Source organism: Roseateles saccharophilus, from assembly GCF_031458095.1.
In the GTDB taxonomy this organism is placed as follows: domain Bacteria; phylum Pseudomonadota; class Gammaproteobacteria; order Burkholderiales; family Burkholderiaceae_C; genus Pelomonas; species Pelomonas saccharophila_A.
On sequence record NZ_JAVDXU010000001.1, the window covers coordinates 2,021,264 to 2,251,949 of the forward strand.

Here is a 230,686-nt window from a genome sequence, read left to right on the forward strand (position 1 = left end):
GCGACGGCCTGGCCGAAGGCCTGGGCCTCGGCCCGCAACGCGGCCGCTTCGCCGGCATGCCCCTGGCGATAGGCACGCAGCAACAGGCGATCGCTGCGCGCGCCTGGCAGCGCCGGCTCGAGGGCGATGAGGCGGCCCAGCACCGTGTCGGCCTCGTCGAGCCGGCCCGCATGTTTCAGCGCCTGGGCCAGATTGCTCAGGGCCTGCGGCGACGCGGGCGTCTCGTCCACCGCCCCGCGGCAGGCGTCCACCGCCTTGCCATGGCGCCCCTGCTGCAGCCAAAAGCCACCCAGACTGGCCAGCACCGTCGCGCGCCGCTCGCCTGTCAGGCCTGCGGCCAGGGCTGCGCCCAGAACAGCCTCGGCCCGCTGCGGCCACAGTTGCGCCAGATTGCAGGCGGCCTCGGCATGGCCCGCGTCCAGGATCAGCAGCGCCTCCCAAGCTTCGGCCGCACCTGCCGCGTCTCCCGTCTGCAGCAGCAGATTGCCGAGGGTGAAGCGATGCGCGGCCTCAGTCGGCGCCAGCACCACCGCCTCACGCAATTGCGCCACCGCCGCGCCGGCCTGCCCGGCGGCGGCCCAGGCGATCGCCGCGTGGGCCCGCAGCCCGGCATCCCGGGGCTGCGCCGCTATGGCCTGCTCGAAGGCGCGCGCCGCGTCCGCGTGGCGCCCGAGGGCCAGCAGCGCCCGGCCGCGGTTGCCGAAGGCGGCTGCCAGGGCGGGCTGCAATGCCAGCGCCGTCTCGAAGGCGGCCAGGGCCTGGGCCGGCGCGCCCAAGGCCAGCAGGGCATTGCCCAGGTTGTTGTGGGCGCCGGCCAGGCGTGGCTGCAAACCCAGCGCCCGTTCATAGGCCGCCTTGGCCTCGGGCCAGCGCCCCCGCGAAGCGAGCAGCGCGCCGAGATTGCCCGCCAGCTCCGCATCGCCCGGCCGCAGGGCCATGGCCCGCTCCAGGGCCGGCAGCGCGTCCTCGCCCAGCATCTGCTGGGCCACCGACAGAGCCTTCCACAGCTCGCCATCCTGGGGAGAGTGGACGAGCAGGGTCCGGGCCTGGGCGGCCATCTCGGCATGCCGTCCGGCCTGGAAAAGCGTGAAAAGGTTCTGAAGTGCGGCGTTTGCCATGCGGTTGGGGGGTCAGTAAGAAGGGGCAACACGCCGGAACGCACCAGCCTGGCGCCGGATAATCTCATCACGCCCCCCGATAGCGTCCATGCCCTTCAGCCCGCATCCTCACGATCTGCTCGACCACGCGTTGACCGAAGCCGGCCCGCTGGCCCGCGACCTGCTCAACAGCGTGCAGGACGAGCTCGATGCCCAGCCCCAGCACTTTCCGCTGCGCGAGGCCTGGCGCAAGGTGCGCGCGCATTTCGTGACCGATTTTGAGGGCCGGCTCATCGAGCTGCTGCAGGCCGGCCGCCGCGGCGACGACCCGCTGCACCGCGCGCCCGCCCAGTTCGGTGGCCTCGAAAGCCTCAGCCTGGTCGACGAACAGCAGGCCCTGCAGGACGTCGCCATCGCCCACGTCGCGCATGCGGCCGAGGAATTGAGCCGCGCCGAGCTGCACCAGATCGGCAACTTCTTCGCCGCCCTGCGCGGCATCGCCCGGGCCCGCGAACGCGACAACCCGCTGCGCCCGGCGCTGTTCGCCCATGCGCTGCACCATGCGCTGGCGTCCAGCCCCCTGGGCGCCCAGGCCCAGTACGAGCTGATGCGCGTGGCAGCGACACCGCTGGCCCGCGCCCTGAACCGCCTCTACACCCAGGCCTGCGCCACGCTGCACGCCGCCAACATCAGCGACATGGTGGCCTCCCACGGCCATGCGCAGAGCGACCCGCTGGCCCACCAGCGCCTGGCGGCGGCGCGCGGCGTCAGCACCCGGCCCACCGCCCATGGCACCCTGGACGGCCTGTCGCGCCGCGTCGATGCCGTCAATTCCCGGCCCCAGGGGCTCAGCTCCCACGGTCCGCTGACGCACCGCGACCCGCTGGCGCCCGCGCCCTTCGTGCGCACGACCGGGCCGGACATGCTGAGCCGGCTCTACGACCAGATCCTGGCCGACCCGCGCCTGCTGCCGCCGCTCAAGGCCCTGCTCGCCCGCCTGCAGATCGCCGTCGTGCGCCTGGCGCGCACCGACTCCATGCTGCTGCGCCGCCAGGACCACCCCACCTGGGCCCTGCTGAACCGCGTCGCCGCCCATGGCATGGTGTTCGAGCGCGCCGACGACCCACGCCTCGTGGACTTCCTGCGCTTCATGGAGGCCGAGGCCCAGCTGCTGGTGGACGCGCCGACGCCGACCGCCCTGCTCTTCCAGCAGGTGCTGGCCCGCGTGGACGCCCACATCGACCAGCAGGCCCGCCAGAGCAGCGAGCGCAATGCCGTCGCCCTGGCCGCCCTCGAGCGCGAACAGCAGCGCAGCGACTGGCGCGAGCTGATCCGCGACCAGATCGACCACCAGATCGCCGGCGCGCCGCTCGGCCCGCGCGTGCACCGCTTCCTGCAGACGGCATGGGTCGATGTCATCGTCGCGGCCATGGTGCGCCACGGTCGCGATTCGCGCGAGGCCCATGCCGCCATGGAGATGGTCGACGCGGTGCTGGACAGCCTCGTCACGCCGCGCGACCTCGCCGACCGCGAGGCCCTGCGCATGCGCCTGCCGGTCCTCATCGAGAGCCTGGTCACCGGCTGCGACAGCATCCAGCTGTCCGAGGTCAAGCGCGAACCCGCCCTGTCCGAGCTGATGGCCCAGCATGCCCGCCTGCTGCGCGGCCTGCCGGCCCTGGACCCTTCCGAGCGCCGCCCCGCCGCGCCGCCGCCCGCCTCGTCGGCGGCCAGCAGTGCGCCGGCTTCCGCCGACGAGATCGTCAAGCGCCTGATGGAAGAGCGCGACTCCCAGGTACCCTCGCACTGGCTGAGCGCCGACGTCGATCGCGGCGAGCTGCCCACCGTGCCGGTGCAGCTCTACAACGAGCACGACTCGCCCGACGCCCGCGCCGCCCTGCAGCGCTGGATCGACGGCCTGCAGATCGGCCGCTGGTTCCATCTCTTCATCCAGGGCGACTGGCATACGGCCCAGATCGCCTGGATCAGCGAAGGCCGGCAATTCCTGCTCTTCGTCGGCCGCGATTCCGACGAGCGCCTGCCACTGACCCGCCGCGCCCTGGAGGCCCTGCTGTCCAACGGCCTCATCACGGCCCTCGAGGACGACAACGTCGTCCAGCGCGCCGTCGACACGCTGATGAGCGACCTCGACGGGGGCTGAGCCCTCAGGCCAGATGGCTCTCGATCAGATCGGCCACCCGCATCGGCTGCTCGTGCAGCAGCCAATGCGTGCCGCCGGGCACGCGTTCGACGCGCAGCTCGGGCACATAGACCTCCAGCCCGTCAAGCAATGACGGCGGCAAGGCCGTGTCGGCCTCGCCCCAGATCACCAGGGTCGGCACGCGCACCGTGACCAGCTCCGGCGGCAGTTGCACGGCCGTGGCGCCGGGGTCGTCGGCCGTCGGCGGGCGCAGCGGCGAGGCGCGGTAGTAATTCAGCGCCCCCGTCAGCCCGTGCGACCAGACCTCGCGGTAGCGCGCCCGCTCGGCCTCGTCCAGCCAGGCCTCGCTGCCGCCCTGGTGGGTCAGCAGCTCGAACAGGCGCGCGAAGTCGTCGGCCGCGTAGACGCTTTCAGCCTCCGGCGCGGCCAGGTCGTTCATATAGGCGCTGGCGTCCTGCTGGGCCGGGTTGTGGGCCAGCTCGCGCAGGAACAGCGCCGGGTGGGGCGAGTTGATGATGACCAGGCGCTGCTGCAGATCGGGCCGCTGGGCCGCCATATTCCAGGCCAGGGCACCGCCCCAGTCATGGGCAATGACAGCGTGCAGGGGCCCCGGGCCGGTCTGGGCAACCAGCGCGGCCAGATCGGCTACCAGATGCTTGGCCCGGTAGGCCGCCACGTCACTGGGCGCGCTGGACTCGCCATAGCCGCGCAAATCCGGCGCCAGGCAGCGCCAGCGCTGGCCGAAGCGGGCCATCACCGTCTCCCAGACGAAGGACGCCTCGGGAAAGCCATGCAGGAACAGCAGCCGCGGCGCGTCCGGCGGGCCGCAGGCGCGGCAGGCCAGCGTGACGCCGGGCGCCGTCGTGAAGCTCAGCCGCTCAAGCCTCGGCGGCGGCGGCGGCTGCATGGGTCCACTCGTGCAGGGCCAGGGCGACGTCGCCGACACCGCTCTTCTTCAGCGCCGAGAACAGCGTCACCGCCACGTCGGAGGTCTCCGTCGTCAGGCCGGCCAGGAACTCGGTGGTGCTGCGCAGGGCCGCATCGGCCTCCTTGCGGTTGAGCTTGTCGGACTTGGTCAGCAGCACCAGCAGCTTGATCTCGCCGGTGGCCACGCGGGCGGCGACGAATTCCAGCAATTGCTTGTCCAGGTCGGTCAGGCCCAGGCGCGAATCCACCATCAGCACGACGCCCGACAGGCTGCGTCTCACCTCCAGGTAGTCGGCCATGACCTTCTGCCAGCGCAGCTTGGCCGACTTGTTGACGGCCGCATAGCCATAGCCGGGCAGGTCGGCAAACAGGGCATCGGCCGCGTCCTTGGGGCCGAGCTCGAAGAGATTGATGTGCTGGGTGCGGCCCGGCGTCTTCGAGGCGAAGGCCAGGCGTTTCTGCTGGGCCAGCGTGTTGATGGCGGTGGATTTGCCGGCGTTGGAGCGGCCGACGAAGGCGATCTCGGGCAGCTCCGTGGCGGGCAGATGCACCAGCTGGCTGGCGGTGGTCAGGAAGCGCGCGGTATGCGTCCAGGCCAGGGCCTGCTTCTCGGTGAAGGCTTGCGCGAGGTCAGCCTCAGGGATTTCGTTGGTCATGGCAGGGTCGGACGCTGTGATTGAGCATTGTAAAATTCGAAAGTTGCGCCCAACGAAGCCCCATAAATCCATGAAGACTGTCGCTCTCCTCCTGTCGAGTCTGCTGCTGGCCGCCACGGCTCATGCGAACGAGCCCGCCGCTGCAGCAGCCAAGCCCGACCTTGGCAAGGGCGGCACCCTCTCTTCCCAGGTCTGCGCCGCCTGCCACACGGCGGACGGTTCGCGCGGCAGCCCGGCCAACCCCATCCTGCAGGGCCAGCACGCCGAGTATCTGGCCAAACAGCTGGCCGAGTTCAAGAGCGGCAAGCGCAAGAACGCCGTCATGAGCGGCATGGCTGCCCCGCTGTCGGAAGAAGACATCCGCAACGTCGCCGCCTTCTACGCCTCCAAGACCGCCAAGCCCGGCTTCGCCAAGAACAAGGACACGGTCGCCCTGGGCGAGAAGATCTACCGCGGCGGCATCGCCGAGCGCAATGTGCCGGCCTGCGCCGGCTGCCATGGCCCGACCGGCTCCGGCCTGCCGGCCCAGTATCCGCGTCTGGGTGGCCAGCATGGCGACTATGTCGAGGCCCAGATGACGGCCTTCCGCACGGGCACCCGCACCAACAACCCGGTCATGACGACCGTGGCCGCCAAGATGAACGACAAGGAAATCAAGGCGGTGTCCGACTACATTGCAGGTCTGCGCTGAACCCGGCGCTTGCCTTGAGGAACGAAGGCCGGTGAACTCCACCGGCCTTTTTTGTTTCCGCCCAGCCCCAGCATCCGTTTAGCGCCTGATGTCCCAAGCCGCTGCCCTCCCCCGCTCCTCCGCCGCCCGCGAACTGCTGGACCTGCTGTCGTCCATGCGCTTTGCCATCACGCTGCTCAGCGTGATCTGCATCGCCTCGGTCATCGGCACCGTGCTGCGCCAGAGCGAGCCCATGGGCAACTACGTCAACCAGTTCGGCCCCTTCTGGGCCGAGGTGTTCGGCAAGCTGGGGCTTTACACCGTCTACAGCGCACCCTGGTTCCTGGTCATCCTGACCTTCCTGGTCGTCTCGACCAGCCTGTGCATTGCCCGCAACACGCCCAAGATCCTGGTCGACCTGAAAAGCTACAAGGAAGGTGTGCGCGAGCAGTCCCTGCAGGCCCACCACCACAAGGCCATCGGCGAACTGCCCAGCAGCCCGCCCATGGCCCTGGCCGAGATCGGCAAGACGCTGACCCAGCTGGGCTGGAAGGCCCGGGTGCAGCAGCGCGAGCACGGCACCATGATCGCGGCCCGCAAGGGTGCGGCCAACAAGATCGGCTACCTCTGCGCCCACTCGGCCATCGTCCTCATCCTCGTCGGCGGCGTGCTGGACGGCAATGCCATGGTCAAGCTGGCCATGTGGGTGCAGGGCAAGCAGCTCTACACCGGCGCCGGCTTCGTGTCGGACATCAGGCCCGAGCATCGGCTGTCGACCGCCAACCCGAGCTTCCGCGGCAATGTGTCGGTCGCCGAGAAGCAGCGCCAGGGCATCGCCGTGCTCAGCCTGCCCAGCGGCGTCGTGTTGCAGGACCTGCCTTTCGACATCGAGCTGAAGAAGTTCAGCGTCGACTACTACCCCACCGGCATGCCCAAGAGCTTTGCCAGCGACATCGTCATCCACGATGGCGCGACGGCCCGTGAGGCCACGGTCAAGGTCAACGAGCCCGTCATCCACAATGGCCTGGCCATCTACCAGAGCAGCTTCGAGGATGGCGGCAGCCAGCTGCGGCTCAAGGGCTTCCCGCTGGCCGGCGGCAGCACGCCCGTCGCCATCACCGGCCGCGTGGGCACCAAGCTGGCCTTCGGTGACCAGACCCTGGAGCTGGACGGCCTGCGCGTCATCAATGTCGAGAACCTGGCCGGCGGCGACATCGGCAATGCCAGCGGCGCCGACGTGCGCAAGGTCGACCTCGGCGAGACCCTGGGCAAGCACCTGGGCAGCGGCGCCAAGTCCAGCGGCGACAAGGCCCTGCACAACGTCGGCCCGAGCTTCAGCTACAAGCTGCGCGATGCCGCCGGCCAGGCCCGCGAGTACAACAACTACATGCTGCCCGTGGAGCTGGACGGCCAGAAGGTCTTCCTCGCCGGCGTGCGCGACACCCCGGCCGACAGCTTCCGCTATCTGCGCATGCCGGCCGACGAGAACGCCAGCCTGGAGGGCTGGCTGAGGTTGCGCCAGGCCCTGGCCACGCCGGCCCTGCGCGACGCTGCCGCCGAGCGCTACGCGGTGTCGGCCACGCCCGCCAACCAGCCCCAGTTGACGCCGCAGCTCAAGCTCACGGCCCAGCGCGCGCTGACGCTGTTCTCCGGCGCCGCGGCCAAGCCCGGCGACGAGGTCAAGGGCGGCCTGCCGGCCCTGTCGCAGTTCATCGAGCGCGACGTGCCCGAGTCCGACCGCCAGCGCGTGTCGGAAGTGCTGCTGCGCATCCTCAACGGCAGCCTGTTCGAGCTGCAACAGATGGCGCGCGAACGTGCCGGCCTGAAACCCAGCACCACCGACGCCGCCGCCCAGGCCTTCATGACCCAGGCCGTGCTGTCCCTGTCCGACAGCCTCTACTACCCCTCGCCCATGCTGCTGCAGCTGGAAAATTTCGACCAGGTACAGGCCAGCGTCTTCCAGGTCGCGCGCGCCCCTGGCCAGAAGCTGGTCTATCTGGGGGCTATTCTGCTCATCATCGGCGTCTTCGCCATGCTCTATATCAAGGAGAGGCGGCTGTGGGTCTGGATCGCGCCCAGCGCCGACCCGGCCAGCTCGCAGGTGCGCATGGCCATGTCCAGCACGCGTGAATCGCCCGACAACGCTACCCTGTTCGCTCAGCTGAAGTCCGCAGTACTGAAGGACCCGAATTGAAACCCCTCGCCCAGTCTTGCCCTGCTGAACGCGGGCGCGCCCGGTCGGTCCCCCGAGGGGACGGCGATGCTTGCGGCATTGAGCCGCAAGCACATCGCCATGGCGGGCCGGCTAGGGAGCGGCCCGGCGCTCGGCCCGCAAGCATCGCGCGGAATGGAGAACTGACATGAACACCACCACCTTCGACCTGCCGCGCCGCCACGCGCTGCAGCGCCGCGACGCCCTGGACTGGATCTTTGCCGCCCTGGTGCTGCTGGGCGGCGGCTATGCCTTCAGCCGCTATCACGCCGGCATGGATGTCTACGAGAAGGGCATCCTGCTGTGCGCCATGCCGGCCCTGATCGCCCTGGGCTGGTTCTGGAAGCCGCTGCGCACCCTGAGCGTTGCTGTCGGCGCGGCCACGCTGGCGGCCATCGCCCTCTACGGCCAGCACACCGACGGCTTCGGTGCCGATCTCGCCGCCGGCGAGCAGGTCTTCTGGCTCAAGTACATGCTGTCCAGCCAGAGCGCCATCCTGTGGATGAGCCTGCTGTTCACCATGAGCATGCTGTTCTATTGGGGCGGCTTCTTCACCCGCGCCGGCAACAACAGCACGGCCGAGGTGGTCGGCTCCAAGCTGGCCTGGGGCGGCGTCATGATGGCCCTGATCGGCACCCTGGTGCGCTGGTACGAAAGCCACCAGATCGGCCCCGACATCGGCCATATCCCGGTCAGCAACCTCTACGAAGTCTTCGTGCTGTTCTGCTGGTTGACGACGCTGTTCTACCTCTACTACGAGCAGCGCTTCGCGACACGCTCCCTGGGCGCCTATGTGATGCTGGTCGTCAGCGCCGCCGTCGGCTTCCTGCTCTGGTACACCCTGGCCCGCGAAGCCCAGGAGATCCAGCCCCTGGTGCCGGCCCTGCAGAGCTGGTGGATGAAGATCCACGTGCCCGCCAACTTCGTCGGTTATGGCAGCTTCGCGCTGGCGGCCATGGTGGCCCTGGCCTTTCTGCTGAAGACGGCGACGACACGCGCCCTCGTCATCGGCCTCATTGCCATGCCGCTGGGCATCGTCGCCCTGATCCTGGCGGTGCGCTTTGGCGCCAATGTCGATGCCGCCACCCTCGCCGGCCTGGACGGCTGGGCGCGCAAGATCGCCGCCGTCGCCGTCTTCCTGGCCCTGGCCGTGGCCCTGCGCAGCCGCCTGACGGCGCGCCTGCCCGAGCTGCCCCAGCTCGACGACCTCATGTACAAGGCCATCGCCCTGGGCTTTGCCTTCTTCACCATCGCCACCATCCTGGGCGCCTTCTGGGCCGCCGAGGCCTGGGGCGGTTACTGGAGCTGGGACCCCAAGGAGACCTGGGCCCTGATCGTCTGGCTGAACTACGCCGCCTGGCTGCATATGCGGCTGATGAAGGGCCTGCGCGGCATGGCCTCGGCCTGGTGGGCCCTGGTGGGCCTGCTGGTGACGACCTTCGCCTTCCTCGGCGTCAACATGTTCCTCTCTGGCCTGCACAGCTACGGTACGCTGTAGCTGATGGAGCCCCTCGTCCAAGGACTACCTTGGCCGGTCTTGCAGACCGCGCTGCGGCATGAGCCGCAGCCCTTCGGCAGGCACACGCCGCCCACTGGGCGCCGTGTGTCCGGCCTCAGCCCCCGAGGGGACGGCGATGCTTGCGGCATTGAGCCGCAAGCACATCGCCAGCGCGGGCCGGCTAGGGAGCGGCCCGGCGCTCGGCCCGCAAGATCCATGCGTCGCGGATACCACTGAGATGCACGCGCCGGAGCCCTGGAAGCAGGCCGCGCCGGCCATCGCGGCGGCCCTGCCCGATCTGTGCTTCCTGATCGCGCCAGACCTGCGCTTCACCGCCTGCAACCGCCCCGACCACGCTGACCTGCACGCCCCCTGGGCGACGCTGCAGGGCCGCCCGCTGCAAAGCATCGGCCCGCCGGCCCTGGCCCAGCGCTTCGCCGCGGCCTGCACCACCAGCCCACAGCGCCTGCGCTACGCCCTGCGCACCCAGGGCGGCCGCATCGCCCGCTTCGAGGCCAGCATCGCGCCCTTGCCCGACGGCACCGGCTGGCTCTGCATGGCCCGCGACCTCGGCAGCGTCGACGCCGAACAGGCCCGCTATGCCCGCGCCATGCAGGGCGCTGCCGACGGCCTGTGGGAGTGGGACATCGCCGCCGACAGCGAGTACCTGTCCCCGCGCGCCCTGACCCTGCTGGATCGCCCCGGCCGCTTCGCCGATCAGTTGCACGCCGATGACCTCGGCCAATGGCGGGCGGCGCTGCAGTCGCATTTGCAGCATGGCGCCCCGCTGGACATCGACCTGCGCCTGGCCGGCCCCGCGCCCCGGTGGCTGCGCTGCCGCGGCTGGACGGAGCGCGATGCCCGCGGCCAGCCGGCCCGCGTGCTGGCCACGCTGTCCGACATCACCCTGCCCAAGTTCACCGAGCAGGCGCTGGTGGACAGCCAGGCCAAGTTCCGCGCCCTCTTCCACACCGTGCCAGTCGGCATCGCACTGTTCGACGCCGCCAGCGAGACCGTCATCGAGTCCAACGACGAACTCGGCCGCCTGCTCGGCTGGCCGACCCTGTCCGTCGTCGGCCAGAGCGCGGCCGCCCTGGGCATGGCGCCTCTGCCCGGCATGGAGGGCCGCACCGAGATCGATGACCGCGAGCTGCGCCCGCAGTCGGGCTGCCACCTGCATGCCAAGCTGGTCGCCGAGCCTCTGGAACTGGCGGGCCGCGCCCTGCTGCTCTGCGTGGTGGTCGACATCTCGGTGCAGATCGACGCCGAGGCGGCGCTGTCGGCCCTGGCCGAGCAGCTGATGGACCAGGAAAGGCGCACCACCCAGGGCCTGGCCCAGGCCCTGCACGACCAGCTCGGCCAGACGCTGACGGCCCTGCGCCTGATGCTGGACCTGGGCGCCCCCGAGGCCCGCCAGCAGGCCCGCGGCCTCATCGACCAGGCCCTGCGCGACGTGCGCCAGGTCCTCGTCGACCTGCGCCCGCCGCTGCTGGAGGACGAAGGCCTGGCCGCGGCGCTGGACAACGAGCTCGCCCAGCGCCGCGCCCTGCATCCCGGCGTGCGCCTGGTGCTGGATGCCGAGGACGAGTTGCTGATGCAGCGCTGGCCGGTGCAGGTCGAGTACGCTCTGTTCATGATCGTCCGCGAAGGCCTGGAAAACGCGCTGCGCCATGCCCGGCCCACCGAGGTCAGGATCAGCTTCTACGGCTGCGCGGAGGAGATCGAGCTCGGCGTGGCCGACGACGGCAGCGGCCTGGACGCTGGCTTCGAGCGTCGCCCCGGCCACCTCGGCCTCATCGGCATGCGCGAACGCGCCCGCGCCATTGGCGCGACGCTGGAACTCGGGCCGCGCGAAGGCGGCGGCACGCAACTGACGCTGCGCTGGAGAGAATGAAGCCCCTCGTCCAAGAAATACTTGGCCGGTCCCCCGAGGGGACGGTGATGCTTGCCGGATTGACCGGCAAGCACATCGCCCCAGGCGGGCCGGCTAGGGAGCGGCCCGTCGCTCGGCCCGCAGGCATCGACTGACATGACACAAGCCGCCCGCGTCTATCTCGTCGACGACCATGCCATGGTGCGCCAGGGCCTGCGCGCCCTGCTGACCGAGGCCGGCCACGAGGTCGTCGGCGACAGCGGCGACATCACCGCCGCCCTGGCCGATCTGCAGCAGCTGGCGCCCGACATTGTCCTCGTCGACCTGTCCATCGGCCCGCGCTCCGGCATGGAGCTGCTGACCGAGCTGCAGCGCCGCCACCTGAGCGTGCGGCCGCTGGTGCTGACCATGTCGGCCCAGCCCCGCCATGTCGGCATGGCCTTGAAGCTCGGCGCCTGCGGCTATGTGCTCAAGGGCTCGCCGTCCGAGGAATTGCTGCAGGCCATCGAGGCCCTGCGCGCCGGCCGCCGCCACCTCGGCCAGGGCGTCGCCGAACTGGCCGCCCGGGCCCTGGCTGAAGGCGCAGGCGACGACCCCTTCGCCACGCTGTCGGTGCGCGAACGCCAAGTCGTCATCATGGTCGTCGACGGCCACTCCAGCACCGAGATCGCCACCGCCCTGCACCTGTCGCCCAAGACGGTGGACAGCTACCGCAGCCGCTTGATGGCCAAGCTAGGAGCCCCCGATGTGACCGCATTGGTAAAACTGGCAATCCGTCACGGCCTCGTCAACAACGACGCCTGACTTGGGTCTTTGCGGGCCGAGCGCCGGGCCGCCCCTAGCCGGCCCGCCTTGGGCGATGTGCTTGCCGGTCGATCCGCCAAGCATCGCCGTCCCCTCGGGGGCTGAGGCCGGACACATGGCGCCCAGTGGGCGGCATGTGCCTACCGAAGGGCTGCGGCACTGCCGCAGCGCGGTCTGCAAGACCGACCGGGCGCGCCCGCGTGCAGCGGGGCGGGACTGGGCGAGGGGTCTGCTCAAACAGCCTGACGTCCCGCATCAAGAACTCCCGGCATCGCCAGGAGAGGTGGGCACCTAGATTGCCCCCATGAATGCTGCCGAACCTCCCCTGGACGAAGCCCTGCGTCTGCAATGCCTGGCCGAACTCGGCCTCAGCGAGCCGCCGCTGGAGCCCGAGCACGATGCCGTGCTGGATGGCCTGGTGCGCTGCGCTGCCCATCTGCTGGGCTATCCCATCGCGCTGATCAGCCTCGTCGGCGAGCGCCGCATGTGGTTCAAGGCCCGCTATGGCACCGAGGTGATCGCCTGCGAGCGCGAGGCCTCCTTCTGCGCCCACACCATCCTCGGCGACGGCCTGTTCGAGGTGCCCGACGCCCAGGCCGACCCGCGCTTCGCCACCAGTCCCTGGGTCATCGGCGAGACCCGGCTGCGCGCTTATGTCGGCCTGCCCATCCGCCTCGGCAACCTGACGCTGGGCGCCCTGTGCGTGGGCGACACCGTGCCGCGCCGCCTGGACGCCGTGCAGGCCACCCTGCTGGTCGACATTGCCAATGCCGTCGCCGCCTGGTTCGCCCATCGCCGCGAGCATGTCGACCTGCTGGCCAGCCGCGCCCATCTGCAGGCCCAGGCCGAGCTGCTCGGTCGCCTCAGCAGCGAGACGCCCGGCATGCTCTACCAGTACCGCAGCGCCCCCGGCGGCGGTGGCGAGCTTGGCTTCATCAGCGGTCAGGCCGAGCACATCTTCGGCCCGGGGGCGCCGCTGCAGCTCGAGGGCCTGCGCGTCTTTGCCGAGCGCGTGCATCCCGACGACCTGCCCGGCCTGCTGGGCGGCATGCGCGAGGCCGAGGCCCGCCAGCAGCCCTGGCAGCGCCTGTTCCGCGTCTGCCTGCCCGGCGCCGACAAGCCGGCCTGGCGCTCGGGCCGCGCCAGCCCCTCGGCCCAGGCCGACGGCAGCGTGCTCTGGCACGGCTTCATCGCCGACGTCGACGAACACATCGAGATCGAGAACCTGCGCCGCGACAAGCTCGCCGCCGAAGAGGCCAGCGCGGCCAAGAGCGCCTTCCTGTCGCGCGCCAGCCATGAGCTGCGCACGCCGCTGAACGCCGTCATCGGCTTCAGCCAGCTGTTGCTGCTCAGCCATGAGGAGCCGCTGACGCCGCATCAGCAGGAGCGCATCGAATGGGTGCTGGACTCCGCCAAGCGCCTGCACCAGCTCGTCGACGGCCTGCTCGAGGTCGACCGCGAGCAGCCGGGCCGCCCTTCCCGCTTCGGCGCGGGCGGCGTCGCCGAGGACGCCTACACCCTGCTCTATATCGAAGACGAGCCCCTCAACACCCTGCTCGTGCAGGAGGCCCTGCGCGACCGTCCCGACTGGCGCGTGCTGCATGCCGGCGACGGCCGCGCCGGCCTGGCCCTGGCCAAGACGCAGAAACCCGTGGTCGTGCTGACCGACATCAACCTGCCCGGGCTGTCGGGCCTGGACATCGTCCGGGAGCTGCGCGCAGACGCCGCCCTGGCCGGCACGCTGTGCATCGCGCTGTCCGCCGACGCGACGCCCGGCCAGATCGAGCGGGCCATGCAGGCCGGCTTCGACGACTACTGGACCAAGCCGATGGACATCCTCGAGCTCGCCGGCCGCCTGGCCGACGCCCTCGCCCGGCACGGCGGCCGCTGATCCGCGCTTCTCAGGGAGAGAACATGATGAACGCCACCACGACGGGTCCCAGGCTCGCACCCGCGCGCCCCAGTCCCCGTGCCATCTGGCGCCCCGCCGCCGCCACGGCCCGCACGCCCGCCGAGCGCGCCTGCCTCATCCACCTCCTCGTCGTCGACGACGACGTGGCCGTCATCGAATACCTGGGCCAGCTGCTCAAGGGCTTCGCCCAGGTCAGCTTCGCCACCAATGGCGAGGACGCCCTGCGCCTGGCCGAGCTGCACCGTCCTGACCTCGTGCTGCTCGACGTCGACCTGCCCGGCCTGGGTGGCTTCGAGGTCTGCCGCCGCCTGCGCGCCACGCCCGGCCTCGCCGACCTGCCCATCATCTTCGCGACCTCGCATGCCGACCCCGGCACCGAGGCCGAGGCCCTGCAACTCGGCGCCAATGACTTCCTGCACAAGCCCTTCGACGACGTGCAGGTGCTGGCGCGGCTGCGCACCCAGCTGCGCGCGGCCGCCAACGAGCGGCCCGACCGGCCCGAGGCCAGTGGCCCGGGCCGCACCCGCATCCTCATCATCGACGACGACGCGACCAGCATCCAGCTCGTGCGCAGCCTGTTGGCCGACGTCGGCGAATGCCATTTCGCGCTGAACGGCGCCCAGGCCCTGACCCTGGTCGGCGAGCTCAGGCCCGACCTCATCCTGCTGGACGTCGACCTGCCCGACAGCGACGGCTTTCGCGTCTGCAAGCAGCTGCGCGCCGACCCCGAATTCGGCCAGGTGCCCATCATGTTCCTGACCAGCTCCAGCACCATCGGCCACGAGGCCCGCGCCCTGGCCCTGGGCGGCGACGACTTCGTGCGCAAGCCCTTCAGCGCGCCGGTGCTGTGCGCCCGCGTGCGCCGCCTCGTCGACCGCAAGCGCTCGCTGGAGCGCTATCTCGACCAGGTCGACCACCGCCACCGCCAGATCAGCGACGGCCGTGTCGCCGCCGTCGTCGAGGCCTGCAAGGACGCCATCGTCGTGGCCGACACCCAGGGCCGCATCGTCATGGCCAACGCGGCCGCCTGCACCCTGCTCGGCCTGACGGCCGAGGCGCTGGATCGCGCCCGGCTGGCCGAGCTGCTGGTCAGCGACGCCGACGGCCACGACTGCGTGCGCCTTTCCAGCGGCCAGCGCATCCCCGTCGAGGTCAGCACCTCGACCGAAGGCCTGGGCGCCGACGCGCTGACGCTGCACGTGCTGCGCGACACCCGCGAGCGCGACCAGGCCCTGGCCACGGCCCGCCGCCAGACCGAGGCCGCCGCCGCGCGCCGCGCGACCGCGTCCATGCTCTCCTACATCGCCCACGAGATCGGCAACCCCGTCAATGTCATCAAAGGCTTTGCCCAGCTGATGCAGGCCGAGCGCATGAGCGCGAGCCAGGTCGACAAGCTGGCCCATATCCTCGACGCCGTCGGCCGCCTCTCCGGCCTGCTGGCCGATGTCACCGACGTTGCGCGCATGGAGTCGGGCCAGTTCCACGTCGAGCTGCGGGACGTCGAGCTCAAGGCCCTGGTCGAGCAGGCCTGCGAGCCCGCGGCCGCCCAGGCCGCCGCCGTCGGCATGCAGCTCGACACCCCGCCGCCGACGCCCCCGCTGCGCGTGCGGGCCGACGCCCGGCGCCTGCGCCAATGCCTGGACAACCTGCTGTCCAACGCCATCAAGTACGCCGGCGACGGCAGATGCATCGAGGTCGAGGTCGAGGCCCGCGGCAAGGAGGTGGCCCTGGCCGTCCAGGACCATGGCTGCGGCCTCAGCGAAGACCAGCTCGCCCACCTCTTCGAACCCTATAACCGCCTCGGCCGCGCCGGCGGCAGCATCCCGGGCACGGGCCTGGGGCTGACACTGACGCGCGACCTCGTCCAGGCCATGGGTGGCCGCCTGGAAGTGCACAGCCAAGTCGGCCGCGGCTGCCGCTTCGAGATCCTGCTGGCGGCCTGCCAGCCCACAGACACCCAAGACTAGCCCGCCGTCACCGCGCGGCCTCACAATGGGTCGCGTCATGCCATTGGCCATTCCCAGCTCCATCCGTCCCGCCGCCCCCAGCCCATTGGCCAGCCGGGTGGACAGCCTGCTGCCGGCCCTGGCGGATGCCCGCGTGCTGCTCGTCGATGACGACCCGGGCATGATCCAGATGCTGGGCCGGCTGCTGTCGGGCTACACCCAGTTGCGCTTCGCGATGGACGGCGTCCAGGCCCTGGCCATCGCCCAGACCTGGCAGCCGGAGCTGGTGCTGCTGGACGCCGAGATGCCGGTCATGGACGGCTTCGAGGTCTGCCGCCGCCTCAAGGCCGATCCGCTGCTGGCCGAGGTGCCCGTGATCTTCGTCACCCAGCACACCGACGCCCGCGTCGAAGCGGTCGTCTTCGAGCTCGGCGCGGCCGACTTCGTCGCCAAGCCCGTCGCCGGCCCGGCCCTGCGCGCCCGCGTCGCCATGCAATTGCGCCTGCACCGCACCGCCCAGCACCTGGTGCGCCTGTCCCGCCGCGATGCCCTGACCGGCCTGGTGGAACGCGCCCAGTTCGACGAGGAACTGGAACTGGAATGCCGCCGCGCCCGTCGCAGCGGTCAGCCCCTGGCCCTGCTGCTGGCCAGCCTGCAAGGCCTGGCCGCCTATCTGGAGCGACACGGCCGCGGCGCCGCCGACAACGCGCTGCGTCACGTCGCCGGCCTGGCCCAGCAGGCCCTGCGGCGTCCGGCCGACCTGGTCGCCCGCCATGGCGAGAATGTCTTCGCCCTGCTGCTGCCCGACACCACGGCCGCCGGCGCAGCCGCCCTGGCACAGCGGCTGCAGCAGGCCTTGGCCAGCGAAAGCGAGCTGGGCCTGGCCATAGGCATAGGCCTGCTGGCCGGCGACGGCGACCCGGCCTTGGCAGCCGACGCCGCCCTGGCAGCCGCCTGCGCCGGCCCTGCCAGCGTCTACATCTGCGCCGCCACCGCTGACGGCCACGAGCCGCCCTTCGCCACATGAAGCTGCCCGCGCCCGACAGCTGGCCGGCCGAGCTGGGTACGCGCCACAGCATCCTCCTCGTCGACGACGACGCCGCCAGCGTGCAAGTGCTGGCCCGCATGCTCAACGGCCTGGGCGAGGTGCGCTTCGCCCTGTCCGGCGAGGATGCGCTGCGCCTGGCCCGCGAAAGTCCGCCCGATCTCATCCTCGTCGACGCCGAGATGCCGGGGCTGTCCGGCTTCGAGGTCTGCACCGCCCTGCACGCCGACGCACGCCTGGCCGACGTGCCCGTCATCATCATCACCGGCCACACCGAGGTGGCCGTCGAAGTGGCCGGCTTCGCCGCTGGCGCGGCCGACTTCATCCGCAAGCCACCGGTGGCCGAGGTCGTCGTCGCTCGCGCCCGCACCCAGCTGCGCCTCAAGGCCCTGGGCGATGCGCGGCGCACCTCGGCCCTGGCCGACGGCCTGACCGGCCTGGCCAACCGCCGCCGCTTCGACCAGGACCTGCACCTCGAATGCGAGCGCGCCCGCCGCAGTCACGGGAGCGTCGCCCTGCTGCTCATCGACGTCGACCACTTCAAGCGCTACAACGACCGCTACGGCCATGTCGCCGGAGACGCCTGCCTGCGCGAGATCGCCGCCGCCATCCGGGCCTGCATACGCCGCTCGGCCGATCTGGCGGCGCGCTATGGCGGCGAGGAATTCGCCGCGCTGCTGCCGCAGACCGACGCGGCCGGCGCCCGCTCCATGGCCCAGCGCATCGTCGACGCCATCGCCGCCCTGGCCCTGCCGCATGCCGACGGCGGGCCGAGCGGCCTCGTCAGCGTCTCGGTCGGCTGGGCCGCGGCACGGCCCGACGAGGATGCCGACGTCGTGCGCACCCGCGGCGAATCCCTGGTCGAGGCCGCCGACCGCAGCCTCTACGCCGCCAAGGCCGCGGGCCGCAACCGCGTGGGCGAAGCCAGCGAGGCGCATGCCGGTGCCTGAGCGCGGGCCGCTGCTTCGCGGCGATGATCACGCGTCGCCAGACAGGGCCCCGACATGCTGCTGACTTCTCGCTCCCTATCCCGGCTCGGCCACTGGGCCGCCGGCCTGCTGACGGGCCTGGTCGCCATGGCCGCCCACAGCGCCCCACTGGTCATGGCCATCGGCGATTCGACGCTGTTCGCGCCCCTGCAGCTCGCCGCCCAGGAAGGCTTCTTCGCGGCCGAGGGCCTGGAGGTGCAGGTCATCGGCTGCATCAACGGCCGGCGCTGCCTCAAGCACCTGACCGACGGCGAGGCCCAGGTCGCGACCGTGGCCGACACGCCCATGGTCTTCGCCCTGCACGCCGGCCACCGCTTCGACATCATCGCCACCTTCGGCTCCTCTTCGCGGGACACGGCCCTGGTGGCACGCACCGACCGCGGCATCGCCAAGCCGGCCGATCTGGCTGGCAAGCGCATCGGCGTCGTGCGCGGCACCAGCGCCCATTACTTCACCAATGTCTTCCTGCTCGTCAACGGCGTGCCGCGCGACTCGGTCAACCTTGTCTTCATCGACCCCATCCGCGGTGCCGAGCCGCTGCTGCGCGGCGAGGTCGATGCGGCCGGCCTGTACCGCCCCACCGGCCCCCAGGCCCTGGAGCAACTCGGGGCCAAGGGCGTGCAGCTGCCCACGCTGCGGCCCTATACCGTCATGGTCAACCTCGTCGCCCAGCCCGGCCTCAGCCAGGACACGCTGCTGCGCCTGCTCAAGGCCGCACAGCGCGGCGTGGCCCTGCTCAACGGCCAGCCGGGCCGCGCCCACGAACTGCTCGGCGCGCGCTGGAAGCTCGACGCCCGCCATGCCGCCGCCCAGCTCGACGGTTATGAATTCCGCCTCAGCCTGGACCAGACCCTGCTGTCGACGCTGGAGGCCGAGTCGCGCTGGGCCGTGCGCGAGGGCCTGGTGGAGAGCCGAGCCGTACCTGACTATCTGGAGCTGATGCGAGTGGAGCCGTTACGCGCCCTCGATCCCCGCGCCATGACCATCGTCAAATAAGCCGCCATGCGTCTGCGCCCGGCCCTGATGACCTGCGTGATCGCCGCGATGCTGGTGGTCGGCGCGCGGCTGACCACCATCGCCATCGAGCGCGAGGCCTCCGAACGCAACGATGCCCAGCGCACGACGGTCGAGGTCATCGCCCGCGACGCCGCCGGCCTGCTGGTGCTGACCCAGGACTACGGCCTCTACCGCAGCGAACGCGCCGCCCGGCAGTGGAACCTGCTGCACAAGCGCCTGAGCGGTGCCCTGGCCGACTACGCCGCCGCCGATGCGGCCAGCGCGGAACAGGTGGGGGACCTGCAGGACACCGCCCGCGGCCTGCCGCAGATCTTCGCCACCCTGCGACAGGCCTCGCAGATCCCGGCCTCCGATGCCGACGGCGTGGCCCGTCGCGAGATGCTGACCGACCAGCTCGTCAACGAGACGCGCCGCGTCAGCGACGGCGCCTTCGAGCTGTCGCGCAACCTCGTCGAGTCGCGGCGCCGCGACGCCGTGCACCAGCGCTGGCTGGCCGTCGCCACCCAGACCACGCTGCTGACCTTGACCCTGGTGCTGGCCGGCCTGCTGCTGCGCCGGGTGCTGGCGCCCATCGACAGGCTGCGCAGCGTGGCCAAGGCCGTCGAGGGCGGGGACTTGGCCGCCCGCAGCAGCCTGACGAGCAGGGACGAACTCGGCCAGCTGTCACAGGCTCTGGACGCCATGACGGCCGCCCTGCAGCAGCGCGACACGGCCCTGCGCGAGTCCAACCGCCAGCTCGAACGCAACGAGGCCTTCCTGGAGCGCGCCGGTCAGATGGCTGGTGTCGGCGGCTGGGAGCTGGATCTGGCCAGCGGCCGGCTGAGCTGGACGGCCCAGGCGCATGCCATCCACCACCTGCCGCCGGACGCCGGGCTCGACGCCGAGGCGGTGCTGCGCGGCCTCATGCCCGAGTCCGGGCAGAAGCTGCGCGAGGCCATGGGCACCGCGGCGCGCAGCGGCGAGGGCTGGGACCTGGAGCTGGAGCTGCGGGCACCGGACGGCCAGTTGCGCTGGCTGCATTCCGTCGGTGCCGCCGAAAGCGAGGCGGGCCGCGTCGTGCGGCTGGTCGGTGCGGTGCAGGACGTCACCGACAGCCGGGCCGCCGCCGACAAGCTGCGCCGCGCGCTGCTGGCCGCCGATGCCGCCAGCGCCGCCAAGAGCGATTTCCTGGCCAATATGAGCCATGAGATCCGCACGCCGATGAACGCTGTCATGGGCCTGTCCTTCCTGCTCGAGCGCACCCCGCTGGACGCGGCCCAGCGCGACCTGCTGGCCAAGATGAACAGCGCCAGCCGCTCGCTGCTGGACGTCATCAACGCGGTGCTGGACCTGTCCAAGATCGAGGCCGGCGAGATGGTGCTGGAGACCATGCCCTTCGACCCGCGTGCCCTGCTGCGCGACATCGCCAGCCTGTTCCAGCCGCAGGCGCAAGCCAAGGGTGTGGCGCTGACGCTGGACCTGGACACCCGAGTGCCGCCCCTGCTGCAGGGCGACGCGGCGCGGCTGCGGCAGATCGTCAGCAACCTCGTCTCCAACGCCGTCAAGTTCACCGCCGAGGGCGAGGTGGCCCTGCAACTGCGCTGCGCCGATGCGCAGGCCCGCCCGCTGCAGCTGGAGATCGCCGTGCAGGACAGCGGCATCGGCATTCCGGCCGAAGCGCTGTCGCGCATCTTCACGCCCTTCACCCAGGCCGACAGCTCCACCTCGCGCCGCTACGGCGGCACCGGCCTGGGCCTGTCCATCGTCAGGCAGCTGTGCGAGCTGATGGGCGGCCAGGTCGGCGTCAGCAGCAGCCCGGGCGCCGGCACGCGCTTCGTCGTGCGCCTGCCGTTCGAACCCGCGCAGGGCCTGGCGCCGGCCGCGCGGCCCCTGAGCCTGCTGCTGGCAAGCGACGACGCCACCCAGCGCGATGCCCTGCAACGCCTGTGCACCGACCTCGGCTGGCAGGTGGACACCCTGGGCAGTGCTGAGGCGCTGTCCCGCGGCCTGGAGCTCAAGGCGCCCGATCTGGTGCTGCTCGACCACCGCCTGCTGCAGCCCGTGGCCGAGGCCGAGCGGCAGGTCCTGCAGGCCCGCCTGGCCACGCGGCCCTGCGTGCTGATGAGCCGCAGCGCCGGCGTGGGCCAGCTGCGCCTGCCGGCCGATGTGTCGGCCCTCTTCGATGCGGTGCAGGCCGCCCTGGCCGGGCACGATGCGGCCCAGCCCCTGCTTTACGGCGTCGACGGCGCCTCGGCCGTGCTGCGCCTGCCCGGCGTACGCGTGCTGGTGGCCGACGACAGCCCCATCAACCTCGAGGTGGTTCGGCGCATCCTGGAGCAGGAAGGGGCCATCGTCACCCTGGCCCAGGACGGTGCCGTCGCCGTCGCGCAGCTGCGCGCCGCACCCACCGGTTTCGATGCCGTGCTGATGGATGTGCAGATGCCGGTGCTCGATGGCCTGGCCGCGGCGCGCAGCATCCGCACCGAGTTGGGCCTGCGGCAGTTGCCCATCCTCGCGCTGACCGCCGGCGCCCTGCTCAGCGAGCGCCACCGCGCGCTGGACGCTGGCATGAACGGTTTCATCAGCAAGCCCTTCGACCCGGCCGGCCTCGTGCAGCTGCTGCGCGAGCAGGTCGAAGCCGCCCAGGGCCGGCGCCTGCCCGTCGCCGCGCGCACCGCCGAGGCGCCGACCGATCAGGCCTGGCCGGCGCTGGACGGCATCGACAGCGACGAGGCCAGCCAGCGCATGCAGGGCGATGTGGACTTCTACGCGCGGCTGCTGGAGCGCCTGCTGGACGAGTTCGCCGACCTGATGACGCAGCCGGCGATGGAGGCCACCCAGGCGGCGGCCCGGCTGCACAAGCTCGGCGGCAGTGCCGGCCTGCTGGCCGCCCGCGCCCTCGGCAAGGCCGCCCAGCGCGGCGAGATCCGGGCCCGCGCCGGCGAGGACTTCAGTGCCGAACTGGCCGAGGTGGCGCAGCGCCTGGCAGCGCTGGCGGCGCAGGCCCGGCCCTGGCTGCAAGGCCGCCGGCCCGCGACCGCGCCGACCGCCAGCGCGCCACTGGACGCTCAGGCGCTGGCGCGATTGAAGCAGGCCTTGCAGGCCCAGGATCTGGCTGCACTGGATCAGTTCAAGCCCCTCGCGCCGGCGCTGCGCGCGGCCTGCGGCGAGGCGGGCTTCGAGCGGCTGAGCCGCGCGCTGCACCGGCTGGATTTCGCTGCCGCGCTGGAGGCCCTCAGCCCTGCTGGCGCCGCGTCAGCTTGACGCGGTACATCGCCGCGTCGGATTCCCTCAGCACCTGTTCGCTGTCGACCTGGTTGGGGTCCAGGCAGGCCACGCCGACACTGGCGCCGGCATAGTCGATGGGCGTGCCGCCCGCCACATGCCGGCCCACGGTGGCCATGGCCAGCCGCTGCTGCAGCAGGCGCGCCGCCGCGGCACCATCCTCGCCCAGCTTGGGCCCCAGGCCGATGACGACGAACTCGTCGCCGCCCATGCGGGCCAATACATCGCCACCGCGCAGGGCCGCCTGCAGCCCGGCGGCCACCGCGCGCAGGAACTCGTCGCCGGCGTCGTGGCCGCGGGTGTCGTTGATCTGCTTGAAGCCGTCCAGGTCGATGGCGCCGGCCAGCAGCCAGCTGGCGGTGCGCTGGGCCAGGGCGCGCAGCCGGGTCAGCTCCAGCATCAGCGCGCGGCGGTTCGGCAGGCCGGTCAGTGCATCGGTCAGGGCCTGGGTCTTGAGATCGGCATTGGCCCGCTGCAGCTTCTCGACGAGGCGCTCACGCTCCACATGCTGCTCGATGAGTCGGGCGAACAGGCGCAGCGCCTGCTCGGCCATGGGCGCCATCGGCAGGCGCTGCGAGCTGGCCGCGCACAGCGTGCCGTAGAGGGCGCCATCGTCTGTGCGCACCGGCGTGCTCACATACGTCTGGATGCCGAGGTCGCGCGCCGCGCCGGAGTCGCCCCAGACGCCGGCCACGTCGTCGGAATAGGGCCGGTTCTCGTCCAGGGCGCGCTTGCACAGGGTGTCGCCCCAGGGCACGGACAGGCCTTCGGGAATTTGCAGGTTCCTGGAGTTGCGCGCATAGACGACATGCTGCAGGCCCTCGGCGAGGTCGACGGTCGTCAGATAGGTGGACTCCAGGCCGGTCACAGCCTCCAGCAGCTCCAGCAGCGGCCGGGTCAGGTCTTCGAGGGTGCGCGCAGAGGTGACGGAGTCGGAAAGCTGGGCGAAGAAGGAATCCATTGCAGGCGGCGGGTGACAACGAGCCGACTGTAGTCATACCGGCACGCAACCGCCAAGACGCACTCAGCTCGACCGCTGGGGCCGGGTCTTGCCGTCGGACAGGCCGGCACTCATCAGTTCTGGTGATGTGTGCCGACATCCGCCTGACCATCATCGGCCGACATCTCACCAGGGGAATCACCATGCAGGCTTGCAGGCGGGTGCGTTGGACACCGATCGCGGCGGCGGTGTCAATGGTCGCAGCGCTGGGCGCCTGCACGCTGCTGCAGCCGACGCCTGCGGTCGACGGCCAAGGGTTGCTGTCTACCTGGCATGCCTCGGCGGCGGCCAGCGCGGCGTCGGGCATGTCCGTCGCCACCGCGCCCTGCCTCGAGGACGACTCCCGGCTCGACCCCGCCTGCTTCGCCTTCGGCATGGGTGCCGTGTGGGACCGGCAGGAGACGCGGCGCCGCGACATGCTCGGCGGCGCCCGCGAGGTGGTGAACCTGCAGTCGGCCTACAGCACGTTGATGTTCCCGATCGGCGCCGCGGCGGTGCACGAGAAGTTGCGCGGCGCGCCCAATCGCGCCCTGCTGCTGCCGGCCGTCGTAGGCTCGGCCGTCTACGGCATGCTGGGCGCCGGAATCCCGGAACGCGACAAGATCTATATCGGCGCAGCGGGGCAGATGCAGTGCTCCCTCGTTTGGCACGGCCAATGGCTGTATCGCCAGGGCGAGGTTGCCGAAATCGATCGAGTGCTCAAGCGGCTGGACGAGCGCCTGAGCTGGTTCCAGCTGCTACGCACGACACTGGTGCTCAAGGGCAAGGGTCCGGGCGCAGGGCCGGCCGGCGCGCTGGAACGCGAGAAGACCGCCGCGGCATCGCCGGGCAAGGACGACAGCAAGGCCGTGCTGCAGAAGCTCGACCAGCAGGCGCAGGTGGCTCGCTCGACTCTGCAGGCGTTGCGCGACCTGCGCCGCGACATCCGGCGTGCCGTCGTTTCACTGAGCCAGGACGGCGACCAGATCGAGGCGCTGATGATCCAGGCACTGGCGGAGAAGCGCCCCCCCCTGACGGCATTCGACCCGCTGAAGGTCGGCAAGGCGCTACTGGACTCCAGCAGCAAGCTGGCACAACTGCAGGGGGGCGAGGATGCCGCCCCGGTGATGGCAACGCTGACTGCCGGCGACTTCGCCGCGGGCTTGAGCGTGCTCAGCATCAATGCGCTCGGCGATTTCCTGGCCAAGGCGGGTGCGCCACTGACTGTGGCTTGGGCAGAGGCGCAGTCGCTGCTGAACGAGCAACTGCTGCGCACCCGGCAGGTGGTGGACGCGGCCGAGGGCCTGCCCTGCGCGGACTCCACGCTGGCCCGCATGAAGAAGCTGCCGGCCAAGACGGCGGTTCCGGCGAAGCCGGCCAGCGACGGCACGACGACGACGCCCCTGGCGAAGTCCTGAGGAAGCGAGTCATATGACTTTGCCCATTCCCCACTCTGCGGCCCGCGGCCTGTCGCCCTGGCAGGAGTTCAAGCGCCTGGGCCATTGCCTGGCCGGCCGCGGCGGCGGCCCCGACTGGGCTGTCTCCGAAGCCCTGAACGCCTTGTGGCTGACGCTGCCCGGCCCCGGCCATGCCCTGCCCCGGCTGCATGTCGCCGTGCGCGACGGCGTACCGCTATCGGCACTGCCGGCGCGCTGGACATTGCCCGGCACGGCTGAGGCGCTGCCGCTGGTGCGCGTGCGCGCGCCGCGGGCCTGCCTGCAATCCGCACCGGAATTGCGGCCCCGGGCGCGCCCGGCGCTGGTGGGCAGTGCCACGGCGCTGCTGCGCGCCCAGGATGGCGGCCGCAGCTATCTGTTGACCTGCGCCCATGTGGCGGTGCCGGACCTGCTGCGCGGTTTCGGCGACGAAGTGGACCTGTCGCATGCCAGCGCGACGGGGCGCTGCTCGGTCGTGGACTGGCGGCCGGCGCCGCAGGCGGGCACGGAGCATTCGGCGGTGGACGCGGCGCTGCTGTCCCTCGATCCACAGACGCTGCTGGCGCTGCAGACCGATGGCGGACTCCTGCCCAGCGGGCTGGCCGGCCGGGCACTGGCCGATCAGGCCGTCTCCATGCGCAGCCATCGCGGGGACTTTCCGGGGCAGCTGAAGGTGTACTGGAGCGGTCCGGTAGACCTGCCGGGCGTCACGCCCGGCGTGGCGGACTATTTCCTGGATCGCGCCATCGGCTACTGCTGCAGCTCGCGCTCGGGCGACAGCGGCGCCGCGGTGTGGGACACATCCGACCGGCTGCTGGGCATGCACCTGGCCGGCATCGATGGTGTGGGCAGTGGCGAGCCCAATGCAATCTACGGGCCGATTGCGCCAGTGCTGGAAGCATTCCGCGTACGCCCCTGGCTGCGCGGCGGGCAGCTTGCGGATGTGGAAATGCCGGCCATCGTACCCGCCCGGCCTTCGAACCTGGCCGCAGTGGCGGGCGTGACGCGCGCTGGCTCCGCACCCACGGTCTCGTCCACCACCCTGAGCGACCGCGAGGTCGTGGCCTGCACGCTGTGGGGCGAGGCACGCAACCAGGGCGAACGCGGCATGCGCGCCGTGGCCAGCGTCATCGCCAACCGCTGGCACAGCCACTATCGCCGGCGGCAGTCGGCCCGCGAGGTGTGCCTGGATCCCTGGCAGTTCAGCTGCTGGCTCAAGAACGACCCCAACCTGCCGCGCATGCTGGCGGTGGCGCGCCAGCCGGACGCGCCCTACCAGCAGGCGCTGGCCCTGGCCGACCCACTGCTGCAGGGCACGCTGCAGGACATCACGCAAGGCGCGCGCCACTACTTCGCGGTGACGCTGCGCAAGCCACCGGCCTGGGCCGCCGGCAAGTCGCCCTGCGCCGTGATCGGCGACCACCTCTTTTTCAACGACGTCGACTGACGTCGGCAGCGAGACAAAGCATGGACAACGTCATCCTCGATGTGGTGCTGGGACTGCTGCTCATCTACCTGGTGCTGGCGCTGCTGGCGAGCAAGGTGCAGGAGATGTGGTTCGGGCAGATGCGCAGCGGCCGCACTCGCAATCTTCACAAGATGCTGCAGGAAGCCGTGGGCCATGACGGCTCGCTGAAGGACAAGATCCTCGCCAACCCGAGCATCTTCGCGCTGTCCGAGGGCAACAAGAAGGTCGCCACGCCCGGCTTCTGGTCAGCCCAGGGGCCGTCGGCCATCCCGCCCGACCTGTTCGCGCGCGCCTTGCTGGTCGCGCTGTACGACGACCCGCAGCACAGCCATCCGAGCAAGATCTACACGCCCGAGGCTTTCGTGCGCAACAAGGCGCCGGCCGTGGCTGCGGGCGCGGGCGAGCCCGGATCGGTGTGGAGCACGTTGCGGGCCCTGCTGCCCGGCTATGAAGCCGACTGGTCGGGCTTCGAGGCAGCCATCGCCGACTGGTTCAAGGCAGTGGGCGAACGGGCTGACGGCTGGTACCAGCGCTATGCGCAGAACCGCTCGCTGTGGGTGGCACTGGCATTGGCCGTGGTGCTCAATGTCGACACCTTCGTCCTCAGCGACCGCCTGGCCAACGACCCCGAGCTGCGGCGCAGCCTGTCCACCCTCGCCCAGAACGTGAACGCGCTCTTCCAGCAGGAGCAGGCCGCGCAGCGGGGTGAGGCAGCGCCTGCTACTCCACCAGCTGCGCTGGCGCCCGACCTGCGGGCGGGCAAGGCGCTGGACCAGGCCGCCACGTTGATCACCTCGGCCTATGGCGACGTGGCGAAGTTCGATACCAACTTCGCGCTCATGGGCGACAGGAAGTCCACCAACGCGGTCGTTGGCGAATGCGCGAAGGCCAGCACCACGCCGAAGGAAATTCTCAACCCGGACCGCCAACCCAGCAGCAACGTCTTCCTGAGCAACCCCATCAACTGGCTCTATCTGATCCCGACGCTGCAATCCGAGATCCAGATCCTGCGCCGCCCCGTCCGGATCCAAGGTGACGCCGCCCAGGACCCCACGCGCGACAAGATCTCGCTGGTCAGCATCCACGACTGCATTGCCCGCATGTCCGGCCTGGTGGACCTGGTGGCCAAGCGGCAGGCGGCGGGCAGCAGCGCCCGCGAAAATCTGAACGGCGCTGTCACGCAGCTGAAGCTGGCCGTGGACGCGCTACGCGAATGGCTGGCGGACACCTCGGTGCCGCTGTCGTTCAAGCGGCTGTTCCAGACCGATCCCGAGGCCTTCATCCGCTGCAGCCAGGACCCGACGGTCAGCCGCGATAGCCTGCGCCAATGCGTGCTGGCCGCCCAGACCGGGCGCGTCAACCTGCCATTCGGCTGGGGCGATGCCAACCGGCGCCTGTCGTTGTGCCATGTGGAGGTGGAGTCGGCGCCGCCGGTGGTCGTCGTGGCCGCGGGCGCGAGCGCGGCCAGCACACCGGCCTTGAACACCCCCGCGCAGCGCGGCATGAGCGACAGCCTGTGTGGCGAGCACTGGCGCTTCGACGGCAACCCGGCCCTGCGCCTGCCCCGCATGCAGCTCGCCGGCCCGGACGCCTGGCGCTGGCTGCTGCTGGTGCTGGGTCTGGCCTGCACGGCCCTGTTCGTCGCACTGGGCGCGCCCTTCTGGTTCGACGTGCTGGGCCGGGTGGTGAAGCTGCGCGCCGCGGGCTCCAAGGCGCGGGAAGACGCATTGACCACACCCGACAACGCCGCCGCAACGGCCAAGAAGGCAGGCTCTGGCGCGGCCGAGGACGACGCCGACCCGTCCTTTGCGCCAGAACGAAATGTGCTCGAGAAGATCCTCACCGCCGCCGACCTGCTGGCGCTGCAGGCCGTGCTGCAGGTGCCGCGCACCGGCCAGCTGGACAAGGCCACGCGGGCGGCCATCGAGACCGTCAGCCCCAAGCTCGGCCTGCCGGCGACCGACGAGGTGACGCTGGTGCTGTTCCAGCAGCTCGTCGGGCGACTGCCCGAGGGGCTGGGTTCGCTGAACTCGCCGTCGGCGAGCATGAAGCTGGGGGCCGCGGATGTCCGCAGCCCGCAGGTGTCCTGGGAGCTGATGCGGTTGACGGCCTTCCCGAACCGCATCGCCCCGCCGCCTCCCAAGGTGACGGACGATCTGCGCGCGTTGGCCGTGCTTTGGCGCTACAAGCGCGAGGTCACGGCAGGCCAAGCCTTGCCCAACCTCACCGTCGCAACCGATGCCAACACGCGCGGCAAGCTCGACGAGATCACCGCAGCCGACGTGAGCCTGCTGCTGAGCGGCAATGCGGTGCCGGCCTTTGCCCGCGAAGCCGCGCCCTGGATGGACTGGGCGTTGGGTGAACTGGGGCAGCGCGAGGCACAGAGCCCGGCGGCGACAACGCGCGCCGCCAGCAACCCGCGCATCCTGGAGTATTTCGCAGCCTGTGGCGACAACGTCAGCGCCGAAGACGTCGCCTGGTGTGCCGCCTTCGTGAGTTGGGTGCTGCAGCGCCATCAGGTCGTCGACCTCGGGCAGGCCGCGGCGCCGGGCAACGCGGGCTCCAAGTTCTTCGGCGGGCCAGGCAGCACCTTCGGCTCCGCTCCCCAGCCGCAGTGGCGAGCGGGCGATGCGTGGCCGCCGACGGCGGTCGCCAGCGGCGACGTCGTCACCCTGGCCCAGGCAGCGCGAGGTGTCGTCGATCACGTCGGCTTCTACATGGGCAGCAACGCCACCCACGTCTGGGTGCTGTCCGGCAATTTCTCGAACCGCGTGGGCATCGACAGCTTCCCGATGGGCCAGATCGTCGAGATCCGCCGGCCCTGAGTGCGCCAGGCTATCCGGCGCCCACCGGCAGGGCGGTTTCGTACTTGACCTCCCGCAGCACCACGTTGCTGCGCACGCTGCTGACGCCCGGCAGCTTGAAGATGTGCTGCTGCAGGAAAAGGTCGTAGGCCTTCATGTCGGCGGCGACGACCTTGATGACGTAATCGGCCTCGCCGGTGATGGCATGGCATTCGATGATCTCGCGCCGCGTGGCGATGAGCTGCTCGAACTGCTCGACCGCGCCTTCGCTGTGCCGCACCAGGCTGACATGGGCCAGCACGAGGATGGACAGGCCGATCTTCTCGCGGTCCACCAGCACGACCTGGCCGCGGATGACGCCGCGGTCCTCCATGTCCTTGACGCGCCGCCACACCGGTGTGGCCGACAGGCCGACCTGCTCGGCCAGGGCCTGGGTCGACAGCCGCGCATCGGTCTGCAGAGCCTCCAGGATCAGCAGGCTGGCGCGGTCGAGTGGGTTTTGTTCCATGAAATGCCTCTTTGGAGAAGAATCATCTCATCGGACTGGCGCCGACCCGGCAATGAGGCAAGTTCTTCCGCCGCCGGGAGGGAAGAATTTCCCGCCCCGAAGGAGACACGATGGCCGACACCCCCGCCCTGCGCCCTTACCAGCTCAGCGACAACCTCGCAGCCGACAGCGGCGCCGTCTTCCTGACCGGCACCCAGGCCCTGGTGCGCCTGCTGCTGGCCCAGAAGAAGCAGGACGAGCGCGCCGGCCTGAACACGGCCGGCTTCGTTTCCGGCTACCGCGGCTCGCCGCTGGGCATGGTCGACCAGCAGCTGTGGAAGGCCAAGAAGTTCCTGGAGAAGGCCCACATCGAATTCCTGCCCGCCATCAACGAGGACCTGGCCGCCACGGCCTGCCTCGGCGTGCAGCGCGTGGCCCTGGACCCGCAGCGCACCGTCGATGGCGTGTTCGCGATGTGGTACGGCAAGGGCCCGGGCGTGGACCGCTCGGGCGATGCGCTCAAGCATGGCAACGTCTATGGCACATCGACGCAGGGCGGCGTGCTGGTGGTCTGCGGTGACGACCATAGCTGCGTGTCCAGCAGCACGCCCCACCAGAGCGACCAGGCCCTGCAGGCCTGGAGCATGCCCCTCGTGCACCCGGCCAATGTGGCCGAGTACCTGGAGTTCGGCCTCTATGGCTGGGCCTTGAGCCGCTTCTCGGGCGCCTGGGTCGGCTTCAAGGCCATCTCCGAGGTCGTGGAGAGCGGCATGACGGTGGACCTGGACGCCGTGCCGCTGGATTTCGAGCACAAGGTCGACTACACCGCGCCCACCAACCTGCACATCCGCTCCGTCGACCTGCCCTCGCTGGAGCTGGAATCGCGCCTGGCGCACAAGCTGGATGCGGTGAAAGCCTTCGCCAAGGTCAACAGCATCGACAAGCACATCGTCACCAGCCCCGCCGCCACGCTGGGCATCGTGACCGTGGGCAAGGCGCATTACGACTTCATGGAGGTGCTGCGCCGCCTCGACCTGGACCCCAACGCGCTGGCCGCGGCCGGTGTGCGGGTCTACAAGGTGGGCCTGGTGTTCCCGCTGGAGCCGACGCGCATCACGGAGTTCTGCTCCAACCTCACCGACGTGCTGGTCATCGAGGAGAAGGGCCCGGTCGTCGAGCGCCAGATCAAGGAGCTGCTCTACCACCTGCCCGACTTCCAGCGCCCGCGCGTCGTCGGCAAGACGGATGAGCATGGCTGCGCGGTGCTGAGCGCCCTCGGCGAGCTGCGCCCCAGCCGCATCATGGGCACGGTGGCCGACTGGCTGGCGCGCCTGAACCCCGCCCTGGACCGCCGCCACCTCGTCGTCGACTTCCTGACGCCCCAGCTGCTGTCCAACGCCGCCGACGCGGTGCGCCGCCAGCCCTATTTCTGCTCGGGCTGCCCGCACAACACGTCGACGAAATTGCCTGAGGGCTCGCGGGCCCTGGCCGGCATCGGCTGCCACTTCATGGCGAGCTGGATGGAGCGCGGCACCTCCGGCCTGATCCAGATGGGCGCCGAGGGCGTGGACTGGGCCGCGCATAGCCGCTTCACGACCGAGAAGCATGTCTTCCAGAACCTGGGCGACGGCACCTACTACCACTCGGGCTATCTGGCCATCCGCCAGGCCATCGCGGCCAAGACCAACATCACCTACAAGATCCTCTACAACGACGCCGTCGCGATGACCGGCGGCCAGCCGGTGGACGGCCAGACCAGCGTGCCGCAGATCGCGCGCCAGGTGGAGGCCGAGGGCGTCAAGCGCCTGGTGGTGGTGTCCGACGAGATCGGCAAGTACGACGGCCATCATGGCCTGTTCCCGGCCGGCACGACCTTCCACGACCGCAGCGAGCTGGACGCGGTGCAGCGCGAACTGCGCGAGATTGAAGGCGTCACGGTGCTGATCTACGACCAGACCTGCGCCGCCGAGAAGCGCCGCCGCCGCAAGAAGAAGGAATTCCCGGATCCGCCCAAGCGCATCTTCATCAACGAAGCCGTCTGTGAAGGCTGCGGCGACTGCGGCGTGGCGAGCAACTGCCTGTCGGTCGTTCCGGTCGAGACCGATTGGGGCCGCAAGCGCGCCATCGAGCAATCGAGCTGCAACAAAGACTTTTCCTGCGTCAACGGCTTCTGCCCGAGCTTCGTCTCCGTGCACGACCCGGTGCTGAAGAAGAAGGCCGGAGCCAGTTACACCGCCCAGGATCTGGCGCGTGAACTCGCGGCCATCCAGCCGCCCACGCCCTGGCAGTGGACGGGACCGTTTGACCTGCTGGTCACCGGCGTTGGCGGCACCGGCGTCGTCACCGTGGGCGCGCTGGTGTCCATGGCCGCCCATCTGGAAGGCAAGCAGGCCTCGGTGCTGGACTTCATGGGCTTTGCGCAGAAGGGTGGCGCGGTGCTGTCCTTCGTGCGCGTGGCGCCGACGCTGGACCTGCTCAACCAGGTGCGCATCGACACCCAGCAGGCCGACGTGCTGCTGGCCTGCGACATGGTGGTCGGCGCCTCGCCCGACGCGCTGGGCACGGTCAAGGCCGGCCGCACCGTCATCCTGGCCAACACGCACGAGCTGCCCACGGCCGGCTTCGTGCGCAACCCGGACGCCTCGTTGCAGGGCGACTCCCTGCTGGCCAAGATGAAGTTCGCAGTCGGCGAGCACGGCGCGCTGGACACGATTGATGCGCAGGACATCTCGCAGCGCCTGATGGGCGACACCCTGCCCAGCAACATCATCATGCTGGGCGCCTGCTGGCAGCGCGGGCTCATCCCTGTCAGTGAAGCCGCGCTGATGCGCGCCATCGAGCTGAACGGCGTCGCCGCCGAGGCCAACAAGACCGCCTTCGCGCTGGGCCGCCTGGCCATCGCCGCACCCGACGCCATCCAGCGCCTGGCCGGCGACGTCAATGTGGTGAAGCTCTTCAACTTCGACCAGCTCGACGGCCCCGATGGCCTCATCGCGCGCCGCGCGCAGTTCCTGACCGACTACCAGGACGCCGCCTACGCCCAGCGCTACCGCGCCCTGGTCGAGCGTGTACGCGCGGCCGAGTCCACCCTCGGCAAGGGCCAGCGCCTGACCCAGGCCGTGGCCCGCTACTACGCCAAGCTGCTGGCCATCAAGGACGAGTACGAGGTCGCGCGCCTGTACACCGACGGCCGCTTCGAGAAGGCCATGAAGGACCAGTTCGAGAACTGGGAGCGCCTGTCCTTCCACCTCGCCCCGCCGCTGATCTCCAGGCCCGGCGCCGATGGCCGTGCGAAGAAGATCGAGCTCGGCTCCTGGACCTTCACCGCCTTCAAGTGGCTGGCGAAGTTCAAGGGCCTGCGCGGCGGCGCGCTGGACATCTTCGGCAAGACCGAGGAGAGGCGCATGGAGCGCCAGCTGATCGTCGACTACGAGAAGCTGGTTGACGAGGTGCTGGTCTCACTGACGGCCGACAACCTCAACACCGCCGTCGAACTGGCCCGCTTGCCCGAGAAGATCCGCGGCTATGGCCATGTGAAACACGCCAATGTCGTCGCCGTGAAGAAGCAGTGGCAGGCCCTGCTGGACCGCTTCCACGACCGCGCGGTCGAGGTGGGGGCTCAGCCGGTGGCGATGCCGGTGCGGGTCAAGGGTGTGGCGGAGCTGTGAGCGCCACGCGCCGTTTGCCCTGACAGCCGCGTGGCGTGATGGCTGACATGGCCCGCCGTGGGTGCAGCCTATCTTGAGGGGACCATCGCTTTGCAAGGAGTCCCCCATGGCCACCCCTATCCTGAATCCCTCGAGTCAGGACATGCATCCCACCCACGCCCGGGATGCCGATGCCTTCCACGATCGCTCCGGCGCTGAAGCCCTCGAGAAGATCCGCGAGGTCGTGAAGAAGGCCGACACCTGCTTCCTCGTCACGCATGGCGGCGTGCGCCCGATGGGTGTGCGCGAAATCGACGACGACGGCACGATCTGGTTCCTCAGCGACAAGCACAGCCACAAGAACGCCGAGATCGAGGCCAACCCGGAGGTGGAGCTGTATTTCCAGGCCAGCGAACATTCCGGCTTCATGCACCTGAGCGGCCAGGCGGCGGTGCTGCACGACAAGGCCCTCATCGACAAGCTCTGGACGCCGCTGGCCCGCGTGTGGTTCGAGCAGGGCAAGGACGACCCCTGCGTCAGCGTCATCCGCGTGCAGCCCACGCAGGGCCAATACTGGGACAACAAGCACGGTGACGCCGTCGCTGGCGTGAAGATGCTGATCGGCGCGGCTGTCGGCAAGCAGTTTGACGACGGCGAGGTCGGGACCCTCAAGCCCTGATCAGACGGGCTCCACCCACCCCAGCGCCGCCATGTCGGCGCTGCGGTGAACGTTGTCGCCGAGCAGGATGAAGTCATCCAGCTGCGGCGGCTTCACCGTCGTGCCGGCCAGCATCGCATGCGCCTGGCCGCGGTGATGGGTCTGGTGCATGAAGAGATGGGCCAGCACCCGCCCGACCGGCTCGCGCGGGCCGTTCTCGATACCGGCGCCGCGGTCGAAGGCGACGATGCGTTCCTCGTCGCCGGCGGTCAGCCCTGCGCAGAAGGCGATCAGCCGGGCGTCGCTCTCGTCCTGCCGAGCCGCCAGTTCGGCCGCCGTACTGGCGGGCACATAGCTGGCCCAGATGCTGCGCATGGCCGCATCGCCCTGCAGGGCCGCGATGTAGTAGTGATCCACGTTCAGCACATGGTTCAGTGTCAGCGCGAGGCTGGGAAAGAAGCTGGTGCGCGGCGCCTGGAAATCGGCATCGGACAGCGTTGCCACGGCGGCCAGCAGGCGGCGGTTGGCCAGCCGGTTGGCGCGGGCCTGGATGAGGAAGAGGTTCATGCCGGACATTGTGCGCGGACGGCTCCGCCATGGGGCTGACGGCGCGGGCTGGACATGCTTCAATCACTGCGCAGCATCACAACAAGAGAGACGGCTTGCGCATTGGAGACGGCTACACCGGGCCAGAAATGGTCAGCACAACCGCTTGGGTAGCGGCCGCTGCGGTGCTGTCCCTCGGTCTCGCCCTGACCGCCGGCGCCGTCATCTGGCAGCAGCAGCGTGCCGGCACCGAGGCGCACAGCCTGCAGGAGCGCCAGGTCGAGCGCCTGCAGGGCGATGTCGTCAAGCGGCTGACCATGCCGGTCTATGGTCTCAAGGGCGCACGTGGCGCGCTGGCGGCGCTGGAAGGCAGGTTCAGCCGCGAGGCCTTCGACGCCTATGTCGAGTCGCGCGACCTGCCCAAGGAATTCCCCGGCGTGCGCGGCTTCGGCTTCATCGAAAGGGTGGCGCGCCGCGATCTCGACAGCTTCGTCGCCGCCCGTCAGCGCGAGGGCTCCACCGGCTTTCGCGTGCATGGCACGGGCACGGACCCGACGCTGTACGTCGTCACGCAGATCTCGCCGTTCTCGCGCAACTTCCCGGCCTGGGGCATCGATTCGGGCGCCGACCCGGTGCGCCGCGAGGCCATCGAGAAAGCCATCGACAGCGGCGAGGCGACGCTGTCGGCGCCGGTGCGCCTGGTGCAGGACCCGCTGAAGGGCCCGGGCTTCATGCTGCTGGTGCCCGTCTACAGGGAGGGCCATGACCCGGGCACGCCGGCCCAGCGCCGTGCGGCCCTGCAGGGCCTGTTGTATGCGCCGCTGGTGGCCAACGAACTGCTGCACGGCGTGGCGGAGCCGGCGGCGGCGCTGCTGGACCTGAAGCTGTCGGCGCGGGCCACCAGCGGCGAGTTCAAGCCCCTGCTGGCCATCCGCCAGGGGCAGGCCCTGACGCCCGAAGAGGCGGACGAGTACTCGCTGGCCGAGGCCCCTTCGGCCGAAGCGCTGTCCTTCACGGTGGCCGGGCGCGAGTTCCTGCTCGACACCGCGCTGACGCACGGTGCCGCCGTCAGGCTGCTCGGCCTGTCCGGCGTCGGTCTGGAACTGGGCGGTGCGCTGCTGAGCCTGCTGCTGGCCGTGACCGTCTATCTGCTGGCCGCTGGCCGGGCCCGGGCCGAGCAGATGGCGCGCGACATGACGGCCGACCTCGCCCGACTGGCGCGGGTGGCCAGCCACACGACCAACGGCGTGCTCATCACCGACCCCGAGCGCCGCATCCTGTGGGTCAACGACGGCTTCACGCGCCTGAGCGGCTTCACCAGCGCCGAGGCCCTGGGCAAGCGCCCCAGTGAACTGCTGCATTCGGAGCTGACGAACGAAGACACCGTGCACGGCATGCGCGAGGCCATGAACGTCGGCCTGGGCTGCAAGGTCGAGCTGATGCACCGCACCCGGGACGGCCGCGACTATTGGGTGGACATCGAGATCCAGCCCCTGCGCGACGACAGCGGTGACCTCACCGGCTTCATGGTCATCGAGTCCGACATCACGGCACGCAAAGTGCTGCAGGCCCAGGCCGACGAGGCGCGCCAGAGCCTGCAGGACCTCTACGACAACGCCCCCTGCGCCTACTACGCGCTGGACGAGAACGGCCGCTTCCTGCAGATCAATGCCCTGGGCCTGAACTGGCTGGGCCTGCGCGCCGACGAGCTGATCGGCAAGCGCAGCCCGCGCGACTTCTTCAGCGAGGAGGGGCGGGCGCTGTTCGACACCGCCTTCCCGCGCTTCAAGCGCGAGGGCCGCGTGTCGGGGCTGGAATTCGATGTCACCGGTCGTGACGGCCATACCCGCCGCGTCAGCCTGTCGGCCACCGCCATCTACGGCCCGACCGGCGAATACCTGCGCAGCCGCTCGGTGATGTTCGACATCAGCGAGACCCATCGCATCCGCCAGCAGCTGCACCAGCTGACGCTGGACCAGGAGGCCATGCTGGAAAGCGACCTCGTCGGCATCGCCAAGCTGCACGACCGGCGCATCAGTTGGCGCAACCATGCGCTGGAGCGCATGTTCGGTTTTGGCGACGGCGAGCTGCTGGGCGTCCCGGTGCGCCAGCTCTATGTCGACGCCGCCGCCTACGAGACCCTCGGTGCCATGGCCTACCCGCAGATGCGGGCTGGCGGCCGCTTCCGTACGCAACTGCAGATGCGCCGCAATGACGGCACCCTGATCTGGGTGGACCTGGCCGGCGTCGAGCTGCCGGGCAGCGACGGCGCCTCGCTGTGGATGATGGTGGACATCACGCAGAGCAAAGCCCATGAGGCGCGCATGGAACGCGCCGCCCTGCACGACGCCCTCACCGGCCTGCCCAACCGCCTGCTGCTGGGCGACCGCTTGAAGCAGGCCATCGCCGGCGCCGAGCGCAGCGGCCATGTCTTCGCCCTGGCCTATCTCGACCTGAACGGCTTCAAGCAGGTCAACGACCACCATGGCCACGATGCCGGCGACGAGGTGCTCAAGGCCGTCGCGGCCCGCCTGCAGGCGGGCCTGCGCGCCAGCGACACGGTCGCCCGGCTGGGCGGCGACGAGTTCATCGTGCTGCTGACGCCGGCCTCGGCCCCCGCCGACGCCGAGCCGGTGCTGAACCGGCTGCTGGATGCGCTGATGCAACCGATCACGCTGAGCAGCGGCGAGCAGGTCGCCGTCGGCAGCAGCCTGGGCCTGGCCCATTTCCCCAGCGACGGCCGCACGCCGGATGCGCTGATGCGCCACGCCGACGAGGCGATGTATGCCAACAAGCGTGCCGGCCGCGCCCGCTCACGCACAAGTTAGGAATTGTTTCAGCCGGGGCGTATTCACGCCTGAGGCCTCGGCGCGCCGAATGGATGTAACAGAACCCCCGCGGCTTGGGGCATCATGCGCGCCCATGCTGACCCGCCGCAAAGCCCAATTCGCCCTGGCCAGTCTCGCGCTGCCGGCCACCCTCGCCCGCGCCCAGGAACGTCGCGCCATCGTGCTCGGCCAGTCCGTGCCGCTGACCGGCCCCGCCGCCCAGCTCGGCCTGCAGATGCAGCTGGGCGCCAAGGCCTATTTCGATGGCGTGAACGCCGCCGGCGGCGTCGGCGGCCTGCCCATCGTGCTGAAGACGCTGGACGACGGCTACGACCCCGCGCGCTGCAAGGCCAACACCGAGAAGTTCATCCAGGAGGACGTCTTCGCGCTGTTCGGCTATGTCGGCACGCCGACCTCTCTGGCCGCCCTGCCCCTGGTCAACGCCGCCAAGATCCCCTTCATCGCCCCCTTCACCGGTGCCGAAGCCCTGCGCGACCCCTTCAACAAGCTGGTCTTCCACGTCCGCGCCTCCTACTACGACGAGACCGAACTCATCGTCAAACAGCTGACCCAGCTGGACCTCAAGAAGATCGCCGTCTTCCACCAGAACGACGCCTACGGCCAGGCCGGCCTCAAGGGCGTGCAGCGCGCGCTGGAGAAGCGCGGCCTGCAGCCCGTGGCCGTCGCCACCGTCGAGCGCAACAGCGTGGACGTGGCCGCCGCCCTGAAGACCCTGGTGCCGGCCCAGCCCGAGGCCATCGTGCAGATCAGCGCCTACAAGAGCTGCGCCGCCTTCATCCGCGAGGCGCGCAAGGCGGGTTATTTCGGCCAGTTCTACAACGTGTCCTTCGTCGGCACCCAGGCCCTGGCCGACGAGCTGGGCAAGGACGCCGCCGGCATCGTCGTCTCCCAGGTCATGCCCTCGCCCTTCGGCACCGCGGTCGGCCTCGTCAACGACTACCAGCAGGCCTTGCACAAGGCCGACGCCAAGGCCGAACCCAACTACACCAGCATGGAAGGCTATGTGGCTGCGCGCGTCATCGTCGACGCCTTGCGCCGCCTCGGTGGCCGTCCGAGCCGCGAAGGCCTGATCGCCGCGCTGGAGGGTCTGTCCGGCTACGACGCACGCGGCTACCACCTGAATTTTTCGCCCACCAAGCATGCAGGCTCGAGCTTCGTCGAGCTGTCGATGCTCACGGGCGACGGCAAAGTGAAACGGTGACCCCTCGCCCGGTCTCCCGAGGGGACGGCGATGCTTGCGGCATTCAGCCGCGATCATCCTTGGGCGAGTCCATGACGATGTAGCTGGTGATCATGCTGACCTGGGGCAGGCCGCCCAGCACGTCGGCATGGAAGCGCTTGTAGGCCGGCAGGTCGCTCACCTCGACGCGCAGCAGGTATTCGAAGGCACCGGTCACGTTGTGGCATTCGCGCACGACCGGGCAGTCGCGCATGGCCTGCTCGAAGCTCAGCTGCTCATCCAGCGTGTGGCGCGACAGGCCGATGGCCACATAGGCGACAAAGCCCAGTCCCAGATGCGCCGGGTCCAGCACCGCGCGGTAGCCCTTGATGACGCCCAGCCTCTCCAGCTCCTGCACCCGGCGCAGGCAGGCCGAAGGGCTGAGGGCGATGCGCTGGGCCAGCTCGGCATTGGTCACCCGGCCGTCCTTGACCAGTTCGCGCAATATCTTGTCGTCAATGGCATCCATGGCCACAGATGATTGCACAGCATGGCGGCGCCACACCGCAGAACGCAAGCCCATTCGAGGCCGGCCTGCCTAGAGTTGCGGCCCATGGAAACCAGCGCCACCCTCATTGCCCTGACGGGCTTCGCCTTCGTCACCTCCATCACGCCCGGCCCCAACAACCTGATGCTGCTGGCCTCGGGCACCAACTTCGGCTGGCGGCGCAGCCTGCCCCATCTGCTGGGCATCAGCTTCGGCTTCGGCGTCATGCTGGCCCTCGTCGGCCTGGGCCTGGGCGAGGTATTCACGCGCCATCCCGGCCTGCATGACGACCTCAAATGGGCCAGCCTGGCCTATCTGCTCTACCTCGCCTTCAAGGTCGCCACGGCGGCGCCGCCTTCGGCCGATGCGGGCCAAGGCGCCGGCAAGCCCATGGGCTTTGGCGCCGCGGCCCTGTTCCAGGTCGTCAACCCCAAGGCCTGGGCCATGGCGCTGACGGCCGTGACGGCCTACAGCGAACTCGGCGTCGCGGCCATGACGGCCGTCTTCGTCCTCGTCAACCTGCCCTGCTGCGGCTCCTGGGCCCTGCTGGGCGAGCAGATGCGGCGCTGGCTGCACCGGCCGCGCGCCCTGCAGGCCTTCAACTGGGGCGCCGCGGCGCTGATGGTGGTGTCGGTGCTGCCGATGCTGCACGGTTGATCTGCGCCAGGGGTATTGCGGGCCGAGCGCCGGGCCGCTCCCTAGCCGGCCCGCCTTGGGCGATGTGCTTGCGGCTCAATGCCGCAAGCATCGCCGTCCCCGCGGGGGCTGAGGCCGGACACATCGCGCCCAGTGGGCGGATGTGCCTGCCGAAGCGCTGCGGCCCAGGCCGCAGCGTGGTCCCGCCCAGGCATGCCGGCGTTCAGCGCGGCAGGACTGGGCGAGGGGCTCAAGTTGCCGCCGGCTCCACCGTCACGCTCACTCTCAGCGTCGCCACGCCGCCCCCGCGCAGCACGCCGCGCAGCGGGGCCACGTCGGCATAGTCGCGGCCCCAGGCCAGGGTGACATGGTCCAGGCCCGCCGGCACGGCATTGGTGGGGTCCAGGGCCAGCCAGCCCTGCTCGGGGCACCACAGCTCGGCCCAGGCATGCGAGGCGTCGGCGCCGACCAGCTTGGGCTGACCTTCGGGCGGGCGCGTCAGCAGATAGCCGCTCACATAGCGCGCGGCCAGCCCCAATGACCGGCAGGCGGCGATGAAGACATGGGCGAAGTCCTGGCAGACGCCGCTGCGCTGGGCCAGGGCGTCGGCGGCACGCGTCGCCACCGTCGTGCTCTGCGGCAGATAGCGCAGGTCGGTATGGATCTGCTGCATCAGCGCCAGCCCGCCGGCGGCCACCTTGCGGCCGGGCGTGAAGGCCCGGCGGGCGTAGGCGGCCAGCGTGGCGTCGGGCGCCGCATAGGTGGAGGCCAGGGCGAACTCGTCGGCCTCCTGCAGGGCCCGGCCGGCCCGGTAGCGCAGGCCGCGGGCGACGGATTCCCAGTCCGACCCGCGCGTCGGATCGGGGGCGGGGCGGTCCTGCAGCTCGGCGATGAAGCGGCTGTCGACGACCAGCTTCTCGTGCACGCGCGCATGGCCGAAGCTGAGGTGGCGGTTGCCCCAGGGGTCGCGGCGCAGATGGCGGGCCAGCTCGGACGCGTCCAGCTCCAGCCCTTCGACACCCCAGCCGTCGGGCAGCGGGTCGATGTTCAGCTGCCAGCCGCTGGCGTCCTGCCAGGGCGTGTCCCGCGGCGCCAGGCAGGCGGCGTGATGGGCCCATTCCACCGAGTCGTCGTAGGTGTACTCGGTGACGTGGTGAACGGAAAGCTTTACTGCCATACGCGTTGCTCGGCGCCGATGACATGGGCGAAATAGCGCTGGCTGATCAGGCTGGACAGCTCGCCCGCCCGGGCCGCCGCGCGCTGCAGATGCTCGACCAGGGCCGGCCCCGGCGCCGCCAGCTCGGCCAGCGGCCAGGCCTCGGGCACGGGCAGGTCGGCGGCGATGTCGGCGGCCCAGCCCGGGTCGTGGCGGGCCAGCTTGGCGAAGCGCTCGCGCATGGTGCGCGCCACCCAGCCGAGCGAACGCGGGTTGTCGGTGTCGTGCACCAGCAGGTGCAACAGCGGCGCCGCCTCGCGGCGCGCCTGGAACTGGGCGCGGTAGGTGATGGTGGAGTCGAACACGCCCAGCAGCAGCGCAAAGCCGTCCTCGGTCAGGGCCAGATCCTGTTCGAAGGTCTCGGCCAGCACCTCGGCGTGGAAGGACAGGCGCTCGAGCTGGCGGCCGATGGACAGCAGCCGCCAGCCGTCGTCGCGCGTCATGCGGTCGGTCTGGGCGCCGGTGATGGCGGCCAGATGGGTGTCGGCGCGGGCCAGCACATTCAGCACATCGGTCACGGAGGCGTTCGGGCCGGGCCGGTCCAGCACGGCGCGCAGATGCTGCTCGAACTGGGCTGCCGTCTCGTGGATGAGACGCCAGGCCTCGGGCGACAGGCGCTCGCGCAGGGCCTGGGCGCAGCCCTGCAGGGCGCGCAGATTCCAGCCCACGCTGGTGACGCCGGAGCCGGGCAGCAGGGCCGTCAGCAGGGCGCGCACAAACGGCGAGTCCCCGCCGCGCGGGTCCGCCTCGGCCTGCGGCGCGTCGGCAGCGACCAGCCCGTGGCGGCGCGCCAGTGCATCCAGCAGCGGCAGCATGGGCGGCGGCATGGCGCCACGCTGCACCATGACGCTGGCCTCGATGACATGGCGGGCCAGGCGGGCGCTGTTCTCGGCGCGCTCCGTGTAGCGGCCCAGCCAGAAAAGGTTCTCGGCGGCGCGGCTGGTCACGGTCCAGTGCACATCGCGCAGGTCGGCGGCCTGCAGGGGCTGGGACAGCAGGCTGGTGGGATCGACCTCGCCATCGGTCATGACCCAGGTGTCGGCGCTCAGGGAGCCGCGCTGGATGGACAGCCAGGCATCGGCCAGCGGGTCGCGGCGCGGCGCCACGCGCGTCAGGCCGCCGGGCAGCACCTTCCAGCCGCCCTTGCCGTCGGTCATCGCGAAGACGCGCAGCACGGCCACGCGCGGCTCCAGCGCGCCGCGGGTCCAGACCGGCTGCTTGGTCGGCTTGACGCGGGCCTGCAGCGTGTAGGCCGTGGGGTCGGCATCGATGCGCTCGGCCAGCTCGTGCAGCTGTCCATCGTTGAGCTCGGCGGCGACGATGGGGGCGAAGCTGCGCGTCGTCGTGCTGGCCGAGAAGGTCGGCACGACGATGAACTCCGCCAGGCGCGGGCGCAGGGTGGCCCAGGCGCTCTCCTCGCCGCACCACCAGCTCTGGATGGCCGGCAGCATGAGCTCCTCGCCGAGCAGGCTCTCGGCCACGCCGGGCCAGAAGGCGGCCAGGCCCGGGCTTTCCAGCCACCCTGAACCCGGCGCGTTGGCGATGATGACCTCGCCGGCCCGTGCGGCCTGCAGCAAGCCCGGCACGCCGAGGATGGAGTCGGGGCGCAGCTCCAGCGGGTCCAGCCAGGTGTCGTCGACGCGGCGCAGCAGCACATGCACGCGCTCCAGGCCGGCCAGGGTCTTCAGATAGACCTTGTCGGCGCGCACCGTCAGGTCGGCGCCCTCCACCAGCGTGATGCCGAGATAACGCGCCAGGAAGGCCTGCTCGAAATAGGTCTCATTGCGCGGCCCCGGTGTCAACAGGGCGACGCGGCTGCGCTCGCCGGCGGGCGACAGCTTGGTCAGCGCCTGGATGAAGTCGCGGTAGCTGGCCGCCAGCCGCTGCACGGCCATCTGGCGGAAGGCCTCGGGGAATTGCTGGGCAATGATGAGGCGGTTCTCGAGCACATAGCCCAGGCCCGAGGCCGCCTGGGTGCGCTGGCCGACCACCCACCAATGGCCGTCGGCACAGCGCGTCAGGTCGAAGGCCAGCACATGCAGGTGCACGTCGCCGCGCGCGGCGCTGCCATGCATGGCACGCAGGTACTGCGGATGGGCCAGCACGAGCGAGGCCGGCAGCAGGCCCTGCTGCAGCAGGCGGCGCTCGCCATAGGTGTCGGCCATGACGGCGTCCAGCAGCCGCGCGCGCTGGATGATGCCGGCCTCGATGCCGCGCCATTCGTCCGGCTCGATCAGCATCGGCAGCAGCTCCAGCGGCCAGTGGCGGGCCAGGGCGATGCCCTCCCCGTCCTGGCCCGGCAGCGGCGGGCCGTCGCTGTGCACGTTGTAGCTGGCGCCGTCTTCCAGCACGCGGCGCTGCACGCGCAGGGCCTTGGCGCTGAGCTCCTGCCAGCCGGCCGAGCCGCCGGCGGCGAAGAAGCGCTGCCAGCGCTCGGCCAGGCCGCCCTGGGGCTCGCCGGGGTGGTTGACCTGGCCGGTCAACTCGTAGAAATGGCCATCGCGGCTGCGCAGGGCGGCCGACAGGGCCATCGCCAGCGGGTCGGGCGCCAGCGCCTCCTCGGGCTCGTCGGGAAGCAGGCTCCACTGGCTGGGAGTGAGCTCAGACATGGGCGAGGCGGGTCGAGGCAGTCATGCGGCGCGGTGAGGGCGAAAGGACATTGTCGAGCAATGTCCACGCCGCGCCCGCAGCGCCGCCCCGCATCCGGACCACATGCCTGTCAGGGCAGGCTGCTGGCGCTGGCCTCGGCTTGCGCGCGCGGCGACAGAAAGGCCCGCAGCACACGCTCGGCCGCCTCGGGGTCGTCACGCCAGGCGCCATGGCCGACACCGGCAAAGCGCTCGAACTGCACCCATGGCGCCGGCAGCGCGGCGACGATCTCCTCCGCGTCCTGAGGTGGCGTGACGGGATCCTCCTCGCCGGCCATCACCAGCACCGGGCATTGCACCTTCGAGAGGCCCGGTGTCAAGTCCATGTCGCGCAGCTCGGTGCGGGTGTGAGCGAACAGGATCTCGGGCTTGAACACCATCCAGCCGCCCGCGTTCGGGTTCTTGGGCTGGGTGTTGTAGAGATGCCGGCAGTGCTTCTCGTAGACCGCCCAGCTGGCCGGGCCGGGGTTCTCCCAGAACTCGCGCGTGGCCGCCGCCGCATCGGGGCCGCCCAGAGCCCCGAAACGCTCGATCTTGCGTTCCAGGCCGAAGTGGTGCGAGGTGCTGGACAGCACGACCTTGCTCGGGTGCTCGGGATGGCGGGCCAGATAGCGCTGGGCGACGAAGCCGCCGAAGCTCTGGCCCAGCACGATGGGTTTGGTGACGCCCAACGCGTCGCACAGCCTCACCACGTCGTCCGCAAAGACATCCAGCACCCACTCGTCCGCCGGCCGCGGATCGCTGCGGCCATGGCCGCGTTGGTCGTAATAGACGACCTGGCAGAGGTCGGTGAAGCGGCTGAAGAAGGGGCGGAAAGCGGTGTGGTCGAAGCCGGGGCCGCCATGGATGAGGATCAGCGTCGGCTTCTCGCGCAGTTCCGGGCCGACGGGCTCATGGCCCAGGCCCTCGATGTCGACAAAAAGGCGGACGCCGGGTTCAATCTCAATACGCATCGGCCTAGTTTGCCTTGCGCAGGTCCAGCGTGAACGGGAACTCCAGACTTCGCTGCGGCTCTTTCACTTCGACACGTCCGGGCGTGTGGCCGATGGCGGCGAAACGCGCCAGGCGCCGGCTCTCGGCCTCATAGGCATTGACCGGCAGCGTCGCATAGTTGCGGCCGCCCGGGTGGGCGACGAAATAGCGGCAGCCGCCGAGGGACTTCTGCTGCCAGGTGTCGACCAGGTCCACTGTCAGCGGTGCGTTGATGCCAAGGGTGGGATGCAGGGCCGAGGGCGGCAGCCAGGCGCGGTAGCGCACGCCGGCCACGAACTCGCCGACGCGGCCCGTGGGCTGCAGCGGCACGGGCACGCCGTTGACCGTGACGCGGTGGCGCGGATCGACGAGGCCGCTGACATGCACTTCCAGCCTCTCCAGCGACGAGTCCACATAGCGCACCGTGCCGCCGGCCGAGCCCTCCTCGCCCATCACATGCCAGGGCTCCAGCGCGCTGCGCAGCGTCACATGCACGCCGCGCGAGGCGAACTCGCCGTATTTGGGGAAGCGGAACTCGAAGTGGGGCGCGAACCAGGCCGGGTCCAGCGCGTAGCCGGCCTCGCCCATGTCCTGCATGACGTCGTTGAAGTCCTCGCGCACGAAGTGAGGCAGCAGCCAGCGGTCATGCAGCTCGGTGCCCCAGCGCACCAGCGGCGCGCGATAGGGCTGCTTCCAGAAACGTGCCACCAAAGCCCGCAGCAGCAGTTGCTGCACGATGCTCATGCGCGCATGCGGCGGCATCTCGAAGGCGCGCAGCTCCAGCAGGCCCAGGCGGCCGGTGGCCGAGTCGGGCGAGTAGAGCTTGTCGATGCAGAACTCGCTGCGGTGGGTGTTGCCGGTCACGTCGACCAGCACATTGCGCAGGGTGCGGTCGATCAGCCAGGGAGCCACGTTCTCGCCCAGCTTGTGGATCTCAGCCAGCGCAATCTCCAGCTCGCGCAATTGATCGTTGCGCGCCTCGTCCACGCGCGGCGCCTGGCTGGTGGGGCCGATGAAGAGGCCGCTGAACAGATAGCTCAAGCTGGGATGGTTGTGCCAGTAGGCCAGCAGCGAGGCCAGCAGCGCGGGCCGGCGCAGGAAGGGCGAGTCGGCCGGCGTCGCGCCGCCGAGCACGAAGTGGTTGCCGCCGCCGGTGCCGGTGTGGCGGCCGTCGATCATGAATTTCTCGCTCGACAGCCGCGTCACACGGGCGGCCTCGTAGAGGAACTCGGTGTGCGCGACCAGCTCGCCCCAGTTGTGGGCCGGGTGGATGTTGACCTCGATGACGCCGGGGTCGGGCGTGACCTGCAAGAGCTTCAGGCGCGGGTCGCGCGGTGGCGGATAGCCTTCCAGCACGATCTTGTAGCCGGTGTCCTCGCAGGCCGCCTCCACCGCCGTCAGCAGCTCCAGGTAATGCTCGAGCTTTTCGAGCGGCGGCATGAAGACATAGAGCACGCCGCTGGCCTGGCCCTTGGCTTCGGCCGCGGGGCCGTTGGCGCGCCTTGGATCGCGGGCCTCGACGCACAGGGCGGTGCGCGTGATGCCGTGGGCGCTTTCGAAGCGCGCCGGCGCGGTCGCGGCCTCGCCCGCGCCGGCGGCCGCCATGGCCTTGCCATCGCGCCGCAGGCCCGGCGTCGGCCCGCCGGATGTGACGCCCTGCACCTGGGTGCGCAGGGCTGCCGCCGCGGGCAGCATGCCGCGCGGCGCGAACGGGTCCTGCTCGATCAGGTAGGGGTAGTCGCCCTTGCTGACCCAGGGCAGGGAATCCAGCGGCAAGCGCCAGCCCATCGGCGAGTCGCCGGGATGCAGATACAGGCGCTCGTCGCGGAAGAACCAGGGGCCGGTCTGCCAGCGCTTGCCGCCCAGGCGCGGCGCGTCCTCGTTGCGGCGGATGGGCAGCACATAGCCGACGACATGGGACAGCCCCTGGTCGAAGACGCGGCGCAGGCGCACGCGTTCCATCTCGTCGTCGACGCGCGAGTCGAAGGGGTCGACATTGACGGGCAGGCGGCGTTCCCGCCACAGGTAGTAGAAGGTGTCCTCATAGCCGGCCTGCACATGCTTGTCGGGCAGGCCGAGCCGCCGCGTCAGCGCGCCCATGAAGGCCTTGGCGTGCTCGCTGGTGTAGGCGTGGCCCTCGCGCTCGTCGGCGAACCAGTCGGGGTTGCGCCAGCAGGGTTGGCCGTCGGCGCGCCAGTAGATGGACAGGGCCCAGCGCGGCAGCTGCTCGCCCGGATACCACTTGCCCTGGCCGAAATGCAGGAAGCCGCCCCGGCCGTATTCGTCGCGCAGCTTGTGGGTCAGCTGCTGGGCATAGATGCGCTTGGTGGGGCCCAGGGCCTCGGTATTCCATTCGGGAGCGTCACGGTCGTCGATGGAGACGAAGGTGGGTTCGCCGCCCATGGTCAGGCGCACGTCGCCGGCGACCAGCTCACGGTCGACCTGTGCGCCGAGCTTCAGCACCTCGGCCCACTGCGCTTCGGTATAGGGCTTGGTCACGCGCGGCGACTCGTAGATGCGCGTAACGCTCATCTCGTGCTCGAACTCGACCTCGCTCTTGTCGACGCCGCCACTGACGGGCGCGGCGCTGCCCGGCGTGGGCGTGGCGGCCAGCGGGATATGGCCCTCGCCGGCCAGCAGGCCCGAGGTGGGGTCCAGGCCTATCCAGCCGGCGCCGGGCAGATAGACCTCGCACCAGGCATGCAGGTCGGTGAAGTCGACGGTGGTGCCGCTGGGGCCGTCCAGGGCTTTTTCGTCGGGCGTCAGCTGGATCAGGTAGCCGGACACGAAGCGGGCCGCCAGGCCCAGGTGGCGGGCAATCTGCACCAGCAGCCAGCCGGAGTCGCGGCAGGAGCCCGAGGCCTTTTCCAGCGTCTCCTCCGGCGTCTGCACGCCGGGCTCCAGGCGGATCAGGTAGGAGACGCTGTTCTGCACGCGCTGGTTCAGCTCGACGATGAAGTCGATGGTGGGCCGTTCCGTGCGGGGGATGTCCTTCAGATAGGCGGCCAGCAGAGGCGTGGGGGCCTCGACCTGCAGATAGGGCGCCAGCTCGATGAGCTGGGCCTCGTCATACCCGAACGGGAACTTCTGGGCGTGGGGCTCGAGGAAGAAGTCGAAGGGGTTGTAGACCGCCATCTCGGCGACCAGGTCCACCGTGACGGTGAACTCGGTCGTCTTCTCGGGGAAGACCAGCCGCGCCAGGTAGTTGGCGAAGGGGTCCTGCTGCCAGTTGATGAAGTGCGTCTCGGGCTCGATGCGCAGCGAGTAGCTCAGCACCGGCGTGCGGCAATGCGGTGCCGGCCGCAGGCGCACGACCTGGGGGCCGAGGTTGACGGCGCGGTCGTATTTGTAGCGGGTGACGTGCTTCAGCGCGACATGGATGCTCATACCAGGAAGTCCTTGCTGATGCGGTCACCCAGGTCCGACACCTCGGCCAGGAAGCCGTCCAGGAAGGGGTGCAGGCCCTCGGTCAGGATCTCGTCGATGCTGCCGAAGGCGAGCTTGGCCTCCAGCCGGCCGACGCGTCTCAGGGTCTCGCCCGACTGCGGGTTGGCCACGCGCTTGAGGTTGGCCTGCATGCGCGTGATGCAGTGGGACAGCGAGCGCGGCATGTCCGGCCGCAGGATCAGCAGCTCGGCCACCTTGTCGGGCTGGATGACATTGCTATAGACCTTGCGGTAGATCTCGAAGCCCGACACCGAGCGCAACACGGCCGACCAGTAGTAGAAGTCGCGCGCCGCATCGTGCTCGCCCTGGGTCTGCTCCTGGCGGTAGAACTTGACGTCCAGCAGCCGCGCCGTGTTGTCGGACCGTTCCAGGAAGGAGCCGATGCGGATGAAGTGGAAGGCTTCGTCCTGCAGCATGGTGCCCACCGTCACGCCGCGCGACAGATGGCTGCGGTATTTGACCCATTCGAAGAACTGCGAGGGGTCGCGCTGCAGCGCGCCTTCGCGCAGCAGCCGGCGGAACTCCAGCCAGGTCTGGTTCATGGTCTCCCAGACCTCGGTCGTCAGTGCACCGCGCACGGCCCGCGCGTTCTCGCGCGCGGCGCGCAGGCAGTTGAAGATGGACGACAGATTGCTCTCGTCGGCCACCATGAACTCCATGACATGGCGGGCATTGATCGTCGAGTACTTGGTGCCGTAGAGGCTGTTCAGCTCGGAGATGGAGATCAGGCTGCGCCAAGTCTGCTCGGACTCATCGGCCGACTGCGGCTGCAGCGAGGTCTGGTAGGCGATGTCCAGAAGACGGGCCGTGTTCTCCGCGCGCTCAATGTAGCGCGACATCCAGTAAAGATGGTCAGCGGTTCTTGACAGCATCGATCAGTCCTCCAGCACCCAGGTGTCCTTCGTTCCACCACCCTGGCTGCTGTTCACCACCAAGGAACCTTCCTTCAACGCGACCCGGGTGAGCCCACCCGGCACCATGCGCACCGTCGAGCCCGACAGCACAAAGGGTCGCAGATCAATATGACGCGGCGCGATGCCGCTCTCGACAAAGGTCGGGCAGGTCGACAGCGACAACGTCGGCTGGGCGATGTAGTTGCCGGGATTGGCCAGCAGCCGCGCGCGGAAGGCCTCGATCTCGTCCTTGGTGGCCGCCGGCCCGACCAGCATGCCGTAGCCGCCGGCGCCATGGACCTCCTTGACGACCAGCTCCGGCAGATGGGCCAGGGTGTAGGCCAGGTCCTCCTTCTCGCGGCAGACATAGGTCGGCACGTTCTGCAGGATGGGCTTCTCGCCGAGATAGAACTCGATCATCTTCGGCACATAGGGGTAGATGGACTTGTCGTCCGCGATGCCGGTGCCGATGGCGTTGGACAGCGTCACCTTGCCGGCCTTGTAGGCACTGACCAGGCCGGCACAACCGAGCTGGGAGTCGGCGCGAAACACCTGCGGGTCCAGGAAGTCGTCGTCCAGGCGGCGGTAGATGACGTCCACGCGCTTGGGGCCGCGCGTGGTGCGCATGTACACAAAGCCGCCATCGACGAACAAGTCCTGACCCTCGACCAGCTCCACGCCCATCTGCTGGGCCAGGAAGGCGTGCTCGAAGTAGGCCGAGTTGTACATGCCCGGCGTCAGCACGACGACCGTCGGGTCGGACACGCCCGACGGCGCCACGCTGCGCAGCGTGTCCAGCAGCAGATCGGGGTAGTGCGCCACCGGCGCGATGCGGTGGTTGACGAAGAGATCGGGGAAGAGCCGCATCATCATCTTGCGGTTCTCGAGCATGTAGCTCACGCCGGAGGGCACCCGCAGGTTGTCTTCCAGCACGTAGTAGTGGCCGCTGCCGTCCGCATGGCCGGCGCGCACGATGTCGACGCCGGCGATATGGCTGTAGACGCCGCCGGGCACGTCCACGCCCATCATCTCGGGGCGGAACTGGGCGTTCTTGACGATCTCGTCCGCCGGCACGATGCCGGCCTTGAGGATCTCCTGGTCGTGATAGACGTCGTGGATGAAGCGGTTCAGCGCCGTCACGCGCTGGGCCAGGCCGGCCTGCATGGACGTCCATTCCGACGCCGGGATGACGCGCGGGATCAGGTCGAAGGGGATAAGTCTCTCGGTGCCTTCGCCCGAATCCTTGTCGCCATAGACGGCGAAGGTGATGCCCACCCGCCTGAAGATCAGCTCGGCCTGCTCGCGCCGCTCCCGCATCAGGGATTCGGGCTGGTCGGCCAGCCAGCGGGCATAGGACTCGTAATGCGCGCGGGTGATGGGCCCCGCGGCGTTCATCTCGTCAAAGGCGGTCTGCATCGTCGCTCCTGTTCCCTGGCGTGCGACGCAAGTTCCGCGCCCGCGCAAGAAAGAAGCTCCTGGTGCGTGCACGCACGACTTGCGTGCATACCGCCCGGTGCGTGGGCGGCATGCACGGTTGTACACCGGCTTTGGCGGTCAGAAACGCAGTTGCAACCCTGTACTCGCCGATCGGCCGGGCTGGGGAGCCAGGTCACGGATGGTCGGCACGGCCGTGGCGTTGTAGGCCAGCTTGTTGCCCAGGTTGTCCAGCTTCAGATACCAGAGGGCGTCGGTCTGGCCCCAGCGCAGCTGGCGGGCGACCGACAGGCGCAGCAGGCCGTAGCCGGGCGTCGGCGTGTCGAACTCGGCGACACGGGTCTGGCGGGCAGCACCGCGCCATTCCAGCTTGCCCGACCAGTCGCCCTGCCTGGCCTCCAGGCCCAGCATGGCGCGCAGCGGCGCCAGGCGCGGCAGGGGTTCGCCGGTGGCGCGGTTGTCACCGCGCACGGCGTCCAGCTGGCTCAGCAGGGCGATGGCCGGGTGGACCTGCCAGCGGCCTTCCAGTTCCACGCCGCGCAGACGTGCCGGCACGGCCTGGAAGGCATAGACGGGGACGGTCTCGCCGTCGTTGTCGGCCGTCTCGCCGGTGGCCTGCAGGGCGATGTAGTTGGCAAAGCGGGTCTCGTAGACGTTGACGTGCACATGGCTGCCATCGCCTTCCCACTTCAGGCCGATGTCGGCCCCCTTGGAGCGTTCCAGGCCCAGGTTGGCGTCGCCCCGCTCATAGGCGGCGCTGGCCACATGCAGGCCGTTGGCAAACAGCTCGTAATAGGCCGGGGCGCGCTGGGTGCGGTTCAGGTTGGCGCTCAGGCTCCAGGCCGAATTCAGCGGGTAGACGCCGCTCAGGGCCAGGCTGACGGGCTTGAAGCGCCGCGACGCCGCCGCACCAAAGCGCTCGCCGCCTTCCGAATCCACCGTCACGCTCTCGGTGCGCGCGCCGGCCGACCAGTCCACGCCACCCAGCTTGGCCTGCTCCAGCAGGAAGACGCCGGTGTTGCGCGTGCGCGTGCTGGGCACGAAGGCTTCCTCGCCCAGGGCCGAGAAGTCCAGGGACTCGGTCTGCAGGCCGATCAGGCCCTTGACCGGGCCGACGGCGGCGTGCTCGATCTCGACACGGCCGTCGGTGCCGGTGCTCTTGAAGGTCGTGCCGACCTCGCCCGTGCCTTCCACTTCCTGGTGCTCATAGCGGTTGCGGCTGAGCTGCCAGCTGACGCGGTGGACAGGACTGTCGGCCGTCGCCCATTCGCCCGCCGTGGCGATGCGCTGGCGCTGCATGCGGATGGTCACGTCCTCCTCGGCCGTGGTGCCGTAATTGGTGTGGAAGTCGTCCACCGACACGCCGGCATAGCCGCCCTGGAAGAACACCGAGCCGCCGACGGCGCCGCCATGGCTGCGGGCGGCCGAGTTGCGCACGCTGGTGCGGCTTTCGCCCTCGCTGTCAAAGCGCGGCGCGATCTGGTCGCCGGCATCGCGGCCGGCCAGGTCGACATGCCAGCCCAAGCCGGAGTGGGCCTGGCCGCTGCCGCCGTCCAGCACGACGGCGCCGCTCTTGTCACGGCTGGCGCCGCCCAGGCGGACCTCGGCTGCACCGCTGAGTCCGTTGATCAGCGTGCGCGGGATGCGGTTGTCCAGGGTGTTGACGACGCCGCCGACCGCATTGCCGCCATACAGCAGGGCCGCCGCGCCGCGCAGCACCTCGACCTTGTCGATGACCAGGGGATCGATGGCCACGCCATGGTCGAAGCTGAGGTTGGACGCGTCCACCGAGGCGCCGGAGTTGTTCAGGATGCGCACCCGGTCGCCATCCAGGCCGCGGATGCTGGGCCGGCTGGCGTTGGGGCCGAAGTTGGTGGCGGCCACGCCGGGCAGGCCCTGCAGGGTGTCGCCGAGGTTGGCGGCGCGGGTCAGCACGAGCTGGTCACCGCCGAGACTGTCGCTGGGCTGGGCCAGCACCTGGCTCTTCAGCGGGTTGCCGGTGACGACGACCTTGTCGAGGGATTCGGCGGGCTCGGCTTGAGCAGAAAGAGAAACGAGAAGGCAGGCGGCCGCAAGGGGCGCCAGGGCAAAGGAACGCATGAGGGGGACTTCCGCAACAGGAAAACGCAAACACCCGCGCCAGGGTCGGCGCAGGAAGGCTTGGAGTTCAGGCGGAAGCGGGAGGCGCCCGGGCGGGCGGCAGGCCCAGGCTGACGGCGCGCGGGGCGCCGCCACGGGCCACCAGCGGGGCGGCATGGGTGGCCCTGCCGGCCACCAGGGCCACCGGCTCGGCGGCCGGGGCGCCCGTGCCGAGGTCGGCCGCGGTCAGGCAGAGGTCGCAATGGACCAGGTGGGCAATGCCATCGTCCTGGCGGTCACCACTGACGTGTGACAGCGCATGCACGCCTGCCATCGCTTGCGCGATGGGGAGGAGCAAGGCCAGCCACAACAGCCAGTTTCTAGACCAACGACGGAGGTTCACGGCCGCAATCCTAAACTCGGCCCCTTACAGAGCCTGAAGTCACCCTCTCATGAAGCTCATCGACACCATCCTGGCCGACGCCCCGGCCATCACGGCCATCCGCCGCGACCTGCACAAGCACCCGGAACTCTGCTTCCACGAGGAGCGCACCGCCGACGTCATCGCCAAGGCCCTGACCGACTGGGGCATTCCCATCCACCGCGGCCTGGGCAAGACGGGCGTCGTCGGCATCGTCAAGAACGGCACGTCGGACCGCGCCGTCGGCCTGCGCGCCGACATCGACGCCCTGCCGATGACCGAGCGCAACCAGTTCCCCCACGCCAGCTCCTATCTCGGCCGCATGCATGCCTGCGGCCATGACGGCCACACGGCCATGCTGCTGGCGGCGGCCAAGCATCTGGCCACGCACCGCAACTTCGACGGCACGGTCTACCTGGTCTTCCAGCCCGCCGAGGAAGGCGGCGGCGGTGCCCGCGAGATGATCAAGGACGGCCTGTTCGAGAAGTTTCCGATGGAGGCCATGTTCGGCGCCCACAACTGGCCCGGCATGAAGGCCGGCCAGTTCGCGCTGAAGAGCGGCCCGGTGTTTGCGTCCAGCAACGAGTTCAAGATCACCTTGAAGGGCAAGGGCTCCCACGCGGCCATGCCCCATCTCGGCCTGGACCCGGTGCCGGCGGCCTGCCAGCTCGTCACGGCCTTCCAGACCATCGTCAGCCGCAACAAGCGGCCCATCGACCCCGGCGTCATCTCCGTGACCATGATCCACGCCGGCGAGGCCACCAATGTCGTGCCGGACTCCGTCGTCATGGAGGGCACGGTGCGTACCTTCACACTGGAGCTGCTGGACCTGTTCGAACGCCGCATGAAGGAGATGACCGAGCAGCTCGCCGGCGCCTTCGAGCTGACGGCCGAGTTCGAGTTCCGCCGCAACTACCCGCCCACCATCAACCACCCCGCCGAGACCGAATTCGCGCGCCGTGTGCTGAGCGACATGGTCGGTGCCGAGAACGTGCAGGAGTTCGAGCCCACCATGGGCGCCGAGGACTTCAGCTACTACCTGCTGGACAAGCCCGGCTGCTATTTCCTGATCGGCAACGGCGAAGGCGAGCACCGCATCGGCGGCCACGGCATGGGCCCGTGCACCCTGCACAACCCCAGCTATGACTTCAACGACGAGCTCATTCCTCTTGGCGGCTCGATGTGGGTGCGCATGGCTGAAGAATGGTTGGCCCCTCGCCCAGCCCAGCCCCGCTGAACGCGGGCTCGTCTAGTCGGTCCCCCGAGGGGACGGCGATGCTCGCGGTATTGAACCGCGAGCACATCGCCAGAGCGGCCGGCTAGGGAGCGGCCCGGCGCTCGGCCCGCATGAAGCCGAAGGACAAATGAAATGAACCAAGAACAAATCATCCAGGACACCCGCGACTGGGTCGTCAAGGCCGTCATCGGGCTGAACCTCTGCCCCTTCGCGAAGGCCGTCCACGTCAACGACCGCATCCGCTATGTCGTCAGCGAGGCGACCGAGCCGGAAGCCCTGTTGAAGGATCTCGCCCGCGAGCTGCTGACCCTGAACCGCGCCGATCCGGAAGAGATCGACACGACGCTGGTCATCCACCCGAACGTGCTGACCGACTTCCTCGACTTCAACGACTTCCTGGACGCGGCCGATGCGCTGGTGGAAGAGCTCAAGCTCGACGGCATCCTGCAGATCGCCGACTTCCATCCCGGCTACCAGTTCGACGGCAGCGCGGCCGACGACATCGCCAACTACAGCAACCGCTCGCCCTACCCCACGCTGCACATCCTGCGCGAGGACAGCATCGAGCGCGCCGTCGAGTCCATGCCCGACACGGCTTCCATCTATGAGAGCAACCTCGAGACGCTGGACAAGCTGGGGCATGAGGGCTGGCGCCAGCTCGGCCTCAAAGGCTAAGGCGACTTCCTCGGCCCCCCGCGTGTTCGGGCCGAGCGCCGGGCTGGCCATGGGCCAGAGGCCCATGGCCTGTCGTAGGCACAAGCAGTCCGCAGGGACTGCTTGTGTCCGACTCCAGTTCCCTAGCCGGCCCGCGCTGGCGATGTGCTTGCCGGTCGAACCGGCAAGCATCGCCGTCCTCTCGGGGGCTGAGGCCGGACTCAAGACGCCCAGTGGGCGTCTTGTGCCTGCCGAAGAGCTGCGGCACTGCCGCAGCGCGGTCTGCAAGACCGGCTGGGTTCGCCCGCGTTCAGCGGGGCAAGACCAGACGGGGGGCTGCCATTTACTCCTTCACCCAGGAGAAGCCGCCACCGCCCTTCTTGGGCGAATTGGCGCGCGTGCGCAACACGGCATCAAAGCCGCTCTTGCCGCCATTCCAGATGGCTGTCAGCAAGCTGACAACATCGTCGCGGCTGTAGGCGTCCAGGTCGCCGCGGAACTGCTTGATGGCCGCGGCCAGCATGTCGCGCGGCAGCTCCTGGTGGGTTGCCAACACCAGGAACATGGCAGCGAACAGATCGGGCCGGCTGCCACACAGGACCTGGATGCGTCGCAGCGCCTCGGCGGGCGCCGCGCGCTGGCCGGGCTGCAGCCAGGCGAGCTCGTCGGGGCCTTCGTCTTGCACGTCATCGGCCATCGCGGTCTCCTCGTGCCGCTCGTTGGCGGCTTGATTTATCACAGCGCCCGTCTAGTGTCAGTCATTTATCACCCAAAGCGTGCAGCAAACCACGTTCTGACGGCTTTCCGAGACGCCCTGACGCCTCAGTCATGCGGCAAACTCCGCGGTTGCTCCCGTGCCCGCTGCCAACATGCAACCCAAGACCCTCGCCCTCATCGACGACGACGCTGAGTACTCCGAGTTCCTGACCCAGCATCTGCAGGAGCAGCAGGGCATTGCGGTCAGCCGTTTCGACGACAGCAATGCGCTGCTGGCCTCGCCCGAGGCCTTCTCCTTCGACTTCTATCTCGTCGACCTGATGCTGCCCGGCGTCAATGGCGTGGAGCTGATCAAGATCCTGCGCCGCCGCACGGATGCCGGCGTGGTCGTCGTCTCCGGCCGGCTCGGTCCCGAGGTCTTCCGTGAGGTCATCACGGCCGGCGCCGACATGTATCTCGTCAAGCCGGTGCAGTTCGAGCAGGTGTCGCTGGCCATCGCCGCCGTGCAGCGCCGCGTCGCCAAGCCCTCGGCCGCCGATGCGGTCTGGAAGCTGGACCGTGCCAGCGGCGAACTGGTCGTGCCCGACGGCACCCGCATCCAGTTGAGCGAGGCCGACCGCCAGCTGCTGGAATGCTTTGCCGCCGCCAATGGCGAGCCGGTCACCCGCGAGGCCCTGTTGAACAAGCTCGGCCGCGAGGTGCCCGATGGCGAGACCGACGACGGCCTGTCGGCCACCATCTACCGCCTGCGCCGCCGCATCGAGCGGGCCACGCCCACGCTGGTGCCGCTGCAGAGCAAGTCCCGCGTTGGCTACGTCTTCCGCGCGCCCTTGCAACTGATCTAAGTCCCTCGCCCGCTCGAGCAGCCGGCGCAGCCGCCGGAGCGGCCCCGTCAGCGACGGTCGAAAGCCAGGATGGCTGCGGCCATCTCCTTGAGCGGCAGCACCTCGTCAACGCCACCGCGCGCCACGGCCTCCTTGGGCATGCCGAAGACGACGCAGCTGGCCTCGTCCTGAGCCAGGGTCTGGGCGCCCCGCGCATGCAGGGCCGCCATGCCCCGGGCCCCGTCGTCACCCATGCCCGTCAGGATCAGGGCCAGGGCATCCTTGCCGGCACAGTCGACGGCGGAGCGGAACAGCACGTCCACCGAGGGCTTGTGCCGGTTCACCGGCGGCCCGTCGGCCACGACGGCGAAATACTGGCCGCCGGCCTTGCGCAGCTGCATGTGCCTGCCGCCCGGCGCGATCAGCACCAGGCCGCGCTCCAGCCGGTCGCCGTCGCGCGCCTCGCGCACGCGCACGGCGCAGATCTGGTCCAGCCGCTCGGCATACATGGCCGTGAACTTCTCGGGCATGTGCTGCACGATGGCGATGCCGGGCGCATCGGCCGGCAGGGCCGTCAGGATGGCCTCGATGGCCTGGGTGCCCCCGGTCGAGCTGCCGATCAGGACCGGCCGGTTCATGGCCAGCACCGAGGCCAGTGGATTGGCGGCCGGCGCGGCGGCGCGCGGCTGGGCGGAGGCCCGCGACACCTGCCTCGCCGTGGCGCGAGCGGCGCTGCGCAGGGTCTGGCACAGCTCGCGGCGCGAGTCCTCCAGGAATTGCTTCAAGCCGAGCCGGGGCTTGGCGACGACCGCCACGGCGCCGGCGGCCAGTGCATCCAGGGCCGCTCGGCTCCCTTCGGTCGTCAACGTCGAGCAGATGACGGTCGGGATGGGCTCGCGCTCCATCTGCTGGCGCAGAAAGGTCAGGCCGTCCATGCCGGGCATCTCGATGTCCAGCAGCAGCACGTCGGGGCGGCGCTTGGCAATGGCCGGCGCGGCCAGCAGGGGGTTGGGTGCGCTGCCGATGACCTCCAGCTCCTTGTCGTCGCGCAGCAGATGCGTCAGCGTCTGCCGCATCAGCGCGGAGTCGTCGACGATGTAGACGGTGGCCACCATGCTCAGCCGTGGATCTGGACGACCTCGGGCGCCTCGGGGCCGACGGTCCAGGCCAGGCGGCGATAGCCCTCGCCGCCCACGTCGCGGGCCAGCACCGGCGTTCCCCGGCCGGCCAGCTCGCCCAGCGTCCAGCGCGCGTTGCTGAGGCCCACATGGCCGTCGCCGCGCGCCAGCGCCGGGAACATATTGCCGCCGCCATAGACGAAGGCCTCGCAGAAGCGCGAATCGAAGCCGCGGGCGCTCAGCAGCGCATCCATGGTCTCGAAGGCGACGGCGCCATGGGCCGCCGTGGCACCGTCACCGGCGTGCACGAGGTGGCAGACGGCGGCGACACTGCGCCGCGCGTCCGTCAGCACGACGGCGATGCAGGAGCCGAGCAGGGTCTCGACACGCTCGCCACGCGCCACGCAGACGACATCGCCGGGATGCAGCACATGCGTCACGCGGCCACCTTGCGGAAGGCGCCGGGCGACAACACCTGCAGGCCGGCCACGCCGGGCACGCGGCCCTCGGCCGTGCCGATGAAGAACAGCCCGCCCGGACGCAGTTGGGTCAGCACGCGCTCGACGACGGCCTGCTTGGTCGGCGCGTCGAAGTAGATCAGCACATTGCGCAGGAAGATCGCATCGAAGGGACCGAGCTCCTCGATGGGCCGGCACAGGTTGAGCTGGCCGAAGCCGACGTGCTCGCGCAGCCGCGCCTGCATCTGCACGAGACCGGCCGAGCCCTCGCTGCCGCGCAGGCAGTAGCGCTTCAGCCGCTCCGGCGTCACATGGCGCAGCCGCTCCTCGGGGTAGATGGCCTCGACGGCGCTGCGCAGCACGCGCTCGCTGATGTCGGTGCCGAGGATGGACCAGTCCGCGCCGATGCGCCCGGTCTGCTGCAGGTCCGACAGCAGCATGGCCAGGCTGTAGGCCTCGTCGCCGAAGGAGGACGCAGCGCTCCACAGCCGCAGCCGCTGCGGCCTGGAGTGGCTGAGCTCGGACTCCAGCAGGTCGAAGTGCGCGGGCTCGCGGAAGAAATAGGTCTCGTTGGTCGTCAGCAGGTCGACGGCCATCTGGAATTCGCCGCCGTCATCGCCGCCGGCGATCAGCGCGACGTAGGCCTCGTAGCTGTCCAGGCCCAGGCGCTGCACGCGCGGCGCCAGGCGCGAGGCGATCAGGGGCTTTTTGGCGGCGGGGAAGCTCAGGCCGACGGCCTCGTGCATCAGGGCCGCGAGCTCCTGGTAGGTGGCCTCCCCCAGTTCCTTCAAGGGCATCGTTCAGGCCGCCAATCGCGGGGCTTCGCAGAGCTGGGCCATGTCTTCGACGTTGAAGGCCTGGTCGGGCTCCAGCAGCACGATGAAGCGCCCGTGCAGCTTGCCGATGCCGCGCATGAACTCGCGCCGTACCGAGTTGCCGAAGTCGGGCACGGGCTCGATCTGCTCGGCCGCGATCTCGACGACCTCGCTGACCGCGTCGACCAGCAGGCCGATCTCGGCACGCTCGCCCTGGCGGCTGGCGTCGAAGATGATGATGCAGCTCTTCTTGCCGATGTTGGCGGCCGGCCGGCCGAAGCGGGCATGCAGGTCGATGACGGGCACGACGGCGCCGCGAAGGTTGATGATGCCGCGCACGAAGTCGGGCATCAGCGGCACCGGCGTGATGTTGCCGTGCTGGATGATCTCGCGCACCGTGCGGATGTCCATGCCGAACACCTCGGCGCCGAGGCTGAAGCTGAGGAATTGCGTGCTGCCGTTTTCGCTCATGACGGGCTCCCGGCTTAGAAGGGGCGGAAGTTGCCGTGCGTGCCGGTGGCGGCGCGGCCTCGCGGAGGCAGGCTGGCCACGCCGCGCGGCGTGGCGCGGCGGGCCGCCAGGTCGCTGACCTCGGCGCGCTGCGGCTTGGCGCGCGCGCCGCCGTCGCCGCCCAGGTCGAAGAAGGCGACCGACTGCTGCAGCTGCTCGGCCTGGCCGGAGAGTTCCTCGGACGTGGCGGCCAGTTCCTCGGAGGCCGAGGCGTTCTGCTGCGTGGCCTTGCTGAGCTGGTTCATCGCGCCGCCGATCTGGCTGACCGACTCGCTTTGCTCCTGGGACGCCGCGGCGATCTCCTGCACCAGCTCGCTGGTCTTCTGGATGGAGGGCACGATCTCGCCCAGCAGCTTGCCGGCACGCTCCGCGGTGTCCACGCTGTTGCCGGCCAGGTCACCGATCTCCTTGGCGGCCTCCTGGCTGCGCTCGGCGAGCTTGCGCACCTCGGCGGCGACGACGGCGAAGCCCTTGCCATGCTCGCCGGCGCGGGCCGCCTCGATGGCCGCGTTCAGGGCCAGCAGATTGGTCTGGTAGGCGATGTCGTCGATGATGCCGATCTTCTGGGCGATCTGCTTCATCGCGACCACCGTCTGCGTGACGGCCTGGCCGCCGTCGCCGGCCTCGCGGCTGGCCTTGGTGGCCATGCCGTCGGTGACCTTGGCGTTGTCGCTGTTCTGCGAGATCGAGGCCGACATCATCTCGATGGACGCCGTCGTCTCCTCCACCGACGAGGCCTGCTCGCTGGCGGACTGCGACAGGCTCTGCGCCGTCGCGCTGACCTGGCTGGCGGCGCCGGTCAGCGCATCGGCCGCGGCACGCACCTCCTCGATGATGCTGGCCAGCTTCTCGCTGGTGCTGTTGGCATCGTTCTTGACTTGGTCGAACACGCCCTGGGCGCTGCGCTCGATGCGCTGCGTCAGGTCGCCGTTGGCCAGGCCGCTGAAGACGCGACCGACGTCGTCGATGATGGCCGAGAGCGCGTCTGACGTGGCGTTCGCGTCGTTCTTGACCTGGCCGAACACGCCGTCGTAGTGGCTGGTGATGCGCTCGGACAGGTCGCCCGCGGCCAGGGCGCCGAAGACGCGTCCGACATCGTTGAAGATGACCGAGGTCGTCTCCATCAGCGTGTTGACGCCCTCGCAGAGGGTCAGGATGGGACCGCTCTTGCCGTCCAGCGGGATGCGCTGCGACAGGTCGCCGCGCCGCCCGGCCGAGGCCACCTGCTGGGCCTGCTCGACGGCCTGCTCCAGCATGCGCGCCGCCTGCACCTGGGCGGTGACGTCGGTGGCGTACTTGACGACCTTGAAGGGCTTGCCGTTCATGTCGAAGATGGGGTTGTAGGAGGCCTGGATCCAGACCTCGCGGCCGCCCTTGGCGATGCGGCGGTACTGGCCGGCGTCGAACTCGCCGCGGCCGAGCTTGTCCCAGAACATGCGGTACTCGACCGTGTTCACCAGGCCCGGCTCGGCAAACATGCTGTGGTGCTTGCCGCGGATCTCATCGATGCTGTAGCCCAGGGTGCGGCAGAAGTTGTCGTTGGCGTTCAGGATGGTGCCGTCGAGCTTGAACTCGATGACGGCCTGGGCCTTGCCGATGGCGTTGAGCTGGCCCTCGAAGTCGGCCGCGCGCTGCTTGGCGGCGGTGATGTCGGTGGCGATCTTGACGACCTTGGTCACGCGGCCGGCCTCGTCCAGCACCGGCGCATAGACGGCCTGGATCCAGATCTCCTGGCCGCTCTTGGTGATGCGCTTGAAGGCGTCGTTCTGCGGCCGGCCGTTGTTGAGGTCGCGCCAGAACTGGGCATAGGCCGGCGATGCGGCCAGGGCCGGCTCGCAGAAGATGCGATGGTGCTTGCCCTGGATCTCGTCGAGGCGGTAGCCCAGGGCATTCAGGAAGTTGTCGTTGGCCGTGACGATGCTGCCGTCGAGGTTGAACTCGATGTAGGCATAGGACAGGTCGATGGCCGAGATGACGCCGCGCGCATCGGCGCGCTGCCGCTCGGCCTGCTGCAAGCGGGCCTGGGCCTCGGCCAGCGCGGCCTCCGCTGCCTCGCGCGCCTGCGTCTGCTGCTGCAGCCGCTCGTCAGCCTCACGCAGCGCGGCGCCGGCCAGGAGTTGGGCGAGCCAGGAAGGGGTGCTTGCGGTCATGGAGAGCCTCTCTGATGTAGTCATGCGTGGGGGAGCGGGGAAATCAGCGGACGGCCAGCGCGGCACTGCGCTGGGCGGGTTGCTCGGCGAAGCGGCGCAGCGCCTCGACGTCGAAGATCAGGGCGACGTCGCCATTGCCGAGGATGGAGGAGCCCGACATGCCGCGCAGGGTGCGCAACATGCGGCCCAGAGGCTTGATGACGGTCTGATGCTGGCCGAGCAGGGCGTCGACGAGCACGCCGTAGCGGCGCGCGCCGGACTGGAGGACGACGACGCTGGAGCGCTCGCAGGCCGGCGCAGCGTCGAGCTCGTAGAGGGTGCGCAGGCTCAGCACCGGCAGCGCTTCTTCACGCAGCGACAGCACGCCGCTGCCATCAGCCTGCATCGCGACCTCGGCACCGCGGCCTTCGATGACCTCGACGACGGCGTCCAGCGGGAAGATGAAGCGCGAGGTGCCGACGCCGACGAGGAAGCCGTCGATGATGGCCAGGGTCAGCGGCAGGCGGATCTCGATGCGCGTGCCCCGGCCCTGCTCGCTGGTGATGGCAACCGAGCCGCGCAGGGCCTCGATGTTGCGCCGCACGACGTCCATGCCGACGCCGCGGCCGCTGAGGTTGGTGATCTTCTCGGCCGTCGAGAAGCCTGCCTCGAAGATCAGGCCGAGGATGTCGGCGTCCGCCGGCACGACGCCGCGCTCGACCAGTCCCTTGTCCCAGCCGCGCTGCAGCACGCGCTCGCGGTCGATGCCTCGGCCGTCGTCATCGATGCGGATCAGGATGCTGCCGCCGTCGTGGCAGGCCGACAGCACCAGGCGGCCCTGCGGGCGCTTGCCCGCCGCGCCGCGCTGCTCCGGCGTCTCCAGGCCATGGTCCAGCGCATTGCGCACCAGGTGCATCAGCGGGTCGGCGATGCGCTCGACCATGGACTTGTCCAGTTCGGTCTCGCCGCCCTGGATCTCCAGCTGCACGTCCTTGCCGACCTCGGCGGCGGTGTCGCGCACGACGCGACGAAAGCGCGCGAAGGACTCGCCGATGGGCACCATGCGCAGCTGCAGCGTGGCGTTGCGGATCTCCTCGATGAGGCCGCCGATCTGGTCGTTGGCCTGCACCAGGGCGGACTGGCGGGTCTGGCGGGCCAGCTCGGTGGCGCCGGCGCCGGCGATGACGAGTTCGCCGAGCAGGTTGATGACGGCGTCCAGGCGGTCGGCCTGCACGCGGATGAAGCGCTGGTCCTCGCCGCCCTCGGTCTGGCGCGCCTGCTTCTGCAGCGCCGCGTCGACGACGGCGGCCGACACGCCGGCCTTCTCGGTCAGGATCTTGCCCAGAGGGGCGGCCGGGGCACCGGTCGCGCGGCTGCGCTCCTGCTCGGCCAGGGCGGCATGCAGCTGGGCCTGGCTGATGGCGCCGGCAGCAACGAGGATGTCGCCCAGGCGCGGGTGCTGGGGCAGGGACTGGATCAGTGCGATGAACTGCTCGGGGCCCGCGTCGGGCTCCACGAGATGCAGTTCGCAGTCCTCGCGGACGAAGCTGAAGGCCGCTTCGATCTCCTCCCGGCCGGCCGCCGTGCGCAGGCCGAACTCGAAGGCGAGATGGCAGGACTCGGCGTCCAGCGCGTCCAGCGCCGGCACGGCCGCCCGGTCGCAGACGACATGCTCCAGCCGCCCCAGGGTCTGCAGATAGTTCAGCAGGGCCAGCGGGTCCATGCCGTTGCGAAGCACCTCGGCGCCGAAGCGCACCCAGACATGCCAGAGGCGTTCGCCGGCCGGCGTCAGCGACACCGGCAGCGGCGTCAGAGTCGGCGTCGGCGCAGTGGCCGGCACGCCGGCATCGCGAAGGCGCAGCTGCAGGGCCTCGCGCTCGGGCTGGCCCTCGGGGTCGTCGGGCTCGGCCGAGCCGGCCACGGCGACGAGGCGGCGCATCTGGTCATTGCACTGCAGCAGCAGGGTGCTGACGGCGCCATCAAGCGCACGGCGACCCTCGCGGACATGGTCGAGCAGGGTCTCGACATGGTGGGTGAAGCCGACCAGGGCATCCAGGCCGAAGAGGCCGGCCGAGCCCTTGACGGTGTGGGCGCAGCGGAACAGCGCGTCCAGCAGCTCGCGGTCGCCGGGCGACGCTTCCAGCTCAAGCAGCAGCTGCTCCAGGCGTTCGACCTGCTCCTCGGCCTCGTTGATGAATGTGGGAAGGGCTGCCGCGATGAAGTCCTGGTCGTCGTTGCTCATTCAGGCCTCGCCGGCGGTGGAGACGATGAGATCGCCCAGGCCGAGCACGCGGCAGGCTTCGGCCAGCGTGGTGCTGGCATGGCTGAGCTGCAGGCGCTGGCCGCGGGCGCCCAGGGCGTGGGCCAGGCTCAGCAGGCTCTGGGCGCCGGCGGCGTCGAACTGTTCGACGGCCGAACCGTCCAGTTCGACGGTGTCGCCCTCCCCGCCCTGTCGCTGCAGCAGGGTCAGCCACTGCAGGCGCAGTTCGGCGACCGTGTAGATGCTGACCTCGGCGGGCAGCCGGTCCCAGGGGGCGAGCAGGGGGGTGGCGGTGGACATGGCGTTAGCCTAGGAGTCCACCCCCCGAATCGATGCGGGGAGTTCTTGATCGAGGCTGTCGGGCCGCCTCCAAAGGGCGCCCCATGCCTCACCGGGCGTGAACTACGCCACGGCCTCGACGGTCTTCAGCACGACGGCGTTGCGCCCGCCTCGCTTGGCTTCGTAGAGGGCCGCATCGGCGCGGTCGACCAGTGGACGTACGTCGGCATCGTCCGGCGAAGCCAGGCTGACGCCGACGCTGATGGTCAGCTTGCCGACCTCGGGGAAGGTCGCGGCCTCCACCGCGGCGCGGATCTTCTCGGCCGCCGTGACGGCCTCCAGCGGCGCGGCCAGCTCGGGCAGCAGCACCGCGAACTCCTCGCCGCCGAAGCGGGCCGCGACATCGGTGGCGCGCACCGCGGCCTGCAGCATCTGGGCCACCAGGCGCAACACGGCGTCGCCGGCCGGGTGGCCATAGCTGTCGTTGACGCGCTTGAAATGGTCGATGTCCACCAGCAGCAGGCCGTGCACGCGGCCGTTGCTGGCGCCGTAGCGGCGGTCCAGCGCGTGGGCCTCGGCGAGGCGGGCATCCAGGCTGCGGCGGTTGTGCAGGCCGGTCAGCGGATCGCGCGTGGCCAGGTGCTCCAGGGCTGCGTTGGCCGTCTTCAGCTCGGCGGTGCGCTGTTCGACCTGGGCCTCCAGCGTCGCATTGGTCTTCTGCAGGCGCTGCTCGGTGTCGAGCAGGGAGGTCGCCATGGACTGCATGGCGTCGCTGAGCTGGGCCAGCTCGCGGGCGGCGGGTTCGGCGGGGAATTCAGGGATGCGGCGTTCCGCCTCCACGCGCTGGGCGATCCTGGCCAATTGCTCGACCGGCCGGCTGATGCGCCGCGCCAGCAGCAGGGCGGCCAGCGTCAACGCTGTGGCCATCATCAAGCCGAGCAGCACCAGCTCGCGGCGCAGCTCGCGCACCGGACGCATGGCCTGCTCCAGCGGCTGGCGGGCCACGATGCGCCAGCCGAGTTCGGCATTGGTACGCGCCTGCAGGGTGGCTTCGCTGGTCAGATAGTCCTTGCCGTCGCCAAAGGTCTGCGGGCCTTCGATGCGACCATTGACAAGGGTCTTGGGCAGCACGGCCTCGCCGGCGGCCTGGGCGAGCTTCATCGCCTCCGGGTAGAGGATGCGGCCCTGGCGGTCGAGGATGAGGGCGTCGATGCCGCTGCCGGGCTGCTGGCGGCGCGCCGTGCCGTCGACGATGCCGGTGATCCAGCGCCAATGCGCATGCGCGCCGACGACGCCGCGCAGCCGGCCCTCGGCGTCGCGGATGGGGGCAGCGAAGTCGATGAAGCGCGTCGGCTCGCCATTGGGTTGGGACGGCAGCATGGTGGCCAGCAGCTTGGCCTCGTGCACATCGCCCACATAGACGCGCTCGCGCGCCGCGACGAACCATTCCCGTTGGGCCACCGAGCGGCCGGTCAGCATGCCGCCGGTGGCCTGCAGCACGGTGCCGTCCGGGTCGGCCACGCCCATCCAGGCGAATTCGTCGTGCAGGGCGAGGCGGCGGTCCAGGCCTTCGCGCACGGCCGCGGTGTCGAGCTTGCCTTCGACGAGATGAGGCGCAATGCTGAGCAGTTCGATCTCGCGCTCGCGGTCGCGCAGTTGGGTCGCCAGCAGCTCGGCCGCGGCCTGGGCCGTGGCCCGCACGGCGGACTGCTGGGCCGTGTAGAGCTCGTCGGTGGCCAGGTTGCCGAGATAGCCGCCGACGCCGGTCAGGATGGCCAGGGCCAACCCGCCCAGCACGAGGCTGAGCTGGCTGCGCAGGCTGAGCGGGCCTTTCTTCATGGCAGCGGTCGGGGGGCGGACAGGGCCATCCATGGCGCCCGCAGCGTAGCGGGACCGCCGCGCGGCGTCGCGTGACCCGGCACGGTTTCAGCCGTAAAAGTCGTGTCAGCGATCACGCTTGCTGCGCCATCAGTCCGCCTGCGGCAGACTCAGCCGCATGACGGTGCCCAGCGGCCCGGTGCGCAGCAGCTCGGCGGTGCCGCCATGCATGTCCATGACGCGGCGCACGATGTACAGGCCCAGGCCATGAGCCGACTCGGTGCCGCCGCTGCCACGCGCGCCGCGCGTGAAAAGGCGGGGCAGCAGCTCGCGCGGGATGCCGGGTCCGGCATCCGCGACCTCGAACTGCAGCACGGCGGGCTCGTCGAAGTCGATGACGTGCAGGGTCACGGGGCTGAGGCCCGGGGCGTACTTCAGCGCGTTGGACAGCAGATTGCGCAGGGCCAGGCGCAGCAGGCTCATGTCCATCAGCGCCGTGCGCGTGGCGGTGTGGCGGTGCACGACGACGCGATCGCGCTGCTCGCGCGGCAGGTCGGCGATCGTCACGGCGATCAGCGTGTCGATGTCGGCATCCTCGCGGGCGATGCGGCCACCGCCGGCCAGCAGGCTGGCCGCGGCCAGGGTGTTGTCGACACCGGCCAGCACGGTGCCGAGCACGGCCTGGGCCCGCGTCAGCCTCTCCTGGGCCTGGCGCTCGCCGCGGCCGGCCAGGCTGGCGGCGGCGCTCTGCAGGGCCGCGCTGGCATTGTTCAGCGGCTGGCGCACCTCGTGGGCCAGCACGTCCAGCATCTCGGAGCGCTCGTGCAGCAGCTGGTCGAGCTCCTGCACATGGCGCTCGGTCTGGCGGCGCATGCGCTGCTCATGCGCGAGCTCGGCGCGGCGCTGCAGGTCCTCGGTGATGTCGTCCACCAGGGCCAGGGCGCGCAGCGGCCGGCCCTCGGCGGTGTATTCGGCCACCGCAGAGACCAGCACGTCGCGCAGCCGGCCGTCGGCGCAGATCAGCTGCACGGGGCAGTCGCTGACATGGCCGTCGCGCCACATCGCCGGGCGGTAGACCTCGCGCACCTGCTGCGAGGACTCGGGCGTCATGAAGTCATCCATGGAGCGGCCGATGACCTGCTGGCGCTTGTAGCCCAGGCGCTCCAGCCAGCGGTCGGACACGCTGAGCACGCGGCCGGCCGCGTCCACCGAATGCATCAGCGCCGGCGTGGACTCGTAGAGGGCGCGCAGGCGCTGGCGGTTGTGCTCCAGTTCGACGGCGGCGCGGTGATGCTCGGTGACGTCCTGGAAGGCCCCCACCAGCCGCACCGGCACGCCGTCCTGCCAGTCGACCTGGCCCTGGGACAGCACCCAGATCTCGCGCCCCTTGGCCGTCACCAACGGCAGCTCCAGGCTCCAGGGCTCGCCATGCTGCATGCCGCGCTGCACGGCGGCCTGGATGACGACCCGCGCCTCGGGCTTGTAGTAGTTGATGGCCTCTTCCAGCGTCGGCACATAACCCGGCTCGCGGTCGTGGATGCGGCAGGTCTGGTCGCTCCAGACGATGGCCTCGGTCTGCAGGTCCAGGCTCCAGCCACCGATGCCGGCGACCCGCCCGGTGCGGTCCAGCAGGGCCTTGCTGTCGCGCAGCTCGCGCTCGGCGCTGATGCGGTCGGTCACGTCCTCGACGATGCCCACATAGCCGCGCAGCCCACCGTCCGGTGCCAGCAGCGGCCGGGCGCGCGCCCAGACCTGGCGCACACCCTGGCCATTGCCACCCCGGCGCAGCCGGTAACGCATCTCGAAGGGCTGGCGCTGGGCCACGCAGCGCCGCCAATGCTCCAGCACCGAGGTGACGTCCTCGGTCGTCAGCGTGGCCGACCAGCCTTCGCCCAGGGCCGCGCGGGCCGACAGCCCGCAGATGCGCTGCCAGTTGGCGTTGGTGAAGATGAAATGCCCGGCCGCGTCGGTGCGGAAGATGCCCAGCGGCGCCGTCTCGGCCAGGCCGCGGAAGGGCTGCTCGGCGTCCTCGACGACGGTCCGGCCCAGGGCGCGCTCGCGCATCATCAGGGCCTCGGCGGCCGCATCGGCCAGGCGGGTCAGGGCCTCGCGCTGGGTCTCGCTCAGCTCGCGCGGCTTGAAGTCGACGACGCACAGCGTGCCGGGGTGGCTGCCGTCATCCAGGCGGATGGGCGCGCCGGCATAGAAGCGCAGACCGGGCCGGGCCAGCACGTCGGGATGGTCGACGAAGCGGGCGTCCAGGCGGGTGTCGCGCACCTCGAACAAGCCGTCGCCCAGCAGGGTGTGGGCGCAGAAGGTCAGGGCCCGCGGCGTCTCGCTGCGGCCGAAGCCGACGGCCGCCTTGAACCATTGGCGGCTTTCGTCGATCAGGCCCAGCAGGGCCACGGGCGTGCCGCAGATCTGGGCGGCCAGGGCGGTCAGGTGGTCGAACAGCGGCTCGGGCTCGCTGTCCATGACGGCCAGCGCGGCCAGGCGGGCCAGGCGGCGGTCTTCATCGGGCGGCAGGTCGGGAGTCACCATGGCCGACAGCTTAGGGCCTCTGAACGCCACGGCAACAGGCCCGGACTGCGGCAAGATGCCGGCATGCACGAGGACGACATCGACGCACTGATCGCCCGCGTCAATGCCGGGGAGGCCGGCGCCCGGGACACCCTGTTCGCGACTGCCTACCCGGCGCTGCGGGAACTGGCCAGCGCCCGCCTGCGCGACAGCGGCGGCCATGCCGGCGGCCTGCAGACGACCCAGCTCGTGCACGAGAGCTATCTGCGCCTGGCCCGCAGCGCCCGGCTGCGGCCCGAGAACCGGCGCGAATTCTTCGCCTACGCGGCCCGCGTCATGCGCGAGTTCATCGTCGAGACCCTGCGCCGCCCGCGCGTCGGCGAGGCGCTGACGCTGGATACCCGCGCCGAGCTCGACCTGCCCTCCGATGCCGGCGAGGTGCTGCGCGTGCACGAAGCCCTGGCCGCCCTGCAGGCCGCCGAGCCGCGCCTGGCCCAGGTCGTCGAGATGCGCTACTTCGGCGGCTACACCGAGACCGAGATTGGCGAAGCCCTCGGCCTGACCGAGCGCACCGTCAGGCGCGACTGGGAGAAGGCGCGCCTGCTGCTGCTGGCCCTGCTCCGCTGACGATGCCGCTCGACGTCGCCCTGCTGAACCGTCTCAGCACCCTGCTCGACGAGGCCCTGGACCTGGCCGAGGCGGAGCAGGCCGCCTGGCTGGCCCGCCAGCCCGAGGATCTGCGCGAAGAACTGGCCCGCATGCTGGCCGACCGGGCCCGCCTGGCCGACGGCGCCCTGGCCACCCTGCCGCGCGGGGCCGCGCCCGGCTCCGGAGCCCGGGCCGGCGAGCGCGTCGGCCCCTACCGCCTCATCGAGGAAATCGGCCAGGGTGGCATGGGCTCGGTCTGGCTGGCCGAGCGGGCCGACGGCGCCTACGAGCGCCGCGTCGCGCTGAAACTGCCACGGCGTGCCTGGAACGACGCCCTGGCCGCGCGGCTGGAGCGCGAGCAGCGCATCAGCGCGCGCCTGGAGCATGCCCATATCGCCCGCCTCTACGACGCCGGCCGCGACGCAGGCGGCCGCCCCTTCATCGCGATGGAATACGTCGCCGGCCAGCCCATCGACGTGCATGCGCGCAGCCTGGACCTGCGCGCCCGGCTGCAGCTGATGCAGCAGGTGCTGGGGGCCGTCGCCTATGCCCATGCCCAGGGCGTCATCCATCGCGACCTCAAGCCCAGCAATGTGCTGATCGCCGCCGACGGCACGCCGCGCCTGCTGGACTTCGGCATCGCCGAACTGCTGGGCGACGCGGCGGGCGACAGTGCCCACACGCCCAACCATGCCGCGCCGGAACAGATCGCCGGCGGCCGGGCCGACGCGCGCTCCGATGTCTACAGCCTGGGCGTGCTCCTGCATCAGTTGCTCACCGGGGCACTGCCCAGGGCCGGCGCGCCCCTGCGGCTGTCGAAAACCCTGACGCAGACGGCCCGAAACGAAGTGCAAGCCATGCTGTCGCGCGCCCTGCAGACCGATCCGGGCGCGCGCTACGGCAGCGCCGCCGAGTTCGCGGCCGACCTGCAGGCCCATCTGGAAGGCCGGCCCATCATGGCCCTGCCCGACAACGGCTGGCGCGCCGTGGCCCGGCTGTTGCGCCGCAACCGCCCGCTGGCCTGGGGCAGCGGCATTGCGCTGCTGGCCCTGGCGGTCGGCGCCGGCGCGGCCTGGCATCAGGCCACGCTGGCCTGGGATGCCATCCACCGCGAGGAAGCGGCGCGCAGCCTGGTGGGCGACGTTGTACGCGCCAGCACGGGCGACCAGGCCGGCGGCGCTCAAGGCCTGTTCCAGCGCAGCACCGGATTGATCGAGCAACGCTTTGCCGAGCAGCCCCTGCAAAGGGCCGAGCTCTATGGCGCCGTGGGGGCCGTGCTGGGCCGCATGGGGGCGTTTCGCCTGGCTTCCGACATCGGCGCCCGCCAGGTCGATGCGCTGGTCGAAGGCGAGGCCGCGGCGCCCACACTGGCGCAGGCCCGCCTGGCCGTGGCGCGCACGCTGCTGGACGCGCGCGATCCGCTCGCCGCCGAGCAGCAGGCGCGCGCGGCGCTGCAGGCCCGGCCCGGTACGCCAGCGCGCATCCTGCTGGCACGGGCCCTGGTGCGGCGCCAGGCCGTGCCCCAGGCGCAGGCCGTCATGCAGGACATCGAGGCGCAGCAGCCCATCGGCATGGAGGGCGCGTGGCAGCTGTCGTTGCAGGCCCAGCTGTCCACGCTGGCCAACCGCCGCGACGAGGCCAACCGCCTGCACGAGCAGGCTGTGGCCCTGGCCCGGCAGCACGCCGGCGCCGCGCCGCTGGACCATGTCGCCATCGAGCTGGCCGCCGCCGAGGCGGCCATCCAGTCGCAGGATCGCCGGCTGTCGGACCTGCATTTGTCGCGCGCCCTGGCCGCCCTGCAGGAGCTGGGCGGTGAGCACCGCATCCGCGCCGCCCTCACGGCGGCGGCCTTTGCCGCCGCACGCTTCACCGCCTTCTTCCAGATCAGCGGCGAGGAGGCCCTGAAGACCATCCAGGACAGCCGCGCGCGCTTGAAGGACCTGTCGCAACGCGGCCAGCCGGTGGCCGGCGAGATCGATGCGCTGCTGGACCTCTACGAAGCCACCGCGCTGGCGCGCATGAATCGCAATGTCCAGGCCCAGGCCCTGCTGGCGCGCAGCCTGCCGACGCTGGAAGCCCTGGCGCGCACGCCGCCCGAGCGGCTGCGCCTGGGCCACACGGTGGGCGACGTCAACGAGGGCTTGGGGCGCTATGCCGAGGCTGACCACGGCTACCAGATGGCGCTGCAGGCCCGCATCGACGGCGGCATGGGCCAGAACCCCATGACGGCCTTCCAGTACAGCGCCGCCGCGGAGAACCTGGCCAAGGGTGGCCAGCTCCAGGCTGCACTGGCGCTGCTGGACGCGGCACCGCGCTTCGAGGCCGCAAGGGGCGAGGCCACGCCTGACCCGCTGCGCTACAACCACATGATGGACAGCTCACGCGCCCGCATCCTGCTGGACGCCGGGCAGGCCGAGGCCGCGCTGAAGGCCCTGCCCGAGGCCTGGTTCAGGCCCGGCCCCGACCGCATCAGCCAGTATGACGCCCAGGTCGCTTTGGCCATACGCGGCGAAGCCCGCTGCGCCCTGCAGCAGTGGCGCGCCGGCGCGGCCGACCTGGAGCGCAGCCTGCAACTGGCCCGCAAGGTGCGCATCGACAGCGGCCCCGACGATCCCGCGCTCGGCCGGCTGCTGGCCGCCAGCGGGATTTGCCAGGCCGGCCTTGACGCCCATAGCACGGCACGGGCCCTGGCCCGCCAGGCGCGTGCCATCCTGGACTCACGGCCCGAGGCCGCGGCCTACTACCGCGCGCCGCTGCAGCAGCTCGAAGCCCGGCTCGGCGGCGCGGCCCGCTGACGCGGCATTGCGCCCCTTGCCCGGGCGGCGTAGGGTCACCGCTTTGCCGCTTCGGGGAGGAAGACCATGCTCAAGCTCTGCGTCCTGCTGTTGTCGACCCTGCTGATGGCACCGGCGTACGCCGATGTCGTCAGCGATTGGGCTGAGGCCGCGCCCAAGGTGCTGCAGAAATCACCACGCGGCCAGGTGCAGCCGGCCACGCTGCTGACCGACCTGGCCATGTTCAATGCGCTGAACGCCATCACGCCGCGCTTCCAGCCCTACGGCCCGGCGCCGACGGCGGTGCCGGACGCCTCACCCGATGCGGCCGTCGCCTCTGCCGCGCGGACGGTGCTTGGCAGCGTGCCGGGGGCCGACCAGTCCCTGCTCGACAAGACCTACGAGGCCTCGCTGAAGGCCGCCACCGACGCCGCGGCGCGGGCCAAGGGCGTGGCTCTGGGCAAGCGCGTGGCGCTGGCGCTGCTGGCCCTGCGCGCCGACGACAGCCATGCCCGCGTCGAGCCGCCCAAGGTCGAGCCGGCGCCGGGCATCCATGTGCTGACGCCGGAATACAAGCAGGAGTCGGGCGTCGGCCTGGCCCGACTCAAGCCCTTCGGCATCAAGGACGTGAGCGCCTACGACCCTGGCCCGCCGCCGGCCGTCGGCAGCGCCGTCGCCCAGCGCGACCTGGTCGAGGTCAAGGCAGTGGGCGGGCGCGTCAGCAGCCAGCGCAGTGGCGAGCAATCGGTCATCGCACTGTTCTGGAATTCCGGCGAGGGCGAAGACGCCGTGGGCATGCTCAAGACGCTGGCCGAGGCCAACCAGGCCACGCCGCTGGAGTTCGCCCGCATGCTGGCGTTGATGGACATGGCCGACCTGGATTCGCGCATTGTCTATGTCGGCCTGAAGACCAAGTACCGCCACTGGCGGCCTTACAACGCGCTGCGCGGCAGCTTCGCCGATGCCAGGCTGCGCGATGCTGGCTGGGAGCCTCTCATCCACACGCCGCCCAACAGCGACTACCCGTCGGGCGGCGCTGTCGGCGGTGGCAATCTGCAGACGCTGCTGAAGGCCTTCCGCGGCGACAGCCAGGCGCCGCTCGTCTGGGTCAATTCGGCCCTGTCGATGACGCGCAGCTGGCCCACGCCCGAGGCCATGGGCCAGGAGCTGGCCAACTCGCGCGTCTGGAGCGGCGTGCATTTCCGCAACTCCGTCGACGTCGGCTACCGCCTGGGCCAGAAGGTGGCCGAGGAAATCCTCGCGACGCAGCTGCGTCCCCTGCCCTGAGCTTGGCTCAGGGCGTGGCGCGCCCCAGGTTGCGCAGCCAGAAGGCCTCGTACTTGCGGTGCCAGCCGGCCGGCTTGACGACGCCACCCATGGCATGCACGCCGTCCGGGTCGAGGTAGAGCTCGACCAGGGCGTCCTTGCCTGAGTCCAGCAGCTCGCGGTAGACGTTGACGGTGTCCTGGTAGAGCACGTTCGGGTCCTGCATGCCGTGCACCAGCAGCAGCGGATGCTTGAGCCCTTTGGCCAGCGGCAGCAGCGAGTATTTGCGCAGCACGGGCTTGGTCCGGTCGGTGGCCTTGCCGATGGTGCGGCCGCTGTACCAGCTGTTGTAGTTCTCCCATTCCGTCGGGCCGGCACCGGCGATGCCAGCGGCGAAGACATCGGGCCGCGTGTACATGGTGTACTGGGTCTGGAAGCCGCCGAAGCTCCAGCCATTCAGGCCGATGCGGCGGGCGTCGACGCCATATTGCGCGGGCAGCAGCTTGGCCAGGTCTTCCAGGTCCTCGGCCTGGGGTTCGCCGGCGCGCTCCCAGTTGGCGTCGGAGAACTTGCGGCCGTAATTGCTGTGGCCGCGCGGATCCACGGCGACGGTCACGTAGCCGTATTTGGCGGCCATGTACTGGCCGAACAGATAGGCGGTGTTCTGGAAGCTGTCGACCTCGACGATGTGGCGGTCATTCAGCGGACCGCCATAGACGTAGACGACGGCCGGGCGCTTGTCGCCGGCCTTCCAGCCGGCGGGCTTGAAGACATAGGCCTCGATGCGGTCGCCGTGGCGGTTGGTGAAGTTGAAGCGCTCCGGCTGCAGCAGCTTGAGCTGGGCCCAGGCCTTGTCGGTGCTGTCGGTCAGCGTGCGCGGCGCGGTCTTGGCGTCGGTGGCCAGCAGCTTGAGCTCGGGGCGCTGGGCCCAGTTGCCGGCGTTGGCGGCCACCCAGCGGCCATCCTCGGACGCCGCCGCGGCGCGGTGGAATTCGCCCGCCGTGCCCAGGGCCTGCGTCGCGCCGCTGGCCATGTCGACGCGCAGCACATTCATGGCCGCCGTGTCGCCCTGGTTGGCCAGCACGAACAGGGCCTTGCTGTCGGCGGTGAAGCCGATGATCTGATGGGCCTCGAACTCCCCCTTGACCAGCGGGCGCAGGGCCTTGGTCGCCACGTCGATGGCATAGGGCTGGCGCCAGCCGGCTTCGTCCAGGGCCAGCACCAGGGTCTTGGCATCGGGCGTGAAGCGCGGCTTGATGACGTTGACGACCTCGTGGCCGACTTCGCCGCGGCGCTCCAGCACCATCTCGGGCTTGGCGCTTTCGTCGGCGCAGGCCGCTGGGCCGCTCCCGAGGCCTGCAGCGCCCCCTTGGGGGGCAACCGGCGTACTCGCAGGTCGGGGGCAGGTAGCGCCGATGTAGACGCGCAGCAGTTCCTTGTCGCGCTCCCAGGTCGTGAAGGCATAGCGGCTGCCGTCCCGCGCCCAGGCCACGTCGCTCATCTCGAACCAGACGTCGCCACCGGCGTTCGTGAACACCGGCTCGGCCTGCTTGCGCGGCGCCTCGCCGGGTGCAGCCACCTGGCGGATGTAGAGGGCCAGCGGTTTCTCGCTGCGCTTGTCGTCGGACACCTCGCGGTTGACCTTCTTGGCCGTGGCCCAGCGCTCGCTGTAATTCATGATCTCGACCTGGCGGCCGGGCGGGGCCGGCTTGTCGTCGGCCGTCTTCAGTGGTGCCTTGGCCAGCAGGGCCATCCAGCGGCCGTCTTCGCTGATGGCGGTCTGGTCAATCTTGTACTTCTTCTGCTGCTCGTCATCGCCGTGGATGAGTTCGCGGTTGACGACCTGGACGCCGGGCTGCTTGAGGCTGGTGCGCAGCACGCGCGTCTCGTCGGTGTAGAGCACGCCGCTGTCGTCGCCCGTGTAGGCCACAAGGCGCAATTCGCGCTGGGTGGCCACCAGCGGCGTGACGGCGGGCAGCTTGTCGTCGGCCTTCCAGCGGTAGAGGCCGCCGCGGTACTGGAAGACCAGCTCGTCGGCCTTGTGCGCCCAGACGAACTGGGCCGGGCCGGGGTAGAGGTCGCTGGGCTTGAGCTTGTCGCGGGCCAGCTTCTTCTTCAGCTCGTCGCGCAGCTCCCAGACTTCCTTCTCCTTGTCGTCCTTCTTGTCAGGCGACGAGGCGGCGGATGCCGGTGCCGCCACGGGCACGGGCTTGCCGGCGCGCTTGGCAGCCAGGGCGGCCATGGCCTGCTTCTCGGCCTCGGCCTCGGCCTTGTCGGCGGCCTTCTGGGCCTCGTCCTTGGCCTTCTTCTCGGCCAGTTCCTTCTTCAGGACGGCGAGCTGGGCGTTCTCCCATTGCGACAGGTCGACCTTTTCGCCCCTGAGGTAGGCCTGCTGCGCGACCTCACGAGCCTGGCGCTCGGCGTATTCGGTGTTGCGCTGCCTGAGCTTCCTGTCGAAGCGCTCCATGTCTTCGGGCGACTCGAAGGCCGCCATGACCTGGGGCGAGGTGATGCGCTGGGTCTTACCGGTCTTGGTGTCATGCACCCAGAGATCGGTGCCGGGCTCGCCAAAGGGGCTCCACAGATAGGCCAGATAGCGGCCGCTGCGGCTGAAGGCGGCGTCCTTGGCGTTCTCGCCGCGATAGGGCTCGGCGCGGAAGATCTGCTCGAGGGAGGCGACAGTGGCGGGCGCGGTCTGGGCCTGCAGGGGGGCTGCGGCCGACAGGGTCAGGGCAAGGGCCAGGCTGCCAAGCGCAGCGAAGGTCACGGGCTTCAAGGGGGTCTCCTGAATTGGCCCCCTAGGGTTAGGGGCGACGGATTTTAGGAAACCCCGGCGCCCGGCCCATTCGTCACGGCGCCGAGACGGCGGACGGCGGCGTGGAATGCCTGGATTTCCGCCACAAAGCCACGCCCACATGAATGGCGAGGCCGAAGACCAACAGCACCAGGGCGCCCAGCACCCAGACCACCCAGGCCAGCACGGTGACGCCGCCCGACAGCGATGGCAACGCATTGACCAGGCCCTGCAACTGCGGCGACAGGGTTTCGACCGTCGACACCAGCCAATCCGCCAGCGCCGTCGGCAGCCAATCCCTCAGCGAGTCCGGCAGGTTCCAGCCTCCGGAGCTGACGCTGCCGGCATGGGCCAGCAGGCCGGCGAGAAACGACTGCACGGCCCACACCAGGCTTGACCACAGGGCCAGCAGCAGCAAGACCAGCACCCAGCCCACCACATACGCCATCACGACCTCCAGTCCATTGATCGCCGCAGTGTGCTCAGGCGGGCCGACGAAAGAAACATGGCCCGGGCGCAGCCGAGCTTCCGTAAAACCGAAGCCGGTCGCTCAAGCCACCCGAGCCAGCACCGCCTTGAGCGCCACCCCCGTATGGCTGCCACTCGCCACCACCTGCTCCGGCGTGCCTTCGATGACGACGCGGCCACCCGCATCCCCGCCCTCCGGCCCCAGGTCCAGCACCCAATCCGCCTCGGCAATCACATCCAGGTCATGCTCGATGACGACGACCGAATGCCCACCCGCGACCAGGCGATGCAAGACACGGATCAGCTTCTCGACGTCGGCCATGTGCAGGCCCACGGTCGGCTCGTCCAGCACATAGAGGGTGTGCGGCGCCTTCTGGCCGCGGCGCGTGACGTCGTCGCGCACCTTGACCAGCTCGGACACCAGCTTGATGCGCTGGGCCTCGCCGCCGGACAGCGTCGGTGAAGGCTGGCCCAGGGTCAGATAGCCCAGGCCGACGTCCTTCAGCAACTGCAGCGGGTGGGCGATGGAAGGCATGGACGCGAAGAACTCGACGGCCTCGTCGACCTCCATGGCCAGCACGTCGCCGATGCTCTTGCCTCGCCAGCTGACGCCCAGGGTCTCGGGGTTGAAGCGCTGGCCATGGCATTGGTCGCAGGGCACCTTGACATCGGGCAGGAAGCTCATCTCGATGGTCTTCATGCCCTGGCCTTCGCAACCCGGGCAGCGGCCCTCGCCGGTGTTGAAGCTGAAGCGGCCCGGCGCATAGCCGCGCGCCTTGGACTCCAGCGTCTCGGCAAACAGCTTGCGGATGGCATCCCAGAAGCCGATATAGGTGGCCGGGCAGGAGCGCGGCGTCTTGCCGATGGGGGTCTGGTCGACCTCCAGCACGCGGTCGACCTGGGCATGGCCCTCGATGCCGTCGCAGCCGGTCCAGCGGGCCGGCGCCTTGCGCAGCGGCACGGCGACGGCCATATTGGCCAGCAGCACATCACGCGCCAGCGTGGATTTGCCCGAGCCGGACACACCGGTCACGGCCACCAGGCGGTGCAGGGGCACGTCGACCGTGACGGCCTTGAGGTTGTGCAGGGCCGCGTTCAGCACGGTCAGCTTGGGCGCGTCGGGGTCGATGGCGCGGCGGTCCTGCAGCGGGTGGATCAAGGGGTGGGCCAGCATGCGGCCCGTCGTCGAGTCCGCCACCTCGGCCAGCTGAGCCGCGGTGCCCTGGGCCACGACGCGGCCACCACGCTTGCCGGCGCCCGGGCCGATGTCGATGATGTGGTCGGCGCGACGGATGGTGTCCTCGTCGTGCTCGACGACGACCAGGGTGTTGCCCTTGTCGCCCAGCGTGCCCAGGGCCTTCAGCAGGATCTGGTTGTCGCGCGGATGCAGGCCGATGGTGGGCTCGTCCAGCACATAGCAGACGCCCTGCAGATTGCTGCCGAGCTGGGCCGCCAGGCGGATGCGCTGGGCCTCGCCGCCCGACAGCGTCGGCGCGGCGCGGTCCAGGGTCAGATAGCCCAGGCCCACTTCCTCGAGGAATTCCAGGCGCCCCAGGATCTCGCTGACCACGTCGCGGGCGATGTCGGCATCGCGGCCATGCAGATGCAGGCCTCGCACCCAGTCCCGGGCCTCGCCCACGCTCCAGGCGGCCACGTCGCCAATGCCCTTGTCCTCAAACTCCACCGAGCGCGCCGTCGCGTTCAGGCGTGTGCCGTGGCAGTCCGGGCAGACGGCATCGGTCAGGCCTTCGACCTCGGCCTCCTCCGACGGGAAGCTCTGCTCGCGGCCACGGTTGTCGTCGGCCTGCACACTGTCGTCCAGCGCCTTGCGCTGCTCGCGCGTCAGCTGCAGGCCGGTGCCGACGCAGCTGGTGCACCAGCCATGCTTGGAGTTGTAGGAAAAGAGGCGCGGATCCAGCTCGGGGTAGCTGGTGCCGCAGACCGGGCAGGCGCGCTTGGTCGAAAAGACCCTGACCGTGCCGACACCGGCGCCGGTGCCGCCGTCTTCCAGGCTGAGGCCGTCCAGGGGTGCGAGCAGATGCAGCACGCCCTTGCCTGCGTCCAGAGCCTTGGCCAGCAGTTCGCGCAGCTCGGCCTCGTGCTCGGGCGCGATGACGAGGTCACCGACCGGCAGCTCCAGCGTGTGCTCCTTGAAGCGGTCGATGCGCGGCCAGGGAGAGGTCGGCAGGAATTCGCCGTCGACGCGCAGATGGGTGTGGCCGCGGCCCTTGGCCCATTTGGCGAGGTCGGTGTAGACGCCCTTGCGATTCACCACCAGCGGCGCGAGCAGGCCGACATGCTGGCCGCGGTAGTCACGCATCAGCTGGGCGGCGATGGACTCGACGCTCTGCGGGCGCACCGGCGCACCGTCGTTGACGCAATGCTGCACGCCCAGCTTCACGTAGAGCAGGCGCAGGAAATGCCAGACCTCGGTCGTCGTCGCCACCGTGCTCTTGCGGCCGCCGCGGCTCAGGCGCTGCTCGATGGCCACCGTCGGCGGGATGCCCCAGACGGCATCCACCTCGGGCCGGCCGGCCGGCTGCACGATGGAGCGGGCATAGGCGTTCAGCGATTCGAGATAGCGGCGCTGGCCCTCGTTGAAGAGGATGTCGAAGGCCAGCGTGGACTTGCCCGAGCCCGACACGCCGGTCACGACATTGAACTTGCCGCGCGGGATGTCGACGTTGACGCCCTTGAGGTTGTGCTCGCGGGCGTTGACGATCCTGATGGCCTCGTCGGCCACGCGGCGCGCCTTGATCAGGGCCTGCAGCGGGCGGCCCTCCTCCACGGCGACGGCCGGGCGGTCCATGTGCAGGGCGTAGTCGCGCAGGGCGGCCGCCGTGTGCGACGTCTTGTGCAGGGCCACGGCCTCGGGGGTGCCGACGCAGACCACCTCGCCGCCATCCTCGCCGCCCTCGGGGCCGAGGTCGATGAGCCAGTCGGCCGCGCGGATGACGTCGAGGTTGTGCTCGATGAGGATGAGGGAATGGCCGGCGGACAGCAGCTTGCGCAGGGCGCGCATCAGCTTGGCGATGTCGTCGAAGTGCAGGCCCGTCGTCGGCTCGTCGAACAGGAACAGCGTGCCCTTCTTGGCCACGCCAAAGCGCGGCGATGCAGCCGCCTCCGCCAGGAAGCCGGCCAGCTTCAGGCGCTGGGCCTCGCCGCCCGACAGCGTCGGCACCGGCTGGCCCAGCTTCACATATTCCAGGCCCACGTCGACGATGGGCTGCAGCTTGGCAACGACGGCACGTTGCTCGCTGAACAGGTGGACGGCCTCGGCGACCGTCAGTTCCAGCACGTCGGACACGCTGAGGTCGCGGCCTTTCAGCGCCAGCTTGACGTCCAGCATCTCGGCGCGGAAGCGCTTGCCGTCGCAGTCCGGGCAGCGCAGATAGACGTCGCTGAGGAACTGCATCTCCACATGCTCGAAGCCCGAGCCGCCGCAGGTCGGGCAGCGGCCGTCGCCGGCATTGAAGCTGAACATGCCGGCGCTGTAGCTTCGCTCCCGCGCCAGCGGTGCCTCGGCAAACAGCTTGCGGATCTCGTCGAAGGCGCCGACATAGCTGGCGGGATTGGAGCGCGCCGTCTTTCCGATGGGCGACTGGTCGACGAAGACCGCATCGGCGAGGTGGTCGCCGCCGAGCAGGCGTTCGTGGACGCCGGGCGTCTCGGTGGCCTTGCCGAACTGGCGGGCCAGGGCCGGGTAGAGCACGTCCTGCATCAGCGTGCTCTTGCCCGAGCCGCTCACGCCGGTGACGACCACCATGCGCTGCAGCGGGAACTCGACCGACACGTCCTTGAGGTTGTGCTCACGCACGCCTTCGAGGATGAGCTTGGGTGTGCTGTCCTCGACGAGGCGCTTCAGCCCCATGCCGACATGCTTGCGCCCACCGAGATAGGCGCCGGTCAGCGTGTCCGCCGCGCGGATGCTCTCGGGCGTGCCGTCGAAGACGATCTCGCCGCCGCGCTCGCCGGGGCCGGGGCCCATGTCGATGAGGCGGTCGGCCGCCAGCATGACGGCCGGGTCATGCTCGACGACGACCAGGGTGTTGCCGGCGTCGCGCAGGCGCTGCATGGCCTGCACGATGCGGCCCATGTCGCGCGGGTGCAGGCCGATGCTGGGCTCGTCCAGCACGAACAGCGTGTTGACCAGGGAAGTGCCCAGGGCCGTCGTCAGGTTGATGCGCTGCACCTCGCCGCCGGACAGGGTGCGGCTCTGGCGGTCCAGGGTCAGATAGCCCAGGCCGACGTCGCAGAGATAGCGGCTGCGATGGCGGATCTCGTCCAGCAGCAGCTTCAGCGCCTCGTCCAGCATGGAGCTGGGCAACTGCAGCTCGTCGACGAAATTGCGCAGCTTCTGGATGGGCAGCTGCATCAGGTCGTGCAGGGACAGGCCCGGCAGCGTCTCCAGCTGCTCGCGGCTCCAGTCCACGCCCACCGGCAGGAAGCGCTGTTCGGCCGGCAGGGCCGCGTCGGCCAGTGCCTTGGCTCCGACGCGCCACAGCAGCGCCTCGGTCTTCAGCCGCGCGCCGCGGCAGCTCGGGCATTCGGTGTAGCTGCGGTATTTGGACAAGAGCACGCGGATGTGCATCTTGTAGGCCTTGCTCTCCAGGTAGTCGAAGAAGCGCTTGACCCCGTACCACTGCTTGTTCCAGTTGCCGTTCCAGTTCGGCGTGCCGTTGATGACCCAGTCGCGGTGGGCCGGGCTCAACTCCTTCCACGGCGTGTCGCGCGGGATGCCGGCCTCGCCGGCGTACTTCAGCAGGTCGTCCTGGCAGTCCTTCCAGGCCGGCGTCTGCATCGGCTTGATGGCGCCGTTGCGCAGGGTCTTGCGCTCATCGGGGATGACGAGGCCGAGGTCCACGCCGATGACGCGGCCGAAGCCACGGCAGCTGTCGCAGGCGCCGAAAGCGGAATTGAAGGAGAACAGCGCCGGCTGCGGGTCGGCATAGCGGATGTCGCTTTCGGGACAGTGAAGCCCGGTGCTGAATCGCCAAAGTGTGGCGCCGTCGTCACCGACGTGAACATTCACCCGGCCCATGCCGCGCTTCAGGCAGAGCTCGACGGCCTCCATGGCGCGCTGCTTGTCGGCACCGACGATGCGGAAGCGGTCGGCCACGACGTCCAACACTTTCTTGCCCTCGACCTCGCGCTCGCCCTGCACGCGCGTGAAACCGCTGGCAGACAGCCATTGCTGCACCTGCTCGGCCGATGTGTTGCCCGGCAGCTCGACCGGGAAGGTCAGCACCATCCTGGGGTCCCCGGCCGCCTCGCCGCGGGCCAGCAGCTCCAGATAGATGCTCTGGGCCGTGTCATGCCTGACCGGCAGGGCCGTCTTGCGGTCAAAAAGCTCGGCCGCACGGGCGTAGAGCAGCTTCAGGTGGTCATTGAGCTCCGTCATGGTGCCCACCGTGGAGCGGCTGGTGCGCACCGGATTGGTCTGGTCGATGGCGATGGCGGGCGGCACGCCGTCGACCTTGTCGACGGCCGGGCGGTCCATGCGATCGAGGAATTGGCGTGCGTAGGCGGAGAAAGTCTCCACATAGCGACGCTGACCCTCGGCATAGAGGGTGTCGAACACCAGGCTGGACTTGCCCGAACCGCTCGGCCCGGTGACAACGGTCAACTCGGCGGTGCGCAGGTCAAGGTCGAGATTCTTGAGGTTGTGCTGGCGGGCACCTCGGATGCGGATCAGACCTTCAGACGACATGGCGGGGGGCAAAACGACAAAGGCGAGCAGTGTAGGGACGCCCATTGACGAAAACTGTCAGCACTCGAAGCCGACCAGCGGTCGATTCGGGCGACATCAGCGGCCCAAGTCGCACCGGATTCGTGGGGCAAGCGGTTGCGCAGCGGCGCTGGCTGAGGCAACAATGGCTCACGGCCCCTCGGGGTCTCATAAGAACAAGCTGACACAAGGACATGGGGATGGACAAGTCGAGGTTGCCCGAGCCAGCACAGACGCTGGTTCCTTTCTGGCTCAACGCCACCACCGAGGGTGCGGGCGTTGACGCGCCGGAGCCCGACGACGACGGCTCTGCCAAGAGCCAGCGCCAAGCCCAGGTCCTGCTTGTCGAAGACAACCACATCAACCAGGTCGTCGCGCTGGAATTCCTGGCCCTGATGGGCGTTCAGGCCCGCCTGGCCAAGAACGGCCTGGAAGCCCTGAGCGCCTGCGCCGAAACCGCCCCCGACCTCGTGCTGATGGATATCCAGATGCCCGGCATGGACGGCCTGGAATGCGCGCGCCGCATCCGCGCCCAGCAGCGCGAAGGCAAGCTGCCCAATTTCCCCATCCTGGCGCTGACCGCCCATGCCCTGGACGCCGACGTGGCGGCCAGCCTCGAGGCCGGCATGGACGAGCACCTGACCAAGCCGCTGGACTTCGTCGCCCTGCGTACCAGGCTGCAGCGCTGGTTGAAATTGCCGATGGCAAATTGACCCCTCGCCCGGCCTCGCGCCGCTGAACGCGGGCGAGTCCAGTCGGTCCCCCGAGGGGACGGCGATGCTTGCGGCATTGAGCCGCAAGCACATCGCCTGAGGCGGGCCGGCTAGGGGCGGCCCGTCGCTCGGCCCGGCTTGCCGGATCGACCGGCAAGCGGCAATTCAAGTCGCGGCAGGAACGTATACATAACCGACGTTGCGGACGGTCTTGATGACCTCCGGCTTGTCGGGGTTGCGCTCCACCTTGCGGCGCAGGCGCATGACACGCAGGTCGATGCTGCGGTCGAACACGTCCCAGCCGCGGTTGTGGGCCTGCTCCATGATCTGGTCGCGGTTCAGCGGCCGGTTGGGATGGCGGGCGAACAGGGCCAGCAGATCGAACTCGGCGGCCGTGATGTCGATCTCCTCGCCGCCGGCACCGAAGAGCTTGCGCTGGGCCATGTCCAGGGCGCAGGGGCCGAAGGCGATGCGCTCGGGGTCCGTGGTCGCTGCGGCCGGCGTGGCCGTCACCTGCAGGCGGCGCAGCACGGCGCGCACGCGGGCCAGCAGCTCGCGCAGCTCGAAGGGCTTGGCGACGTAGTCGTCCGCCCCCACTTCCAGGCCGACGATGCGGTCGATGGCCTCGCCGGCCGTCGTCAGCATGAGCAGGCCCAGGCGCGGATGCGATTCGCGCAGGGCGCGGGCCAGGGACAGGCCGTTCTCGCCCGGCATGTTGATGTCGAGCACGGCCACGTCGGGCACGCTCTCGGCCACCAGGGCACGGGCGGCGGCCGCGTTCTCGGCCTGCATGACCGTGAAGCCGTTGCGGCCGAAATACTCGGCCAGCAGGGCGCGCAGTTCGGGCTCGTCGTCGACGAGCAGCACGGTGGACGGGGCTTGGGTGTCTGACATGGCAGCGAATGATAGGCAGGCGCCGGCCCGGGCGGCGGGCTGCTGAAACAAACGCAACACAGAAGGGCCGCGGTGAAGCGGCAGTGAAACCGGCGCCGCCGACAGTGGTGGCACACCAACCGGAAGACCACCATGCACTACCGCAGCGACAACCCCTTGACCGACTGGCCGGACACCCTGCTGGTCGGCTACCGCAGCGAAGCCTTCGCCGAAGACCTCGAGCAGGTCGATCCGCCCGCCGCCCGCTGGAGCTGGCTGGAGCGCCTCGTCGCGGTCCTGCCGCTGCTGTGCGTCTGGGCCCCCGTGGCCGACGCCTACCTCATCCACTGACCCGAGGCCATCATGACCCCGCAACAAATCGACCTCATCCGCAGCAGCTTCGAGCCCCTCAAGCCCCTGGCCCCCACCGTGGCAGAGGCCTTCTATGCCCAGCTGTTCGCCCGCGACCCCGCCCTGCGCGCCCTCTTCCGCGGTAGCGACATGAGCGAGCAGGGCACCCGCCTGATGCAGATGCTGTCCGCCGCCATCGAGCTGCTGGACCGTCCCCATTCCCTGAATCCTGTGCTGCTCAAGCTCGGCCAGCGCCATGCCGGCTACGGCGTCGTCGAGGCCCACTACGCCAGCGTCGGTGCCGCCCTGCTGGACACCCTCTCGGCCGGCCTGGGGCAGGACTTCACCCCGGAAGTGCGCGAGGCCTGGACGACGATGTACGGCCATGTCGCCAAGACCATGCAGGAGGGGGCCGCCACCGAGGCCCTGGCGGCCTGAGCATCCTTATCATCGGCCGCGCCCAGGGAGCGAGCCGAATGACAGAAACCTTGCACTTCCATCCCGCGCCGGACGCCGGCGTGGGCGAACTCGGCAGCGTGCTGCAGGCGACGCTGCCATTGCTGTCGCAGCTGCTGGAAGCCGTGCCGGCGCGCGTCGTCGTCATCGATGTCAACGAACGCTTCGTCTGGGCCAATCACGAGTTCTTCAAGTTCACCGGCCTGCATCCCAAGCAGGTGCTGACCCAGCCCATCGGCCGCATCCTCGGCGAGTCGGCCTATGCCAGCTACAGCGCCGTGCGCGAGCGCCTGGCCACGGGCCAGACGGTCGCCTGGGAGGGCTGGACCGAGCTCGCCGGCGTGGGCCGGCGCTATATGCGCGAGCACCTCGTGCCGGTGGACGTGCGTGAGGGCGTACCCCAGGCCACCGTGGCCATCAGCCTGGATCTGACCGAGCTCAAGCTGCGCGACGCCCAGCTGTCGGCCAAGGTCGCCGAGCTGGAGGCCACCCAGGCGCTGAAGTCCTCCATCTTCGACAACGCCATGGCCGCCCTGGTCTCCACCGATGAGACAGGCCATATCGTCGAATTCAACCCCGCGGCCGCGGCCATGTTCGGCATCGTCCGCGAACAGGCCATGGGCCGCGCGGTGGCCGAGGTCATGATCCCGCCGCGGCTGCGCGCTGCCCATGACGCCGGCATGGCCCGCGTGACGGCCAGTGGCGAGCAGCGCGTCATGGGCCGGCGCGTCGAGATGCCGGCCCTGCGCGCCGACGGCACCGAGTTCCCGGTCGAGATGCTGCTGTGGCGCACCGCCGTCGGCAGCGAGACCTTCTACACCGCTTCGCTGTTCGACCTCTCCGAGCGCCAGACCGCCCAGAGCGAGATCGAGCGCCAGCGCGAGGCCCTGCGCCAGAGCGAGAAGCTGACCGCCATGGGCAGCCTGCTGGCCGGCGTCGCCCACGAGCTGAACAACCCGCTGTCCATCGTCATGGGCCGCGCCTCCCTGCTGGCCGAGAAGATGAGCGGCCATGCCCTGGCCGCCGACGCCCAGCGCATCCACGAGGCCGCCGAGCGCTGCGGCCGCATCGTGCGCACCTTCCTGAACATGGCGCGCAGCCGCCCGGCCAACCGCAGCGAGGTGGCGCTGAACGACCTCGCCACGGCGGCCGTCGACATGCTGGCCTATGTGCTGCGCAGCCACGGCATCGCCGTCACCCTGGACTTGTTGCCCGGCCTGCCGCCCGTCAAGGCCGATGCCGACCAGATCGGCCAGATCGTGCTCAACCTCATCGTCAATGCCCAGCAGGCCCTGGGCGCGCGCGACCATGGCCGGCAACTGACCGTCTCCACCGGCGTGGCACCGATGACCGACGGCGACCGCCGCCGCGTGCCGCGCGTCTGGCTGCGCGTGCGCGACAACGGCCCCGGCATCGCGCCCGAACTGCACGAGCGCGTCTTCGAGCCCTTCTTCACGACCAAGAGCGAAGGCGTGGGCACGGGCCTGGGCCTGGCGGTGTCGCGCTCCATCGCCCGTGACCATGGCGGCGAGCTGACACTGCAGGACGACGGCAGCGGCGCCTGCTTCTGCCTGCAGCTGCCCGTCAGCGGCGAGCCCGAAGCGACGGAGACCGAGCCCGTGCCGCTGGCCACGACCGACGAATGCAGCGCCCGCGTGCTGGTCGTCGACGACGAGCCGGAGATCGCCGAGCTGATCGGCGAGATGCTGGGCGGCGCCGGCTACGAGGTCATGACGGCCGAGTCCGGCGCCGTGGCCCTGGCCATGCTGGCCGAGGCCCGCTTCGACGCCATCGTCAGCGACCTGCACATGCCCGACGTCGACGGCGCCCAGCTCTGGCGCGAGGTCAGGGCCAGCCAGCCGGCGCTGGCGCGGCGCATGCTCTTCGTCACCGGCGACACCCTGTCTCCCATCGCCCGCCAGTTCCTCAGCGAGGCCCGCTGCGACAGCCTCAACAAGCCCTTCTCCAAGCAGGAGCTGCTGGGCCGCGTAACCGCCCTGCTGCGCCCCTGAGCCTTGCCCATAATCCCGGCATACCACTGACGGAGACAAGCCGATGAAGCGACGCACGCTGCTGCCCGCCCTGCTGAGCCCCTGGCTGGCCGCCCAGGCCCAGGGCGGCAAGCCCCAGACCTGGATCGTGCCCTTTCCCGCCGGCGGCGGCACCGACGCCTTCGCCCGGCCGCTGACGGCCCTGCTGACCAAGCAGCTCGGCCGCCAGGTCATCATCGACAACAAGGGCGGCGCCGGCGGCACCGTGGGTGCCACCATCGCCTCCAAGCTGGCGCCGGACGGCAACAACTTCTTCATGGGCGCCGTGCACCACACCATCGCGCCGTCCATGTATCCCCGGCTGGACTACAAGCTGGAAGAGGACTTCGTGCCCGTGGCCCTGCTGGCCAGCGTGCCCCAGGTCATCGTCGTGCACCCGGGCCAGGTGCCCGTCAGCGACCTCAAGGGTCTGCTCGCGACCGTGCGCGCCAAACCCGGCAAGCTCAACTACGGCTCGGCCGGCAACGGCACCTCCCACCATCTGGCCGGCGAGCTGTTCAAGCTGCAGACCAAGACCTTCATCACCCACATCCCCTACCGCGGCGCCGGCCCGGCCCTGCAGGATCTGATCGCCGGCCAGGTGGACATGATGTTCGACGGCCTGGGCTCCTCGGCCAACCACATCAAGAGCGGCCGCATCAAGGCCCTGGCCGTGGCGGCGCCCAAGCGCGCCGTCGGCTTCTCCGATGTGCCGACGGCCGCCGAGGCCGGCGTGCCGGGCTACGAGGTCTCGACCTGGTACGGCCTGTGGGCGCCCAAGGGCACGCCCAAGGAAGCCATCGCCGCCATGCAGGCCGAATTGCGCAAGGCCTTCGCCACGGATGAGATCCGCAACATCTGGCACGGCCTGGGCGCCGAGACGCCCAATCTGTACGGCGACGCCTTCGGCCAGTTCGTCAGTTCGGAAACCAAGCGCTGGGCTGCCGTCGTGAAGGCCTCCGGCGCGAAAATGGACTAACCCCCTACCGGCTTCGCCGGCCCCCTTTGAAAGGGGGCACTGCCAGTGGCCCGGCAAAGCCGGTTCCACGGCAGTCGCTGGGTAAGACACTAGCCTGCGGCGGGCTTCGTTCGCGGAACATGCCCTCATGAATCTCTACGCTGCTTTGCGTGCCGGCTTCCCGGCCGACCTCGATTCGACGGCCATCGACAACGACGGCCTGCTCTATTCCTGGCGCGACCTGGACAACGGCAGCGCCATGCTGGCCAACTGGCTGGGCAAGCTGGCCCTGCCGGCCGGCAGCCGCGTCGCCGTGCATACGGACAAGAGCGTCGAGGCCCTGATGCTCTATCTGGCCGTGCTGCGCGCCGGCCTGGTCTATCTGCCACTGAACCCGGCCTATCACGCCGCCGAGCTGGAGCATTTCATCAGCGATGCGGCGCCGGGCGCCGTCGTCTGCGCCGGCAAGAACTTCGGCTGGGTCAGCAAGCTGGCCTTCCAGCGCGGCGTGCGTTGGGTCTTCACGCTGAACGACGACCGCACGGGCACGCTGCTGGACCGCGCCGCCCAGATGCCGCTGGCCCATGAGCCGGTCGAGCGTACCGACACCGACCTCGCCGCCATCCTCTACACCAGCGGCACGACGGGGCGCAGCAAGGGCGCCATGCTCAGCCACGGCAATCTGCTGAGCAACGCCCGGACGCTGAAGGACTTCTGGGACTGGAAACCGGACGACGTGCTGCTGCACGCCTTGCCCATCTTCCATGTGCACGGCCTCTTCGTCGCCTCGCATGGCGCGCTGCTGAACGGCAGCCGGATGCTGTGGTTCAACAAGTTCGAGGCCGGCCCGGTGGCGCGCCGCTTGCCCGAGGCCACCGTCTTCATGGGCGTGCCGACACTGTATGTGCGCCTGCTGCAGGAAAAGACGCTCGACACCAAGAACATCCGCCTCTTCATCAGCGGCTCGGCCCCCCTGCTGATCGAGACCTGGCGCGAATGGCAGGTCCGCACCGGCCATTTGATCCTGGAGCGCTACGGCATGAGCGAGACGCTGATGCTGACTTCCAACCCCTGCAAGCCCGAGGATGGCGAACGTGTCGGCGGCACCGTCGGCCCGGCCCTGCCCGGCGTCGGCCTGCGCATCGTCGACGACGAGGGCCTGCCTTGCGCGGCCGACGAGATCGGCCATGTGCAGGTTCGCGGGCCCAATGTCTTCAGCGGCTACTGGCAGATGCCGGAGAAGACGGCCGAGGAATTCACCGCCGACGGCTGGTTCAAGACCGGCGACGTCGGCCGCGTGGCCGCCAATGGCTATCTGACGCTGATCGGCCGCAGCAAGGACCTCATCATCAGCGGCGGCTTCAATGTCTACCCGGCCGAGATCGAGGGCTTCCTGAACGAGCTGCCGGGCGTGGGCGAGTCCGCCGTCATCGGCGTGCCGCATCCGGACTTCGGCGAGGCCGTCGTCGCCGTCATCACGCCGGCCGGCCGGCCCGACCCGGAAGGCCTCATCAAGGCGCTGAAGGACCGCATCGCCGGCTTCAAGGTGCCCAAGCGCGTCATCGTCACGGCCGAGCTGCCGCGCAACGCCATGGGCAAGGTGCAGAAGAAGCTGCTGCGCGAACAGCACGCCGCGCTGTTCTGCGCGAAATAGCACCGCCCGCCGGCGGGGCTGCGGCGCAAAATGAACCGCCAACCCCGCCCGCCATGAGCGACGCCCCCTCTCCCGCCGAGCCATCGCCGCTGGCCCGTCGCCGCCGCTGGCGGGAGCGCGCCCTGCTGCTGGCGCCGGCCCTGGCCTTCGGCTCCGTCGTGCTGACGATCTGGGTCGTGGTGGGCTGGTATGTGCTGGAGAAGCCGCGCGAGCTGCTGACCCAGCAGCGCCAGGAACTCGCCACCGGTGTGCGCGCCGTCGCCCTGCAGACCGAGCCCGTGCTGCGCCAGGCCGAGAGCGCCTTGCGCGTCGTCGACCTGTGGCTGCTGACGCGCCGCGGCGACCGGCCGCTGGCCGATGCCATGCTGCGCCAGTTCGTCGACAGCGTGCGCAGCGGCTCGCGCCAGGTCGTCGACATCGTCCTCGTTTCCCCCACCGGCAAGGTGCGCCGGCTGCAGGCGGGCGCCGAGGAGGACGACGCCAGCATCGCCGGCACGGCGGCCTTTGGCGAGATTGCCGGCCTGGTGCGCGAGGGCATCGCGCTGGGCCTGCCGCTGCGCCTGGGTGGCCGCATCGACGACGGCCGCCTGCGCCTGCCGCTGCTGATGCGCCTGTCCCGCCCGCTGGACGACTACGAGTTCGTCATGGCCACCATCGACCTGCAGCGCCTGCACGATGCCCAGGGCCTGTTCGCCCCCATGCCGCCGTATTCCCTGGTCATGCTGCGCAACGACGGCCTGGCCCTGGCGCGCCGGCCCGAGGTGCCGGGCTTCGTCGGCCGCAACCTCTTCGAGCAATTCCCCGCCGCCCGCCGCGATCTCACCGGCGACGAGGGTTTCTTCGTCAGCAGCGGCGCGGCCACCGACGGCCGGCCGCGCATCGGCGCCTTCGTCTCCCTGCCCGACTACGGCCTCAAGCTGCTGCTGTCGGGCACCGAAGAAGATGTGCTGCTGCCCTTCTGGCGCCAGCGCAGCCTGGTGCTGGCCGCTGCGGCGCTGGCGACGCTGGGTCTGGTGCTGCTGGCGCGCTGGCTGGGCCAGCTGCAGCGCGCGGCGCGACTGCGCGAGGCCACGCTGCAGGCGACCAGCAATGCCATGCCGCTGGGCCTGTTCCGCACCGACGAGACCGGCCGCATCGTCTACGTCAACGACAGCTATCTGCGCGTACACGGCCTCAGGCGCGAGGACATCGCCTGGGGCTGGACGACGCTGGTGCATCCCGAGCAGCGCGACATGCTGATCCAGCGCTGGAAGCACCACATGGCCACCGGCGAGCCCATCGACATGGTGCGCAAGATGAAGCGTGGCGACGACGGCCGCATCCGCTGGATCGCCGTGCGCACGGCCCCCCTGTTCTTCGACGGCAAGGTGGCCGGCCAGGCCGGCACCGTCGAGGACGTGACCGAGCGCGGCGAGCAGGAGAAGGCCCGCAAGACGCTGACCGCCATCTTCGACATGACGCCCGACTTCGTCTGCCAGGCCAGCGAACAGGGGGTCGTCAGCTATCTGAACCCGGCCGCCCGCGCCCGCCTGGGCATGGCGGCGGATGCGCCGCTGCATGAGACCCACATTTCCGACTATTTCTCGGCCGAGCAGCTCGAGCTCTACGAGAAGTTCGTGCTGCCCGAGGCGATGCGCCAGGGCCATTGGCGCGGCCGCGTCAGCGTGCAGCTGGGCCAGGACCGCGTGCCAGTGGACTGCCTCATCATCATGCACCGCGACCTGCGCGGCCGCATCGAGACCATCTCCGTCATCCTGCGCGACATGTCCGAGCAGGTGAGCGCCCAGCGCGAGCGCGAGCGCAGCGAGGCCATGCTGCTGGCCGTCGCCCACACCGCGCGGGCGCAGTTCCTCGTCGGGGACACGGAGGGCCGCGTGATCTTCTTCAACGCCGCCTTCGAGCAGCAGCACCGCGTCCAGCTCAAGGACTGGGTGGGGCGGCCGCTGGCCGAGCTCTTCGGGCCGCAAGACCACGCACGCCGGGCACCGCTGATTGCCGCCGCCCTGGCCGGCGAGACGCGCCGCCTGGATCTCGCCGACGGCAATGCACGCGATGGCCGCAGCTTCGACGTGCAGTACGCGCCGCTGCGCGTGCAGAGCGGCGAGATCGAGGGCCTGATCGCCATCGAGGTCGACGTGACCGAGGCCCGCCGCGAGGAAGCCCGGCTGCGCTTGGCCTCGCAGACCGATGCCCTGACCCAGCTGCTCAACCGCGCGGGTTTCGAGGAAGGCGCCCGCGAGCAGCTGGCCGCTGTCGCGGGTCAGCGCCTGGCCCTGCTCTGCCTCGACCTGGACAAGTTCAAGCCCGTCAACGACCAGCATGGCCATCCGACCGGCGACGCCCTGCTCAAGGCCGTGGCCCTGCGCCTGCGCCACGCCCTGCGCCCGAACGACCTCGCGGCCCGTCTCGGGGGCGACGAATTCGCCGTGCTGCTGCCGCAGATCCACGAGGCCCAGGCCGCGGCCGCCGTGTCGGCCAAGCTGCTGCAGGCCATCAGCGCGCCGTATCACATCGGCGAGCTGGAACTGGAGATCGGCGTCAGCATCGGCTATTGCGTTGCGACGACGGGCGCGGTCAGCCTGGAGCAGTTGGTGGAGAAGGCCGACGCCAGCTTGTATGAGGCCAAGCGCGCCGGGCGCGGCTGCTTCCGCGGCAGTGGAATCTAGGCGGCGACGCCGTTCTTGATCTCGCCCAGCGCCAGCTGGAGCACGCGCGCATCGCTGCTGGCACGGTGGCGGGTCAGGCGTTGGCGCTGGCGCACGATGTCAACGACGCCGCGCCAGCGCTGGGCTTCGGCCTCGTTGAGCAGGCCGCGTAGATCGTCCAGCTTGAAGCGCAGCGCAACGCCGGCGGCGTCGTACAGGCGTGCCAGCCAGGGGTAGTCCTGGCCCCAGCCGTCGCAGTAGACGGTCTGGCCGGCCAGGCGGGCATTGAGCTGCTCGGCCATCCAGCGCACCGGCCGGCCGTGGCGGCGCAGCAGCTCGCGGCTGATGCCATGCAAGGCCTCGGCGCTGGCATCCCAATGCTGCCACTCGGGCTCCGGGGCGATCAGGCCGCAGAACAACGCGCCCTCGCCGTTGCAGAAGCCGATTTCGATGGGATAGCTGCCGCGGCCGAAGCCCGAGGCTTCGATGTCGAGGATGGCCGGTAGCTGCATGGGCCGAGTTTGTCAGGCCGGACACAGAAGTTACACAGGGTTGTCGCCGAGACGGCTAGCCCGGCTCGTTCTCAATCACCTGTTCGCTTTCGAACAGCTGCAGCGCGGCGCGGCCGACCTGGCGGGTGTCCCAGTAGGCATAGGCGCCGACCCCTGCGGCGCCGACCAGCGGCACCCAGCGCGACAACATCCGGCTGGCCGCCTTCTTGCCCAGGTGCACGCCGATGGCTTCGGCCACCCGCTGCAGCAGCACCTGGGCGGCCGGCCGCACGATGACGCGTTCGCCGACCCGCACCGTCAGGTCGCGCAGGGCCTGGGCGGCCGTGTGGCGGAACAGGCACCAAAGCATCTGCGCGGGCCCAAGCTCGGCACTGCGGCCATACAGGGCTGCGATGTCGGCCACCAGCTGGCGCTGGATCTGCCAGACCGCCAGCATCTCAGGCGCGATGGTGGCCCAGCCCAGCGGCCCGGGAGGCAGGGCCAGCGTGCCGGCGGCCAGACCGGCCTTGGTGGCGGCACCTTCGATGAAGCGTGCCGCCGCATCCCGCGGCCGCGCGCTTGGCGTGCAGGCGGTGTCGGGCGGCTGCGCCACCAGCGCCAGCACCCTTTCGCCCAGGTTGGCTTGCGTATCCATGCCTTCGCTCCCATGCCGCGAACTGCACACGACATGCACTGTCCTTGCGCGGCATCAAAGATTCGCATAGTTTCACATCCTCGGTGCTAACTTCGTTTCAAGATGGAGTCTGGCCGCGGATCTCCGCGCAACCATTTCACAGGGAGAACAGTCATGAACATCTTCAAGGACCTGCGCATCGGCCTGCGCCTGGGTCTCGCCTTCGCGGTCTCCATCGCGTTCAGCGTTGCGCTGGCGTTGTATGCGCGCGGCCAGCTGATGCGGATCAACGACGAGCTGACGGTGATGGTCAAGGATCGCGTCGTCAAGGTCGAGCAGCTCGAACAGATCAAGCACAACGTCAATCTGACGGCGCGCACGGTGCGCAACATCGTGCTGCTGAGCGACCCAGCCGCCATCCAGAAGGAGCTGGACACGATCGCGGGCAACCGCAAGAGCACGGGCGACCTGTTCCAGAAGCTGCAGGCCTCGATCACCTCCAGCGAGGGCATCAAGCTGCTGGCCGCCACCGCCGAGGCGCGGGCACCCTATGTCGCGACGCTGCAGCGCGTGACCGACCTTGGCGTGCAGCAGCACAAGGACGCCGCCCGCGACCTGCTGCTGGGCGAAGTGCAGGCCAAGCAGCAGGCCTATTTCAGCGCGCTCGACGCCCTGATCGACCACCAGAAGGAGCTGATGCGCACGTCGGCGCAGCTTGCCGATGGCATCGTGAGCTTTGCGTCGGCGGCGATGCTGATCGCGGCGACGTTGGCAGGCGCCGTCGGCGTGGCATTGGCGCTGTTGATCACGCGTTCGGTGGTGGCCCCGATCCAGGACGCGGTGCGCGCCGCAGAGACCGTGGCCGCCGGCGACCTGCGGCTGCGCCTGACGACCGACCGCCGTGACGAAGCGGGCCAGCTGCTGGCCGCGCTGCAACGCATGAACGACGCTCTGGTCGACATCGTCGGCACGGTACGCGGCAATGCCGACAGCGTCGTCATGGCCAGTGGCCAGATTGCACAGGGCAACGCCGATCTCAGCCAGCGCACCGAGCAGCAGGCCAGCAATCTGCAACAGACCGCCGCCTCGATGGAAGAGCTGACCGCGACGGTCAGCCACAACACCGACATCTCCCGCCAGGCCGCCCAGCTCGCCAGCAGCGCGGCGCGCGTGGCCGAGAGCGGCGGCCAGGTCGTGGGTGAGGTCGTGCACACGATGGAGCAGATCACGGCCAGCTCCAAGAAGATCGCCGACATCACCGGCGTCATCGACGGCATCGCCTTCCAGACCAACATCCTGGCCTTGAACGCCGCCGTGGAGGCCGCGCGCGCTGGCGAACAGGGCCGTGGCTTTGCCGTCGTGGCCGGCGAGGTGCGCAACCTGGCCCAGCGCAGCGCCGAGGCCGCACGCGAGATCAAGGCCCTGATCGGGGCCAGTGTCGAGCGCGTCGAGGCAGGCAACGGCCTGGTCGGCGAAGCCGGCCGCACCATGGGCGAGGTCGTCGGCCAGGTGCAGCGGGTGGCCGACCTGATCAGCGAGATCAGCGCCGCCAGTGAGGAGCAGAGCAAGGGCATTGGCCAGATCGGCAAGGCGGTCAACCAGCTCGACGAAGTCACCCAGCAGAATGCCGCCCTCGTCGAGGAGAGTGCCGCGGCGGCCGAGAGCTTGCGCGTCCAGGCGAGCCAACTGGCCGAAACGGTGTCGGCCTTCAGACTGGACGTGGCTGCGGCGGCACCGCGGCCTGCCACCCCACCGCCACGGCCCACCAGGGCAGCCAAGGCAGTCCCGCCCCCAGCGCGTCCGGGGCAGCCCGCTCCGCCCTCGGCCGCGACCGCGGACGGCGACTGGACCTCCTTCTAGGGTCGCTTCATGCGGTGACGCCGGGCCGCATCGCTCCAAAGCCGGTATTCCTTGGCTTTTCGGCGCACCACTGACGCACGAATTGCCTTGCGCTGCATCCGCTCGAAGGAACAGACTCGCCGGTGCGGACTAAGGCACGGTCAACAAGATGCCAAAGCCCTTCAGGGAGCGTCGCCTCTTGAGGAGACTCACCATGAACCTGCTTACGAGTCTGCGGATCGGCCGGCGTCTCGGCCTGGCCTTCGCCGTCTCCATCGCCTTCACCGTGTTGCTGGCCGCCTATGCGCGAACGGAACTCATCACCATCAACGATGCGCTGGAGCTGATGGTCGGCGACCGGATGGTCAAGGTCGCGCAGCTCGAGCAAATCAAGGACAACGTCAACATCAACGCGCTGGCGGTGCGCAACGTGCTGCTGCTGGCCGATGCCGAGGGCAAGCGCAGGCAGCTGGCCGATGTCGATGCCGCTGCCAAGCGCACCGCCGAGCTGTTTGGCAAGCTCGAGGCCAGCACGGCCCCGGGGCCGGCCCGCGAGATGATGACGGGCGTCGTGCAGGCGCGGGCGCTTTTCGTGGCCTCGGTGCGCAAGGTCATCGATCTGGCCGTGAAGGACGAGACCGAGAAGGCCCGCAACCTGCTCCTCGGCGAGACCCACGAGCTGCAGGTCAAGTATTTCGAGAAGCTGGACGCGCTGATCGCCTATCAGACGGAGCTGATGCAGCACGCGGCCAAGTCGGCCGACACGACGGTCGACTTCGCGGCCATCGCGGTCGTCGTCGCCGCGGCCGCCGCGCTGGCCATCGGCGCCACCCTGGCGCTGCTGATCACACGCTCGGTGGTCGGCCCGATCGGCCAGGCCGTCGCCGCCGCCGAGACCGTGGCCGCGGGAGACCTGCGGCTGAACCTGGCCACCGACCGCAAGGACGAGGCCGGCCAACTGCTCAACGCGCTGCAGCGCATGAACGACTCGCTGGTGGGCATCGTGGGAGCGGTGCGCGGCAATGCCGACAGCGTCGCCACGGCCAGCGGCCAGATCGCTCAGGGCAATGCCGACCTGAGCCAACGCACCGAACAGCAGGCCAGCAACCTGCAAGAGACGGCGGCGTCCATGGAGGAGCTGAGCGCTACGGTCAAGCACAACACCGACACCGCCCGCCAGGCCGCGCAACTGGCCGGCAGCGCGGCCCGCGTGGCCGAGAGTGGCGGCCAGGTCATGGGCCAGATGGTGCACACGATGGACGAGATCACGACCAGCTCGAAGAAGATCGGCGACATCATCGGCGTCATCGACGGCATCGCCTTCCAGACCAACATCCTGGCGCTGAACGCGGCCGTCGAGGCAGCGCGCGCCGGCGAACAAGGCCGGGGCTTTGCCGTCGTGGCCGGCGAGGTGCGGGCATTGGCCCAGCGCAGCGCCCAGGCAGCCCGCGAGATCAAGGCGCTGATCGGCGCCAGCGTCGAACGCGTCGAGGCGGGCAATACGCTGGTGGGCGAGGCCGGCCGCACCATGGACGAGGTGGTCGTCCAGGTCAAGCGCGTGGCCGACCTGATCAGCGAGATCAGTGCCGCCAGCACCGAGCAAAGCAAGGGCATCGGCCAGATCGGCGACGCGGTCAACCAGCTCGATCAGGTGACGCAACAGAACGCCGCCCTCGTCGAGGAGAGCGCGGCCGCGGCCGAGAGCCTGCGCATGCAGGCCGGCCAACTGGCCGAGACCGTGGCCGCTTTCAAGCTCGACGCCGTGGCCGCGGCCGCGCCCGTCGCCAAGCCCAAGGCCAAGGCCAGCAAGCCCAAGGCTGCCGCCGTGACCAGGGCGGCACCGCCCCGCCCGGCACCACGCCGGCCAGACCCAGCCCGCGTCGTTGCGCCGGTGGCGGCCGCGGCGACGGCGGCTGCGGCCGTCGCCGACGACGATTGGGCGTCGTTCTAGTTGAGCGAACATGAGGCTCCCTCAGTGCAGGAGCCTCACCGATGCAGACCATTCCCTGGCGCGGCGCCTTCCCCGCCGTCACGGCCAAGCCCGCCCACTGCCGGTCGCAGCCATGATGCAGCGCATCCAGATCATCGACTCCCACACCGGCGGCGAACCGACGCGCGTCGTCATTGACGGTTTTCCCGAGCTCGGCGCCGGCACCATGGCCGAGCGCCGCGAGCTGCTGGCCCGCGAGCACGACCGCTACCGCCGCGCGACGCTGCTGGAGCCGCGCGGCAGCGAGGTGCTCGTCGGCGCCCTGCTCTGCGCGCCGCAGGATCCGGCGCATACGGCCGGCGTCATCTTCTTCAACAACGCCGGCTACCTCGGCATGTGCGGCCACGGCAGCATCGGCCTCGTCGCAACGCTGGCCCACCTGGGCCGCATCGGGGCGGGCGAGCATGTCCTCGAGACGCCGGTGGGCCATGTGCGCGCGACGCTGCACAAGGACGGGAAGGTGAGCGTGCGCAATGTGCCGGCCTATCGCCTGGCCGCCGGCGTCAGCGTGACCCTGCCGACCGGGCAGACCGTGACCGGCGACATCGCCTGGGGCGGCAACTGGTTCTTCCTCTGCGCCGACCATGGCCAGGCCGTGGCGCCGGTCCATGTGAATGCACTGACCGACTATGCGGCCATGGTGGGCGAAGCCCTGCACGCCCAGGGCCATCGTGGCGCAGACGGCGCCGTCATCGATCACATCGAACTCTTCGCCGATGTCGACCCGGCGATCGCCGACTCGCGCAGCTTCGTGCTCTGCCCTGGCCGCCAATACGACCGCTCGCCCTGCGGCACCGGCACCAGCGCCAAGCTGGCCTGCCTGGCCGCGGCCGGCAAGCTCGCGGCCGGCGAGGTGTGGCGCCAGGCCAGCGTCATCGGCAGCGTCTTCGAGGGCTGGTACGAGAAGCACGAGGCCAGCATCGTGCCCACCATCCGCGGCCAGGCCTTCATCAGCGCCGAGGCCACGCTGCTGATCGAGCCAGATGACCCGTTTGGCTGGGGTTTGCCGGCAAATTAGGGGCAATTTACCCTCGCTATCGAGGGCATTGACACTTTGAAAAAGACAGGCCGGCGGCCGGGGCGGCACACTTGCGGCAAGTCCATCGAGACCTGTCGTCGCGCATGCTGTCCGTGCCCGCCCTCCACCTCGAAGCGCCGCCGGTGCTGCGCGATCTGCTGGCGCGCGCCGACGTGCACTTCAACGGCGGCCGCCCCTGGGACCTGCGCGTCAACCACCGCCGCCTCTACCGCCGCCTGCTGACGCAATGGTCGCTGGGCGCCGGCGAGTCCTATGTCGACGGCGACTGGGACTGCGAGCGCCTGGACATGATGTTCGAGCGCCTGCTGCGCGCCGAACTCGACCGCACCGCCCCCGGCCTGGCCAAACTGCAGCTCGTCATGGAGAGCCTGCGCCAGCGCCTCTTCAACCGCCAGAGCGTGGAGCGTGCCCACCAGGTCGGCGAGCGCCATTACGACGCCGGCAACGACGTCTTCGAGGCCATGCTGGACTCGCGCATGATCTATTCCTGCGCCTACTGGGCCCAGGCCGACGATCTCGAGCAGGCCCAGGAACACAAGCTGGCCATGATCTGCCGCAAGCTCGAGCTCCAGCCCGGCGAAACCCTGCTGGACATCGGCTGCGGCTGGGGCGGCCTGGCGTGCTATGCGGCCGAGCACCACGGCGTGCAGGTCACCGGCATCACCGTCAGCAAGGAGCAGCTGGCCCTGGCCGAGGCGCGCTGCGCCGGCCTGCCCATCACGCTGCGGCTGCAGGACTACCGTGCCCTGCAGGGCCGCTTCGACAAGATCGTGTCGGTCGGCATGTTCGAGCATGTGGGGCTGAAGAACTACGCCACCTACTTCGACACCGCGCGCCGCCTGCTGGCGCCCGAGGGCCTCTTCCTGCTGCACAGCATCGGCGTGGACCGTCGCGCGCCGCACACCGACCCCTGGATAGAGCGCTACATCTTCCCCAATGGCAAGCTGCCGTCGCCTGCCGAACTCGGCAACGCGCTGGAGGGCCGCTTCATCATCGAGGACTGGCACAACTTCGGCCCCGACTACGACCGCACGCTGATGGCCTGGGCCGAGCGCTTCGAGGCCGCCTGGCCGCGCCTGGCGCCGTGCTACGACGAGGGCTTCCGTCGCATGTTCCGCTACTACCTGCTGAGCTGCGCCGGCTTCTTCCGCTCCCGCCAGGGCCAGCTCTGGCAGCTGGTGCTGAGCCGGCCCGAGCGGCGCGGCGTCTACCGCTCCTTCAGGCCCTAGAGCGCGACCGTGCGGCCCACGAACAGGATGGGGCCGGTGGGCTTGCCAATCGGGGAGCCGGCTTCGGGTTCCAGCGTGATCTCGAACAGCTGCTGCGCACCGACCGCGGGCAGGCGCGACACGGGCATCTCCACCGGCTCCCCGGCGCGCACCAGGCCTAGCGAGGTCGGCCCTGCCGCCCCCTGCGGCTTGGTCCAGAACTGCAGGGCGCGACCGGGCGGCACGGGCGGGGTATCGCCCACCGGCAGCAGTCGCAGCGCGCCGCCGGCCTGCAGTTCCACCACCCAGCCGGCGGCATGGCGTTCGTCCGGGCTCTCCAGCAGGGCCACATAGCGTGCGCCCTCGGCCACCGGCAGCGGTGCCAGCAGGCGCAGGGCCAGCAGCAGCGACGCGGCCACGCCGACCGCGCTGAGGCCTTGCCAGAAGCGCAGGCCCTGCCACCAGGGCGTGCGCGCCTCGGCCGCCTTGCGCGGCGGCTGGCGGCCGTCCAGCGCAAGCGACAGCCGCCTCCACACCGCGGTCGTCGGCTCGGCCGCTGCCACCTGGGCGCTGAGGGGCAGCATCCGGTCCTGCCAGGCATAGACGTCGGCGCGCAGCGCGGCGTCGTGCGGGAGCGCGGCGGCCACGGCGGCATGATCCTCCGCACCCAACGTGCCGAGCACGTATTCGCCCGCGGCGGCATCGCGTTCGGCAGGATCGCGCAGATCGATCACGACAGGCACTCCTTCAGGCTTGCCAGGCTGCGCTTGATCCACGACTTGACGGTGCCCAGCGGCGTGTTCAGCCGCACCGCGATCTGCTCATGCGTATAGCCGTCGACAAAGGCGTGCACGACGCAGGCGCGGCGCGGCGCGTCCAGGCGCTGCAGGCAGCGCTCCAGGCTGTCGGCGTCGAGGCCGCGCCCCTCGTCGGCGGCATCGTCACGCTGCTGGGCGTCGGACAAGGCAGTCAGCTCGGTCACGTCCATCACCTGCAGGCGGCCGGGCTCGCGCACCGCCTTCAGGGCCGCGTGGCGCACCACGGTGTAGATCCAGCCGCGCGCCGAGCCGAGCGCGGGCTGGAAACTGGCGGCGTGGTCCCAGACCTGCACGAAGGCGTCATGCAACACGTCCTCCGCGCGCTCGCGATCGCGCACGATGCGCTGCGCCACACCCAGCAGCCAGCGCGCCTCGCGCTCGTACAGCGCACGCAGCGCAAAGCGCTCGCCACGCGCGCAGGCCAGCAGCGCGGCTTCATAGTCGAACGGTGGCGAGGTGGCCAAGGGCGAAAGAGGTGGGTTCAAATCCGCGTGGACTCTAGCCCACCGTTCGCTCAGGTCAGGCGGCCTTCCAGAAGATGTAGTCGGCCTGGTACTTGACGACTTCCTTGCGACCCGCACTGGCCGCGTCGCAGGGCAATGCCGGCGCCACGCCGCCTTGAGTGGCCACTCGCTGCACATGGGTCACATCCATCATGGCGCCCGGGCCGGAGGCCGGGTTGGCCTTGACCAGCTGCAGCGGAATGCTGCCCTGCGCGGCCGGTGCCACGGCGACCTGGGTGCCGGTGATGCGCGAGCCGTCGCTGGAGGCCCAGGTGGCCGGCGGGCCGTAGTAGCTGCCCAGCCTGGCGCCGGCACGGCTGTTCAGGTCGGCCTTGGGACCGACGAACGCCCATTCGAAGGCGCCGGCCGTGCCGGCCTTGGCGCGGCACTCATAGGTGATCTCGCCGACGCCGACGGTCTCCATCGCCACGCGGTGGCCGGCCGGCACCTTGACGGCCTCCGGCAGCGCCGCCTGGCTGAAGACGGGGGCGGGGGCCATACCGGCGCAGGCCGACAGGCCGAACAGGGACGCGAGGATCAGGACGGTGGGGGTGATCTGGTGCATGCTGAATCTCCATGAAGAGAGGGTTGAAACACGGGTTGTGGCCGCAGCTCACCCTCTCACTAGCCAGCAGCCCGGCGTTTGGATGCAGGGTTCTCAAAAAATATTCCGTCGCCCGGCCTGGGACTTTCCTGATGACCCCATCGCCCGGTTTACGCGCAGCATGGCTGTCCCATCGAAATGCTGCCAAGGAGCCGCCATGCCTCGCGTCCGTCTGCTGCTGTCCGCCCTGGCTCTCGCGGGCTCCGTCGCGGGCGCCGAGGCCCCGCCGGTCAAGGTCGCCACCTGCCAGGCCTGCCATGGCGCCGCGGGCGTCAGCGTCGCGCCCGACATCCCCAACCTCGCCGGCCAGAGGGCCACCTATCTGGCCAGACAGCTCGAGGCCTTCAAGGCCGGCACGCGCAAGAACGATTTGATGGCCGCGATGGCGGCGCAGCTGAGCCCCGATGACATCAAGGCGCTGTCGGCCTACTGGAGCAGCCTGCCGCCCGCGCCGGCCGATGCCGGTGCCACGGCGCCGCATGCGGCCACCGTCTCGGCCATGGCCCTGCCCAAGGACTTCCCGCAGGCCTATGTCGAATACAAGCGCGAGCAGGACGAGACCAACAAGACGCTGACGCTGCGCTATGCCAACAAGCTGGCCCTGGACGCCGCGCGCGCCGGCAAGCCCCTGCCCGAGGGTTCCATCCTGCTGACGGTCAACTACACGCCGCAGATCGGTGCCGACGGACGCTGGACGCCCGGTGCCGTCAAGAACTATGTCGGCATGGAGACCCGCGCCGGCTGGGGCGACGCCATCCCGCCGCTGCTGCGCAATGGCAACTGGAACTATGGCGTCTGGAGCTCCGACGGCACGCCGCGCCTGGCCTTGCAGCAGCCGCGCTGCCTGGCCTGCCACCAGCCCAAGGCAGCGGACAGCTATGTGTTCACGCTGGCGGCGCTGCGCCAGCCGGCAACCCACTAGCCTTCATCGCGCTGCCGCTGCAGCGTGGCCGCCACATGGGTGAAGGCGGGCAGCAGTTCGTCCCAGGCCCGGCGCGCCAACGGCCGCGGCTTGCACATCGCGCCGGCCTGCGGCGCCCCCCGCAGCGCGCCATGGCCGGCGAAGGCGATGGTGTTGCTGCAGTCCTTGTCACCCACGAAAAGAACCTCGCCGTCGAAGGCCCGCTCCAGGCGGGCTGCATGCAGCGGGAACTCGGGGTGGGCCGTGTGCAGGTTGACCACCAGCAGGCCGTCGGCGCGCAGTGCCGTGCGGCAGTCGTCGTAGAAGGTCTGGGAGCACAGGGCCGGCGGCTGGCCTTCGTGGTCGAAGCCATCCACGAGCAGCACATCCAGCCGGTCATGGGTGTGGCGGACGAAGTCGGCACCGTCGCCACGCCGCACGCGCAGCCGCGCATCGTCCGGTGGCACCTGAAACTGATCGCGCAGCGCGATGACGTGCGGATTGATCTCGACGACCTCGATGCGGGTGTCGGGCAGCTGGCGGTGGCAGAACTTGGCCAGGGAGCCGCCACCCAGCCCGATCATGGCCAGCATCTGCGGCCGCGGCACGAAGAGCAGGAAGGCCATCATCGTGCGCGTGTAGGCCAAGTCCAGGGCGTCGGACTGCTGCACTTTCATGCGGCTCTGGATCTCGCAGATCGAGAAATGCAGGGCGCGCGTATCCAGCGTCTCGTAGACGAAGGGCTTGATGAATTCGTGCGAGTCGGCGGTGTCGGGCATGGCGTGCGGGGGAGGCGGCGGCGCTCAGGCGCGCTGCAGGTCATTGATCAGCGGCGGCGAAGCCATCAGCACCAGAAGCAGCGCGATGGGCAAGGTGGCCGAGAAGCCGAAGTGCTTGAAAGCCAGCGCGCCGACGAGGCCGCCGCCGAAGAACAGGCCCAGCACCAGGCTGTGGATGAAAAGCTTGTCGCGGTTGGCGCGCACGAAGTGGACCGAATCGGGCGCGGTCGCACCGTTCCAGTAGAGCAGCCGGCCCAGTTCCAGCCCCAGGTCTGTCACGACGCCGGTCATGTGGGTGGTGCGGATCTCGGCCTGGGAGATCTTGGTCACGATGGCGTTCTGCAAGCCCATGATGAAGCACAGCAGCAGCACGGCGGTCGGCACCAGCAGATGGGTCAGCGTGTCCAGATGGGCGCCCAGCAGGCCGAACGCGAGCAGCAGCGCGGCTTCCAGCAGCAGGGCCAGCGCGTATTTGCTGTGCATCTGGCGCCGGCGCGCCCAGTTGATGAGCAGGGCTGTGCAGGCCGCGCCCGCCAAGAAGGCCAGCAGCGAGGCCAGCCCCGCCAGCGCCAGCGCGAAACCCCCGGTGGCCAGGTCATCCGCCACGCCGGAGATCACGCCCGTCATGTGCGAGGTGTAGCGCTGCACGGCCAGGAAGCCGCCCGCGTTGACCGCCCCGGCCACGAAGGCCAGCACAGCGCCCAACTGTCGGTTGGCCGACCGCGTGCGGTGCTTGCTGGTGAGGCGGTGCAGGAAGCTGAGGGTCACGACGCGAATTTAATGTGAATCACATATGTTTGCAATTATCATTTCATTAACATAGGAGCCGATATGGAGCAAAAGACCGCCCGCCTGACGGTGCTGATCGACCCGGACAAGAAAAAGGCCTTCGAGACCCTGTGCGCGCAGCAGGACCAGACACCCTCGCAGGTGGTGAGGCGCTTGATCCGCGACTACCTGGCCGCGCACGGAGTGGACTTCAAGCCCGGCGTCGACTCGGCCACGCCGCGCTGAGAGCGGGCGCTTCGGCCGCGCGGCTCAGTCGTCGCCGCGGCCGATGAAGGCGCGTATCGCCGCGATGCGGCCCTCGGCGTCGAGGTCGAAGACATCGACCACGAAGATCGTGTCGCGACCGTCCACGACGATGCGCAGTTCCGCCGCGACGCCCTGCTCGCGCGCATACAGGGCCAGCACCTCGATCTCGAGCCGGCTCACCGCGTCAAAGTTCTTGCGCGTCTCGGCCAGGGCCGCAGCCTTGCCGACGACGCGGATCTTCCAGTCGCGCAGCGTGATCGTGTCGGCAAACAGGGGCTCCACGGCCGCGAGGTCGCGTGCGGCATAGGCGGCCAGATAGGCGCGCACGAGATCGAGTCCGGCTGAAGTCATCACCAGGTGTCCACGAAGCGGTGGTTGGGCAAGGGCCGGATGATCGCCGAGGCCAGGCCGCGGGCCAGCCAGCCTCGGGTCTCGGCGGGGTCGATCACCGCGTCGATCTCCAGCGTCGCCGCCAGGTTCAGCGCCTCGCCATTGCTGTACTGCTGAGCCACCAGGCGCTGGAACAAGGCCTCGCGCTGCGGCCCCGCCGGCAGCGCCTCCAGCTCCTTGCGATAGCCCAGCCTCACCGCGCCCTCCAGGCCCATGGCACCGAACTCGCCGGTCGGCCAGGCAACGGTGAACACCGGCCGATGCAGGCCGCCCGCCGCCAGCGCCATGGCACCCAGGCCATAGCTCTTGCGCAGCACGACGGCGAAGAAGGGCACGCGCAAAGCGCCGGCCGTGACGAAGAGGCGGCTGACATGGCGCACCTGGGCCTGCGCCTCGATGTCGGGGCCGACCATGAAGCCCGGCGTGTCGATGAGGCTGACGATGGGCAGGCCATGGGCATTGCACAGCTGCATGAAGCGGGCCGCCTTGTCGGCCGCGTCGGCATCGATGGCGCCACCCAGATGCAGCGGGTTGCTGGCCAGCACGCCGACCGGCCGGCCCTCGATGCGGGCCAGGGCCGTGTGGATGCCGGCACCAAAACCGCTGCGCAACACAAGCACGCTGGCGGCGTCGAAAAGAGCCGGCAGGGCCGCGCGGCTGTCGTAGACACGCAGGCGGTTCTCGGGCACGACGGATCGCAGCGCACGCGTGTCGGGTGCCGTCCACTGCGGCATGCGGCCCTGGAAGAAGGACAGATAGTGCCTGGCGGCCGCCACCGCCGCGGCCTCGTCATCCACCAGCAAGTCGATGACGCCATTCCCATGCTGGACGCTTGCCGGGCCGATCTGCTCGGCCTTGAACACCCCCAGGCCGCCCCCCTCCACCATGGCCGGGCCGCCCATGCCGATATTGCTGGCCCGCGTGGCGATGATGACGTCGCTGCAGCCCAGCAGGGCCGCATTGCCGGCAAAGCAGCGTCCGGCCGCAATCCCCACGACGGGCACCTGACCGGACAGCGCGGCGTGGCTGGCAAAAGTCGGCACATGCAGGCCGGCGACGACGGGCACGTCGGTGTCGCCCGGCCGGCCGCCGCCACCCTCGGCAAACAGCACCAGCGGCAGTTTCTGCTCGGCCGCAATACCCAGCATGCGGTCGGTCTTGGCGTGGTTGCGCGCGCCTTGCGTGCCGGCCAGCACCGTCGCGTCATAGGCCATGACGACGGTGCGCGACTGCTCCTCGCCGAAGTCGCCGCCATTGACCGCACCGATGCCGGTCACGATGCCGTCGGCCGGCGTGTTGGCGATCAGGTCCTCGGGCGTGCGGCGGCGCGACTGGGCGGCGACGGCCAGAGCGCCGTACTCGATGAAGGAGCCGGCGTCGCAGAGATCGGCGATGTTCTCGCGCGCGCTGCGCAGGCCCTGGGCATGGCGCCTGGCCATGGCCTCGGGGCGGGCGGCGTCGGCCGTGAAGGCGCTGCGCTCGATGAGGCGCTGCAGGTCGGGGCGGATGCCGTCGGGGTCGAGCGCCTGGGCTCGGCTGGCAGTCGCGCGAGCCTGGTTCGCGGGCTCCAGCGTCAGCAGCAACTGGCCAGCATCGACAAATTGCCCGGGCGCAACGGCCAGCGCGGCGACGCGGCCGTCCCGGGGTGCGGCGAGCACATGCTCCATCTTCATCGCCTCGAGCACCGCCAACTCGGTGCCGGCCGCGACCACGTCGCCAGCGGCCACGCTGAACTGCAACAGCCGGCCCGCGGTCGGCGCGCGCAGCTGCTGGGGGTCTGCCTCGACGATTGACGGCAGCAGTTCGGTCAGATGCTCTTCCAGCCAGCCCGTATGCAGTTCGGCCGGTTCCAGCCTTCCGGCCAGGCGGCGCAGCAGGCCGACATTGGTGGTGACGCCCTCGATGCGGGTCTCGGCCAGCGCGCGCTGCGAGCGCCGCAGCGCGTCCTCGAAGCGCGCACCGCGCACAACCAGCTTGGCCAGCAAGCTGTCGTAATGCGGCGAGGGCGCCATGCCGGCCAGGCCATGCGTGTCGACGCGCACGCCGGGGCCCGCGGGCAGGTCAAATCGATCGAGCCGCCAGCCGCCCGCCTCGCCATTGATGCGCCACTGGATGGCGAACCCCTGCTCGGTGGGCGGTTTATCCAGGCCCAGATCGGCCAGACGACGGCCGGCGGCCACCTCGATCTGCAGCTGCACCAGATCCAGCCCCGTCACCTCTTCGGTGACGGTGTGTTCGACCTGCAGCCGCGGGTTGGTCTCGATGAAGACAAAGTCGCCGCGGGCCGCATCGACAAGGAACTCGAAGGTGCCCAGGCCCCGATAGCCCACGGCCTTGGCCATGCGCAGCGCCGCGTCGACCAGGCGGCCGCGCAGGGCTTCGTCCAGCACCGGGCTGGGCGCCATCTCGACCAGCTTCTGGAAGCGCCGCTGCAGCGTGCAGTCGCGCTCGCCGAGGGCGATAACTTCCTGTCCGTCGCCAATCACCTGCACCTCGATGTGCCGCGCCCCGCGCATCAGGCGTTCGACATAAAGGCCGCCGACACCAAAAGCCGATTGCGCCTCGGAGCGGCAGCGCTCGAAGGCCGCAGGCAGTTCATCCACGCTCAGCACGGCGCGCATGCCGCGCCCCCCCACCGCCGCCGATCGCCTTGAGCATCAGGGCGCCATGCTCGGCGAGGAAGGTCCGGGCTTCGTCCAGGGTGACGGCGCCAGGGCTGCCGGAAAGCACAGGCACGCCGCATTCCTCGGCCAGTGTTCTGGCACGGGCCTTGTCGCCAAAGAGTTCGAGTTGCTCCGGTGTCGCGCCGATGAATGTCAGACCCGCCGCGGCGCAGGCGCGCGCGAAGTCGGCGCGCTCGCTGAGAAAGCCGTAGCCGGGGTGGACGGCGTCGCACCCTGAGCGCCTGGCAATCGCAACCAGGCCGTCGACATCGAGATAGGCCGCCGGCCCGCTGCCCGGCAGCGCAACGACCTCGTCAGCCATTGATGCCGGCGCGTCATCTGCCGCATGCACGGCGACGCCGGCAATGCCCAGGTCGCGCAAGGCGCGAAGCACGCGCAGCAAGACCTCCCCGCGGTTGGCGACGAAAACTTTCGTAAAGGCAGGCATATGAATGCAGAAGCCAGGGCCGCTGCATCCTATGCGGCGCGCTGACGAGGCCCTGTCCGCGGGATGACACCCAGGCGAAACCTCGCTTCGCGCCTGGACAATCCCGCCCCCATGAGCCGACTCCAACAACTCCAGGCACGCATTCCCGAAGGGTCCGCGGTGCTGTTCCTGATCCAGGTGTTCTCGACCCTGGGCTTCGCCGTCCTGCAGTTCACGCTGACGCTGTACACCACCCGCCATCACGGCTTCACGAGCGAGCAGGCTGCCCTGGTCACCGGCGTGTTCGGCGCCTTCAACTACGGCCTGCATCTGTTCGGCGGCTACCTGGGCGGCCGCTTCTTGAGCAACCGCAATCTGTTCGTCGGCGGCATGCTGTTGCAGGTGCTGGGTTGCGCCACCGTCGCTGGCGGCAGCCTGGAAGGGCTCTACTGGGGCATGGCCCTGTTCCTGACCGGCTGCGGCCTGAACGTGACCTGCGTGAACATGATGCTGACGCAGCGTTTCAAGCCCGAGGACAACCGCCGAGAGGCCGCCTTCCTGTGGAACTACGCCGGCATGAATGTCGGCTTCTTCATCGGCTTCACGGTGTCGGGCGTGTTCCAGCTCAGCGAGGACTACGCCTCGCTGTTCTGGTTCGCGACGCTGGGCAATGCCGGCGCCATCGTCGTGGCGCTGATCTTCTGGCGCACCCTGGCCGACCGCAGCACGCCCCTGGCCCAGCGCCGCGGTGTCGACTTCTGGGGCCGCTTCGCCATCGGCTGCGCCGTCCTGGTCGGCCTGGTGCCCGTGCTGGTGTGGCTGCTGAAGAAGCCCGGCGACACCTCCATCGGCATGAAGGCTTTCTGCGCCGTCGTCGCCGTCGTGCTGATCGTCATGACGCTGCGCCATCCGGTGAAGGCCGAGAAGCAGCGCATGCAGGCCTATCTGGTGTTGACGGCGGGCTCGCTGGTGTTCTGGTCGCTCTACCAGATGGCGCCCAACGGCCTGCAGCTCTATGCGGTGGGCAATGTGCTGATGAATGTCTGGGGCGTACCGGTGGCGCCGCAATGGGTGCAGAACATCAACGCCTTCTCCATCGCCATCGGCGGGCCGCTGCTGGCCTGGCTGTTCGCCCGCTGGCGCGAGCGCGGCTGGCCGGTGGACATCCCGATGCAGTTTTCCGCCTCGCTGGTGCTGATGGGCCTGGGCTTCATCGTGCTGCCCATCGGCATCCATTTCGCCGACGGCTCGGGCAAGTCGGACTTCTTCTGGCTCTTCCTCAGCTATGTGCTGCAGTCGGTCGGCGAGCTGCTGATCTCGCCCATCGGCTACGCCATGATCGGCCGCCTGGCACCCAAGCAGTACCAGGGCATCATGATGGGCAGCTGGATGCTGGTAACGGGCCTGGCGTCACTGTTTGCCGGCGACTTCTCGGGCGTGGTGTCCCAGCCGGTGGACGGCTCGCCGTTGACGACCAATCCGCAGTATTCGGCGCTGTTCACGCAGTTGGCCGTCGGCAGCCTGGTCACCGGGGCCGTGCTGTTCGCACTGCGCCCCTGGCTGAGGAAGCTGATCGACGGCGAGCGCGCCTGACCCCCGTCAGCGCAGCTGATAGCTCAGGCTGACAAAGTAGCTGCGGCCGCGCGGATCGCCATAGGTCGGGTCCCAGGTCACCTGGAAGTAGCGCGACTGGTTGGTGAAGGGCGGCGCCGTGTCGGCCACGTTCAGCACGCCGCCGCGCAGGCGCAGTTCGGGCGTGATGCGGTAGCTGGCCGTCAGGTCCCACAGCGAGTAGGCCTTGACATCGCGGTCGTTCCACTCGGGAGCGGCCAGGCCGGGCGTGTTCTGGTCGCGATAGCCGGACAGGTAGTTGTTGGCCACCGTCAGGCCGAAGGGGCCCATGTCCCAGTCCACGTTGAGCTTGTGGCGCCAGCGCTGCACGGCCTTGTCGTCACGGAAGCGCGCCAGGCCGCTGACCATGGGAGAGCGCGGATCGGTGTTGAACTTGTATTCGGTGATCAAAGTGCCCGCCAAGCTGGCGCCGAAGCGGCCGTAGGCGCTGTTCTCGCCGCGCCAGGCCAGCGAGACGTCCAGGCCCGAGGTGCTGAGCTTGCCGCGGTTTTCCTTCTTCACGGTGACCGTGTCGACGAAACCGTCGGAGAAGCGCCTCACGATGGTCGGGTCGTTGTAGTAGACCGGGTTGGTGAAGATGGTCTCCTCGCCGATCTCCGAGATGATGTCGGTCTTGCGGATGGCCCAGTAATCGACGCTGCCGTTCCAGCTGCGCGAGGGTTCGAACACGATGCCGAGGTTGTACTGTTTGGACTTCTCAGGCTGCAGCGCCGGGTTGGAATAGCGGTCCACCGCCATCTGCGCCACTTCGCCGGAGATCGGGTCGCGCACGAAGCTGGCGGTGATGCCGGAGCGCAGCGGGCGGAACAGCTCGGACACCGTCGGCGCACGGAAGCCCGTGCCGTAGGAGGCCCGCGCCAGCAGCGCACGGTCGGGGCGGAAGCTGATGCCGACCTTGGGGTTGGTGGTGTTCAGCTTGGGCGAGGTGGTGCTGGTGGCGGCGTCGTAGATGCCGTCGTAGCGGTCGTGGCGGATGGCGAACTGGCCTTCCCACTGCTTGGTGAAGGGCGCGCTCAGTTCGGCGAAGGCGCCCATCACGTCGCGGTGGTGGTCGGTGTCGGCCAGCAGCGGGCCGGAGCTGGAGCGGTCGTTGTTGACGTCGTTGCTCTTCAGCGCGTCGGTGGCGCGGAACTGCAGCTTCTCGCGGCGCAGCTCGGCGCCCAGGGCCAGCATCAGGTCGCCACCGCCCAGCGCGGCCAGCGCCCGGGTCAGCTTGCCGTCCAGGCTGGTGCTGCTGCCCTCGGCGATGCGCGCGGCGCCGTCGATGCGGATGGAGTTCATGAAGGCGCGGCCGGCGCTCGGGTCAGCGGCGCGAACGAAGGGGTTGTACTGGCCGGCCTTCAGGCCAGCTTCCAGCTTGCTCAGCGACACCCAGCCGTCCAGGTCGGTGTCGGTGGCCTTGTTGACGCTGTAGTTCAGCGCGGTGTCGTAGTCCCACTCGCCGAAGCGGCCCACGGCACCGGCGACGACGCGGGTGGCCTGGCTCTCCACGCGGCTGACGCGCTTGCCGGCGTCTTCCAGACGGAAGCGGAAGTCCACCGGGCCGGCGACGCCTGTGACGGCCTGCAGCGAGGCCGGCAGCGTGATGCCGGAGGCCGTGCGGAAGCGCGCCGTGGCCGGCGAGGCGGCGTAGTCGGTGTCGGTCTTGGCGAACAGCGCCTCGATGAAGAGCTGGTGGTCCTCGGCCACCTGGAAGGTGGCGCGGCCGATGACGCTGGCCTTGTCAGACTTGGGGTAGATCTCCGAGCCGGCCACGTAGTCGTAGGAGCAGCCCTCGCGGCCGCCCAGGCCCAGGGGCTGCACCGAGTTCGGGTTGATGCCGCCGGTGCAGGAGGATTTGCCGAAGTTCACGCGGCGCGAGCCGGAGTTGACGCCGCCCGGGTTCCAGGTGCCGTTGGCGTTGGAACCCTTCAGCGCCGTGTTGGGGTTGGCCAGCACGAAGGCGTTCAGCGCGGCGAGCTGCGCCGAGCTCAGGTCCACGTTGGCCGGAAAGCTGTTGCTGGAGGTCTGCGGCGGCAGGCGGGTGGGCAGGCTGTATTCCTGGATGAAGCCGCGCTGGCTGGCGTCCAGCGCGTCGAGCTTCTGCACGTCCAGCGCGGCGAACACGTTGAAGCGGTCCTTGCTCAGGTCGCCGAAGCCGCCGGAGGCGCTGAAGCTCGTCTTGCCGGCGCCGCCTTCCTGGGTGCGCAGGGCGTAGGCCGTCACGTCGGCGCCCACATAGTCCTTGCGGGTGATGAAGTTGATGACGCCCCCCATGGCGTCGGTGCCGTAGATGGCGGAAGCGCCGTCCTTCAGCACTTCCACGCGCTGGATCGCACCCGCGGGGATGTTGTTCAGGTCGACGCCGGCGTTGTCGCCCGGAGAGGCGAAATTGGCCAGGCGGCGACCGTTGAGCAGCACCAGCGTGCTGGACACGCCCAGGCCGCGCAGGTTGGCGCCATTGAAACCGCGCTGGGCACCGGACTGGTCGGAGATGGACGCGCCGTCGGTCAGGCCGCCGACGTTGGAAGTGATCTTCTGCAGCAGCTCGGCCGCTGTCGTCACGCCGGCCTTGTCGATGTCGCCGCGCTTGATGATGTCGACGGGCAGTACGGCCTCCCCGTCGATGCGCTTGATGCTGGAGCCGGTGATCTCGACGCGTTCGAGTTTCTGTTCCTGCTGTTGTGCTTGGGCATGCAGCGCGACGGCGCAAAGCAGGGCGGCATGGGCCAGCGGGTGCCGGGTGAAGGAGCGGGTCATGAAGGCCTCGTTTTGAATGGGTGGGAGCGAATGCCATTCAGGTTAGGGATGCGGCTCATGAGTTGCCTATGGGGTTTCGGTGCAGCGGTCGCTTGCACGCAAATGCGCGTCGCTTCTCGGCAAACGCGGCTGGCGAGGCCGCAACAGCGCTTGCAGGGATGCGACATGCAATTGCGTTCGCCGCGCAGCTTCGGCCTAACCCGCTGGTTCAGCCACAGCAGCACTGCCAAGATCGGGGCATGAGATTCCTGACCCGCCTCACCTGGGTGGCGCTGTGGTGCGCCACCACCGCCCATGCCGGCACGGCCATCGTCATTGGTGGCGCCCTGAAGAACGACAACGAGGCCGTCTGGGCCCGCATCGTCGAAGAAGCCGGCGGCGCCGGCGCGCCCATCGCCGTGTTCGCCACGGCCGCGGCCAACCCCGAGCGCAGCGCCGGCCTCATCGTGGCGGCGCTGAACCGCCACGGTGCCAATGCCGAGGCCATTCCCGTTGCGCCGCGGCTGAAGGACATCGACCTTCAAGCCAACCTCAACGATCCCAAGCTCATCGCCAAGGTCGCCGCGTCCAAGGCCGTGTTCTTCTCGGGCGGCGCACAGGAGTTCATCGTCGACACCCTGCAGCCCAAGGGCGAGCCGACGGCCATGCTCAAGGCCATCTGGCAGGTCTTCGACGGCGGCGGCGTGGTGGCCGGCACCAGTGCGGGCGCGGCCATCATGAGTCGCATGATGTTCCGCGACGCCCAGGACAATATGCAGATCCTCAAGGGCCAGTGGCGCGAGGGCCGCGAGTACGACCGCGGCCTGGGCTTTGCCGGCCACGACCTCTTCGTCGACCAGCACTTCCTGAAGCGCGGCCGCATCGGCCGCATGCTGCCGGCCATGCGCGCCTTTGGCTACACCCTCGGCCTGGGCGTGGAGGAGAACACCGCGGCCATCATCAAGGGCAGCGAGGTCGAGATCGTCGGCGCGCGCGGCGCCCTGCTGGTGGACCTGTCCGAGGCCACGACCGACGCCAAGCTGCCGGCCTTCAATCTGCGCGGCGCCCTCATCAGCTACCTGGACCGGGGCGACAGGCACAACCTCAGGACCGGCGTCTCCACGCCCGCCGCGCACAAGCTGCGCGAGCCCAAGATCGACCCGGCGGCAAGCGACTACAAGCCCTATCTGCAGAACGACAACTACTTCCTCGACATTCTGGCCGACAACACCATCGTCACCGCCATGGCCCAGCTGCTGGACGGGCGCGCGCCCGAGGTGCGCGGGCTGGCATACCGCGCCCGACCCCGCCCCAACGACCTGGCCCCCGAGCTCGGCTTCGAGTTCCGCCTCTACAAGGGGCCGGGCCTGGTCGGCTGGTTCAGCGGCGCCCTGGGCGGCGAGGACTACACCGTGCTGAAGGCCCGCCTGGACGTCATCCCCGTGCGCATGGCCACGCCGCTGTTCACGCCCCTCGTCCCGAACTGACATGCGCAGCGTCCACCATGAACTGCCGGCCGCCAGCGCCGGCACGCAGCGCCATGTCCGCAGCCTGCATTTCGGGCGCGGGGAGTCGGGCCGCAAGGCCTACTGCCAAGCTTCTCTGCATGCCGACGAGGTGCCGCCGATGCTGGTGGCCCAGGCCCTCATCGAGCGGCTGTCGGCACTCGATGCGGCCGGTGCGATTGCCGGCGAGATCGTCCTTGTGCCCATGGCCAATCCCATCGGCCTGGCGCAAGACGTGCAGGGCACGGCCTTCGGCCGCTTCGACCTCGGCACGGGCGTCAATTTCAACCGCCAGTTCAAGCACCTGACGGCGGCGTTGATCCCGCTTGTCGAGCCGCGGCTCGGCGCCGATGTCGCGGCCAACACGCAAACCATCCGCACGGCCTGCCTTCAATTGCTGAAGGAATGGCGCCCCAACAGCGAAGCCGAGGCCCTGAAGCGCCTGCTGCAGACCCTGGCCATGGACGCCGACCTGGTGCTGGACCTGCACTGCGACAACCAGGCCGTCATGCACATCTACACCGGCACGCCGCAGACCGAGGCGCTGCGGCCGCTGGCCGGCTATCTCGGCGCCCAGGCCCTGCTGTTCAGCGAGGTGTCGGGCGACGACCCCTTTGACGAGTCCATCTCGCGCATCTGGTGGGAGCTGGCCGCGCATTTCGACAGGCGCTTTCCCATCGAGCGCAACGCCTGCCTGGCCGCGACGGTGGAGCTGCGTGGCGAGACCGAGGTCACGCACGAGCTGGCCGAGCATGACGCCGACGCGCTGCTGGCCTGGCTGCGCCACCTCGGCCACGTCGACGGCCTCGCGCCGCCACCATCCTCAGGATGCGAGCCCACGCCGCTGGAAGGCGTGGAGCCCATCACCGCGCCCATGAGCGGCATCGTGGTGTTCAACAAGGCGCCGGGCGACTGGGTGGAGGCGGGCGAATTGGTCGCCGAGGTCATCGACCCGCTGACCGACGCGCGCACGCCGCTGCATGCCCGCGCCAGTGGCCGCTGCTTCGCACGCAGCGCTCGCCGCTTCGCCACCCGCGGCATGCGCCTGGCCAAGATTGCCGGCGCCACGCCCTATCGCTCGGGCAAGTTGCTCTCGCCATGAAGCTGCGCCTACCCAACACCTATGTGCTGCTGTTCGCGCTGCTGGCACTGATCGCGGCCGCCACCTGGGTCGTGCCCGGCGGGCGCTTCCAGACCGAGCTGGTCAATGGCAAGACGCTGATCGTCGCCGGCAGCTTTCATCTCATCGACGCCAAGCCACAGGGGCTGACTGCGCTGCTGACGGCGCCCATCAAGGGCTTTGTCGAGGCGGCGCTCATCATCGGCTTCGTCCTCATCGTCGGCGGCGCCTTCGCGGTGCTGCAAGGGACAGAGGCCATCGACGCGCTGATCAAGTCCGTCGCCCGCGCCCACAGCCGCTCGGCCCTGGTGCGCGTGGCCGTGATCCCGGTCTTCGTCACGCTGTTCTCGCTGGGCGGCGCCAGCTTCGGCATGGCCGAGGAAGCCATCCCCTTTGTGCTGATCTTCATCCCGCTGGCCCTGGCGCTGAAGCTGGACACGCTGACCGGCGTGGCCATCCCTTTCGTCGGCTCGCAGGTGGGCTTTGCCACCGCCTTCCTGAATCCCTTCAACGTCGGCGTGGCCCAGGGCATTGCCGGCGTGCCGATGTTCTCGGGACTGGGCTACCGGGCGCTGTGCTGGTCCATCGCGACGACGGTCACCATCGCCTTCTTGATGTGGTGGGCCGCGCGCATCAAGCGCTCACCGGAGCTGAGCCCGACCTACGCCATGGACCAGGAGCGCCGCAAGACGCTGGACTTGGCGAGCTTCGAGGCCTTCACCGGCATGAGCGGGCGGCATCGCGCGGTGCTGTGGCTGTTTGCGGCAACGCTGCTCGTGATGATCGGCGGCGTCGTCAAGTTCGGCTGGTACATCGAGGAGATCGCCGCCCTCTTCCTCGTCATGGCGGTGGCCGTCGGCGCGGTGGCACGGCTGTCGGCGGACGAATTCATGGCCGCCTTCCTGCACGGTGCGCGCGATCTCGTCGGCACGGCCCTGGTCATCGCGCTGGCCAAGGGCACCGTCATCCTGATGCGCGAGGGTCAGATCATCGACACGCTGCTGAACGCGCTGGCACCGCTGGTGGCGTCCAGCACGCCGGTGCTGGCGGCACAGAAGATGTTCGCCATCCAGTCGGTCATCAACTTCTTCATCCACTCCGGCACCGGCCAAGCCGCGCTGACCATGCCCATCATGGCGCCGCTGGCCGACCTCGTCGGCGTGACGCGCCAGACCGCCGTGCTGGCCTTCCAGTTCGGCGAGCTGACCACGCCCATCATCCCGACCTCGGGCATCACCGTCGGCGTGCTGGCCTTGGCCCGTGTTCCCTTCGGCCAGTGGGTGCGCTGGATGCTGCCGCTGCAGGGGCTCTACCTCGTCATGGCCCTGGCCCTGCTCGCCTTCCCGGCGATGACGGGCTGGGTACAGTGAGCGCATGACGCCACCCGTCCGCCGCATCGGCCTGCTGCTGGAGCCGGGTTTCCCGCTGCTCGCGCTGGCTGCCGTGGTGGACAGCCTGGAAGCGGTCAACGAACTGCAGGACGAGGCGCGCTATCGCAGCGAGGCGCTGTCGACGAGCGGTGGGTTGGTCACCGCACAAGGTGGTGTGGGCGTGCAGACCGGCAGCGCGATGCATCCCGCTGATTGGCATGCCGTCTTCGTCATCGCGGCCGATCCCACGCCACCCGACGCAAACGCGCTCGCCCTGCTGCGCCGCTGGGCCACTGACGGCGTCGCGCTCGGTGGCCTCGCCGCCGGTGCGGCCTGGCTCGCGTCTGCCGGCCTGCTTGACGGCCAGCGCGCCTGCGCCGACTGGCCGTTGCTGGACGGCCTGGCCGACGCGCACGCCGGCGTCGCCTGGGCCCAGGGCCTGTGGGACATCAACGCGGCCGGCGACCGGCTCAGCGCCGCCGGCACGGCCGGCATGGACCTCTGCTGCGCCTGGCTGGCCGCCCAGCATGGCGAGCGTCTCGGCCAGGAGGTGCTGCAGGCCCTGGGCCTGACCGGCCTGCGCCCGCGCGATGAACGACAGCGCGGCGGCTACAGCGAGCAGCGCGGCGCCGGCAGCCCCAAGCTGGCCGAAGCCCTGGCGCTGATGGAAGCCAACCTCGGCGAGCCGCTGCCGACCGAGGAGGTGGCGACTCTCGTGGGCGTATCGCGGCGCCAACTGGAGCGCCTGTTCAAGCAGCACCTCGACACCCTGCCCTCGCGCCACTACCTGGAGCTGCGCCTGGCCCGCGCGCGGCGGCTGTTGCAGCAGAGCTCGCAGTCCATCCTGCAGATCGGCCTGTCCTGCGGCTTCTCGTCGGGCCCGCATTTCTCCAACGCCTACCGCGCCCATTTCGGCCGCACGCCGCGCGACGAGCGCAGCCAGCGCGCCCAGGCCTGGCGCGCCGAACCTTCTTCCGGAGACCGCCCATGAACACCCTGCTGCTGCGCCCCGTGGCGGCGGCCGACCTGCCCGACCTGCTGCGCATGGCCGCGGCCAGCGCCGACGGCATCAGCTCGCTGCCCAACGACGAGGCCAAGCTGCGCGCACGCATCGCCGCCTCCCTGCAGTCCTTCGCCAGCCCCGACGACGCCAGCGGCGAGGAGACCTATCTCTTCGTGCTGGAAGACGCGGGACGCATCGTGGGCTGCTCCGGCATCGCCGCCAGCGCCGGCTTCTTCGACCGCTTCTACAGCTACCGCAACGAGTTTGTCGTGCATGCCAGCACAGCCCTGGGTGTGTCGCAGCGCATGCACACCCTGCATCTCTGCCACGACCTGACCGGCACCACGCTGCTGACCTCCTTCTATCTGGAACCCGACTACGAGAACGGCCCCGCGGCCCAGTTGCTGTCACGCGCGCGCCTGCTCTTCATCCGCGACAACGCGGCGCGCTTCTCCGGGCGCATTGCGGCCGAGAGCCCCGGCATCACGGACGCGGCCGGCCAGAGCCCCTTCTGGGACGCCGTCGGCCGGCGCTTCTTCGGCATGGCTTACCCCGAGGCCGAGGCCATCATCGGCGGCCGCAGCCGCGCCTGCATCGCCGACCTGATGCCGCCCTCGCCCATCTACGTGGCCCTGCTGCCCGAGGCCGCGCAGTGGGCCCTGGGCCAGCTGCATCCGGTGGGCGAACTGCCCTTCTCGGTGCTGCAGGACGAAGGCTTCGACGCCGACACCTATGTCGACATCTTCGACGGCGGGCCGACCGTGGAGGCGCCGCTGGCGTCGCTGCGCAGCGTGAGGCTGGCGCGGGATGTCATCGTCCAGGACGACCGCAGCGGCCCACGCGAGTGGGCGCTCGTCGCTTGCACGGAGCGCGCACGCTTCCGTGCCGTCCTCGCCGAGGTGGGCCATGACGTGGATACCGCCACCGCGGCCCGTGTGGGTGCCCAACCGGGCGAACGCCTCGTCGTGACGCCGCTGCAGATGGAGGTGGCGGCGTGAGCGCCGTTCAAGTGACTCAAGAAGCCGCTGGCTTGCGGCTGTCGCTCAACGGCGCCAGCGCCCTTCTGGTGCCGCGCATCGGTCTGCAACTGCCGCGCTACCACTTCCGCCTCGGCCGTGTCGTGCACGCCGCCGCCGAGCTGGCCCTGTTCCGCGTGCAGACCACGCTGCTGCTTGGCAACGACCACACCGGCGCCGCGGAGCTGACGCAGCTGCGGCCGACGCCGGAGTTGCCGCAGCTCATCGCCGCGGCCCAGCAGCTGCTGCGCGAGCGGCCGGAGGACTTCGGCGACACCCTGGTCTGCGAGCTGCCCGGCTGGCGCGACGCCGAGGGTGGTTCGCCCTTCTGGCAAGCCCTGGGTGCGCGCTTCTACCCGGGCGACCCGGCCGAAGCTGAAAGCCGGCTCGGACCCGACTGGCGCAGCCATCTGGCCGCCCTGCTGCCGCGCCAGATGGTCTATCTGTCCTTCCTCGGCGAGGCCGCGGAAAGCCATGTGCTGGACGTGCCCGAAGCCCACAGGCCCGTACGGGCTGCATTGCAGGCCGCGGGCTTTCAGCCGCCGGTGCACGCCCGCATCGACGACGGCGGCCCGGTGCTGGCCTGGCGCGCCTAGGGCCCACCCGCTCAGGACATTCCCGGCCCCGGCACAGCGACGCAAGTCGGCGTCGCGCCGCTGCAAGTCGCCACCTTCCGCCGACACACCCCCGTCACTACCGTGCGCTCAGGGTTAGAGGCCGCCATTCCGGCGCCCCCCTCCTCCGCCTGGAGAGCACATGAAATCTGTCGTGGGATTCCTGTTGTGCGGCGCGCTGGCCGCAGCATCATTCCCGGCCGCCGCCGGCAAACTCTTCCTCTCCGGTGGCGCCTATGAAGACGCCAACACCGACCTCTTCGTCAACGGCCTGCGCAAGGCCACGGGGCGCGACACCGGCTTCACGCCCAATATCAACAGCACCAGCAACTGCGGCAGCAACTGGAACACCACCGTCTGCCCGCGCATCGCCGTCGTCACGGCCGCCAAGGACAGCTACGCCACCGGCCTGGACGCCTTCAACAACGACATCCCGGCCAGCGGCTCCACGCCGCTCAAGCGCGGCTACTACAACCTCTTCCAGACCCACGGCTTCAGCCCGAAGTTCATCACCGCCCACGTCGACAACTATGGCGTGCACACCAGCGGCAGCACGCCCGAGGGCCAGGCCAATATCGCCATCCTCAACCAGGCCGACGCGGTGTGGTTTGTCGGTGGCGACCAGGCCAAGATCGTCCGCACATTCCTCACCGACAGCGGCGCCGACACCGCCCTGGCCGCCGCGCTGCGCACCCGCTGGAGCAATGGCGGCGGCAGCATCGTCATCGCCGGCGACTCGGCCGGCAACCATGCGCTCAACGTCAACATGCATGCGGCCGGCGTCAGCTACGGCTACCTCTACTACGGCGCCGACCTGCCCGACACCCCCGTCACCGGTTACGCCACGCTGGGCGACACCCGCGACGGCCTGTCGGCCTTGCGCTACCTGGAGAACGGCGCCACGATGAAGGCCCTGGGCTATCTGCCCGCCGGCATCCTCAGCGACACCCATTTCGACAGCCGCTCCGGCCGCCTGGGGCGCCTGGCCGCAGCGCTGCGTGACCTTGGCGTGGCCCAGGGCTTTGGCGTGGACGAGAACACCGGCGTGGTGGTCGACACCTCGGCGCAGACGGCCGCCGTCTACGGCACCAACAAGCTGCTCATCGTCGACACCGCGGCGGCCAGCGTGCAAACCGGCAGCTACTACAAGGTCAACGGCCTGCGCGTCAGCCTGCTGACGCCGGGGGACAAGTACAACTGGTCCAGCAAGGTCGTCACCAGCAGCAAGAGCGCCATCGGCACGGCCTATTACTACAGCAGCGCCTACAACTCGGCCGACATCTTCGCCGCACTTGAAACCTCCAAGTCCCTCACCCGCACCGTCGACCAGACGCCGACGACCAATGTCGGCACCGCGCCGGTACCGGTCTACGGCAGCGGCCCCAACTATCCCGGCGGCTCACCGACCATCCGCCTGCGCTTCACGCGCGACGCGACGAGCAAGGGCTACTACAGCAGCGGCAAATACACGGTGGACAAGGTCAAGGTCGACATCTATTGACGACGCCCGCCGCGGGCGAATGCAGGGTAGGCTGCATGCATGACGCTCGCCCGCTTCAGCACCAGCCCGTCGCGCCGCTCGATGCTCGGCTTGCTGGCCGCTCTGACCTGGAGCACCGCGCTCGCACAACAGCCCGGCCCGGCAACGGGCGCTCCCCGGCGCGTCATCTTCCTGGCCCAGGACTTTCGCAACGGCGGCATCACCACCGTCTACCGCAGCTTCGAACAGGCCTGCCAGGAACTCGGCTGGACGCTGAGCATCGTCAACGGCAAGGGCGACAAGGCGACGATCCGGCGCCTGTTCGACGACGCCCTGAAGGCCGGCGTCGACGGCATCGTGCTGGGAGGCTTCGACGAGTCCGATATCGCCGACCGGTTGGCCGCGTCCTCGCGCCCTCTGCCGGCGCTGGTGGGCTGGCACGCGTCCGCTCGCCATGGGGCCACGCCCTATCTGTTCGCCAATGTCAGTACCGACCCGCTGGCCGTTGCCGACATGGCCGCGGCCCTGGTCACACCGGCGAGCGGCACCCAGGCCGGCGTCGTCATCTTCAACGACGGACGCTTCGACATCGCCAACGTCAAGACCCTGCGCATGCGCGAGGCACTGTCGCGCTGCGCCCGCTGCGAGCTGCTGGCCGTCGAGGACCTGCCCATCTCCAGCGCCGCCAAGGAGATGCCGGCGGCGCTGGAGAAGCTGCAGCAGCGCTTCGGCAGGCGCTGGACCCATGTGCTGGCGATCAATGACGTCTACATGGACTCCATGCACTTCCCGCTGCAGGCCCTGGGCCGCGGCGACATCGTCGGCATCGCCGCTGGCGACGGCTCGCGCACGGCAATGAGCCGCATCCGCTCCGGCCGCTCACAGCAGCTCGCCACCATCGCCGAGCCCACCGGCCTGCAAGGCTGGCAGCTGGCCGACGAACTGAGGCGCGCCTTCGCAAGGCAAGCTCCCAGCGGTCGCGTCGCTCGCCCGATTGCCGTCACGACGGAGCTGCTGCGCCAGCTCGGCCAGCTGGAGGTCGACGACCTGCTTCCCTATCGCGCCGAGTACCGCCAGCAGTGGTCGATCAGCCCGCCGAGCGCGGCGAAGGCACCCTAGGCCAGCGGGTCATCTCGCACGCTGCCGCTTCACCGGTGCGTAAGCGGCCTAACGTCCTACAGCCGCGCAACCGCGCCGAGGTCATCGTTCAAGGGTGCTCACTGTTGAGCCACAGGCCTCAGACATGAGAATCCCATTCCGACTGACCGTGCCCAACTGGTTCGGCGATCCCGGCCCTGAGCTGTTCCCGCCGCAGCCGATGGTGCTGCCGCTATGGCGTCGCGCCGTCGAGCCGCACCCGGCCGCAGGCCGACCGGCGCCGGCGCCCGCCTCAAGCACGCGATCACTGCATGCCAGGTCGCCACGCCCATGAGCGGCTTCTGGATCTCCACGCCCTTCTCGCAGGAGCCGCGCATCGTGCTGGTCCGCTGGCGCGCCTGGGAGGTGCAGGTGCCCAGCTACGACGCCCCCACCTGGCACCTCGTCGGCTATATCGAGCACGAGCATTGCGCCAAGGTCTCGTCGGCCGTCGCCTTCGTGCACATCGACACCGAAGAGGTGACCACCAAGACCGGCCGCACCTATGCGCTCAGCGGGCCGTCCAGCATCGATGCCGATGCGGCGCACCTCTGGGACAGCTGGCGCAAGCTGCATGGCGCCATCGTGCTGCGCGAGGTCACCACGGACATCCTGGATGGCAGGCAGCCGGTGGCGGTGAATCTGATCAAGCAGCCTGGGTAGAAGCCGCCGTCATGTGAAGTACCCCATAAACTGAAATCGTCTCTCATAGAGACAACGCGCCTGACAAGCCGGCATAAGCCGAAATCTAGACACCCCATAAGGTGAAATTTTCCTGCCGCAATAGCCCATAAGTTGAAACCCTTGGTCAAGGAATTGCTGTTCAAGCTTGAGACTGATGACAGCCCGTTTGCGCCAAGTCCTGGAGCCGAGCACCTCAAGAACTTGCTCCAGGTTGGACTCCCAGCAGCTGAAGAGCAACGACGTCCGGCACGTGGTACTTCTCACGATTTTGAAGTACGGCGAGCTAGCGCAGCGCTATTCCTTCACCTTAAGCCAGCGATGCGCTTCAGTTCCTGGTCGACTCTCTGTCGAACTGCTGCATTGTCTAGGGTCACGAACTCGCGAGCCTTACGGTCCTCCTTGGGCACAAACGGCACAACATCGAAGTAGAGGCGGTTGCCCTGACAAGCTCATCAGTGCGTCGCCGCCTGCAAGCAGCTTCATCACAGGCTGGTCGAGCCGAGCACGCAGGCTCAGGTCCTCCGCACTGGTGAACGGCGCCTTCCGTCGCGCCTCGACGATGCTCTGCGCCGCAGCCTCTCGCATGCCCTTGATGAGGCGTCGGCCAAGGCGCACGGCTGGCTTGGTGTCGATGTCCTCAAGCGTGCTGTCGTAGTTGCTGTAGAGCACGTCCGGAGACCTGCGGGCATTCAGCCGGGATGTCCTGCATCTCGAAGCGGTAGCCTTTGCGCACGCTGAGGAACTCCAGCGTCTTGCGGATACCGTCAGACGTTTCGTTCGACGTGTGCTACGGACTCCGCCGAATATCGAGTGAGCGCGCCAGCGTTTGCAATTCCCAATTGGCTTTAGCTGTGGCCATCCGTAGTTTGCCACTGCTGTGGCTGACGACCTCCAACCTGTAAGAAAAGTGCCCGGTAGTCGCCGGGCACTGAAGTCGTTCCGGCGCTCCGCCGGTTTCACCTTATGGGGGTGAAAGATTTCAACTTATGGGTCAAAAATTTCACTTTATGGGGTGCTTCACACGTCACCCGCACTGCCCCACATACCCGCACGCCGTGCAGAAATCGCAGCCGTCCTTGTGGATCATGGTCGCGTTGCCGCACTCCGGGCAGGGCTTGCCGGCCTGCACCTGCAGGGTGCCGGCAGCCGCGGCGAGCTTGGGCGCCGGGGTCTGCAGCAGGCCCATGTCGGTCAGCGGCTGGCCGGCTTCGTCGAGGATGCCGAGCATGGCGTAGCGATGGATGACCAGGCGCGCCACATAGGCCACGGTCGATGGCCAGACCTGCTGGCGGCGTTCGCCGTTCAGTGAAGGCACCGGCGCCATGAAGTGGCCCAGGGGCTCACCGACATTCAGCAGCTTGCGCAGCTTCATCGCTATCCAGCCCGGGTCCATGACGCGCATGTCCAGCGACAGCAGGCGGGCCAAACCGTCCAGGGCCTTGGGATAGTTGCCCGAGAAGCCCATGGCGCAGGGTCTGGTCACCGTGCCGCCATCGGGTGTCGGCAGCACGACCTCCTTCAGCGTCAGCGTGAACTGCTCGTTGGTGGCCGGGTTGTCCACGTCGACGGCCCAGGCCAGGGTGCCGGACACGCCGGTGCGCGGCTCGTTGCGGCTGAACATGGCGTCCACGACCGGCGTGGCGCCCCCCTCCTGCAAGGCACCGAGCTGCTCGCAGCGCCAGCGGATGACGGCGGCCGTCGCGGCGACGACGCCGGGGAAGAGGCGCTTCTCGCCACTCGGCGGCATGGGCATCTCGAAGGCGCGCTCCTCGGCGACCGTCGCGAGCGCGTCGAGCTTCAGGCGCAGCCAGGCCGCGTCGTTGGTGCGCAGGTCCATGGACAGGGTCTTGGCCAGGGCCGACAGGCCACGCGGCTGCTCGGCGCCATTGACCCAGACCTCGAAGGGCAGGTTGCGGCCGAACAAGCCGGCGTCCGGCCCTTCCAGCGGCAGCTCGCCGATGAAGAGGGCGAAGTCGCCGTGGGGATGCTGGATCAGATAGCTCCAGGCCGGGTTGCCGCCGGGCATGTCGGGGCGGCTGGGCCAGCGCAGCGAGGCGACGACGGCCTGGGGCAGGCGCTCGACCTTGAGGCGCTGGTTGGTGCCGTCGACTTCGGCGCGCAGCGGCTCGGGCTGCTTGACCTCTGGCGTGACACTGAGCACCGAGCCCAGCACGCTGTTGGGCCGGTAGGTGGCCAGGCCCTTGAGCTTGCTCTGCCAGGCCTGGATGTAGAGGTTCTGGAAGTCCTCGTAGGGATAGTCGGCCGGCACATTGACCGTCTTGCTGATGGACGTGTCGATATAGGGCGCGACGGCCGCGACCATCGAAGCATGGTCGGCTGCACTCAGCTCCAGCGCGGTGACGAAGGCGTCGGACAGCGGCGCATCGGCGCCGAACAGATGGCGGTACAGCCGCCAGGCATGGTCCTCGACGGCGTATTCCTTGAAGCCGCCGCCTTCGGTCTGCGGCAGGCGCTTCTTGCGCGTGTAGGTCCAGGAGAAGGCCGGCTCGATGCCGTTTGACGCATTGTCGGCAAAGGCCAGGCTGATGGTGCCGGTGGGCGCGATGGACAGCAGGTGGGAGTTGCGCAGGCCCTGGGTGCGGATCTTGTCCTTCAGTCCCTGCGGCAGGCGCGACGCAAAGCTGCCGCCGGACAGATAGAGGTCGGCATTGAAGAGGGGGAAGCTGCCGCGTTCGGCAGCGAGGTCGCTGGACGCGGCATAGGACGCGTCGCGCATGACCTCGCTGATGTGGCTGGCCATGTCGCGCGCCGCCTGGGTGTCGTAGCGCAGGTTCAGCATGACGAGGGCATCGCCCAGGCCCGTGAAGCCGAGGCCAACGCGGCGCTTGTTGCTCGCCTCCTGGGCCTGCGCGGGCAAGGGCCAGGGCGTCACGTCGAGCACGTTGTCCAGCATGCGCGTGGCCACGGCCACGACCTCGGCAAAGCCGGCCTCGTCGAACACCGGCCTGGCGCTGAAGGGGTCGCGCACAAAGCGCGTCAGGTCGATGGAGCCGAGGCAGCAGCAGCCATAGGGCGGAAGCGGCTGTTCGGCACAGGGGTTGGTCGCCGCGATCGTCTCGCAGTAATGCAGGTTGTTGTCGGCATTGATGCGGTCCAGGAAGAGCACGCCCGGCTCGGCGTGGTCGTAGGTGGAGCGCATGACCTGGTCCCACAGCTCGCGGGCGCGCACCTTGCGGTAGACCCACTGGCCATCGCCGCGCTGGTAGGCGCCGGCCTCGATCTGCTCGGCGCTCGGTTGGGCCTTGTGAGCCAGCTCCACCATGCCATCGGCCTGCACGGCCTCCATGAAGGCGTCGGTGACGCCGATGGAGATGTTGAAGTTGCGCAAATCGCCTTCGTCCTTGGCATGGATGAAGGCCTCGATGTCGGGGTGGTCGCAGCGCAGCACGCCCATCTGCGCGCCGCGACGGCTGCCGGCGCTCTCCACCGTCTCGCAGCTGCGGTCGAAGACGCGCATATAGCTGATGGGGCCGGAGGCATGGCTGCGCGTCGAACCCACCCAGGCGCCCATGGGACGGATGCGGCTGAAGTCGTAGCCGACGCCGCCGCCACGGCGCATGGTTTCGGCGGCTTCGGTCAGCGCGGTGTAGATGCCGGGCACGCCGTCCTCGGGCGTGGCGATGGAGTCGCCCACCGGCTGCACAAAGCAGTTGATCAGCGTGGCCGACAGCTCGGTGCCCGCCGCGGACATGATGCGGCCGGCCGGCACGAAGCCGCGCTGCTGGGCCTCGAGGAAGGCGGCCGTCCATTTCGCGCGCTCGGCCGGTTTCTCGGCCTGGGCCAGGGCGCGGGCCACGCGCTCGCGCAACTCGTCGGGCGTCTGCTCGCCGCCCTTGGCGTATTTCTCGATCAGGACTTCGCTGGAGATGTCCTGCACGGGCAGATCGGTGGTGCTGCTCACGGTGGGGCCTCGGATACGGATACTGTATGAATCAACAGTCTACGCCTGCCGGCGAGACGATGACCGCGAAGGGGCGAGATTGCCAGCCCGCCCGGCAGAGCGCTTTGACGGTACGCACAAGCGCGCGCTTTTTGCCCCTGCTCAGAAGGGGTTGATGCTCTTCTCGCGCCGGTAGTGGATATAGCCGACGCTCGCACCGGCGCGCAAGCCGACGCCCAGCCGGATGGGTGCGAGCACGATGCCGTGCAGGCGCTGGTAGTTGATGCCGGCACCGCCGATGTAGTACAGGCTGCCGTCCACGCCGGGGAAGCGCTGGTAGATGGCACTGGCCTTGGGCAGGTGGTAGATCAGCGTGAAGACCTTGGATGCATTGCCGCCCACGTCGAAGCCGATGGACGGGCCGGCCCAATAGACCTTGGCGCTGCCGCCCCCCTTCATCAGCAGCTCGCCGTCGCCATAACGCAGGCCGACGGTCACCGCGCCGCTGGCCTCCTGGCCCTTGATATAGGCGTTCGGGCGGCCCTGGTCCTTGAAGGCCTTCTCGATGACCTTGGCCAGGCCTTCGGTGGTCTGGCCGAAGAAATCGGTTGCAGCCTTGAGGACGGACTCCTCGTCATAGGTGCTGTCCGGGTCTTCCGCGGCCCAGGCGGGCAGGGCTGCCGCGGAAGCCAGGGCGGCCAGGTGTTGCAGATGCCTGCGGCGGTCGGTCATGGAGCTCTCCGTTCGGATGCGGGGGGTGTGGGCCAGCATAAACAAGGCAGTGTGAAGTTTGGCCGCCCTTTGCCACTGCACACAACCTAGACTCGATGGTCATGTCGTCCAACCCCGACCTCCAGCGGCTGTCCGCCGCCCTCGAATACGCCGACCTCGCCGCCGGCCTGTATCTGGCGGGCGGGGCCGACCAGGCCGCGCGCCTGCTGGCCGCCGCGGCCGAACAGCAGCTGGGCGACCTGGTGCGCCTCATCGATGCACCCAGCGCCACCGTGGACACCCGCGAGCTGCTGGCCCGCATCGCCCGCGCCCACCGGCCGGCCGTCGTGGCGCCGCGCCAGTCCCCGGAGCGCGACTGGGATGAGTCGCCGGTCGAGGTCGACGGCACGCGCGACGAGATCGTCGCCCTGCTGCGCGCCGCCTGGTTCATGCTGGAAGCCATGGGCCTGGCCTCGCTGGCCCCGCAGAGGCTGCAGCAGGCCGTGGAGCACAGCACCGTCTTCAGCAGCAGCACCGCGCTGGAACCTTTCGTCTAGGATCGGCCCAGCCCACTGCTGCGCCGCCGGGAGACCATCATCAGCACCGAACGCCGCCAATTCGCCCGCGTCGCCTTCGCCTCCGGCGCCGAGCTGATCACGACCCAGGAGCATCTGCGCTGCCAGGTGATCGACATCTCCCTCAAGGGTGTGTTGCTGCAATTGCCGGCCGGGAATCCGCCCCAGGTCGGTATGCCCTGCCTGGTCAAGCTGCCTCTCGGGGCGGGTGCCACCGGCGACATCGTCATCGCCATGGCCGGTGAGCTGGCCCATGTCGAAGGCCACCATGCCGGCGTGCTGTGCCGCAGCATCGACATCGAGTCCATCACCCATCTGCGCCGCCTCATCGAGGTCAATCTCGGCGATCCGGCGGCCTCGGAGCGGGAACTCAAGGCGCTGATTGCGGCAGCTGGCGCTGCCTGAGCCCAGTTGCCGGACCGGTCATATCCGGCTTGGCGCCGGATATGACCCGTTTCGTCGCATGCCGACCCGGCCTTGAGCCGGGCGCCGAGAATGGACCGGATGGAGGACCTCAGCCCGCTGCAAGCCTTTCGCCGCGTCTGCAATCTGCGCATGCTGGCGGGCGTCTACTATTTCTGCCTGCTCTATGCCATCTCGCGCGCCCTGACCTGGTTCGGCGAAGGCGACGGCGACCTGGCCGACGCCTTCTTCGACCTGATCCGCTTCAGCCGCCAATGCCTGCTGACCGGGATTTCCCTGCTGGTGATGGTGGGCTTGGCCGAGGCCTTGCTGGCCGGCCGGCGCTGGAAGCTGTCGTCCGCACTGACGCTACAGGCCCTGGCCGTCGCCTCCGGCGCCGCCCTGGGCACCTGGCTGCGCTACGCGGTCTCGTCCATGAGCGACCCCAGCAACAAGGTCAAGCCGGCCTGGGTCATCTCCACCATCTCGCTGTGGGCGCTGCTGGGGGGCATCGCCTATGCGCTGCTGCTCGTCAGCCGCGCCCAGCGCCAGGGCCGGGATGAGCTGACCCGGCTGTTCCGCGAGCGTGAGGCACTGAAGACCCAGCAGACCGAGGCCCAGCTGTCCGCGTTGAACGCGCAGATCGAGCCCCACTTCCTGTTCAACACCCTGGCCAACGTCAAGCGCCTGTACGAGACCCAGCCCGAGCGCGGCCGCAACATGCTGGTGGCCCTGATCGCCTATCTGCGCGCCGCACTGCCCGGCATGCGCCGGCATGAATCCACGCTGGCCGACGAGCTGGAGCTGGTGCGCCACTACCTTGCCATCCTGCAGATGCGCATGGGCGAACGCCTGTCCTTCGACATCCAGGCACCGCCCGAGCTGCTGACAGCCCAACTGCCAACATTGGTGCTGCCGACGCTGGTGGAGAACGCCATCAAGCATGGTCTGTCGCCGCTGCCGGAGGGTGGCCGCATCCTGATCCGCGCTGGCCATGCGGCCGACGGCGGCCTGACCGTCGAGGTGGCCGACAACGGCCAGGGCTTCGGCGCGGCCAGCGGCGGCGCCGGCGTGGGCCTGGCCAACACGCGGGCCCGTCTCGCCGCCCGCTTCGGCGATGCGGCGACGCTGGAGCTGGAAGCCGCCCAGCCGCGCGGCGTCATCGCCCGCGTGCACCTGCCGCAGGAGGCGCTCGCGTGAGCCAGCCCCTCGCCCAGTCTTGCCCCGCTGCACGCGGGCAAGCCCAGTCGATCCCCCGAGGGGACGGCGATGCTTGCCGGATTGACCGACAAGCACATCGCCAGACGGGCCGGCTCGGGAGCGGCCCAGCGCTCGGCCCGCGAACGCAGCTGGAGTCCACGAGATGATCCGGCATGTCTGGCAATCCTGGCGCTCGCTGCGTTGGCCCGAGGCCCTGGTCTTTGTCAGCGCAGGCCTGCTCTTCGGCGCCATCGACCTGACCTCGCTGCTGGAGCTGCGCGTCGGCGACCAGTTGCTGCCCGTGATTGCCCGCCAGTTGAGCCTGCCGCTGATCAGCTGCGCCGTGCTGCTGCTGTGCTGGCTGCCGGCCGCGCGCAGCCATCCGGCCCACCCGGCACGGCGCCAGCGCCTGGTGGCAGCCACCGCCCTGGGCGCGGTGCTGTCCATGGGCGTCATCTATCCGCTGGCCGCCGCCCTGCCCTGGCCGTCGCTGTGCGACATCTATGCCCAGACCCACGGCAAGATGAAGTGCACGATGTTCCGCATCAACGCCATCATCGGCGACACGCTGTGGGTCTTCATGCCGGCACTGATGATCGTCGGCGTGCTGGAATTTCGCACCCTGCGCCGCCGCCAGGACCAGGCCGCCCAGGACCTGCTGCGCGAGCACAGCCAGCTGCGCCGCCATGCCCTGGCCTCGCGCCTGGCGGCCCTGCAGGCCCAGGTCGACCCGGCCCTGCTGTTCGACGCCCTGGTCTCCGTCGAGCAGGCCTATGGCCGCGACGACCCCGGCGCCAGCGCCCGGCTGGAGCGGCTGATCCGCCATCTGCGCGTGGCGCTGCCGCGGCTGCGTGATGCCGGCGCGACGCTGGGCGGCGAGGCGGAGCTGATCGCCAGCTACCTCGACCTGCTGCGCGACCTCAACGGCGACCCACCCGTCTTCGAATGCGAACTCGGCTCGCGCGGCGCCACGCAGCTGCCGCCCATGCTGCTGTTGCCGCTGGTGCAGCGCGCCGTGCGCCTGGGCCATCCCAGGCGCTGCTGGCTGAAGGCCGAGCAAGGCATCACGCTGGGCTTTGATCAACCCGGCCTGTGCAGCGAGGACGAGGACCTCGCCTCCCTGCGCGAGCGCCTGGCCGTGCTGGACGCCAAACTCGTCTGCACCAGCGGCGACGGCCGCACCGAGTTCATGCTGGAATTGCCGCCATGAGTCTGATTGCACCGACCGCGGTGGTCGCCGAAGACGAAGCCCCGCTGCGCGGCGAGCTGGTCGAGCAGCTCGGCAAGCTCTGGCCCGACCTGAGCATCGTTGGCGAGGCCGCGGACGGCCTGGAAGCGCTGCGCCTGCTCGACGAACACCAGCCCGACATCCTCTTCCTCGACATCGAGATGCCCGGCGCCACCGGCATCGACGTGGCCCGCCAGGTCAACGGCCGCGCCCATGTCGTCTTCGTCACCGCCTATGACCAGTACGCCATCGCCGCCTTCGACCAGGGCGCCGTCGACTACCTGCTCAAGCCGCTGGCCGGTGCCCGCCTGTTCACGGCCATCTCGCGATTGAAGGCGCGGCTGGGCCAGGCGCCGGCCCAGCTGGGCGGCGTGCTGGACCAGCTCGGCGCGAGGCCCGCCGCCACGCCCTCGGCCGTGCGGGCGCCGCTGCGCTGGATCAATGCCTCGGTGGGCCAGACCCTCAGACTCATCACCGTCGACGAGGTGATGTTCTTCCAGAGCGACAACAAGTACACGCGCCTGGCCTTGAAGGACGGCGAGGCCCTGATCCGCAAGCCGCTGAAGGAGCTCATCGACGAGCTCGACCCGCAACAGTTCTGGCAGATCCATCGCTCGACGCTGGTCAATGTGAACGCCATTGCGAGTGTGAGCCGGGACTTTCGCGGCCGCATGCAGATCAAGTTGAAGCACGGCACGGAGATGCTGCTGGTGGCGGAGAGTTGTGCGCATCTGTTTCGGCAGATGTGAGGTTTTGGTTTTTAGGTTGCCTTTGCGAAGAGCCTTTCGACTCGTTGCAGTGAGCCGGGAGTCCGCCCCGGCAGGGCGGGTAACTTTTCTCTGACGCGCCAGAGAAAAGTCACCAAAAGAGGAGCGCTGAATGCAATCCGCACTCGAGAGGTGGCATGCGCCCGCGTTGCTCGGATTGGGACTCGCCCCCAAGCGACCCGCTGCGCTCTCGCTGCTGTCCCTGTGCAGAGCACCATCCATCGCCTCTTCAGGCCGGTTAACGCCGGCTGCACGCCGGGCTCATCAGGAATACCGAGCAGCCGCGTCGCCCGAGCGACGCCGCATTCGCTTTTGCTCGTGAGCACGGCGTGCAGCCGCGCGTCGGACGGGCTGCTGGCGCGATGGATGGTGCTCGTGACAAGTCAGACGCGAGAGCGCAGCGGTTCGCTTCTTCCCGCGATGCCGCTGGTTGTTTTCGCGCGCCGCTCATCGTGGCGTCGCGGTCGTATGCGGTTCAGGGCCTCTTCTTTGGTGACTTTCTTCTGGCCCCGCAGAAGAAAGTTACCCGGCCGCCGGGACGGACTCCCGGCAATGCAACGAGCAGACGCTGCTCTACGCCAAAGCACCCCACACAACATCAGCGGCATGATGCGTCCATGCCCAACCCCCAGCAGCTCCGCGGCGCCAGCCGCCTCGCCGTCGACGCCACCACCGGCGTCACCAACCTCGTCGAGGCCGTGCATGCCGAGATCTCCCGGCTGCCGCTGACGAAAAAACGCGAGCGCACCTTGGGCATCACCGGCCTGGTCTACCGCAGCGTGCGCGGTGTGACGAAGCTGGTCGGCGGTGGGCTGGACCTGGCCCTTGGTGCGTTGACGCCGCTGTTGGGCCAAGCCGAAGCCGACCGTGCCAACGCCGTGCAGGCGGCACTGAACGGCGTGCTGGGCGACTACCTCGAAGACACCGCCAATCCGCTGGCCACGACGATGCGCCTTTACCCGCTCGTGGATGGTGCGACGGGTCCGGCCCTTGTCATGCTGCACGGCCTGTGCATGAACGAGGCGCAATGGCGGCGTGACGGCGCCGATTTTCCTGCCGCCCTCGCCGCCCTGGGCTACCAGCCACTGGGCCTGCGCTACAACAGCGGCCGCCCCATCTGGAGAAACGGCGCCGAACTGGCCAAGCTGCTCGATGCCGTGCCCGGTCCGATCACGCTGCTCGGCCACAGCATGGGTGGACTGGTCATTCGCAGTGCCATCGCCCAGGCCGGCCGGCGGCGCTGGCGCCAGCGGCTGCAGGCCCTGGTCACACTCGGCACGCCGCACCAGGGCGCACCGCTGGAACGCGGTGGCCAACAGGTGCAGCAGCTGCTCGATGTCAGCGCCTATTCGCGGCCCTTGGCCCTGCTGGCCGCGCGGCGCAGCGCGGGCATCCGCGATCTGCGCCATGCCAGCCTACTCGAAGCTGACGCCGGCAAGGCCAGCGTGCTGCCGCTGCCCGAAGGCGTGGCCTGCTACGCGGTCGCCGCCACGACATCGAAGAAACCGGGTGGCTCGCCGGCCCGCTGGCTGGGCGACGGCCTGGTCCCGGTGGCCAGCGCACTCGGCCAGCACCGCTCGCCAGCCCGCCGCCTGGCCTTCACCGACACCGCCCTTTTTACCGGCCTGGGCCATCTGGCCTTGCAGACCGATCCGGCCGTGTTGCAACAGCTGCAAGAGTGGCTGCACCCCTGCCCCTAACCCGTCCCGGCAATACCAGTTGCGGCCCCCTCACAATGCCGCTCGCTGGCCCGCTTACACCCCTTGCCGCCATGACGCTCTCCCCGATCAAGCCCCCGCCCCGGCCCCGCCCCGCGGCCCTGCTCGACCTGACGCCCGACTGGCTGCTGTGGGTGGCCGACAACCGGCTCTGGGACTGCGCGCCCGCCTCCATGCTGGACACCATGATCACGGCCGGCCAGGACACCGAGACGGCCGCCGCCGCCATCGGCCAGATCGAGCAGGATCCGGTCTTCCAGGCCGCGCGCCGCCAGCAGCAGATGCTGCGCAAGCTGGAGTCGGTCTGCAACAACCTGCAGAAGGTCTGGCAGCAGGACCCGGCCTATGCCGTCGTCGAGAAGCGCCGCGGCGTCGGGCGCGATGAATTCCTGCAGCGCTATGTCTACGGCTGCCGGCCCGTCATGCTGACCGACATCGCCGAGGACTGGCCGGCCATGAAGCGCTGGTCGCCGGCCGACCTGAGTGCGCGCTTCGGCCATCTCGAGGTCGACGTGCAGGTGGGCCGCAACACCGACACCCTGTTCGAGCAGAACAAGGAAAAGCTGCGCCAACGCATGAAGGTGTCGGAGTTCGCCGACCTCGTCGTCAACGGCGGCGCCACCAACGACCACTATCTGACGGCCAACGACGAGATGCTGCGCCGGCCCGAGTTCATGCCGCTGCTGCAGGACATCGGCCGCATGCCGCCCATCTGCGACCCGGCCCTGCTGCACACCGCCGCCTCCTTCTGGTTCGGCCCGGCCGGCACGCGCACGCCCCTGCATCACGACACGCTGATGCTCTTCCACACCCAGGTCGTCGGCCGCAAGCGCTGGCGCTTCGTGTCGCCGCTGCAGACGCCGCTGCTCTACAACCGCATGGGCGTCTACAGCCCCATCGACCTCGACGCGCCGGACTTCAACCGCTACCCACGGCTGCGCGAGGCCGTCGTGCTGGAGACGGTGCTGGAGCCCGGCGACACCCTCTTCCTGCCGCTGGGCTGGTGGCATCAGGTGTCGTCGCTGGAGATGAGCATGTCCTTTTCGTACACCAACTTCGACGCCGGCGTGCCCAACGAGTTCAAGTACGAAAACCCCAGCATCGGCAACTGGTAACGGCCGGCGGCAGCGCGACATCCTGCACGCCGGTGACGCGGGCAGCGCTGCCGGGCGCGCCTGCATGGGCACGGCCCTCCTAGACTTGGAGCGGGGCATTCGATCACCGCGGACATGAAGCACAAGCCAAGCAGGCCAGGCCGGCGCACTGCCGCCGGGACGGCGGCCCTTGCGATGTGCTTTGCCATGGGTTGGCCAGGCCTGGCGCAAGCACAGCCCGTCGCCGCGGCCAGCACGGCCCGGCAGGAAGCGAAGCCGGATCTGGCCAGCGTGAAGCGCAAGATCGAGGCCGACGACCGTCGACGGCCCATGGCCTCCATCGAGCTGGCGCGGCAGGCGCTCGCGGCGGGCGGCTTGAAGCAGCAAGACCGAAACTGGCTGCGCATCCGCCTGGTGAACGACCTGATCCGTCTCGACCGGACCGACGAAGTCCTGGCCGAGACGGCGACGGGTCGGCAGCAGGCGACGGATGCGCGGGAAAGCCTGCACTTCGACCGCCTTGCGATGCGCGCCCTCGTCGAGGCGCGCCGCCATCGCGAGGTCCTCACGCGCTATGAGAACGTCGCGGCCCAGTTGCCGACCCTGGCGGCCGACGGCCCAGACGCCGATGCGCGCCTGCTGGCGGCCGATGTCTGGCGGCTTGCAGGCACGGCCATGATGGGGCTGGGGCGGCTGCCCGAGGCCACGGAGCTGCTGGTCCAGGCCCTGCGCATCCTCGACGAGCGCCCCGACGCTGTGTTCGAGTTCTCGCAGGCCCTGACCGCCATGGCGCTGGTCCATTCGCGCTCCGGCCGCATCGACGAGGCCCTGCGCACGGTGCAGCGCGCCATCGACGCCTCGGAGGCCGCGGCAGACCGCTCGGCCCTGTCCAGCTACTACCTGCGCAAGGCCCATTTCCTGGGCCTGCTGGGCCGGCCCGATGAACAACTGGCGGGCTTGCTGAAGGCCCGGGCCGCCGCCAGGGAGGAACTGCGCCCCGCCAATGCCGCCGTCGCCGCGACCAATCTGGCCGACGTGGCCCTGCAGAAGAAGGACTACCCCGCCGCCCTGGCCTATGCCGAGGAAGCCATTCCCCTGGTGGAGCGCAGCGGCGGCCAGGAGCCGCTGTGGGTCTGCTGGGTCAACAAGGGCATCGCCCTGAACCGACTGGGCCGGCCCGAGGGGCTCGACTGGATGCGCAAGGCCATCGCCGCCTTCGCTTCCACGCCCGGCATGGCCGCCAATGCCGCCGACGTGCAGGGCCTGCTCGCCGAGGAACTGGCCTTTGCCCACGACTACCCGCGGGCCTACGAGGCCGCGGTGCAGTTCAAGCGCATGACCGACGAGGTGCGCAAGGCGGCCGACCAGAAGCGCATCACCGACGCCAATGCGGCCTACGAGGCCGACAAGCGCCGACGCCAGATCGACGCGCTGGAGCAGGAAACAAAGTACCAACGGCGCTTCCGCTGGGTGCTGGCCCTGGCCGCGGCGGCCGGGCTGGCGGCGGCCGTCATCGCGGCCGTCAGCCGGCATCACGTCAAGCGCGCCTACCAGGCGATGCGCGACATGGCCTTCTCCGACCCCCTGACCGGCCTGCGCAATCGCCGCCATCTGGTCGACACCCTGCACGAAGATCTGGCGCAAGCGCGCCGCCTGCGCAGCAATGCCGGCGACGCGGCGACCAATGCCGATGTCGTCTTCATGATGATCGACGTCGACCATTTCAAGGCCGTCAACGACGTGCATGGCCACGCGGCCGGCGATGCCGTACTGAAGCAATGCGCGGCCGTGCTGCACGGGCTGCTGCGTGAATCGGACACGCTGGTGCGTTGGGGTGGCGAGGAATTCCTCGTGCTGGCCCGCCAGACCCATGCGGCTGGCATCCATGTGCTCGCCGAGCGGCTGCGTGCCGGCGTCGCCGGCCACGACTTCCTGCTCGGTGACGGCCAGGTGCTGCGCAAGACCTGCTCCATAGGCTACGCCTGCCATCCCCTGCAACGGCAGGGCGACGGCGAGGCGGCAGTGGACTGGAACGACACTCTGGCCCTGGCCGACCAATGCCTCTATGTCGCCAAGGCCAGCGGCCGCAACCTCTGGGTCGGCATCACACCGGGCGCCCGGCCACCCGGCTCGCATGCGGACATCCGCGAACTGCGGGCGGGAGTCGACGCCGGCCTGTGGACGCTGCATCACGGCGCCGGGCGCGAGATCGTCTGGCCGGCGGCTTGAGGCGGGCGCGGTCAATGACCCGGCACGTCATGTCGCCGGGTTGACGCCAGGGCTAGTCTCCTCCCCTCAGAATCGGTCGAAAGATCGACCAGGAGACTTGCCATGCCCGAAAGCCATTACCGCATCTGCCCCCTGTGCGAGGCCTGCTGCGGCCTGGAGGTGAAGACCGAAGGCGCCAAGGTCATCAGCATCCGCGGCGCCGACCAGGACGTCTTCAGCCACGGCTATCTCTGCCCCAAGGGCGTCAGCCTGAAGGACCTGCATGAGGACCCCGACCGCCTGCGCACGCCGCTGATCAAGCGCGACGGCAAGTTCGTCGAGGCGAGCTGGGACGAAGCCTTTGCCGAGATCGAGAAGCGCCTGCTGCCGATCTGGCGTGAAAAGGGGCCGGACTCGGTGGCCCTGACCATCGGCAACCCGGCCGCCCACAAGGTGAGTCTCTTGGCCTACACGCCGCGCCTGGTGCGGGCCCTGGGCACGCGCAATGCCTACAGCGCCTCGACGCTGGACCAGATGCCCAAGCAGCTCAGTGCCGGCCTGATGTTCGGCCACTGGCTCAGCATTCCCCTGCCCGACATCGAGCGCTGCGACTATCTGCTCATCCTCGGCGGCAACCCGATGATCAGCAACGGCAGCCTGTGGACGGTGCCCGACTACCGCGGCAAGGCCAAGGCCATGCGAGCGCGCGGCGGGCGCATCGTCGTTGTCGACCCGCGCCGCAGCGAGACGGCCGCGGCGGCCGACGAACACCTGGCCATCCGCCCCGGCGGCGACGCGCTGCTGCTGGCCGGCATTGCGCACACGCTGTTCGATGAGAACCTCGTCAAGCTGGGCCGTCTCGAAGGACACGTCAACGGCCTGGAGGAAGCCCGCGCCGCCGTGCTGCCATTTGCGCCCGAAGTCACCGCCGCCGGCTGCGGCATTCCGGCCGTGACGCAGCGCCGCATCGCCCGCGAGATCGCCGCCGCACCGCATGCCGCCGTCTATGGCCGCATCGGCACCTGTACGACGCGCTTCGGCACGGTCAATTCCTGGCTGGTCGATCTCATCAATGCGCTGACCGGCAACCTCGACCGCGAAGGCGGTGCGATGTTCGCCAAGGCCGCCGCCTTTGCGCCCAATACGCAAGGCAAGCCCGGCAGCGGCAAGGGCATCACGACCGGCCGGCGCCGGAGCCGCGTCTCGGGTGCGCCCGAGGTCTTCGGCGAGCTGCCCATCACCGTGATGGCCGAGGAGATGGAGACGCCGGGCGAAGGCCAGATCAAGGCGCTGATCACGATCGCCAGCAACCCCGTGCTGTCGGCCCCCGGCGGCCCGCGCATCGCCAAGGCGCTGGACAGCCTGGACTTCATGCTCAGCATGGACATCTACGTCAACGAGACCAGCCGCCATGCCGACGTCATCCTGCCGGGCCTGTCGCCGCTGGAAGACCTGCACTACGACGTCGCCTTCCCGCAGCTCAGCCACCGCAACCATGCGCGCTTCTCCGGCCCCGTCTTCGACGCCCCGGCCGGCACGCCACAGGAATGGCAGACCATCCTGCGCCTGTGTGCCTTGCTGGAGGGCCGCGGCCTGGATGTCGACGTGGCCCAGCTCGACGACGAGGCCATCGAGTCCGACGTGCGCCGCTTTGCCGGCGACCAGACGCCCGCGGTCCTCGCCGCGCTGAAGCCCTGGCGCGGCCCGGAGCGCCTCATCGACCTGCAGCTGCGCGTCGGGCCCTATGGCGACCAGTTCGGCCGCAAGCCCGAAGGCATCAACCTGGCCAAGGTCAAGGCCGCCAGCACCGTCGAAGGCGGCGGCATCGACCTCGGTGCGCTTACCGCCCGCATCCCCGAGATCCTGCGCACGCCCAGCGGCAAGATCGAACTCGCCCCGCCGTCGGTGCTGGCCGACCTGGCCGAGGTCAAGACCGAGCCGGCGCCCGAGTTCAGCCTCATCGGCCGGCGCGACACACGCTCGGGCAACAGCTGGATGCACAACCTTCCCGTGCTGGCCAAGGGGCCGGACCGCTGCACCCTGCTGGTCAACCCCGGCGATGCGGATCGCCTGGGCCTCTCGGAATTCGCCAAGATCAAGAGCGCCGTGGGCGAACTGATCGCCCGCGTCGAGCGCAGCGCCGACATGAGCCCCGGCGTGGTCAGCCTGCCGCATGGCTGGGGGCATGACCTGGACGGCGTGGTGCTCGGCGTGGCTCGCGAGCGGCCGGGGGTCAACATGAATGAGCTGCTGGACGACACGGCGCGGGACCCGCTGTCGGGCAACGCAGTGCTCTCGGGCGTCGCGGTGGAGATCGCGCCCGTCTGAGTCCGCATCCACCGACCACATCTTTCGAACAAACTCGGCAAGCACAGCCGAGTCGATCTGCCTAAACTCCCAAGTAAGCGGCGGCTAGCCTCGGCTGGTCGCCGCGAACGGCGATGCCGTTCGAATGGGAGCGATGCGATGGATGCAAAAGCCGCCGACCCTCCAGTCGTGCTGTTCGTCGACGACGAGGTATCGATTCTCAGCGCGCTGCGGCGCCTGTTCCGGCCCCAAGGTTACAGGGTGTTGCTGGCCGAAAGCGGCAAGGCCGGGCTGGCCATGCTGGAGACCGAGCCGGTCGATCTCGTCGTTTCCGACATGCGCATGCCGGAGATGGACGGTGCGGCGCTGCTCGAACAGGTGCACCAACGCTGGCCGACGGTCGGGCGCATCCTGTTGACAGGTTATGCCGACATCGGCTCGACCGTTGCGGCCATCAACCGCGGGCAGATCCACCGCTACATCGCCAAGCCCTGGGACGACCGCGAACTGCTGATGTGCGTGCAGGACGGGCTGGAACGCCGCCGGCTGGAAAAGGAGAACCGCGCGCTGCAGCTGCTGACTCAAAGGCAGAACGACGAACTGCAGGCCTTGAACGCCGACCTGGCAGCGCGGGTCAAGGCAAGGACCAGCGAACTGGAGCAGGTCAACGCGATGCTGGAGACCTCGTTCGCGCAACTGCAGGAGAACTTCCTGCTGTCGATCAACGTGTTCTCCGGTCTGATCGAACTGCGCGGTGGCGGCATGGCGGGCTACTCGCGCGAGGTGGCCGACCTGGCTCGCCGCACGGCGCGGCGGCTCAACCTGGGCACGGCGGCGGAGGAAGACATCTACATCGCCGGCCTGCTGCACGAGATCGGCAAGATCGGCTTTCCAGACACGATGCTGCGCAAACCGCTCTCGGCCATGTCCAGTGACGAGCTGGCCTTGTACCGCCGCTACCCGCTCAATGGCGAGGCGGCGCTGCTGCCGCTGGGGCGTCTGCAGCGCGTGGCGCGCCTGGTGCGCTCGCACCACGAACGCATAGACGGCAAGGGCTATCCCGATGCATTGAGCGGCGATGAGGTACCGCTTGGCGCGCAGGTGGTCAGCGTGGCCTGCGACTATTACGCCGCCCAGTCGGGGCGGCTGTCGCTGAAGCGCCATTCGGCGGCCGAAGCGCATTCGCTGATCCTCGGCGGCGCTGGCACGCGCTACGAAAAGGCGGTCGTCGAGGCTTTCGAGCTGGCGCTCAAGGACGAACCCTCCGAGAAGCCCAGCGACCGGGAGCTGCAGGCGCACGAAGTGATGCCCGGCATGGTGCTGTCGCGCGACCTGTTGTCGCCGCAGGGCACGCTGCTGCTGGCGGCAGGCTTCGTATTCGACACGCGGGTCGTCAAACAGCTGCGCGAATTCGCCGGCCGCGAGGGCGCGAAGCTGCATGTCTTCGTGAAGCTGCCCGAAGGAGGTGCAACATGAGCGAGCGCATCCTGCTCGTCGATGACGAGCCTCATATCCTCAGCGCGCTGCAGCGGCTGTTGCGCAATGGATTGAAGGACACCGGCGGCGCGCGCTACGAGGTCGAAAGCTTCACCGACGCAGCAGTGGCACTGGCGCGGGCGCGCGAGTGCGCTTTCGCGCTGGCCATCTCCGACCAGCGCATGCCGGGCATGACCGGTGTGGAATTCCTGAGCCAGTTGCGCCAGGTGCAGCCCGACTGCGGGCGCATCATCCTGTCCGGCTATGCCGACCTGAATGCGCTGGTGGCGGCCATCAACGAGGCCGAGATCGCCCGCTTCATCTCCAAACCCTGGGCCGACTTCGACCTGCTCAGCGCCGTGCGCCAGGTGTTGCGCATCCGCGAGCTGACGCTGGAGAACCAACGCCTGGCCGATCAGGTCCGCCAGCAGATGGGCGTGCTCAGCGCCCAGGAGGCGGAACTGCGCCGCCTGGAGCGGCTTGAGCCCGGCATCACCCATGTGAAATGGGGCAGCGACGGCTCGTTCATCCTGGAGGACCCGGATGAAGAGGTGAAGTGGTGACGGCGCTGACGGCCGATTTCAGCCTCGCCCTGCAGGCCGTCAGTGCGCCAGCCCTTGTGCATGGATCGGATCGCATCCTGTTCGCCAACACGGCAATGGAGCGCCTGCTGGGCTATGGCCTGGAGGCGCTGCAGCAGATGTCGCCGCACGGTTGGGCAGCGCCGGAGTTCGCGGACGAGCTGCAGAGCTATGGCCATCGCTGCCTGGCCGAGGAAGGCGAGCTGCCCGCGATCGAGATCGAGGCGTTGACGGGGAGCGGCTCGCGGCGCGTGCTGGAAGTCAAGGCGCATCGCGTCATGCTCCACAGCCAGCCCTGCGCGGTACTGACCGGGCAGGATCTCAGCGACATCCGCCATGTGCAGACCAGCCTGCTGGACATCGGCCGCGTGCTCTACCAGATCATCGAAAACAACCCGGTGGCGACCTTCGTCATCGACAAGTCGCACCGCATCACACAGTGGAACGCTGCCTGCGCCCAGCTCACCGAGCGCGAGGCCACCGACATGATGGGACGCGACGACGCCTGGCGCGCCTTCTATCCCGAACAGCGGCCGCTGCTGGCCGACCTGATCCTGGACGGCACCGTCGAGCAGGAATGCGAGCGCCTCTATGGCCGCCACTGCAGTCGCTCGCCGCACCTGCCCGACGCCTACGAAGTGGAAGGCTACTTCCCCAACTTCGGCCGCGAAGGCCGCTGGCTGTTCTTCACCGCCGCCCCGCTGTTCGACACGCATGGCCAGGTCGTCGGTGCCATCGAGACGCTGCAGGACGTCACCCGGCGGCGCGAGGCCGAACGCGAACTGCGTCGGCACCGCACCGAGCTGGAAACCATGGTGGCGGACCGGACGGCCCAGCTGCTGAGCACCCATCATGAACTCGAGGCCTTTCTCGAGAATGCATCGGTCGGCATCATCTCGACCGCCAACCAGCAGGTGCAGCGCGGCAATCGGAAGTTCATCGAGATGTTCGAGCTGGGTGACGTGGCGCCACATGGCCTGCCGACGCGCCGGCTGTTCAAGAGCGATGCCGACTACGAAGCCTTGCGCTGGGTGGCCAGGCCGGTGCTGTCCCAGGGCGGTTCGATGCTGCACGAGACCGAGCTGTGCACGCTGGCCGGCAACTCGCTGTGGGTGCAGATCATTGCCTATGCCGCCGACCCCGCGGACCCGGAGGCTGGTACGTGGTGGCTGCTGCAGGATCGCACCGAGGTGCGCCGCGTGCAGCAGGAACTGGAGCTGAACTACGAGCGCATCAAGCAGACCAACTTCCGGCTGGAGGAAGCCCAGAACCAGCTGCTGCAGTCCGAGAAGATGGCCTCCATCGGCCAGCTCGCCGCCGGCGTGGCCCATGAGATCAACAACCCCATCGGCTTCGTCAGCTCCAACCTCGGCTCTTTGCGCGGCTATGTCCAACCCGTCTTCGCGCTGCTCGAGCTGCTGAAGAAGACGCCCGCCGACGAGCTGCCGGGCGATGTGCGCGCTGAACTCGACCGGGTGGACGCCGCCGTCGATCTGAGCTTCGTGCAGGAGGACCTGCCCCAGTTGCTCGACGAGAGCGAGGAGGGGCTGTCGCGGGTCAAGAAGATCGTGCAGGACCTGAAGGACTTCTCCCGCGTCGACCACGCCGACTGGCAGGACGCCGACCTCAACGCCGGGCTGGACTCGACGCTCAACGTCGTCATGAACGAGGTCAAGTACAAGGCCGAGATCCGCAAGGACTACGCCGTGCTGCCCCCGGTGCACTGCATCGCCGCGCAGCTCAACCAGGTCTTCATGAATCTCATCGTCAACGCGGCCCATGCCATCAAGGAAAGGGGCACGATCACGCTGGCCACGCGCGCCGAAGGCGACTGGGTCTGCATCGAAGTCGCGGACACGGGCAGCGGCATGAGCGAGGAGGTCAAGCGGCGCATCTTCGAGCCCTTCTTCACGACCAAGCCCGTCGGCCAGGGGACGGGCCTGGGCCTGTCCCTGTCCTTCTCCATCGTGCAGAAGCACGGCGGCCGCATCGAGGTGGACTCCAAGCCCGGGGTCGGCACGCGCTTCTCGGTCTGGATTCCCGTGCAGCCAGCCTCCACCCAGCCGTGAAGCCTCAACAGGTCCTTGCGTGAATCGCAGGGCCTGGACATAGGAGGCAGACGCCCGATGCCGTGATGGCAGCGGTGCCGGTTGTCATGGGCCCTCAAGAATGCGGTCAGCCCGATTGCGCACGCTCCTGCCGACTGCGTGAAGTAGTTCCTTTGAATTTTGGAAGCGTTGGCGCTCAATTGAATCAACGTGACTCACGTGACAAACGGAACTAACGTGACACCGCAGACAGGCCACTGAACTCAGGCCTTCACGGCGTTGAGCACCAAACCACGCAGCACAGCGGCGGCGAGGCTTCATCCATCAAAGCTTGCATGTCATGCCCTCTGAACCCACTCCCTCGACGGCCCTTGTCCTGACCTCCCGAGAAGCCGGGCAGCGGTGTGGAGTCAGTTTCCGCACTGTGATCCGTTGGATTGAGCGCGGCGACCTGGTGGCCTATCGCCTGCCCGGCCGGGGCGACTACCGGATCGCTCTGGCCGACCTTCAGGAGTTCACGCGCCGTCATGGCTTGCCCGAGCCCGTGGCCGCAGCTGAGGCGTCCGCTCCGTCCAATCGTGTCCTCATCGTTGACGACGACGCCCCGATGGCTCGAGCGATCCAGCGCGTGCTGCGCCCCGCGGGCTATGACACGCTGATCGCCACCGACGGCTTCCAGGCTGGTTCGCTGCTGCACAGCTTCGCCCCCTCCCTCATGACGCTCGACCTGCATATGCCGGGTATGGATGGCTTCGGCGTGCTGCGCTTCCTTCGGGACAGCATGCCACGGCCCGATCTGCGCGTGCTGGTGGTTTCGGGTGAGTCGCAGCAGCGGCTGCGCGAAGCCCGTGATCTGGGGGCCCACGAAACACTCGCCAAGCCGTTCGTCAACGAGCAATTGCTGGCAGCGGTGCGCGGGCTGCTGACGAGCTCGCGCTAAGGAGGCACTGGCATGACGACCTCGGCCTCGACACGACCTGGCTGGTCGGACCTGGGCTGCGAAGACTGCTGAGCCACTAACCAAACAGCGCCGACGTGCCTACATTGTTTCTCAACGGAAAGCCGGGCTCAGGAATAGACCGCATCATGCTGGGTATCACCAATGTCAAGTGGGGCAGCGATGCTTCCTTCGCCCTCGAGGATCTGGGCGAGGTGGAGCTGTGAGCCAAGGGCCGCTACACGACGGTTTCCGGCTTGCGCTGCAGGCGGTCACCACGCCGACCTTGGTGCATGGCGCCGACAAGATCCTGCTCGCGAACGCTGCGATGCAGCGCCTGCTGGGCTATGGCGAGGACGAGTTGCAACGGATGCCACCGCACGGATGGGCCACAGCGGAACATGCCTCGGAGCTGCAGCGCTACGGCGAGCGCTGCTTGAGTGAAGAAGGCGAGCTCCCGGCCATCGAAATCGAGGCTTGCACGGGCAGTGGTGCGCGCCGGGTGCTGGAGATCAAAGGCCAGCGCGTCGTGCTGCCCGACCAGATCTGCGTCGTGCTGACGGGGCAGGACCTCAGCGACATCCGTCATGTGCAGAACAGCCTGCTGGACATGGGCCGTGTGCTCACCCAGATTCTCGAGAACAGCCCGGTCGCCACGTTCGTCATCGACAGGGAGCACCGGGTCACGCACTGGAATTCCGCCTGCGCCCAGACGACGGGCCGAGAAGCCGCCTTCATGCTGGGCCGCGACGACACCTGGCGAGCCTTCTATCCCAGGGCCAGACCGCTGCTGGCGGAACTGATCGTCGATGGGCGAGTTGCGGAGGAGCATGCACGCCTGTACGGCGGCCTATGTCGCCCATCGCCTCACATCGCCAACGCCTACGAAGTCGAGAGCTTCTTTCCCGATTTCGGTCAAGGGGGGAGTTGGCTCTTCTTCACCGCCGCGCCCATCATTGACATGAACGGAGATGTCGTCGGCGCCATCGAAACGCTTCAGGATGTCACGCGGCGACGCCAGGCTGAGGACGAGTTGCGCCGCCACCGCGCCGAGCTCGAAAACATGATCGCCGACCGTACGGCCCAGTTGCTCAGCACCCATCACGAGCTGGAGGCCTTCCTCGAGAACGCGTCGGTGGGCATCGTCGCTACCGCTCACCAGCGGGTGCAGCGCGGCAACAAGAAGTTCATCGAGATGTTCGAGCTCGGTGACGTCTCGCCCCATGGGCTGCCGACGCGCCGCCTGTTCAAGAGTGACGAAGACTTCGAAGCCCTGAGCCAGATCGCCTATCCCGTGCTGTCGCAGGGCGGCTCGCTGCTGCACGAGATGGAGGTCTGCACGCTGGCCGGCAACACGCTGTGGGTGCAGATCATTGCCTACGTGTCCAACCCGCAGGAGCCGACGGCGGGCACCTGGTGGCTGCTGCAGGATCGCACCGAGGTGCGCCGCGTGCAGCGTGAACTGGAGCTGAACTACGAGCGCATCAAGCAGACCAACAACCGGCTCGAGGAGGCGCAGAACCAGCTGCTGCAAGCCGAGAAGATGGCTTCCATCGGCCAGCTCGCCGCCGGCGTGGCCCATGAGATCAACAACCCCATCGGCTTCGTCAGCTCCAACCTCGGCTCTTTGCGCGGCTATGTCCAACCCGTCTTCGCGCTGCTCGAGCTGCTGAAGAAGACGCCCGCCGACGAGCTGCCGGGCGATGTGCGCGCTGAACTCGACCGGGTGGACGCCGCCGTCGATCTGAGCTTCGTGCAGGAGGACCTGCCCCAGTTGCTCGACGAGAGCGAGGAGGGGCTGTCGCGGGTCAAGAAGATCGTGCAGGACCTGAAGGACTTCTCCCGCGTCGACCACGCCGACTGGCAGGACGCCGACCTCAACGCCGGGCTGGACTCGACGCTCAACGTCGTCATGAACGAGGTCAAGTACAAGGCCGAGATCCGCAAGGACTACGCCGTGCTGCCCCCGGTGCACTGCATCGCCGCGCAGCTCAACCAGGTCTTCATGAATCTCATCGTCAACGCGGCCCATGCCATCAAGGAAAGGGGCACGATCACGCTGGCCACGCGCGCCGAAGGCGACTGGGTCTGCATCGAGGTCGCGGACACGGGCAGCGGCATGAGCGAGGAGGTCAAGCGGCGCATCTTCGAGCCCTTCTTCACGACCAAGCCTGTCGGCCAGGGGACGGGCCTGGGCCTGTCCCTGTCCTTCTCCATCGTGCAGAAGCACGGCGGCCGCATCGAGGTGGACTCTGAACCCGGGGTCGGCACGCGCTTTGCGGTCTGGATCCCGCTGCAGCCGCCGTCGGCTTGAGTCTGTGTGTCCTTCGTGACACAAAGCAACGACACGGCAGTAACTCACGAAATCCAGGCTGGCGGCATCGCAAGCTCACGCCGCCCGCCGAGGCAGAAGTCACGCACCGCTCCCACCGGGCGGTGCTTGCCGCCAACCCGGCACCTAGACTGACCCTGTTTCACAACCCTGAGGGCAAACCCGTCGAAAGGCGGGGACGCAAAGCCACCGGCCTACCGCACTTGCATCGCGCAAGTGCCACGGCAGCGGGGCCGCCAAGACCGGCAGGTCTTGATCGGCGTGGCCCTCTTTCGCACGAGAACCGGCCATGCGCAGTACCCGCCACCTCTCCTGGACTTCCTGGACCCTCAGCCTGCTGACCGCCGCGGCCCTGACCGCCTGCGGTGGCGGCAGCGGTGACAGCCCGACCGTCCAGGTCAGCGAGGCCGCTTCGGTCATCAATCTCAGCGTGGACCTCGACGAAGGTGCCACCGCTTCCGGCGTCGTCGCCCAGCCCAGCTTCCACACCGCCGCGGTCGATCTCGAAGAGCCCGACAACGGCGCCGCACCGCATCGCGCCCTGGCCCTGTCCGGCATCACCACCAAGGGCCTGACGCGCGAACGCCTGGACGACGCCATGCGCCCGCGTGCCTTCGCCGCGGGCAACGGCGAAGCCGCCCCCATGGCCTCGTCGACCGCCATGACGGTCTACACGCCGGCCCAGATCCGCGCCGCCTATGGTCAGCCGGCCCTGCCTGCCAGCACCGCCGGCCTGACGGCAGCCCAGGCCGCCCAGCTCGGCGCCGGCCAGACGATCTACATCGTCAACGCCAAGCACGACCCCAATATCGCCGCCGAACTGGCCGCCTTCAACGCCAAGTTCGGCCTGCCAACCTGCAGCAACCGCACGCTGGCCGCCAATGCCAGCCTGCCGCTGGCTGCCGCCTCGAGCTCGAGCTGCGAGCTGGTCATCGCCTACAGCACGAGCGCAGGCGCCCTGACCGCCACCGCGCCCGCCTACGACAGCGGCTGGGCCACCGAGATCGCCCTGGACGTGCAATGGGCCCATGCCACCGCGCCGCTGGCCCGCCTCGTCCTCATCGAGGCGCCGGATGCCGGCGTCAGCAGCCTGTCCAAGGCCGTGGCCCTGGCCAACCGGATGGGCGCCGGCGTCGTGTCCATGAGCTTCGGCGCTTCGGAAGGCAGCTGGACGTCCAGCTATGACAGCGCCTTCTCCACCGCCGGCATGAGCTATCTGGCCGCCACCGGCGACAACGGCGCGGCCGTGTCCTGGCCTTCGGTGTCGACCCGCGTCGTCGCCGTCGGCGGCACCACCCTCAGCTACAACGGCAGCGGCGCCCGCAGCGAAACGACCTGGACCGGCACCGGCGGCGGCACCAGCGCCTATGTCGCCCTGCCCAGCTATCAGAGCGGCACCATCGGCGGCTATGCCAAGCGCGCAGTCGCCGACGTGGCCTTCAACGCCGACCCCAATTCCGGCCAGTACGTGGCGCTGATCAGCCCGGGCACGACGACGACGCGCTGGGTCAGCGCCGGCGGCACCAGCCTGGCCACGCCGCAATGGGCCGGCCTGCTGGCCGTCGCCAACGCCATGCGCACCGCCTCCGCCAAGTCCCTGCTCGGCCAACCGCATGCGGCGCTGTACCAGCAGATCGGCGCCGTGCCGACGAGCTACGCCGCCGCCTTCAAGGACGTGGCCAGCGGCAGCAACGGCACGTGCACCGGCTGCACGGCCAAGACCGGCTACGACACGCCCACCGGCTGGGGCACGCCCAATGTCAGCGCCCTGCTGACCAGCCTGAGCGGCGCCAGCGCGACGACAACCAGCGGCGGCTCGACGACGACGCCCAACACGACCGGCCCCCAGCTGACCACCACCAGCCTGAGCGGCACCGCCGGCCGGGCCTTCAGCGGCACCATCGGCTATTCGGCACCTGGCGCCACTTCGCTGAACATCAGCATCACCGGTGCCGCCAGCGGCATGGTCTTCTCCGGCAGCAGCACGGGCCTGACGGTGGCCTGGGCCAACCCGGTGGCCGGCCGCACCCATCTCGTCATCACGCTGAAGGACAACCTCGGCCGGACGACGACGGGCACGGTGGTCGTGACGATCAACACCCCATAAGACTCGGCCTAGCATGCGGGCTCCTCATCCAGGAGCCCCCATGCGCCGTTTGCTGATCGCATCCCTGCTCGCCGCCGCCTTTGCCGCGGCGAATGCCGACACCACCTCCGCCGGCCACAGCTACTCCCCGCCCGAAGCCTTTGCCGCCAGTGGCCAGGGCGCGGTGCTGAAATTCACCGCCCCCGAGGGCGACGCCAGCGTCACCGTCGTCGACCTCGCCTCGGCCAAGGACGCCGCCGACGCCATCGCCCAGGCCTGGGCCCTGGTCGACCCGGGCTTCAAGCGCACGCTGCGCCTGGCCACGCCGCGCCCGGCGCGCAACGGCTGGGTCGACCAACAGGTCTTCGAGTACGAGACATCTCCCAACGAAAAGCTGGTGCTGCAGGCCATCGCCCGCCACGCCAGCACCGGCGACAAGGGCTGGGTCGTGCTGCTGCTGCAGGCCTCGGAGGCGACGCTGGAAAAGCGCGGCGCTCCGGTCGGCAAGTTCTTCGCCAGCCTGCGCCCCAAGGGCTATGAGCGCGAGAGCTTTGCCGGCAGGACGGCCAAGCCGCTGACGCCCGAACGCGTAGAGCAGCTCAAGGCCTTCGTTGCGGACGGCATGAAGCAGCTCGACGTGCCCGGCGTGGGCCTGAGCTTCATCAACGACCGCCAGGTGGTCTGGGCCGGTGGCCTGGGCGTGCGCGAGCAGGGCAAGCCCGCGCCGGTGGACGGCGACACCCTCTTCATGGCCGCCAGCAACACCAAGGCCATGACGACGGCCCTGCTGGCCCGCGCCGTGGACGCCGGCAAGCTGCGCTGGGACCAGCCCGCCGCCGAGGCCTACCCGGGCTTCAGGCTGGCCGACCCCGAAGTCACCAAGAGCGTGCAGATCAAGCATCTGGTGTGCGCCTGCACCGGCATGCCGCGCCAGGACCTGGAGTGGCTGTTCGCCAGTGGCAAGGCGCCGGCGAAGTCCACCTTCGACCAGCTCGGCGCCATGAAGCCGACCAGCAAGTTCGGCGAGGTGTTCCAGTACAGCAATCTGATGGTGGGCGCCGGCGGCTATGTGGCGGCCAGCGCCCTCAAGCCTGGCAAGGAGATCGGCGCGGCCTATGACGAGGCGATGCAGGAATTGCTGTTCGGGCCGCTGGGCATGAAAAGCACCACCTTCGACTACGCCAAGGTGCTGCGCGGCAACCACGCCATGCCGCATGGCGACGCGCTGGACGGCAGCACCCGACGCGCCAGCATGGACCTGAACTACACCATCATCCCGGCCCGCCCCGCCGGCGCCGTATGGACGACGCCACGTGACTTCAGCCGCTGGGTGCTGATGGAGCTCAACAAGGGCAGGACGCCCGAGGGCCAGCCGCTGATCGGCGAGGCCAACTGGGCCGAGCGCTACAAGCCGCAGGTCATGGTCGGCGAGGACGTCAGCTACGGCATGGGCCTGTTCGTCGACAAGCAATACGGCATCACCGTCGCCTCGCACGGCGGCGACATGCTGGGCTTTCACTCCAACATGATCTGGCTGCCCGAGTACGGCGTGGGCGTGACCATCCTGACCAACTCCGACGCCGGCGTGCTGCTGCGCGGTCCGCTGCAGAGGAAGCTGCTGGAGGTGCTGTTCGACGGCCGCCCCGAGGCCGACGAGCGCCTCAAGGTGGCGATCGCCAACCGCAAGGCCGAGGCCGCCAAGCAGCGCGAGCTGCTGACTCTGCCGGTGCCCGCCGACGCCATCAAGCCGCTGGCCGCCAGCTATGCGTCACCCGACCTGGGCCACATCAAGGTCAGCAAGAAGGGCGGCCAGGTCCGCTTCCAGTTCGACCACTGGAACAGCGAGGTCGCGCTGCGCAAGAACGAGGACGGTACCCAGAGCTACATGACCATCGACCCCGGCATCGGCGGCATCGAATTCGTGCGCGACGACAAGGCCGCGAAGCCGACGCTGATCCTGCGCGACGCGCAGCACGAGTACCGTTTCGTGGCGACGCGCTGATCCGGCTCAGCCGGCGGCGCCGGCTGCCGGCTCCGGGGCGGCCGACTCGACCGTCGGCAGCCCGAACTTGCGCACCAGCGCATCGACGGCAGGTTGGAGACGGCGCGCCTCGCCGAGGTCGCGCTTGGCGGCTTCGGCACGGCCCAGGCGCAACTGCGCCAGCGCCCGCCCGTAGAGCGCCCCGGGCAGCCTGGCGTTGAGGGCCAGCGCCGCGTCGAAAGCCTTCACAGCGTCCGCCGGTTGGCCCAATCGCAGATAGGTCCAACCCAGGCTGTCCAGATAGGCCGTGTTCTTGCGATCCGTCGCGACCGCCTTCCTGCAATCGTCCAGGGCCAGTGCCAGCTCGAAGTTGCGGGTGGTGCGCATCCAGCAACGCGAGTTCAGCACGTCGTCGACCCCTACGTCGTTGGGATGGCTGTCCAGCCAGAGCTGCCACTGCCGCAAGGCTTCAGTCGCCGACCCGTGGCGGCCGTAAAGCTCAGCCATGCGCTGGCGCAGATGGGCCGACGGTGGCAGCGCGGCATCCAGGGCCTGCAGATCGACGAGGGCCTGGGGCACATCGCCACGCTGGGCGTAGAGCGTGGCGCGCTCGATGCGCGCCTCATGCAGGGCGGGGTCGAGCTTCAGCACCTCGTCGAGGTCGGCGGCAGCAGCGTCCCGGCGCTTCATCTCCAGGTAGACCCGCGCACGAGCCAACCGGTACAGCGCCACATGGGGTGCCAGGGCGCAGGCTCTATCCAGGTCCGTCAGCGCGCCTTGGAGATCGTTGCGCGCCGCGGCGGCCGCACCCCTGCGCATCAGCACGTCCGCATCCTGCGGCACTTCGGAGCCGGCCTTGTCGCTGGCATCCGCCGCGGCATGCCCTTCCGACGAGAACACCGGACCGCCGTTATAGGTGGCGTAGACCTTGCGCTGCAGCCGTGACACATACACCCGGTGCGACAGCAGGTAGTCCAGGCCGAGTATGAAATCCTCGGTCTCCGCGTCGGTCACCGCCATGCGGTTGTTGCTGAGCTTCTGCTCGCCGAATTCGAAGGCATCGACGGGAACCATCCAGACCTGGGCCCGCCCTGCGCCGGCGCCCCCGACCCGGCCCATGCTGGCCATGTCCGCCTCCTTCACGCCCGCACGCCTGGCGGCGCGCAACTGCAGGATGCTGTGGGTGGCCCCGGTGTCCATCATCGCGGTCACCTCCTTGCCGTTGATGCGCACGGCCACCCGCGGCGCGCGCGGGTCATCGCCGATCAATGGCGTCGTGAAGACCTTGTCCTTGCCGGCCCAGTAGGCCAGGTTGGCATTGCGGCAGTCACTCTGCGGAAACACCAGCTTCACCATGCCGCGGGCGAGGTCGTACTCGGTGTCACCCATGGCCAGGATGCTGCGGCCCAGCATGCCTTGGTAGTGCTCGCTCTCGTTGCCGCCCACCATGAACTCGACATCGGTCCAGTCCTTGCCGCCAAACCCCGCCTTCTCGATGCGCGTGCGCTGAAGGCCCTCGATCTCGCCGGCAAACCCTCGGACGCGATAGCTGGACGGCAGATCGAAGGTCTGCAGCTTGAGCTGGCGCGCCGTCGTCGCCGACAGCATGCTGAAGAAAGCCCCGCTGTCGACCAGCATCGGGACGTCGGTGCCGTTCAGCTTCAAAGTGGTGACCGGCCGCCCGCCCACCAGCCTGACCGGCAGCTCCAGGATCTGGGGCTGGCAGTCGGCAAAGGCTGGCGATCCCAGGGTCATGGCCAACGCGCTCAAGGCCAGCAGCAGTCGTCTTCTCACGCAGGGCTCCGCAGTGTCATGGCCCAGTCTATGGGCGGCGCTGACGCCTAAATCCAGCTGACACGCGCAACCAACCCCCTAGCTTCGCGCGGCAGCAGCGTGAGCCGGGCGCCCTCGGCGCGGGCAATGCGCTCGACGATGGCCAGACCCAGGCCCGAACCGGCCTTGCCGCCGCGCGCTGCGTCGCCACGCTGGAAGGGGCGCTTGAGTTCATCGACACGGCCCGGCGCAATGCCGGGGCCGCGGTCGCGCACCTCGATCCAGGCGGCACCAGCCTCTTCGCCACAGGCCAGCTCAATGGGCGGTGCGCCGTGGTTTTGCGCATTGACGATGAGATTGAGCACGAGGCGGCGCAGGGCCTGAGGCCTGGCGCGGCGGCGCACCGGCGGTCCGTCGGCCAGCACGGGCTGCGGCAGACCGGGCGCCATCGCCAGCGTTTCGGCGAGGAACTCGCGCAGCTCGATGTCCACCGCCGGCAGCTCCTGCTCGGCAGGGTGGGCAGCGCGGGCGTAGTCGAGGAACTGGGTCAGCAGGCCGTCCAGGCCGTGCAGGCTGCGGTCCAGGGTGTCGAGCAGCTCCGGGTCGCCCTGGCCCGCATCGCGCAGCAGCTCGCTGGCGAGGCGGATCTTGGCCAGCGGCGTGCGCAGATCGTGCGACAGGCCGGCCAGCATCAAGAGGCGCTCTTCTTCGTCGCGCGCCAGGGCTTCGGCCATGTCGTTGAAGCCGCGCGCCAGGGCCGCCGTCTCGGCCGGGCCGTCGGTGGGCAGCAGCAGGCGGCGCTGGCCGGCGCCGACCGCCTTGGCTGCATCGACCAAACGTTGCAGGGGCCGGTTGATGCGGCGCTGGATCAGCCAGGCACCGAGCAGGGCCAGCACGCCGCTGACGCCACTGGCGATCAGCCAGGTGCGCGCGAAGCGGTGGGCCGGCTGCACCGCGGGCACGGCCAGCCAGAAAGGCACGTCGGGCAGGCGCACGGCAATCAGGCCATTGGCCTCGCGCCGCCAGTCCAGGCCGCCGGGCAGCATGCCGAGTTGCTCGTTCAACTCGGCGAGATAGGCGCGCTCCATCAGCGACACCCGCTCGGACGGCCCTTCCATCAGGCCCGAGCCGGCGCGGGCGTTGAAGCGGGCCACGAAGCCGGCGCGTTGATCCTGCGGCAGCAGGCGCAGCCCTTCCACCACGGCCTGCAGGCTGCGCGCCGTGGCTTCGGCAGACTGGTGCAGGCGGGGCTTGGCAACCAGTTCGCGATAGACCAGGGCATTGACCAGCTGGCCGACGACGATGAGCAGGACGATGAGCCACAGATTGCGGCCGAACAGCGTGGACAGGCCGAACTTCATCGCGCGTCCGGCTCCAGGATGAACACATAGCCGAGGCCCCACACGGTCTGGATGTGGCGCGGCGCGCCCGGGTCGGCCTCGATGAGGCGGCGCAGCCGCATGATCTGCACATCCAGGCTGCGGTCGCTGACGCCATGCTCTTCCCCATGGGCCAGCACCAGCAGCTTCTCGCGGCCCAGCGGCCGGTTGGGCTGGCTGGCCAGGGCCCGCAGCAGATTCAGCTCGACGGTGCTGATGTCCACCACCGCACCATCGCGCTCCAGCCGACGCTGCGTCGGATAGAGGGTGAAGGCGCCAAAACGCAGCGGCTCTTCGCCGGCCGGCCCCAGATGGGCACCGAGCTGCTGCTGGCGTCGCACCATGGCCTGGATGCGCGCCAGCAGCTCGCGCGGCGCAAAGGGCTTGGCGAGATAGTCGTCGGCGCCCATCTCCAGGCCCAGCACGCGGTCGACGAGTTCGCCGCGCGCCGTCAGCATCAGGATGGGAATGGTCTCGCCCTGGCCGCGCAGGCGCCGGCACAGCGACAGGCCGTCCTCGCCAGGCATCATCAGGTCCAGCACCAGCACGTCGAAGCGCTCGCGCGCCAGCAGCTGGACGGCCGCGGCCGCGTCGGGTACTGCGCGCACGCTGTGGCCCTGCTCGGTCAGATAGCGCTGCAACAGGCCGCGCAGCTCGGCCTCGTCGTCGGCGATCAGGATGCGACTCATGGCCGGATGTTAGGGAAGGCCGGCCCTCGCACGCTGACGGAAAACAATGACAAATCCTTGCAAGCCCTCGCCCGCCGTCAGACTCCGCAAGCACTGCAACCCGCGCGGCAACCTTTGCGCGATCGCCGCCGGGCAGCATGGGCCCACCTCAACGGAGCACACCATGCGCCACACCTCTCTTGCCCTGCTGATCGCCGCGCCCCTCATCGCCTATGCCGACCCCACGCCCGTGCAGCGCGCCGCCGCGGCGCGGCTGACGGCCGAGAAGTCCGCCGCCTGCGTGGCCGCCCAGCCCTTCTATTGGGAGATCGGCAATGCCACCCAGCCGCTGGCCGGCGGCAAGGCCGGCGACCAGGCGCCGGAGCGCAGCACCGAGATGGCCATCGCCTCCGCATCGAAGTGGATCTACGGCGCCTTCGTCGCCGAGCGCCGCCAGGGCCAGCTGAGCGCCGACGACGTCAAGTTCCTGCACTTCCAGTCGGGCTACACCTATTTCCATGTCTGCCGGCCCAACCAGAGCGTGGCGGCCTGCCAGGAGGCCCTGCTCAACGGCCGCGGCCGCCAGAACCCGGCGACCGAGAACCGCTTCGACTACAACGGCGGCCATATGCAGAAGCACGCCGTGCTGATGGGCCTGGGCTCTCTCGGCCCCGACGGTCTGGCCCTGGCGGTGCGCCAGACGCTTTCGCCCGCATTGGGTGCCGATTGGCATTTTGACTACATCCAGTCCCAGCCCGCCGGCGGCGGCAAGGCCTCGGCGGCCGACTACAGCCGCTTCCTGCGCGCCCTGCTCGACGACAGGCTGCAGCTCGGCCGTCTGCTCGGCAAGGAGGCCGTCTGCACCAACCCGCAGACCTGCCCGCGCGAAGCCGTGAAGACACCCATCCCCCCGACCGAGAGCTGGCACTACAGCCTCGGCCATTGGGTGGAGGACGACCCGCAGGTCGGCGACGGCACGTTTTCCAGCCCCGGCGCTTTCGGCTTCTATCCTTGGATCAGCGCCGACAAGCGTTTCTACGGCATGGTCGCGCGCGAACAGCGCCGCGGCATCATGAGCGGCGACCCGAGCGACAAGCCGGCGGTGGCTTCGGTGGATTGCGGGCGCGAGATCCGCGCCGCGTGGATGGATGGCCGGGCGCGCCCGTGAATTGGAGCCCCTCGTCCAAGGGGAACCTTGGCCGGTCCCCCTGGGGGACGGCGATGCTTGCCGGCTCGACCGGCAAGCACATCGCCAAGGCGGGCCGGCTCGGGAGCGGCCCAGCGCCCGGCCCGCAGGTTCACTTGACGCGGTCGGTCTCCAGCGCGATGCGGTCGACGCTGCCGTCGACATTGCGGTACAGGCGCAGGCGGCGCATGCCGTCGGCACTGACCAGCAGCTCGGCGCTGCGGGCCTGCCAGCTCTCCAGCGGCGCCTCGTCGAGGGCCACGCCGAGCTGGCGCACGCCGATGACGACACGCAGGGTGCGGCCGTCTTCCAGCAGGTATTCGCCCTGGGCATCGCGCAAAACGGCGCGGCCGACGGCGGCGGGCACGGTGGGTTCCTGGGCACTCGCGGGCGCGGTCAGCGTCAGGGTTGCGAGCACAGCGGCCGTCAGGGTGATGGGTCGCAGATTCGTCCAGGTCTTCATGGTGAGGTACTCCTTAGGTTCCCCGAAGCCAGTCGCTTCGGCAATCTCTCTTTCGCAAACGCCGTGCCAGGTTGGGAGCGCAAACAACATCACGATCTGACGGGGTTTCAATCAGGGTTCGCCCCAGGGTTGGGCTCGCGTGCCCCGCGTCGCGACACCATGCCTCGCGATGGCGCTTGACCCTCACGTCACGTGAGACTCCAACACCCGGCCCGTTTCATGCACGAGCCGGATATGGACTACACGGTGGGTGAGCTGGCCAAACGGGCCGGCCTGACGGTGCGCACCCTGCACCACTACGAAGAACTCGGCCTGCTGCGCCCCTCGGGCCGCAGCGAGGCCGGCTATCGCCGCTATGGCGAGGCCGATGTGCTGCGCCTGCACCGCGTGCTGGCCCTGCGCGATGCCGGCCTGTCGCTGAAGGAGATCGCGTCGCTGCTGGACGGCGAAGCGCCCCAGCCCCTGGCCACCGTGCTGCAGGCCCAGATCGAACAGGTCCAGGCCCAGCTGCAGGCCCAGGAGAGCCTGCTGCTGACGCTGCGCAATGCGGCCAAGCGCCTGGAGCTGCACGGCGACGGCGGCGATGCGGTGCAGGTGCTGCTGGACGCCATGGCCATCCGCCGCGTGCACGAGCGCCGGTTCAGCCCCGAACAGCTGCGCGCCATGCGCCAGCAATGGGAAGCCATCCCCGAGACCGGGCGCGACGCGGTTGAACTGGGATGGCCGCGGTTGATCGCCGAAGCCCGCGCGGCCATGGCGGCCGGTCGCGAACCCGGCTCCCCCGAGGTGCAGGCCCTCGTCAGACGCTGGCTGCTGCTGCAGAAGCAGTTCCTGGAGGTCGCCCCGGGCATGAAGGACACCATGCAGCGCATGTATGCCGCCGAGCCCGAGCTGGCCCGCCAGTCCGGCGTGACCCTGGAGCTGATCGCCTATCTGCGCCGCGCCAAAGAGACCCTGCCTGCCGAGGAACAGTCATGAACAACGATCCGCGCCGCGAGCTGTTTCGCAACGCCAACTTCCGCTGGCTCATCGGCGGCGGTCTGCTGTCCATGCTGGGCGACCAGTTCACGCTGCCGGCCCTGCCCTGGCTGGTCATGAGCCTGAGCCGCGACCCACTGGTGCTGGGCACCGTGCCGGCCCTGGGCCGGCCTGCCACGCGCCCTCTTCATTCTGGTGGGTGGCGCCCTGGTGGACCGCCACTCACCCAAGGCCGTGCTGCTGCTGACCGCTGAACGCATCGCCTTCTTCAGCCAGCGCTGACGCGCCCGAAGGGCCTGCAGGCGATCCCGCCCCTCATTCGTTCTTGAACAGGCCCTTTTCCTTCATGCGCATCAACCGCGAGCGCGTGGCCGTCTTGCGTGAGGGCGCCAGTTCGTGGATCTGGGCTACGCCGGGCATCGTGCCGCCGCGGTCAGCGTGTCCCGCGCCGGCCAGGGCTTCGTTTGCCGGCCCGACAACGGCGCCAATGCCGGGCAGTTCGACCGCACCGATCACTTCGGTCAGAACGGGCAGCTCTTGCACGACGCTGCGGATCTCGTGCAGCGGCAGCGGCTCCGGCATGTCGCCCCCGGGCTGCAAATGCGCCGCGGCGATCTGCACCGCCCTGTCCATGTTCTCCGCACTCACGACACCGTGACTGGCGGCGTGCTGTCCGGATCGGCCATCGTCTCCGTCGTTCGGACCAGCAACATCCAGATGCGTCAGATCCACCGTATCGCTGAGATCGACGAAGCCCGTCAGTTCGACGCGCCGAGCCGTCGTGGCATCGCCCCGCGGCACTGCCGGCCCCGAGGCTGCCGTGGGCAGCTGGGGCAACGAGCCGCTGCCTTCGCGCGCAGTTGCCGATTCGGTGCCCAGGTCCGGCACTTCCATGCGGCCATAGGCCTGCAGGCGCAAGCGCTCCCAGACCAGCCCCGTCGCCGCCAACTGGCGCAGCCGCTCCGCCTGCGACAGGCTGCTGCCGATCGACGTGAGCATCGCGTGCAGTTCGGGATGGACCTCGCTGTCGACGTCGAACTGCAGGTGAAGAACGGCCATGGTTCCTTGCCCTGCGCGCAGGTCAGGCGGTGGCCGCTTGTTCCTCCGCCATGGCCTCGCCGATCATCTGGAAGCCGCGCACATTGGCCGCCATGGGGTCGGGCATGATGAAGACCGGTATTGCCGGAAACCGCTTGACGAGAACGTCGCGGTAACGCTCAGGGTGTCCGCCCACCAGCACCATCAGATCGATGATTTCGTGGGCGTCGCGCAGGCCGTCGATCATGCGGTTGATCGAATCTTCGATCACCGACATGATGACCGGCTCGAAGGGCTGCAGGTCGTGGGCCACGCCGGCCAGCTTGACCGGGCTGCCGCTGCGCAGCGCATCGTTGATGCGCGGCATGACCGCGGGGCCGAGCGGCCGGCCGACCTCGGCCACCAGCGAATCGACCACCGAGCGCACGACGCGGTGGCGCCCGGCATCGGACGCCGCGCCGCTAGCGCGCGGATTGATGCTGCCCTGCTGGATCAGCAGCCAGTCCAGCGTGTGCTCGCCAGGGTCGATCATCAACACCGACAGGTCGTCCAGGGCTTCGCCGCTGGCCAGCGGCTGGAGTGCACCCGGTGTCCTGGCGATGACCTCGTTGAGCTCGTCCAAGTGGGCGTCCAGCGCGGCGTAGCCGCCCATCGGCTGGGCCTGCACCAGAACCTTCTTGACCCTGATCTTCCTGTCGTCGCCGACCGGGATGTCGCCTTCGTAGCGCGAGCGCAGGTAGTCGCGGCGTTTGCTGTCGTTGTACTGGTTGACGGGCAAACCGAGAACGAGCACATCGATCACCGGGTCGCCGGCTTCCAGCATGTAACGCAGCGCACCTTTGGTCAGGGCTTCGTAGATAACACCGCGGTAGAACTCGTCCGTCACGTCGCGCCCGAAGCTGCCGCCGGCCTGGGCCAAGCCGACGTCGCGGCCCACCTCGTAGCTGGCGTCGTTCACCGGCACATCGAAAGTGTCGCGCCGGCGCGTCCCCAGCGTGCGCACCGCGCTGACATCGGCCGGGATCGCCATCGACGGAAAGTTGATGAAGGTCAGGTCGGCGCCCTTGCGCACACTCAGTTTGACGAGGCCGAAACCCACATCGATGGCGCGCACCACGGGCACCTTGTTCGACGAGCCTCGTTTCGTATCGGCATTGACTTCGCGCAGATTGGAATTGGACGCGTTGGGCATGTGGGTTCTCCAGTTGGGCAGCGGTTGGGCATCTGAGACTCGGGAATGCCGCAGAAATTCCGTCGAGCGAGCACTGTCTATGAGTCTGGACGCCACGGCCCGCCATGGCTGTTTCCAAGCGTATACAGGCGGACCGTTGCGCTTGAACTTCGGTGTTCGGATCGCACGCGGCCTGGACCTCTGGACGGTCTTCGCGCGCGAAGGACGGCCGAAGACCTAAAGGCATTCCGCCACTGGGCGCGACCACTTCGCACGGCAGCAGGTACGACGAGGTGGAGCGGGTCCTGCGGAATAGGACGCGCTCGGGTTCATGCCGCCCAGTGGACCCGCGCGTCGAGCCGGTGCTGCAGATTGAGACGGTCGATCGCGGTCTGGATGGCTGAACCCCACCTTCGCGGCAGGCGCTGCGCCTGTCGCACGGCATCAAAGAGGCGTGCCCGTGACACCCCGTGAACACCGCGCGGCTGACTGCAATGGGTCGGAAGGCGTCTGCCGGACGCGCCAGGGCGCAGGACTGCAATCAGCCCGAAGCGCTCCTGCCATCGGCGTCCCCAGCGCCTGCGGCACACTGCGCGCATGCCCGCCATCAAGTCCGCCGCCCCGGCCGAGGCCGCTCCGGCGCTGTTCAAGAACGCCAAGGCCTTTGAGGCCTGGCTGAAGAAGAACCACGCCAAGTCAGACGGCCTGTGGCTGAAGATCGCCAAGCGCGGCGCCGCCGAGCCCAGCGTCACCTACCCTGAAGCGGTGGAGATCGCGCTGTGCTGGGGCTGGATCGACGGCCAGAAGAAGGGCCTGGACGACCAGCACTTCCTGCAGCGCTTCACGCCGCGACGCGCGCGCAGCATCTGGTCCAAGATCAACGTCGACAAGGTGGCCAAGCTCACCGAGTCCGGCCGCATGCAGCCGCCGGGCCAGGCGCAGGTCGATGCCGCCAAGGCCGACGGCCGCTGGGCTCAGGCCTACGACGGCGCGAAGACGTCCACCGTGCCCGACGACCTCGCCGCGGCGCTGGACGCCAACCCGCCCGCCAAGGCCTTCTTCGCCACCGTCAACGCGAGCAACCGTTACGCCGTGCTCTGGCGCGTCCAGACCGCCGTCAAGCCCGAGACGCGCGCCAGGCGCATCGCGCAACTGGTGGACATGCTCGCCCGCGGCGAAACGGTGCATATCTTCAAGCCCAAGGCCGGCTAGGCACTCAGCGCGGCCCCTGCCGGCCAGGTTTGCGCGCCACGGGACCGGCCGACGACACCTCGGCTCATTTGTTTTGTGGATGCTGCTGCCGCCCTCCGCAGCCAGTGTCGCGGCGCGCCAGGCGCTAACGGGCCTTCCGCTGCCATCATGGGCCCCGCGTCCATCCCCAACCTGTCGGGTGCGCCCTGGAAATCCCGGTCCTATAGTCGCGCCGCGCCGCGGCATTGCGCGGTCGCTGGAGCGCTGCCATGGCGGAGAAGCAGGCGAAGAAGCAGGCCAAGAAGGAGACGCGGGCCAAGGCTACCAAGGCCGGCGCGTCGACCCGGCTCGGCGACATCAAGCTCGGTCCGGTCCCGCCCGTCGTGATCGCCCCGCCGATCTCGATCACGCCTCCCCCGCCCATCAAGGTCAACCCGACGGCGCCCGTCGTCGTCGGGCCGCTGCCGCCGCCCGTGATCATCACGCCGGGGCCGATCCCGCATCTCATCGAATACGTCGGCAACCTGTTCAGCGACAGCCGCCCCGGCAACCCCGTGGTGCGCCCGGATGACCTGCTGGCCCTGCGCATCGAGCTCGTCAACGTCACCCGCAAACCCGGCAGCAAGCCGCCTGTGCTCGTCGCAGGAGCCAGCGGCACGGCCTCCCTCATCGTCCACCACCCGCCGCAGTCGATCGCCGAAGAGGTGTATTTCGAGGGCGCCGCCGCGGGCACTGGCGAGCCGAGCAAGCCGCCACCGCCCGACGACCCGCCGACGCCGTCCACCAAGGTGCCGGACAACGATGTCGACCCGCCGCCCATCCGCGCCCGCGCGGCCAACGAGTCGCGCGTCGTGTTCGAGTGGCCCGCCGGTTTCGAGTGCCCCTACACGCTGGACGGCCTGCTCGGCGCCATCCGCACACTGAAGATGCGCGTGCCGCCCGGTGCCCTGCCACGCCAGCAGCAGCGCCGCGTGCTGGAGCTGTGGCCGCGCTGGCAGCGCGCCACCAAGGCCCTCGTGACGACCAAGGCCAAGGCCGGCGCCGTCACCACCGCCGCTCTGCAGGTGCAGGCCATGCCCGGCCTGAGCGGGACGGCGCTCAACGCCTTCAGCCTGCGCCAGACGCAGATCGCCCGCCGCGGCGGCGAGGCCGCCCAGGCCACGCTGCGCCGGCGCCTGGGCGACGTCATCATCGGCAGCGGGGCCGCGCTGCCCGACCTGAGCATCGACCCGACGACGCCCTTGCGCGTCCTGCCCCGGCCGGCCCTGCCGACGGCCACGCAGACGGCCATCGAGCTGCCCTGGCGGCTCATCATCTCGCCGCACGACGGCGAACATTGGCGGCACGCCACGGCGGCGGCCACCTCGCCGTATTCCGGCCACACCGAGCTGTGGCACACCCGGCTGCTCGGTCCGGCGGGCGTGGATTCGCTGGCCGCCGACCCGGGGCGCACCTTCCGCGCCGTCTGGGCCACGACGGGCTGGGGCGGCAAGGCCATGCAGTCGGCCTTCCCGTCGGGGGCCTCGGAGCTGCCGGGAACCGACCAGGGCAACCCCTTCGTCACCAGCGAGACGGCGCTGTCGGACTACGACCGCTACCAGGTCGCCCACCTGTCGTCGAACTTCTCGATGGCGAACTACGAGCCCCAGCCCATCGACACGCGGCTGCTGATGCTGTCCAGCCAGGGCGCCTGGCTCGACAGCCGCGGCGACTGGGACCCGCCGGGCCTGGACGTCGAGAGCTGGGTGCACCAGGCCACGCAGGGGCGCGACCACTATGTGCGCGTCGTCTACCGCGGCGTCCTCTTCCCCTTCGGCCACCGCGCCGTCCTCGTCAAGGTCAGCGAGCGCAAGTTCCACAAGATGCCCGGCAACCCGGCCTATCTGCGCCAGCGCATGTTCATGGTCGTGCGCGAGAAGCTGAAGCATTACGACGATGCGTCCACCCTGCGCCCCTTCGGCGCGAACGACGCCACCGTCGAGCACGAGCTGCCCTTCACGTCGGTGCGCATGCTCACCACGGTGACGCCCGATCTGGCGCCGCCCGCCGACACCGACATCGACGGCAAAGGCCAGCAGCTGTTCTGGCCGGCCGTGGGCCCCAGCCCCAACCCGACGCCGTTCAAGTTCCGCATGGTCGGCACCGACCTGGACGGGCGCGAGGTGCAGTTCGAGCTGCCGCTGATCTTCATGTCCAACGTGATGGCCAGCCCGCGGGATCGCGTGAACAACCGCCTCGTGCCCAAGCACGGCGGCGCCGACGGCGCGGCGGCGGCGGCCAACAAGGCCCTCACCGGCTGGCGCCAGTTCCAGATGGCCGACATCGTCGACGACCCGCAGGGCGACGAGCGCGCCACGGCCCAGCTCAAGCGCCAGCGCGTCACGCTCGCGCTGAGCAACAAGCCCGGCGACACCTCGGCCGAGGTGGCCCACCTGACCTTCGACGCCCACGTGCCGTCCACGGCCACGGCCAGCACCTCGTTCAAGGCCTTCAAAGCCTTCACGCCGGACCTGCTCAAGCCCATGTTCTACCCGCGCGTGTCGCGGCTGAAGGTGCGCATCGGCGCCATGGCCCAGCTGACCGGCTCCGACGGCTTCAACCGCCTGCGCTGGAACCCGACCTATCTGCAGAGCGGCTTCGACCCCAATGCCAACAAGGGCGAGGTCTTCGCCGAGGTCGTGGCCACCGCCAACATGGGCCGGCTGGACTTCTCCAAGCAGGGCGACCATTCGGGTGGCTTCGTCATGCCCAACCTCAGCCCCTCGGCGCTGTCGCGCACGCTGGGGCCGACGGCGGGCAACGTGGGCGACATGGTGGCCGGCAAGGTGATGCCCGACAACTTCTTCCCCGCCGGCGGCGTGGGCGACCTGCCGCTGCCGCTGCTGTTCGGCTGCATCCCGCTCGGCGCAGTCATCAAGCAGATCGATCAGCTCGCCGGCAACCTCGACAAGGCGCCCAAGTTCGCCTCGGAGGCCGGCACCAAGGTCGAGGCCTTCTTCAACGACCTGATGCGGCTGTACCAGTTCATCAGCGGCCTGGCCTCCCAGCCCGGCACGCTGGGCAGCGCGGCGCTGGAGGTCGTCAAGGCCACCATCAACGACCTGCTGGAGCAGGCGAAGGCCTTCGGCTCGGCGCAGTTCACCACCGTCCAGGGCAAGGTCACCGCGCTGATGGCCACGCTGAACAGCGTGCAGGCCCAGCTCAAGAACCTCGGCGACAAGACCCTGGATGCCGCCGACCCGCTGGCCGGCATCAACCTCGCCGACGCGCTGGACGCGCCCCAGGGCAACGGCTCGCTGCGCGCCAAGCTGGTGGACCTGAAGACCACCGTCGCGGCCTCGACCATCATCCCCGCGGGCTTTCGCCAGCAGGTCAACGCCGTCGTGTCCCAGGCCCTCACGGTGCTGGACTCCATCAAGCTCATCGCCGGCCTCGTCCAGCATGGCAAGACGCTGTTCGACGCGCTGAAGAACCTGCTCGACAACCCCGCGCCGGGCCAGTCGCTGGGCGAGCTCATCACCAAGCCCGCCGAGCTGGCCCCCAAGGTGGAGGCCATCAAGAACGCGCTGAGCGCGGTCAAGGGCGACGTCGCCGCCTTCCCGCTGCTGGAAGGCCCGCCGCGCAAGACCCTGCTCGACATCCTGGACGTCGTCGAGGACGCCCTGACGGCGGTGGGCCCGCTGCTGGAGATGCTGGAGAACCTGCTCGGCGAGGAACTCGTCGTGCGCTTCGACTGGAGGCCCGAGATCAAGAGCTGGGGCTTCAACGCCACCGATTTCCTCTTCGTCGTACACGACCCGCACGCCTTCATCGTCGCCGTCGAGGCGCGCATGAAGAAGAGCGGCGGCCCGCCCAAGATCCAGGTGCTGTGCGGCCTGCACCATTTCGACCTCGTCCTCATCGCGCCGGCCAGCTTCATCGAGCTGAACTTCGAGAAGATCGAGTTCAGCGTCGACAGCAGCGCCAAGATGAACGTCGACGTGCTGCTGTCGGGCATCAAGTTCGTCGGCCCGCTGTCCTTCGTCGAGACGCTGCGCGACCTGATCCCGCTGGACGGCTTCTCCGACCCGCCCTATCTCGACATCACGCCCCAGGGCATTGACGCAGGCTTCAACGTCGCCCTGCCGGCCATCACCTGCGGCGTGCTCAACCTCAGCAACGTCAGCCTGGGGGCCGGTTTCACCGTTCCCTTCATCGGCCAGCCGCTGTCGGTGCGCTTCAACTTCTGTACCCGCGAGCAGCCCTTCCACCTGACGGTCTACGTCTTCGGCGGCGGCGGCTTCTTCGGCATCACGCTGGACCCGAAAGGCGTGCAGATCCTGGAGGCCGCCTTCGAGTTCGGCGCCGCCATCAGCATCGACTTCGGCGTGGCCTCGGGTGGCGTGTCCGTCATGGCCGGCATCTACTTCCGCATGGAGAACGACGCGGCCAGCCTCACCGGCTACTTCCGCCTCGAAGGCCACGTGGACGTGCTGGGCCTGATCACCGCGTCGCTGGAGCTCTACCTCGAGCTGCGCTACGAGTTCGAGACCGGCAAATGCGTGGGCAAGGCGACGCTGACCATCGAGATCGAGGTCTTCATCTTCTCCGGCAGCGTCAGCATCAGCTGCGAGAAGAAGTTCGCCGGCAGCAACGGCGACCCGACGCTGCGCCAGCTGCTCGGCACCTCGGCCGACCCGACGCTGCCGCTGGCCACCGAGCTGGCCGGCATCAACGACAGCACGCGCTACGGCTGGCGCGACTACTGCGAAGCCTTCGCCTGAGGGAGCGACAACATGGCAAAACAAACGCTTCTGTGGACGGTGCTGCCCAACGGCCAGCGCGGCGGGCGCTGGTGCGTGTCCGTCGTCATCTCGCCCCGGCTGGAGCCCGCCAGCACGGCCGAGCGCCTGCTCGGCCACGCCGCCTGGGGGGCTTGGGCCGACTGGCCCGCCACGGTGGCCGGCCTCAAGCTGGAGCTGCAGCTGCCCAACGGCACCGTGCCCCTGCAGCCCTTCATCGCCTCACCCCAGCTCAAGCCCGACAGCGCGCTGTGGAAGCAGCTCTTCCCGGCCGATCTGCCGGTGGCGCCCTTCACCTTCGTGGACATCTCGGCCAAGAACCTGCGCTCCTTCCCGGTGCGCAGCGTGCTCGGCCTGCTGCGCCAGCACTACACCCACCTCGCCCAGACCGCGGGCGACGGCGACCATCCCCTGCTGCTGCCCTGGCGCCAGGCCGACCCGGCCCTCAAGGGTCTGCTCAGCGACCTGGGCACGCGCACGCAGAAGCTCAATTTCGGCGAGCGCAGCATCGAGGTGCCGCTGCCCGGCTTCGGGCGCTTCCACGCCGTGAACGGCGGCTCGCGGGCCCATGACCGCAACGTCGACCGCGGCGTCTTCACCGCCGACAGCTGCATCCCCGCGCCGGCACGCCTGCCGGGGCAAAAGGGCGGCACCACCACCTTCCGGCTGCGCGCCCTGCCGCCCGTGTGGGAAGACCCGGCGCAGATCCGCAATGGCACCATCGTCACCGCCCCGGCCGACAAGGAGAAGCGTGCCCAGCTGATGGAGCAGTTCAGCGGCCCGGGCGAATACGCGTTGTGGCAGAGCGACCGCTTCTACAACCGCCGTGTGCCGACGCTGGACCAGCAGAAGATGCGCCGCCCCGGTTTCACCGGCGTGGAGGCCGCGCCCGCCGAGCCCGACTACGACTTCCACCAGCGCATCGCCAGCTACGGCGACCATCCCCATCTGATGCGCCGCCTCGGGCTGGTGATCGACTTCGTGCTGGAGAAGAACGACCTGCTCGATGCGTTGATCACCGCCGCCGGCGCGGCCGCCGCCACGGGCTTCATGCAGCTGCGCATCGTCAATGGCGTGAATGTTGGAGTCGGGGGCGACAGCCAGCGCCCCTGGACGGCCTTCACCGCCACACGCAAGCGCTTCGTGGTGCGCGAGCGCACCGAGGACCATGCCGACGGCCTGCTGCGCCTCATCGGCGCCAGCGACAACTACCTGCAGACGCGCAGCCCCTTCGACGTCTACCAGGTCGACCCCGACGGCGCCGCGCTCAAGACCGTGAACTTCCTGCTGACGGCGCAGAACCTGGTGTCCAAGCACCTGGAGCTGGGCGCCCATGGCGCCGTCACCTACACGACGGGCGACCGCCAGCCGGTGGCCAACCTGCGCTCCGGCGGCATCGGCGTGTCGCGCCACGGCCGCGCCGGCAGCGTGGGCATGAACGCCGCCACGGCGGCTCTCAACAACGCCGCCATCAAGGCCGGCGGCGCGGCCGCCGCCGCGGTGACGCTGTTCGCCGAGGACGTGCTGCGCGGCTACCGCATCGACGCCTGGGACGGTGTCGACGCCAGGTGGCGCAGCCTGGTGCAGCGCCAAGGGGCGTTCCGCGCCCTGGCCCGCGGCGCCCTGCCCGAGCGCACCGTCGACCTGCCGGCCGACGAGGGCCATGTGAAGGGCGCCTCTGCCACCGCCAGCCCCGGCGCACCGGACGACCAGTATCTGCACGAGACCCTGTTCCGCTGGACGGGCTGGAGCCTGGCCGCGCCGCGCCCGGGCCGCACGCTGCGCAGTTCGGAAGTGCCCGGCACCCATCTGCAGACCGAGGAGGTCGTCGACACGCCCACCGACACCGCCACGCGCGGCAACGGTCTGGCCGTGGCTGTCGTGCCCGTCAAGGGCAGCCTGCCGCGGCTGCGTTTCGGCCGCCACTACAGGCTGCGCGCCCGCCTCGTCGACCTGGCCGGCAACAGCCTCGCGCTGGACGAACCCGGCGCCGACGAGCAGGCCAGCGAGGCCCTGGCCTATGGCCGCTTCGAGCCGGTGGACCCGCCGGCCCTGGTGCTGACGGCCAAGGTCAGCGAAGGCGAGTCGCTGGAGCGCCAGGTGCTGCGCAGCAACTTCGACAAGGATGCCGCGGGCTATGTCGCCCAGATCCAAGGGCCGCTGGCGGGCTTCTACAACAACCCCGACTTCGAATACGGCAGCAGCAGCGACCGCCACATCGTGCCGCCCAAGAGCTCGCAGCAGCAGTGCGAGCTGCACGGCATGTTCGACGCGGCCATTGGCAGCACCGTGCCGGCGCGCATCAAGGACGGCTACGCGATCGCAGCGCGCGAGAACGGCAGCCTGCTGCACCCCACGCCGGGCACCGACATCCAGCTCGTCACGCCCGCCAAGGCCGCCCAGGCGGCGACGGTGACGAGCGGGCAGATCGCCCCGCCCGAGCAGGCCGACGACACCAAGGACCGTTTTGCCGCCGGCCAGTACCTCGTGCACCGCGAGGCCATCGTGCCCGTGCCCTATCTGCCCGACCCGGCCAGCGGCGGCGTCGCCATCGAAGGCGTACCGGGCCTGGTCAAGTGGATCGCTGGCAAGCCCCTGGTGCAGCTGGCGCCGGGCCTGCATGGCTATGTGCTCGACAAGGGCGCCCGCGCCGTCTTCCTGGACGACCACAAGGACCGCCTCATCCTGTTGCTGGACTTCGACCGCGACCCGGCCAACGGCGCCCTGGCCAAGACCTGGCCCGACGACACCCGCAGCCTGCGCCTGCAGCTGCACGAGCAGCCCGGCGAGGTGGCGATCCCGCCCTGCGGCGACGACTTCACCGCCGCAGACGCGCCGCAGTGGGACTTCGCCAAGGGCGTGCTGCGCGTCTTCCTGCCCAAGGGCCATGTCGCGCGGCTGCGCTACGCCAGCTTCGTGCACGACGAGCTCGTCAGCCATCTCGCGCTGCCGCGCTGGCAGCCCTCCCCCGCGGGCGCGCAGCGCCTGCAGGCCCAGGCCATGGCCGGCGTGAACTGGATGCTGACGCCCTGGCGCGACCTGACCTTTGTGCATGCCACCCAGCAGCCGGTGTGCGAGCCCCGCGCCGACGCGGCCAGCGTGATGCGCCAGGTCGGCTGGCAGCATGCTGACCTGCGCGCCCGCACCGTGCGCCTGCACGGCCCGAGCACCGGCAAGTTCGAGATCGTGGGGGAATGGGAGGAATGGGTCGACGACCCGCTCGCCGACGACCCGCTGGATCCCGGCCCCAAGCGCGTGCCCCACCAGGCCGTGCTCAGCGAGATCCGCCTCGGCGAGATGCATGGCAACCGCTTCAGCCTGGAGCAGGCCATTGAAGAGCAGACGGCCTTTACACCCGTGGGCGGCCAGCTCACGCCCGCCGACCTCGCCAAGCACCCCGCCGTGCCGGGCAACCGGCATGAGTTCGGCGACACCAAGTTCCGCTTCATCCGCTACCACCTGCGCGCGACGACGCGCTTTCGCGAATACCTGCCACCGTCGCTGTTCGCCGAAATTCCACGCATCACGCGCGACGGCCCCGTCGTCGAGACCCACCGCGTGCAGATCCAGGCCCATGCCCTGCTGGGCGTGGACCAGGACGCCGGCGCCCCCATCGAAGACGTCGGCAGCGGCGGCACGGTCGGCACCGTCATCGCGGCCAGCGCCCCGCCGGACCTGCCCTCGGTGCTCTATGTCGTGCCCACCTTCCGCTGGGACCGCAGCGTGCGCGGCCGCAGCCAGCGGCTGGGCAACGGGCTGCGCGTGTATCTCGAGCGGCCCTGGTTCTCGTCCGGCAACGGCGAGCTGCTGGGCGTCGTGCTGCAGCCCAACAACGGCAAGTTCGCCGACCTGCCCGCCGAGCGCATCCCCTATCTGACCCAATGGGGCCGCGACCCGCTGTGGGACTCGCCCATCGCCGGCGACGTGGCCAGCGCCAATGCCTTCGGTGCCGCCGTCCACACCGAGCAGGTGCTGCTGCTGGAGGACAACCAGCCCGTCACCATCGCCGGCCACCGCGTCTTCTTCGACAAGCAGCGCAAGCTCTGGTACTGCGACATCGAGCTCAACACCGGGGCGAGCTACACGCCCTTTGTGCGCCTGAGCCTGGTGCGCTTCCAGCCCCATGCGCTGGAGGGCGCCAAGATCTCCCGCACCGTGCTGTGCGACTTCGCCCAGGTGCTGCCGCGCCGCGTCGCCACCCTCGAGCGCACCCGCAACAGCCTGAAGCTCGACGTCTACGGCTCCGCACCCAAGCGCGGCCCCATGCGCCGCGTCAACCCCGGCGGCATGACCGAAGGGCCGGACGCCAATGTCTCGGTGATCTCCGACTTCACCGGCCCCAACCTCGACGACGGCCGCAACCGCATGGAAGCCGTGCTGCAGCGCCAGCCCACCGAGCTCGACGGCGACCTCGGCTGGGAGGACGTGACGGTGCTGGGCAGCTCCCTCGTCGGCGGTGACGCCGCCTCCCGCTCCCTGGCCGTCAAGGCGCTGGAGGCGCCTGCGCCGAAGCGCGCCAGCGCTGCCGTCACGCGCACCACGCGCGGCGGCGCGACGCTGCGCTTCGACCGCCTGGAGGAGCTCAAGCCCGTCCACGGCCTGATCAAGGACGTCGTCATCGGGCCGGTGGGACCCATTGGCCCCATCGGCCCCATCGGCCCCGGGCCCTTCATCGAGCAGCCCATCTGGTCCCAGGCCTGCACCCTGCCGGGCCTGCCCGACGGTTGGCGCTATCGCGTGCTGCTGCGTGAGTTCGAGCGCTACTACACCGACAAGACCGTGCCCGACCCGCGCAACTCGGGCTGGCGCAAGCTGCTGGTGGAAGAGAGGCTGACCTATGCGGAGACGTTCGGCGTCTGAGGATCAGCCGGGCGTGGATGGCGACGGCCCGGCCGAAGTGAGCCGCCCGCGGCGCTCCAGCGCTCAGCCCGTCTGGATCGCCGCGTCGATGGCCTGCAGCAGATCGTCGCGCGCAAAGGGCTTGGCCACGCGGCGGAACCAGGGGATGGGGTCGCCCGACATCTCGGCGGGCGACTCGGCGTTGGCGCTGACGGCGATGACGGGAATCTTCGCGGTGCGCTGATCCTGGGCGAGCAGCTGGAACACCTGCCGGCCGGTGAGCTCCGGCATCCTGTTGTCCATCAGGATGACGGCCGGCTTATGCGCGATGGCCAGCGCGACGCCTTCGCGGCCGTTGCTGGCCGCCACCAGCCTGAGGTCGGGCCGCTGCGACAGCTGCGCCTGCACCAGCGCCTGGCTCGGGACGTCGTCGTCGACCAGCAGCACGGTGTGGCGGGCCCGGCCGTCGCGCGCGGGTTCGGCAGGTGCTTGCGCCGCATCGACCCGGTCCGGCTCGGGCAGGCCCTCGTCGAAGACCAGGTCAACCCAGAAGCAGCTGCCGACGCCGGGCGTGCTGCTGACGCCGATGCGCCCCCCCATCAGCTCGATCAGATGCTTGGCGACCACCAGTCCCAGGCCCGTGCCTTCGACGGCCTGCGGGCCTTCGCGTTGCAGGCCCAGGCGATTGAAGGGTTCGAAAAGATGGGCGAGCTGTTCGGGGCTCAGGCCGCGGCCGGTGTCGCGCACCTCGATGCGCACATGCTGCGGGTCGACGGGCCTGACCGACAGGGCCAGCTCACCCTCGGGCTGGTTGTACTTGACCGCGTTCGACAGCAGGTTGAGCAGGACCTGCTTCAGCCGGGTGCCGTCCGCCACGACGAAGAGATGCTCGGGGGGCATCGCAAAGCTCGTCCGCAGTGACCGCGCCTCGGCCTGGGGCGCCACCATCGCGGCGCATTCGGCCAGCAGCTGCTGCAGGGGCAGGCGCTGCAGATCGAGATCGACCTTGCCGGCTTCGATGCGGGCCAGATTCAGCAACTCGCCGATCAGCGACAGCAGATGCTCGCCGGCCTTGTGGATATGGGTGTTGAAGGCCGCCTGGCGCTCGGCGGGGAAGCCGTGGCCCGGCGACGCCAGCAGCTGCGAGAAGCCGATGATGGCGTTCAGCGGCGTGCGCAATTCGTGGCTCATGCGGCTCAGGAACTCGCTCTTGGCGCGGTTGGCGGCTTCGGCGGCGCGTGTCGCCGCCACCAGCTCACGATTGGTCGCCTCCAGTTGCTCAGTGCGCTGCGCCACGCGATGTTCCAGCTCTTCGTTGAGGCTGCGCACGACCACTTCGGCGGCCTTCTGGGCGGTCACGTCCTGCAGCGTGCTGAACCAGCGGGCCGCATCGATGCCCACCGCGCCCTCGATGGGCTCGATGACCTGGGCCACCTGCAAGGCTTCGCCGTCGGGCCTCACCAGGCGGTATTCGGTCTCCACCTTGCTGCCGGTCTGGATGGCCTGGGCGATCGCGCGGCCGAATCTGTCCCGGTCTTCTTCGTGCACCAGCCGGGTCATCCAGTCATGGTGGCTGCGCGGCATGCTGTCGGCGCTGCAACCCGCCAGCGCCGGCAGGGTGTCCGACCAGTTCTCGAACGAGCCGTCGGCGCGCGTCACCACATGCGACAGCCTCGCCAGGCCCTGGGCCCGGCGCAGGCCCGCCTCACGCTCGCGCAGCGCCGCCTCGGCCAGCACGCGCTGGGTCACGTCCAGCGGCGCCACGAAGCGGGCGGCGCGCCCGCCGTACTGCAATTCATGCGAGGTGATCTCGACGTAGATCAGGCGGCCGTCCTTGAGCAGATGCCGCCACACGCCGCTGTTGAAGATTTCCGTCGGCGTGAGGCGTACCGACTGCTCCACGGCCGAGATGTCCTCGGGCGGCCGGATGTCCCGGATGGTCATGGCCAGAAATTCATCCCGGCTGTAGCCGTACTTCTGGCAGGCCACTTCGTTGACGTCCAGAAAGCCCAGCGTCTGCAGGTCGTAGATCCACATCGGCACGGGATTGGCTTCGAACAACCGCCGATACCAGGCCGTGCCCGGCGCGCTCGTTGCCTGCGGCCCGGGCTCTGCCGACAGCATCCCGGACGAGGCGGATCCCGCCTCCCGGGACCGCCGTGACGATGTTCTGGCCATGACCTGCTCCTGCCAGTGGGCCGCATCGAAGTGCGTTCTCCCGACTCTAGCGAATCCGTCGATCGCAAGGGCGATGCCAGGCGTAACAGTCAGCGCGATGAGGGGGCCAGCCCGCTCCCCAGCATTCAGGCCTGGCTAGGCGTCGACGGCCAGCCGCGCATCCAACCTGCCGGCCAGGTTGACGGCCCGCAGCAAGATCTTGAGCTGCTCCACCGTGTTGGACGGCGACGCCGGCTCGGCGCCCACCTTGGCCAGGCCCAGCAGCCGCGTATAGAGCTGGGCCTGCTCGGGGCCAATGGCTTCGCTGAAGGCCAGCATCTGCAGCAGCTGGCTGGACGTGATCTGCGCCTTGCTGCCGAACCAGCCACCCCATTTCCTGACGGCGGCCTCCTTGCGTTCGAACATGCGCGAGCGCGAGCGCTGTGCTTCGACCGGGGCACCGTCGATGTCAAGGTCGGCGAGGTATTTGAGGAGCAGGACGAGGTTGGCGTCCTTGGCGTCGTCGGGCAGGCGCGCCAGCAGCCAGTCCTCGGCCTCCTTGCTGATGGGGTAGTTCACCTTGCCGATGCAGCCGAAGGAGCGGCCGGACACATTGGCCGGGCAGCCCTTGCATTCGCCATCCAGTTCGCTGAGGGGCTCGATCATGTCCAGCAGCTGGCCGATCGTGACCTGGGTCTGTATGGCCAGCCCATCCGGGCCCTTGACGGCGATCTCGACCGTGCACTTGGTGGCCAGGGTCTCGTTGTCGGCGTGGGGGAACTTCTCGCGGAACTGGGCGATGGCGAACTCGGCAATGCCCCAGTGCCTGACCATGGATCGCAGCTTGACCTCCGGCGTGTGCCGGCGGGCCGCACAGGGCTTTTGCAGCGCGAAATCAATGGCCATCACACCCTCCATGGCTCGTCGGCCTCGTTTCAGGGGAGTTTCGATGAAGACGCCGGATTTGCCCTCCCGCAAGCAGGTGGTTGCCGCCGGCGCCGCCGACCTCAGTGCGGGCTTCGGATTTACCCGTATCGACGTCTGCTCTGCAGCGGTTGTCGCCGGTCGAAGATCGCAGCGGCGAAGGGCAAGCAGATGATGGGTCAGAGCGTCGGCACGCAAGACAGGCCCGCCGCTTGGGGGCTGCGCGTCAAGTCATTCGCCGTCGGGCACGTTCTCGGGCGTCGAACCACTCGCGCCATCCTTTTGATCAGATTCTGGCTCGTTGGCTGCGGGCATTTTCGATGCTGGACCATGCCTCTGAAGATGGTCACGAACGGCCGCTGCGTTCTTTTCCACCAGTCCGCTCACGGCTTCGGTAAGGACCCGGTCAATGGAAACGCGCTCCAACAGCTCTTCCACGCCGATCAGCTCTTCGCGGTCCAGAGATCCCTCGTCGCCTTCGCCGGGCCGCGGGGCGTCTGGTGCATTGGCCGCTTGAGGGGTCTGGCCGGTCGAATATTGCCTGCACAGTTCCAGGAACTGCTCAATCTCGCTCGACTTGTCGAACACTGCATCAGCGCCGCATTCGCCCGACTTTCGGCGAATATCCGGCGTGGCGTAGTTGGTCAGAACAATCATGTACTGATCGCTGCGTCGCTCTCGTCCGGCGCGCAGAACCTGGAGTCCGTTGCCCGCTTTCAGCAACATGTCCACGACGGCCAGTCGCCACTCGTCCGCATGCGCCTTCAGCGCAGCAATGCCTTGATCTGCCGTCTCGGCGGTGGCGATGATTTCGACGTCCGCAAACTCCGCCAAGGCCGGAATCAATTCCGAACGAATCGTAGGACTATCTTCGATCAGGATCGTCGCGATAGTCATGCTCGTCCAACCAGCGGCCAAATGGCAGGACATTTATACAGGGCGTGCCCTGTCCATAATGTAGGACGACGTGCCGCCGCCGTGCCATGAGGGCGGACGTACCACGCCACGCGGGAACGCTGCTCAAGGAGAGGCCATGTCGAATGAATTGCCAGATTCGCAGGGACAGCGGGAAGCGTCGCCGCTCGACGAAGCACTAACCAAGAACAAGGAAGCCACCGAGGAGGTGGCGCGCGCCGCTGACGATTTGGCTGTCGTGCATGCGGTCCTTGACACCAAGCTCGCCAAGGGCGCGAGTGATGGCGACGTCAAGCGGGCGGTCGCCGAGACGAAGAAGGTAGAGGAACGCCTCAGCGAATCCGCAGACAAGTTGGAACAGGTCAATGAGACCTTGGCACGCGAAGCAGCGCGTGGCGCTCGTTGAGCCGCGCGCGTCGCTCAGAGCCCGCGCATTGGGCTCATTTGCCGGTCTTTCGGCGGCTGGCTAGCGATGACGGCTTCCAGACGTTGTACGCAGCGTGGTGATCGTCACCTGGTCAGAAGCCGTCATTCGACCGGCGGGCGGCGAAGACCGCAACCGGCCTGAAGCGCCCCGCTAGCGCCCCGCCAGCAACGTCGCCACCTCCGCCGCCGACCTCACGCCCAGCTTGGCAAAGACCCGCGCCCGGTGCACTTCCACCGTCCGCACCGACACGTTGAGCTCGTCGGCGATGACCTTGTTCAATTTGCCGGCGGCCACCCGCGTCATGACCTCACGCTCGCGGTCCGTCAGGCTGGCCAGGCGCGCGCTGCGCTCGGCCGCCTGGGCCCCCTCGGCCTGCATGGCGGCGTCCACTGCCAGGGCCTGCTCGAGGCGATCAGCCAGGGCGTTGTCGCTGTAGGGTTTCTCGAGGAAGTCGAAGGCGCCCTTTTTCAGCGCCTCGACGACCATGGGGATGTCGCCATGGCCGGTCAGGAAGAGCACGGGGTTCTTGAGCCTGCGCGCCAGCAGTTCGTCATGCAGACGCGTGCCGCTCATGGGCTCCATGCGCACGTCGAGCAGGAAGACCCCTTTGGGCGTGCCCTCGCGGTCCAGCATCTCCAGCAGGGCGGCGCCGCCGTCGAAGGCGCGCACATGCAGGCCACGCGAACGCAGCAGGAAGGCCAGCGCGTCGCGCACGCCGGGATCGTCGTCGACGAGGTGTACGGTGCCCATCACTTCAGTCCTCAAGGCCATAGTGCCGCCATCGGGCCGAGCGCCGGGCCGCCCCTGGCCGGCCCGCCTGGCGATGTGCCTGCGGGTCGATCCCGTAGGCATCGCCGTCCCCGCGGGGGCTGAGGCCGGACATACGGCGCCCAGTGGGCGGCATATGCCTGCCGAAGAGCAGCCGCTCTGTCGGCTGCGCGGTCTGCAAGACCGGCCAAGGTAGCCCTTGGACGAGGGGCTTCCATTCAACCATTCACGACCTCCCTGCTCAAAGGCAAGCTGAACGAAAAGAGGGCGCCGCCGCCAGCCGCTTCGCTCGCGTCGAGCACGCCTTGGTGGGCCTCGATGATGGAGCGGCAGATCGCCAGGCCCATGCCCATGCCGTCGGCCTTGGTGGAATAGAAAGGCGCGCAGAGCTGCTCGACGCGCCGGCCTGCCAAGCCGGGGCCGTTGTCCTGCACATCGATGCGCACGAACTCGCCCACGACGCGGCTGCTGACGGCGATGCGCCGGCTGCCTCCGTGGGCTTGCAGCGCGTCGGCGGCATTGCGCACCAGGTTGATGACGACCTGCTCGATGAGGACGGCGTCGGCCAGCACGGCGGGCACGCCAGGCGCGAGCGAGACCTTCAGCGCGACGCCGCGTTGCTGGCAGTCGCGCTGCAGTAGCTCCAGCGCGGCGCTGACGACCTCGTTGAGATCGCAGCGTTCGTGGCGGGGCTCGCGGCGGGTCAGGAATTCGCGGATGCGCGCGACGATGCGGCCGGCCTGCGTGGCCTGCTGGCCCAGGCGCTGCAGGGCGCCGAGCACGAGCTCGTCCTGCACGCCGAGCTTGGCCAGCGAGTTGGTGATGCCGGCGCCATAGCTGGCAATGGCCGTCAGCGGCTGGTTGAGTTCGTGGGCCAGCGTGGACGCGATCTCGCCCAGCATGGTCAGACGCGCGTTGTGGGCCAGGGTCTCGACCTGGCGGCGCTCGCGGTCCTCCAGGCGCTTGCGCTCGGTGATGTCGATGATGCTGCCCATCCAGCCGATCTGGCGGCCGCCGGCGTCCACCAGCGGCGACTCGAAGACCATCACGTCGACCATGCGGCCCGAACTGTGGCGCCAGCGCGCCTCATAGCCTTCGCGCGGCGCATGGCCGGCCAGATTGCGGCGGTTGCGCTCGGCCATCTCCTCGTGCGCGTCCGGCGGCCAGTAGGGCATGGGCGGCAACTGCCCGACCAAGGCCTCGGGGGCCAGGCCGACCATGTCGCAGAAGGTGCGGTTCACATAGAGCAGGCGGCCGTCGAAGTCGCGGGCGCGCAAGGCGACGAGAGCCGAGTCCTCCATCGCGCGGCGCCAGGCGGCCTCGGTGCGGCCGGCCACTTCGGCGCGCTGCACCTGTCGCATCTGGCGGCGCAGCAGCCAGCTCGCCACGGCGATCAGCGGCAGGAAGCCGGCGACCAGTACCCAGGCCAGCGGGCGGATGGCGTTGGCGGCCGGTTCACGCACGGTCAGCTCCAGGGCAGCGTCGGTCAGCGTCGCCTGGGTCAATGGGCTGGCGCGCAACGGGCCGGTCAGGGCCACGCGATAGCTGGGCCTGGGGCCCTGGGCGGCGCGCAGCGGTGATTCGGTGCTGGAGGCAATGACCTGGTCGGCGCTGTCGACCAGCTGCACGTCGTATTTGCGCGCCAGCCACCAAGGCACGCCGCGCTTGAGCAGCAGGGCCGGCGCATAGCGCACCACCAGCACACCATCGGGCGCGACGCGAGCCGTCAGGTGCAAGGACAGGCCGTCCTCGTAGCGGTTGGCCTCGGACTCGGCCGGCACCTCGGCCAGCACGCGGTTGCTGCGCGAGTCCAGCCAGGTGACGGCCAGCCACAGGCGGCGCAGGCCGGCATTGACCTCGGGGTGGGCGGCCAGAGTCGCCACGCTGGGCTTCTGGCCGGCCAGGCCGGCGGCGAGCTGGCGCAGATGGGCCTGCTCCTCGTCGATGCGATCGCGCAGCTGGGCCTCGGTGCTGAGGGCGTCCGAGATCAGGGTCTGGCGCTGCTGCTCCTGCTCCTCGGCCTCGTTGGCGCGCACCCAGGCCAGCACCCCCAGCACAAAGATCAGGGATAACCCGAGGGGCGCCAGCCACAGGCTGCGGATCAGGAGCTCGCGCAACTTCATGGCCGCAGTCTAGGGAGGCCAGGGGCGGCGCGATATGTGGAACTCCACAACTTCCCGCCCGGGGAGGCACTCGGAAGAATCCGGTGCATACCAACTTGGAGACAAACCATGACCCTGCGTCGTCTCGTCCTCGCTGCCGCCCTGGCACTGCCCTTCGCCTCCTTTGCGCAGGCCCCCATCGTCATCAAGTTCAGCCACGTCGTGGCCCCCGACACGCCCAAGGGCAAGGGCGCCCAGCGCTTCAAGGAACTGGCCGAGCAGAAGACCGGCGGCAAGGTCAAGGTCGAGCTGTATCCGAACAGCCAGCTCTACAAGGACAAGGAAGAGATGGAGGCCCTGCAGCTGGGCTCGGTACAGATGCTGGCCCCGTCGCTGGCCAAGTTCGGCCCGCTGGGCGTCAAGGAATTCGAGGTCTTCGACCTGCCCTTCCTGTTCAAGGACACCGATTCCTTCCGCGCCGTCACCGACGGGCAGCTCGGCGCCGACCTGTTCAAGAAGCTGGAACCCAAGGGCATCAAGGGCCTGGCCTACTGGGACAACGGCTTCCACATCATGAGTGCCAACAAGCCGCTGCACAACGTGGCGGACTTCAAGGGCATGAAGATGCGCATCCAGTCCAGCAAGGTGCTGGACGCCCAGATGCGCGCCCTGGGCGCCATCCCGCAGGTGATGGCCTTCAGCGAGCTGTATCAGGCCCTGCAGACCGGCGTCGTGGATGGCACCGAAGGCGTGCCGAGCAACTTCTACACGCAGAAGATCTTCGAAGTGCAGAAGCACATGACCATGTCCAACCACGGCCACCTGGCCTATGCGGTCATCGTCAACAAGAAGTTCTGGGACGGCCTGCCCGCCGACATCCGCACCCAGCTGGAAGCGGCCATCAAGGAATCCACCACCTACGCCAACGCCATCGCCAGCACCGAGAACGGCCGCGCGCTGGAAGGCATCAAGGCCAGCGGCCGCGTGACCATCTACACGCCGACGCCGGCCGAGATCAATGAATGGAAGAAGGCGCTGATGCCCGTCCACAAGGAGATGGAATCGCGCGTCGGCAAGACCACCATCGAAGCCGCCTACAAGGCCGCCGGCTTCGTGGCCCCGAAGTAAACCCACTCTCAGCAGAGCGCCACGCCGTGTGATCACCGAAGGCCCCCGGCCTTTGGTGGCCACTGCTTCGCCGTGACAGGAGAAAAACAATGTTCAACAAAGCCCTGAACCATCTGGAGGAGATCCTGATCTCCTTCCTGATGGCCGCGGCGACGCTGGTGATCTTTGTCGCCGTCGTGCACCGCTACCTCGCCGGCGTGCCCTATATCCAGGACCTCGCCCTCAAGATCCACATGAGCTGGGCCCAGGAGCTCTGCATCATCCTGTTCGTGTGGATGTGCAAGTTCGGCGCGGCCTATGGCGTGCGCACCGGCATCCACGTCGGCGTGGACGTCGTCATCAACCGCATGTCGCCGGCCAACCGCGGCCGCTTCGTCATCTTCGGCCTGCTGGCCGGCGCCCTCTTCACCGGCGCCATCGCCGTGCTGGGCGGCACCTTCGTCTGGGACAACGGCGCCCACCATGCCTTCCTCGACCTCATCGGCCAGCCGCGCGAGGACGTCTTCGAAGGCCCGACGACGCCCGACCTGGAGTGGCCGACCTGGATCGTCTACTCCGCCATCCCGCTGGGCTCGGCGCTGATGTGCTATCGCTTCCTGCAGGTCTGCTGGAACTTCTACAAGACCGGTGAACTGCCCAAGCATGACGAGTCGCACGTCGAAGGCATCGACGAACAGACGCCCCTGGACGTGAAGGAGGCCAAGCAATGAACGCACTCATCATCTTCAGCCTGCTGCTGGCACTGATGCTGACCGGCATGCCGATCAGCATCTCGCTGGGCCTCACCGTGATGACCTTCATCGTCACGATGACCCAGGTCCCCATCGAATCGGTCGCCCTGAAGCTGTTCACGGGCATCGAGAAGTGGGAAATCATGGCCGTGCCCTTCTTCATCCTGGCCGGCAACTTCCTCACGCACGGCGGCGTCGCGCGGCGGATGATCAACTTCGCCACGTCGATGGTGGGTCATTTCCACGGCGGCCTGGCGCTGGCGTCCATCCTGGCCTGCTCGATGTTCGCCCTGGTCTGCGGCTCCTCGGTCGCCACCGTCGTGGCCATCGGCTCCATCGTGCTGCCCGCCATGGTGGCCCACGGCTACCCGATGCGCTTCGGCGCCGGCGTCATCATCACCGCCGGGTCGCTCGGCATCCTGATGCTGCCGTCCATCCCCAAGGTCATCTACGCCATCTCGACCAACACCTCCATCGGTGCGCTGTTCGTCGCCGGCCTGCTGCCCGGCATCATGCTGGCGCTGATGCTGGCGGCCGTGACCTGGTACATCGCCCGCAAGAACAACTACCCGCGCCTGGCCCGCATGGGCTGGAAGGCCCGCTTCCACGCCTTCCGCAAGAGCTTCTGGGGCCTGCTGCTCGTCGTCATCATCGTCGGCGGCATCTGGTCGGGCGCCTTCACGGCGACCGAGGCGGCGGCGATGGCGGCGGTGTACTCCTTCTTCGTGGCCATCTTCGTCTACAAGGACCTGAAGCTGCGCGACGTGCCCAAGGTGCTGAAGGACTCGGCCAACATGTCCGCGATGCTGCTCTACATCATCACGAACGCGGTGCTGTTCTCCTTCGTGCTGACCAACGAGAACCTGCCCCACCAGCTGGCCGACTGGCTGCTGTCGATGAACCTGGGCCAGAACGGCTTCCTGTTCGTCGTCAACCTGGTGTTGCTGGGTGCCGGCAACTTCATGGACCCGTCATCCATCATCCTGATCATGGCGCCCATCTTCTTCCCGGCCGCCATGCAGTTGGGCGTGAACCCGGTGCACTTCGGCATCCTGATCGACGTCAACATGGAAGTCGGGCTTTGCCACCCGCCCGTGGGCCTCAACCTGTATGTGGCCTCCGGCATCAGCAAGCTCGGCATCACCGAGCTGACCAAGGCCGTCATGCCCTGGCTGCTGACCATGATCGTCTTCCTTGTCATCGTGACCTACTGGCCCTGGCTGACTCTCGTCGTACCGCAGATGATGGGCATGCTCTGACGAGTTGCCTTCGAGAGCCCGGCCCTGGCCGGGCTTTTTCTTTCATCCCGTCCCTCGTCCGATGAGCACTCTCTTCTTCGCGCTGGCCTTCCTCGTCGTCGCCCTGCTGGTCTATATGGGCCGCTACAGCGGCCGCGTGCGGGCCGAGGAAAGCCGGCTCATCAAGGTGGCACCCGAGGCGGCCTACCAGCAGGTGGCCGACCTCGCGCAATGGCAGGCCTGGAACCCCTGGCTGGAACATGCGCCCGGCGCGCAGGCCGAGGTCGACGGCATCGCCCTGGCCTGGGACGTGCCCAACGTCGGCCGTGGCGAGGTGCGCCAGACCGGGCAGACACCGTCTCGCGCATTGCGCCAGCGCTTCAAGTTCGACCTGCCCTTCGCCTTTGGTGGCCGTTCTGACTGGCGCTTCGAGCCCGCGCCGGGCGGCACCCGGGTCACCTGGCGCTTCAAGGGCCGGGTCGCCTTCACACTGCGCGCCTTCGCGGCCACCGTGCAGGGCGCGACGGCCCTGGACCTGCGCTTCGGCCTGGACCGCCTCGCCGCACGGTTGGAAGGCCGGCCGCCCGCCTACACGCTGGATTACGTCGGCGCCCAGGACCAGCCGGCCCGCCGCTTCGCCCAGCTGCACCATCGCGGCCCGCTGGACAAGCTGGCTGCCGAGCTGCCTCCGCGCATTGCCGAACTGCGCTCCCTGCTGGCCGCCACCGGCCTGCCCGCCGACGGCCCGGCCGCCGTCCACTATCTGAAGACCCAGCTCAAGCTGCGCACCGTCGAATGCCGCATCGGCCTCGAACTGCCCGAAGGCGCCGTTGCGCCGGACGGGCTCACCCTGCACGAACAACCCGCCCACAGCGCCTACGTGCTGCGCTTCAACGGGCCGCCCGAGGCGCTGGAGCTGGCCTGGTACCAGGCCATGCAGCGCCTGCGCGTCGAGCAGCGCCAGCCGCATCCGCAATTGCCGCCCAGCGCGGTCTACCTGGGTGATTCGGCGCCGGGACAGCGCGGCATCGTGGAGCTGCGCCTGCCGCTGAAAACCTGACGGCACGCTATTTGCACTGCCCTGGGGCATGAACACGCCCCTGTTTGCCCTCCCCGGCCTGCGCGTGCTGCTGGCGGACGCCGGCCAGCGTCGCAGCCCCGTCATCCGCCTGGAGCTGATCCGGCTGCGCTGCCAGCTCGTCGACGTCATCGACCTCGTCGCCCAGCCCGAGGCGCTGCCGGCGGCCCTGGAGCGCCTGGCGCCCGAACTGCTGCTGGTCGACTGCGAGCAACCCACCCCCGACCTGCTGGCCCAGTTGGGCGAATCCCTGCAGCGCCAGCCCCGCCCGGTGCTGCTCTTTGCCCAGCAGATGGCGCCCGAGCAGATGCGGGCCGCACTGACCGCCGGCATCAGCACCCTGCAGCTGGCCGGCCTGCCTCCCCAGCGCCTGGGCGCCCTGCTGCAGCTGGCCCTGGCCCGCTTCGAGCACGACCAGACCCTGCAGCGTGACCTGCGCCAGACCCAGACCCAGCTGGCCGAACGCAAGCTCGTGGAACGCGCCCGCGGCATCCTGATGCGGGAGCAGGGCCTGGACGAGGAGGCGGCCTTTCAGCGCCTGCGCCAGCTCGCCATGGACGGCGGCCAGACGCTCGCTTCCGTCGCCATGCGCCTGATTGATGCAGACCAGCTGCTGCGCACACGCTGAGGGCGCGACGCACCAACACGCACGCTGAACCCATGCACCGGCGCAGCGCAAACTGCCCGCCGCGGCGTCAGCCATGCGCCAAGCCCGTGCAAACCGCCCTCGCCAGGCCGCCGGAAAAGCTGGCACGCAACCTGCGTTAACCCCATCGAGGCCTGCAATGGCGCAGGCCTCTCGGGCCGGCCGGCTGATGAATCGGCCGGCACTTCGGGACAACGGCGTCCGACCTCTCCTATTGCGTCTTCGCTGCTGTGCGGCGCAGGCGGAGCGTGGCTGCGATGCCGTTGCGCCCTGCATGACTCAGGAGCCCGTGATGACCGCCAGCGACAACTCGAACACCACGCCCCAGCTGCAGCGCCGCAGCCTGCTTGCCGCAGCCGCCGCCCTGCCCGCCCTCGGCCTTGCCGGCGGGGCCTGGGCCCAAGGCTCGGACAAGCCCGAGAAGGAGGAGGTGCGCATCGGCTTCATCCCGCTGACCGACTGCGCCTCCGTCGTCATGGCCTCGGTGCTGGGCTTCGACAAGAAGTACGGCATCAAGATCATCCCCACCAAGGAAGCCTCCTGGGCCGGCGTGCGCGACAAGCTCGTCAACGGCGAGCTCGACATGGCCCATGTGCTCTACGGCCTGATCTACGGCGTGCATCTCGGCGTGGCCGGCCCCAAGAAGGACATGGCCGTGCTGATGACGCTGAACCGCAACGGCCAGGCCATCACCCTGTCCAAGAAGCTGGCCGACGCCGGCGCGGTGGACGGCGCGTCCCTCGCCAAGGTCATGGCCAAGGACAAGCGCGACTACACCTTCGCCCAGACCTTCCCGACCGGCACCCACGCGATGTGGCTGAACTACTGGCTGGCCGCCCACGGCATCAATCCGCAGAAGGACAGCAAGGTCATCACCGTGCCGCCGCCACAGATGGTGGCCAATATGCGCGTCGGCAACATGGACGGCTATTGCGTCGGCGAGCCCTGGGGCCACCGCGCCATCATCGACGGCATCGGCATCACGGCCACGACGACCCAGGACATCTGGCCCGACCACCCCGAAAAGGTGCTGGGCACGACCGGCGACTTCGTCAAGAAATACCCCAACACCGCGCGCGCCGTCATCATGGCCGTGCTGGAGGCCAGCCGCTGGATCGATGCCGGCCTATCCAACAAGAACAAGATGGCCGAGACGATCGCCGACAAGGCCTACGTCAACACCGGCGTCGATGCCATCAACCAGCGCATCCTCGGCCGCTACCAGAACGGCCTGGGCAAGACCTGGGACGACCCGCGCCACATGAAGTTCTTCGACGACGGCGCCGTGAACTATCCCTATCTGTCCGACGGCATGTGGTTCCTGACCCAGCACAAGCGCTGGGGCCTGATCAAGGACCACCCCGACTACCTCGGCACGGCCAAGGCCATCAACCAGACGGCCCTGTACAGCCAGGCCGCCAGCGCGCTGAAGGTCAGCGTGCCCAAGGACCCGATGCGCAGCTCCAAGCTGCTCGATGGGGTGGTGTGGGACGGCAAGGACCCCGCCAAGTACGCCGACAGCTTCAAGGTAAAGGCATAGCACCATGGTCTCCGCCGTCTTCCATTCGCCGAGCGACAACGTCGCTCCCGCCACCGCCCCCGTTGTCGTGAGCCGCCCGGCCACACCCGCACCCGAAGCCAAGGCCAAGCCGCCCCGCGACGCCTACGACTGGCGCGGCCTGGCCCTGCGCGTGCTGCCGCCCGTCATCAGCATCGCCCTGCTCATCGGCCTGTGGGCCCTCGCGACGATGAAGGGCGGCAGCTTCCCGACGCCAGCGGCCACCTTCGACGCCGCCGTCAAGCTGTTCGCCGATCCCTTCTACCGCAACGGCCCCAACGACCAGGGCATAGGCTGGAACATCCTGAACTCGCTGGGCCGCGTCGGCATGGGCTTTGGCCTCGCGGCCCTGGTCGGCATCCCGCTGGGCTTCATCATCGGCCGCTTCGAGTTCGCCAACCGCATGGTGTCGCCGCTGATCGCCCTGCTGAAGCCGGTGTCGCCGCTGGCCTGGCTGCCCATCGGCCTGCTGGCCTTCAAGAGCGCCAACCCGGCCGCGATCTGGACCATCTTCATCTGCTCGATCTGGCCCATGGTGGTGAACACGGCGGTGGGCGTGCAGCGCGTGCCGACCGACTACCTCAACGTCGCCCGCGTGCTCAAGCTCAGCGAGTGGAAGGTCATCACGCGCATCCTGCTGCCCGCGGTGCTGCCCTATGTGCTGACCGGCGTGCGCCTGTCGGTGGGCACGGCCTGGCTGGTCATCGTCGCGGCCGAGATGCTGACCGGCGGCGTCGGCATCGGCTTCTGGGTCTGGGACGAGTGGAACAACCTCAACGTCGCCCACATCATCATCGCCATCGTCGTCATCGGCACCGTCGGGCTGCTGCTCGAATGGGCGCTGATCTCCCTCGCCAAACGCTTCACCTTCGAAGGGGATTGATGCCATGAAGCCATTCATCCAAGTGCAGAACGCCGAGATGGTGTTCACCACGCGCAAAGGCCGCTTCCATGCCCTGCAGAACGTCAACCTCGACGTGCAGCGCGGCGAATTCATCACGCTGATCGGCCATTCGGGCTGCGGCAAGTCCACGCTGCTCAACCTCATCGCCGGCCTGCTGCAGCCCACCTCGGGCGCGCTGATCTGCGATGGCCGCGAGATCGCGGCTCCTGGCCCCGAGCGGGCGGTCGTGTTCCAGAACCATTCGCTGCTGCCGTGGTTGTCCTGCCTGGACAACGTGCTACTCGCGGTCGAGTCGGTTTTTGCCAGCAAGGAAAGCACCGCCCAGCTCAAGGTGCGAGCCCGCGCCGCGCTGGAGTTGGTCGGCATGAGCCATGCGCTGCACAAGCGCCCGCACGAGATCTCGGGCGGCATGAAGCAGCGCGTCGGCATCGCGCGGGCCCTGGCCATGGAGCCCAAGGTGCTGCTGATGGACGAGCCTTTCGGCGCCCTGGACGCGCTGACCCGCGCCAAGCTGCAGGACGAGCTGCTGAAGATCGTCGCACGCACGCAGAGCACGGTGGTGATGGTCACGCATGACGTGGACGAAGCCGTGCTGCTGAGCGACCGCATCGTCATGATGACCAATGGACCCGCCGCAACCATCGGTGAGGTGCTGGAGGTTGGTATTCCGAGGCCTCGTGTGCGCGTCGAGCTGGCGGAGGACGCCCGCTACATCGCGGCGCGCAAGGAGGTCATCGACTTCCTGTACACGAGGCATGCGCATGTGGAGCAGGCGGCTTGAGATGGGTGAGGTTGCTTTTGCCAAGATCCTCATGACTCGTGTGCAATGCCGCGGGAATCCGCCCCGCGAGGGCGGGTAACTTTTCTCTGACGCGCCAGAGAAAAGTCACCAAAAGAGGAGCGCCAACTCAATCCGCACTCGAGTGGTGTCACGCGCTCGCGATGCTCGGAACTGGGCCGTGCTTACATGCGACCCGCTTCGCTCTCGCTGCTGTCCCTGTGAAGAGCGCCATCCATCGCCACTTCACGCCCGTTAACGCCGGCTGCACGCCGGGCTCACCAGCAAATACCGCGTCGCTGGGGCGACGCATCGAACGGGCATGCTCGTCGCGTCGCCCCAGCGACGATGTCTTTTGGTCTCCTGGTGAGCCCGGCGTGCAGCCGCGCGTCAAGCGGCCTGGTGGTGCGATGAGTAGTTCGCGTCATAGGGACAGCAGCGAGAGCGAAGCGGGTCGCGTCTTCCCGCAATGCCAGCGGACCTTTTCGCGCGCCGACCATCGCGTCATGGTGCTCGTGTGCGGTTCAGCGCCTCTTCTTTGGTGACTTTCTTCTGGCGCCGCAGAAGAAAGTTACCCGGCTGCCGGGACGGACTCCCGGCAATGCATCGAGCGGCCACTCTCCACGCAAAAGCGTCCAATCAGCACTCACGCCGCAACCATCTCAAAGTACCTTTCAAACGACGCATCCACCGCGTCACGCCCACCCCCGATGATGTTCAGCCCCCAGGTGAAGCCGTACACATCGTCAAACTGAACACCCCGCAGCCGCGCCTGCGTCTCGCGAATGAACGACGGCCGCGCCGGCACATGGTTGGGCACGCTGTACATGAAGCTCACATGCCGACGGTCTTGCGCCACGTGAAGCGAATCACCCGCCAACAGCAGCGAACGCCCCTTGCCGGCCCAGTGCAGCACCGTGCTGCCAGGGAAGTGGCCGGGGCAGCGCATCAAGGTCGCGCCGCACCCCAGGTCCAGCGTGTCGCCGCGCCAGAACTCCACCCAGCGCGAGCAGCGCGCCACCCACTCCCCGTCGTTCTCGTGCACGAAGATGGGCACGCCGCCCAGGGCTTCGCTCCAGCGCACCATGGCCGAATAGAAATGCGGGTGGGAGATGGCAATGCGCTGGACGCCGCCGCGCCGCTTCAGCTCGGCCACGGCCTCGTCGGTCACGAGAGCCGTGCTCTCCCAAAGCACCCCTGCCTCGGGCAGGTGCAGGGCCCGCTGCGGGATCGCAAAACCCGGCGCAATGCCGATGCCGAACAGTTCATGGTCCATCTCCAGCCGGTTGCGGTGGCTGGTAGCCAGCTCGTCGTGCGTCGTCCAGGCCTGGCCCTGCCAGCCCACGTATTGGCGCTCGTCGCTGCAGATGCGGCACAGCCCGGGCGGCTGTGCGCTGTCGTCGTGTTCGGTGCCGCAGGTGCGGCACATGAAATAGGCCATGGTGCTCTTTCGTGATTCGCCAGGCCCTCAGACTAAGCAGAGGGCCGGCGCGAGCACAGAGCCAAGTTCGGCGATTCAGAGGGTGCCAAGTGCCTTGGCCAGGCGCTTCACCGCCTCGGGGATGCGCGCCGCCGTGATGCTGCCGTAGCCCAGCACCAGGCCCTGCACGCCGCCCTTCCCTGCGCCGCCATCCAGCCAGTAGCGGCTCAAGGGTTCGACGCCCACGCCGGCCGCCCAGGCGCGGCGCGTCAGCTCGTCCGCATCGACGTCGCGCAGCGCCACGGCCAGATGCAGGCCGGCGATGGCCGGATAGACGGCTGCCCGCTCGCCCAGGTGGCGCTGGATCATCTGCTCCAGCACGCGCCGCCGCTCGGCGTACTCGCTGCGCATGCGGCGCACATGGCGCAGCAGATGGCCCTCGGTGATGAAGTCCGCCACGGCCGCCTGCATCAGCGCCGGCGTACCGAAGCCCGCCGCATGCTTGGCCGCCAGCAAGGCTTCGCGCGCCCAGGCGGGCGTGACGACATAACCCAGGCGCAGCGCCGGCAGCATGCTCTTGGACAGGGTGCCGACATAGAAGACGCGGCCATCGCGGTCCAGGGTCTTCAGTGCGTCCAGCGGCCGCGACGTGAAGCGGAACTCGCCGTCGTAGTCGTCCTCGATGACGACGGCCTGGCGCGCGGCGGCCCAGTTCAGCAGGTCGCGCCGGCGCGCCATCGACATGGCCATGCCCAGCGGCGACTGGTGGGAGGGCGTCACGCAGACGATGCGGGCGGCATCCGGCAGGGCATCGACGACCAGGCCTTCGGCGTCCAGCGGCACCGGCGCCAGCCGCGCACCCGCCCCCAGCAGGGCCAGGCGCAGCGGCGGGTAACCGGGGTTCTCGACGGCGGCAACCGTCTGGCCCGGCGTGACCAGCACCCGCGCGATCAGGTCGAAGGCCTGCTGGGCCCCGGCCGTGATGACAACGTCTTCCGCCGTGCAGGCCACGGCGCGCGATGACGAGACATGGCCGGCGATCGCTTCCCGCAGCGCCTGCAGGCCCTGGGCCTCGGGATAACGCGCCGGCTCCCGGGCGAGGTGCTGCAGCGCCCGCGTCTGCAGGCGGCGCAGCACCTCGAAGGGAAAGCTCGCGACCTCGGGCATGCCGGTCTTGAAGTGATAGGCCGGTGCCGGACCGCCGACGAGCAGCGCCGGCCAGCCGCCGCCATCGCCACGCAGCCAGCGACTGTCGGCCCAGGGGGCGACGCTGGCGCGGTCCGACACGGCCACGGCCGCGCGCGGCAGCTCGGCGACGAAGCTGCCCGCCGCGCCGCGCGACTCCAGCCAGCCCTCGGAGGCCAGCAGCTCATAGGCCGCCACCGCCGTGTTGCGCGACACGCCCGCCTGAGCCGCGAGCTCGCGCGAAGCCGGCAGACGCAGGCCCGGCGCCAGGCGACCGCTGGCGATGGCCTCGCGCAGCGCCGCATGCAGGCTGGCCAGGCGCGAACCGCGGGCGGCGAGCTGCAGATCGAGTTCCAGGCTTGGATCCATATTTTCTCCGGGACTTGGCTCTTTTGTGGAGCCATGCAAGCCGGCACTCTAGCGGCTCGAACACAGGAGATCCCCATGACCATGACGACACCCCTTGACGGCCTGCAACCCCATGTCCGCCCCCATGTCGCCTCGGCGCTGCAGCGCGCCGGCCTGGACAGCTGGATTCCCGAAGGTCCCGGCAAGTGGTCGCTGCCGCTGCAGTTCCTGCCCGATGAAAACGGCCAGGGCGGCTGGGTGGAGCTGATGCGGCTGGAACCGGGCACCAAGCTGACCCTGCACCGCCACCATGGCGAGGTGCACGGCCTCAACCTGCAGGGCCAGCGCCGCCTGGACGACGGCCGCATCATCGGCGCCGGCGACTATGTCTTCGAGCCCAGCGGCAATGTCGACAGCTGGGAGGCCGTCGGCGAGGAGGTGCTGATCCTGCATGTCGTCGTGCGCGGCGACGTGGACTATGTGGCCGCCGACGGTTCGGTGCAGCGCCACATCACGACGGCTGACGTGAAGGCCGGCTACCGCGACTTCTGCGCCTCCCGCGGCCTGCGCCCGCGCCTGGCCGAGGCCGGCGCATGAGGGCCCGCTGGATCGCCGCCCTGCTGTTCGCCGCCGCCCTGCCGGCCGCCGCGGCCAATGCCCACCTGGCCACCCTGGCCGAGCGCTATTACGACGGCTACTACGCCCTCTTCCCGGTCGAGGCGACCGAGAACACCGGCGACCCGCGCTTCGAGGCCCGGCTGGAGATCGACATCGCGCCGGCCCACCGCCAGCGCCAGCGCGCCTTCTACAACGCGACGCTGCGCGAGCTGGACGCCATCGACACCCGCGCGCTCACGCCCGACGAGGGCACCACGCGCGCCCTGCTCGCCTACGAGGCGCGCAGCCGATTGGCCCTGTTGCGCTTCCCTTCCCATCTGCTGCCGCTGCAGCAGATGGACAGCCTGCCATCGCAGCTGGCCGAGTACGCCAGCGGCAATGCCGCCCAGCCGCTGCAGACGCTGGCCCAGCACGAACATTTCCTGCAGCGGCTGCAGGGCCTGCCGGCCTGGGTCGACCAGGCCATCGTCAACATGCGCCAGGGCCTGGCCCGCGGCATCACGCAACCCCGCCCCATCATGGAAAGGGTGCTGCGCCAGCTCGAGGCCCTGGCTGCGGCCGAGGCCAATCCATTCCTGCAGGCCGCCGCCCGCCTGCCGGACGCAGGGCCCGAATCGGAGCGCCTGCGGGCCCGCTATGCCCGCACCGTGAAGGAACAGATCCGCCCCGCCCTGCTGAGGCTGCGCGCGTTCGTCGCCGAGAGCTATCTGCCGCGCTGCCGCGATACGGCCGGCCTGTCCGACCTGCCGGACGGCGCCGCCTGGTATCGCGCCCTGGTGCGGGCCCGCACGACGACTGACCTCAGCGTGGCCGACATCCACGCCCTCGGCCTGCGCGAGGTCGCGCGCATCCAGCGCGAGATCGCTGCCGTGCAGGCCGAGTTCGGCGACATCCGCAGCCAGTCCGATTTCCTCGCCCATGTCGGCGAGAGGCCGGAGCTGCGGCCCTTCAAGACCGAAGCCGAGGTGCTGGCCGCCTATGCCGCCCTGAACCGCGACATCGAGACCCGGCTGCCGCGCCTCTTCCATCATGCGCCCAAGGCTCGGCTGGAGATCCGCCCGGTGGACCCGCTGCGCGCCGCGACAGCCTCCGACGCCTACACGCCGCCGGCCCAGGACGGCTCGCGGCCCGGTGTCTTCAATGTCGTCGTGCTGAAGGCCGCGGACTACCCTACACCCGGCATGGCTTCGCTGCTGCTGCACGAGGGCCAGCCCGGCCACCACTACCAGATGGCCTCGCAGCAGGAGCTGGACCTGCCGCGCTTCCGGCGCTTCCTCTGGTATGGCGCCTACGGCGAGGGCTGGGGCCTGTATGCCGAGAGCCTGGGCGGCGAACTCGGCGTCTACGGAGACCGCGCTGCACGCCTGGGCCGGCTCACCAACGAGCTGCACCGCGCCGTGCGCCTGGTGCTGGACACCGGCCTGCATGCCATGGGCTGGACGCGCGAGCAGGGGCTGCGCTATGAGCGCGAGGTCGAGGGCTATGACGAGGCCGAGGCGCGCCGCTATGTGGAGCGCTATATGGCCTGGCCGGCCCAGGCCCTGGCCTACAAGATCGGCGAACTGCGCATCCTGGCCCTGCGCGAGAAAGCCCGCACCGCCCTCGGCCCGCGCTTTGACATGCGAGACTTTCACGCCCAGGTGCTGGACGCTGGGGCTCTGCCCTTGAGCCTGCTGGAGCGCCGCATCGACGACTGGCTGAAGGAATCCCGACCTTGAAACTCGACACCCTGCTGGCCGCCTGGGGGCGCGGCTGGAGCGCGACGCGCGGCACCCCGGCGCCCGAGGCCCTGGGTGACGGCGCCTGGCGCATCGCCGTGGGCCTGCCCGGCCACCGCGTGCGCGACCTGCTGCCCGACTGGCCGGCCGCGCGCCTGCAGGCCTGGGCCGCTGCCGCCGAGAGGCCCGGTGCGTGGGTCAAGGCCTTGATAGACCCGGCCGCGCTGGTGCTGGCGCCGGCGTGGCAACGCCATGCCCCCGAATACCTGATGTCAGCGGCCTTGCAGGACGCGGCGGCGCCGCCCCTGGCCGCCGGCTATCGCGCCGAGCTGCGGCAGCAGGGCGACAAGCTCGAATGCCGCGTGCTGGCCGCCGACGGCGAGCCGGCGGCCCGGGCCCTCGTCGGGTTGACCGGCCGGCATGCGATCTTCGACCAGGTCGTCACCGAAGCCGCGCATCGCCGCCTGGGCCTGGGGCGGCACGCCATGGCCAGGCTGACCGAGGCCGCACGGGCCTGCGGCGCCGACACCGGCCTGCTGGTCGCGACCGAGGAGGGCCGCGCCCTCTACACCGCGCTGGGCTGGCAAGTCGATTCGCCGATGGCGGCGGCCAGCGTGGCCGAAGCCGCCTAGAACACCACCTCGGCCCTGAGCCCGCCCTCGGGCCGGTTGGCCAGCACCAGCAGCGCGCCCTGGCGCCGCACCAGCTGCTGGGCGATATACAGGCCCAGCCCCGTGCCGCCGGTCGCGCGGTTGCGCGAGCCCTCGACGCGGCGGAAGGGCTGGCGCACGCGCTCCAGCTCGGCCTCGGGAATGCCGGGGCCGTCGTCCTCGACGACCAGGCGGGTGACGCCCGCCGACAAATCGACGCTGACCTGGGCATTGCCGGCATAGCGCAGCGCATTGCCGACGAGGTTGTCGACAACGCGGCGCAAGGCGACCGGGTCGGCGCTGACGACGGCCGGCGGACCGCTGAAGCTGACCGTGGCGCCGGTCTCGGCGAGGTCGTCCACGGCCGACTGGGCCAGGGCCGACAGGTCCACGCGCTGAAGCTCGGCGGTATCGGCCGGGCGGAAGACCTCGATGACGCTCTCCACCAGCCGGTTCATCTCGCGGATGTCCTCCACGCAGCGTTCGCGCACGCCGGCCTCGACTTCGCCCGTCTCCAGCCGCAGCCGCATGCGCGTCAGCGGCGTGCGCAGGTCGTGGGAGATGGCCGCGATCATCAGGCCGCGCTCCTCGAACTGGCCGCTCAGCTCGGCCGCCATGCGGTTGAAGACGGCCGCGGCGTCGCGCACCTCGCGCGTGCCCTCGCTCTCGTTCAGCTCGGGCGCCGGCCGCCCCTGCGCCAGGGCCGGCGTCAGCCCCTGGGCCGCGCTGACGAGGCGGCGCACCGGCCCGGCCAGCCAGCGCGAGCCCCACCAGGCGGCCAGGGCGATGATGAGCAGGCGTACGCCATAGTCGATGAGGCTGCTGCCCCAGGGCAGCGACGAGGGCGGCAGAGACGGGAAGGTCGGCATGCGCCCTGGCATCTGGGCACCCGGCTCGTGGCGCGGCGGCGGGCCTTCGCCGAAGCCCTCGCCCGGCGGCGGCAGCGGCGGCCGGCCTTCGGCATGCATGGGCGGCGGGCCGGGCCTGTCGCCCATGGCCCCAAAGCCGCCTACCGCCTGGGTCACCAGGCTCCAGGCCGCGAAATGACTGACGGTCAGCGTCACCCACATCAGCAGGAAGAGCCGCAGGCCGAGCCGATCCCAGTCCTTCCAGGGCTTCAGCATGGGCCCACCTCGGCGTCGAAGAGATAGCCCTCGCCGCGCACGGTGCGGATCAGGCTGGGCTCGCGCGCCGTGTCGCCGAGCTTGGCGCGCAGGCGCGACACGGCCAGATCGATGCTGCGGTCGTTGACCTCGACGCCGGGCGCCCGGGTCAGCTCGATGAGCTGGTCCCGGCTGAGCACCCGGCCCGGGCGCTGCGTGAAGGCGGCGAGCAGGCGGAACTCGGCGCTGGACAGGGCAATGCCGACGTCCTCGGCGTTGATGAGCTGGCGCGTCATGCGGTCGAAGCGCCAGCGGCCGAAGCGCAGCAGGCGCGTGTCCTCGTCCACATTGCCAGCCTGGCCCTTGCTGGCGCGCCGCACCAGGGCCTGCAGGCGCGCGACGAGTTCACGCGGCTCGAAAGGCTTGGCCAGGTAGTCGTCGGCGCCCAGCTCCAGGCCGATGACGCGGCTCATGGTGTCGCCGCGCGCCGTCAGCATCAGCACCGGTGGCGCATCGGCCTGGGTGCCCAGCCAGCGCAGCAACGACAGGCCGTCTTCGCCGGGCAGCATCAGGTCGAGCACGATGGCGTCGACCTTGGATGAGGTCAGCATCTGGCGCATGGCCTGGCCATCGGCCGCCGCACTGACCTGCCAGCCAAAGCCCTGCAGGTAGGCTGTCAGGCTGGTGCGGATCTCGGCGTCGTCGTCGACGACCAGGCAACGCATCTCAGCCCCTCGTCCGGTGGTTAAACCGGCCGGCCTTGCAGGCCGCGGTGCGGCTAGGGGCGGCCCGTCGCTCGATCCGAATCATGCAGCGATGCCTACTTTCAATCGGGCAACATAGCCCGCGCTGACCGAGCCGGTCATGGTCGCGAGCTGCGTCGAATAGCCATCGCTGAAGATCCCGTCGCTCGACAGGCTGATGGCATTGTTGTTGGTGGCGCTGTTGCCGTAGCCGCTGGTGGCGTAGACGGCGGTGTTGGAGTCCGACGGGAAGCACAGCTGCGAGGTACGCAGCTTGTTGTTCCAGTTGGTCGCCGTCGTCGTGCTGCGGTAGACCTCGAAATGGATGTGCGGCACGCGGCCCGAGTAGCAGCCCGGGTAGATGGTCTGGAAGGTGGCTAGGCCATCGGTGCCGGTGGCCTGCACGCCGCGCAGATAGTTCTCGGCGGTCACGCCGCTGGAGTACATGGAGTAGCGGCCCAGGGCGTCGCAATGCCAGAGGTAGACGGCATAGCCCGACAGGTCGGCGCAGGAGGCATTGGTGTTCACAAGCTCGATGATGACCTGAAGCGGCACGCCTGTGGCGACGCCGCTGGCGCCGGCGATGCTGGAGCGGATGTCGCTGCGCACGATGCCCGACAGGGCCAGCGCGTTGGCGACGCTGCCGTTGGCAGTGTTGGAGCCATCGCCCGGATAGGGGCCTTCGGTCTCGCTCGGGATGACGGAGCAGCTGCTGGTCGTCGTCGAGCCGCCGGAGCTGCCGCCACTGCTGGAGGACCCCGAGGACGAATCGCTGGTCGACGTCGTCGCACTGCTGCCGCCACCGCCGCAGCCGGCCAGCGTCATGGCACTCGCTCCGGTGAGCGAGATGGCGCCCGCCCCCAACAGCCAGCGCAGGGCTGCGCGGCGCTCGAAGGCCTGCCGCTGCAGACGGCTCAGGTCATGGGCCAGGCCCAGGTCGTGGTCATGCTTGGAATCGTGATCGTGGTGCATTGCATTCCTCCGTGAAGCTGGGATGGAGGCATTGCAACGCCGCGATGTATCGGGCGGATCGGCAGATTGTGTCGGGGTGGAAATATGCGGTTGGCCTGGGCGCCGTAGGTCTCGTCCGACGCACTAAGGGCATCTGCACGCACGCTGCACATGCCCCCTCCCACGGCACATTGCTGCAATGCAACATGGAAATGCAATGAACCTCCAGCCCGAAGCCACTTCGACCACGTCCGCGCCCCCTCTGGTTCTGCTGGGATTGGAGCCGCTGCGGGCAGCGCTGGAATATGCGCGCATGCGCCTGGCGGACGCCTCGGGCATGCCCAGGGGTGACGGCCACGCGGTGATCGTGTTCCCCGGCCTGGCATCTGACCGGCATGCAACCGGGCCGCTCACGTCGTTCTGCCGGCAGCTGGGATATGACGCTCAGGACTGGGGCCGGGGATTCAACACCGGCCCGCAGGGCGAGCCGAACGCGTGGCTGGACGAACTGGCCGACCATGTGTCGACGCTCGCCCCCGACCGCGCCAGCGATCTCAGCCTCATCGGTTGGAGCCTCGGCGGCATCTACGCTCGCGAGGTCGCCAAGCGCCTGCATGCCAGGGTGCGGCAGGTCATCACCATCGGCACACCTTTCGCGGCCGCAAGCGCCGAGACCCATGCCGGCCTCGTCTACCGTTTGCTGAACGGACACAGGCCCGCCCTGGACAGCGCCATGCGCGAGCAATTGCTGACCGCGCCGGAAGTGCCGACGACGTCCGTCTACAGCCGCACCGATGGCGTCGTGGCGTGGCAGGCCTGCATCCAGCCGGGGCGCCGCGTCGATATCGAGAACGTCGAAGTCCAAGGCAGCCACTGCGGCCTCGGCTGGAACACGCAGGTGCTGGAGGTCGTGGCCGACCGGCTCAGCCAGCCGCGCGGCCGGTGGCGGCCCTTTGAGGCGGCGCGGCCCAAACCCATGGCGAACGCCGCCCTGGGCTGAACCGGCGCCTCATGGTGCGCGACGGCCCGGCGGGGGACGCTGCCAGTCCAGTTCTATCCACACCGGTGCATGGTCGCTCGACTTCTCCCATCCTCGGACCTCGAGGTCGACCGCGGCGGTCCGCAACCGCGGCACGAGCGATGGATTCAGCAGCAGATGGTCGATGCGCAGGCCAGCATGGCGCTGGAACGCGTTCCTGAAATAGTCGAAGTAGGTGTAGATCGTGGCGTCGGGATGGAGGGCGCGCAGCGCATCGGTCCAGCCTTGCGCAACCAGGCGCTCGAAGGCTTCGCGGGTCTCGGTGCGAAACAGCGCGTCGTCGACCCAGCGCTCGGGCTTGTAGACGTCGCGCGCCGTCGGGATCACGTTGTAGTCGCCTGCCAGCACCACCGGCATGCCGCCGGCGAGCAGGTCTGAGGCACGCTGGATGAACTGCTCCATCCAGCGCAGCTTGTAGTCGAACTTGGGCCCGGGCGCGGGGTTTCCGTTGGGCAGGTAGAGGCACGCCACCCTGAGCCCGGCGACGTCGACTTCGAGGTAGCGGCTCTGCGTCTCGTCCGGATCCTGCGGCAATCCCCGCTGAACCTCGACGGGTACCGCCCCGCGCGCCAGGACGGCGACACCGTTCCAGCTCTTTTGCCCGTGCCAGACCGCCTCGTAACCGAGCGCTTTCAACTCGTCCGCTGGAAAGCGCTCCTGCGGCGACTTGAGTTCCTGCAGGCAGGCGACGTCGGGCTGCGTCTTCTCGAGCCAGCGCAGCAGCACGGGCAGCCGGGCGTTCAGGCCATTGATGTTGTAAGTGGCAATGCGCATCGCTGTGAATGACGAATCCTCTATCGGACAGCCTCCGAAGGCCGGATGTCGGCCTTCAGAACGCGCGCCATCTGTTCGAGCGCATTGTCCCTCGCGACGGCGGATTCCGCGGCCACGCAGTCAATGGGCACCGACACCGAATAGCCGCGCAGATAGGCGTCCATGGCGCTGAAGAACACGCAGCTGTCGGCGGCGATGCCGGTGACGACGAGGCGCTTGCAGCGCAGCTGTTCCAGCAGCAAGTCCAGCGGCGTGGCGTAAAAGGCCGAGTGGCGCGGCTTCAGCAGCGCAAAGTCATCGCGCCGGGGCGTTACCAGCTTGGCCAGCTTGCCGGCGTTGCCGGGCGTGGCCAGGCAGTGCCGCCAGAGCGCCTTGAAGTCTGACGTCCATTGTCCGTAGTTGTCGTTCGCATAGATCGTGCGCGCCCCTTCGGCGGCCAGGCGCCGCCGCAGCCTGTTGGTCTGCCTGGCGGCCGCAAGCGCCGACGGAGCCAGGGCCTGCGCGCCGTCAAAGCTAAGCGGGTTCACGAAGTCCACCAGCAGCAAGACGGTCTTGCTCGGCCCCAGTGCATCAGTCCTGATCTTGCTCATCCATAAAACGGGGCAATCGGCAGGCCTACCGGCCTGCTTGATCGCCTCAGCCCAGGCTGGCGTCGGTGGACAGCGCCAGGTCGCAGTGATGAGGAAGCACCCAGCCGCCGGCGCGGTCCTCGCGTGCGGTCGTGCGGATCATCGGCGCCCACGACGTCACGGTGCCGAAGATGGTCGCGAATGCGACGTCGGCGGCGTCACGACCGGTGCCAAGCCGGACAAAGCCCATGGGAATCGCGGTGCCGGAGGGGTCGAAGATATACCAACGGCCGCCGAGATAGACCTCGGCATAGGCGTGGAAGTCGGGCGGCCCCAGAGCCGGGTCCGCGCCATAGTCCGTGCCGGTCGCGAACCGCGCCGGGATGTTGAGCGCGCGGCACAGCGCCACCATCAGGTGGGTGAAGTCGCGGCACACGCCGGTGCGCTCGATCAGGGTGTCGACCGCCGACGTGGTGGACGTCGACGTGTTCGAAGTGAAGGACACACGCTGCTGGATCCATTGCGCAATCGCCTGCACGCGCCCGTGGCCGCTCGGCATCGCGCCAAATTCGGCCGTGGCCAGCTTGATCAGCCGGTCGGACTGGCAGTAGCGGCTGGGGTAGATGTATTGCAGCACGTCCAGGGGCAGCCGGTGGACCGGCACCTCCTGCAGATCCGCCGGGCGGTCGCGGCGGTGGGTCAACTCGACCATCGCCTCGTAGCGGATCTCGAGCTCGCCCGGCAGCGCCTGCAGGCGAAGGTGGCGGTTGCCGGTGCCGGGGTCGGTCTGCACTTCCCAAGCGACGTCCTGGCTGAGCTGCAGCTTCTCCTCGAAGACCTTCTGGCAGGGCGTGTGGGCCGGGTGGATGTTGAAGATGAAGTCGGCGCCGGGTGCGCTGACCTCGTACTTCAACTGGACTTGCAGTTCCATGCGAATCATGAGGCACAGCTTTCGACGGGAGGGGTCGCGGCAACGCCGGCAGCCGCGACGGGCGAGCCGAAATTCATCGGCACCTCGCCCCGGACCCCGGCGTCGATGACCTGGTGGATGAAGGCCAGCTTGTCCAGCACGGCGTCGGGCATCACGAAGGGATAGCTGTCCCGCCCGCCCAGGCTTCGGGACATCGCATTGATGAACTGCGAGATCGGCAGCCAGGTCTTGACCACCCGCACCTGCACCTCAGCCTCATCGCTCGCGATCGGCCGGGCCAGCACCGGCCCTCGTCCCGGCACCGCGCTGTCCAGGCGCAGGCCCCATGAAGCTGCCGTTTCCAGGCCGTCCTGCAGATGCATGTAGTGCGCCCAGCACTCGGCCCAGTCCTCCCACGGGTGGGAGCTGGCATAGGCGCTCACGAAGCGCGCCGACCAGCCCGACGTCGGGCAGCTGTAGTGCTGCTTGAGCGCCCGGGCGTAGTCCGCGCGCTCGTCGCCGAACAACTCGCGAAAGCGATCTTCCCATGCGGTGCCGTGAATGAGCCGATCCCAGTAGTAGTGGCCGACCTCGTGCCGCAAATGCCCCAGCAAGGTCCGATAGGGCTCACGCATCTGCGCCCGCACCTGCTCCCGGCGGGCATCGTCGGCCTCGGCGATGTTGAGCGTGATCACGCCATCGTCGTGGCCGGTCAACACCTTCCTCGCCGGGTCGGTCTGCTCCAGGAAATCGAAGGCCACGCCGTGCTTCGGGTCCTGCGCCTTGGCGGGGAAGGGCAGCTTCCAGGACGCCAGGCTGTAGGACAGCTGGCGTTTGGCGGCCTCGATGCGGAACCAGTACTTGCGGTTGTCGGCCTTGGCCAGCACGGGATGCACGCGCGTCGTGCGGCAGGACGGGCAAAGGTCTTCGTCCTCATCTGCGCCCAGCACCCAGTTGCAATACACCGGGGCTTCGTGATTGGCGCAGCGCCGCAAGCCCTCCTGCATGTTCGGCACCCGTGTCAGCACGCCGTTGCCGTCGGCCTCGAAAGACCCCATGGTCAACTCTGCGGGAATGAAGCCGAGCTGTGCATCGCAGGCGTCGCAAGCGATGTTCTCGAAGAACACGCGCGCTTCACAGCGCTCGCAGCAAAAGGTTTTCATGGATGTGCGGGGCCAGGCAGCCATGGCAGTCCCGGGCGAATGCCCGATGCAGTCGCCACAGCCTATTCGTCATTGGGGTGGTTGGCAGACTCGGTGTTCTCATCGGAGGCCGGGTCGTCCTTGCTGCCCGGCGCGGGCAGCGTGGGCTTGCGCTCGGCAGGTCGAACCCCTGCCTGCCTGCCCTCGCTGGGCGCTTCGTGGGTATCCACCGGGTAGACCGGGCGCCTGCCGACCTGCGGTTGAACCGGTTCGTTTGCCATGAGGCCTCCTGAACGTTGATGGGGTGGTAGGCCTTGGCAAGCGGCGCTCCTCCCACAGCCGGCACGGCTGCGGGGATGTTCCCGGCCATGAGAACACCTTGGGAATCGAGGCTCCCAACATAGTCGCAAAGCGGTGTACCGGGTGTCGGACGACCGCGCGTCCTCGTGTAAAGGCCGCCGGCCTTGCAGCTTCAGCCCAGGATCAACTGCAACGAGCCCTGCAGCGCCTGGATCAGCGCCTCCAACGCCTGCAGCAGCCTCTCGCTGCCCTGATGCATGCGCTGCACCGCATCGCCCTGCTCCACACGCAGGCCGCGCAGCAGCAGCAACCAGGCTTCGTCCACATCCTTGAACGCCGGCTGCAGCGCAGGACCGGCCAAAGGTGCCGCGCGCACCTCGTCATAGGCCTTGATGAACTCGTCCAATCCGGCCGCCAGGCCGCTGGTGTCGCGCCCCGGGATGACCTGGGCCAGCAGCCCTTCCTTGGCCAGGCGCTGGCTCAGCAGCCGCAAGCGCGTGACCTGGGCCAGCAGACCGACCGGGCGCTGGCCGGCGCGCTCGGACAGGCGGGCCACCAGGGTCTCGCTGCTCTCCAGCAAACGCTGGGCGGCACGGTCGCTGCGGCTCAAATCGGGCTGGCGATTGCCCAAGGCGGCATCCAGTTGGGCCCAGGCGGTCGACACGGCGGACAGTTCCTCGGCCAGGTCGTTGCGCAGCAGTTCACCCAGGCGCGCCAGGTTGGCGGCCACGCGTTCGGCCGAGGCGTCCAGCATGGCCTGGGCCTCGCGGCGCTCGGGTGGCGTCAGCCGCGGCCACTGGCGCAGGGCCTGCAGCTTGACGAGGCGCTGGCTCAGCATGCGCTGGGCGCCGGCCCGCTCCAGGGCCTCGGCCAGCTCGCTGGTGCGCACGACGCCGCGCGCCACCTCGGGCAGCTTGGACTGGGTCTGCATGGCCGTATTGCGCAGCAGCGCGAAGGCGGCCGCCTCGTCGATGCCGCGAGCCTGCATCAGCAAGCCCTTGGCGCGCTCCGTCCATTTGCGCTCATCCAGCTTGGCCTGGGCGGCCTGCTCGCGCGCCTGCTGCTGGGTGGCCAGGTCGCAAGCCCACAGCAGGGCCTCGCCCAGCACGTCGGCATCGACATCGGCGGGCAGCCATTGCACGGCGCCGCGGGCCAGCACGGCGCGGCGCTCGGCCTCCGCCGGCGGCGGCGACAGCAACACCACGGGCAGGCCGAAAGCCCGATCGGAGTGCAGAAGTTGCGCCAATGCGGTGCGATCCGGGCACCAGAGCAGGCCCAGGGCTGGCCCGCCGGCGGGGGGGCTGAGCTCTGAAACGGTGCACAAGGACCAGCCCTGGGCCTGCAAAGCAGGGGCCTGAGGCGGCAGTTCGGGGCTGCAGATCAGCCGGGGCGACAGAGGAGAGGCAGCGGTGTCGGACATGGTCTCGGGATTCACGCCCCAAAACGGCGCAAGAAACAGGCCAGCATCGTCGCTGGCGGGCGGGCATGGGGCTTGCAAGTATCGGCGCGTGGTGCTCGCAATGGTGCGGGTGCCCTCCCGCTGTGACGTCCTGCCGCCCAGGCACGACCGGTGGGTGGCCATGGGCGCTTGCAGCCAGCAAGATCGAGCCCGAGATGTCCGCCCTGCAAAACTTCAAAAACGCCGGCCACAGCCCCACGCTGTTCGCCGCCTTTCTGTATTTCGCGTTTTCCTGCTGCATCTGGGTGCTCAACGGCGCGCTGGCCCCCTTCATCAGCGAGACCTATCACCTGACACCGGCCCAGAAGGGGCTGATGCTGTCGATTCCCATCATGGCCGGCGCGCTGATGCGCTTTCCGCTGGGCCTGCTGTCGCAGTACATCGGCCGCAAGAACGCGACGCTGGTGGAGATGGGCATGATCGCCATCGCCATGCTCTACGGCTTCTTCATGGTCAAGAGCTATGACGACCTGCTGGCCATGGGCGTGCTGCTCGGCATTGCCGGCGCCAGCTTCGGCGTGGCCCTGAGCCTGGGTTCGGGCTGGTTCCCGCCGCAGTACAAGGGCCTGGCCATGGGCCTGGTCGGCGCGGGCAACGTGGGCACGGCCGTGTCGGTGCTGGTGGCGCCGCCGCTGGCCCAGGCCTATGGCTGGCAGACGGTTTACGCCTTCGCCGCTGCGGCCATCCTGGTGCCGATGATCGTCATGATCGTCTTCGCCAAGGAGCCGCCCGATGTCGATGCCCATGCCTCGCTGCGCGAGCACGTGGCCTGCCTGTTCGAGAAGGACGGCTGGGCGTTCAGCCTCATCTATGGCGTGACCTTCGGCGGCTTCATCGGCCTGACGACCTTCCTGCCCACCTACTACTACGACCAGTTCGGCGTCTCCAAGGTGCAGGCCGGCCAGCTGACCATGCTGGCGGCCTTCATGGGCGCCGCGGTGCGCGTCGTCGGCGGCGCGCTGTCTGACCGCTGGGGCGGCGTCAATGTGCTGACGCTGGTGCTCGTCGTCGTCGCCGTCAGCCTGGCCGGCGTGGGCCTTTCCAGCGCCTCGCTGGTGCTGACCACGCTGCTGCTCATCGTCTGTTTCGCCGCTCTCGGCGCGGGCAACGGCGCGCTGTTCCAGCTGGTGCCGCTGCGCTGGCCGGCAGCCACGGCCGTGGCCGGCTCCATGATCGGCGAGATCGGCGCCCTGGGCGGCGGCCTGGTGCCCAATCTGATGGGCCTGTCCAAGCAGCATGCCGGCACCTATCTCTGGGGCTTCGTCGTCTTCGCCGTGCTGGCCGTGCTGATGCTCTTCGTCATGCGCGTCATGCAGATCCGCTGGACACGCACCTGGGCCGAGAAGGGTGGCCGCGCGCGCCGCGTGACTGCCGCTTCGAAGGACGCAGAGCCGGTGAACTACCAGCGCGTTTGACCCTCGCGCAGGGGACAAGCGGCGGCGCGCCCCTCGGCACACTGGAGGGCATGACTCGCAAGCCTTTCCTCGCCCTGGCCCTGCTGGCCCTGGCCGCGTCTGCCCAGGCCGGCGTCAGCTGCAAGATCGCCGGCGCCGACATCCGCGTGTCGGACAGCCTGGCCGACTTCAACTACTCGCCCAGCAGCAAGCCGGGCGCGACGGGCAAGCTGTCGCGCTTCAGGTTGATGACGCTGGACGGCGGTGACGCGCCGACCAGCAGCGTCGAGCTGAAGACGGTCGACATCACGACGCCGGGCGACTACACACTGTCGATGGAATCGTTGTGGCGCTCCGTCGTCCGCGTGCAGGGCAAGAGCCAGCGCGTCACGAGCGGCAAGTTCCACTTCACGCGCTTCGAGATGAAGGACTCGCTGGGTCGCGCGGCCGGTACCGTCGAGTTCACGACCGACCAGGTGAGCGGCTCCTGCAACTTCGACGTCGAGGTCAAGGGCATCAACCGCGACCGGCTGGGCCTCTGAGGTCGGCCGCTCGGGCAACAGGCTCTATTTCGGCAGGAAGGCCAGCCAGGCGATCAGCAGCAGGTTCAGCAGAGCCGACAGCCCGAACGCCATCTGCCACCCGCTGATCGCTTCCCGCGTCGGCCTGGGTGCCCGCGTCGCTGCCGGCTGGTCCCGCGCCGCCAGCCTCTCCAGCGCCAGCAGCAACTCATCCGCCGTCTCGAACCGCGTCCTGGCCTCGCGGGCAATGGCGCGCATGACGAGGCGATCGAGCGGCATGGGCACGCTCGGCTGCAGTCGGCTGACGCCGGCCGGCTCACGCTTGTAGCGGGCCAGCTGGTAGGGCTCGATCTCGCCATAGGGCAGCTTGCCGGTCAGCGCCTGGTAGAGGGTGACACCCAGCGCAAAGAGGTCCGAGCCCGCGTTGGCTGGCTGTGGTGGGTCCTGCCATTGCTCGGGGTTGATATAGCTGGGCGTGCCGGCATGCAACTCATGCGACGCCGCCGGCGCGCGCGCGCTCAGCGCCACCCCCAGGTCCAGCACCCGCCATTGACCGTCGTCGCCGAGATGGAGATTGGCCGGCTTGATGTCGCGATGCACGACGCCAGCCGCGTGCAGCAGGCTCAGCGAGCGCGCCACGGCGCCGGCGAGTGTCAGCGCCTGCGCGACGTCCAGCGGCCCCTTGGCCAGCAGCTGCTCCAGCGTGTGGCCGCCATGCCAGTCGAAGACGGCATAGAAATGCGTCGCGCCGTCGGCCGGCGCATGCACGCGCACAAAGCCGCTTTCACCGCCGCGGCGGCGATGCCGCGGCGCCTCGGCCAGGCGCAGGCCCAGCCAGATCTCGTGGGCCAGCATGGCGCGCTCTTCGGGGTCGTCGGCGCGACCGGGACGCAGCATCTTCAGGGCGACCAGGCGCCCCGTGGCCAGCTCGCGGGCCTGCAGCAGGCGGTGCACACCGTTGTCGGCGACGACAGCGGTGACCTGGTAGCCGTCCAGCGTCGCCCCCACGCCCAGCGGGCCGGGACTGGGCAACTGCCGGCCCAAGGCTGCCAGATCGTTCAGGCCCGGGTCGGCCAGGTCCTTGATGTCCAGCACCAGGGCGGTCGCGTTGTCATGGCTGCCGGCAGCCAGGGCCGCAGCGGTCAAGGCGTCGGCCGCGGCCTGGGCGCCCTCCATCGTGCGCAGCACATCGGCGATCTGGCGGCTGCGCAAGGCCCCGTGCACACCATCGCTGGTCAGCAGCAGGCGGTCACCCACCTTGAGCTCGCCAGCGCTGTGGTCCAGGCGCAGTGCATCGTCCAGGCCCAGGGCGCGCGTCAGGCCGGCGAAGTCGCGCCTCTCCATGCGGTGATCCTGGGTCAACAGCATGCACTGGCCGTCACGCAGCAGCCAGGCGCGGCTGTCGCCGACATGCGCGAGCGCATAGCGGCGGCCACGCAGAGCGATGGCCGTCAGCGTCGTCAGCGCCTCGCGCGGCTGGCCGTCAGGGCCGGGGCGGCGGTTGTGCGCGGCCAGCCAGGCGTTCTGGTGGCCGAGCAGCCTGTCCATCGCCACGCTGGTGTCCCAGTCCGCCGGCACGCCGTGGAAGTCACGCAACAGGCTCATGACCGAGGTCTGGGCCGCCATCAGGCCGTCGCCATTGGAATGCTCGCCACCGCTGACGCCATCGGCGAGTGCTGCCACCCAACCCCGCTCCGCTTCGTGCGCGGCCGGTGCCTGCACGCCAGCGAAATCCTCGTTGCGCGGGCGTTTGCCTTGCAGGCTGGAAAGGCCGGTATCGAGTTCGAAGCGCATGCAGGTGGATTGTTATCGGTGGCGTCGCGGGCCGGGCGCCGGGCCGCTCCCTGGCCGTCCCCGCAGGGGACCGGCCAAGGGATGCCCTTGGACGAGAGGCCTCATCTTGGTGCGATTTTGGGATGAGTGCACCCGCACCGGGCTAGCCATCGCTTCGGCGTGGGGCGCCGCTGGTCGTTTTGCACGCTGCGGCAGGGCTGGAGGCCAGCTTCTTCGCTGGCACATGCCTTGCAAAGCAATTGACAGGCCACAGGAGTACGGCATGAAAAAGATGAAGCTGGTGATGGTGGGCAACGGCATGGCCGGCGTGCGCACGCTGGAGGAGCTGCTGAAGATCACGCCCGATCTCTACGACATCACCGTCTTCGGCGCCGAGCCCCACCCCAACTACAACCGCATCCTGCTGTCGCCGGTGCTGGCCGGCGAGCAGACGATCGACGAGATCATCCTGAATCCGCTCTCCTGGTATGAGGAGAACGGCATCACCCTGCACCTGGGCAAGACGGTCACCGAGATCGACCGCGTGCGCCGCCGCGTGGTGGCCGCCGACGGCACGACGGCCGAGTACGACCGCCTGCTGATCGCCACCGGCTCCAACCCCTTCGTGCTGCCGGTGCCGGGCAAGGATTTGCAGGGCGTCATCGCCTACCGCGACATCGCCGATACCAACGCGATGATCGAAGCGGCCACCCAGTACAAGCATGCCGTCGTCATCGGGGGCGGCCTGCTCGGCCTGGAAGCCGCCAACGGGCTGATGCTGCGCGGCATGCAGGTCACCGTCGTGCACCTGGTCGACACGCTGATGGAGCGCCAGCTCGACACCGTGGCCGGTGACCTGCTGCGCAAGTCCCTGGTCGAGCGCGGCCTGAACTTCATGCTCGGCGCCCAGACTCAAGGCTTGCTGGGCAACGAGACCGGCAGGGTTCGCGCCATCCAGCTCAAGGACAAGGATGGGCAGTCCATCGAGGTGCCAGCCGACCTCGTCGTCATGGCCGCCGGCATCCGCCCCAACACGGCACTCGCCGAGAAGGCCGGCCTGCACTGCAGCCGCGGCATCGTCGTGACCGACACCATGCAGACCGTCACCGACCCGCGCGTCTACTCGGTCGGCGAGTGCGCGGCGCACCGCGGCATCGCCTACGGCCTGGTCGCGCCGCTGTTCGAGCAGGGCAAGGTTTGCGCGACGCACCTGGCCCAGTTCGGCATCGGCCGCTACCTCGGCTCCTCGGTCAGCACCAAGCTCAAGGTGACGGGCATCGATCTGTTCTCGGCCGGCAATTTCACCGGCGGCGAGGGCACGGAAGAGATCGTCATGAGCGACCCCTTCGCTGGCGTCTACAAGAAGCTCGTCATCCAGAACGACCAGCTCGTCGGCGCCTGCCTGTATGGCGACACCGTGGACGGCGGCTGGTATTTCAAGCTGCTGCGCGAGGGGCGCAAGATCGCCGACATCCGCGACAAGCTGATGTTCGGCGAGGCGGGCGCCAATATCGGCGACGTGGGCCACCAGGGCGTCAGCCGCGCGGCGGCCATGGCCGATACCGACGAGGTCTGCGGCTGCAATGGCGTCGCCAAGGGCAGCATCTGCAAGGCCATCCGCGACAAGGGCCTGTTCACGCTGGACGAGGTGCGCAAGCACACCAAGGCGAGCGCCTCCTGCGGCAGCTGCACGGGCCTGGTCGAGCAGCTCATCATGTTCACGGCCGGCGGCGACTACTCGGCCGCGCCGAAGAAGAAGGCCATCTGCGGCTGCACCGAAGCCAGCCACCAGGACGCCCGCGACACCATTGCCAAGGCGCATCTGCTGACCTCGGCCGAGGTCTTCCGCGCCCTGGACTGGAAGACGCCCAATGGCTGTGCCACCTGCCGCCCGGCCATCAACTATTACCTGATCTCGACCTGGCCCAAGGAGGCCGTCGACGATCCGCAGAGCCGCTTCATCAACGAGCGTTCCCACGCCAACATCCAGAAGGACGGCCGCTACTCGGTCATCCCGCGCATGTGGGGCGGCGAGACGACGAGCTCGGAGCTGCGCCGCATCGCCGACGCGGTGGACAAGTACAACATCCCCACCGTCAAGGTCACCGGCGGCCAGCGCATCGACCTGCTGGGCGTCAAGAAGGAAGACCTGGTCAATGTCTGGAAGGACATCGGCATGCCCTCGGGCCATGCCTACGCCAAGGCCCTGCGCACCGTGAAGACCTGTGTGGGCAGCGAGTGGTGCCGCTTCGGCACCCAGGACTCGACGCAGATGGGCAAAGACCTGGAGCGGGCGCTGTGGCGCATGTACGCGCCGCACAAGGTCAAGATCGCCGTGTCGGGCTGCCCGCGCAACTGCGCGGAGGCCGGCATCAAGGACGTCGGCGTCATCGGCGTCGATTCGGGCTGGGAGATCTATGTCGCCGGCAACGGCGGCATCAAGACCGAGGTGGCCGAGTTCTTCTGCAAGCTGAAGACGCCGGAAGAAGTGCTGGAGTACAGCGGCGCCTTCCTGCAGCTCTACCGCCTGGAGGGCTGGTATCTGGAGCGCACGGTGCACTACGTCGCCCGCGTCGGCCTCGATCACGTCAAGAAGCAGATCCTCGAGGACGCCGACAGGCGCAAGGCGTTGTGGGCGCAATTGCAGTTCAGCCTCGATGGCGAGCCCGACCCCTGGTTCGACTTCGAGCAGGCCCATGTCGACCTGCGCCAGTTCGAGAAGGTGGGCGCCTGATGCTGAACCGACGCGTCCTCCTGCTGGCGACTCTGGCCGCCGGGCCTGCCCTGGCCCAGAGCCGCATCAACCAGCTCGGCGAAGCCATCGACAAGGCCGGCGCCCAGCGCATGCTGAGCCAGCGCATGGGCAAGGCTTGGCTGGGCCAGCTGCGCCCGGAACTCGCACCGCGTGCCCGCGCCGTGCTGCAGGCCAGCGAGGCGCGCTTCGAGCGCCAGCTCCAGGAGCTGCTGGCTTTCGCGCCCACGCCCGAGATCGCCGGCAGCTACAAGGCCATGCAGCATCGGTTTGGCGACTACCGCGCCCTGCTGCAGAGCAAGCCCAGCGCCGACCGCGTCGACGAGCTGCTGCAGGCCTCGGGCGAGCTGCTCAGCCTGGCCCACGTCGCCACCGGCCAGCTGCAACAGCGCTCCGCCGCGGCGACGGCCATGCTGGTCAATATGTCGGGCCGTCAGCGCATGCTGTCGCAGCGCCTGGCCCTGTTCTTCATGGCCGGCCAGCAGGGCGCTCGCCCTGAGGTCGTGCAACGGGAGACGGCCAAATCCCGCGCCGAGTTCGAGACCGCCATGCGCGTGCTGGGCTCAGCCGCGGAGGCGACGCCCGCCATCCGCGACAACCTGGAGCTGGCGCGCAACCAGTGGGTCTTTCTGCAGTCGGCCCTGGCCGGCGAGAGCCAGGGGCCAGAGGCGGCCAGCAACGTCTTCGTGGCGAGCGAGAACCTGCTCGCCGTGATGGAAACCGTGACGGGGCAGTTTGCCCGCCAACTCGGATGACAACCATGGACGACTGGACCCGCATCTGTGCCCTGCAGGACATCCCCGTGCTGGGCTCACGCCGCGTGCAGCGCGCGGTCGGCATCGATGTCGCGCTTTTCCGCAACGCCGAGGACGAAGTCTTTGCTTTGCTGGACCGCTGCCCGCACAAAGGCGGTCCGCTGAGCCAGGGCATCGTCTTCGGCAAGAGCGTGGCCTGCCCGCTGCATAACTGGACCATTGGCCTCAACGACGGCAGTGCCCGTGAGCCAGACGAAGGCTGCACGCCGAGCTTCCACGTGAAGGTGGATGGCGGCGACGTGTTCCTGCTTCAGGCCGAGTTGGACACCTTGGCACTGGATCTGCCCGCCCCGGTGGCCGGCCCCAAGATTTCGATAGCGGTGGCGTGACGAGCTGAATGTCAGCTCACCCAAAAGAACATGAACGAGACAAAGTCCACCTGCCGATACGCGCTGACGCGCGATCGGCATTGCCGTGAAACGGCGCACTCCCCTCTCATCCCCTCGCCAGGCGAGGGGCTCTGCAGCCGAGGAGTTCTGCTGTGAAAGAAACGAAATCCACCTGCCCCTATTGCGGCGTGGGCTGCGGCGTCATCATCGAACACGATGACACCCAGATCACCGGCGTGCGCGGCGACCCGGATCACCCGGCCAACTTTGGGCGCCTCTGCACCAAGGGCACAAACCTGCACCTGACGGCCACGCCGGTCGTCATCCAGCACCAGCGCCTGCGCGAGCCGCAGAAGCGCAACGCACGCGGCGCCCAGCCCGAGGTCGTGAGCTGGGACCAGGCCAACCGCGAGATTGCCGACAAGCTGCTCGCCATCCGCGCCGAGCATGGCCCCGAAGCCATTGGCGTCTACATCTCCGGCCAGTTGCTGACCGAGGACTACCACGCCTTCAACAAGCTGGCCCGCGCCGTCATCGGCACGCCCCATATCGACTCCAACTCGCGGCTGTGCATGAGCTCGGCCGTCGTCGGCTACAAGCAGGCCCTGGGCGCCGATGCGCCGCCCTGCAGCTACGAAGACATCGAGCTGGCCGACTGCGTGCTGATCAGCGGCGCCAATCCGGCCTGGGCTCATCCCATCCTGTTCCGCCGCCTCGAAGCAGCGCGCGCGAACAAGCCGGGCCACAAACTCATCGTCATCGACCCGCGCCGCACCGAGACGGCCGAGCTCGCCGACCTGCATCTGCAGATCCGCCCCGGCACCGACGTGGCGCTGTGCCACGGCCTGTTGCATGCCGTCATCTGGCAGGGCTGGACGGCAGGCGACTTCATTGACCAGTCCACCGAAGGCTTCGACGCGCTCAAGGAGCTGGTGCGCGACTGGGCACCTTCGCGCGCGGCCCAGGTCTGCGGCGTCAAGGAGGCCGACATCTGGCAGGCCGCCGAATGGTTCGCGACCTCGCCGAGCAGCTTGAGCCTCTACTGCCAAGGTCTGAACCAGAGCAGCAGCGGCACGGCCAAGAACACGGCCCTGATCAACCTGCACCTGGCCACAGGCCAGATCGGCCGCGCCGGCGCCGGCCCCTTCTCGCTGACCGGCCAACCCAATGCCATGGGTGGTCGCGAGAGTGGCGGCATGGCGACGCTGCTGCCCGGCCACCGCGACCCGGGCAAGGCCGCGGACTGGGCCGAGATCGAAGCGCTGTGGGGCGTGCCGGATCTGCCGGGCAAGCGCGGCCACACGGTCGTCGAGATGTTCGAGGCTGCCGCGCGCGGCGAGATCAAGGCGCTGTGGATTGCCTGTACCAACCCGGCCCAGTCCATGCCCGACCAGGCCACGGTGCGCCAGGCCCTGGAGCGCTGCGAGCTGGTCATCCTGCAGGAAGCCTTTGCCCACACGGCCACGGCCCGCTATGCCGACTACCTGCTGCCCGCTTCGACCTGGGGCGAGAAGGAAGGCACGGTCACCAACAGCGAGCGCCGCATCAGCCGCGTGCGCCCTGCCGTTCCTGCGGCCGGCGCAGCGCGTGCCGACTGGCGCATCGTGCGCGACGTGGCTGCGCTGATCGACGCCGCCCTGGGCCGCTCGCCCCGCCTCGCCGCCAACGGCCCCGAGGACCTGTGGAAGGAACACCGTGAAGCCACGCGCGGCCGCGACCTCGACATCACCGGCCTGTCGTGGATCACGCTGGACACCGAGGGCCCGCAGCAATGGCCCTATGTCAACGGCTCGACGCCGCGCCTCTACACCGACGGCCGCTTCGCCACCGCCGACGGTCGCGCCCGCTTCATCACCAAGCCCTACGCGGCCACCGCCGAGACGGCCAGCCCCAAGCGCCCGTTTGCACTGACCACCGGCCGCATGCGCGACCAGTGGCATGGCATGAGCCGCAGCGGCAGCGTGCCGCGCCTGTTCGCCCACGAGGGCAAGCCGCTGGTGCGCATCAACCCCAGCGACGCGGCCCGCCGCAAGCTGGCCGAGGGTGAGCTGGTATATGTGCGCTCCAGGCGCGGCGAGGTCGTGCTGCCTCTGAAGCTCGACGAGAACGTGCCCCTGGCCGGCGCCGACATCGCCATGCATTGGGGCGACGAATTCATCGGCGCCCAGTACGGCGTCAATGCCGTCACGCAGGGCGCCTTCTGCCCGGATTCCAAGCAGCCGGAGCTGAAGTTCAGCGCCGTCGCCATCGAGCCGACCGACCTGCCCTGGCGCCTCAGCGCCTGCGCCTGGGTCGCACCCGCCGACGGCCCGCGCCTGCGCGAGCAGCTGCGCGCGCTGATGCCGCGCTTCGGCTATGCCCATTGCCTGCCCGAGCCCGCCAAGGGAGAGCAGGTCGGTTGGGCGTTTGAAGCCGCCTGCGCCGAGGCGCCCGCGCCCGAACTGGTCGACGAACTCGCTGCCGTGCTGGGCCTGAACAGCCCCGCCGTGCTGCGCTATGCCGATGCCCAGCGCGGCCGGCTGCGCCTGCTCAATCTCGATGGCGACGATCTGCAGACAGCGCCACTGCAGGCCCTGCTGCGCGTGGGCCGGCATGAGGAAGGCGCCTGGCTGGTCGACCTGTGGCGCGAGCGCACGCCGGCGTCCACGGTGGGCCGCTGGCTGCTGTCGCCCGGCGCTCCGCCCACCAACATGACGGCTGCCAGCCCCCAGATCTGCAACTGCTTCGACGTGCGCGAGGACGTCATCCGCCTGACGCTGGCGCACTGCAGCGGCAGCCCTGGCGAACGCCTGGCCCAGCTGCAGGCCGAGAAGCGCTGCGGCACGCAATGCGGCTCCTGCCTGCCGACGCTGCGCCGCCTGGTCGCCACCACGCCTGAGGAAGTACCCGCATGAGCATCCCAGTTGTCTCCCTTGTCGGCGCCGGCCCCGGCGACCCGGACCTGCTCACCGTCCGCGCCCTCAAACGCATCGAGGCGGCCGATGTCGTTCTCGCCGACGACCTCATCGACCCGCGCGTGCTGGCCCTGGTGAAGGGACGGTTGCTGCGCGTTGGCAAGCGTGGCGGTTGCATCAGCACCGACCAGCATTTCATCCATGCGCTGATGATCAAGGAGGCCCGAGCCGGCCACCGCGTCGTGCGCCTCAAGGGCGGCGATCCCTTTGTCTTCGGCCGCGGCGGCGAGGAGGTCGATGCGCTGCGCGAGGCCGGTCTGGCCGTGGAAGTCGTCAGCGGCCTCACCAGCGGCATCGCCGGCCCGGCGGCTGTCGGCATCCCGGTCACCGACCGCCGCGCCTCGCCCGGCGTCATCCTCGTCACCGGCCATCCCGGCGAAGGGCGCGCCGAGCCCGACTGGGCGGCGCTGGCCCGCACCGGTCTCACGCTGGTGATCTACATGGGGGTGGCCCGCGCGGCCGACATCACGGCCAAGCTGCTGGGCGCCGGCCTGAAGGCTGATCTGCCCGCTGCCATCGTCAGCGCGGCGCACACGGCGCAGCAACGCCACGCCGTGACGACGCTGGCCGGCCTGCCGGACTGCATCGCCCGCGAAGGGCTGAAGAGCCCGGCGCTGCTGGTGATCGGCGAGGTGGCCGCGCATGCGGCGCTCGATGCCGTGCAGCACTGTGAGCTGAACCTGGGTTGAAGCATCAACCCGGTACCGTCACCCAGCGAAAGCCAAGCAGGGTCAGAACGCCGCCAAGCGATTCGCACCTTCCGCGGGCAACTTGACCATGCAAGCAGCGAATAGCGGGTTGACGAGCCAGCCGCTCAGCCAGGACCGTACCGAAGGCAAGTCCAGCGTTGCAAACCACGCCCTATCCACTGAGGCGAACTGACGGACGAAGGGCAGTACTGCCAAGTCGGTGGCGCATGGCGTGGCGCCTCCCAAGTGGGGTGCGCTGTGCAGCCGTGCCTCCAGCGGTCGCAGAAGCACATCCAGCGCCAGGTCGCGGTGTGCGTCCGGCGTGAGGCTCTCACTCGCATAGCGCTGGGGGTACTTCCAGCGGTCCAGGTGATGCTTGAAGTCGCCGTCGTTTCGCTGAACCAGGTCAAGGTTCGCCGGCGACTGCGCCCGCGCCCACCAGCCCTGCGCGTCGGGCGCTGCGAGTGCCCAGCGCATGATGTCCCAACTCTCCTCGATCACGCTGCCATCGGGCAATTGCAGCACCGGTACCGTAGCCTTGGGAGACAAGGTCAGCAAGCTTGCCGGCTTGTCGCGCAAGTTGACCTCCACCGCCTCGAAGACCCGCCCAGCCTGCAGCAGCGCCATCCGTGCGCGCATGGCGTAGGGGCAGCGGCGAAAGGTGTAGAGCCGCGGCAACTGTGGACGTGCAGGAGAGATAGGTGCGCTCGGTGTCAGCGTCGATGCGTGCATGGGCAAGGTCTGTGCAGCTGCACGATCAAGTCAATACGGCGTGAACGTAGCTGCGGCCTAATGGACCCGCAGCACCTCAAACTGCTGTTGGATTGGAGCGACCTGTATTGACACCTCATCGCCCTCGCATTTGCCCAGCATGGCCCTGCCCAACGGGGCTTCGCTGCTGATGACCTGAACGATCTGACCGCCGCTGACCAACTTCATGCTGCCCCCATTCGGGCCGAGAAAGAGCTGTTGCTGCCTGTCGTCGGAATCCACCAGGCAGACCAGCGCGCCGATCTGTATGCCTTTGCTGGCGTCGTAGGGACGTGGACGGAACTGGCGCCAATCGGCCATCGCCTGGCGGATGGCGTCGGCGCGACGAGCTTGGCCGGTGGCCAGATAGGCGGCTTCGAGACCCAAGGTGTCGTATTTGTTCTCGGCGATGTTTTCCTCGTGAGTCGCCGTTTCATGCGCCGTCCGCGCCGCCTCTTCGGCTTGCAGCAAGTCTTCAGCGAGCCGTTCCAGCACCTGCTGTTGCAGCAAGGATTTATCCATGATGAAAGGCAGGCATCTCGAACAAGCGGGGGGCATCTTGATTATCAGGGGCTCCACCAACTCTCGACGCTTCTGTGGGCTACGGCCCAACTTCCGATGGCACAGCTTGCTCCCTCGAGCAGGTTGACGGGCAGACCGACGCCCGGGCAGCATGGAGGGCTGCTTCGCCCTCGACAGCGCTCATGGCTGCCACCGCGTCGTCAGCTGAGCCGATGACCGCTTCGTGTCCCGGAGCGTGCCCGCTTGCCGGCCGTCGCGTCAGCTCAGCTTGAAGCTGGACACCAGCCCCGCCAGCCGCACGGCTTGTTCCTTCAGCGACTGAGCCGCCGCGGCGGACTCCTCCACCAGCGCGGCGTTCTGCTGGGTCATCTGGTCCAGCTCCGTCACGGTGCCGTTGACCTGGCGCAGCCCCAAGCTCTGCTCGACGGCCGCGGCGCTGATCTCGCCAATGATGTCGGTCACGCGCTGCACGGAGCCGACGATGTCGGTCATGGTCGTGCCGGCGTCGTTGACGAGGTGGGTGCCGGCCTCGACGCGCTCAACGCTGGCGCCGATCAGCGCCTTGATCTCACGCGCCGCCTCGGCGCTGCGCTGGGCGAGCGAGCGCACTTCGCCAGCCACGACCGCGAAGCCGCGACCCTGTTCACCGGCGCGCGCCGCTTCCACCGCGGCGTTCAGCGCCAGGATGTTGGTCTGGAAGGCGATGCCGTCGATCGTGCCGATGATGTCGGCGATCTTGCGGCTGGCGTTGTTGATCTCGCCCATGGTGCTGACGACGCGCGACACCACCTCGCCGCCCCGGCCGGCCGTCTCGGCGGCGGCGCCGGCGAGCTGCTTGGCCGTCATGGCCGAGTCGGCGCTCTGGCTGACGGTCCCGGTCAGCTGCGTCATGGAGCTGGAGGCCTGCTGCAGGTTGGAGGCCGTCTGCTCGGTGCGCTGCGACAAGTCCATATTGCCGGTGGCCACCTCGGCCGACGCGACCTGGATGCTCTCGGCCGACTCGCGCACCTGGCCGACGATCTCGGACAGCGACTGCTGCATGGCCGCCAGGGCCTGCATCATCTCGGCGGATTCGTCCGTGCCGCGGGCCTCGGGCGCGCGCGACAGGTCGCCATCGGCCATGCGCTCGGCAAAGCGCTTGGCGGCCACCAGCGGGCCGATGATGGAGCGCGAGATCAGCACTGCCAGGGCGCCGCCGACGACGACGCAGACGACGAAAGCAACCAGGAAGCCGACGAAGACATTGCCGACCAGGCTGTCGACCTTGGCGAAGACGTCGTCGCCGCGCTTCTTCAGGTCGCCCTCGATGCCATTGAGCATGGCCAGGGCGGGATCGTAGGCGGCATCGGCGGCCTTGATGTCTTCGAAGGCGGCCTGGGCGTCGGGGTAGCTGTCGGCCAGGATCTTGTCGGCCACCGGCTTGACGGCCTTGCGATAGTCCGCCATCAGCACGCGGAACTTGGCCAGGGCCTCCTTGCCCTTCTCCTCGGTGGAGATGGCGCCGAAGTCGTCCATGGCCTTGTCCAGGCCCGTCTGGGCGGCATCCCACTCCTTCTTGGCGCGGGCCATGCCTTCCTTGTTGAAGATGGAGGCCACCAGCGTGGACGTGGCCGCCTTGCTCTGCAGCAACTGGCTGCGCGCCGACATGGTGATGTTGGAGGCCGGGATCAGTTTCTGGGTGATGCCCTGGATGGCCTTTTGCGACACATTCAGGCCGAAACCGCCGACGGCCACCAGCAGCGCCGTCATCGCCAGGATGATGCCGAAGGCCAGCCAGAGGCGGGCTTGGATGCGCAGACGTCGCAGCATGGGGTTCTCCCGGTGGAAACGGTCGATCAGAAGTAGCCGCTCATTGAAGCAGAAACCCGCACAGGCAGATACAAATGCGCTGGTAGGCTCGCGGCATCGTTCACGCCACAGCCTCCCATGAGCTTTCTGGCTATCGACATTGGCAACACAAGGCTTAAATGGGCCGTCTACGAGGACGACGCCCAGCCCGGCAGCCACCCGCTGCAGCAAGGCGCCGTCTTCCTGGAAAACATCGACCGCCTGGCCGACGAGGACTGGCAAGGCCTGGCTCCGCCCACGCGCATCCTGGGCAGCAATGTCGCCGGCGATGCAGTGCGCCGCCGCGTCGAGGAGCAGATGGAGCACTGGGACCTCAGCGCCCGCTGGGTCGTGCCCGCGGCCGAGACGGCCGGCGTCAAGAACGGCTACGACCACCCCACGCGCCTGGGCGCCGACCGCTGGGTGGCCGTCATCGGCGCCCACGCCCATGCCCGCATGCGCGGCTTTGACGGACCGGTGCTGGTCGTCATGGTGGGCACGGCGGTGACCGTCGAGGCGGTCTCCAGCCAGGCCGAGTTCCTCGGCGGCCTCATCCTGCCGGGGCACGGCATCATGTTGCGCGCCCTGGAAGGCGGCACGGCCGGTCTGCGCGTGCCCACCGGCGAGGTGCGCGATTTCCCCACCAACACCAGCGACGCGCTGACCACCGGCGGCACCTTCGCCATCACCGGTGCCATCGAGCGCATGTTCCGGCTGCTGTCCAGGCGCGAGGGCCGCGAGCCCCTGCTGCTGATGACGGGCGGCGCCGGCTGGAAGGTGGCCCCGGCCCTGGACGCGCCCCACGAGCTCATCGAAGGCCTGATCTTCGACGGCCTGCTGGCCATCAATTCGGCGCGGACCTGAGCTTGTCGAGCAGTTCGCGCGCCGAGCGCACGCCCAGGCGCTGGTAGAGCTTGCGCGTGTGGTCGACGACGGTGCTGGGCGCCACGCCCAGACGCTGCGCGACCTGGGCCTGGGCCAGGCCCTGCATCAGCAGGCGAGCGACGGTGGCCTGGCCACTGGACAGCTCGAAGCCCTGCAGGCGGCGCTCGTCGGCCAGCTCGCTCGGCTCGAGACGGCGCAGCTGCACCTGGGTCCAGCACGGCGTCGCGGGGTCGACGGCATCCAGGCGTTGGGCATTGAGCTCGAAGCGCCCCCAGGGGCTGTCGACCCATTGCGTCACCGGGCCGCCCTGGGCGGCCGCGTGCAGGCCGGCCAGCAAGGCTTCCGTCGAGGGCTGCGCAGGCTGAGGGCCCGGCCCCGGGCCGGCCTGCAGCAGCAGGCGGCGGGCGCCCGCGCTGGCGTGGCCGAGGCGGCCGGCTTCATCCAGCAGCAGGACCTCGGCCGCCTCCGGAGCCGGCTGCCAGCGCTCGGGCGCGCAGCGCGGCAGCGTGTCCCGCGACAGGGCCTGGGCCAGGTAGGGCAGCAGCGGCAGCAGGCGCGCCTCCTCGGCCGCCGTGAAGCAGGGTTCGCCCGGCCCGCGATAGAGCACCAGCGAGCCCAGCGGCCGGCCTTCACGCGAGCGCACGATGAGCTCGACGCGATAGCGAAAACCCTGAGGCCGCCAGATCTCGGCATACAGGGCCGAGCCGAGGAAGCGCCCCGTGTCCAGCTGCGCGGCGCTGTTCAGCACGGCCCCCGAGGCCAGGGCCTGCGCGAAGGACGGCATGGCCTCGGCCTCGCGCTTGTTGTGGAACTCGTCGAAGTAGAGCTTGGCGACCCTCTCGTCGACCGAACCCTCGACGCAATAGCGCGCCAGCGCGCCATTGCCGTCGCACCAGTCGAACAGGTTGCGGCTGGACGGCACGAAGGCATGCAGCTCGGCCAGCAGCGTGGGCATGACCAGAGGAGTCGGCAGGTCCAGCGCGCACAGCTCGCGCAGGCGGCTCAGCTCGCGGGACTTCTTGGGCCTCATATCGAAAATTCTCCCGGGACCGTCATTCAACGCGGCTCAGGCTCCGCGGCTAGCCACCGTTGAGCAGGGACGCCAGGCTGCCCTGCTGCAGTTCAAGCCTCAGCAAACGGTCAGCCAAGGCCACTTCCCACACGCGCTCGCCGGCCAGGGCGTCAGCGTCGGCAGGATCGCAGGCGCGGCCTTCACCAAAGACACTCAGGACCAGCGCCTCGTTCAATCGCCTGAACTGCCCGTTACGGCGATAGCCCCGCACCAGGGCGAAGCCGACCGGGCCCTCGGGGTCGAGGCCAAGGCCCAGGTCGCCCCGCGGCGACAGATCGGTGATCCGCAGGCCATAGAGGCTGACGCGGCGGTCGAGCGAAAGCATCTCCGTCATCGTGACGCCGCCGGCGCCGCAGGGGTGGTCTGGTGTCGTCAGTGTTGCCATGATCCTTGCGCTCCTTCCTGTCTTGGATGTTGTTGTTGCGCCTGCAATGTTGCGGTCAGCGCAATGACCTAAGCTATGCGGGCCAAAAGCGTGTGTCATCTGCACCGCTGATGACGCGGGCTTGCCCACCCAGTGGCAGGCCGGAAAACAAGAGCCATTGAGGAGCCGTCGGTGACACAGGCGAGGGTGTTCCAGCAGTTCGAGATCCGGCCGGAAGAACGTTTGCTGCTGGTGAGCGGCCAGGCCGTGGGTATCGGCGCGCGGGCTTTCGACGTGCTGCTGGCATTGGTGGACCGCTCGCAACGCGTGGTCAGCAAGGCCGAGCTGCTGGACCTGGCCTGGCCCGGTGTGGTGGTGGAAGAGAACAACCTGACGGTGCAGATCTCGACGCTGCGCCGTGTGCTGGGCCACGAAACCATCGTCACCGTCACCGGCCGCGGCTACCGGCTCAAGGTCGTACCGGTAGATGCACCGGCCCTGGCAGAGCCCGAGCCGGCCGCCGTCGACGACACCGTCACGCGCCTGCAGCGCCGGCTGGCGGTCATCGTGCAAGCCGAGGTGGTGGGCTGGTCTCGGCTGGTGGCACGCGACCCCACCCGCGCCGCAGCCACCTGGAAGCGCATCCGCGTCGACCTCATCGAGCGCAGCCTTCCACACTTCGGCGGCCGGGCCATCGAGCTCACCGCCGAGAGGCTGCAACTGGAGTTCGTCAGCGCCGTGGAGGCCGTGGCCTGGGCGGTCGAGCTGCAGGAGACGCTGGCCGAGCGCCGCCAGGCTGCCGACCCGGCCGAGAACGCGGCTTTTCATCTGCGCATCGGTATTGCTGTGGATGACGTCATCGTGGACGACGGCAAACTCGTCGGCGACGGCGTCAATGTGGCGGCCGACCTCCAACTCAGCGCCGTGCACGACGAGATCCTCACCACCCAGAAGGTCTGCGACTTTGTGGCTCACAAGATTCCGGTGAGCTTCGACCCGCTGGGCCAGCGCGTCATGCAGAAATCGCAGCGGCCGGTCCACGTGCTGCGCGTGGTGACCGGTTCGCGGCGCCACGCCGTGTCGGCACTGCGTCCGGCCGGTGTGCGCGTTGCCTCTCTGGCCGTGCTGCCCTTCTCCACCGAGGGGCCGCCCACCGACGCCTATTTCGGCGAGGGCGTCACCGAAGAGATCATCGCCACGCTGTCGCTGAATCGGGCACTGTTCGTCATCGCGCACAGCTCGACGCTGCGTTACCGCGGCAATGAGCTCAACCCGGCCGACGTGGCCGCCGAGCTGGGGGTGCGCTACCTGGTGACGGGCCGCGTGCGACGCGCCGGCTCGCAGGTGCGCATCCACGTCAGCCTCATCCATGCCGCCGACCAGCGCGTCATTTGGCAACAGCCCTTCGACGGGGTCGTGGAGGATCTGTTCACCTTCCAGACCGAGATTGCCGCCAAGGTGGCCGCCGCCGCCGCTCCGCAGGTTCAGGACGAGGAGGTGGCCCAAGCCCGCCAGCGGCCCACCGACAGCCACGACGCCTACGACTGCGTGCTGCGCGCTCTGGCCTGCATGGTGAAGCTCGGCTCACCCGAGTTCGACACCGCGGGCCACCTGCTGCTGCGCGCCGTGGAACTGGACCCCGGCTACGCCCAGGCCCACGCCCATCTGGCCTGGTGGTACAGCCTGCGTCAGTTCGATGGGCTGGCGAGCACCGACGGCCAGGAGGGGCGCCTCGGGTTGGAGCACGCGCTGCAATCCGTGCGGCTGGACTCGCGCGACGCCTGGGTGCTGTCGGTCGCGGGCTACATGCTGTCGCTGCAGAAGCAGCACGACGAAGCCCTGGACCTGTTTGATCGCGCACTGAAGCTGAACCCCAGTTGTGCCGCGGCCTGGGCGCGCAGCGCGGCCACGCTGTGCTACGTCGGCCGCGCCGAAGAGGCGCTGGAGCGGCTGGACCGTGCCATGCGCCTGAGCCCCTTCGACCAACACCTGTTCTGGCACCTCACCATCTGCGGCGGCGCCAGCTTCGTCGCGCGCCGCTACGACGAGTCCGCGGGCTGGCTGGGCAAGGCCCTGCGCCTGAACCCCAGCTTCAATGGCGCCCGCCGCCTGCAGATTGCCGCCCTGGTGCGCACAGGCGAGCTGGCCGAAGCGCGCGCGCTGGCCGAGCAGTTCCTCGTCGATTGCCCGAGCTTCTCTGTCCAGGAGTTCGGCCGCTGGTCGCCGATGCAGCGCCCCCATCTCGACGACCTGCTGTCGGCCCTGCGCCAGGCAGGCCTGCCTGATTGACCTACAGGTCAGACCGGTTCGCCAACTTCATCGCCAAGGAGGGACATCATGGTTTGGAATGCTCAGAACAGCCCGTACAGCGCCAATTTTTCAGGTCACGCCGCACCGAACTTTTCCGGCCATGCCTCGCCGAATTTCTCGGGCCACGCGGCGCCCAACTTCTCAGGCCATGCCTCGCCAAACTTTTCCGGCCACGCAGCGCCCAACTTCTCGGGCCATGCTTCGCCGAATTTTTCCGGCCATGCTTCGCCCAACTTCGCCGGCAATTTCACGGCGGCCTGGGCGACCTATCCCGCGGCAGCCGCGCCTGTCGTCGTGATGGGCGCGGCACCCGCCACCGGGGCGGGCGGCAGCAGCGGCGCCGGCTTCATGGGCGGCTATGGGCCCGTGGCGCGCTTCGAGTACGCCACGCCGGCCGCGCTCTCGCCCCTGCCCTGGGTGATGGATTTCGCGCAGGGCGATGGCTGGTCCCCCTTCCCCTTCGAGCAACGCATCAACCCCTACGACCCCAGGTTCGGCAAGGCCCTCGAGTGGGAGAACAGCGACTGGGACCTGGCGCTGCGATTCTGGACGTTGGATTTCGACCCCCAGCTGACCGAGTGGCTGCAGGATGTCAACTTGGCGGCGCCCTCCGTGATGGCAGCACGCGAGTTCGCGACCGCCCATGAGAAGTGGCTGGCCGGTCCGGCAAGGTCGACCCTGCAGAAGAAATTCGAGGCGAACGAGAACCTCCTGAAATGGAGAGCACTGAACGGGCGCGGGAACGCCTGGGCTGCCATCAGTCGAGAACTGGACGAACTGGCGGACCTGATGCGCGACGACCGCATGCGCTATGTGGAAGAGCTGGCCGTGCAGTCCAGCCAAGCAGCACCCTATTTCGTGCACCTGATGAATTTCAACCCCGCCACCAAGCCTTGGACGATGGAGCTGATGAATTGCGCAGCGGCCATGGGCAACCTGGTGAAGATGCAATACAAGTCGCACTACAAGCGCGTGCGACCTTCCACCCTGTGTCCAGGACTCACGCCGCCCTGGGGGCCGGCCCAGCACCCAGCCTTCCCCAGTGGTCACTCGACGGTTGCGCACCTGACCGCGCTGCTGCTGCTGTCGGTCGAAGGTATCGCCGACCGCTTCGGCCTGTTCGAAAAGGAAAACAAGGCAGTCAGAGGGCCCAATATCGTCGACTTCGACGTGCCCTACGGCCAGGACCAGCGCTCGCCTCTTCTCTGGCTGGCCTGGCGCATCGCGCGCGGGCGTGAGCGCCTGGGCGTGCACTACCCCAGTGACAGCGCCGCGGGACGCTACCTCGCCGCGCATGTCTGGGACATGTGCCTCAACCACACGGCAGGCACGGCCGACGCCATCAACGTGCCCGCGTTGCAGACCGTGCTGACCCGTGCCCGCGCAGAATGGCCCAGGCTCGTGAACCCGGCGGAGGCTGAGAGGCTCGCCAAGGCCGACCAACGGGTCACCGCACAGGCGGTGGCCGCCGCGAAGGCGACGGCGGCAAAGAAGACGACGCCGGCAAAGAGACCCGCGGCTGTCACCACGGCGGTGGCGGCGAAGAAGAAGACGGCGGCCACAAAGAAGGTGGCCGCCGCCAAGCGTGCTTAAACCCTCGTCAGCGCCAAGTTGTTGTCGTGCGCCACGAGCTCCAGCAGTTCGGGCCACGACGATGGTGGCCTGACACCGCCGGGCAGGTTGGACGGGTCTGCCGGGGCATCGACGCTCACGAACACCCATCCGGGCCCGCTGACGGTGTCAGGAAGTTCGAGCGCCAGGGTCGCGCTGTCACGGCCGCCGATGTTGCAGGGCGCGACGCTGGACTTCACCGAAATCCATTTCAGCCCTGCCTTCACCGCTTCCTTTGAGGCTTTCGGCGCTGTCGCCGACGCCCACCACGCCCGCAGCTGTGTCTGTTCGGCGGGTTGGTCGCCGCGGTTCTGGACCTTGACGATCAGCTTGTGTCCGTCCCGGCGAAGCGACGCGGGCTCAGCATGCCAGTTGCTGCCATCAGGGCGCAGCGGCATCGGGGCATAGCCGCCGTCCTGGCGCCCACGGTCGGCGATGAACACGTCTACCGAGGGCGGCGCTCCCATCTCGTCGCTGGTGGCCGTCGGGTCGTTCGTGGCGTACAGCCCTTGCTGCTCGAAGGCCCAGCGGATCACCTTGTGCACGCGACCGCCGTGGCGCTTCATCCTGCGTTGATCGCGGTTGAACGGCCAGGTGGCGGTGACGTTCCAGGCACCCGTGCCCAGGTCCGCCTCGATCAGCGCGCTGACGAACTGATCCGGCGTGCGCCCCGGCGCCAGGCTGTCGGGTCCCAGCAGTGAGATCCCACGCATGATGAGGTAGATGCAATAGTCCGACGCGGACAGGCGTATCTCCTCGTCCTGCGGGTTCGGCTCCGGCAAAGTTGCCACGTCGTCCTTCGGGTCGTCCGCCAGCGCTCGCGTGTCCCCTCCCAGGCTTCGGTAGAGGCGGAACAGCGAGGACGACAGGATCTGCTCACCGAAGTAGTTGTGGTGGTAACGCTCCAACGAAGCGGTGAAATCGAGCCGTGTGAGATTCCGGCAGCCACACCAGCCGTAGCCGCGCACCGCCGAGCGGCCATGGCTGCGACCCGGCACTTCGATCCAGGGGAATGTGAGATGGCGGACCTCCGCTTCCGGGTCTCGGGCCGTGGCCAATCGGGAAATCGGATCCGCCGCGATGGCGGCCAGGCCGTCACCGGCACTGTGGGCAAACGGGAACTCCAGTTCGCCCGTACTGGCGAAGGCCAGCACGTGTCCAAACTCGTGCCACGCCCACCGCGGGTCGCAGGCTACGCTGAGGTACTGCGACTTGAGCCGGCCGTCCGCACGCCCGTGGCCGTTGGCGCTCGGCACGAAGGGCAGCTTGCGGCGATGAACCGGGTCGGCTGACCCGTACTTCACCAGCAACTGCAACGGATCGCGCGGCTTGGGCTGCGGTAGCCTGGAAACCAGGCTGGCCTCGGCATCACCCATGAAGGGCCGCACTTCGGCATTGGGCAGCTCACCGTCCGGCGCCCAGCGCATTTCCGGCCGCACACGCTGCACGAGCGGCAGCTTGGCAAAGCGGAAATAGGACCGGGGCTCAATGCCATAGGCCAGCATGCGCGCGAACAACTCGGCTCCGCGGAGATGCGCGTCAACCGCGCCCTGCGCGTCCGATCGAAGCTCCGGGTCGGGTTCGATCGGCACGCCACGCCGGCTCTGGCTGTTCGTCTTTGAATATGCCGCGCCTGAGGCCTGCGCCGGCAATAACCCCGTCTGGGGCTGGGGCGGCGTGAGCTGGACGATCCCCGCCTTGTTGCGGGCCACTGTGCTGCCCCCCAGCAAGCTGTTCTCGCGCGTGGCGCCTCGCATCTCGAACAGCGCACCGCTGCCCACCTCGCTGAAGCGTAGCGCCTCGTCCGACGGCAGTCTGGCCAGGATGTCGTCGCGGTACGGGTCCAGGTCCACGTCGCGCAGCGTGGACCGGCGCTCGGAAAGCGTTCCTGCCGAGCCCTTGGACGCCGCGTCCTGCACAAAAGCGCGCACTCGCTTGGACGAGGTGGTGCCGGCCGCGCCGCTATTGATGTAGAAGTCGCGGTGCACCTGCACGACGCGCACCTGCTTCATTTCCCGGTCCAGCTCGAGTTCGACGCGGAAGTCGTAGGTACGCGCCCGCATCGGGCTGTCCGATTCGCCCTGGTCAGCGCCCCTGCCCTGAGCCTTGGCTCGAGCCAAGGCTCGGGCCTGAGCCCTCGATTGCCGCCAGCGAAGCGCAAAGCCCGTCGCCATCAGGCGTGCGCGCCGTACCGCGTTCATGTCCGCCGCCTCGACGCCGGCCGGCAGGACGTATTCGAGATTGCCAATCCAGACACTTTTGCCGCAGTCCAATGCGTCGCCCACCTCCTGGCGGACCCTTTCGACGAGGCCGTAGATGTCGGCGTCGCCATCCAAGCGATCGGGTATCACGTCCAGTGGCCGGCGGGTGGTCAAACCCGACAGCGTCACGCCGTAGATGCGTACATGGTCGGCATGCACGTGAAGAATGATGCGCAGTCCCATGTCACTGCCGGTCTGAAGCTGATGCTTCGAAACCACGGAGCCCGCCAGGAGCACGAGCAGCCGGGGCATGGCATTCTTCGCTTCTGGACTGACCTCTTCCCGGTCCACCCAGAACGAACTCAGCGGCTTGCGCTCGAGCCGGTCTGCGGCGTCGGATGGAGCGCGCTCCCAGGTTATGGGCAGCCACGAGAAGCTGCATGGCTTCTTGGGCCGCCCGTCGGCCAGTTGGGCGAAGACCTCGGGATGGATCCACTGGTGCGCGGGGATGTCTACCGCCTCCTGAAGCGCCTTAAGGTAATTCAGGCCGATGCGCCGAAAGTCGCCATCCTTCAGTGCCTCCGTGTCCCCTCGCTCCACCCAAGGCCGCCCTGGGTGCCGCACCATGCCCACGACCTGTTCCAGGGTGAAGGGATCCACGATCTTCTCGACGTGAAACGCGGCCACGGGTGGTGCGCCATTCCGGGGGGCAAAACCATTCGTCATACACGTCTCCCTCATTCACCTTCACTTGCAATTAGCAACGTTTAGAGCTGCCTTAGCAACCGCCTAAGGATTATTTGGGGCTCGCGGCCGAGACTGCATGCACAACTCGTAGGAGGACAGCATGCTCGATTCGATAGCAAGAACCGAAGGTCTGACGGCATCGACCGTCGGTTTCCGCCAGCCCCGCCCCGCGCTGACCTCCGCCCCAGCCCGGGCGCATCAGGACACGGCCCCGGTCCGCCTGGACGCCTCGGAATTCACCGAGATCCTGGAGGAACTCGATACCGGCGTCATCGTCTGCAGCGAGACGGGTCGGCTGGCTCAGGCCAACAACGTGGCCCGGCGCGAACTGCTCAGGGGCCAGCCGCTGGCCGTCGACGACACGGGCCTGCTCTACCTCGCCGAGGGCGCACAGGGAGCGCTGCGTCAGTGGCAGGCCGCGCTGCGCGCCGCCACGCTGTCCCACCATCGCCAGATGCTGGCGCTGAGCGACGGGCCGCAGCGGCTGATGGTCTCGGTCATGCCGCTGGGGCGGCAGGGTCGCTGGGCCCTGGTGATGCTGGGCCGCCGCCAGCCCGCCCCGGATCTGGCCGTGGAAATGCTCGGCAGCCTCTACGCACTGACCAGCGCCGAGCAGCAGGTCCTCGTTGGCCTGCTGGCCGGCCAACGCGTCGAGGCCATTGCCTGCGAACGCGGCGTCACGGTGGCGACGCTGCGATCCCAGGTCGGCTCGCTGCGCGAGAAGCTCGGCGCCGCCCGCCTGGAAGACCTGGTACGCCTGGCCGCCGGACTGCCGCCGATGAGCAGCGTGTTGCGCAGCCCGCCGCTGTGGGCAGACGCCCGGTCGCCCGACGGCGGCCAGGCGCGCGCGGCATGACCCAGGCCTGCGAACCCAACACCTTCATCGTCACGACCCACGGGATTGAAGCCCTTCCAACGTGCACTCGCCTCAGGGGGCCCCATGCTGCAAGCCATCCACTCCGACATTTCCAGCCGTCCGCCCGGATTCCATGCCCAGCCGCATCTCGTGCTGGCCGCCCTGCCCCAGCCGCTGCTGGTGCTACTGCCCGACCGGCGCCTGCTGTTTGCCAATGCCAGTGCCGAGCATCTGCTGGCCGACAACCTGGGGCAGGAGCGTGCAGGTCATCTGATGCGTCTGGGCCAGCTGGACGCGCCGCACCTGGCGGAGGTGCTGGCGCTCGCCGCGGCAGGCTCCTCGTCTCGCACGGGCCTGTGGTTCACGCCCAGCCTGACCACCGGCTGGCTGCACGCCGCGCCGCTGCCACCAGCCATTGCCCTGGCGTCGGACTGGCCCCTGCCCTGCGTGCTGGTGGCCGTGCATCTCGACCAGCCGGGCCTGACCCAGGCGGCCCGCATCGATGCGTTGACGCGCCAATGCCGGCTCAGTCAGGCCGAACGCCACGTCCTGATGCTGTTGGCCGACGGTGAGCCGGTGGACGCCACCTCGCGCCACCTGGGCCTGTGCGTCAGCACGGTGCGCAGCCATGTGCGCAACCTGCTGGGCAAGACGCAGGCGCCGACGCTGATGCAACTGCTGCGCTGGGTCGGCAGCGGCCAGGCGCTGCCCCATTGACGTGAGGGAGGATCGGCCGGATGGCCGATGGCAGCGGGCGCCGGGCATGGACGCAGCGCAGCAACAGACGGCGCCATCGCGCCGCCAAACAAGGCTCAGGGGGCTGCTCATGCTGCGCACCAGTCCCATCCCGGCGCCCGCACAGGCCGGCTACCTGCCCGGCCGCGCGAGCGGCGCGCAGCTGCTGCCGAACTGAAGCCGCGGACCTAAAGGATGAAGCGGCTCAGATCCTCGTTCGCAGCCAGGGCCGCGAGCTTGGCGTTGACCGCTGCCGCATCCAGCGACACCGTCTGACCCGAGTTGCGCGGCGCGTCGAAGCTGATCTCGTCGAGCAACCTCTCCATCACCGTCGCCAGCCGCCGCGCGCCGATGTTCTCGGTGCGTTCATTGACCTCGAAGGCGATCTCCGCGAGGCGGCGGATGGCCTCGGGCTGCAGGTCCAGCGTGACACCCTCGGTGGCCAGCAAGGCCTGGTATTGCTTGACGAGGCTGGCGTGGGTGCTGGTCAGGATGGCTTCGAAATCGGCCACCGACAGCGAGTCCAGCTCGACGCGGATGGGCAGCCGCCCCTGCAGCTCGGGAATGAGGTCGCTGGGCTTGGCGAGGTGAAAGGCGCCGCTGGCGATGAAGAGGATGTGGTCGGTCTTGACGAGGCCGTATTTCGTCGACACCGTCGTGCCCTCGACCAGCGGCAGCAGGTCGCGCTGCACGCCCTGGCGGGACACTTCAGCGCCGCCGTGTTCGTTGCGCGAGGCCACCTTGTCGATCTCGTCGATGAAGACGATGCCCATCTCCTGGGCATTGACCAGGGCCGCCGCGCGGATCTCTTCCTCGTTGACGAGCTTGGCCGCCTCCTCGTCGACGAGCAGCTTCATCGCCTCGGCGATCTTGAGCTTGCGCGTCTTCTTCTGGTTGCCGCCGAACTGGCTGAACATGCCCTTCAACTGCTCGGCCATGTCCTCCATGCCGGGCTGGTTGCCGAAGGGCGTCAGCACCTCCAGGCTGGGCCTGGGCGCCAGCAGGTCGAGCTCGATGTCCTTGTCGTCGAGCTGGCCCTCGCGCAGGCGCTTGCGAAAGCTCTGGCGCGTGGCGTTATCGGCCTCAGAGCCCGGCACCAGCACGTCCAGGATGCGGTCCTCGGCCGCGTCCTCGGCGCGCGTCTGGCAGCGGCGCATGGCCACTTCGCGCTCCTGCTTGACGGCCATCTCGACGAGGTCGCGCACGATGGAGTCCACGTCCTTGCCGACGTAGCCGACCTCGGTGAACTTGGTCGCCTCGACCTTGATGAAGGGCGCGCCGGCCAGCTTGGCCAGGCGACGCGCGATCTCGGTCTTGCCGACGCCGGTCGGCCCGATCATCAGGATGTTCTTGGGCGTGATCTCGCCGCGCAGCTTCTCGTCGACGCGCTGGCGGCGCCAGCGGTTGCGCATGGCGATGGCGACGGCACGCTTGGCGGCCTGCTGGCCGACGATGTGGCGGTCCAGTTCGGAGACGATTTCCTGCGGCGTCATGGAGCTCATTCCAGAACCTCCAGCGTGTGGTTCTGGTTGGTGTAGATGCAGATCTCGCCGGCAATCTCCAGCGACCGCTTGACGATGTCGGTGGCGCTCAGCTCGGTGTGGTTCAGCAGGGCCTTGGCCGCGGCCTGGGCATAGGCCCCGCCCGAGCCGATGGCGACGATGCCCTGCTCGGGTTCCAGCACATCGCCGTTGCCGGTGATGATGAGGGAGGCGGTCTTGTCGGCCACGGCCAGCATGGCCTCCAGGCGGCGCAGCACGCGGTCGGTGCGCCAGTCGCGGGTCAACTCGACGGCGGCGCGCACCAGATGACCCTGGTGCTTCTCCAGCTTGGCCTCGAAGCGCTCGAACAGCGTGAAGGCGTCTGCCGTGGCGCCCGCAAAGCCCGCGAGGACCTGGTCGCGGTAGAGCTTGCGCACCTTGCGCGCACTGGCCTTGACGATGGTGTTGCCCAGCGTCACCTGGCCGTCGCCGCCGATGGCGACCTGCCAGCCGGTGGGGGTCTGGCGGCGCACCGAGACTATGGTGGTGCCGTGATAGACGGCGGAAGAGGAGTCGGAAGACATAGAGGCTCCAGATAAGGCCCGGGAGCCGCGGTGCAAGATCAGTTGATCCGCACTTTCACTTTGGCGTGCTCGTTGATGCCCATCGCGCCGAAGAACAGCGCGACGAGGCGGTGGGCGTCGTTGAAGACCACCGAGCGGTTCTCGCTGCGGCGCTGCAGCACCCAGTTGAGCAGGTCGCCGGCGGCCATGAAGTCCAGGCGGATCAGCTTGGTGCAGGAGATGTTGATGAGGCTGGCTTCGCCGACTTCGGCGGACAGCCCGCGCAGGTTGTCGGAGATATCGCCGCTGAGCTGACCCATCAGCTCGAGCTGGGCCACGCTGGCCTCGGCCACGCTGGTGTCCAGGAAGGTCGACTGGGCCTCACTCTGCATGGTGCTGGTCGCGGGGCTGTTGGTCGAAGAGCCTTCTCCGCCGATGCGCACGCGGCACTTGGCGCGCTCCCAGGACGGCGGCGAGACCTCGTAGGTCACGCAGTAGTCGATGGCCGCCTCGTCGAACTGGTCGGGCCGGTTGGCCAGGCGCAGGGCTTCAAGGCGCAGCATCCACAGGGCCGGGTCGGTGTCGCGTTCGCCGACGGGGGCCATTTCCTTGAGCTGGTTCAGGAAGCGGTCGCCGCCGACCCAGCGCTGGTCGACCTGCTGGTTCGCCCAGTGGCGGAACAGCTGGCGCAGCTGGATGGCGGCATCGATCTCGACGCCGTCCGCCACGCCCCAGTCGAAGACCCAGGGCATGGGCAAGGTCTCGCTGCGCTTTTGCAGGATGGCCACGTCCTCGGCGGTCACGGTAGAGGGCGCCGTCCAGCTGACCTGGCTGGCCTTGGCCATGGGCGAGCGGTTGGACTGGCGTGTGGACTCGGCCACCAGCTTGGGCATGGAGAACCATTGCGGCGCCGACAGGCCGAACTGCTGGGCGTACTCGACGGCCAGCACCTCGAACTTGCCCTGGGCACCGGTGGCACGGTAGTGGTCGAACAGCACCAGCCAGGTCTCGCCGTGCAGATTGCGGCTGCCGCCCGGGCGCACCAGCTCGGTCAGCGCGCGTTCGCTGTTCTCGTAGTCGGCGTTGGCGAAGGCGATGACGGCCTCATCGAGCTCGGGGTCGTGCACGACCTCCTGCACCTCGACATCGGGCGTGGATTCGGCCAGCGTGAAGGACAGCGGCATGTCCAGCGGCGGCAGGTCGGGCAGGCGGCTGGGCGGCGAGTCGGACAGGGGCGGGATGGCCGCGCCCATGGTCACGGCCGCTGGCGGCGTCGGCGCCTGCAGGCGCTCCACCTCGCGCGGCGTCGAGAACTCGCTGACGCGGCCGCCATCGGCAGACGGCGGCGCCGTGACGGTGGTCGAAAAAGCCGCCGGCCGCGTGCTGGTCTCGAAGAAACCGGGCTGCTGCTTGGGCACGGCCTGCGTCGTCGCAAAGCTCTCGCCCACCATTTGCTGCTCGATCTCGTCGATCTTGGCCTTCACGCCCAGGTCGATCTTGGAGTTGGGCTCGCTGATGCGCTCGTCGTCGCCCAGTTTGGACGGCTGCGAGGCCAGGGCGGCGAGCTGCTCGGGCGTCAGGCCCTCGCGGCGGATGCGGCGCAGCATGTCGAGCTCGCGCTTGCGCACGAAGTCGTTGCGGCGCTTGCGCTCCACCATGGCGCGCAGTTCAGCCTTGGCCAGGTCGCCCTCGGGGTCGTCCTGGCGGGAATTGATCTCGGACCAGTCCGTCGTCGGGTTGGCGACGAAGCGCGCAACCTTGCGGAAGAAGCTGTCGCCTTCCTTCGGGTCTGCGGGCTTGGAGTCGGACATGGTCACGGGGTGAGGGTATCAGTCCCCGAACATCTTCTGCTTGAGCTCGCGGCGCTGTTGCGCTTCGAGCGACAGCGTCGCGGTCGGGCGGGCGATCAAACGGCCCAGCCCGATAGGTTCGCCGGTTTCGTCGCAATAGCCATAGTCGCCACTGTCCAGACGTGCGATGGATTGCACGATCTTCTTCAGCAGCTTGCGCTCGCGGTCACGGGTGCGCAGCTCGAGGGCATGTTCTTCCTCGATGGTGGCGCGGTCGGCCGGGTCGGGGACGATGGTCGTGTCCTCGCGCAGATGCTCGGTCGTCTCGCCCGCGTTGGACAACACGCCGTCCTTCAGCTCGGTGAGCTTGGCGCGGAAGAACTCGATCTGCTTCGCATTCATGTACTCCGAGTCCGGCATGGCCAGGACTTCGGCGTCGGTCAGCTCGGCGCCCGATTTGGTCTTCCAGGCATTGGCCAGCTTGGGGTCGCCCTTGGCGGCCACACGCGGCGTCTCGTCGACATGGGCGCCTGCGCCACGCGCGGGCGGTTTCGGCGGAGCGAAACGGTCGGCAAACCGATTGGCTGGCGCCGGAGCCTCCAGCATGGCGACGTCCGCGCCGACGTCGGTTTTCTTCGCACCCTTGGGGGCGGTTTTGGGGGCCGTGGTCTTGCTCACTGTCTTCTCCTCGCTCAGGGCTTGCATCGGCGCGGTGTCAGACCTTGATCCCACTGCTTTTCAGCCGGCTGCCCAATTTTGAGCGCGGCGGATTGTAGCCATGCGGATTCGTCGGTCTGTAGCCCCCCGGAAACGGGGTCTCCGGAGGTCAAAAACATCACGCCAAACAGCCTTCCAAGCCTTGCATCAGTACCTCTTTCGGCAGATCGATACCGATGAACACCATCTTGCTCTGCTTTTTCTCTCCCGGCATCCATTTCGGGCCGAGATCGGAACCCATCATCTGGTGCACGCCCTGGAAGATGACCTTCTTGTCCGTGCCTTTCATGTGTAGGACACCCTTGTATCTGAGCATCTTGGGGCCGTAGACCTGGACGATGGCGCCGAGGAAGTCTTCCAGTTTGGCGGGGTTGAAGGGCTTGTCGGCACGGAAGACGAAGCTCTTCACGTCGTCGTCGTGGGCATGGTGGTGGGGGTGGTCGCAATGCTCGCCATGCTCATGATCATGATGATGGTGGTGGTCGTGATCGTCCGCTTTCAGGAAATCGGGGTCGATCTCCAGCTTGGCGTTCAGATTGAAGCCGCGCAGATCGAAGATCTTGGTCAGCGGCACCTCGCCGAAATGGGCGGTCTGGATGGGGGCGCGCGGGTTCATGTGCTTGACGCGGTGGATCAGGGCCTCGACCGCCGCCGGCTCCACCAGGTCACTCTTGCTGACGAAGATCTGGTCGGCAAAACCCACCTGCATGCGGGCTTCCTGGCGGGTGTTGAGCTGCTCGTCGGCATGCTTGGCGTCCACCAGGGTCAGGATGGAGTCCAGCAGATAGCTCTCGGCGATCTCGTCGTCCATGAAGAAGGTCTGGGCGACGGGGCCGGGATCGGCCAGGCCGGTCGTCTCGATGACGACGCGCTCGAAGTCCAGCTCGCCCTTGCGGCGCTTGGCGGCCAGGTCGGAGAGCGTCGTGCGCAGGTCCTCGCGGATGGTGCAGCAGACGCAGCCGTTGCTCATCTGGATGATCTGCTCGTTGGTGTCGGACACCAGGATGTCGGTGTCGATGTTCTCTTCGCCGAACTCGTTCTCGATGACGGCGATCTTCTGGCCGTGGGCTTCGGTCAGCACCCGCTTGAGCAGCGTGGTTTTGCCCGCGCCGAGGAAGCCGGTCAGGATGGTGGCGGGGATGAGGCCTTTGTCAGACATAGCGGGACCGTTTCGAAAGAAGGCATCCAAGATAGGGACTCGGCGCCGGACTACAAGGGTTTTTCAAACCAATCGGCTATTCTGTCCCTTCCGCAATACCCTGACAGCGTCCCTTGAGCGAACCGCATTCAGGCAGGCCCCCAGTTCGCGGGGCCGCCAAACACCCGCCCGAGGCCCGCGGCCTGCTGGAGCGCATGCTGGAGTTCCTGCACCCCGGCCCCGACTCCAAGAACGAACTGATCGAAACCCTGGCCGACGCCGAGAAGCGCGAGCTGATCGAGCCCGAGTCGCGCCAGATGCTAGAAGGCGTGCTGCGCATGGCCGAACTGTCGGCCGGCGACGCCATGGTGGCCTCGCCGCGCATGGACCTGCTGGACATCGACGCACCCTATGACGAGTTGCTCGGCCTGGTGATCGACAGCGGCCATTCGCGCTTTCCCGTCTACGAAGGCACGCGCGACAACATCATCGGCATCCTGCTCGCCAAGGACCTGCTGAAGATGCAGCGCGCCCCCGAGCTGAACCTGCGCGCCCTGCTGCGGCCCACCGTCTTCGTGCCCGAGAGCAAGGGCCTGAACGAGTTGCTGCGCGACTTCCGTTCCAACCGCAACCACCTCGCCATCGTCATCGACGAATTCGGCAACACCGCCGGCCTCATCACCATCGAGGACGTGCTGGAGGAGATCGTCGGCGAGATCGAGGATGAGTTTGACGAAAAGGACGGCGAGTCCGGCCTCTACACCCTGGCCGACGGCAGCCTGCGCGTGGCGGGCGACGCCAGCATCGCCGCCGTCAACGGCGCCTTCGGCCTGGCCTTGCCGGACAACGACTTCGACACCATCGGCGGCCTGGTCGCCCACGAGCATGGCCGCGTTCCGCGCCGCGGCGAGGTCGTGACGGTCGAGGGCCTGAACTTCGCCGTCATGCTGACCCGCGGCGGCGCGGTGCGCTGGTTCAAGGTCACGCGCGCGCCCGAAGAAGAGTCCGAAGCGTGAAGGGCGCCAGGGCCGTAGCGGTCGCGCTGGGCGCCGGCCTGCTGCACACCTGCGCGTTTGCGCCGACGGGGGCCTGGTATCTGCAGCTCGTCGCGCTGGCCCTGCTGTTCGCCGTCGTCGAGCAGGCCACGCCGAGGTGGGCCGCGCTGGCCGGCGCGCTGTTCGGCTTCAGCTGGCTGGCCTCGGGCCTGTGGTGGCTGCATATCAGCATGCACCAGTTCGGCGGCATCCCCTGGCTGCTGGCCGCCCTGGCGGTGGCCCTGCTGGCCGCTTTCCTGAGCGGCTATTACGCGCTGGCCCTGGGGCTGACGGCACGCTGGATCGCCCCCGGGCGCTGGCGCGTGCTGGCCCTGGTACCCGCCTGGCTGCTGGCCGAGCTGGCGCGCGCCACCTGGCTCACCGGCTTCCCGTGGATCGCCTCCGGCTATGCCCACAGCGTCGGCCCGCTGGCCGGCTGGGCTGTCTGGGTCGGCGTCTACGGCATCTGCGCCCTCGCCGCCCTGGCGGCGGCCGGCCTGGTTTGGCTCAAGCGTGGCGCCATCCGCTGGGCGGCGCCGGCGCTGGCCATCCCGCTGGCCGGCCTGCTGCTGCCCCAGGACTTCACGACGTCCACCGGCCGTGTCGCGCTGTCCCTGGTGCAGCCCAGCATCCCGCAGGACCAGAAGTTCGACCCGGCCCGCTTCGCTGCCAATCTCGAGTTGCTGGCGACACAGATCGAGTCGGCACGCGGCCAGGTCGTCATCACGCCCGAATCCGTCGTGCCCCTGCCGCTGGCCGAACTGGACCGCGCCACGCTCGCGCGCCTGTCCCGCCCCGACCACCCCGCCCTGCTCGGCACTTTCCTGGGCAATGCCGACGAGGGCTTCGTCAACTCCGTCGTG

175 protein-coding genes, 1 pseudogene and 1 riboswitch (2 of these 177 cut by a window edge) are annotated in these 230,686 nt (G+C 69.2%); of the genes and pseudogenes, 99 read left to right on the forward strand and 77 right to left on the reverse strand.

Translation table 11 applies throughout. The annotated features are described in order from the left end of the window. On the reverse strand, window positions 1–1,118 hold the 5' portion of the coding sequence (locus J2X20_RS09360; RefSeq protein WP_310263681.1) for a tetratricopeptide repeat protein. 1,078 nt of this gene lie to the left of the window's left edge; only the first 1,118 of its 2,196 coding nucleotides appear in the window; the start codon lies at window positions 1,116–1,118; its stop codon lies beyond the left edge, outside the window. Window positions 1,119–1,206: 88 nt separating this feature from the next. On the opposite strand from J2X20_RS09360, the gene J2X20_RS09365 reads away from it, so the two are divergent. After that, window positions 1,207–3,255, forward strand: coding sequence for a DUF1631 family protein (locus tag J2X20_RS09365; RefSeq protein ID WP_310263684.1), 2,049 nt, complete (start codon window positions 1,207–1,209; stop codon window positions 3,253–3,255). Between the two features lie 4 nt (window positions 3,256–3,259). On the opposite strand, the gene J2X20_RS09370 is transcribed toward J2X20_RS09365, so the two are convergent. Together J2X20_RS09370 and yihA are read right to left on the reverse strand one after the other, a co-directional pair. Beyond that, entirely contained in the window at window positions 3,260–4,162 is a 903-nt protein-coding gene (locus J2X20_RS09370) for an alpha/beta fold hydrolase (protein WP_310263686.1), read from the reverse strand. Then, window positions 4,134–4,838, reverse strand: a complete 705-nt coding sequence (gene yihA, locus J2X20_RS09375) for a ribosome biogenesis GTP-binding protein YihA/YsxC (protein ID WP_310263688.1) — start codon at window positions 4,836–4,838, stop codon at window positions 4,134–4,136. The genes J2X20_RS09370 and yihA overlap by 29 nt, the downstream gene beginning before the upstream one ends. Window positions 4,839–4,908: 70 nt before the next feature. On the opposite strand from yihA, the gene J2X20_RS09380 reads away from it, so the two are divergent. From J2X20_RS09380 to J2X20_RS09430, 11 genes are all read left to right on the forward strand, one after another. Continuing rightward, window positions 4,909–5,529 carry a c-type cytochrome gene (locus J2X20_RS09380; protein ID WP_310263690.1) on the forward strand — a complete coding sequence of 207 codons (621 nt, stop codon included), beginning with the start codon at window positions 4,909–4,911 and terminating at the stop codon, window positions 5,527–5,529. 88 nt (window positions 5,530–5,617) lie between these two features. Further along, entirely contained in the window at window positions 5,618–7,702 is a 2,085-nt protein-coding gene (locus J2X20_RS09385) for a cytochrome c biogenesis protein ResB (RefSeq protein ID WP_310263692.1), read from the forward strand. A gap of 166 nt (window positions 7,703–7,868) precedes the next feature. Further along, window positions 7,869–9,218, forward strand: a complete 1,350-nt coding sequence (gene ccsB, locus J2X20_RS09390) for a c-type cytochrome biogenesis protein CcsB (protein ID WP_310263696.1) — start codon at window positions 7,869–7,871, stop codon at window positions 9,216–9,218. A 238-nt stretch (window positions 9,219–9,456) separates the two neighbouring features. After that, window positions 9,457–11,112 carry an ATP-binding protein gene (locus J2X20_RS09395; RefSeq protein ID WP_310263699.1) on the forward strand — a complete coding sequence of 552 codons (1,656 nt, stop codon included), beginning with the start codon at window positions 9,457–9,459 and terminating at the stop codon, window positions 11,110–11,112. Between the two features lie 135 nt (window positions 11,113–11,247). Beyond that, window positions 11,248–11,895 (forward strand): response regulator, encoded by a 648-nt coding sequence (locus tag J2X20_RS09400; protein WP_310263700.1) that lies wholly within the window; start codon window positions 11,248–11,250, stop codon window positions 11,893–11,895. 304 nt (window positions 11,896–12,199) lie between these two features. After that, entirely contained in the window at window positions 12,200–13,786 is a 1,587-nt protein-coding gene (locus tag J2X20_RS09405; RefSeq protein WP_310263703.1) for a response regulator, read from the forward strand. 23 nt (window positions 13,787–13,809) lie between these two features. Further along, a complete protein-coding gene (locus J2X20_RS09410) occupies window positions 13,810–15,774 on the forward strand; it encodes an ATP-binding response regulator (RefSeq protein ID WP_310263705.1) in 1,965 nt (654 codons plus the stop codon). A 37-nt stretch (window positions 15,775–15,811) separates the two neighbouring features. Then, the gene (locus tag J2X20_RS09415; RefSeq protein WP_310263708.1) at window positions 15,812–16,780 is read left to right on the forward strand and encodes a GGDEF domain-containing response regulator; all 969 of its coding nucleotides are present in this window, start codon (window positions 15,812–15,814) and stop codon (window positions 16,778–16,780) included. Then, window positions 16,777–17,748 carry a diguanylate cyclase domain-containing protein gene (locus tag J2X20_RS09420; protein WP_310263711.1) on the forward strand — a complete coding sequence of 324 codons (972 nt, stop codon included), beginning with the start codon at window positions 16,777–16,779 and terminating at the stop codon, window positions 17,746–17,748. Before J2X20_RS09415 ends, J2X20_RS09420 begins: the two co-directional genes overlap by 4 nt. 54 nt (window positions 17,749–17,802) lie before the next feature. Next, complete coding sequence (locus J2X20_RS09425) at window positions 17,803–18,783, forward strand: ABC transporter substrate-binding protein (protein ID WP_310263714.1); 981 nt, start codon at window positions 17,803–17,805, stop codon at window positions 18,781–18,783. 6 nt (window positions 18,784–18,789) lie between these two features. Then, window positions 18,790–22,047, forward strand: coding sequence for an ATP-binding protein (locus J2X20_RS09430; protein ID WP_310263717.1), 3,258 nt, complete (start codon window positions 18,790–18,792; stop codon window positions 22,045–22,047). Here J2X20_RS09430 and J2X20_RS09435 read toward each other — a convergent pair. Then, the gene (locus tag J2X20_RS09435) at window positions 22,019–23,029 is read right to left on the reverse strand and encodes a sensor domain-containing diguanylate cyclase (protein WP_310263719.1); all 1,011 of its coding nucleotides are present in this window, start codon (window positions 23,027–23,029) and stop codon (window positions 22,019–22,021) included. The two genes, J2X20_RS09430 and J2X20_RS09435, sit on opposite strands and share 29 nt — an antisense overlap. 125 nt (window positions 23,030–23,154) lie before the next feature. Here J2X20_RS09435 and J2X20_RS09440 point away from each other — a divergent pair, with 125 nt between their 5' ends. Genes J2X20_RS09440 through J2X20_RS09450 form a run of 3 tightly spaced genes read left to right on the forward strand, consistent with a single transcriptional unit; the run spans window position 23,155 to window position 28,776 of the window. Continuing rightward, the gene (locus tag J2X20_RS09440) at window positions 23,155–24,465 is read left to right on the forward strand and encodes a hypothetical protein (protein WP_310263722.1); all 1,311 of its coding nucleotides are present in this window, start codon (window positions 23,155–23,157) and stop codon (window positions 24,463–24,465) included. 13 nt (window positions 24,466–24,478) lie between these two features. Beyond that, window positions 24,479–25,930 (forward strand): cell wall hydrolase, encoded by a 1,452-nt coding sequence (locus J2X20_RS09445; RefSeq protein WP_310263723.1) that lies wholly within the window; start codon window positions 24,479–24,481, stop codon window positions 25,928–25,930. 20 nt (window positions 25,931–25,950) lie between these two features. Then, window positions 25,951–28,776, forward strand: coding sequence for a C40 family peptidase (locus J2X20_RS09450; RefSeq protein ID WP_310263724.1), 2,826 nt, complete (start codon window positions 25,951–25,953; stop codon window positions 28,774–28,776). A 10-nt stretch (window positions 28,777–28,786) separates the two neighbouring features. On the opposite strand, the gene J2X20_RS09455 is transcribed toward J2X20_RS09450, so the two are convergent. Then, window positions 28,787–29,263 carry an Lrp/AsnC family transcriptional regulator gene (locus J2X20_RS09455; RefSeq protein ID WP_310263727.1) on the reverse strand — a complete coding sequence of 159 codons (477 nt, stop codon included), beginning with the start codon at window positions 29,261–29,263 and terminating at the stop codon, window positions 28,787–28,789. Window positions 29,264–29,373: 110 nt separating this feature from the next. Between J2X20_RS09455 and J2X20_RS09460 the strand changes: the two genes are divergently transcribed. Both J2X20_RS09460 and J2X20_RS09465 read left to right on the forward strand, forming a co-directional pair. After that, window positions 29,374–32,910, forward strand: a complete 3,537-nt coding sequence (locus tag J2X20_RS09460; RefSeq protein WP_310263729.1) for an indolepyruvate ferredoxin oxidoreductase family protein — start codon at window positions 29,374–29,376, stop codon at window positions 32,908–32,910. A 106-nt stretch (window positions 32,911–33,016) separates the two neighbouring features. Further along, window positions 33,017–33,568: a pyridoxamine 5'-phosphate oxidase family protein gene (locus tag J2X20_RS09465; RefSeq protein WP_310263731.1), complete on the forward strand. Its 552-nt coding sequence runs from the start codon at window positions 33,017–33,019 to the stop codon at window positions 33,566–33,568. Here the strand turns inward: J2X20_RS09465 and J2X20_RS09470 are convergent, their stop codons facing one another. Then, entirely contained in the window at window positions 33,569–34,114 is a 546-nt protein-coding gene (locus J2X20_RS09470; RefSeq protein WP_310263733.1) for a DinB family protein, read from the reverse strand. It abuts the gene before it with no gap. A 95-nt stretch (window positions 34,115–34,209) separates the two neighbouring features. On the opposite strand from J2X20_RS09470, the gene J2X20_RS09475 reads away from it, so the two are divergent. Both J2X20_RS09475 and J2X20_RS09480 read left to right on the forward strand, forming a co-directional pair. Further along, entirely contained in the window at window positions 34,210–36,921 is a 2,712-nt protein-coding gene (locus J2X20_RS09475) for a sensor domain-containing diguanylate cyclase (protein ID WP_310263735.1), read from the forward strand. A 94-nt stretch (window positions 36,922–37,015) separates the two neighbouring features. Beyond that, window positions 37,016–38,143, forward strand: a complete 1,128-nt coding sequence (locus J2X20_RS09480; RefSeq protein WP_310263736.1) for an ABC transporter substrate-binding protein — start codon at window positions 37,016–37,018, stop codon at window positions 38,141–38,143. A gap of 43 nt (window positions 38,144–38,186) precedes the next feature. On the opposite strand, the gene J2X20_RS09485 is transcribed toward J2X20_RS09480, so the two are convergent. Next, window positions 38,187–38,630 (reverse strand): Lrp/AsnC family transcriptional regulator, encoded by a 444-nt coding sequence (locus J2X20_RS09485; RefSeq protein ID WP_310263738.1) that lies wholly within the window; start codon window positions 38,628–38,630, stop codon window positions 38,187–38,189. A gap of 84 nt (window positions 38,631–38,714) precedes the next feature. Here J2X20_RS09485 and J2X20_RS09490 point away from each other — a divergent pair, with 84 nt between their 5' ends. After that, window positions 38,715–39,305, forward strand: coding sequence for a LysE family translocator (locus J2X20_RS09490; protein ID WP_310263740.1), 591 nt, complete (start codon window positions 38,715–38,717; stop codon window positions 39,303–39,305). Window positions 39,306–39,534: 229 nt separating this feature from the next. On the opposite strand, the gene J2X20_RS09495 is transcribed toward J2X20_RS09490, so the two are convergent. The 8 genes from J2X20_RS09495 to J2X20_RS09530 form a co-directional block, all read right to left on the reverse strand. Continuing rightward, window positions 39,535–40,461 (reverse strand): transglutaminase family protein, encoded by a 927-nt coding sequence (locus J2X20_RS09495; RefSeq protein WP_310263742.1) that lies wholly within the window; start codon window positions 40,459–40,461, stop codon window positions 39,535–39,537. Further along, window positions 40,452–43,109: a circularly permuted type 2 ATP-grasp protein gene (locus J2X20_RS09500; RefSeq protein ID WP_310263747.1), complete on the reverse strand. Its 2,658-nt coding sequence runs from the start codon at window positions 43,107–43,109 to the stop codon at window positions 40,452–40,454. The genes J2X20_RS09495 and J2X20_RS09500 overlap by 10 nt, the downstream gene beginning before the upstream one ends. A gap of 110 nt (window positions 43,110–43,219) precedes the next feature. Beyond that, complete coding sequence (locus J2X20_RS09505; RefSeq protein WP_310263749.1) at window positions 43,220–44,101, reverse strand: alpha/beta fold hydrolase; 882 nt, start codon at window positions 44,099–44,101, stop codon at window positions 43,220–43,222. Between the two features lie 4 nt (window positions 44,102–44,105). Then, complete coding sequence (locus tag J2X20_RS09510) at window positions 44,106–47,507, reverse strand: transglutaminase family protein (RefSeq protein WP_310263751.1); 3,402 nt, start codon at window positions 47,505–47,507, stop codon at window positions 44,106–44,108. After that, complete coding sequence (locus J2X20_RS09515; RefSeq protein WP_310263754.1) at window positions 47,504–48,439, reverse strand: alpha-E domain-containing protein; 936 nt, start codon at window positions 48,437–48,439, stop codon at window positions 47,504–47,506. The genes J2X20_RS09510 and J2X20_RS09515 overlap by 4 nt, the downstream gene beginning before the upstream one ends. 3 nt (window positions 48,440–48,442) lie before the next feature. Beyond that, window positions 48,443–49,876: a circularly permuted type 2 ATP-grasp protein gene (locus J2X20_RS09520; RefSeq protein ID WP_310263757.1), complete on the reverse strand. Its 1,434-nt coding sequence runs from the start codon at window positions 49,874–49,876 to the stop codon at window positions 48,443–48,445. A 138-nt stretch (window positions 49,877–50,014) separates the two neighbouring features. Continuing rightward, window positions 50,015–51,994 (reverse strand): TonB-dependent receptor, encoded by a 1,980-nt coding sequence (locus tag J2X20_RS09525; RefSeq protein ID WP_310263758.1) that lies wholly within the window; start codon window positions 51,992–51,994, stop codon window positions 50,015–50,017. A gap of 67 nt (window positions 51,995–52,061) precedes the next feature. Further along, complete coding sequence (locus J2X20_RS09530; RefSeq protein ID WP_310263760.1) at window positions 52,062–52,376, reverse strand: hypothetical protein; 315 nt, start codon at window positions 52,374–52,376, stop codon at window positions 52,062–52,064. Between the two features lie 49 nt (window positions 52,377–52,425). Between J2X20_RS09530 and J2X20_RS09535 the strand changes: the two genes are divergently transcribed. Together J2X20_RS09535 and J2X20_RS09540 are read left to right on the forward strand one after the other, a co-directional pair. After that, complete coding sequence (locus tag J2X20_RS09535) at window positions 52,426–53,631, forward strand: M20 aminoacylase family protein (protein ID WP_310263762.1); 1,206 nt, start codon at window positions 52,426–52,428, stop codon at window positions 53,629–53,631. Window positions 53,632–53,763: 132 nt separating this feature from the next. After that, window positions 53,764–54,306: a DUF1415 domain-containing protein gene (locus J2X20_RS09540; RefSeq protein WP_310263764.1), complete on the forward strand. Its 543-nt coding sequence runs from the start codon at window positions 53,764–53,766 to the stop codon at window positions 54,304–54,306. 322 nt (window positions 54,307–54,628) lie between these two features. Here the strand turns inward: J2X20_RS09540 and J2X20_RS09545 are convergent, their stop codons facing one another. Further along, window positions 54,629–54,982 carry a hypothetical protein gene (locus J2X20_RS09545; RefSeq protein WP_310263765.1) on the reverse strand — a complete coding sequence of 118 codons (354 nt, stop codon included), beginning with the start codon at window positions 54,980–54,982 and terminating at the stop codon, window positions 54,629–54,631. 172 nt (window positions 54,983–55,154) lie between these two features. Between J2X20_RS09545 and J2X20_RS09550 the strand changes: the two genes are divergently transcribed. Then, window positions 55,155–55,847, forward strand: a complete 693-nt coding sequence (locus J2X20_RS09550; protein WP_310263767.1) for a response regulator transcription factor — start codon at window positions 55,155–55,157, stop codon at window positions 55,845–55,847. A gap of 47 nt (window positions 55,848–55,894) precedes the next feature. Here J2X20_RS09550 and J2X20_RS09555 read toward each other — a convergent pair whose 3' ends face one another. The 9 genes from J2X20_RS09555 to J2X20_RS09595 all read right to left on the reverse strand — a co-directional run bounded on the left by J2X20_RS09555 (window position 55,895) and on the right by J2X20_RS09595 (window position 67,754). Continuing rightward, a complete protein-coding gene (locus J2X20_RS09555; protein WP_310263769.1) occupies window positions 55,895–56,941 on the reverse strand; it encodes a protein-glutamate methylesterase/protein-glutamine glutaminase in 1,047 nt (348 codons plus the stop codon). 2 nt (window positions 56,942–56,943) lie between these two features. Next, a complete protein-coding gene (locus J2X20_RS09560) occupies window positions 56,944–57,384 on the reverse strand; it encodes a chemotaxis protein CheD (RefSeq protein WP_310263770.1) in 441 nt (146 codons plus the stop codon). Further along, the gene (locus J2X20_RS09565) at window positions 57,381–58,199 is read right to left on the reverse strand and encodes a CheR family methyltransferase (protein ID WP_310263771.1); all 819 of its coding nucleotides are present in this window, start codon (window positions 58,197–58,199) and stop codon (window positions 57,381–57,383) included. Before J2X20_RS09565 ends, J2X20_RS09560 begins: the two co-directional genes overlap by 4 nt. Before the next feature lie 3 nt (window positions 58,200–58,202). Next, on the reverse strand, window positions 58,203–58,688 hold the full coding sequence (locus J2X20_RS09570) for a chemotaxis protein CheW (RefSeq protein ID WP_310263772.1): 486 nt from the start codon (window positions 58,686–58,688) through the stop codon (window positions 58,203–58,205). 14 nt (window positions 58,689–58,702) lie between these two features. Then, window positions 58,703–60,877: a methyl-accepting chemotaxis protein gene (locus J2X20_RS09575; RefSeq protein ID WP_310263774.1), complete on the reverse strand. Its 2,175-nt coding sequence runs from the start codon at window positions 60,875–60,877 to the stop codon at window positions 58,703–58,705. A gap of 43 nt (window positions 60,878–60,920) precedes the next feature. Beyond that, complete coding sequence (locus J2X20_RS09580) at window positions 60,921–63,098, reverse strand: chemotaxis protein CheA (protein WP_310263777.1); 2,178 nt, start codon at window positions 63,096–63,098, stop codon at window positions 60,921–60,923. Beyond that, window positions 63,099–63,416 (reverse strand): STAS domain-containing protein, encoded by a 318-nt coding sequence (locus J2X20_RS09585; RefSeq protein WP_310263778.1) that lies wholly within the window; start codon window positions 63,414–63,416, stop codon window positions 63,099–63,101. It abuts the gene before it with no gap. A 102-nt stretch (window positions 63,417–63,518) separates the two neighbouring features. Further along, window positions 63,519–65,234: a sensor domain-containing diguanylate cyclase gene (locus J2X20_RS09590; RefSeq protein WP_310263780.1), complete on the reverse strand. Its 1,716-nt coding sequence runs from the start codon at window positions 65,232–65,234 to the stop codon at window positions 63,519–63,521. Between the two features lie 129 nt (window positions 65,235–65,363). After that, window positions 65,364–67,754: a PAS domain S-box protein gene (locus tag J2X20_RS09595; protein WP_310263783.1), complete on the reverse strand. Its 2,391-nt coding sequence runs from the start codon at window positions 67,752–67,754 to the stop codon at window positions 65,364–65,366. Between the two features lie 63 nt (window positions 67,755–67,817). Here J2X20_RS09595 and J2X20_RS09600 point away from each other — a divergent pair, with 63 nt between their 5' ends. From J2X20_RS09600 to J2X20_RS09610, 3 genes are all read left to right on the forward strand, one after another. Beyond that, the gene (locus J2X20_RS09600) at window positions 67,818–68,360 is read left to right on the forward strand and encodes an ECF-type sigma factor (RefSeq protein WP_310263785.1); all 543 of its coding nucleotides are present in this window, start codon (window positions 67,818–67,820) and stop codon (window positions 68,358–68,360) included. Between the two features lie 2 nt (window positions 68,361–68,362). Then, window positions 68,363–71,176 carry a serine/threonine-protein kinase gene (locus J2X20_RS09605; RefSeq protein WP_310263787.1) on the forward strand — a complete coding sequence of 938 codons (2,814 nt, stop codon included), beginning with the start codon at window positions 68,363–68,365 and terminating at the stop codon, window positions 71,174–71,176. A gap of 66 nt (window positions 71,177–71,242) precedes the next feature. Beyond that, window positions 71,243–72,442 carry a vanadium-dependent haloperoxidase gene (locus J2X20_RS09610; RefSeq protein ID WP_310263790.1) on the forward strand — a complete coding sequence of 400 codons (1,200 nt, stop codon included), beginning with the start codon at window positions 71,243–71,245 and terminating at the stop codon, window positions 72,440–72,442. Window positions 72,443–72,449: 7 nt separating this feature from the next. On the opposite strand, the gene J2X20_RS09615 is transcribed toward J2X20_RS09610, so the two are convergent. The 3 genes from J2X20_RS09615 to uvrA form a co-directional block, all read right to left on the reverse strand. Next, window positions 72,450–75,188, reverse strand: a complete 2,739-nt coding sequence (locus tag J2X20_RS09615) for a S9 family peptidase (protein ID WP_310265148.1) — start codon at window positions 75,186–75,188, stop codon at window positions 72,450–72,452. Window positions 75,189–75,270: 82 nt separating this feature from the next. Next, on the reverse strand, window positions 75,271–75,663 hold the full coding sequence (locus tag J2X20_RS09620) for a hypothetical protein (protein ID WP_310263792.1): 393 nt from the start codon (window positions 75,661–75,663) through the stop codon (window positions 75,271–75,273). 102 nt (window positions 75,664–75,765) lie between these two features. Next, window positions 75,766–81,393, reverse strand: a complete 5,628-nt coding sequence (gene uvrA, locus J2X20_RS09625; RefSeq protein ID WP_310263793.1) for an excinuclease ABC subunit UvrA — start codon at window positions 81,391–81,393, stop codon at window positions 75,766–75,768. 218 nt (window positions 81,394–81,611) lie between these two features. Here uvrA and J2X20_RS09630 point away from each other — a divergent pair, with 218 nt between their 5' ends. Further along, window positions 81,612–82,124 (forward strand): response regulator, encoded by a 513-nt coding sequence (locus J2X20_RS09630; RefSeq protein WP_310263795.1) that lies wholly within the window; start codon window positions 81,612–81,614, stop codon window positions 82,122–82,124. Between the two features lie 165 nt (window positions 82,125–82,289). Here J2X20_RS09630 and J2X20_RS09635 read toward each other — a convergent pair whose 3' ends face one another. Beyond that, entirely contained in the window at window positions 82,290–83,018 is a 729-nt protein-coding gene (locus J2X20_RS09635) for a response regulator (RefSeq protein WP_310263798.1), read from the reverse strand. A gap of 132 nt (window positions 83,019–83,150) precedes the next feature. On the opposite strand from J2X20_RS09635, the gene J2X20_RS09640 reads away from it, so the two are divergent. From J2X20_RS09640 to J2X20_RS09665, 6 genes are all read left to right on the forward strand, one after another. Beyond that, window positions 83,151–83,348 (forward strand): hypothetical protein, encoded by a 198-nt coding sequence (locus tag J2X20_RS09640; protein WP_310263799.1) that lies wholly within the window; start codon window positions 83,151–83,153, stop codon window positions 83,346–83,348. A gap of 12 nt (window positions 83,349–83,360) precedes the next feature. Next, window positions 83,361–83,786: a globin family protein gene (locus J2X20_RS09645; RefSeq protein ID WP_310263800.1), complete on the forward strand. Its 426-nt coding sequence runs from the start codon at window positions 83,361–83,363 to the stop codon at window positions 83,784–83,786. Window positions 83,787–83,824: 38 nt separating this feature from the next. Continuing rightward, window positions 83,825–85,816, forward strand: a complete 1,992-nt coding sequence (locus tag J2X20_RS09650) for a hybrid sensor histidine kinase/response regulator (protein WP_310263802.1) — start codon at window positions 83,825–83,827, stop codon at window positions 85,814–85,816. 43 nt (window positions 85,817–85,859) lie between these two features. Then, window positions 85,860–86,813, forward strand: coding sequence for a Bug family tripartite tricarboxylate transporter substrate binding protein (locus J2X20_RS09655; RefSeq protein ID WP_310263806.1), 954 nt, complete (start codon window positions 85,860–85,862; stop codon window positions 86,811–86,813). Between the two features lie 127 nt (window positions 86,814–86,940). Beyond that, entirely contained in the window at window positions 86,941–88,446 is a 1,506-nt protein-coding gene (locus J2X20_RS09660) for a malonate--CoA ligase (RefSeq protein WP_310263809.1), read from the forward strand. Between the two features lie 53 nt (window positions 88,447–88,499). Next, window positions 88,500–91,112, forward strand: a complete 2,613-nt coding sequence (locus J2X20_RS09665; protein WP_310263811.1) for a diguanylate cyclase domain-containing protein — start codon at window positions 88,500–88,502, stop codon at window positions 91,110–91,112. Here J2X20_RS09665 and J2X20_RS09670 read toward each other — a convergent pair. Together J2X20_RS09670 and J2X20_RS09675 are read right to left on the reverse strand one after the other, a co-directional pair. Beyond that, a complete protein-coding gene (locus J2X20_RS09670) occupies window positions 91,109–91,603 on the reverse strand; it encodes a hypothetical protein (RefSeq protein ID WP_310263813.1) in 495 nt (164 codons plus the stop codon). The two genes, J2X20_RS09665 and J2X20_RS09670, sit on opposite strands and share 4 nt — an antisense overlap. A gap of 55 nt (window positions 91,604–91,658) precedes the next feature. After that, a complete protein-coding gene (locus J2X20_RS09675; RefSeq protein ID WP_310263815.1) occupies window positions 91,659–92,237 on the reverse strand; it encodes a hypothetical protein in 579 nt (192 codons plus the stop codon). A gap of 153 nt (window positions 92,238–92,390) precedes the next feature. Between J2X20_RS09675 and J2X20_RS09680 the strand changes: the two genes are divergently transcribed. The 4 genes from J2X20_RS09680 to cfa all read left to right on the forward strand — a co-directional run bounded on the left by J2X20_RS09680 (window position 92,391) and on the right by cfa (window position 98,313). After that, window positions 92,391–94,076, forward strand: coding sequence for a methyl-accepting chemotaxis protein (locus J2X20_RS09680; protein WP_310263817.1), 1,686 nt, complete (start codon window positions 92,391–92,393; stop codon window positions 94,074–94,076). 193 nt (window positions 94,077–94,269) lie between these two features. Beyond that, entirely contained in the window at window positions 94,270–96,006 is a 1,737-nt protein-coding gene (locus J2X20_RS09685; RefSeq protein ID WP_310263819.1) for a methyl-accepting chemotaxis protein, read from the forward strand. A 115-nt stretch (window positions 96,007–96,121) separates the two neighbouring features. Beyond that, a complete protein-coding gene (locus tag J2X20_RS09690) occupies window positions 96,122–97,063 on the forward strand; it encodes a 4-hydroxyproline epimerase (protein ID WP_310265150.1) in 942 nt (313 codons plus the stop codon). 104 nt (window positions 97,064–97,167) lie between these two features. Further along, complete coding sequence (gene cfa, locus J2X20_RS09695) at window positions 97,168–98,313, forward strand: cyclopropane fatty acyl phospholipid synthase (protein WP_310263821.1); 1,146 nt, start codon at window positions 97,168–97,170, stop codon at window positions 98,311–98,313. Here cfa and J2X20_RS09700 read toward each other — a convergent pair. From J2X20_RS09700 to J2X20_RS09710, 3 genes are read right to left on the reverse strand one after another with little or no spacing between them, the layout of a single operon-like run. Continuing rightward, window positions 98,310–99,026 carry an anti-sigma factor gene (locus J2X20_RS09700; RefSeq protein ID WP_310263823.1) on the reverse strand — a complete coding sequence of 239 codons (717 nt, stop codon included), beginning with the start codon at window positions 99,024–99,026 and terminating at the stop codon, window positions 98,310–98,312. The genes cfa and J2X20_RS09700 overlap by 4 nt on opposite strands. Further along, complete coding sequence (locus J2X20_RS09705; protein ID WP_310263825.1) at window positions 99,023–99,574, reverse strand: sigma-70 family RNA polymerase sigma factor; 552 nt, start codon at window positions 99,572–99,574, stop codon at window positions 99,023–99,025. Before J2X20_RS09705 ends, J2X20_RS09700 begins: the two co-directional genes overlap by 4 nt. A gap of 55 nt (window positions 99,575–99,629) precedes the next feature. After that, complete coding sequence (locus tag J2X20_RS09710) at window positions 99,630–100,178, reverse strand: DUF3455 domain-containing protein (RefSeq protein WP_310263826.1); 549 nt, start codon at window positions 100,176–100,178, stop codon at window positions 99,630–99,632. Between the two features lie 196 nt (window positions 100,179–100,374). On the opposite strand from J2X20_RS09710, the gene J2X20_RS09715 reads away from it, so the two are divergent. Then, window positions 100,375–101,139: a cytochrome P460 family protein gene (locus tag J2X20_RS09715; RefSeq protein ID WP_310263828.1), complete on the forward strand. Its 765-nt coding sequence runs from the start codon at window positions 100,375–100,377 to the stop codon at window positions 101,137–101,139. Here J2X20_RS09715 and J2X20_RS09720 read toward each other — a convergent pair. Continuing rightward, on the reverse strand, window positions 101,136–101,897 hold the full coding sequence (locus tag J2X20_RS09720) for a spermine/spermidine synthase domain-containing protein (protein WP_310263830.1): 762 nt from the start codon (window positions 101,895–101,897) through the stop codon (window positions 101,136–101,138). The two genes, J2X20_RS09715 and J2X20_RS09720, sit on opposite strands and share 4 nt — an antisense overlap. A gap of 24 nt (window positions 101,898–101,921) precedes the next feature. Then, complete coding sequence (locus tag J2X20_RS09725) at window positions 101,922–102,665, reverse strand: YoaK family protein (RefSeq protein WP_310263831.1); 744 nt, start codon at window positions 102,663–102,665, stop codon at window positions 101,922–101,924. Between the two features lie 63 nt (window positions 102,666–102,728). Between J2X20_RS09725 and J2X20_RS09730 the strand changes: the two genes are divergently transcribed. Continuing rightward, window positions 102,729–102,911, forward strand: a complete 183-nt coding sequence (locus tag J2X20_RS09730; RefSeq protein ID WP_310263834.1) for a ribbon-helix-helix protein, CopG family — start codon at window positions 102,729–102,731, stop codon at window positions 102,909–102,911. Between the two features lie 24 nt (window positions 102,912–102,935). Here J2X20_RS09730 and J2X20_RS09735 read toward each other — a convergent pair whose 3' ends face one another. Both J2X20_RS09735 and J2X20_RS09740 read right to left on the reverse strand, forming a co-directional pair. After that, window positions 102,936–103,283, reverse strand: coding sequence for a nuclear transport factor 2 family protein (locus J2X20_RS09735; protein WP_310263837.1), 348 nt, complete (start codon window positions 103,281–103,283; stop codon window positions 102,936–102,938). Further along, a pseudogene (locus J2X20_RS09740) lies at window positions 103,283–106,433 on the reverse strand (carboxyl transferase domain-containing protein). Before J2X20_RS09740 ends, J2X20_RS09735 begins: the two are co-directional and overlap by 1 nt. A gap of 111 nt (window positions 106,434–106,544) precedes the next feature. Here J2X20_RS09740 and J2X20_RS09745 point away from each other — a divergent pair. Continuing rightward, the gene (locus J2X20_RS09745) at window positions 106,545–108,005 is read left to right on the forward strand and encodes a peptide MFS transporter (RefSeq protein WP_310263839.1); all 1,461 of its coding nucleotides are present in this window, start codon (window positions 106,545–106,547) and stop codon (window positions 108,003–108,005) included. 6 nt (window positions 108,006–108,011) lie between these two features. On the opposite strand, the gene J2X20_RS09750 is transcribed toward J2X20_RS09745, so the two are convergent. Beyond that, window positions 108,012–110,783, reverse strand: a complete 2,772-nt coding sequence (locus J2X20_RS09750) for a TonB-dependent receptor (protein WP_310263841.1) — start codon at window positions 110,781–110,783, stop codon at window positions 108,012–108,014. 239 nt (window positions 110,784–111,022) lie between these two features. On the opposite strand from J2X20_RS09750, the gene J2X20_RS09755 reads away from it, so the two are divergent. The 9 genes from J2X20_RS09755 (at window position 111,023) to J2X20_RS09795 (ending at window position 120,670) form a co-directional block, all read left to right on the forward strand. Then, a complete protein-coding gene (locus J2X20_RS09755) occupies window positions 111,023–112,249 on the forward strand; it encodes a cyanophycinase (protein ID WP_310263843.1) in 1,227 nt (408 codons plus the stop codon). Window position 112,250: 1 nt separating this feature from the next. Beyond that, window positions 112,251–113,369: a M14 family metallopeptidase gene (locus tag J2X20_RS09760; protein ID WP_310263845.1), complete on the forward strand. Its 1,119-nt coding sequence runs from the start codon at window positions 112,251–112,253 to the stop codon at window positions 113,367–113,369. Continuing rightward, a complete protein-coding gene (locus J2X20_RS09765; RefSeq protein WP_310263847.1) occupies window positions 113,366–114,757 on the forward strand; it encodes a YfcC family protein in 1,392 nt (463 codons plus the stop codon). Before J2X20_RS09760 ends, J2X20_RS09765 begins: the two co-directional genes overlap by 4 nt. A gap of 4 nt (window positions 114,758–114,761) precedes the next feature. Then, window positions 114,762–115,748 (forward strand): GlxA family transcriptional regulator, encoded by a 987-nt coding sequence (locus J2X20_RS09770; RefSeq protein WP_310263850.1) that lies wholly within the window; start codon window positions 114,762–114,764, stop codon window positions 115,746–115,748. Next, on the forward strand, window positions 115,745–116,758 hold the full coding sequence (locus J2X20_RS09775; RefSeq protein WP_310263853.1) for an arginine N-succinyltransferase: 1,014 nt from the start codon (window positions 115,745–115,747) through the stop codon (window positions 116,756–116,758). Before J2X20_RS09770 ends, J2X20_RS09775 begins: the two co-directional genes overlap by 4 nt. Next, window positions 116,755–117,372, forward strand: coding sequence for an arginine N-succinyltransferase (locus J2X20_RS09780; protein ID WP_310263855.1), 618 nt, complete (start codon window positions 116,755–116,757; stop codon window positions 117,370–117,372). Before J2X20_RS09775 ends, J2X20_RS09780 begins: the two co-directional genes overlap by 4 nt. A gap of 160 nt (window positions 117,373–117,532) precedes the next feature. Further along, window positions 117,533–118,891, forward strand: a complete 1,359-nt coding sequence (locus J2X20_RS09785) for a cyanophycinase (protein ID WP_310263857.1) — start codon at window positions 117,533–117,535, stop codon at window positions 118,889–118,891. 39 nt (window positions 118,892–118,930) lie between these two features. Beyond that, a complete protein-coding gene (locus J2X20_RS09790) occupies window positions 118,931–119,989 on the forward strand; it encodes a substrate-binding domain-containing protein (protein WP_310263859.1) in 1,059 nt (352 codons plus the stop codon). Window positions 119,990–120,202: 213 nt separating this feature from the next. Then, window positions 120,203–120,670 carry a hypothetical protein gene (locus J2X20_RS09795; RefSeq protein WP_310263860.1) on the forward strand — a complete coding sequence of 156 codons (468 nt, stop codon included), beginning with the start codon at window positions 120,203–120,205 and terminating at the stop codon, window positions 120,668–120,670. 408 nt (window positions 120,671–121,078) lie between these two features. On the opposite strand, the gene J2X20_RS09800 is transcribed toward J2X20_RS09795, so the two are convergent. The 3 genes from J2X20_RS09800 to J2X20_RS09810 all read right to left on the reverse strand — a co-directional run bounded on the left by J2X20_RS09800 (window position 121,079) and on the right by J2X20_RS09810 (window position 125,324). Next, window positions 121,079–121,360 (reverse strand): helix-hairpin-helix domain-containing protein, encoded by a 282-nt coding sequence (locus J2X20_RS09800; RefSeq protein WP_310263862.1) that lies wholly within the window; start codon window positions 121,358–121,360, stop codon window positions 121,079–121,081. A 355-nt stretch (window positions 121,361–121,715) separates the two neighbouring features. After that, window positions 121,716–124,613, reverse strand: coding sequence for an adenosylcobalamin-dependent ribonucleoside-diphosphate reductase (locus J2X20_RS09805; RefSeq protein ID WP_310263864.1), 2,898 nt, complete (start codon window positions 124,611–124,613; stop codon window positions 121,716–121,718). A 141-nt stretch (window positions 124,614–124,754) separates the two neighbouring features. Continuing rightward, entirely contained in the window at window positions 124,755–125,324 is a 570-nt protein-coding gene (locus J2X20_RS09810; protein WP_310263866.1) for a DUF1134 domain-containing protein, read from the reverse strand. Window positions 125,325–125,425: 101 nt separating this feature from the next. On the opposite strand from J2X20_RS09810, the gene J2X20_RS09815 reads away from it, so the two are divergent. The 17 genes from J2X20_RS09815 (at window position 125,426) to J2X20_RS09895 (ending at window position 148,264) form a co-directional block, all read left to right on the forward strand. After that, window positions 125,426–125,860, forward strand: coding sequence for a hypothetical protein (locus J2X20_RS09815; RefSeq protein ID WP_310263867.1), 435 nt, complete (start codon window positions 125,426–125,428; stop codon window positions 125,858–125,860). 39 nt (window positions 125,861–125,899) lie between these two features. Then, window positions 125,900–126,283 (forward strand): PilZ domain-containing protein, encoded by a 384-nt coding sequence (locus tag J2X20_RS09820; RefSeq protein ID WP_310265152.1) that lies wholly within the window; start codon window positions 125,900–125,902, stop codon window positions 126,281–126,283. 99 nt (window positions 126,284–126,382) lie between these two features. Continuing rightward, the gene (locus tag J2X20_RS09825; protein ID WP_310263868.1) at window positions 126,383–127,480 is read left to right on the forward strand and encodes a sensor histidine kinase; all 1,098 of its coding nucleotides are present in this window, start codon (window positions 126,383–126,385) and stop codon (window positions 127,478–127,480) included. A 163-nt stretch (window positions 127,481–127,643) separates the two neighbouring features. Further along, window positions 127,644–128,690, forward strand: coding sequence for a sensor histidine kinase (locus tag J2X20_RS09830; RefSeq protein ID WP_310263870.1), 1,047 nt, complete (start codon window positions 127,644–127,646; stop codon window positions 128,688–128,690). Continuing rightward, window positions 128,687–129,457: a LytR/AlgR family response regulator transcription factor gene (locus J2X20_RS09835; protein ID WP_310263873.1), complete on the forward strand. Its 771-nt coding sequence runs from the start codon at window positions 128,687–128,689 to the stop codon at window positions 129,455–129,457. The genes J2X20_RS09830 and J2X20_RS09835 overlap by 4 nt, the downstream gene beginning before the upstream one ends. Before the next feature lie 635 nt (window positions 129,458–130,092). Continuing rightward, window positions 130,093–131,175 carry a lipase family alpha/beta hydrolase gene (locus J2X20_RS09840; protein WP_310263875.1) on the forward strand — a complete coding sequence of 361 codons (1,083 nt, stop codon included), beginning with the start codon at window positions 130,093–130,095 and terminating at the stop codon, window positions 131,173–131,175. Between the two features lie 71 nt (window positions 131,176–131,246). Continuing rightward, window positions 131,247–132,308, forward strand: a complete 1,062-nt coding sequence (locus J2X20_RS09845) for a cupin-like domain-containing protein (protein ID WP_310263877.1) — start codon at window positions 131,247–131,249, stop codon at window positions 132,306–132,308. A 186-nt stretch (window positions 132,309–132,494) separates the two neighbouring features. Further along, window positions 132,495–134,516: a GGDEF domain-containing protein gene (locus J2X20_RS09850; protein ID WP_310263879.1), complete on the forward strand. Its 2,022-nt coding sequence runs from the start codon at window positions 132,495–132,497 to the stop codon at window positions 134,514–134,516. 102 nt (window positions 134,517–134,618) lie between these two features. Next, entirely contained in the window at window positions 134,619–136,823 is a 2,205-nt protein-coding gene (locus J2X20_RS09855) for a molybdopterin-dependent oxidoreductase (protein WP_310263881.1), read from the forward strand. A 138-nt stretch (window positions 136,824–136,961) separates the two neighbouring features. Next, entirely contained in the window at window positions 136,962–138,278 is a 1,317-nt protein-coding gene (nosR, locus tag J2X20_RS09860) for a response regulator c-di-GMP phosphodiesterase, NosR family (protein ID WP_310263883.1), read from the forward strand. Next, entirely contained in the window at window positions 138,275–138,841 is a 567-nt protein-coding gene (locus J2X20_RS09865) for a response regulator (protein WP_310263885.1), read from the forward strand. Before nosR ends, J2X20_RS09865 begins: the two co-directional genes overlap by 4 nt. After that, complete coding sequence (locus J2X20_RS09870; protein ID WP_310263887.1) at window positions 138,838–140,928, forward strand: ATP-binding protein; 2,091 nt, start codon at window positions 138,838–138,840, stop codon at window positions 140,926–140,928. Before J2X20_RS09865 ends, J2X20_RS09870 begins: the two co-directional genes overlap by 4 nt. A gap of 319 nt (window positions 140,929–141,247) precedes the next feature. Further along, window positions 141,248–141,847: a response regulator gene (locus J2X20_RS09875; RefSeq protein ID WP_310263890.1), complete on the forward strand. Its 600-nt coding sequence runs from the start codon at window positions 141,248–141,250 to the stop codon at window positions 141,845–141,847. 95 nt (window positions 141,848–141,942) lie between these two features. Continuing rightward, the gene (locus J2X20_RS09880) at window positions 141,943–142,071 is read left to right on the forward strand and encodes a hypothetical protein (RefSeq protein ID WP_310263891.1); all 129 of its coding nucleotides are present in this window, start codon (window positions 141,943–141,945) and stop codon (window positions 142,069–142,071) included. Further along, complete coding sequence (locus J2X20_RS09885) at window positions 142,068–144,158, forward strand: ATP-binding protein (protein ID WP_310263892.1); 2,091 nt, start codon at window positions 142,068–142,070, stop codon at window positions 144,156–144,158. Before J2X20_RS09880 ends, J2X20_RS09885 begins: the two co-directional genes overlap by 4 nt. Window positions 144,159–144,321: 163 nt before the next feature. After that, window positions 144,322–144,417, forward strand: a riboswitch (cyclic di-GMP riboswitch). Between the two features lie 48 nt (window positions 144,418–144,465). Further along, complete coding sequence (locus tag J2X20_RS09890) at window positions 144,466–146,283, forward strand: S53 family peptidase (RefSeq protein WP_310263893.1); 1,818 nt, start codon at window positions 144,466–144,468, stop codon at window positions 146,281–146,283. 40 nt (window positions 146,284–146,323) lie between these two features. After that, the gene (locus J2X20_RS09895) at window positions 146,324–148,264 is read left to right on the forward strand and encodes a serine hydrolase domain-containing protein (RefSeq protein ID WP_310263895.1); all 1,941 of its coding nucleotides are present in this window, start codon (window positions 146,324–146,326) and stop codon (window positions 148,262–148,264) included. A gap of 6 nt (window positions 148,265–148,270) precedes the next feature. Here J2X20_RS09895 and J2X20_RS09900 read toward each other — a convergent pair whose 3' ends face one another. From J2X20_RS09900 to J2X20_RS09910, 3 genes are read right to left on the reverse strand one after another with little or no spacing between them, the layout of a single operon-like run. Further along, window positions 148,271–150,037: an aspartyl protease family protein gene (locus J2X20_RS09900; RefSeq protein WP_310263897.1), complete on the reverse strand. Its 1,767-nt coding sequence runs from the start codon at window positions 150,035–150,037 to the stop codon at window positions 148,271–148,273. Between the two features lie 47 nt (window positions 150,038–150,084). Continuing rightward, on the reverse strand, window positions 150,085–151,377 hold the full coding sequence (locus tag J2X20_RS09905; RefSeq protein ID WP_310263898.1) for an ATP-binding protein: 1,293 nt from the start codon (window positions 151,375–151,377) through the stop codon (window positions 150,085–150,087). Further along, a complete protein-coding gene (locus tag J2X20_RS09910; RefSeq protein WP_310263899.1) occupies window positions 151,374–152,084 on the reverse strand; it encodes a response regulator in 711 nt (236 codons plus the stop codon). The genes J2X20_RS09905 and J2X20_RS09910 overlap by 4 nt, the downstream gene beginning before the upstream one ends. A 163-nt stretch (window positions 152,085–152,247) precedes the next feature. On the opposite strand from J2X20_RS09910, the gene J2X20_RS09915 reads away from it, so the two are divergent. After that, on the forward strand, window positions 152,248–153,231 hold the full coding sequence (locus J2X20_RS09915) for a serine hydrolase domain-containing protein (RefSeq protein ID WP_310263902.1): 984 nt from the start codon (window positions 152,248–152,250) through the stop codon (window positions 153,229–153,231). Window positions 153,232–153,361: 130 nt separating this feature from the next. Here J2X20_RS09915 and J2X20_RS09920 read toward each other — a convergent pair whose 3' ends face one another. Next, window positions 153,362–153,712 (reverse strand): hypothetical protein, encoded by a 351-nt coding sequence (locus J2X20_RS09920; protein WP_310263905.1) that lies wholly within the window; start codon window positions 153,710–153,712, stop codon window positions 153,362–153,364. Between the two features lie 219 nt (window positions 153,713–153,931). Between J2X20_RS09920 and J2X20_RS09925 the strand changes: the two genes are divergently transcribed. Both J2X20_RS09925 and J2X20_RS09930 read left to right on the forward strand, forming a co-directional pair. Then, the gene (locus tag J2X20_RS09925) at window positions 153,932–154,690 is read left to right on the forward strand and encodes a MerR family transcriptional regulator (RefSeq protein ID WP_310263907.1); all 759 of its coding nucleotides are present in this window, start codon (window positions 153,932–153,934) and stop codon (window positions 154,688–154,690) included. Further along, window positions 154,687–154,944, forward strand: coding sequence for a hypothetical protein (locus J2X20_RS09930; RefSeq protein WP_310263909.1), 258 nt, complete (start codon window positions 154,687–154,689; stop codon window positions 154,942–154,944). The genes J2X20_RS09925 and J2X20_RS09930 overlap by 4 nt, the downstream gene beginning before the upstream one ends. A 61-nt stretch (window positions 154,945–155,005) precedes the next feature. Here J2X20_RS09930 and J2X20_RS09935 read toward each other — a convergent pair whose 3' ends face one another. Then, window positions 155,006–155,749 carry a hypothetical protein gene (locus tag J2X20_RS09935; RefSeq protein ID WP_310263912.1) on the reverse strand — a complete coding sequence of 248 codons (744 nt, stop codon included), beginning with the start codon at window positions 155,747–155,749 and terminating at the stop codon, window positions 155,006–155,008. A 22-nt stretch (window positions 155,750–155,771) separates the two neighbouring features. After that, the gene (locus J2X20_RS09940; protein WP_310263914.1) at window positions 155,772–156,920 is read right to left on the reverse strand and encodes a ParM/StbA family protein; all 1,149 of its coding nucleotides are present in this window, start codon (window positions 156,918–156,920) and stop codon (window positions 155,772–155,774) included. 576 nt (window positions 156,921–157,496) lie between these two features. Here J2X20_RS09940 and J2X20_RS09945 point away from each other — a divergent pair. The 3 genes from J2X20_RS09945 to J2X20_RS09955 all read left to right on the forward strand — a co-directional run bounded on the left by J2X20_RS09945 (window position 157,497) and on the right by J2X20_RS09955 (window position 167,731). Next, window positions 157,497–158,111 carry a YdeI/OmpD-associated family protein gene (locus tag J2X20_RS09945; RefSeq protein WP_310263916.1) on the forward strand — a complete coding sequence of 205 codons (615 nt, stop codon included), beginning with the start codon at window positions 157,497–157,499 and terminating at the stop codon, window positions 158,109–158,111. A 248-nt stretch (window positions 158,112–158,359) separates the two neighbouring features. Further along, entirely contained in the window at window positions 158,360–162,853 is a 4,494-nt protein-coding gene (locus tag J2X20_RS09950; RefSeq protein ID WP_310263917.1) for a hypothetical protein, read from the forward strand. Between the two features lie 12 nt (window positions 162,854–162,865). Next, complete coding sequence (locus tag J2X20_RS09955) at window positions 162,866–167,731, forward strand: hypothetical protein (RefSeq protein WP_310263921.1); 4,866 nt, start codon at window positions 162,866–162,868, stop codon at window positions 167,729–167,731. 63 nt (window positions 167,732–167,794) lie between these two features. Here the strand turns inward: J2X20_RS09955 and J2X20_RS09960 are convergent, their stop codons facing one another. From J2X20_RS09960 to J2X20_RS09970, 3 genes are all read right to left on the reverse strand, one after another. Beyond that, window positions 167,795–169,888 carry a hybrid sensor histidine kinase/response regulator gene (locus J2X20_RS09960; protein ID WP_310263923.1) on the reverse strand — a complete coding sequence of 698 codons (2,094 nt, stop codon included), beginning with the start codon at window positions 169,886–169,888 and terminating at the stop codon, window positions 167,795–167,797. A gap of 135 nt (window positions 169,889–170,023) precedes the next feature. Beyond that, on the reverse strand, window positions 170,024–170,773 hold the full coding sequence (locus tag J2X20_RS09965) for a hypothetical protein (RefSeq protein WP_310263926.1): 750 nt from the start codon (window positions 170,771–170,773) through the stop codon (window positions 170,024–170,026). 249 nt (window positions 170,774–171,022) lie between these two features. After that, a complete protein-coding gene (locus tag J2X20_RS09970; RefSeq protein WP_310263928.1) occupies window positions 171,023–171,688 on the reverse strand; it encodes a response regulator in 666 nt (221 codons plus the stop codon). Between the two features lie 136 nt (window positions 171,689–171,824). Between J2X20_RS09970 and J2X20_RS09975 the strand changes: the two genes are divergently transcribed. Then, a complete protein-coding gene (locus J2X20_RS09975) occupies window positions 171,825–172,112 on the forward strand; it encodes a hypothetical protein (protein ID WP_310263933.1) in 288 nt (95 codons plus the stop codon). Between the two features lie 171 nt (window positions 172,113–172,283). Here the strand turns inward: J2X20_RS09975 and J2X20_RS09980 are convergent, their stop codons facing one another. Both J2X20_RS09980 and J2X20_RS09985 read right to left on the reverse strand, forming a co-directional pair. Next, window positions 172,284–172,883, reverse strand: a complete 600-nt coding sequence (locus tag J2X20_RS09980; RefSeq protein ID WP_310263936.1) for a response regulator transcription factor — start codon at window positions 172,881–172,883, stop codon at window positions 172,284–172,286. Window positions 172,884–173,119: 236 nt separating this feature from the next. Continuing rightward, window positions 173,120–175,024, reverse strand: a complete 1,905-nt coding sequence (locus tag J2X20_RS09985; RefSeq protein ID WP_310263938.1) for a sensor histidine kinase — start codon at window positions 175,022–175,024, stop codon at window positions 173,120–173,122. A 108-nt stretch (window positions 175,025–175,132) separates the two neighbouring features. Between J2X20_RS09985 and J2X20_RS09990 the strand changes: the two genes are divergently transcribed. The 8 genes from J2X20_RS09990 to J2X20_RS10025 all read left to right on the forward strand — a co-directional run bounded on the left by J2X20_RS09990 (window position 175,133) and on the right by J2X20_RS10025 (window position 183,067). Further along, window positions 175,133–176,131 (forward strand): TRAP transporter substrate-binding protein, encoded by a 999-nt coding sequence (locus tag J2X20_RS09990; protein ID WP_310263941.1) that lies wholly within the window; start codon window positions 175,133–175,135, stop codon window positions 176,129–176,131. 89 nt (window positions 176,132–176,220) lie between these two features. Then, window positions 176,221–176,841, forward strand: coding sequence for a TRAP transporter small permease (locus J2X20_RS09995; RefSeq protein WP_310263944.1), 621 nt, complete (start codon window positions 176,221–176,223; stop codon window positions 176,839–176,841). Continuing rightward, the gene (locus J2X20_RS10000) at window positions 176,838–178,121 is read left to right on the forward strand and encodes a TRAP transporter large permease (protein WP_310263947.1); all 1,284 of its coding nucleotides are present in this window, start codon (window positions 176,838–176,840) and stop codon (window positions 178,119–178,121) included. Before J2X20_RS09995 ends, J2X20_RS10000 begins: the two co-directional genes overlap by 4 nt. Before the next feature lie 61 nt (window positions 178,122–178,182). Beyond that, the gene (locus tag J2X20_RS10005; RefSeq protein WP_310263949.1) at window positions 178,183–179,160 is read left to right on the forward strand and encodes an SRPBCC family protein; all 978 of its coding nucleotides are present in this window, start codon (window positions 178,183–178,185) and stop codon (window positions 179,158–179,160) included. Window positions 179,161–179,188: 28 nt separating this feature from the next. Next, entirely contained in the window at window positions 179,189–179,806 is a 618-nt protein-coding gene (locus tag J2X20_RS10010) for an ANTAR domain-containing response regulator (RefSeq protein WP_310263950.1), read from the forward strand. A gap of 310 nt (window positions 179,807–180,116) precedes the next feature. Further along, a complete protein-coding gene (locus J2X20_RS10015; protein WP_310263953.1) occupies window positions 180,117–181,364 on the forward strand; it encodes a CmpA/NrtA family ABC transporter substrate-binding protein in 1,248 nt (415 codons plus the stop codon). Window positions 181,365–181,368: 4 nt separating this feature from the next. Then, the gene (ntrB, locus tag J2X20_RS10020; RefSeq protein ID WP_310263956.1) at window positions 181,369–182,265 is read left to right on the forward strand and encodes a nitrate ABC transporter permease; all 897 of its coding nucleotides are present in this window, start codon (window positions 181,369–181,371) and stop codon (window positions 182,263–182,265) included. Window positions 182,266–182,269: 4 nt separating this feature from the next. Then, window positions 182,270–183,067, forward strand: a complete 798-nt coding sequence (locus J2X20_RS10025; protein ID WP_310263959.1) for an ABC transporter ATP-binding protein — start codon at window positions 182,270–182,272, stop codon at window positions 183,065–183,067. A 643-nt stretch (window positions 183,068–183,710) separates the two neighbouring features. On the opposite strand, the gene J2X20_RS10030 is transcribed toward J2X20_RS10025, so the two are convergent. Together J2X20_RS10030 and pdxR are read right to left on the reverse strand one after the other, a co-directional pair. After that, window positions 183,711–184,505 (reverse strand): MBL fold metallo-hydrolase, encoded by a 795-nt coding sequence (locus J2X20_RS10030; RefSeq protein ID WP_310263961.1) that lies wholly within the window; start codon window positions 184,503–184,505, stop codon window positions 183,711–183,713. 75 nt (window positions 184,506–184,580) lie between these two features. Beyond that, window positions 184,581–186,038 (reverse strand): MocR-like pyridoxine biosynthesis transcription factor PdxR, encoded by a 1,458-nt coding sequence (gene pdxR, locus J2X20_RS10035; RefSeq protein WP_310263963.1) that lies wholly within the window; start codon window positions 186,036–186,038, stop codon window positions 184,581–184,583. 75 nt (window positions 186,039–186,113) lie between these two features. Here pdxR and J2X20_RS10040 point away from each other — a divergent pair, with 75 nt between their 5' ends. The 3 genes from J2X20_RS10040 to J2X20_RS10050 are packed head-to-tail and all read left to right on the forward strand — an operon-like array spanning window position 186,114 to window position 188,985. Beyond that, on the forward strand, window positions 186,114–186,614 hold the full coding sequence (locus tag J2X20_RS10040) for a cupin domain-containing protein (protein ID WP_310263966.1): 501 nt from the start codon (window positions 186,114–186,116) through the stop codon (window positions 186,612–186,614). Continuing rightward, complete coding sequence (locus J2X20_RS10045; RefSeq protein ID WP_310263968.1) at window positions 186,611–188,353, forward strand: DUF885 domain-containing protein; 1,743 nt, start codon at window positions 186,611–186,613, stop codon at window positions 188,351–188,353. The genes J2X20_RS10040 and J2X20_RS10045 overlap by 4 nt, the downstream gene beginning before the upstream one ends. After that, window positions 188,350–188,985, forward strand: a complete 636-nt coding sequence (locus tag J2X20_RS10050; RefSeq protein WP_310263969.1) for a GNAT family N-acetyltransferase — start codon at window positions 188,350–188,352, stop codon at window positions 188,983–188,985. Before J2X20_RS10045 ends, J2X20_RS10050 begins: the two co-directional genes overlap by 4 nt. Here the strand turns inward: J2X20_RS10050 and J2X20_RS10055 are convergent. The 3 genes from J2X20_RS10055 to J2X20_RS10065 form a co-directional block, all read right to left on the reverse strand. Next, entirely contained in the window at window positions 188,982–190,127 is a 1,146-nt protein-coding gene (locus tag J2X20_RS10055) for an ATP-binding protein (protein ID WP_310263972.1), read from the reverse strand. The genes J2X20_RS10050 and J2X20_RS10055 overlap by 4 nt on opposite strands. Next, window positions 190,121–190,831, reverse strand: coding sequence for a response regulator transcription factor (locus J2X20_RS10060; RefSeq protein WP_310263975.1), 711 nt, complete (start codon window positions 190,829–190,831; stop codon window positions 190,121–190,123). Before J2X20_RS10060 ends, J2X20_RS10055 begins: the two co-directional genes overlap by 7 nt. 81 nt (window positions 190,832–190,912) lie before the next feature. Further along, window positions 190,913–191,821, reverse strand: coding sequence for a dioxygenase family protein (locus J2X20_RS10065; RefSeq protein WP_310263976.1), 909 nt, complete (start codon window positions 191,819–191,821; stop codon window positions 190,913–190,915). A gap of 196 nt (window positions 191,822–192,017) precedes the next feature. On the opposite strand from J2X20_RS10065, the gene J2X20_RS10070 reads away from it, so the two are divergent. Beyond that, window positions 192,018–192,800, forward strand: a complete 783-nt coding sequence (locus J2X20_RS10070; RefSeq protein WP_310263979.1) for an esterase/lipase family protein — start codon at window positions 192,018–192,020, stop codon at window positions 192,798–192,800. Between the two features lie 9 nt (window positions 192,801–192,809). Here J2X20_RS10070 and xth read toward each other — a convergent pair whose 3' ends face one another. The 6 genes from xth to J2X20_RS10100 all read right to left on the reverse strand — a co-directional run bounded on the left by xth (window position 192,810) and on the right by J2X20_RS10100 (window position 197,954). Beyond that, complete coding sequence (gene xth, locus J2X20_RS10075) at window positions 192,810–193,613, reverse strand: exodeoxyribonuclease III (RefSeq protein WP_310263980.1); 804 nt, start codon at window positions 193,611–193,613, stop codon at window positions 192,810–192,812. Between the two features lie 20 nt (window positions 193,614–193,633). Then, on the reverse strand, window positions 193,634–194,158 hold the full coding sequence (locus tag J2X20_RS10080) for a cysteine hydrolase family protein (RefSeq protein WP_310263983.1): 525 nt from the start codon (window positions 194,156–194,158) through the stop codon (window positions 193,634–193,636). Between the two features lie 91 nt (window positions 194,159–194,249). Beyond that, window positions 194,250–195,122 (reverse strand): transglutaminase-like domain-containing protein, encoded by an 873-nt coding sequence (locus J2X20_RS10085; RefSeq protein ID WP_310263986.1) that lies wholly within the window; start codon window positions 195,120–195,122, stop codon window positions 194,250–194,252. Beyond that, the gene (locus tag J2X20_RS10090; protein ID WP_310263990.1) at window positions 195,119–196,279 is read right to left on the reverse strand and encodes a zinc-binding metallopeptidase family protein; all 1,161 of its coding nucleotides are present in this window, start codon (window positions 196,277–196,279) and stop codon (window positions 195,119–195,121) included. The genes J2X20_RS10085 and J2X20_RS10090 overlap by 4 nt, the downstream gene beginning before the upstream one ends. Window positions 196,280–196,317: 38 nt before the next feature. After that, a complete protein-coding gene (locus J2X20_RS10095) occupies window positions 196,318–196,515 on the reverse strand; it encodes a hypothetical protein (protein WP_310263992.1) in 198 nt (65 codons plus the stop codon). Window positions 196,516–196,706: 191 nt separating this feature from the next. Beyond that, window positions 196,707–197,954 carry an ANTAR domain-containing response regulator gene (locus J2X20_RS10100; protein WP_310263994.1) on the reverse strand — a complete coding sequence of 416 codons (1,248 nt, stop codon included), beginning with the start codon at window positions 197,952–197,954 and terminating at the stop codon, window positions 196,707–196,709. Window positions 197,955–198,148: 194 nt separating this feature from the next. Between J2X20_RS10100 and J2X20_RS10105 the strand changes: the two genes are divergently transcribed. Continuing rightward, complete coding sequence (locus J2X20_RS10105; protein ID WP_310263997.1) at window positions 198,149–199,408, forward strand: MFS transporter; 1,260 nt, start codon at window positions 198,149–198,151, stop codon at window positions 199,406–199,408. A gap of 50 nt (window positions 199,409–199,458) precedes the next feature. Beyond that, window positions 199,459–199,929, forward strand: a complete 471-nt coding sequence (locus J2X20_RS10110) for a hypothetical protein (RefSeq protein WP_310264000.1) — start codon at window positions 199,459–199,461, stop codon at window positions 199,927–199,929. 24 nt (window positions 199,930–199,953) lie between these two features. Here J2X20_RS10110 and J2X20_RS10115 read toward each other — a convergent pair whose 3' ends face one another. After that, window positions 199,954–201,702, reverse strand: coding sequence for a bifunctional protein-serine/threonine kinase/phosphatase (locus J2X20_RS10115; RefSeq protein WP_310264002.1), 1,749 nt, complete (start codon window positions 201,700–201,702; stop codon window positions 199,954–199,956). Between the two features lie 262 nt (window positions 201,703–201,964). Here J2X20_RS10115 and nirB point away from each other — a divergent pair, with 262 nt between their 5' ends. The 5 genes from nirB to cobA all read left to right on the forward strand — a co-directional run bounded on the left by nirB (window position 201,965) and on the right by cobA (window position 209,220). After that, a complete protein-coding gene (nirB, locus tag J2X20_RS10120; protein ID WP_310264003.1) occupies window positions 201,965–204,415 on the forward strand; it encodes a nitrite reductase large subunit NirB in 2,451 nt (816 codons plus the stop codon). Beyond that, entirely contained in the window at window positions 204,415–205,188 is a 774-nt protein-coding gene (locus tag J2X20_RS10125) for a type IV pili methyl-accepting chemotaxis transducer N-terminal domain-containing protein (protein WP_310264004.1), read from the forward strand. The genes nirB and J2X20_RS10125 overlap by 1 nt, the downstream gene beginning before the upstream one ends. Window positions 205,189–205,193: 5 nt before the next feature. Beyond that, the gene (nirD, locus tag J2X20_RS10130) at window positions 205,194–205,577 is read left to right on the forward strand and encodes a nitrite reductase small subunit NirD (RefSeq protein WP_310264005.1); all 384 of its coding nucleotides are present in this window, start codon (window positions 205,194–205,196) and stop codon (window positions 205,575–205,577) included. A gap of 152 nt (window positions 205,578–205,729) precedes the next feature. Further along, window positions 205,730–208,471, forward strand: a complete 2,742-nt coding sequence (locus J2X20_RS10135) for a nitrate reductase (protein ID WP_310264006.1) — start codon at window positions 205,730–205,732, stop codon at window positions 208,469–208,471. Continuing rightward, complete coding sequence (gene cobA, locus J2X20_RS10140) at window positions 208,468–209,220, forward strand: uroporphyrinogen-III C-methyltransferase (RefSeq protein WP_310264007.1); 753 nt, start codon at window positions 208,468–208,470, stop codon at window positions 209,218–209,220. Before J2X20_RS10135 ends, cobA begins: the two co-directional genes overlap by 4 nt. A gap of 42 nt (window positions 209,221–209,262) precedes the next feature. Here the strand turns inward: cobA and J2X20_RS10145 are convergent, their stop codons facing one another. The 3 genes from J2X20_RS10145 to J2X20_RS10155 form a co-directional block, all read right to left on the reverse strand. Beyond that, complete coding sequence (locus J2X20_RS10145; RefSeq protein WP_310264008.1) at window positions 209,263–209,952, reverse strand: glutathione S-transferase; 690 nt, start codon at window positions 209,950–209,952, stop codon at window positions 209,263–209,265. Between the two features lie 57 nt (window positions 209,953–210,009). Further along, window positions 210,010–210,492 (reverse strand): GreA/GreB family elongation factor, encoded by a 483-nt coding sequence (locus J2X20_RS10150; protein ID WP_310264010.1) that lies wholly within the window; start codon window positions 210,490–210,492, stop codon window positions 210,010–210,012. Window positions 210,493–210,750: 258 nt separating this feature from the next. Then, window positions 210,751–212,301, reverse strand: a complete 1,551-nt coding sequence (locus tag J2X20_RS10155; protein ID WP_310264011.1) for a methyl-accepting chemotaxis protein — start codon at window positions 212,299–212,301, stop codon at window positions 210,751–210,753. Between the two features lie 117 nt (window positions 212,302–212,418). Here J2X20_RS10155 and J2X20_RS10160 point away from each other — a divergent pair, with 117 nt between their 5' ends. Further along, the gene (locus tag J2X20_RS10160; RefSeq protein ID WP_310264013.1) at window positions 212,419–213,183 is read left to right on the forward strand and encodes a type III pantothenate kinase; all 765 of its coding nucleotides are present in this window, start codon (window positions 212,419–212,421) and stop codon (window positions 213,181–213,183) included. Here the strand turns inward: J2X20_RS10160 and J2X20_RS10165 are convergent. Both J2X20_RS10165 and J2X20_RS10170 read right to left on the reverse strand, forming a co-directional pair. Beyond that, complete coding sequence (locus J2X20_RS10165; protein WP_310264016.1) at window positions 213,164–214,234, reverse strand: helix-turn-helix transcriptional regulator; 1,071 nt, start codon at window positions 214,232–214,234, stop codon at window positions 213,164–213,166. The two genes, J2X20_RS10160 and J2X20_RS10165, sit on opposite strands and share 20 nt — an antisense overlap. A 49-nt stretch (window positions 214,235–214,283) precedes the next feature. After that, a complete protein-coding gene (locus tag J2X20_RS10170) occupies window positions 214,284–214,661 on the reverse strand; it encodes a hypothetical protein (protein WP_310264018.1) in 378 nt (125 codons plus the stop codon). 171 nt (window positions 214,662–214,832) lie between these two features. Here J2X20_RS10170 and J2X20_RS10175 point away from each other — a divergent pair, with 171 nt between their 5' ends. Next, window positions 214,833–216,929, forward strand: a complete 2,097-nt coding sequence (locus tag J2X20_RS10175; protein WP_310264020.1) for a winged helix-turn-helix domain-containing protein — start codon at window positions 214,833–214,835, stop codon at window positions 216,927–216,929. Window positions 216,930–217,024: 95 nt separating this feature from the next. Here J2X20_RS10175 and J2X20_RS10180 read toward each other — a convergent pair whose 3' ends face one another. After that, the gene (locus J2X20_RS10180) at window positions 217,025–217,201 is read right to left on the reverse strand and encodes a hypothetical protein (RefSeq protein ID WP_310264022.1); all 177 of its coding nucleotides are present in this window, start codon (window positions 217,199–217,201) and stop codon (window positions 217,025–217,027) included. Between the two features lie 46 nt (window positions 217,202–217,247). On the opposite strand from J2X20_RS10180, the gene J2X20_RS10185 reads away from it, so the two are divergent. Then, window positions 217,248–218,543 carry a phosphatase PAP2 family protein gene (locus J2X20_RS10185; RefSeq protein WP_310264024.1) on the forward strand — a complete coding sequence of 432 codons (1,296 nt, stop codon included), beginning with the start codon at window positions 217,248–217,250 and terminating at the stop codon, window positions 218,541–218,543. Here J2X20_RS10185 and J2X20_RS10190 read toward each other — a convergent pair. Continuing rightward, window positions 218,540–221,422 carry a hypothetical protein gene (locus J2X20_RS10190; RefSeq protein WP_310264026.1) on the reverse strand — a complete coding sequence of 961 codons (2,883 nt, stop codon included), beginning with the start codon at window positions 221,420–221,422 and terminating at the stop codon, window positions 218,540–218,542. The two genes, J2X20_RS10185 and J2X20_RS10190, sit on opposite strands and share 4 nt — an antisense overlap. A gap of 187 nt (window positions 221,423–221,609) precedes the next feature. Here J2X20_RS10190 and J2X20_RS10195 point away from each other — a divergent pair, with 187 nt between their 5' ends. Together J2X20_RS10195 and J2X20_RS10200 are read left to right on the forward strand one after the other, a co-directional pair. Continuing rightward, window positions 221,610–222,365, forward strand: a complete 756-nt coding sequence (locus tag J2X20_RS10195; protein ID WP_310264028.1) for a helix-turn-helix transcriptional regulator — start codon at window positions 221,610–221,612, stop codon at window positions 222,363–222,365. An 84-nt stretch (window positions 222,366–222,449) separates the two neighbouring features. Continuing rightward, window positions 222,450–223,082 (forward strand): helix-turn-helix transcriptional regulator, encoded by a 633-nt coding sequence (locus tag J2X20_RS10200; RefSeq protein WP_310264029.1) that lies wholly within the window; start codon window positions 222,450–222,452, stop codon window positions 223,080–223,082. Between the two features lie 206 nt (window positions 223,083–223,288). On the opposite strand, the gene hslU is transcribed toward J2X20_RS10200, so the two are convergent. The 5 genes from hslU to J2X20_RS10225 form a co-directional block, all read right to left on the reverse strand. Continuing rightward, complete coding sequence (gene hslU, locus J2X20_RS10205) at window positions 223,289–224,602, reverse strand: ATP-dependent protease ATPase subunit HslU (protein WP_310264031.1); 1,314 nt, start codon at window positions 224,600–224,602, stop codon at window positions 223,289–223,291. Then, window positions 224,599–225,165 (reverse strand): ATP-dependent protease subunit HslV, encoded by a 567-nt coding sequence (gene hslV, locus J2X20_RS10210; protein ID WP_310264033.1) that lies wholly within the window; start codon window positions 225,163–225,165, stop codon window positions 224,599–224,601. The genes hslU and hslV overlap by 4 nt, the downstream gene beginning before the upstream one ends. A gap of 38 nt (window positions 225,166–225,203) precedes the next feature. Further along, window positions 225,204–226,955 carry a hypothetical protein gene (locus J2X20_RS10215; protein WP_310264035.1) on the reverse strand — a complete coding sequence of 584 codons (1,752 nt, stop codon included), beginning with the start codon at window positions 226,953–226,955 and terminating at the stop codon, window positions 225,204–225,206. Window positions 226,956–226,973: 18 nt separating this feature from the next. Next, window positions 226,974–227,612: an RNA polymerase-binding protein DksA gene (gene dksA / locus J2X20_RS10220; RefSeq protein WP_310264038.1), complete on the reverse strand. Its 639-nt coding sequence runs from the start codon at window positions 227,610–227,612 to the stop codon at window positions 226,974–226,976. Between the two features lie 157 nt (window positions 227,613–227,769). After that, window positions 227,770–228,810, reverse strand: a complete 1,041-nt coding sequence (locus tag J2X20_RS10225) for a CobW family GTP-binding protein (protein WP_310264041.1) — start codon at window positions 228,808–228,810, stop codon at window positions 227,770–227,772. Between the two features lie 113 nt (window positions 228,811–228,923). Here J2X20_RS10225 and J2X20_RS10230 point away from each other — a divergent pair, with 113 nt between their 5' ends. Beyond that, a complete protein-coding gene (locus J2X20_RS10230) occupies window positions 228,924–229,805 on the forward strand; it encodes an HlyC/CorC family transporter (protein ID WP_310264044.1) in 882 nt (293 codons plus the stop codon). Then, on the forward strand, window positions 229,802–230,686 hold the 5' portion of the coding sequence (gene lnt / locus J2X20_RS10235; protein ID WP_310264045.1) for an apolipoprotein N-acyltransferase. Its footprint extends 561 nt past the window's final position; 885 of the gene's 1,446 nt are visible here — the first part of the coding sequence; the start codon lies at window positions 229,802–229,804; the stop codon falls past the right edge of the window. Before J2X20_RS10230 ends, lnt begins: the two co-directional genes overlap by 4 nt.

Bases quoted from the DNA above. Each gene is read 5' to 3' on its own strand.
- J2X20_RS09365 (WP_310263684.1), top strand. From the start codon at position 1,207: ATGCCCTTCAGCCCGCATCCTCACGATCTGCTCGACCACGCGTTGACC.
- J2X20_RS09370 (WP_310263686.1), bottom strand. From the start codon at position 4,162: ATGCAGCCGCCGCCGCCGCCGAGGCTTGAGCGGCTGAGCTTCACGACG.
- yihA (WP_310263688.1), bottom strand. From the start codon at position 4,838: ATGACCAACGAAATCCCTGAGGCTGACCTCGCGCAAGCCTTCACCGAG.
- J2X20_RS09380 (WP_310263690.1), top strand. From the start codon at position 4,909: ATGAAGACTGTCGCTCTCCTCCTGTCGAGTCTGCTGCTGGCCGCCACG.
- J2X20_RS09385 (WP_310263692.1), top strand. From the start codon at position 5,618: ATGTCCCAAGCCGCTGCCCTCCCCCGCTCCTCCGCCGCCCGCGAACTG.
- ccsB (WP_310263696.1), top strand. From the start codon at position 7,869: ATGAACACCACCACCTTCGACCTGCCGCGCCGCCACGCGCTGCAGCGC.
- J2X20_RS09395 (WP_310263699.1), top strand. From the start codon at position 9,457: ATGCACGCGCCGGAGCCCTGGAAGCAGGCCGCGCCGGCCATCGCGGCG.
- J2X20_RS09400 (WP_310263700.1), top strand. From the start codon at position 11,248: ATGACACAAGCCGCCCGCGTCTATCTCGTCGACGACCATGCCATGGTG.
- J2X20_RS09405 (WP_310263703.1), top strand. From the start codon at position 12,200: ATGAATGCTGCCGAACCTCCCCTGGACGAAGCCCTGCGTCTGCAATGC.
- J2X20_RS09410 (WP_310263705.1), top strand. From the start codon at position 13,810: ATGATGAACGCCACCACGACGGGTCCCAGGCTCGCACCCGCGCGCCCC.
- J2X20_RS09415 (WP_310263708.1), top strand. From the start codon at position 15,812: ATGCCATTGGCCATTCCCAGCTCCATCCGTCCCGCCGCCCCCAGCCCA.
- J2X20_RS09420 (WP_310263711.1), top strand. From the start codon at position 16,777: ATGAAGCTGCCCGCGCCCGACAGCTGGCCGGCCGAGCTGGGTACGCGC.
- J2X20_RS09425 (WP_310263714.1), top strand. From the start codon at position 17,803: ATGCTGCTGACTTCTCGCTCCCTATCCCGGCTCGGCCACTGGGCCGCC.
- J2X20_RS09430 (WP_310263717.1), top strand. From the start codon at position 18,790: ATGCGTCTGCGCCCGGCCCTGATGACCTGCGTGATCGCCGCGATGCTG.
- J2X20_RS09435 (WP_310263719.1), bottom strand. From the start codon at position 23,029: ATGGATTCCTTCTTCGCCCAGCTTTCCGACTCCGTCACCTCTGCGCGC.
- J2X20_RS09440 (WP_310263722.1), top strand. From the start codon at position 23,155: ATGTGTGCCGACATCCGCCTGACCATCATCGGCCGACATCTCACCAGG.
- J2X20_RS09445 (WP_310263723.1), top strand. From the start codon at position 24,479: ATGACTTTGCCCATTCCCCACTCTGCGGCCCGCGGCCTGTCGCCCTGG.
- J2X20_RS09450 (WP_310263724.1), top strand. From the start codon at position 25,951: ATGGACAACGTCATCCTCGATGTGGTGCTGGGACTGCTGCTCATCTAC.
- J2X20_RS09455 (WP_310263727.1), bottom strand. From the start codon at position 29,263: ATGGAACAAAACCCACTCGACCGCGCCAGCCTGCTGATCCTGGAGGCT.
- J2X20_RS09460 (WP_310263729.1), top strand. From the start codon at position 29,374: ATGGCCGACACCCCCGCCCTGCGCCCTTACCAGCTCAGCGACAACCTC.
- J2X20_RS09465 (WP_310263731.1), top strand. From the start codon at position 33,017: ATGGCCACCCCTATCCTGAATCCCTCGAGTCAGGACATGCATCCCACC.
- J2X20_RS09470 (WP_310263733.1), bottom strand. From the start codon at position 34,114: ATGAACCTCTTCCTCATCCAGGCCCGCGCCAACCGGCTGGCCAACCGC.
- J2X20_RS09480 (WP_310263736.1), top strand. From the start codon at position 37,016: ATGCTGACCCGCCGCAAAGCCCAATTCGCCCTGGCCAGTCTCGCGCTG.
- J2X20_RS09485 (WP_310263738.1), bottom strand. From the start codon at position 38,630: ATGGATGCCATTGACGACAAGATATTGCGCGAACTGGTCAAGGACGGC.
- J2X20_RS09490 (WP_310263740.1), top strand. From the start codon at position 38,715: ATGGAAACCAGCGCCACCCTCATTGCCCTGACGGGCTTCGCCTTCGTC.
- J2X20_RS09495 (WP_310263742.1), bottom strand. From the start codon at position 40,461: ATGGCAGTAAAGCTTTCCGTTCACCACGTCACCGAGTACACCTACGAC.
- J2X20_RS09500 (WP_310263747.1), bottom strand. From the start codon at position 43,109: ATGTCTGAGCTCACTCCCAGCCAGTGGAGCCTGCTTCCCGACGAGCCC.
- J2X20_RS09505 (WP_310263749.1), bottom strand. From the start codon at position 44,101: ATGCGTATTGAGATTGAACCCGGCGTCCGCCTTTTTGTCGACATCGAG.
- J2X20_RS09510 (WP_310263751.1), bottom strand. From the start codon at position 47,507: ATGAGCATCCATGTCGCGCTGAAGCACGTCACCCGCTACAAATACGAC.
- J2X20_RS09515 (WP_310263754.1), bottom strand. From the start codon at position 48,439: ATGCTGTCAAGAACCGCTGACCATCTTTACTGGATGTCGCGCTACATT.
- J2X20_RS09520 (WP_310263757.1), bottom strand. From the start codon at position 49,876: ATGCAGACCGCCTTTGACGAGATGAACGCCGCGGGGCCCATCACCCGC.
- J2X20_RS09525 (WP_310263758.1), bottom strand. From the start codon at position 51,994: ATGCGTTCCTTTGCCCTGGCGCCCCTTGCGGCCGCCTGCCTTCTCGTT.
- J2X20_RS09535 (WP_310263762.1), top strand. From the start codon at position 52,426: ATGAAGCTCATCGACACCATCCTGGCCGACGCCCCGGCCATCACGGCC.
- J2X20_RS09540 (WP_310263764.1), top strand. From the start codon at position 53,764: ATGAACCAAGAACAAATCATCCAGGACACCCGCGACTGGGTCGTCAAG.
- J2X20_RS09545 (WP_310263765.1), bottom strand. From the start codon at position 54,982: ATGGCCGATGACGTGCAAGACGAAGGCCCCGACGAGCTCGCCTGGCTG.
- J2X20_RS09550 (WP_310263767.1), top strand. From the start codon at position 55,155: ATGCAACCCAAGACCCTCGCCCTCATCGACGACGACGCTGAGTACTCC.
- J2X20_RS09555 (WP_310263769.1), bottom strand. From the start codon at position 56,941: ATGGTGGCCACCGTCTACATCGTCGACGACTCCGCGCTGATGCGGCAG.
- J2X20_RS09565 (WP_310263771.1), bottom strand. From the start codon at position 58,199: ATGCCCTTGAAGGAACTGGGGGAGGCCACCTACCAGGAGCTCGCGGCC.
- J2X20_RS09570 (WP_310263772.1), bottom strand. From the start codon at position 58,688: ATGAGCGAAAACGGCAGCACGCAATTCCTCAGCTTCAGCCTCGGCGCC.
- J2X20_RS09575 (WP_310263774.1), bottom strand. From the start codon at position 60,877: ATGACCGCAAGCACCCCTTCCTGGCTCGCCCAACTCCTGGCCGGCGCC.
- J2X20_RS09580 (WP_310263777.1), bottom strand. From the start codon at position 63,098: ATGAGCAACGACGACCAGGACTTCATCGCGGCAGCCCTTCCCACATTC.
- J2X20_RS09585 (WP_310263778.1), bottom strand. From the start codon at position 63,416: ATGTCCACCGCCACCCCCCTGCTCGCCCCCTGGGACCGGCTGCCCGCC.
- J2X20_RS09590 (WP_310263780.1), bottom strand. From the start codon at position 65,234: ATGAAGAAAGGCCCGCTCAGCCTGCGCAGCCAGCTCAGCCTCGTGCTG.
- J2X20_RS09595 (WP_310263783.1), bottom strand. From the start codon at position 67,754: ATGGTGACTCCCGACCTGCCGCCCGATGAAGACCGCCGCCTGGCCCGC.
- J2X20_RS09600 (WP_310263785.1), top strand. From the start codon at position 67,818: ATGCACGAGGACGACATCGACGCACTGATCGCCCGCGTCAATGCCGGG.
- J2X20_RS09605 (WP_310263787.1), top strand. From the start codon at position 68,363: ATGCCGCTCGACGTCGCCCTGCTGAACCGTCTCAGCACCCTGCTCGAC.
- J2X20_RS09610 (WP_310263790.1), top strand. From the start codon at position 71,243: ATGCTCAAGCTCTGCGTCCTGCTGTTGTCGACCCTGCTGATGGCACCG.
- J2X20_RS09620 (WP_310263792.1), bottom strand. From the start codon at position 75,663: ATGGCGTATGTGGTGGGCTGGGTGCTGGTCTTGCTGCTGCTGGCCCTG.
- uvrA (WP_310263793.1), bottom strand. From the start codon at position 81,393: ATGTCGTCTGAAGGTCTGATCCGCATCCGAGGTGCCCGCCAGCACAAC.
- J2X20_RS09630 (WP_310263795.1), top strand. From the start codon at position 81,612: ATGGACAAGTCGAGGTTGCCCGAGCCAGCACAGACGCTGGTTCCTTTC.
- J2X20_RS09635 (WP_310263798.1), bottom strand. From the start codon at position 83,018: ATGTCAGACACCCAAGCCCCGTCCACCGTGCTGCTCGTCGACGACGAG.
- J2X20_RS09640 (WP_310263799.1), top strand. From the start codon at position 83,151: ATGCACTACCGCAGCGACAACCCCTTGACCGACTGGCCGGACACCCTG.
- J2X20_RS09645 (WP_310263800.1), top strand. From the start codon at position 83,361: ATGACCCCGCAACAAATCGACCTCATCCGCAGCAGCTTCGAGCCCCTC.
- J2X20_RS09650 (WP_310263802.1), top strand. From the start codon at position 83,825: ATGACAGAAACCTTGCACTTCCATCCCGCGCCGGACGCCGGCGTGGGC.
- J2X20_RS09655 (WP_310263806.1), top strand. From the start codon at position 85,860: ATGAAGCGACGCACGCTGCTGCCCGCCCTGCTGAGCCCCTGGCTGGCC.
- J2X20_RS09660 (WP_310263809.1), top strand. From the start codon at position 86,941: ATGAATCTCTACGCTGCTTTGCGTGCCGGCTTCCCGGCCGACCTCGAT.
- J2X20_RS09665 (WP_310263811.1), top strand. From the start codon at position 88,500: ATGAGCGACGCCCCCTCTCCCGCCGAGCCATCGCCGCTGGCCCGTCGC.
- J2X20_RS09670 (WP_310263813.1), bottom strand. From the start codon at position 91,603: ATGCAGCTACCGGCCATCCTCGACATCGAAGCCTCGGGCTTCGGCCGC.
- J2X20_RS09675 (WP_310263815.1), bottom strand. From the start codon at position 92,237: ATGGATACGCAAGCCAACCTGGGCGAAAGGGTGCTGGCGCTGGTGGCG.
- J2X20_RS09680 (WP_310263817.1), top strand. From the start codon at position 92,391: ATGAACATCTTCAAGGACCTGCGCATCGGCCTGCGCCTGGGTCTCGCC.
- J2X20_RS09685 (WP_310263819.1), top strand. From the start codon at position 94,270: ATGAACCTGCTTACGAGTCTGCGGATCGGCCGGCGTCTCGGCCTGGCC.
- J2X20_RS09690 (WP_310265150.1), top strand. From the start codon at position 96,122: ATGCAGCGCATCCAGATCATCGACTCCCACACCGGCGGCGAACCGACG.
- cfa (WP_310263821.1), top strand. From the start codon at position 97,168: ATGCTGTCCGTGCCCGCCCTCCACCTCGAAGCGCCGCCGGTGCTGCGC.
- J2X20_RS09710 (WP_310263826.1), bottom strand. From the start codon at position 100,178: ATGCACCAGATCACCCCCACCGTCCTGATCCTCGCGTCCCTGTTCGGC.
- J2X20_RS09715 (WP_310263828.1), top strand. From the start codon at position 100,375: ATGCCTCGCGTCCGTCTGCTGCTGTCCGCCCTGGCTCTCGCGGGCTCC.
- J2X20_RS09720 (WP_310263830.1), bottom strand. From the start codon at position 101,897: ATGCCCGACACCGCCGACTCGCACGAATTCATCAAGCCCTTCGTCTAC.
- J2X20_RS09730 (WP_310263834.1), top strand. From the start codon at position 102,729: ATGGAGCAAAAGACCGCCCGCCTGACGGTGCTGATCGACCCGGACAAG.
- J2X20_RS09735 (WP_310263837.1), bottom strand. From the start codon at position 103,283: ATGACTTCAGCCGGACTCGATCTCGTGCGCGCCTATCTGGCCGCCTAT.
- J2X20_RS09745 (WP_310263839.1), top strand. From the start codon at position 106,545: ATGAGCCGACTCCAACAACTCCAGGCACGCATTCCCGAAGGGTCCGCG.
- J2X20_RS09750 (WP_310263841.1), bottom strand. From the start codon at position 110,783: ATGACCCGCTCCTTCACCCGGCACCCGCTGGCCCATGCCGCCCTGCTT.
- J2X20_RS09755 (WP_310263843.1), top strand. From the start codon at position 111,023: ATGAGATTCCTGACCCGCCTCACCTGGGTGGCGCTGTGGTGCGCCACC.
- J2X20_RS09760 (WP_310263845.1), top strand. From the start codon at position 112,251: ATGCGCAGCGTCCACCATGAACTGCCGGCCGCCAGCGCCGGCACGCAG.
- J2X20_RS09765 (WP_310263847.1), top strand. From the start codon at position 113,366: ATGAAGCTGCGCCTACCCAACACCTATGTGCTGCTGTTCGCGCTGCTG.
- J2X20_RS09770 (WP_310263850.1), top strand. From the start codon at position 114,762: ATGACGCCACCCGTCCGCCGCATCGGCCTGCTGCTGGAGCCGGGTTTC.
- J2X20_RS09775 (WP_310263853.1), top strand. From the start codon at position 115,745: ATGAACACCCTGCTGCTGCGCCCCGTGGCGGCGGCCGACCTGCCCGAC.
- J2X20_RS09785 (WP_310263857.1), top strand. From the start codon at position 117,533: ATGAAATCTGTCGTGGGATTCCTGTTGTGCGGCGCGCTGGCCGCAGCA.
- J2X20_RS09790 (WP_310263859.1), top strand. From the start codon at position 118,931: ATGACGCTCGCCCGCTTCAGCACCAGCCCGTCGCGCCGCTCGATGCTC.
- J2X20_RS09795 (WP_310263860.1), top strand. From the start codon at position 120,203: ATGGCGTCGCGCCGTCGAGCCGCACCCGGCCGCAGGCCGACCGGCGCC.
- J2X20_RS09810 (WP_310263866.1), bottom strand. From the start codon at position 125,324: ATGACCGACCGCCGCAGGCATCTGCAACACCTGGCCGCCCTGGCTTCC.
- J2X20_RS09815 (WP_310263867.1), top strand. From the start codon at position 125,426: ATGTCGTCCAACCCCGACCTCCAGCGGCTGTCCGCCGCCCTCGAATAC.
- J2X20_RS09825 (WP_310263868.1), top strand. From the start codon at position 126,383: ATGGAGGACCTCAGCCCGCTGCAAGCCTTTCGCCGCGTCTGCAATCTG.
- J2X20_RS09830 (WP_310263870.1), top strand. From the start codon at position 127,644: ATGATCCGGCATGTCTGGCAATCCTGGCGCTCGCTGCGTTGGCCCGAG.
- J2X20_RS09835 (WP_310263873.1), top strand. From the start codon at position 128,687: ATGAGTCTGATTGCACCGACCGCGGTGGTCGCCGAAGACGAAGCCCCG.
- J2X20_RS09840 (WP_310263875.1), top strand. From the start codon at position 130,093: ATGCCCAACCCCCAGCAGCTCCGCGGCGCCAGCCGCCTCGCCGTCGAC.
- J2X20_RS09845 (WP_310263877.1), top strand. From the start codon at position 131,247: ATGACGCTCTCCCCGATCAAGCCCCCGCCCCGGCCCCGCCCCGCGGCC.
- J2X20_RS09850 (WP_310263879.1), top strand. From the start codon at position 132,495: ATGGGTTGGCCAGGCCTGGCGCAAGCACAGCCCGTCGCCGCGGCCAGC.
- J2X20_RS09855 (WP_310263881.1), top strand. From the start codon at position 134,619: ATGCCCGAAAGCCATTACCGCATCTGCCCCCTGTGCGAGGCCTGCTGC.
- nosR (WP_310263883.1), top strand. From the start codon at position 136,962: ATGGATGCAAAAGCCGCCGACCCTCCAGTCGTGCTGTTCGTCGACGAC.
- J2X20_RS09865 (WP_310263885.1), top strand. From the start codon at position 138,275: ATGAGCGAGCGCATCCTGCTCGTCGATGACGAGCCTCATATCCTCAGC.
- J2X20_RS09875 (WP_310263890.1), top strand. From the start codon at position 141,248: ATGCCCTCTGAACCCACTCCCTCGACGGCCCTTGTCCTGACCTCCCGA.
- J2X20_RS09890 (WP_310263893.1), top strand. From the start codon at position 144,466: ATGCGCAGTACCCGCCACCTCTCCTGGACTTCCTGGACCCTCAGCCTG.
- J2X20_RS09895 (WP_310263895.1), top strand. From the start codon at position 146,324: ATGCGCCGTTTGCTGATCGCATCCCTGCTCGCCGCCGCCTTTGCCGCG.
- J2X20_RS09905 (WP_310263898.1), bottom strand. From the start codon at position 151,377: ATGAAGTTCGGCCTGTCCACGCTGTTCGGCCGCAATCTGTGGCTCATC.
- J2X20_RS09910 (WP_310263899.1), bottom strand. From the start codon at position 152,084: ATGAGTCGCATCCTGATCGCCGACGACGAGGCCGAGCTGCGCGGCCTG.
- J2X20_RS09915 (WP_310263902.1), top strand. From the start codon at position 152,248: ATGCGCCACACCTCTCTTGCCCTGCTGATCGCCGCGCCCCTCATCGCC.
- J2X20_RS09920 (WP_310263905.1), bottom strand. From the start codon at position 153,712: ATGAAGACCTGGACGAATCTGCGACCCATCACCCTGACGGCCGCTGTG.
- J2X20_RS09925 (WP_310263907.1), top strand. From the start codon at position 153,932: ATGCACGAGCCGGATATGGACTACACGGTGGGTGAGCTGGCCAAACGG.
- J2X20_RS09930 (WP_310263909.1), top strand. From the start codon at position 154,687: ATGAACAACGATCCGCGCCGCGAGCTGTTTCGCAACGCCAACTTCCGC.
- J2X20_RS09935 (WP_310263912.1), bottom strand. From the start codon at position 155,749: ATGGCCGTTCTTCACCTGCAGTTCGACGTCGACAGCGAGGTCCATCCC.
- J2X20_RS09940 (WP_310263914.1), bottom strand. From the start codon at position 156,920: ATGCCCAACGCGTCCAATTCCAATCTGCGCGAAGTCAATGCCGATACG.
- J2X20_RS09945 (WP_310263916.1), top strand. From the start codon at position 157,497: ATGCCCGCCATCAAGTCCGCCGCCCCGGCCGAGGCCGCTCCGGCGCTG.
- J2X20_RS09950 (WP_310263917.1), top strand. From the start codon at position 158,360: ATGGCGGAGAAGCAGGCGAAGAAGCAGGCCAAGAAGGAGACGCGGGCC.
- J2X20_RS09955 (WP_310263921.1), top strand. From the start codon at position 162,866: ATGGCAAAACAAACGCTTCTGTGGACGGTGCTGCCCAACGGCCAGCGC.
- J2X20_RS09960 (WP_310263923.1), bottom strand. From the start codon at position 169,888: ATGGCCAGAACATCGTCACGGCGGTCCCGGGAGGCGGGATCCGCCTCG.
- J2X20_RS09965 (WP_310263926.1), bottom strand. From the start codon at position 170,773: ATGGCCATTGATTTCGCGCTGCAAAAGCCCTGTGCGGCCCGCCGGCAC.
- J2X20_RS09970 (WP_310263928.1), bottom strand. From the start codon at position 171,688: ATGACTATCGCGACGATCCTGATCGAAGATAGTCCTACGATTCGTTCG.
- J2X20_RS09975 (WP_310263933.1), top strand. From the start codon at position 171,825: ATGTCGAATGAATTGCCAGATTCGCAGGGACAGCGGGAAGCGTCGCCG.
- J2X20_RS09980 (WP_310263936.1), bottom strand. From the start codon at position 172,883: ATGGGCACCGTACACCTCGTCGACGACGATCCCGGCGTGCGCGACGCG.
- J2X20_RS09985 (WP_310263938.1), bottom strand. From the start codon at position 175,024: ATGAAGTTGCGCGAGCTCCTGATCCGCAGCCTGTGGCTGGCGCCCCTC.
- J2X20_RS09990 (WP_310263941.1), top strand. From the start codon at position 175,133: ATGACCCTGCGTCGTCTCGTCCTCGCTGCCGCCCTGGCACTGCCCTTC.
- J2X20_RS09995 (WP_310263944.1), top strand. From the start codon at position 176,221: ATGTTCAACAAAGCCCTGAACCATCTGGAGGAGATCCTGATCTCCTTC.
- J2X20_RS10000 (WP_310263947.1), top strand. From the start codon at position 176,838: ATGAACGCACTCATCATCTTCAGCCTGCTGCTGGCACTGATGCTGACC.
- J2X20_RS10005 (WP_310263949.1), top strand. From the start codon at position 178,183: ATGAGCACTCTCTTCTTCGCGCTGGCCTTCCTCGTCGTCGCCCTGCTG.
- J2X20_RS10010 (WP_310263950.1), top strand. From the start codon at position 179,189: ATGAACACGCCCCTGTTTGCCCTCCCCGGCCTGCGCGTGCTGCTGGCG.
- J2X20_RS10015 (WP_310263953.1), top strand. From the start codon at position 180,117: ATGACCGCCAGCGACAACTCGAACACCACGCCCCAGCTGCAGCGCCGC.
- ntrB (WP_310263956.1), top strand. From the start codon at position 181,369: ATGGTCTCCGCCGTCTTCCATTCGCCGAGCGACAACGTCGCTCCCGCC.
- J2X20_RS10025 (WP_310263959.1), top strand. From the start codon at position 182,270: ATGAAGCCATTCATCCAAGTGCAGAACGCCGAGATGGTGTTCACCACG.
- J2X20_RS10030 (WP_310263961.1), bottom strand. From the start codon at position 184,505: ATGGCCTATTTCATGTGCCGCACCTGCGGCACCGAACACGACGACAGC.
- pdxR (WP_310263963.1), bottom strand. From the start codon at position 186,038: ATGGATCCAAGCCTGGAACTCGATCTGCAGCTCGCCGCCCGCGGTTCG.
- J2X20_RS10040 (WP_310263966.1), top strand. From the start codon at position 186,114: ATGACCATGACGACACCCCTTGACGGCCTGCAACCCCATGTCCGCCCC.
- J2X20_RS10045 (WP_310263968.1), top strand. From the start codon at position 186,611: ATGAGGGCCCGCTGGATCGCCGCCCTGCTGTTCGCCGCCGCCCTGCCG.
- J2X20_RS10055 (WP_310263972.1), bottom strand. From the start codon at position 190,127: ATGCTGAAGCCCTGGAAGGACTGGGATCGGCTCGGCCTGCGGCTCTTC.
- J2X20_RS10060 (WP_310263975.1), bottom strand. From the start codon at position 190,831: ATGCGTTGCCTGGTCGTCGACGACGACGCCGAGATCCGCACCAGCCTG.
- J2X20_RS10065 (WP_310263976.1), bottom strand. From the start codon at position 191,821: ATGCACCACGATCACGATTCCAAGCATGACCACGACCTGGGCCTGGCC.
- J2X20_RS10070 (WP_310263979.1), top strand. From the start codon at position 192,018: ATGAACCTCCAGCCCGAAGCCACTTCGACCACGTCCGCGCCCCCTCTG.
- xth (WP_310263980.1), bottom strand. From the start codon at position 193,613: ATGCGCATTGCCACTTACAACATCAATGGCCTGAACGCCCGGCTGCCC.
- J2X20_RS10085 (WP_310263986.1), bottom strand. From the start codon at position 195,122: ATGATTCGCATGGAACTGCAAGTCCAGTTGAAGTACGAGGTCAGCGCA.
- J2X20_RS10090 (WP_310263990.1), bottom strand. From the start codon at position 196,279: ATGGCTGCCTGGCCCCGCACATCCATGAAAACCTTTTGCTGCGAGCGC.
- J2X20_RS10095 (WP_310263992.1), bottom strand. From the start codon at position 196,515: ATGGCAAACGAACCGGTTCAACCGCAGGTCGGCAGGCGCCCGGTCTAC.
- J2X20_RS10100 (WP_310263994.1), bottom strand. From the start codon at position 197,954: ATGTCCGACACCGCTGCCTCTCCTCTGTCGCCCCGGCTGATCTGCAGC.
- J2X20_RS10105 (WP_310263997.1), top strand. From the start codon at position 198,149: ATGTCCGCCCTGCAAAACTTCAAAAACGCCGGCCACAGCCCCACGCTG.
- J2X20_RS10110 (WP_310264000.1), top strand. From the start codon at position 199,459: ATGACTCGCAAGCCTTTCCTCGCCCTGGCCCTGCTGGCCCTGGCCGCG.
- J2X20_RS10115 (WP_310264002.1), bottom strand. From the start codon at position 201,702: ATGCGCTTCGAACTCGATACCGGCCTTTCCAGCCTGCAAGGCAAACGC.
- nirB (WP_310264003.1), top strand. From the start codon at position 201,965: ATGAAAAAGATGAAGCTGGTGATGGTGGGCAACGGCATGGCCGGCGTG.
- J2X20_RS10125 (WP_310264004.1), top strand. From the start codon at position 204,415: ATGCTGAACCGACGCGTCCTCCTGCTGGCGACTCTGGCCGCCGGGCCT.
- nirD (WP_310264005.1), top strand. From the start codon at position 205,194: ATGGACGACTGGACCCGCATCTGTGCCCTGCAGGACATCCCCGTGCTG.
- cobA (WP_310264007.1), top strand. From the start codon at position 208,468: ATGAGCATCCCAGTTGTCTCCCTTGTCGGCGCCGGCCCCGGCGACCCG.
- J2X20_RS10145 (WP_310264008.1), bottom strand. From the start codon at position 209,952: ATGCACGCATCGACGCTGACACCGAGCGCACCTATCTCTCCTGCACGT.
- J2X20_RS10150 (WP_310264010.1), bottom strand. From the start codon at position 210,492: ATGGATAAATCCTTGCTGCAACAGCAGGTGCTGGAACGGCTCGCTGAA.
- J2X20_RS10155 (WP_310264011.1), bottom strand. From the start codon at position 212,301: ATGCTGCGACGTCTGCGCATCCAAGCCCGCCTCTGGCTGGCCTTCGGC.
- J2X20_RS10160 (WP_310264013.1), top strand. From the start codon at position 212,419: ATGAGCTTTCTGGCTATCGACATTGGCAACACAAGGCTTAAATGGGCC.
- J2X20_RS10165 (WP_310264016.1), bottom strand. From the start codon at position 214,234: ATGAGGCCCAAGAAGTCCCGCGAGCTGAGCCGCCTGCGCGAGCTGTGC.
- J2X20_RS10170 (WP_310264018.1), bottom strand. From the start codon at position 214,661: ATGGCAACACTGACGACACCAGACCACCCCTGCGGCGCCGGCGGCGTC.
- J2X20_RS10185 (WP_310264024.1), top strand. From the start codon at position 217,248: ATGGGCGCGGCACCCGCCACCGGGGCGGGCGGCAGCAGCGGCGCCGGC.
- J2X20_RS10195 (WP_310264028.1), top strand. From the start codon at position 221,610: ATGCTCGATTCGATAGCAAGAACCGAAGGTCTGACGGCATCGACCGTC.
- J2X20_RS10200 (WP_310264029.1), top strand. From the start codon at position 222,450: ATGCTGCAAGCCATCCACTCCGACATTTCCAGCCGTCCGCCCGGATTC.
- hslU (WP_310264031.1), bottom strand. From the start codon at position 224,602: ATGAGCTCCATGACGCCGCAGGAAATCGTCTCCGAACTGGACCGCCAC.
- hslV (WP_310264033.1), bottom strand. From the start codon at position 225,165: ATGTCTTCCGACTCCTCTTCCGCCGTCTATCACGGCACCACCATAGTC.
- J2X20_RS10215 (WP_310264035.1), bottom strand. From the start codon at position 226,955: ATGTCCGACTCCAAGCCCGCAGACCCGAAGGAAGGCGACAGCTTCTTC.
- J2X20_RS10225 (WP_310264041.1), bottom strand. From the start codon at position 228,810: ATGTCTGACAAAGGCCTCATCCCCGCCACCATCCTGACCGGCTTCCTC.